This is a genomic window from Microbacterium sp. Y355, from assembly GCF_059445345.1.
Genome location: NZ_JCAIUD010000001.1, coordinates 2,889,271 through 3,118,560, shown reverse-complemented (window position 1 = coordinate 3,118,560; position 229,290 = coordinate 2,889,271). Strand labels below are relative to the sequence as shown.

General features: G+C 64.0%; 216 protein-coding genes and 1 tRNA gene (2 of these 217 cut by a window edge). 98 read left to right on the top strand and 119 right to left on the bottom strand.

Annotated elements, in window-relative coordinates:
- Both tcuA and AC1C2O_RS15035 read left to right on the top strand, forming a co-directional pair.
- Positions 1-679: the 3' end of an FAD-dependent tricarballylate dehydrogenase TcuA gene (tcuA, locus tag AC1C2O_RS15040; protein ID WP_495431250.1), read on the top strand. The gene continues 797 nt to the left of window position 1, outside the view; only the last 679 of its 1,476 coding nucleotides appear in the window; its start codon lies off the left edge, out of view; the stop codon is at positions 677-679.
- Positions 680-769: 90 nt separating this feature from the next.
- Positions 770-1,387: a GntR family transcriptional regulator gene (locus AC1C2O_RS15035; protein ID WP_495431249.1), complete on the top strand. Its 618-nt coding sequence runs from the start codon at positions 770-772 to the stop codon at positions 1,385-1,387.
- Between the two features lie 2 nt (positions 1,388-1,389).
- Here AC1C2O_RS15035 and AC1C2O_RS15030 read toward each other — a convergent pair whose 3' ends face one another.
- Both AC1C2O_RS15030 and AC1C2O_RS15025 read right to left on the bottom strand, forming a co-directional pair.
- Positions 1,390-2,202 carry an HpcH/HpaI aldolase/citrate lyase family protein gene (locus AC1C2O_RS15030; protein WP_495431248.1) on the bottom strand — a complete coding sequence of 271 codons (813 nt, stop codon included), beginning with the start codon at positions 2,200-2,202 and terminating at the stop codon, positions 1,390-1,392.
- On the bottom strand, positions 2,199-2,696 hold the full coding sequence (locus tag AC1C2O_RS15025) for a MaoC family dehydratase (RefSeq protein WP_495431247.1): 498 nt from the start codon (positions 2,694-2,696) through the stop codon (positions 2,199-2,201). The genes AC1C2O_RS15030 and AC1C2O_RS15025 overlap by 4 nt, the downstream gene beginning before the upstream one ends.
- Before the next feature lie 303 nt (positions 2,697-2,999).
- Between AC1C2O_RS15025 and AC1C2O_RS15020 the strand changes: the two genes are divergently transcribed.
- The 5 genes from AC1C2O_RS15020 to AC1C2O_RS15000 all read left to right on the top strand — a co-directional run bounded on the left by AC1C2O_RS15020 (position 3,000) and on the right by AC1C2O_RS15000 (position 7,824).
- Positions 3,000-3,773 carry an IclR family transcriptional regulator gene (locus tag AC1C2O_RS15020; RefSeq protein WP_495431246.1) on the top strand — a complete coding sequence of 258 codons (774 nt, stop codon included), beginning with the start codon at positions 3,000-3,002 and terminating at the stop codon, positions 3,771-3,773.
- Positions 3,774-3,890: 117 nt separating this feature from the next.
- Positions 3,891-5,369, top strand: a complete 1,479-nt coding sequence (locus AC1C2O_RS15015) for an aldehyde dehydrogenase (protein ID WP_495431245.1) — start codon at positions 3,891-3,893, stop codon at positions 5,367-5,369.
- Between the two features lie 16 nt (positions 5,370-5,385).
- A complete protein-coding gene (locus AC1C2O_RS15010; protein ID WP_495431244.1) occupies positions 5,386-6,288 on the top strand; it encodes an NAD(P)-dependent oxidoreductase in 903 nt (300 codons plus the stop codon).
- Positions 6,285-7,064, top strand: coding sequence for an N-acyl homoserine lactonase family protein (locus AC1C2O_RS15005; RefSeq protein ID WP_495431243.1), 780 nt, complete (start codon positions 6,285-6,287; stop codon positions 7,062-7,064). Before AC1C2O_RS15010 ends, AC1C2O_RS15005 begins: the two co-directional genes overlap by 4 nt.
- A gap of 16 nt (positions 7,065-7,080) precedes the next feature.
- Complete coding sequence (locus AC1C2O_RS15000) at positions 7,081-7,824, top strand: GntR family transcriptional regulator (protein ID WP_495431242.1); 744 nt, start codon at positions 7,081-7,083, stop codon at positions 7,822-7,824.
- 4 nt (positions 7,825-7,828) lie between these two features.
- Here AC1C2O_RS15000 and AC1C2O_RS14995 read toward each other — a convergent pair whose 3' ends face one another.
- The gene (locus tag AC1C2O_RS14995) at positions 7,829-8,842 is read right to left on the bottom strand and encodes a TIGR03619 family F420-dependent LLM class oxidoreductase (RefSeq protein ID WP_495431241.1); all 1,014 of its coding nucleotides are present in this window, start codon (positions 8,840-8,842) and stop codon (positions 7,829-7,831) included.
- 113 nt (positions 8,843-8,955) lie between these two features.
- Here AC1C2O_RS14995 and AC1C2O_RS14990 point away from each other — a divergent pair, with 113 nt between their 5' ends.
- The 7 genes from AC1C2O_RS14990 to AC1C2O_RS14960 all read left to right on the top strand — a co-directional run bounded on the left by AC1C2O_RS14990 (position 8,956) and on the right by AC1C2O_RS14960 (position 15,621).
- A complete protein-coding gene (locus AC1C2O_RS14990; protein ID WP_495431240.1) occupies positions 8,956-10,068 on the top strand; it encodes a zinc-dependent alcohol dehydrogenase in 1,113 nt (370 codons plus the stop codon).
- A 131-nt stretch (positions 10,069-10,199) separates the two neighbouring features.
- Entirely contained in the window at positions 10,200-11,579 is a 1,380-nt protein-coding gene (locus AC1C2O_RS14985) for an MFS transporter (protein WP_495431239.1), read from the top strand.
- The gene (locus AC1C2O_RS14980) at positions 11,576-12,328 is read left to right on the top strand and encodes an N-acyl homoserine lactonase family protein (protein ID WP_495431238.1); all 753 of its coding nucleotides are present in this window, start codon (positions 11,576-11,578) and stop codon (positions 12,326-12,328) included. Before AC1C2O_RS14985 ends, AC1C2O_RS14980 begins: the two co-directional genes overlap by 4 nt.
- 55 nt (positions 12,329-12,383) lie before the next feature.
- Positions 12,384-13,442 (top strand): NAD-dependent epimerase/dehydratase family protein, encoded by a 1,059-nt coding sequence (locus tag AC1C2O_RS14975; RefSeq protein WP_495431237.1) that lies wholly within the window; start codon positions 12,384-12,386, stop codon positions 13,440-13,442.
- Between the two features lie 2 nt (positions 13,443-13,444).
- Positions 13,445-13,738 (top strand): YciI family protein, encoded by a 294-nt coding sequence (locus AC1C2O_RS14970; protein WP_495431236.1) that lies wholly within the window; start codon positions 13,445-13,447, stop codon positions 13,736-13,738.
- 10 nt (positions 13,739-13,748) lie between these two features.
- Positions 13,749-14,606 carry an enoyl-CoA hydratase-related protein gene (locus AC1C2O_RS14965; RefSeq protein ID WP_495431235.1) on the top strand — a complete coding sequence of 286 codons (858 nt, stop codon included), beginning with the start codon at positions 13,749-13,751 and terminating at the stop codon, positions 14,604-14,606.
- A 4-nt stretch (positions 14,607-14,610) separates the two neighbouring features.
- A complete protein-coding gene (locus AC1C2O_RS14960) occupies positions 14,611-15,621 on the top strand; it encodes a D-2-hydroxyacid dehydrogenase family protein (RefSeq protein WP_495431234.1) in 1,011 nt (336 codons plus the stop codon).
- A 31-nt stretch (positions 15,622-15,652) separates the two neighbouring features.
- Here AC1C2O_RS14960 and AC1C2O_RS14955 read toward each other — a convergent pair whose 3' ends face one another.
- From AC1C2O_RS14955 to AC1C2O_RS14930, 6 genes are all read right to left on the bottom strand, one after another.
- Positions 15,653-16,540, bottom strand: coding sequence for an NADP-dependent oxidoreductase (locus tag AC1C2O_RS14955; protein WP_495431233.1), 888 nt, complete (start codon positions 16,538-16,540; stop codon positions 15,653-15,655).
- Positions 16,541-16,627: 87 nt separating this feature from the next.
- Positions 16,628-17,413: an SDR family NAD(P)-dependent oxidoreductase gene (locus tag AC1C2O_RS14950; protein WP_495431232.1), complete on the bottom strand. Its 786-nt coding sequence runs from the start codon at positions 17,411-17,413 to the stop codon at positions 16,628-16,630.
- 43 nt (positions 17,414-17,456) lie between these two features.
- Complete coding sequence (locus AC1C2O_RS14945; RefSeq protein ID WP_495431231.1) at positions 17,457-18,536, bottom strand: extracellular solute-binding protein; 1,080 nt, start codon at positions 18,534-18,536, stop codon at positions 17,457-17,459.
- A 77-nt stretch (positions 18,537-18,613) separates the two neighbouring features.
- A complete protein-coding gene (locus AC1C2O_RS14940) occupies positions 18,614-19,429 on the bottom strand; it encodes an ABC transporter permease (RefSeq protein ID WP_495431230.1) in 816 nt (271 codons plus the stop codon).
- Positions 19,429-20,352 carry an ABC transporter permease gene (locus AC1C2O_RS14935; protein ID WP_495431229.1) on the bottom strand — a complete coding sequence of 308 codons (924 nt, stop codon included), beginning with the start codon at positions 20,350-20,352 and terminating at the stop codon, positions 19,429-19,431. Before AC1C2O_RS14935 ends, AC1C2O_RS14940 begins: the two co-directional genes overlap by 1 nt.
- 8 nt (positions 20,353-20,360) lie before the next feature.
- Complete coding sequence (locus AC1C2O_RS14930; RefSeq protein ID WP_495431228.1) at positions 20,361-21,497, bottom strand: ABC transporter ATP-binding protein; 1,137 nt, start codon at positions 21,495-21,497, stop codon at positions 20,361-20,363.
- A 335-nt stretch (positions 21,498-21,832) separates the two neighbouring features.
- On the opposite strand from AC1C2O_RS14930, the gene AC1C2O_RS14925 reads away from it, so the two are divergent.
- Positions 21,833-23,059, top strand: a complete 1,227-nt coding sequence (locus AC1C2O_RS14925) for an MFS transporter (protein WP_495431227.1) — start codon at positions 21,833-21,835, stop codon at positions 23,057-23,059.
- A gap of 47 nt (positions 23,060-23,106) precedes the next feature.
- Positions 23,107-23,631 carry a PPC domain-containing DNA-binding protein gene (locus AC1C2O_RS14920; RefSeq protein ID WP_495431226.1) on the top strand — a complete coding sequence of 175 codons (525 nt, stop codon included), beginning with the start codon at positions 23,107-23,109 and terminating at the stop codon, positions 23,629-23,631.
- A gap of 51 nt (positions 23,632-23,682) precedes the next feature.
- Here the strand turns inward: AC1C2O_RS14920 and AC1C2O_RS14915 are convergent, their stop codons facing one another.
- Complete coding sequence (locus AC1C2O_RS14915) at positions 23,683-24,405, bottom strand: enoyl-CoA hydratase/isomerase family protein (RefSeq protein WP_495431225.1); 723 nt, start codon at positions 24,403-24,405, stop codon at positions 23,683-23,685.
- 56 nt (positions 24,406-24,461) lie between these two features.
- Positions 24,462-26,039, bottom strand: coding sequence for an enoyl-CoA hydratase/isomerase family protein (locus AC1C2O_RS14910; protein ID WP_495431224.1), 1,578 nt, complete (start codon positions 26,037-26,039; stop codon positions 24,462-24,464).
- Positions 26,040-26,284: 245 nt separating this feature from the next.
- Between AC1C2O_RS14910 and AC1C2O_RS14905 the strand changes: the two genes are divergently transcribed.
- Genes AC1C2O_RS14905 through AC1C2O_RS14895 form a run of 3 tightly spaced genes read left to right on the top strand, consistent with a single transcriptional unit; the run spans position 26,285 to position 30,228 of the window.
- Positions 26,285-28,237, top strand: a complete 1,953-nt coding sequence (locus tag AC1C2O_RS14905) for a flavin-containing monooxygenase (protein ID WP_495431223.1) — start codon at positions 26,285-26,287, stop codon at positions 28,235-28,237.
- A complete protein-coding gene (locus AC1C2O_RS14900) occupies positions 28,234-29,007 on the top strand; it encodes an enoyl-CoA hydratase/isomerase family protein (protein ID WP_495431222.1) in 774 nt (257 codons plus the stop codon). Before AC1C2O_RS14905 ends, AC1C2O_RS14900 begins: the two co-directional genes overlap by 4 nt.
- A 9-nt stretch (positions 29,008-29,016) precedes the next feature.
- On the top strand, positions 29,017-30,228 hold the full coding sequence (locus AC1C2O_RS14895; RefSeq protein WP_495431221.1) for an acetyl-CoA hydrolase/transferase family protein: 1,212 nt from the start codon (positions 29,017-29,019) through the stop codon (positions 30,226-30,228).
- A 43-nt stretch (positions 30,229-30,271) separates the two neighbouring features.
- Here the strand turns inward: AC1C2O_RS14895 and AC1C2O_RS14890 are convergent, their stop codons facing one another.
- The 18 genes from AC1C2O_RS14890 to AC1C2O_RS14805 form a co-directional block, all read right to left on the bottom strand.
- Positions 30,272-31,015 (bottom strand): enoyl-CoA hydratase/isomerase family protein, encoded by a 744-nt coding sequence (locus AC1C2O_RS14890; RefSeq protein ID WP_495431220.1) that lies wholly within the window; start codon positions 31,013-31,015, stop codon positions 30,272-30,274.
- Between the two features lie 13 nt (positions 31,016-31,028).
- Positions 31,029-31,796, bottom strand: a complete 768-nt coding sequence (locus AC1C2O_RS14885; RefSeq protein WP_495431219.1) for an SDR family NAD(P)-dependent oxidoreductase — start codon at positions 31,794-31,796, stop codon at positions 31,029-31,031.
- 34 nt (positions 31,797-31,830) lie between these two features.
- Positions 31,831-33,009: a thiolase family protein gene (locus AC1C2O_RS14880; RefSeq protein ID WP_495431218.1), complete on the bottom strand. Its 1,179-nt coding sequence runs from the start codon at positions 33,007-33,009 to the stop codon at positions 31,831-31,833.
- Between the two features lie 29 nt (positions 33,010-33,038).
- Positions 33,039-34,202 carry an acyl-CoA dehydrogenase family protein gene (locus AC1C2O_RS14875; RefSeq protein ID WP_495431217.1) on the bottom strand — a complete coding sequence of 388 codons (1,164 nt, stop codon included), beginning with the start codon at positions 34,200-34,202 and terminating at the stop codon, positions 33,039-33,041.
- A 78-nt stretch (positions 34,203-34,280) separates the two neighbouring features.
- Positions 34,281-36,314: a CoA transferase gene (locus AC1C2O_RS14870; RefSeq protein WP_495431216.1), complete on the bottom strand. Its 2,034-nt coding sequence runs from the start codon at positions 36,312-36,314 to the stop codon at positions 34,281-34,283.
- Between the two features lie 131 nt (positions 36,315-36,445).
- Positions 36,446-37,924: an aldehyde dehydrogenase gene (locus AC1C2O_RS14865; protein ID WP_495431215.1), complete on the bottom strand. Its 1,479-nt coding sequence runs from the start codon at positions 37,922-37,924 to the stop codon at positions 36,446-36,448.
- Positions 37,925-37,937: 13 nt separating this feature from the next.
- Positions 37,938-38,825 (bottom strand): NAD(P)-dependent oxidoreductase, encoded by an 888-nt coding sequence (locus AC1C2O_RS14860; RefSeq protein WP_495431214.1) that lies wholly within the window; start codon positions 38,823-38,825, stop codon positions 37,938-37,940.
- Positions 38,826-38,869: 44 nt separating this feature from the next.
- On the bottom strand, positions 38,870-39,268 hold the full coding sequence (locus AC1C2O_RS14855) for a cupin domain-containing protein (RefSeq protein ID WP_495431213.1): 399 nt from the start codon (positions 39,266-39,268) through the stop codon (positions 38,870-38,872).
- Positions 39,269-39,279: 11 nt separating this feature from the next.
- Positions 39,280-40,449, bottom strand: a complete 1,170-nt coding sequence (locus AC1C2O_RS14850) for an ABC transporter ATP-binding protein (RefSeq protein WP_495431212.1) — start codon at positions 40,447-40,449, stop codon at positions 39,280-39,282.
- A gap of 155 nt (positions 40,450-40,604) precedes the next feature.
- Positions 40,605-40,880, bottom strand: coding sequence for a hypothetical protein (locus AC1C2O_RS14845; protein ID WP_495431211.1), 276 nt, complete (start codon positions 40,878-40,880; stop codon positions 40,605-40,607).
- A 146-nt stretch (positions 40,881-41,026) separates the two neighbouring features.
- Positions 41,027-41,827 (bottom strand): SDR family NAD(P)-dependent oxidoreductase, encoded by an 801-nt coding sequence (locus AC1C2O_RS14840; RefSeq protein ID WP_495431210.1) that lies wholly within the window; start codon positions 41,825-41,827, stop codon positions 41,027-41,029.
- A gap of 69 nt (positions 41,828-41,896) precedes the next feature.
- Positions 41,897-43,630 (bottom strand): ABC transporter permease, encoded by a 1,734-nt coding sequence (locus AC1C2O_RS14835; protein WP_495431208.1) that lies wholly within the window; start codon positions 43,628-43,630, stop codon positions 41,897-41,899.
- A 117-nt stretch (positions 43,631-43,747) separates the two neighbouring features.
- Positions 43,748-44,845 carry an ABC transporter substrate-binding protein gene (locus tag AC1C2O_RS14830; RefSeq protein ID WP_495431207.1) on the bottom strand — a complete coding sequence of 366 codons (1,098 nt, stop codon included), beginning with the start codon at positions 44,843-44,845 and terminating at the stop codon, positions 43,748-43,750.
- Between the two features lie 194 nt (positions 44,846-45,039).
- Entirely contained in the window at positions 45,040-46,518 is a 1,479-nt protein-coding gene (locus tag AC1C2O_RS14825; RefSeq protein ID WP_495431206.1) for an aldehyde dehydrogenase, read from the bottom strand.
- Positions 46,519-46,616: 98 nt separating this feature from the next.
- A complete protein-coding gene (locus tag AC1C2O_RS14820) occupies positions 46,617-47,801 on the bottom strand; it encodes an MFS transporter (RefSeq protein WP_495431205.1) in 1,185 nt (394 codons plus the stop codon).
- Between the two features lie 151 nt (positions 47,802-47,952).
- A complete protein-coding gene (locus AC1C2O_RS14815) occupies positions 47,953-48,342 on the bottom strand; it encodes a carboxymuconolactone decarboxylase family protein (protein WP_495431204.1) in 390 nt (129 codons plus the stop codon).
- Positions 48,343-48,405: 63 nt separating this feature from the next.
- The gene (locus AC1C2O_RS14810; protein WP_495431203.1) at positions 48,406-50,136 is read right to left on the bottom strand and encodes an ABC transporter permease; all 1,731 of its coding nucleotides are present in this window, start codon (positions 50,134-50,136) and stop codon (positions 48,406-48,408) included.
- A 123-nt stretch (positions 50,137-50,259) separates the two neighbouring features.
- Entirely contained in the window at positions 50,260-51,360 is a 1,101-nt protein-coding gene (locus AC1C2O_RS14805) for an ABC transporter substrate-binding protein (protein ID WP_495431202.1), read from the bottom strand.
- Positions 51,361-51,577: 217 nt separating this feature from the next.
- On the opposite strand from AC1C2O_RS14805, the gene AC1C2O_RS14800 reads away from it, so the two are divergent.
- Positions 51,578-52,531 (top strand): NAD(P)-dependent oxidoreductase, encoded by a 954-nt coding sequence (locus AC1C2O_RS14800; RefSeq protein ID WP_495431201.1) that lies wholly within the window; start codon positions 51,578-51,580, stop codon positions 52,529-52,531.
- A 5-nt stretch (positions 52,532-52,536) separates the two neighbouring features.
- Complete coding sequence (locus tag AC1C2O_RS14795) at positions 52,537-53,499, top strand: alpha/beta hydrolase (RefSeq protein WP_495431200.1); 963 nt, start codon at positions 52,537-52,539, stop codon at positions 53,497-53,499.
- 198 nt (positions 53,500-53,697) lie between these two features.
- On the opposite strand, the gene AC1C2O_RS14790 is transcribed toward AC1C2O_RS14795, so the two are convergent.
- The 11 genes from AC1C2O_RS14790 to AC1C2O_RS14740 all read right to left on the bottom strand — a co-directional run bounded on the left by AC1C2O_RS14790 (position 53,698) and on the right by AC1C2O_RS14740 (position 64,888).
- Positions 53,698-54,729 carry a zinc-dependent alcohol dehydrogenase family protein gene (locus tag AC1C2O_RS14790; RefSeq protein WP_495431199.1) on the bottom strand — a complete coding sequence of 344 codons (1,032 nt, stop codon included), beginning with the start codon at positions 54,727-54,729 and terminating at the stop codon, positions 53,698-53,700.
- Between the two features lie 39 nt (positions 54,730-54,768).
- On the bottom strand, positions 54,769-56,265 hold the full coding sequence (locus AC1C2O_RS14785; protein WP_495431198.1) for an aldehyde dehydrogenase: 1,497 nt from the start codon (positions 56,263-56,265) through the stop codon (positions 54,769-54,771).
- Positions 56,266-56,392: 127 nt separating this feature from the next.
- Positions 56,393-56,977 carry a nuclear transport factor 2 family protein gene (locus AC1C2O_RS14780; protein WP_495431197.1) on the bottom strand — a complete coding sequence of 195 codons (585 nt, stop codon included), beginning with the start codon at positions 56,975-56,977 and terminating at the stop codon, positions 56,393-56,395.
- A 140-nt stretch (positions 56,978-57,117) separates the two neighbouring features.
- Positions 57,118-57,870 carry an enoyl-CoA hydratase gene (locus tag AC1C2O_RS14775; RefSeq protein WP_495431196.1) on the bottom strand — a complete coding sequence of 251 codons (753 nt, stop codon included), beginning with the start codon at positions 57,868-57,870 and terminating at the stop codon, positions 57,118-57,120.
- A 35-nt stretch (positions 57,871-57,905) separates the two neighbouring features.
- On the bottom strand, positions 57,906-59,090 hold the full coding sequence (locus tag AC1C2O_RS14770) for a thiolase family protein (protein WP_495431195.1): 1,185 nt from the start codon (positions 59,088-59,090) through the stop codon (positions 57,906-57,908).
- Complete coding sequence (locus AC1C2O_RS14765) at positions 59,090-60,280, bottom strand: bifunctional 2-methylcitrate synthase/citrate synthase (protein ID WP_495431194.1); 1,191 nt, start codon at positions 60,278-60,280, stop codon at positions 59,090-59,092. Before AC1C2O_RS14765 ends, AC1C2O_RS14770 begins: the two co-directional genes overlap by 1 nt.
- A 3-nt stretch (positions 60,281-60,283) precedes the next feature.
- Positions 60,284-61,186: a methylisocitrate lyase gene (gene prpB / locus AC1C2O_RS14760; protein ID WP_439283056.1), complete on the bottom strand. Its 903-nt coding sequence runs from the start codon at positions 61,184-61,186 to the stop codon at positions 60,284-60,286.
- Positions 61,186-62,703, bottom strand: coding sequence for an MmgE/PrpD family protein (locus AC1C2O_RS14755; RefSeq protein ID WP_495431193.1), 1,518 nt, complete (start codon positions 62,701-62,703; stop codon positions 61,186-61,188). Before AC1C2O_RS14755 ends, prpB begins: the two co-directional genes overlap by 1 nt.
- Entirely contained in the window at positions 62,700-63,392 is a 693-nt protein-coding gene (locus AC1C2O_RS14750) for a GntR family transcriptional regulator (RefSeq protein WP_495431192.1), read from the bottom strand. The genes AC1C2O_RS14755 and AC1C2O_RS14750 overlap by 4 nt, the downstream gene beginning before the upstream one ends.
- 75 nt (positions 63,393-63,467) lie before the next feature.
- Positions 63,468-63,836, bottom strand: coding sequence for a VOC family protein (locus AC1C2O_RS14745; RefSeq protein WP_495431191.1), 369 nt, complete (start codon positions 63,834-63,836; stop codon positions 63,468-63,470).
- Positions 63,837-63,913: 77 nt separating this feature from the next.
- Positions 63,914-64,888 carry an EamA family transporter gene (locus AC1C2O_RS14740; protein ID WP_495431190.1) on the bottom strand — a complete coding sequence of 325 codons (975 nt, stop codon included), beginning with the start codon at positions 64,886-64,888 and terminating at the stop codon, positions 63,914-63,916.
- Between the two features lie 39 nt (positions 64,889-64,927).
- Here AC1C2O_RS14740 and AC1C2O_RS14735 point away from each other — a divergent pair, with 39 nt between their 5' ends.
- From AC1C2O_RS14735 to AC1C2O_RS14695, 9 genes are all read left to right on the top strand, one after another.
- Positions 64,928-65,458, top strand: coding sequence for a CGNR zinc finger domain-containing protein (locus AC1C2O_RS14735; RefSeq protein ID WP_495431189.1), 531 nt, complete (start codon positions 64,928-64,930; stop codon positions 65,456-65,458).
- A gap of 193 nt (positions 65,459-65,651) precedes the next feature.
- Positions 65,652-66,227, top strand: a complete 576-nt coding sequence (locus AC1C2O_RS14730; RefSeq protein WP_495431188.1) for a glucose-6-phosphate isomerase family protein — start codon at positions 65,652-65,654, stop codon at positions 66,225-66,227.
- 9 nt (positions 66,228-66,236) lie between these two features.
- Positions 66,237-67,769, top strand: a complete 1,533-nt coding sequence (gene xylB, locus AC1C2O_RS14725; protein WP_495431187.1) for a xylulokinase — start codon at positions 66,237-66,239, stop codon at positions 67,767-67,769.
- A 109-nt stretch (positions 67,770-67,878) separates the two neighbouring features.
- A complete protein-coding gene (locus AC1C2O_RS14720) occupies positions 67,879-68,880 on the top strand; it encodes an NAD(P)-dependent oxidoreductase (RefSeq protein ID WP_495431186.1) in 1,002 nt (333 codons plus the stop codon).
- 42 nt (positions 68,881-68,922) lie between these two features.
- Positions 68,923-69,840, top strand: a complete 918-nt coding sequence (locus AC1C2O_RS14715) for a shikimate dehydrogenase family protein (RefSeq protein ID WP_495431185.1) — start codon at positions 68,923-68,925, stop codon at positions 69,838-69,840.
- Entirely contained in the window at positions 69,840-70,799 is a 960-nt protein-coding gene (locus tag AC1C2O_RS14710) for a phosphotriesterase family protein (RefSeq protein WP_495431184.1), read from the top strand. Before AC1C2O_RS14715 ends, AC1C2O_RS14710 begins: the two co-directional genes overlap by 1 nt.
- A gap of 267 nt (positions 70,800-71,066) precedes the next feature.
- Positions 71,067-71,963, top strand: a complete 897-nt coding sequence (locus AC1C2O_RS14705) for an ABC transporter ATP-binding protein (protein ID WP_495431183.1) — start codon at positions 71,067-71,069, stop codon at positions 71,961-71,963.
- Positions 71,960-73,069, top strand: coding sequence for an ABC transporter permease (locus AC1C2O_RS14700; RefSeq protein WP_495431182.1), 1,110 nt, complete (start codon positions 71,960-71,962; stop codon positions 73,067-73,069). Before AC1C2O_RS14705 ends, AC1C2O_RS14700 begins: the two co-directional genes overlap by 4 nt.
- Before the next feature lie 160 nt (positions 73,070-73,229).
- Entirely contained in the window at positions 73,230-73,817 is a 588-nt protein-coding gene (locus AC1C2O_RS14695; protein ID WP_495431181.1) for a nitroreductase family protein, read from the top strand.
- Positions 73,818-73,926: 109 nt separating this feature from the next.
- On the opposite strand, the gene AC1C2O_RS14690 is transcribed toward AC1C2O_RS14695, so the two are convergent.
- Positions 73,927-74,559, bottom strand: a complete 633-nt coding sequence (locus tag AC1C2O_RS14690; RefSeq protein ID WP_495431180.1) for a TetR/AcrR family transcriptional regulator — start codon at positions 74,557-74,559, stop codon at positions 73,927-73,929.
- A 108-nt stretch (positions 74,560-74,667) separates the two neighbouring features.
- On the opposite strand from AC1C2O_RS14690, the gene AC1C2O_RS14685 reads away from it, so the two are divergent.
- The 3 genes from AC1C2O_RS14685 to paaZ are packed head-to-tail and all read left to right on the top strand — an operon-like array spanning position 74,668 to position 78,385.
- On the top strand, positions 74,668-75,411 hold the full coding sequence (locus AC1C2O_RS14685) for an enoyl-CoA hydratase/isomerase family protein (RefSeq protein WP_495431179.1): 744 nt from the start codon (positions 74,668-74,670) through the stop codon (positions 75,409-75,411).
- Complete coding sequence (locus tag AC1C2O_RS14680; protein WP_495431178.1) at positions 75,408-76,313, top strand: 3-hydroxyacyl-CoA dehydrogenase family protein; 906 nt, start codon at positions 75,408-75,410, stop codon at positions 76,311-76,313. The genes AC1C2O_RS14685 and AC1C2O_RS14680 overlap by 4 nt, the downstream gene beginning before the upstream one ends.
- Positions 76,310-78,385, top strand: coding sequence for a phenylacetic acid degradation bifunctional protein PaaZ (gene paaZ / locus AC1C2O_RS14675; RefSeq protein ID WP_495431177.1), 2,076 nt, complete (start codon positions 76,310-76,312; stop codon positions 78,383-78,385). The genes AC1C2O_RS14680 and paaZ overlap by 4 nt, the downstream gene beginning before the upstream one ends.
- 17 nt (positions 78,386-78,402) lie before the next feature.
- On the opposite strand, the gene AC1C2O_RS14670 is transcribed toward paaZ, so the two are convergent.
- On the bottom strand, positions 78,403-80,532 hold the full coding sequence (locus AC1C2O_RS14670; protein ID WP_495431176.1) for a RecQ family ATP-dependent DNA helicase: 2,130 nt from the start codon (positions 80,530-80,532) through the stop codon (positions 78,403-78,405).
- A 142-nt stretch (positions 80,533-80,674) separates the two neighbouring features.
- On the opposite strand from AC1C2O_RS14670, the gene paaA reads away from it, so the two are divergent.
- The 6 genes from paaA (at position 80,675) to AC1C2O_RS14640 (ending at position 85,481) form a co-directional block, all read left to right on the top strand.
- A complete protein-coding gene (gene paaA / locus AC1C2O_RS14665) occupies positions 80,675-81,655 on the top strand; it encodes a 1,2-phenylacetyl-CoA epoxidase subunit PaaA (protein WP_495431175.1) in 981 nt (326 codons plus the stop codon).
- A complete protein-coding gene (paaB, locus tag AC1C2O_RS14660) occupies positions 81,655-81,960 on the top strand; it encodes a 1,2-phenylacetyl-CoA epoxidase subunit PaaB (RefSeq protein WP_495431749.1) in 306 nt (101 codons plus the stop codon). Before paaA ends, paaB begins: the two co-directional genes overlap by 1 nt.
- On the top strand, positions 81,957-83,018 hold the full coding sequence (paaC, locus tag AC1C2O_RS14655) for a 1,2-phenylacetyl-CoA epoxidase subunit PaaC (RefSeq protein ID WP_495431174.1): 1,062 nt from the start codon (positions 81,957-81,959) through the stop codon (positions 83,016-83,018). The genes paaB and paaC overlap by 4 nt, the downstream gene beginning before the upstream one ends.
- Positions 83,012-83,536 (top strand): 1,2-phenylacetyl-CoA epoxidase subunit PaaD, encoded by a 525-nt coding sequence (paaD, locus tag AC1C2O_RS14650; protein WP_495431173.1) that lies wholly within the window; start codon positions 83,012-83,014, stop codon positions 83,534-83,536. The genes paaC and paaD overlap by 7 nt, the downstream gene beginning before the upstream one ends.
- A gap of 11 nt (positions 83,537-83,547) precedes the next feature.
- On the top strand, positions 83,548-84,648 hold the full coding sequence (gene paaE / locus AC1C2O_RS14645) for a 1,2-phenylacetyl-CoA epoxidase subunit PaaE (protein WP_495431172.1): 1,101 nt from the start codon (positions 83,548-83,550) through the stop codon (positions 84,646-84,648).
- A 62-nt stretch (positions 84,649-84,710) separates the two neighbouring features.
- Positions 84,711-85,481 (top strand): enoyl-CoA hydratase/isomerase family protein, encoded by a 771-nt coding sequence (locus tag AC1C2O_RS14640; protein ID WP_495431171.1) that lies wholly within the window; start codon positions 84,711-84,713, stop codon positions 85,479-85,481.
- Here AC1C2O_RS14640 and AC1C2O_RS14635 read toward each other — a convergent pair.
- From AC1C2O_RS14635 to coaBC, 5 genes are all read right to left on the bottom strand, one after another.
- The gene (locus AC1C2O_RS14635; protein ID WP_495431170.1) at positions 85,468-85,968 is read right to left on the bottom strand and encodes a hypothetical protein; all 501 of its coding nucleotides are present in this window, start codon (positions 85,966-85,968) and stop codon (positions 85,468-85,470) included. The genes AC1C2O_RS14640 and AC1C2O_RS14635 overlap by 14 nt on opposite strands.
- A gap of 185 nt (positions 85,969-86,153) precedes the next feature.
- The gene (gene pntB, locus AC1C2O_RS14630) at positions 86,154-87,566 is read right to left on the bottom strand and encodes a Re/Si-specific NAD(P)(+) transhydrogenase subunit beta (protein WP_495431169.1); all 1,413 of its coding nucleotides are present in this window, start codon (positions 87,564-87,566) and stop codon (positions 86,154-86,156) included.
- On the bottom strand, positions 87,563-89,131 hold the full coding sequence (locus tag AC1C2O_RS14625) for a Re/Si-specific NAD(P)(+) transhydrogenase subunit alpha (RefSeq protein ID WP_495431168.1): 1,569 nt from the start codon (positions 89,129-89,131) through the stop codon (positions 87,563-87,565). Before AC1C2O_RS14625 ends, pntB begins: the two co-directional genes overlap by 4 nt.
- 360 nt (positions 89,132-89,491) lie before the next feature.
- Positions 89,492-91,687, bottom strand: a complete 2,196-nt coding sequence (locus AC1C2O_RS14620; RefSeq protein ID WP_495431167.1) for an ATP-dependent Clp protease ATP-binding subunit — start codon at positions 91,685-91,687, stop codon at positions 89,492-89,494.
- Positions 91,688-91,743: 56 nt separating this feature from the next.
- Positions 91,744-93,027 carry a bifunctional phosphopantothenoylcysteine decarboxylase/phosphopantothenate--cysteine ligase CoaBC gene (coaBC, locus tag AC1C2O_RS14615; RefSeq protein WP_495431748.1) on the bottom strand — a complete coding sequence of 428 codons (1,284 nt, stop codon included), beginning with the start codon at positions 93,025-93,027 and terminating at the stop codon, positions 91,744-91,746.
- A 136-nt stretch (positions 93,028-93,163) separates the two neighbouring features.
- Here coaBC and AC1C2O_RS14610 point away from each other — a divergent pair, with 136 nt between their 5' ends.
- The gene (locus AC1C2O_RS14610; protein WP_495431166.1) at positions 93,164-93,853 is read left to right on the top strand and encodes an NRDE family protein; all 690 of its coding nucleotides are present in this window, start codon (positions 93,164-93,166) and stop codon (positions 93,851-93,853) included.
- Position 93,854: 1 nt separating this feature from the next.
- On the opposite strand, the gene AC1C2O_RS14605 is transcribed toward AC1C2O_RS14610, so the two are convergent.
- The gene (locus tag AC1C2O_RS14605) at positions 93,855-94,823 is read right to left on the bottom strand and encodes a GlxA family transcriptional regulator (RefSeq protein ID WP_495431165.1); all 969 of its coding nucleotides are present in this window, start codon (positions 94,821-94,823) and stop codon (positions 93,855-93,857) included.
- 110 nt (positions 94,824-94,933) lie between these two features.
- Between AC1C2O_RS14605 and AC1C2O_RS14600 the strand changes: the two genes are divergently transcribed.
- Both AC1C2O_RS14600 and AC1C2O_RS14595 read left to right on the top strand, forming a co-directional pair.
- Entirely contained in the window at positions 94,934-95,095 is a 162-nt protein-coding gene (locus AC1C2O_RS14600) for a hypothetical protein (RefSeq protein ID WP_495431164.1), read from the top strand.
- A 56-nt stretch (positions 95,096-95,151) separates the two neighbouring features.
- Positions 95,152-95,655 (top strand): hypothetical protein, encoded by a 504-nt coding sequence (locus AC1C2O_RS14595; protein ID WP_495431162.1) that lies wholly within the window; start codon positions 95,152-95,154, stop codon positions 95,653-95,655.
- Between the two features lie 67 nt (positions 95,656-95,722).
- On the opposite strand, the gene AC1C2O_RS14590 is transcribed toward AC1C2O_RS14595, so the two are convergent.
- The 3 genes from AC1C2O_RS14590 to AC1C2O_RS14580 all read right to left on the bottom strand — a co-directional run bounded on the left by AC1C2O_RS14590 (position 95,723) and on the right by AC1C2O_RS14580 (position 99,402).
- Positions 95,723-96,850, bottom strand: coding sequence for an AI-2E family transporter (locus AC1C2O_RS14590; RefSeq protein WP_495431161.1), 1,128 nt, complete (start codon positions 96,848-96,850; stop codon positions 95,723-95,725).
- A 104-nt stretch (positions 96,851-96,954) separates the two neighbouring features.
- Positions 96,955-98,211: a glycosyltransferase family 4 protein gene (locus AC1C2O_RS14585; RefSeq protein ID WP_495431160.1), complete on the bottom strand. Its 1,257-nt coding sequence runs from the start codon at positions 98,209-98,211 to the stop codon at positions 96,955-96,957.
- 3 nt (positions 98,212-98,214) lie between these two features.
- Positions 98,215-99,402: a glycosyltransferase gene (locus AC1C2O_RS14580; protein WP_495431747.1), complete on the bottom strand. Its 1,188-nt coding sequence runs from the start codon at positions 99,400-99,402 to the stop codon at positions 98,215-98,217.
- Between the two features lie 128 nt (positions 99,403-99,530).
- Between AC1C2O_RS14580 and AC1C2O_RS14575 the strand changes: the two genes are divergently transcribed.
- Both AC1C2O_RS14575 and AC1C2O_RS14570 read left to right on the top strand, forming a co-directional pair.
- Positions 99,531-100,118, top strand: a complete 588-nt coding sequence (locus AC1C2O_RS14575) for a hypothetical protein (RefSeq protein ID WP_495431159.1) — start codon at positions 99,531-99,533, stop codon at positions 100,116-100,118.
- Positions 100,119-100,242: 124 nt separating this feature from the next.
- Positions 100,243-100,896 (top strand): Pr6Pr family membrane protein, encoded by a 654-nt coding sequence (locus AC1C2O_RS14570; RefSeq protein WP_495431158.1) that lies wholly within the window; start codon positions 100,243-100,245, stop codon positions 100,894-100,896.
- Here AC1C2O_RS14570 and AC1C2O_RS14565 read toward each other — a convergent pair.
- Together AC1C2O_RS14565 and AC1C2O_RS14560 are read right to left on the bottom strand one after the other, a co-directional pair.
- On the bottom strand, positions 100,853-102,217 hold the full coding sequence (locus tag AC1C2O_RS14565; RefSeq protein WP_495431157.1) for a flavin monoamine oxidase family protein: 1,365 nt from the start codon (positions 102,215-102,217) through the stop codon (positions 100,853-100,855). The genes AC1C2O_RS14570 and AC1C2O_RS14565 overlap by 44 nt on opposite strands.
- 56 nt (positions 102,218-102,273) lie before the next feature.
- Complete coding sequence (locus AC1C2O_RS14560) at positions 102,274-102,846, bottom strand: dihydrofolate reductase family protein (RefSeq protein WP_495431156.1); 573 nt, start codon at positions 102,844-102,846, stop codon at positions 102,274-102,276.
- Between the two features lie 73 nt (positions 102,847-102,919).
- Here AC1C2O_RS14560 and AC1C2O_RS14555 point away from each other — a divergent pair, with 73 nt between their 5' ends.
- Positions 102,920-103,489 (top strand): TetR/AcrR family transcriptional regulator, encoded by a 570-nt coding sequence (locus AC1C2O_RS14555; RefSeq protein ID WP_495431155.1) that lies wholly within the window; start codon positions 102,920-102,922, stop codon positions 103,487-103,489.
- A gap of 150 nt (positions 103,490-103,639) precedes the next feature.
- Here the strand turns inward: AC1C2O_RS14555 and AC1C2O_RS14550 are convergent, their stop codons facing one another.
- From AC1C2O_RS14550 to dnaK, 17 genes are all read right to left on the bottom strand, one after another.
- On the bottom strand, positions 103,640-105,271 hold the full coding sequence (locus AC1C2O_RS14550) for a fucose isomerase (RefSeq protein ID WP_495431154.1): 1,632 nt from the start codon (positions 105,269-105,271) through the stop codon (positions 103,640-103,642).
- Positions 105,272-105,466: 195 nt separating this feature from the next.
- Entirely contained in the window at positions 105,467-106,450 is a 984-nt protein-coding gene (locus AC1C2O_RS14545; RefSeq protein WP_495431153.1) for a LacI family DNA-binding transcriptional regulator, read from the bottom strand.
- A gap of 39 nt (positions 106,451-106,489) precedes the next feature.
- Positions 106,490-107,422 carry a dihydrodipicolinate synthase family protein gene (locus AC1C2O_RS14540; RefSeq protein ID WP_495431152.1) on the bottom strand — a complete coding sequence of 311 codons (933 nt, stop codon included), beginning with the start codon at positions 107,420-107,422 and terminating at the stop codon, positions 106,490-106,492.
- Positions 107,416-108,252 carry an SDR family oxidoreductase gene (locus AC1C2O_RS14535; protein ID WP_495431151.1) on the bottom strand — a complete coding sequence of 279 codons (837 nt, stop codon included), beginning with the start codon at positions 108,250-108,252 and terminating at the stop codon, positions 107,416-107,418. Before AC1C2O_RS14535 ends, AC1C2O_RS14540 begins: the two co-directional genes overlap by 7 nt.
- 28 nt (positions 108,253-108,280) lie before the next feature.
- Positions 108,281-109,153, bottom strand: coding sequence for a carbohydrate ABC transporter permease (locus tag AC1C2O_RS14530; protein ID WP_495431150.1), 873 nt, complete (start codon positions 109,151-109,153; stop codon positions 108,281-108,283).
- Positions 109,150-110,121, bottom strand: coding sequence for a carbohydrate ABC transporter permease (locus AC1C2O_RS14525; protein ID WP_495431149.1), 972 nt, complete (start codon positions 110,119-110,121; stop codon positions 109,150-109,152). The genes AC1C2O_RS14530 and AC1C2O_RS14525 overlap by 4 nt, the downstream gene beginning before the upstream one ends.
- Before the next feature lie 65 nt (positions 110,122-110,186).
- Positions 110,187-111,497: an ABC transporter substrate-binding protein gene (locus tag AC1C2O_RS14520; protein WP_495431148.1), complete on the bottom strand. Its 1,311-nt coding sequence runs from the start codon at positions 111,495-111,497 to the stop codon at positions 110,187-110,189.
- Positions 111,498-111,829: 332 nt separating this feature from the next.
- Positions 111,830-112,699: a dihydrodipicolinate synthase family protein gene (locus AC1C2O_RS14515; RefSeq protein ID WP_495431147.1), complete on the bottom strand. Its 870-nt coding sequence runs from the start codon at positions 112,697-112,699 to the stop codon at positions 111,830-111,832.
- Positions 112,696-114,339, bottom strand: coding sequence for a tripartite tricarboxylate transporter permease (locus AC1C2O_RS14510; protein ID WP_495431146.1), 1,644 nt, complete (start codon positions 114,337-114,339; stop codon positions 112,696-112,698). The genes AC1C2O_RS14515 and AC1C2O_RS14510 overlap by 4 nt, the downstream gene beginning before the upstream one ends.
- Positions 114,336-114,863 carry a tripartite tricarboxylate transporter TctB family protein gene (locus AC1C2O_RS14505; RefSeq protein ID WP_495431145.1) on the bottom strand — a complete coding sequence of 176 codons (528 nt, stop codon included), beginning with the start codon at positions 114,861-114,863 and terminating at the stop codon, positions 114,336-114,338. The genes AC1C2O_RS14510 and AC1C2O_RS14505 overlap by 4 nt, the downstream gene beginning before the upstream one ends.
- A 61-nt stretch (positions 114,864-114,924) precedes the next feature.
- Positions 114,925-115,893: a tripartite tricarboxylate transporter substrate binding protein gene (locus AC1C2O_RS14500; RefSeq protein WP_495431144.1), complete on the bottom strand. Its 969-nt coding sequence runs from the start codon at positions 115,891-115,893 to the stop codon at positions 114,925-114,927.
- A 138-nt stretch (positions 115,894-116,031) separates the two neighbouring features.
- Complete coding sequence (locus tag AC1C2O_RS14495) at positions 116,032-116,871, bottom strand: HpcH/HpaI aldolase family protein (protein ID WP_495431143.1); 840 nt, start codon at positions 116,869-116,871, stop codon at positions 116,032-116,034.
- Positions 116,835-117,524, bottom strand: a complete 690-nt coding sequence (locus tag AC1C2O_RS14490; protein WP_495431142.1) for a GntR family transcriptional regulator — start codon at positions 117,522-117,524, stop codon at positions 116,835-116,837. The genes AC1C2O_RS14495 and AC1C2O_RS14490 overlap by 37 nt, the downstream gene beginning before the upstream one ends.
- A 107-nt stretch (positions 117,525-117,631) precedes the next feature.
- A complete protein-coding gene (locus AC1C2O_RS14485) occupies positions 117,632-118,060 on the bottom strand; it encodes a heat shock protein transcriptional repressor HspR (protein WP_495431141.1) in 429 nt (142 codons plus the stop codon).
- A 33-nt stretch (positions 118,061-118,093) separates the two neighbouring features.
- Entirely contained in the window at positions 118,094-119,077 is a 984-nt protein-coding gene (locus tag AC1C2O_RS14480) for a DnaJ C-terminal domain-containing protein (protein WP_495431140.1), read from the bottom strand.
- A 7-nt stretch (positions 119,078-119,084) separates the two neighbouring features.
- On the bottom strand, positions 119,085-119,714 hold the full coding sequence (locus AC1C2O_RS14475; RefSeq protein WP_495431139.1) for a nucleotide exchange factor GrpE: 630 nt from the start codon (positions 119,712-119,714) through the stop codon (positions 119,085-119,087).
- A gap of 2 nt (positions 119,715-119,716) precedes the next feature.
- The gene (gene dnaK / locus AC1C2O_RS14470; protein ID WP_495431138.1) at positions 119,717-121,579 is read right to left on the bottom strand and encodes a molecular chaperone DnaK; all 1,863 of its coding nucleotides are present in this window, start codon (positions 121,577-121,579) and stop codon (positions 119,717-119,719) included.
- Positions 121,580-121,888: 309 nt separating this feature from the next.
- Here dnaK and AC1C2O_RS14465 point away from each other — a divergent pair, with 309 nt between their 5' ends.
- Genes AC1C2O_RS14465 through AC1C2O_RS14415 form a run of 11 tightly spaced genes read left to right on the top strand, consistent with a single transcriptional unit; the run spans position 121,889 to position 133,148 of the window.
- The gene (locus AC1C2O_RS14465; RefSeq protein WP_495431137.1) at positions 121,889-123,610 is read left to right on the top strand and encodes a nitrite/sulfite reductase; all 1,722 of its coding nucleotides are present in this window, start codon (positions 121,889-121,891) and stop codon (positions 123,608-123,610) included.
- Entirely contained in the window at positions 123,607-124,347 is a 741-nt protein-coding gene (locus AC1C2O_RS14460) for a phosphoadenylyl-sulfate reductase (protein ID WP_495431136.1), read from the top strand. The genes AC1C2O_RS14465 and AC1C2O_RS14460 overlap by 4 nt, the downstream gene beginning before the upstream one ends.
- A complete protein-coding gene (cysD, locus tag AC1C2O_RS14455) occupies positions 124,344-125,279 on the top strand; it encodes a sulfate adenylyltransferase subunit CysD (RefSeq protein WP_495431135.1) in 936 nt (311 codons plus the stop codon). Before AC1C2O_RS14460 ends, cysD begins: the two co-directional genes overlap by 4 nt.
- Positions 125,279-126,631: a sulfate adenylyltransferase subunit 1 gene (locus AC1C2O_RS14450; RefSeq protein ID WP_495431134.1), complete on the top strand. Its 1,353-nt coding sequence runs from the start codon at positions 125,279-125,281 to the stop codon at positions 126,629-126,631. Before cysD ends, AC1C2O_RS14450 begins: the two co-directional genes overlap by 1 nt.
- Before the next feature lie 52 nt (positions 126,632-126,683).
- Positions 126,684-127,751 carry an ABC transporter substrate-binding protein gene (locus AC1C2O_RS14445; protein ID WP_495431133.1) on the top strand — a complete coding sequence of 356 codons (1,068 nt, stop codon included), beginning with the start codon at positions 126,684-126,686 and terminating at the stop codon, positions 127,749-127,751.
- Positions 127,751-128,620 carry an ABC transporter ATP-binding protein gene (locus AC1C2O_RS14440; protein WP_495431132.1) on the top strand — a complete coding sequence of 290 codons (870 nt, stop codon included), beginning with the start codon at positions 127,751-127,753 and terminating at the stop codon, positions 128,618-128,620. The genes AC1C2O_RS14445 and AC1C2O_RS14440 overlap by 1 nt, the downstream gene beginning before the upstream one ends.
- Positions 128,610-129,545, top strand: coding sequence for an ABC transporter permease (locus AC1C2O_RS14435; RefSeq protein WP_495431131.1), 936 nt, complete (start codon positions 128,610-128,612; stop codon positions 129,543-129,545). Before AC1C2O_RS14440 ends, AC1C2O_RS14435 begins: the two co-directional genes overlap by 11 nt.
- The gene (gene cobA / locus AC1C2O_RS14430; protein ID WP_495431130.1) at positions 129,542-130,450 is read left to right on the top strand and encodes a uroporphyrinogen-III C-methyltransferase; all 909 of its coding nucleotides are present in this window, start codon (positions 129,542-129,544) and stop codon (positions 130,448-130,450) included. Before AC1C2O_RS14435 ends, cobA begins: the two co-directional genes overlap by 4 nt.
- A gap of 28 nt (positions 130,451-130,478) precedes the next feature.
- Entirely contained in the window at positions 130,479-131,885 is a 1,407-nt protein-coding gene (locus AC1C2O_RS14425; protein ID WP_495431129.1) for an FAD-dependent oxidoreductase, read from the top strand.
- Positions 131,882-132,211, top strand: a complete 330-nt coding sequence (gene fdxA / locus AC1C2O_RS14420; RefSeq protein ID WP_495431128.1) for a ferredoxin — start codon at positions 131,882-131,884, stop codon at positions 132,209-132,211. The genes AC1C2O_RS14425 and fdxA overlap by 4 nt, the downstream gene beginning before the upstream one ends.
- Positions 132,204-133,148, top strand: coding sequence for an NAD(P)/FAD-dependent oxidoreductase (locus AC1C2O_RS14415; protein WP_495431127.1), 945 nt, complete (start codon positions 132,204-132,206; stop codon positions 133,146-133,148). The genes fdxA and AC1C2O_RS14415 overlap by 8 nt, the downstream gene beginning before the upstream one ends.
- A 23-nt stretch (positions 133,149-133,171) precedes the next feature.
- Here AC1C2O_RS14415 and AC1C2O_RS14410 read toward each other — a convergent pair whose 3' ends face one another.
- Positions 133,172-133,633, bottom strand: a complete 462-nt coding sequence (locus AC1C2O_RS14410) for a DUF3817 domain-containing protein (RefSeq protein ID WP_495431126.1) — start codon at positions 133,631-133,633, stop codon at positions 133,172-133,174.
- A gap of 89 nt (positions 133,634-133,722) precedes the next feature.
- Positions 133,723-134,091 carry a hypothetical protein gene (locus tag AC1C2O_RS14405; RefSeq protein ID WP_495431125.1) on the bottom strand — a complete coding sequence of 123 codons (369 nt, stop codon included), beginning with the start codon at positions 134,089-134,091 and terminating at the stop codon, positions 133,723-133,725.
- 176 nt (positions 134,092-134,267) lie between these two features.
- Here AC1C2O_RS14405 and AC1C2O_RS14400 point away from each other — a divergent pair, with 176 nt between their 5' ends.
- The 6 genes from AC1C2O_RS14400 (at position 134,268) to AC1C2O_RS14375 (ending at position 140,015) form a co-directional block, all read left to right on the top strand.
- Positions 134,268-134,984, top strand: a complete 717-nt coding sequence (locus AC1C2O_RS14400) for a DUF1684 domain-containing protein (protein WP_495431124.1) — start codon at positions 134,268-134,270, stop codon at positions 134,982-134,984.
- A 36-nt stretch (positions 134,985-135,020) separates the two neighbouring features.
- On the top strand, positions 135,021-136,514 hold the full coding sequence (locus AC1C2O_RS14395) for an ABC transporter substrate-binding protein (RefSeq protein ID WP_495431123.1): 1,494 nt from the start codon (positions 135,021-135,023) through the stop codon (positions 136,512-136,514).
- 66 nt (positions 136,515-136,580) lie between these two features.
- Positions 136,581-137,543 (top strand): ABC transporter permease, encoded by a 963-nt coding sequence (locus tag AC1C2O_RS14390; RefSeq protein WP_495431746.1) that lies wholly within the window; start codon positions 136,581-136,583, stop codon positions 137,541-137,543.
- Positions 137,540-138,403 carry an ABC transporter permease gene (locus AC1C2O_RS14385; RefSeq protein ID WP_495431122.1) on the top strand — a complete coding sequence of 288 codons (864 nt, stop codon included), beginning with the start codon at positions 137,540-137,542 and terminating at the stop codon, positions 138,401-138,403. The genes AC1C2O_RS14390 and AC1C2O_RS14385 overlap by 4 nt, the downstream gene beginning before the upstream one ends.
- Positions 138,400-139,257 carry an ATP-binding cassette domain-containing protein gene (locus AC1C2O_RS14380; protein ID WP_495431121.1) on the top strand — a complete coding sequence of 286 codons (858 nt, stop codon included), beginning with the start codon at positions 138,400-138,402 and terminating at the stop codon, positions 139,255-139,257. Before AC1C2O_RS14385 ends, AC1C2O_RS14380 begins: the two co-directional genes overlap by 4 nt.
- Complete coding sequence (locus tag AC1C2O_RS14375; protein ID WP_495431120.1) at positions 139,254-140,015, top strand: ABC transporter ATP-binding protein; 762 nt, start codon at positions 139,254-139,256, stop codon at positions 140,013-140,015. Before AC1C2O_RS14380 ends, AC1C2O_RS14375 begins: the two co-directional genes overlap by 4 nt.
- A 5-nt stretch (positions 140,016-140,020) precedes the next feature.
- On the opposite strand, the gene uxaC is transcribed toward AC1C2O_RS14375, so the two are convergent.
- On the bottom strand, positions 140,021-141,439 hold the full coding sequence (uxaC, locus tag AC1C2O_RS14370; protein WP_495431119.1) for a glucuronate isomerase: 1,419 nt from the start codon (positions 141,437-141,439) through the stop codon (positions 140,021-140,023).
- Between the two features lie 201 nt (positions 141,440-141,640).
- Between uxaC and AC1C2O_RS14365 the strand changes: the two genes are divergently transcribed.
- Genes AC1C2O_RS14365 through AC1C2O_RS14330 form a run of 8 tightly spaced genes read left to right on the top strand, consistent with a single transcriptional unit; the run spans position 141,641 to position 150,639 of the window.
- On the top strand, positions 141,641-142,660 hold the full coding sequence (locus AC1C2O_RS14365) for a LacI family DNA-binding transcriptional regulator (protein WP_495431118.1): 1,020 nt from the start codon (positions 141,641-141,643) through the stop codon (positions 142,658-142,660).
- 43 nt (positions 142,661-142,703) lie between these two features.
- Positions 142,704-143,927, top strand: coding sequence for an extracellular solute-binding protein (locus tag AC1C2O_RS14360; RefSeq protein ID WP_495431117.1), 1,224 nt, complete (start codon positions 142,704-142,706; stop codon positions 143,925-143,927).
- A 2-nt stretch (positions 143,928-143,929) separates the two neighbouring features.
- The gene (locus tag AC1C2O_RS14355; protein ID WP_495431116.1) at positions 143,930-145,060 is read left to right on the top strand and encodes an ABC transporter ATP-binding protein; all 1,131 of its coding nucleotides are present in this window, start codon (positions 143,930-143,932) and stop codon (positions 145,058-145,060) included.
- The gene (locus AC1C2O_RS14350; RefSeq protein ID WP_495431115.1) at positions 145,057-145,983 is read left to right on the top strand and encodes an ABC transporter permease; all 927 of its coding nucleotides are present in this window, start codon (positions 145,057-145,059) and stop codon (positions 145,981-145,983) included. The genes AC1C2O_RS14355 and AC1C2O_RS14350 overlap by 4 nt, the downstream gene beginning before the upstream one ends.
- Positions 145,983-146,906, top strand: a complete 924-nt coding sequence (locus AC1C2O_RS14345) for an ABC transporter permease (protein ID WP_495431114.1) — start codon at positions 145,983-145,985, stop codon at positions 146,904-146,906. Before AC1C2O_RS14350 ends, AC1C2O_RS14345 begins: the two co-directional genes overlap by 1 nt.
- Positions 146,899-148,425 carry a mannitol dehydrogenase family protein gene (locus AC1C2O_RS14340; protein ID WP_495431113.1) on the top strand — a complete coding sequence of 509 codons (1,527 nt, stop codon included), beginning with the start codon at positions 146,899-146,901 and terminating at the stop codon, positions 148,423-148,425. The genes AC1C2O_RS14345 and AC1C2O_RS14340 overlap by 8 nt, the downstream gene beginning before the upstream one ends.
- A 23-nt stretch (positions 148,426-148,448) precedes the next feature.
- On the top strand, positions 148,449-149,684 hold the full coding sequence (manD, locus tag AC1C2O_RS14335) for a D-mannonate dehydratase ManD (RefSeq protein WP_495431112.1): 1,236 nt from the start codon (positions 148,449-148,451) through the stop codon (positions 149,682-149,684).
- 37 nt (positions 149,685-149,721) lie between these two features.
- Positions 149,722-150,639 carry a helix-turn-helix transcriptional regulator gene (locus AC1C2O_RS14330; RefSeq protein ID WP_495431111.1) on the top strand — a complete coding sequence of 306 codons (918 nt, stop codon included), beginning with the start codon at positions 149,722-149,724 and terminating at the stop codon, positions 150,637-150,639.
- A 108-nt stretch (positions 150,640-150,747) separates the two neighbouring features.
- On the opposite strand, the gene AC1C2O_RS14325 is transcribed toward AC1C2O_RS14330, so the two are convergent.
- Complete coding sequence (locus tag AC1C2O_RS14325; protein WP_495431110.1) at positions 150,748-151,932, bottom strand: MFS transporter; 1,185 nt, start codon at positions 151,930-151,932, stop codon at positions 150,748-150,750.
- 130 nt (positions 151,933-152,062) lie between these two features.
- Between AC1C2O_RS14325 and AC1C2O_RS14320 the strand changes: the two genes are divergently transcribed.
- From AC1C2O_RS14320 to AC1C2O_RS14310, 3 genes are all read left to right on the top strand, one after another.
- Complete coding sequence (locus tag AC1C2O_RS14320; RefSeq protein ID WP_495431109.1) at positions 152,063-153,514, top strand: nucleobase:cation symporter-2 family protein; 1,452 nt, start codon at positions 152,063-152,065, stop codon at positions 153,512-153,514.
- A gap of 213 nt (positions 153,515-153,727) precedes the next feature.
- Complete coding sequence (locus tag AC1C2O_RS14315; RefSeq protein WP_495431108.1) at positions 153,728-154,597, top strand: serine protein kinase RIO; 870 nt, start codon at positions 153,728-153,730, stop codon at positions 154,595-154,597.
- 90 nt (positions 154,598-154,687) lie between these two features.
- Positions 154,688-156,103 carry an MFS transporter gene (locus AC1C2O_RS14310; protein ID WP_495431107.1) on the top strand — a complete coding sequence of 472 codons (1,416 nt, stop codon included), beginning with the start codon at positions 154,688-154,690 and terminating at the stop codon, positions 156,101-156,103.
- Between the two features lie 82 nt (positions 156,104-156,185).
- On the opposite strand, the gene AC1C2O_RS14305 is transcribed toward AC1C2O_RS14310, so the two are convergent.
- Positions 156,186-156,740 carry a MarR family winged helix-turn-helix transcriptional regulator gene (locus AC1C2O_RS14305; RefSeq protein ID WP_495431106.1) on the bottom strand — a complete coding sequence of 185 codons (555 nt, stop codon included), beginning with the start codon at positions 156,738-156,740 and terminating at the stop codon, positions 156,186-156,188.
- A gap of 89 nt (positions 156,741-156,829) precedes the next feature.
- Here AC1C2O_RS14305 and AC1C2O_RS14300 point away from each other — a divergent pair, with 89 nt between their 5' ends.
- Positions 156,830-157,681 (top strand): MarR family winged helix-turn-helix transcriptional regulator, encoded by an 852-nt coding sequence (locus AC1C2O_RS14300; protein ID WP_495431105.1) that lies wholly within the window; start codon positions 156,830-156,832, stop codon positions 157,679-157,681.
- Positions 157,682-157,747: 66 nt separating this feature from the next.
- Here the strand turns inward: AC1C2O_RS14300 and AC1C2O_RS14295 are convergent, their stop codons facing one another.
- Entirely contained in the window at positions 157,748-158,401 is a 654-nt protein-coding gene (locus AC1C2O_RS14295; protein WP_495431104.1) for a TetR/AcrR family transcriptional regulator, read from the bottom strand.
- Positions 158,402-158,479: 78 nt separating this feature from the next.
- Here AC1C2O_RS14295 and AC1C2O_RS14290 point away from each other — a divergent pair, with 78 nt between their 5' ends.
- Entirely contained in the window at positions 158,480-159,379 is a 900-nt protein-coding gene (locus AC1C2O_RS14290; RefSeq protein WP_495431103.1) for an alpha/beta hydrolase, read from the top strand.
- Positions 159,380-159,501: 122 nt separating this feature from the next.
- Here the strand turns inward: AC1C2O_RS14290 and AC1C2O_RS14285 are convergent, their stop codons facing one another.
- The 4 genes from AC1C2O_RS14285 to AC1C2O_RS14270 are packed head-to-tail and all read right to left on the bottom strand — an operon-like array spanning position 159,502 to position 161,900.
- Positions 159,502-160,077 carry a hypothetical protein gene (locus AC1C2O_RS14285; protein WP_495431102.1) on the bottom strand — a complete coding sequence of 192 codons (576 nt, stop codon included), beginning with the start codon at positions 160,075-160,077 and terminating at the stop codon, positions 159,502-159,504.
- A 54-nt stretch (positions 160,078-160,131) separates the two neighbouring features.
- Positions 160,132-160,737 (bottom strand): dCTP deaminase, encoded by a 606-nt coding sequence (gene dcd, locus AC1C2O_RS14280; RefSeq protein WP_495431101.1) that lies wholly within the window; start codon positions 160,735-160,737, stop codon positions 160,132-160,134.
- Between the two features lie 9 nt (positions 160,738-160,746).
- A complete protein-coding gene (locus tag AC1C2O_RS14275) occupies positions 160,747-161,424 on the bottom strand; it encodes a GAP family protein (RefSeq protein ID WP_495431100.1) in 678 nt (225 codons plus the stop codon).
- Entirely contained in the window at positions 161,424-161,900 is a 477-nt protein-coding gene (locus AC1C2O_RS14270) for an Lrp/AsnC family transcriptional regulator (RefSeq protein ID WP_495431099.1), read from the bottom strand. Before AC1C2O_RS14270 ends, AC1C2O_RS14275 begins: the two co-directional genes overlap by 1 nt.
- A gap of 131 nt (positions 161,901-162,031) precedes the next feature.
- On the opposite strand from AC1C2O_RS14270, the gene AC1C2O_RS14265 reads away from it, so the two are divergent.
- Together AC1C2O_RS14265 and AC1C2O_RS14260 are read left to right on the top strand one after the other, a co-directional pair.
- Positions 162,032-163,282 (top strand): NAD(P)/FAD-dependent oxidoreductase, encoded by a 1,251-nt coding sequence (locus tag AC1C2O_RS14265; protein ID WP_495431098.1) that lies wholly within the window; start codon positions 162,032-162,034, stop codon positions 163,280-163,282.
- A gap of 51 nt (positions 163,283-163,333) precedes the next feature.
- Positions 163,334-163,404, top strand: a tRNA-Gly gene (locus AC1C2O_RS14260).
- A 207-nt stretch (positions 163,405-163,611) separates the two neighbouring features.
- On the opposite strand, the gene AC1C2O_RS14255 is transcribed toward AC1C2O_RS14260, so the two are convergent.
- The 5 genes from AC1C2O_RS14255 to AC1C2O_RS14235 form a co-directional block, all read right to left on the bottom strand.
- Positions 163,612-164,490: an aldo/keto reductase gene (locus AC1C2O_RS14255; RefSeq protein WP_495431097.1), complete on the bottom strand. Its 879-nt coding sequence runs from the start codon at positions 164,488-164,490 to the stop codon at positions 163,612-163,614.
- 73 nt (positions 164,491-164,563) lie between these two features.
- A complete protein-coding gene (locus tag AC1C2O_RS14250; RefSeq protein ID WP_495431096.1) occupies positions 164,564-165,577 on the bottom strand; it encodes a PQQ-dependent sugar dehydrogenase in 1,014 nt (337 codons plus the stop codon).
- Between the two features lie 116 nt (positions 165,578-165,693).
- Positions 165,694-166,467, bottom strand: a complete 774-nt coding sequence (locus tag AC1C2O_RS14245; RefSeq protein WP_495431095.1) for a carboxymuconolactone decarboxylase family protein — start codon at positions 166,465-166,467, stop codon at positions 165,694-165,696.
- A 37-nt stretch (positions 166,468-166,504) separates the two neighbouring features.
- Positions 166,505-166,924, bottom strand: coding sequence for a (R)-mandelonitrile lyase (locus AC1C2O_RS14240; protein ID WP_495431094.1), 420 nt, complete (start codon positions 166,922-166,924; stop codon positions 166,505-166,507).
- Positions 166,925-166,984: 60 nt separating this feature from the next.
- On the bottom strand, positions 166,985-167,533 hold the full coding sequence (locus AC1C2O_RS14235) for a cyclophilin-like fold protein (protein WP_495431093.1): 549 nt from the start codon (positions 167,531-167,533) through the stop codon (positions 166,985-166,987).
- A gap of 146 nt (positions 167,534-167,679) precedes the next feature.
- Here AC1C2O_RS14235 and AC1C2O_RS14230 point away from each other — a divergent pair, with 146 nt between their 5' ends.
- Positions 167,680-168,042 carry a cyclophilin-like fold protein gene (locus AC1C2O_RS14230; protein ID WP_495431092.1) on the top strand — a complete coding sequence of 121 codons (363 nt, stop codon included), beginning with the start codon at positions 167,680-167,682 and terminating at the stop codon, positions 168,040-168,042.
- Position 168,043: 1 nt separating this feature from the next.
- Positions 168,044-168,760 (top strand): SDR family NAD(P)-dependent oxidoreductase, encoded by a 717-nt coding sequence (locus AC1C2O_RS14225; protein ID WP_495431091.1) that lies wholly within the window; start codon positions 168,044-168,046, stop codon positions 168,758-168,760.
- A gap of 6 nt (positions 168,761-168,766) precedes the next feature.
- Here the strand turns inward: AC1C2O_RS14225 and AC1C2O_RS14220 are convergent, their stop codons facing one another.
- Complete coding sequence (locus AC1C2O_RS14220) at positions 168,767-169,027, bottom strand: MmyB family transcriptional regulator (RefSeq protein ID WP_495431745.1); 261 nt, start codon at positions 169,025-169,027, stop codon at positions 168,767-168,769.
- 164 nt (positions 169,028-169,191) lie between these two features.
- Between AC1C2O_RS14220 and AC1C2O_RS14215 the strand changes: the two genes are divergently transcribed.
- The 3 genes from AC1C2O_RS14215 (at position 169,192) to AC1C2O_RS14205 (ending at position 172,848) form a co-directional block, all read left to right on the top strand.
- Positions 169,192-170,097, top strand: a complete 906-nt coding sequence (locus AC1C2O_RS14215; RefSeq protein WP_495431090.1) for a helix-turn-helix transcriptional regulator — start codon at positions 169,192-169,194, stop codon at positions 170,095-170,097.
- A 344-nt stretch (positions 170,098-170,441) separates the two neighbouring features.
- Positions 170,442-171,488: an NAD(P)-dependent alcohol dehydrogenase gene (locus AC1C2O_RS14210; RefSeq protein ID WP_495431089.1), complete on the top strand. Its 1,047-nt coding sequence runs from the start codon at positions 170,442-170,444 to the stop codon at positions 171,486-171,488.
- 82 nt (positions 171,489-171,570) lie between these two features.
- Positions 171,571-172,848: an MFS transporter gene (locus tag AC1C2O_RS14205; protein ID WP_495431088.1), complete on the top strand. Its 1,278-nt coding sequence runs from the start codon at positions 171,571-171,573 to the stop codon at positions 172,846-172,848.
- Between the two features lie 98 nt (positions 172,849-172,946).
- Here the strand turns inward: AC1C2O_RS14205 and AC1C2O_RS14200 are convergent, their stop codons facing one another.
- The 11 genes from AC1C2O_RS14200 to AC1C2O_RS14150 all read right to left on the bottom strand — a co-directional run bounded on the left by AC1C2O_RS14200 (position 172,947) and on the right by AC1C2O_RS14150 (position 190,298).
- Positions 172,947-173,621, bottom strand: coding sequence for an SDR family NAD(P)-dependent oxidoreductase (locus AC1C2O_RS14200; RefSeq protein ID WP_495431087.1), 675 nt, complete (start codon positions 173,619-173,621; stop codon positions 172,947-172,949).
- Positions 173,622-173,635: 14 nt separating this feature from the next.
- Positions 173,636-174,652 carry a zinc-dependent alcohol dehydrogenase gene (locus AC1C2O_RS14195; RefSeq protein WP_495431086.1) on the bottom strand — a complete coding sequence of 339 codons (1,017 nt, stop codon included), beginning with the start codon at positions 174,650-174,652 and terminating at the stop codon, positions 173,636-173,638.
- Positions 174,649-175,509, bottom strand: coding sequence for a fumarylacetoacetate hydrolase family protein (locus AC1C2O_RS14190; RefSeq protein WP_495431085.1), 861 nt, complete (start codon positions 175,507-175,509; stop codon positions 174,649-174,651). Before AC1C2O_RS14190 ends, AC1C2O_RS14195 begins: the two co-directional genes overlap by 4 nt.
- Positions 175,506-176,441 (bottom strand): SMP-30/gluconolactonase/LRE family protein, encoded by a 936-nt coding sequence (locus AC1C2O_RS14185; protein ID WP_495431084.1) that lies wholly within the window; start codon positions 176,439-176,441, stop codon positions 175,506-175,508. The genes AC1C2O_RS14190 and AC1C2O_RS14185 overlap by 4 nt, the downstream gene beginning before the upstream one ends.
- On the bottom strand, positions 176,428-178,146 hold the full coding sequence (locus AC1C2O_RS14180; protein WP_495431083.1) for an IlvD/Edd family dehydratase: 1,719 nt from the start codon (positions 178,144-178,146) through the stop codon (positions 176,428-176,430). The genes AC1C2O_RS14185 and AC1C2O_RS14180 overlap by 14 nt, the downstream gene beginning before the upstream one ends.
- Complete coding sequence (locus tag AC1C2O_RS14175) at positions 178,136-179,653, bottom strand: family 43 glycosylhydrolase (RefSeq protein WP_495431082.1); 1,518 nt, start codon at positions 179,651-179,653, stop codon at positions 178,136-178,138. The genes AC1C2O_RS14180 and AC1C2O_RS14175 overlap by 11 nt, the downstream gene beginning before the upstream one ends.
- A gap of 52 nt (positions 179,654-179,705) precedes the next feature.
- On the bottom strand, positions 179,706-182,147 hold the full coding sequence (locus tag AC1C2O_RS14170) for a glycoside hydrolase family 2 TIM barrel-domain containing protein (RefSeq protein WP_495431081.1): 2,442 nt from the start codon (positions 182,145-182,147) through the stop codon (positions 179,706-179,708).
- The gene (locus AC1C2O_RS14165) at positions 182,144-183,844 is read right to left on the bottom strand and encodes a family 43 glycosylhydrolase (RefSeq protein WP_495431744.1); all 1,701 of its coding nucleotides are present in this window, start codon (positions 183,842-183,844) and stop codon (positions 182,144-182,146) included. The genes AC1C2O_RS14170 and AC1C2O_RS14165 overlap by 4 nt, the downstream gene beginning before the upstream one ends.
- Positions 183,845-183,927: 83 nt before the next feature.
- The gene (locus AC1C2O_RS14160; RefSeq protein WP_495431080.1) at positions 183,928-186,216 is read right to left on the bottom strand and encodes a glycoside hydrolase family 3 N-terminal domain-containing protein; all 2,289 of its coding nucleotides are present in this window, start codon (positions 186,214-186,216) and stop codon (positions 183,928-183,930) included.
- A 95-nt stretch (positions 186,217-186,311) separates the two neighbouring features.
- Entirely contained in the window at positions 186,312-187,679 is a 1,368-nt protein-coding gene (locus AC1C2O_RS14155; RefSeq protein ID WP_495431079.1) for an MFS transporter, read from the bottom strand.
- A 72-nt stretch (positions 187,680-187,751) separates the two neighbouring features.
- Positions 187,752-190,298, bottom strand: coding sequence for a glycoside hydrolase family 78 protein (locus AC1C2O_RS14150; protein WP_495431078.1), 2,547 nt, complete (start codon positions 190,296-190,298; stop codon positions 187,752-187,754).
- 114 nt (positions 190,299-190,412) lie between these two features.
- On the opposite strand from AC1C2O_RS14150, the gene AC1C2O_RS14145 reads away from it, so the two are divergent.
- Positions 190,413-191,372, top strand: coding sequence for a LacI family DNA-binding transcriptional regulator (locus AC1C2O_RS14145; RefSeq protein WP_495431077.1), 960 nt, complete (start codon positions 190,413-190,415; stop codon positions 191,370-191,372).
- Between the two features lie 137 nt (positions 191,373-191,509).
- On the opposite strand, the gene AC1C2O_RS14140 is transcribed toward AC1C2O_RS14145, so the two are convergent.
- The 5 genes from AC1C2O_RS14140 to AC1C2O_RS14120 form a co-directional block, all read right to left on the bottom strand.
- On the bottom strand, positions 191,510-192,175 hold the full coding sequence (locus AC1C2O_RS14140) for an SDR family NAD(P)-dependent oxidoreductase (RefSeq protein ID WP_495431076.1): 666 nt from the start codon (positions 192,173-192,175) through the stop codon (positions 191,510-191,512).
- A 610-nt stretch (positions 192,176-192,785) separates the two neighbouring features.
- On the bottom strand, positions 192,786-193,772 hold the full coding sequence (locus tag AC1C2O_RS14135; protein ID WP_495431075.1) for a PDR/VanB family oxidoreductase: 987 nt from the start codon (positions 193,770-193,772) through the stop codon (positions 192,786-192,788).
- A 1-nt stretch (position 193,773) separates the two neighbouring features.
- Positions 193,774-194,895 (bottom strand): aromatic ring-hydroxylating dioxygenase subunit alpha, encoded by a 1,122-nt coding sequence (locus AC1C2O_RS14130; protein WP_495431074.1) that lies wholly within the window; start codon positions 194,893-194,895, stop codon positions 193,774-193,776.
- Between the two features lie 74 nt (positions 194,896-194,969).
- Positions 194,970-195,740, bottom strand: coding sequence for an alpha/beta fold hydrolase (locus AC1C2O_RS14125; protein ID WP_495431073.1), 771 nt, complete (start codon positions 195,738-195,740; stop codon positions 194,970-194,972).
- 1 nt (position 195,741) lies between these two features.
- Positions 195,742-197,040: a protocatechuate 4,5-dioxygenase subunit alpha/beta gene (locus AC1C2O_RS14120; protein WP_495431072.1), complete on the bottom strand. Its 1,299-nt coding sequence runs from the start codon at positions 197,038-197,040 to the stop codon at positions 195,742-195,744.
- Between the two features lie 138 nt (positions 197,041-197,178).
- Between AC1C2O_RS14120 and AC1C2O_RS14115 the strand changes: the two genes are divergently transcribed.
- Complete coding sequence (locus AC1C2O_RS14115) at positions 197,179-197,793, top strand: PadR family transcriptional regulator (RefSeq protein ID WP_495431071.1); 615 nt, start codon at positions 197,179-197,181, stop codon at positions 197,791-197,793.
- Between the two features lie 60 nt (positions 197,794-197,853).
- On the opposite strand, the gene AC1C2O_RS14110 is transcribed toward AC1C2O_RS14115, so the two are convergent.
- From AC1C2O_RS14110 to AC1C2O_RS14090, 5 genes are all read right to left on the bottom strand, one after another.
- Complete coding sequence (locus AC1C2O_RS14110) at positions 197,854-199,410, bottom strand: molybdopterin-dependent oxidoreductase (RefSeq protein WP_495431070.1); 1,557 nt, start codon at positions 199,408-199,410, stop codon at positions 197,854-197,856.
- Between the two features lie 71 nt (positions 199,411-199,481).
- Positions 199,482-199,910, bottom strand: coding sequence for a hypothetical protein (locus AC1C2O_RS14105; protein ID WP_495431069.1), 429 nt, complete (start codon positions 199,908-199,910; stop codon positions 199,482-199,484).
- Positions 199,911-199,934: 24 nt separating this feature from the next.
- Positions 199,935-200,114, bottom strand: a complete 180-nt coding sequence (locus tag AC1C2O_RS14100) for a hypothetical protein (RefSeq protein WP_495431068.1) — start codon at positions 200,112-200,114, stop codon at positions 199,935-199,937.
- Complete coding sequence (gad, locus tag AC1C2O_RS14095) at positions 200,114-201,475, bottom strand: glutamate decarboxylase (protein ID WP_495431743.1); 1,362 nt, start codon at positions 201,473-201,475, stop codon at positions 200,114-200,116. Before gad ends, AC1C2O_RS14100 begins: the two co-directional genes overlap by 1 nt.
- Before the next feature lie 179 nt (positions 201,476-201,654).
- The gene (locus AC1C2O_RS14090) at positions 201,655-203,106 is read right to left on the bottom strand and encodes an alpha/beta hydrolase domain-containing protein (RefSeq protein WP_495431067.1); all 1,452 of its coding nucleotides are present in this window, start codon (positions 203,104-203,106) and stop codon (positions 201,655-201,657) included.
- Between the two features lie 98 nt (positions 203,107-203,204).
- Here AC1C2O_RS14090 and AC1C2O_RS14085 point away from each other — a divergent pair, with 98 nt between their 5' ends.
- The 8 genes from AC1C2O_RS14085 (at position 203,205) to AC1C2O_RS14050 (ending at position 211,791) form a co-directional block, all read left to right on the top strand.
- The gene (locus AC1C2O_RS14085; protein ID WP_495431066.1) at positions 203,205-204,782 is read left to right on the top strand and encodes an ABC transporter substrate-binding protein; all 1,578 of its coding nucleotides are present in this window, start codon (positions 203,205-203,207) and stop codon (positions 204,780-204,782) included.
- A 34-nt stretch (positions 204,783-204,816) separates the two neighbouring features.
- On the top strand, positions 204,817-205,761 hold the full coding sequence (locus tag AC1C2O_RS14080) for an ABC transporter permease (RefSeq protein ID WP_495431065.1): 945 nt from the start codon (positions 204,817-204,819) through the stop codon (positions 205,759-205,761).
- On the top strand, positions 205,758-207,674 hold the full coding sequence (locus AC1C2O_RS14075; RefSeq protein WP_495431064.1) for a dipeptide/oligopeptide/nickel ABC transporter permease/ATP-binding protein: 1,917 nt from the start codon (positions 205,758-205,760) through the stop codon (positions 207,672-207,674). Before AC1C2O_RS14080 ends, AC1C2O_RS14075 begins: the two co-directional genes overlap by 4 nt.
- Positions 207,671-208,489, top strand: coding sequence for an ATP-binding cassette domain-containing protein (locus tag AC1C2O_RS14070; RefSeq protein ID WP_495431063.1), 819 nt, complete (start codon positions 207,671-207,673; stop codon positions 208,487-208,489). Before AC1C2O_RS14075 ends, AC1C2O_RS14070 begins: the two co-directional genes overlap by 4 nt.
- Positions 208,489-209,361, top strand: a complete 873-nt coding sequence (locus AC1C2O_RS14065) for an alpha/beta fold hydrolase (protein ID WP_495431062.1) — start codon at positions 208,489-208,491, stop codon at positions 209,359-209,361. The genes AC1C2O_RS14070 and AC1C2O_RS14065 overlap by 1 nt, the downstream gene beginning before the upstream one ends.
- Positions 209,358-209,942, top strand: a complete 585-nt coding sequence (locus tag AC1C2O_RS14060) for a MarR family winged helix-turn-helix transcriptional regulator (RefSeq protein ID WP_495431061.1) — start codon at positions 209,358-209,360, stop codon at positions 209,940-209,942. The genes AC1C2O_RS14065 and AC1C2O_RS14060 overlap by 4 nt, the downstream gene beginning before the upstream one ends.
- Entirely contained in the window at positions 209,939-211,177 is a 1,239-nt protein-coding gene (locus AC1C2O_RS14055; RefSeq protein ID WP_495431060.1) for a CaiB/BaiF CoA transferase family protein, read from the top strand. The genes AC1C2O_RS14060 and AC1C2O_RS14055 overlap by 4 nt, the downstream gene beginning before the upstream one ends.
- 80 nt (positions 211,178-211,257) lie before the next feature.
- The gene (locus tag AC1C2O_RS14050) at positions 211,258-211,791 is read left to right on the top strand and encodes a MarR family winged helix-turn-helix transcriptional regulator (RefSeq protein ID WP_495431059.1); all 534 of its coding nucleotides are present in this window, start codon (positions 211,258-211,260) and stop codon (positions 211,789-211,791) included.
- Between the two features lie 45 nt (positions 211,792-211,836).
- Here AC1C2O_RS14050 and AC1C2O_RS14045 read toward each other — a convergent pair whose 3' ends face one another.
- From AC1C2O_RS14045 to AC1C2O_RS14020, 6 genes are read right to left on the bottom strand one after another with little or no spacing between them, the layout of a single operon-like run.
- Complete coding sequence (locus tag AC1C2O_RS14045) at positions 211,837-213,093, bottom strand: 2-hydroxyacyl-CoA dehydratase (RefSeq protein WP_495431058.1); 1,257 nt, start codon at positions 213,091-213,093, stop codon at positions 211,837-211,839.
- Positions 213,090-214,142, bottom strand: a complete 1,053-nt coding sequence (locus AC1C2O_RS14040; protein ID WP_495431057.1) for a 2-hydroxyacyl-CoA dehydratase — start codon at positions 214,140-214,142, stop codon at positions 213,090-213,092. Before AC1C2O_RS14040 ends, AC1C2O_RS14045 begins: the two co-directional genes overlap by 4 nt.
- A complete protein-coding gene (locus AC1C2O_RS14035; RefSeq protein ID WP_495431056.1) occupies positions 214,135-215,268 on the bottom strand; it encodes a CapA family protein in 1,134 nt (377 codons plus the stop codon). The genes AC1C2O_RS14040 and AC1C2O_RS14035 overlap by 8 nt, the downstream gene beginning before the upstream one ends.
- Positions 215,265-216,191, bottom strand: a complete 927-nt coding sequence (locus AC1C2O_RS14030; protein WP_495431055.1) for an amino acid ABC transporter ATP-binding protein — start codon at positions 216,189-216,191, stop codon at positions 215,265-215,267. The genes AC1C2O_RS14035 and AC1C2O_RS14030 overlap by 4 nt, the downstream gene beginning before the upstream one ends.
- Positions 216,188-217,111, bottom strand: a complete 924-nt coding sequence (locus AC1C2O_RS14025; protein ID WP_495431054.1) for an amino acid ABC transporter permease — start codon at positions 217,109-217,111, stop codon at positions 216,188-216,190. The genes AC1C2O_RS14030 and AC1C2O_RS14025 overlap by 4 nt, the downstream gene beginning before the upstream one ends.
- 7 nt (positions 217,112-217,118) lie before the next feature.
- Complete coding sequence (locus AC1C2O_RS14020) at positions 217,119-218,021, bottom strand: transporter substrate-binding domain-containing protein (RefSeq protein WP_495431053.1); 903 nt, start codon at positions 218,019-218,021, stop codon at positions 217,119-217,121.
- Between the two features lie 232 nt (positions 218,022-218,253).
- On the opposite strand from AC1C2O_RS14020, the gene AC1C2O_RS14015 reads away from it, so the two are divergent.
- The 4 genes from AC1C2O_RS14015 to AC1C2O_RS14000 are packed head-to-tail and all read left to right on the top strand — an operon-like array spanning position 218,254 to position 221,961.
- Positions 218,254-219,165, top strand: a complete 912-nt coding sequence (locus tag AC1C2O_RS14015; RefSeq protein WP_495431052.1) for an ABC transporter ATP-binding protein — start codon at positions 218,254-218,256, stop codon at positions 219,163-219,165.
- Positions 219,162-219,977, top strand: coding sequence for an ABC-2 transporter permease (locus tag AC1C2O_RS14010; protein WP_495431051.1), 816 nt, complete (start codon positions 219,162-219,164; stop codon positions 219,975-219,977). Before AC1C2O_RS14015 ends, AC1C2O_RS14010 begins: the two co-directional genes overlap by 4 nt.
- Before the next feature lie 44 nt (positions 219,978-220,021).
- On the top strand, positions 220,022-221,311 hold the full coding sequence (locus AC1C2O_RS14005; RefSeq protein ID WP_495431742.1) for a sensor histidine kinase: 1,290 nt from the start codon (positions 220,022-220,024) through the stop codon (positions 221,309-221,311).
- Positions 221,308-221,961: a response regulator gene (locus AC1C2O_RS14000; protein ID WP_495431050.1), complete on the top strand. Its 654-nt coding sequence runs from the start codon at positions 221,308-221,310 to the stop codon at positions 221,959-221,961. The genes AC1C2O_RS14005 and AC1C2O_RS14000 overlap by 4 nt, the downstream gene beginning before the upstream one ends.
- Positions 221,962-221,980: 19 nt before the next feature.
- On the opposite strand, the gene AC1C2O_RS13995 is transcribed toward AC1C2O_RS14000, so the two are convergent.
- Positions 221,981-222,742 (bottom strand): IclR family transcriptional regulator, encoded by a 762-nt coding sequence (locus tag AC1C2O_RS13995; protein ID WP_495431049.1) that lies wholly within the window; start codon positions 222,740-222,742, stop codon positions 221,981-221,983.
- A gap of 156 nt (positions 222,743-222,898) precedes the next feature.
- Between AC1C2O_RS13995 and AC1C2O_RS13990 the strand changes: the two genes are divergently transcribed.
- Positions 222,899-224,275 carry an MFS transporter gene (locus tag AC1C2O_RS13990; RefSeq protein WP_495431048.1) on the top strand — a complete coding sequence of 459 codons (1,377 nt, stop codon included), beginning with the start codon at positions 222,899-222,901 and terminating at the stop codon, positions 224,273-224,275.
- Here the strand turns inward: AC1C2O_RS13990 and AC1C2O_RS13985 are convergent.
- The 5 genes from AC1C2O_RS13985 to AC1C2O_RS13965 are packed head-to-tail and all read right to left on the bottom strand — an operon-like array spanning position 224,218 to position 228,433.
- Positions 224,218-225,027, bottom strand: coding sequence for a PaaX family transcriptional regulator (locus AC1C2O_RS13985; RefSeq protein WP_495431047.1), 810 nt, complete (start codon positions 225,025-225,027; stop codon positions 224,218-224,220). The genes AC1C2O_RS13990 and AC1C2O_RS13985 overlap by 58 nt on opposite strands.
- Positions 225,024-225,824 (bottom strand): ABC transporter ATP-binding protein, encoded by an 801-nt coding sequence (locus AC1C2O_RS13980; RefSeq protein WP_495431046.1) that lies wholly within the window; start codon positions 225,822-225,824, stop codon positions 225,024-225,026. The genes AC1C2O_RS13985 and AC1C2O_RS13980 overlap by 4 nt, the downstream gene beginning before the upstream one ends.
- A complete protein-coding gene (locus tag AC1C2O_RS13975) occupies positions 225,817-226,641 on the bottom strand; it encodes an ABC transporter permease (protein ID WP_495431045.1) in 825 nt (274 codons plus the stop codon). The genes AC1C2O_RS13980 and AC1C2O_RS13975 overlap by 8 nt, the downstream gene beginning before the upstream one ends.
- Positions 226,638-227,435 (bottom strand): ABC transporter permease, encoded by a 798-nt coding sequence (locus tag AC1C2O_RS13970; protein ID WP_495431044.1) that lies wholly within the window; start codon positions 227,433-227,435, stop codon positions 226,638-226,640. Before AC1C2O_RS13970 ends, AC1C2O_RS13975 begins: the two co-directional genes overlap by 4 nt.
- 2 nt (positions 227,436-227,437) lie before the next feature.
- Positions 227,438-228,433, bottom strand: a complete 996-nt coding sequence (locus tag AC1C2O_RS13965) for an ABC transporter substrate-binding protein (protein WP_495431043.1) — start codon at positions 228,431-228,433, stop codon at positions 227,438-227,440.
- Positions 228,434-228,808: 375 nt separating this feature from the next.
- Between AC1C2O_RS13965 and AC1C2O_RS13960 the strand changes: the two genes are divergently transcribed.
- Positions 228,809-229,290, top strand: the 5' portion of a protein-coding gene (locus tag AC1C2O_RS13960; RefSeq protein ID WP_495431042.1) for a GntR family transcriptional regulator. The gene runs 166 nt beyond the window's last position; the window shows 482 of its 648 coding nt (coding positions 1-482); the start codon lies at positions 228,809-228,811; the stop codon falls past the right edge of the window.

Below are 229,290 nucleotides of genomic sequence, written 5' to 3'. Positions count from 1 at the left end.
CAGCGTTCAGTGGGACAGCGGCGCCGAGAACAATGAATCGAACCGCGAGCTCACCAACCGCCTCACCCGGCAGTCATATCCGCTCGGGGTGATCGTGAACCGCGACGGCGAGCGCTTCCTCGACGAGGGTGCAGACTTCCGTAACTACACATACGCGAAATACGGTCGAGAGATTCTGAAGCAGCCCGGCTCCGTCGCGTGGCAGATTTTCGATGCCGACCTGCGCCCCGCTCTTCGAACCGAAGAGTATGACATGCCTGGCATCGGCGTGCATGTGGCGGATTCTCTTGAGGAACTCGCATCAACGAGCGGAATCGACACCGCCAGCTTCACCAAGACGATCTCCGATTTCAACGCGTCGATCGATCGCGATGTGCCGCTCGACCCCACAGTGAAGGACGGTCGATCGGCAAAGACCAAGCCCGTGAAGTCGCACTGGGCAGCTCCAATCGAGAAGGCACCCTTCTATGCCTACCCGGTGACCTGCGGGATTACTTTCACCTTCGGTGGAGTCAAGGGCGATCTTGATGGCCGCGTGCTGCGTGAGGATGGATCCGCGATCAGCGGATTGTTCGCGTGCGGAGAGATGCTCGGCGGCCTGTTCAGCGGCAACTACCCGGGTGGCTCTGGTCTGGCAGCGGGAATGGTGTTCGGACGTCGCGCCGGATCAGTCGCCTGATCTAAGCCCATCATCGTGTCAGCATCACGTGCAATTCGCACAGCCCACACGACGATGGGCTTAGATGGGTGAGGGCGGAAGGAGCACCCGTTGGCAACGAGCGTGTATGAGCGCATCCGGGATGCGATCCTCGACGGAACGATCGAGGAGGGCCAGACGCTCTCTGAGAACGGCCTCGCGGCCGACTTCGGGACGAGCCGCACGCCGGTGCGCGAGGCCCTACACCGCTTGGAGATTGAACGCATCATCGAGCGCGGGCCCCGCGGGGCGGTGGTGCGGATGACCTCCCCTGAGGAGATTCTCGACATATACGACGCACGGATCACTCTGGAAGGTGCGGCCGCGCGCCACGCAGCTCAGCAGGCGAGCGCGCTCGATCTCGTGCGAGTGAAAGCAAGGCAGGCGGACATGCGCGCACTCGATGACCCCGCCGGACGTCCCACCGCCAACCGAGCGTTCCACGAGGCACTATGGTCCGCAAGCCACAGCCCCACACTCATCGATCTGCTCGCCCGACTCGATGTTCACTTGTTGCGTTATCCGACCTCGACACTCGCTGACGATGAACGATGGCAGCAGGCTCTCGACGAGCATGACGAGATCGTCGACGCGGTCGGCCGCGGTGACGCGGTCGCCGCCCGCACCCTCGCGGAGCAGCACATGTCTGCAGCCCGCGAAGCGCGCCTAGGCATGTACGCCCGCGCCTGACCTCACGCAATACTGTCGTTCGCGTGCAGCAGCTCGCGCGCTTGCCGCAGGATGGGCTCGTCAATCATCTGACCTTCAAAGCGAAACACGCCAGGTTGGCGGGTCGCCTCCTCGAGGACACGTCTGGCCCAGTTCAGATCGTCCTCACTCGGGGCATACGCCTCGCGAATAATCTGCACTTGGGTGGGATGAATGCACGCTGTGGCGCCGAAGCCGGAAGCGACAGCGTCCTCTGCCTCGGCGCGCAAGCCTGCGAGATCTGCGATGTCGATATGCACCGCGTCGATGGCGATCTTGCCCGCCGCACGTGCAGCAAGCAGCGCACGTGCACGTGCAAGCCGTGCAATATCGCGATAGGTGCCGTCGGCGAACCGGCTCGATCGCCCGGCCATGCTGGCAATGAGGTCTTCGGCACCCCACATGACCGCGATGACAGCAGGGTGACGCGCGATCGCCGCGACATTCTCAATGCCGAGGGCGGTCTCAACCAACGCGATGATCCGATAGCCGGCCAGCGCGTCCAGTTGCGCCGGATCTTCGGTCTTGGCAAGCATGAGCACCCGGTAGCGAGTGCGGGCCAATGCGTCGAGGTCACGCGTATGATCCAAAGTGCCGAAGGGGTTCACACGTACGACTGTCGATTCCGGATCCAGCGATGTCGCTGCCAGCGCCTCACGCGCACGATCTCTGTCCGATGGCGCCACTGCGTCTTCCAGGTCGAGAATCACCCAGTCTGCGCGCTGGGCTGCCTTTTCATACCGCTCCGGACGATCCGCGGGGCAGAACAGGAGCGCCGGGCCGAAACGAAGATTCACGACGCCCCCTCTAACGCCTCGGCGGAAAGCCACATCAACGCGGTGCGGGTGGCCGTGGCAACGATCTGACCGTCCTGATTGCGACCGGTGTGCCGCATCGTGACCAGACCTTGCCCTGGTCGCGACTTCGAAAGCCGCTTCTCCGTGATCTCAGTTTCGGTGTACAGAGTGTCCCCGTGGAACACGGGATGGGGAAATACGATGTCGCCCAGCCCGAGTTGCGCGACCAAGGTCCCTTGGGTGATCTGCGCGACCGACGATCCGACCATGGTCGACAGGGTCCACATCGAGTTCATGAGGCGCTGTCCGAAAGGTTGGCTCGCCGAGAAAGCGGCGTCCAGATGAAGTGCCTGCATGTTCATCGTCAGCGACGTGAACAGCACGTTGTCCGCCTCAGTGGCGGTTCGTCCCGGCTGGTGCACATACTGCACACCGACGTCGAGCTCATCGTAGAACAGCCCCCGTTGAACAACTCTCGCGCGATCGTCCGTCATTAGGTGACACTCCTTTGGGTACGTCTTGTCCTCGTTGCCTCCGAAGATTTGTACTCACAATAGCGGATGGTGATTCACCATGGCGTATGGTCGCGCAGAAATGCATCCGAGTTACCGGACAGAAAGACCCCCTGGTGAACCGGCGCCGACTAGGCTGGTGTCAGATTGTCCCTTCTCGATCATTGTGGATGCGAAGGCAAACAGTCGCGGCTGCGGATCAAGTGCCGCAAACCGGCAACACCTGAACCGTCCGGCCCCGGAATTCTGTTCCACCGGCCAGACGATGAGATGAGAGCGCAGTCCATGTCAAGTACGACCGAGCCCGCCGCTGGCCCCGCCGTCCGTAATTCCGAGCATCGAACAGTGAGCCGGGTGATGAACATCCTCGAGCTCGTCGTTGCCAGCGAGCCGACAGGAATGAGGCTCGCTGACCTCGCCGAATCCGTCGGAGCACCGAAATCTTCAATCCACGGATTGACCCGCGGACTTGTGGCGACCGGCTACCTGCGCGACGAGAGCGGACGCTATCTGCAGGGAGCCGCGCTTTCCGGGCTACTCAGCACCGGCGGGCAGCAACTGCCGGCCACCTATCGCCGTGCACTGGAGGAGCTATCGCGAGAGTGGAACGAGACCGCCGTCATCGCTACGCCCGCCGGCGACTCGGTCGTCAACCTCGACTCCGTAGAATCCTCCAGCGTCGTGCGCGCTCATCCACCCATGCGTACACGTAGGCCGATGTGGCCGGGAAGCTACGGAAAGTGCTTCTTGGCATTCATGGATCCGAACCGACGCGAATCGTATTTGAATCGCCACCACAAAGATCCCGAGGAACGTGCACTCATCCTCGCTGAGCTCGCCGAGATCCGAGAGAACCGCATCTCCTACAACCCCGGCAGTACTGACCCACAGCTGTTCGGCATCGCCAGCCCCATCTTCGCGGCAGACGGCAAGACCGTGAACTTCTCCATCGGCATCGCTGCACCGATCGGACGCATGCCAAAGGATCTGACAGCAATGGCAGACAGTGTGCGCGCCGCCGCTGATTCTCTGTCGCTCGGCGGAGGCACTCGCGCCTGACGCGACGCGAGTGACTCCACTCGGGTGAATCGACCGCCCCTTGTTTTTGACCGCATCTCACTGTATACAAGATGTATTCATCTCAGCACGAACAAGTTAGGGCCGACAATGACGATGGTGACCGCACTCGATAACCGCATGCTGATCGGCAGCTCGCGGCCTCAGATCAGCGCCGACCGCGCGATCGAGGTGACGACCCCCATCGACGGCACTGTGCTGACTTCGGTCGCTGACGCGAGCGCAAGCCAGGTGCACGACGCCATCACGGCTGCGGAACAGGCCTTCGTGACGTGGCGGCGCGTGCCAGGGGTCGAGCGAGCGCGCCTGATGCACAGCCTCGCCGATATCTTGGACCGAGAAAGCGAAAACCTCGCTCAACTCGAATCGCTCGACAACGGCAAACTGCTTCGTGAAACCCGCACCCAGGCACGGTTCGCCGCGCGCAACTACCGCTATTTTGCTGGCCTCGCCGACAAGATTCATGGGCGCACGATCCCGCTGGATGCCTGGGACTCATTCGACTACACCACCCGCGAGCCGGTCGGCGTCGCTGCGCTGATCACTGCATGGAACTCTCCCATGCAACTTCTCGCCAACAAGCTTGCGCCCGCTCTCGCCGCAGGCTGCACGGTCGTTATCAAACCGAGCGAGATAGCACCGCTGACCACTCTCGCACTCGCCGATTTCGTCAGAGAGGCTGGCTTCCCCGACGGCGTCATCAACATCGTCACGGGTGGAGCGGAGGCTGGCATTGCCCTCACGACAGACTCCCGGCTGGGTCGAATCAGTTTTACCGGTTCCGTCGCTACTGGTCAGGCGATCCAGCTCGCCGCTACAGAAACTCTCGTTCCGGTGACCCTGGAACTGGGCGGCAAGTCCGCGAACATCGTCTTCGACGATGCAGACATCGAGCGCGCCATCCCTGGAGCAATCTCCGGGATCTTTGCGGCCGGCGGCCAAACCTGTATTGCGGGAAGTCGACTTCTCGTCCACGATCGCATCCACGACGAGTTCGTGGAACGGGTCAGCGAAGCCGCGAAGAACATCCTCATCGGCGATCCACGCGAGGATGCCACGCAGATGGGGCCCGTGGCGAGCAAGCTGCAACGTGAACGCATTCTTGCGTGCATCGACCAGGCACGCGCCGACGGGTCCACTCTCGCGGCCGGCGGCGGCAGCGCAGACGCACCAGGTCTCGCTGGCGGCTACTACGTTGAGCCCACCGTCTTCGTCGATGTCGATCCGCAGTCCACTCTGGCCCAACAGGAAGTCTTCGGCCCGGTGCTCGCTACGCACCGCTTCTCCACCGAGCAGGAAGCGATCGCGATCGCGAACGGTACAGAATTCGGCCTCGCCAGCGGCATCTGGAGCCGGGACATCTCGAGAGTGCATCGAGTCGCTCGCGAACTCATTGCGGGCACAGTGTGGGTCAACACTTATCGCTACAGCGCCGCCCAGGCACCATTCGGCGGGGTGAAAAAGTCGGGGCACGGCCGCGAGCGTGGCATCGAGGCCATCGACGAGTACCTGCGCACGAAGAACGTACTCATCGATCTGTCTGACGAGATACGCGACCCGTTCGCGATCAAGGCTTGAACGAAGGAATGACGCTATGACCACCATCGCTTTGTGCGGACTCGGCCAGATGGGGCTCCCCATCGCCGGGCGTCTCGCCACCGTCGACGACGTCCTCGCCTTCGATATCTCTCCCGCTCGTCGAGAGCTCGCCGAGCAACTTGAGGGCGTTGAGCCCACCGACCGCCTGGAGGATTTAGCTCGGTGCGAAACGGTGGTGCTCTCGCTGCCTAACCCCGCCATCTCCCGCTCAGTGATCCGGCAGTTGTCTGGCGTCATGTCCGCCAGCTCCGTGTTGATCGAAACCAGCACCGTGTTGCCCACCGACGTCCGCGAATGGCACTCGATCCTGAGCTCAGTAAACGTGGATGTCATCGACGCCGCAGTGCTCTCGGGTGTCGGACAGATGGCGAGCGGCTCCGCGACGTTGCTGGTAGGAGGCGATGCCTCCGTTATCGCCCGCGTCACCAGAGCGCTCGACGCGATGGGTAGCGCGGGGTGGCATCGCTATGGCGGTATCGGTGCAGGAATGGCTGCGAAGGTGGTGAACAACGGCGTCGCTCACGCCGTCATGGTCATACTGATCGAGGCTTTCGCCATGGCGAAGGCGGAGGGAGTCGCGCTGGAAGACATCGCTGCAATGCTCGAACGTCCCGATGGCGGTCTCATCCGTCCACTCACCCATCGCATGATGGAGCGCGTCGCACACTCGTCATACGACGGGGGCATGCCGGTCGATGCCGCGAGGAAGGACTCGACCCTCGCGCTGGCAATGGCACAGAACGCGGGTGTCCCACTGTTCGCAACTCAGGCTGCGCAGTCCGTGTACGATCTTGCAATCTCGGCCGGCCTCGGCCGCGAGGACTATGCTGCCGTCGCCACCCTGTGGGAGCAATGGACGCACGACTCGCTCGCCTATCAGAAGAAGGATGCCGGATGACCGAGGTCTACGCCCTCCGCTACGCTTACCGCACCGAATCGCAGCGGGGCGAACACTTCTATGGACACGTCGCAGACTGCTGCGAGCAGTATCCGATCGACTACTTCACCTGGGTCATCCTGACCGAGGATCGCACGGTCATGGTCGACGCGGGATTCACACCTGCGACAGCGACAGAACGGGGCAGTCGTCCGCACCTCGGCTCCCCCGTCGAACTGCTCCGCGAGCTCGGCCGAAGTGCAGAAGACGTCACGGATGTCATCCTTACGCACCTGCACTATGACCACACGGGGTACGCCAACTTCTTTCCCAATGCGCGGCTGTGGTTACAGCGCGCCGAGCTGGATTTCTGGTCCTCCCCGCTCGCCCAGCGCGGCAGCTTCGCACATCTCGTTAACGACGGAGACCTCAGCGATATTCGGGCGGCCGTCGATGCCGGACGGGTGACGCTCCTCGATGGAGATGCTGACCTCGGTGATGGGATCACCCTTCACCACGTCGGCGGCCACACTCCTGGCATGCAGGTTGTGCGAATCATCGGCGCGACGCGACCAATCGTGCTCGCTTCGGATGCGAGCCACTTCTACGCCAACTTCGAAGGTGACCACCCGTACGGGATCGTCTATAACCTGGGCGACATGCACAGTGCTTTCGACCGGTTGGCAGCACTCGCCGGCGCCGACGGCGTGATCGTCCCCGGCCATGACCCGCGCGTGGCCGATCGTCACGGTCCGCCGCAAGGTAGTGAGGGTCGGATCTTCCGGCTGGACGAGTAACGATAGGATCGGCGCCGTGCGCCATTCATTCGGCGACAGGTCTGAGGAGAGCGTGACAACCGGCATTGATGTCATCCCGGCGGGTGGGCTGGAGCGTTACCGCATCGATGCAGCGACGCGAGGGAACACGGTCGCTGCCACGACGCATGCTCTGCGCGAGGCAATTCTCGATGGCGTGCTCACCAGCGGTGCCTGGTTGCGCGAGGTGTCATTGGCGCGCTCTCTCGGCGTGAGCCGCACACCGGTGCGCGAAGCACTCGCTCGCCTTGAGGACGAAGGACTCGTCGTGCGTGAAAGTGGCGCTGGCGCCCGCGTCACGGACGTCACCATAGATGACATGTCGGTCATCTATCAGGTTCGCGGCAGCCTCGAGTCGCTCGCGGCACGCTTTGCAGCGACGCGCATCACCGCGGCTCAGTTGGCGATACTGCGAGACCTTCAAGACGAAATGCGCTCTGCGGCGGCAGCCGGCGACGCCCAGACGTTCGCCAATTCGAATGTCCTCTTCCACCGACAGTTGGCAGCGGTCGCGGACAACGCGTATATCGCGAGGCTGCTCGGTCCCGTCGAGGTGGCCCTGCGACGCTTTGGCGGGAAGTCGCTCTCCGAGACGCGGATGCCACAGGTGCTCGTTGAGCACGACGCGATCCTGCGTGCTTTCGAAGATGGCGAGCCGGAGACGGCCGCAGCCGCGGCCGCGGCGCACGCAGAAAATGCCCGCACCTCGACACTTGCGCGGATGATCAGCCAGCTCCGCTGATCGATCAGCGAATGTGCGGCACAACCTCTCGCTGGAACCGCTCCATGTCTTCGAGGACGCCGCCCGTATTGTCGGACGTGAAGCGCATGTCCACAGATGTCACCCCGAGCGCCTTCAGAGCGGTGAGATCCTCAGCGAGCTGCTCCGCTGACCCGGAAAGCATCCGGTGGTTTCCGTCGGCAGCAACTGCCGGCGCGGTCACGCCGTGCGAGTGCACGCGCACGGCAACGGTGACGCTGTCGGGATTACGTCCCGCCTTCTCGACAGCCCTGCGCATGTCTTCGATACCAGCAGCCATCAATGGAATGCTATCGAGCGGTTGTTTCTGATCTGTGAGGACCGGGTACCAGGCATCACCAAATCGAACCACTCTGCGCATCGCCGGTCGGCTGAGACCGCCCACCCAGATCGGAGGGTGCGGGTGCTGCGTGGGCTTGGGCTCGAATCGGATGCCACTGAATGACACATATTCGCCGTCGAACGTCGGATCCGCTTCGGTCCATAGGATCTTCATGGCTTCGAGATACTCATCGGTGACCTTGCCGCGGGCTGCGAAGTCCGGAGAGTTCGTCGCTTCGAACTCATCCTTCATCCATCCCGTCCCCACGCCAACGGTAAGCCGCCCTCCCGACAAGACGTCGACTGTGGCCAGCACCTTCGCAGTGAGCACGGCAGGGCGGTATGGAACGACCATGACCGCAGTGACGAAACGTAGTGTGGTGGTCTTCGCTGCAAGGAATGCAAGCGCCGTCAGAAGATCATGCCGAGGACCAGCTGCCACCGGCTGCCACTTACCGTCGGCAGAATAGGGATAGACGGATTCGATGCCGACCGGCGAGACGAGGTGATCACTGAATGTCACATAGTCGAACCCCATCCGCTCACCTTCAGTGACAACCTGGAGGAGACCATCCGTGTCCCCAGGGAGACCGGGAACCCGGGGATCGAAGCCGATGTCCAGTCCGGGCGTACGCGTGCTGTGTGTTGCTGTGTTGACGTCATTGTCAGTGTGGACCACGTTGCAAACCTACCTCTTCGATGATGTTGGTTGACGTATCGTCCCATTCAGCATACCGTCCACGTAGTCGACAAACCGAACGATGCACGCGATCAGCACTTGAAGGGACGACCATGAGAATGACTCGTGGAGCAGTACTTGTTGAACCGGGAAAGTTCGAGATCAGAGAGTTTCAGCTGCCCACGATCGGCGCGGATGACGCGCTGCTCCGCGTCGAAGCGTGCGGCCTGTGCGGCACGGACCTCGAGCAGTTCGATGGCCTGTTCCCCCACTCTCCTCGCCACTTCCCGTACCCGGCCATCCCAGGCCACGAACCGCTCGGCGTGATCGATCAGATCGGGGAGAATGCGGCGCGCCGGTGGGGCGTCCAACCCGGCGACCGAGTCGCGGTGCGACCATTCTTCGGATGCGGAGCGTGTGCGTCATGCGCGGCGTGGCAGCCCGAGGCCTGCCGTGAACGAGGCGGCACATATGGCTTCATCGACGTAGAGAAGGGCCCGGGGCTGTGGGGCGGCTACGCGGATCACATGTACCTTCACCCGCTGTCGGTGGTCCGCAAAATCGATCCCACCCTGCCTGCGTCGGTCGCATCGATGTACAACCCGCTGGCGGCTGGCGTGTACTGGGGCGATACTGCCCCGGCGACACAACCTGGCGACCGGGTCGTCATCCTCGGCTCTGGGGTTCGAGGCCTCATGTGCCTCATCGCAGCCAAGGCGGCCGGCGCCGGCCAGGTGGTCATCACAGGCCTCGCTCGCGACCGGCATAAGCTTGAACTCGCGCAAAAGCTCGGCGCAGACATCACCCTCGAGGTAGACGACATCGACGTCGTCCAATCATTGATGGAGCACACACAGGGTGGGGCTGACGTGGTTGTCGACACCACCCCGTATGCAACTGAATCCGTCCGCCACGCGGTCGAGATCGGTGCCCGCGGCGCGCGGATTGTGCTCGCCGGACTTAAAGGCGCTGGAGCCACCGTCGAGCATCTGCCAACCGATCGCATTGTGCACAATGAACTGCGCATCATGGGCGTCCTTCAACCCCCGTTCAGTGACTTCGAGCGCGCCATCAAGATCATCGAGAGCCGCAAGTATCCGCTCGAACTCGTCCACACGCATTCCTTCGACGTCGCTGACTCGAAGCGAGCGATAGATGTCTTCGGAGGGCGGGACAAAACTGAGAAGCCCGCCATCCACGTCTCCATAACGCCGATGCTGCCGTGAATTCTTGACACATCGACCGCATAACAGTACGTTCGTAATAATGGATGAAAGTCTGTAGATACGAACAACGTATCTACATTCTTCCAAGTTCGGGCGTGCAAAGCAGCGCGCCACAAGAGAGGATTCACCAAGTGCCTCAAGGCATCTCCCCGGTTTCGACGACGACTTCGGCGCCCTCTGCAGCATCCGGAGGCGCACATACGGGCCGGCTCGTCGCAGCGTCTGTGATCGGTACCATATTCGAGTTCTACGATCTCGTGCTCTACGCCGCTGTCGCGGGTCTACTCTTTGCGCAGCTGTTCTTCCCCGAGGGCGACTCGCTCGTCGGCACGATCTACGTGTGGTCTGTGTTCGCGGTCAGCTACCTGATGCGTCCACTGGGAGCTGTTGTGTTTGGACACATCGGCGACAAGATCGGCCGGAAGTTCGTGCTCATGATCACCCTGATCGTTATGGGTGTAGCGACCGTACTCATGGGATTCCTGCCCACGTATGAGGCTATCGGTGCTGCAGCGCCCGTCTTTCTCGTCTTGCTTCGGCTTGTCCAGGGATTCGCCGCAGGTGGTGAGCACGGCAGCGCAACTGTCCTACTGATCGAGCACAAGAACGACTCCCGGCACCGTGGGTTCTACGCAGCGCTGCCGACTGCTGGATCGGTCGTCGGCGCGCTTCTGGCCACAGGAACGATCGCGCTCCTCACGGCATCAATGAGCCCCGAGGACTTTGCCAGTTGGGGATGGCGAGTGCCTTTCCTTGCGAGCGCAGTGATCGTCGTTCTGGGGATGGTCATTCGCCGCGGCATCACCGAACCTCCCGTTCTGAAAGAGACTCTCGCAGCAGGCGAGGCAGTGGGGATTCCGTTCTTCTCGCTTTTCGTCAAGTACCCCAAGCAGATGCTGACCGCGCTCGCACCCACGTGCGTGATCTTCTTCACGTATTACATCGCGTTGACGGTCACTGTCCCCTATGCGGGAGCAAACGGTGAAACGCCACTACCGACATTGCTCGCTATGTCAACGGCAGGTCAGGCGCTATATGCTGTCGCGATTATCGGTTTCGCTGCGCTCTCTGATCGCGTCGGACGTCGTACGCCGATGATCATCGGGGCGATCGCGGTCGCCGTGTGGGCATTCGCCTATTTCCCCCTTCTGCTTTCAGGCAGCGGCGTGGCAGCGTTCATCGGGTTCGCGGGCATGTTCCTCGCGGTCGGCTGTCTATACGGCCCCCTCCCGGCCTTTCTTACCGAGTCGTTCGGGTCCGAGTCGCGACTCAGCGGGATGTCCTTCGTCTATCAGACAGGTGGCGCGCTCGCCGGAGGTTTCGCCCCCCTGATCGCGACCGGACTGTTCGGAGCGTTCTCCAACTCGTGGCTGCCGATCGCCGTCGTCGTCGCACTTGGCTGCATGTTGACCCTGGTCGCCATGATCCTGAGCAGGGAGACTGCGAATCTCGATCTGAAGACCGGCACCATCAAAGTGAACGTGCCGAACACGAACGGCGGGGCCCGATGAACCAGAACGGTACGAAGGTGGTGCCGCTGCTCGTCGGCACAGCACCACGGAAGATGTCTCAGGTGGTCTCCGGAGCCGAGCCGGATCCGATCGATCTCGCCTTCACCATGTTCTATGTCGAGTCTCAGGGCAAGAAGATTCTGGTTGACACCGGCATCGGTTCGCTGGAGCAGACCCATGCGCACCATCACCCGGTTGCGCAGGCGACCGCTCAGCATCCCGCTGCGGCACTGAAGGGAATCGGCGTCGATCCCGAAGAGATCGAGATCGTGGTGAATACCCACCTCCATTGGGATCATTGTGGCGGCAACGATCTCTTTCCGAACGCCAAGATTCTCGTGCAGCGACGCGAGATCGAAATCGCGATCGCCCCTCCCTTCGAGCAGACGAAGGCCTACGACGAGGTGGAGATGGCGCACGGAATGTGTACTTCCATCCCCAACTTCCTGCGCGGCAAGTTCACACTCATCGACGGCGAGATCTCGCTTACGGACGACGTCATGCTGATTCAGACTCCCGGCCACACCCCAGGAAGCCAATCGGTGCTCGTCAAGGGTGCCGAGACCTATCTGCTCGCCGGTGACAATGTTCCGATGTATGCCAACCTCAACGGCGGCGCATTCATCCCGAACGCGTCCTACACCGACCTCGACGTTTACCTCGAGAGTATGAAACGTGCGTTCTCGCTCGCGTCCAGCACGTTGCCCAGCCACGATCACCGGGTGTTCGACGCTTCAGTATACGAATGACTGTCGGCCGAGCGACGCCCCGAATCAACGAACCGCGGAGAACGAAAGAGACCTCATGTCAGTAATGGTCACCGGCGTCGGCTTCATCGGCGGTCACGTCGTCAGCGAACTCCTGCAGTCAGGCCAGGACGTCGTCATGTACGGCCAGCTTGGCGCGACCGGGGACGCCGACGACGTGAGCACTTTGCCCGACGTCCTGTATGTCGACGAGCTCTCCGCCGGCATCCCCAACCGGGGTGCAACCACCGCAGTTCTCGGTGACATCAGGGATTACGGTCGAATCCTTCAGACGATCCGAGACCACGATGTCCGCAAGATCATTCACCTCGCATCCCTCGTCTCGCAGGCGTCCGAGGCCAATATTCCAAAAGCGATCGATGTGAATGTCATGGGCACGGTCAACGTGTTCAAGGCTGCGGTCGAGACGCAGGTGGAGCGGGTTGCCTGGGCAAGCTCGATCAACGTCTTCGGTCCAAGATCGTTCGCAGGACGCGACATCATCGACGATGATTCTCCCGTCGATCCGAGCACGGTATACGGCTCGAGCAAAGTATTTCTGGAGGGCATCGCGGCGGCCTACCACCGCAATCAGGGGCTGAACGTGGTCGGCCTCCGCCCCGCTCGTGTCTACGGCTACGGTGAGCAACTGAAGGCAGGGCGCGGCGGCGGCACGAAGTTCGTCGACAATCTACTCCGCATTCCCGCCACGGGCTCTGAACCGGCGGTCGTGCCCTTCGGCGATCAGACGATGGACTTCCAATACGTCGGCGACATCGCCGCGGCGTTCGTGCAGGCGCTCGCCACCGATGAGGGCGCCGGGTTGTCTTTCGTCACCAGCGGGGATCGACGCCCGATCTCGGATGCCTTCGATTACGTGCAGGCGCTCATTCCCGACGCCGAGATGCGACTCGCCACAGCTGCTGACGGATTCGAGCTTCCGGCCGGTGCCCAGATCAGTTGGGCGTACCCGTTTGACGCGAGCCGCGCAGAACGCATTCTCGGAATCCGGCCTCAGTTCACTATGGAGGACGGCTTCTTCCGCACTCTGTCGGCGTATCGCGAGGGTGCGGGATTGCCCGCTCTCACGCGTCCCGAACATGTTGGAAAGAAATAGCGATGCCTTTCCTGATCGATGCCTCCGACAAGCCAGGTACCGCAGCGTTGCGAGCGTCAACGCGCGAAGCCCACCTGGAATACGTCGCCGCGGCCGCGCACGTGGTGCTCGCCGGCGGCGCAAAACTTTCTGATGACGGCGCAGAAGTCGATGGCAGCTTCTTCATCGTCGATGTCGAGACTCGCGCTGAAGCCGAGGCGTTCATCGCCGCAGACCCATTCGCGCGAGCGGGTGTGTTCGCCGACATCCTCATCCGCCGGTGGCGAAAATCCTACTTCGACCGGGTTCACGTCTGAAGGGACAACCATGACTGATGCAAATGACGAGCTGATCCGTATTGAAGTGGTCAGTGAATCGATCCTGCGCTTCCGGCTCAATTCGCCTGCTGACCGCAACGCACTGTCGGGGGCGATGCGTGCGGCGATCCTCGCTGCGCTTGCTCAGGCACGGGCCACCGACACGAAGGTCGTGATCATCACTGGCGACGACCGCGCCTTCTCCTCTGGCTACAAGCTAGACCCGGGCGTGATGCGCCCGAAGACCGTCGTAGAGGACCGCCGCCGCCTCAGCGAGGTTGCGGACTTCATGAAGGAGTATCGCGACCAGCCCATCGTCACGATCGCGGAGGTCCGCGGGTACTGCCTCGCAGGCGGCACCGATCTCATGCTCGCCAGCGATATCGCCCTGGCTGCCGACGATGCGAAGCTGGGCGTCCCCAATATCCGCGGCCTCGGGATCTCTCTCCTCCTGCCTGTATGGTCTTGGCTACTCGGGCCTCAGCGGGCGAAACTTCTCGCGCTGACCGGCGACCTCATTTCCGGACACGAAGCCGCCCAGAATGGCCTGGTCGCCGCGTCATACCCCGGCGCAGAACTGGGCGACCGCGCCATCGAGTTGGCGGAGCGGATCGCAATGGTGCCGCAGGAACTTCTGGGCATCGTCAAGCACTCCCTCAACGCCGCGTGGGATTCGGCAGGCTTCGGCGAGCTCACGACGCGGGCAGTCGAGCTCGATGTCCTCGCCCATATGTCCGCGCCTGTCATCGATTTCTGGGACCGAGTCGAAGAGGTGGGGATCAAGCCCGCGCTGGTCGAGCGAGACGGGCCGTTCAGCACCGGTCGCACACCGACCCAGATTGCTCCGCCGGCCAAAAACGGAGGCTAACACGGTGTCCCCCACCCAGCGGGACATCGATGCCAATCCTGACTGGATTCCGGCCCGGGTCGCGGTGGTAAACGATTATCTCGGCATCGCTGAGAAGTACGCAGACTGGTCCGCCGTCGGCGAGCTCGCGTCGGTCGATTTCTACACCGAGCCATTCGACGACGAGGATCATGTCGTGGCTACGTTGGAGGGATACGACGTCATCTGCTCCACGAAAGAACGCCTCGCTCTTACTGCGCCTTTGATGGACCGGCTGCCTCGCCTGAAGCTTTTCGTCGCTACCTCACAGGTCAACCGCGTGATTGACTTCGAAGCTGCCGCAGAGCGCGGGATTGAGATCGCGGGAACGCGCTACTCCGCCTTCTCCAGAGCGGCAACTGCTGAGTACACGTGGGGATTGATCATCGCCGCGATGCGAGGCATCACGACTGAAGACCGTCGTGTACGCGAAGGCCACTGGCAAACTGAGGCTTTTCCTGCGCTCTTCGGTAAGACCATTGGAATCGTTGGCCTTGGCGGAACTGGTCGCTTCATCGCGCGGTTCGCGCACGCGTTCGGAATGCACCCGCTTGTGTGGAGCCCCCATCTGAGTAACCACGCAGCAGTTGAAGCGAACGCGGAGCCAGTCAGCCTGACCGAGTTGCTACGTCGCAGCGATGTAGTAACTCTGCATCTCGTGCTGTCGAATTCCACGCGCCACGTGATCGATGCACAGGCGCTCGCTCTGATGAAGCCAACGTCTGTGCTCGTGAACACATCAAGAGGAGGGCTCATCGACGAGGATGCCCTCGTGAAGACGCTGCAAGAGCGTCGCATACGCGCCGCAGCGCTGGATACCTTCGATGTTGAACCATTGCCAGAGCACCATCCACTGCTCAGTCTTGAGAATACAATTCTCACGCCCCACGTCGCCGGGTATACCGCCGAAACATACGACGAATGGTATCGAGGAACAGCTGAGGCAGTTCTTGCATACCTCGAGGGTCGACCGATACCCGTCCGTCACGACCGGTGATCGCTATTTTCCGGAGACTGCTCCTAAGCCGTCACGCGCCGACATCGAGAACCAGACGTCCTCTCAGACCGCCTGCTTCGATAAGGCAATGTGCTTCCGCGGCTTCGCCGAGCCCCAGGATCTTCGCGACCCGAGGACGCAGAACCCCAGCCGACGCAAGCCTAGCTACTTCGTGAATCTTCGTGGTGTTGTAGAGCTGATCGGCAACGCTCACGGCGACTACCCGGATACGCTCATCTTTGCCCGCGTCGTCAGGGCGGACCTGAACCAAGACTCCGCCGTCACGGACGAGCGGATTCATCTCGGCGCCGAGTCGAGCGCAGTCCACAATGCCATCCACCCCGTCGGCTGCGGCCGCGGCAACCGCTCCGTACATGTCCTCGGCGCGTGGCACCACGACATCGACGCCAAGTGAAATCAGGTAGTCACGATCCTTCTCGTATGCGTCTGCGATAACGAAGTGCCCATGATCCCGGACAACGGCGATCACATAGCTACCTAGCGCGCCGGCACCACCAGTGACAAGAACCGTCGAGGCTTCTCGCAGCTCCAGCAATTCAAGAATCATCAGCGCAGTAAGACCGTTCATCGGCAGCGTCGCAGCAGTGATGAAACCCATCCCGCTGGGCATGGGCGCCATTGACCGAACGTCCACAGAAACGAACTGTGCTTGCGCCCCGCCTGCACGACGCCACGGCGGGACCACGGCGATGACCTTCTGTCCCTCGCGGAATCCAGAGGTCCCTGCCGATGGATGGATCCGTCGAACGATGCCTGACAACTCCATTCCCGGAACGTACGGTGGCTCGATGCCGCTAAGCCGCCCCGCCTGCGCACCTGCTCGCAAAAGCGTGTCAGTCGGGTTCACCGTTGCCGCGCGCACCTCGATCAAAGCCTCGCCGGACCCAGCCTCAGGCATGGGACGAGTCACCACTTGCAAAACGTCTGGCGGCCCGAACCTCAGAATACCCACGGCTTTATTCAACATGAACTCATCGACCGGACGTCAGGCCAGGGGAGAAGCTGGAAACCTGTCCGCGAGATCAGTGAGCCAGTCCTCATAGTCCACGGCTCGGCGCTGAAGATTCTGGTACGTGCGTTCCTTGCTGTAGACAACAGACGCACCCGCCTCGATCCCGTCGAGAAACGTTATGGCCGCTTGCTCAGGAGTATCCGCTTCTTGCGCGGAGACTTGACTGTGCGGGTCACCGAGGTTCATCCGCTCGTGGAGTGGCGTGAGGATCCCGCCGGGTAGAAACGTCGTGAAGTCGACTCCGGAATCCGCGTAGCGCGCATGCATCCACTCCACCATCGCGTGCTGTGCACGCTTGGTGACGGAGTATACGAGCGACTTCGGGTTCAGCGTGACCGCTGTGCTTGACGCGGTGACTGCGATCTGCCCCGATCGCCGATCGAGCATCTCCGGGAGAGCCTCCTGTATCAGCTCCATGACGGAGGTGACGTGGACTCGCCACGAGAGATCCCATTCAGGGAGCTCCGTGGCGAGTCCGGTGACGCCGATGACTCCTGCATTCGCAATCAACACGTCAACACGTGACATCGCTTCGCGCGATTGGTGCAGACCTCGCTGGACTGCGGCGGAGTCCGTCAGATCGGCGACGATCGCGACAGCACGTCCGCCGATGTCCCGCGTCGTACGTGTGAGTCCCTCGTGATCCCTGTCCCACAGCGCGACGGCCGCGGCACCGCGCTCGATCGCTCCACGCGCGAGCGCAGCGCCGAGGCCGCTGGCCGCTCCGGTCACGATGACGTTCGTGCCCTTCAGCTTCATGCTGTGCCTTCCAGGTTCAGGATGAGAGGCGACATGACGAGGTTCAGCCGAGTCGACGGTTCATCTGGTCGACCCAGTCCTGCAGCGAATCCTGGATCACCTGGTAATCAGGGGTGTATGTACCCTTGAGTTCCTCGGGAGCGGGCAGGTCTGCCTGCGCCTCCTCGGGAAGCTCGACCGATGTGGTTGGCAGGTATCCGATCGTGCTCGAAGCGATCTCTTGCCCCTCATCGCTGAGCAGGAAGTTCAGGAACAGCTGCATCGACTCAGCATTCGGGCTACCTTCAACCGCGTCGACAATGACCATCTCAGCGGCTACCCCTTCTTTCGGCGCCACCCACTTCGCCGCGAATCCGGACTTCTCCAAGGCGATTCCGCGTCCCATGGAGTTGAACCCGACGACGCAACGCCCCTGCTGGAACATCTCGTCGAACTGGGCCGGGGATTCGGCGATATGGATGCCAGAGCCCAGACTCTCTAGCAGATCGAACGCCGCGGACACGTCATTCTCATCATCGCCGAGCGAGCGAGCCGTCTGTACCAGTGCACTGCGCCCATAAGAGTTCTCCATCGAATGCATGCAGATCAAGTCGGCGACTGCGGGATCGTAGACGTCGCTCAGCGACGTTGGCGGTGTAAGGCCGTTCTTCTCGTAGTACTCGACGTTATAAGTGATGCCCGTCGGATTGTTCATCCAAGGAATGCCGTGCGGCATGTAGTGATCGTATGTGTCCTGAACGAGATCCATGTTCGTGACCACATCGGGATCGACTTCGGCGACCCACCCGTTGGTGACCGCATTCAGGTGGGTCGTGTCATTCCAGAGCACGCCATCGATGAGTGGGTTCTGCGCCTGTGCCTGCAGCGTCGAAGTCATCACCGCCGACGTACCGACGGTGTATTCAACATTGATGCCAGTCTCTTTCTCGAACGCCGGGAAGATCTTCTCTGCGAACGAGATCTCAACTGAGCCGCCAGCGGTCATGAAGACGAGCTCGCCGGTTCCTCCGCTTGCAGAGTCCGGTGCCTCGGCATCCGGCGTGGTCTGGCCGCTGCATCCTGCAAGCATCAATGTTGAAACGACAGCAACGGCCGTCAGATAGGTGTACCGCTTGGTGTTCATGCCAATCTCCTTCGATTGTTATGGCTTGATCCCCGAAAGCTGGATCGGTGTGCGGGTGATGCGTATTGCCTGAGCGATCACTTCAGGCTGTCGCGCGCGCCGGGTCCGAAGACCTTGCTCATGCCGACTGTGCGCTCGATGATGGCGAAGACGATGACAGCGAGAATGACCAGCGCGACACCGACCGCATTGATCAGAGGCGTGCTGCTCTGTTCGATGTAGGTGTACATGCGCACAGGCAGAGTGATGGATCCCGGCCCGCTGACGAAGATCGTCACGACGATCTCATCGAAGGACACCACGAAGGCGAGAGCGAGGGCGGATGCGAGACCTGCGCGAATGCCAGGAAGCACGACGCGCCAGAATGCACGGATGCGAGATGCACCCAGGTTCATGGCTGCGAGTTCGAGGTTGCCATCGAAGCCCGCCAGCGCCGTGCTGACCATGAAGGTGGTGTACGGCACCGTGATCATGACGTGTGCGAGCAGGATCCAGAGCAGGTTGCCGACCGCGCCGATGGAACTGTAGAAGGTCAGCAGCGCGACGCCGAGAACTACTCCGGGCAAAATCAGCGGCCCCAGAAGCATCAGTGATACCGCGCCGCTGCCACGAAATTTGAACCGCACGAGCGCGACTGCCGCGGCCGTGCCGAGGGCAGTGGAGACGATTGCTGTTCCGGTTGCGAGCACCAAGCTGAGTCCGGCAGAAGCCATGAACGCGTCGTTGCTCAGAAGTTCCTGGTACCAGCGCAGGCTGAAACCCTCCGGCGGAAACGCGTTGTACCCCGCAGCGGTGAACGAAGAGACGATCACCATGACGATAGGGATGATGAGGAAGAGGTAGGTGAACCAGCGGAGCACCCAAACGATCCCGGTTCCGATTCTGTCGAACATCAGGACACACCTCCCTCGGAGCTGCGCCGCGAGGGCAGCATGTTCAGGGCTCGTTGGTAAAGGAGAATCGTTACCAGCACGGCGACGAGCAGAATGACCGTGATGGTGGCCCCCATCGGACCGTTGTAGACGACCAGGCTCTGCTGATAGGCGAGCACAGGAAGCACCATCGACTGATTTCCGCCGAGGATGGCAGGGGTGACAAATGATCCCGCGCTCAGCGTGAACACGAGCATTGACCCTGCCAGGATGCCCGGCACGCTGATCGGAAGCATGATTCGGAAGAACGCCTGCGTCTTGGTGGCACCGAGATTCTGAGCCGCATGGACCAGATCACCATTGATGCCGGACAGGATGCCGAGAAGCGAGAGCACCATGTAGGGCATGACGACATGCACGAGGCCGATGATGACGGCGATGTTCGTCGACATCAGGTCGACGGAGCCCAGGCCGAGGAACTCGGAGACACGAGAGAGCAGACCGTTGTAGCCGAGCACGATCGTCCAGCCGTAGGTACGGACGATCACGCTCACCAACAACGGCGACAGAACGAAGAGCCCGATCAAGGCGCTCATCCATCCACGTGCCTTCGCGAGATGCGTCGCCACCGGGTATGCCAGCAGAACCGTGATGATGGTCGTGACGATACTGATACCCAGCGTCCGCCCCAGCACCGCAAGGTTGTACGGATCGGTCAAGAACGTCACGTAGTTGTCGAACGTGAATCCGTTCGCGCCGTCACGGAAGCTCAGTGCCACCGTGCTGATCAGCGGCCACAGGAATAGCACGCTGAGGATAAGCAGCACCGGGGCGACCAGAACCACCGGGATCAATCTCTCGCGTCCCTGCAGTGACAGCGCACGCTTCTGAAGGGCGACCGCCTGCGTCTGCGGCGCCGATGGTGTTGGCGTAAGAGTGCTCATGTCGCCCACTAGATCGCCGCGATACGAGCGTCTCGAGGGTGCCAAGACATCCACGCATCGGCACCAGGGACGAGAGGGCTGGGCTCCGAGTGGTGGTAGGGGACGCGTGCTTCAAGCGTCTCGCCGTTTCCTGTCGCGACAGCTGCAATGTTGAGCTCGCCTCCGAGATAGGCTGCGTGCAGAATCTTGCATTGCACCACATTCACACTCGGATCTCTGACCGGTTCCGTATGAATCGTCACGCGGTCGGGACGAACAACGACACCTACGGCCTCGCCCACGCCAGGTCGGTACATCTCGTCGCGGGCGGTGATCGTGAAGCGGCGTCCCGCTGAGGTCGCTCCAATCGTCTGCGCCGTGGCATCCGTCACTTCGCTGACGAAGACATTCGCCCGGCCGATGAACTCGGCGACGAACTGAGTCTTCGGGAATTCGTACACCTCCAGCGGCTTGCCGACCTGCTGCACCTTCCCATCGCGCATAATCGCAATGTTGTCGGCCATCATCAGCGCTTCGTCCTGGTCGTGCGTGACCAGGACGGTCGTGATGTTCAGCTCTTGCTGCACCCGTCGAATCTCACGACGCATCTCCCAGCGAAGCTGCGCATCCAAGTTCGACAACGGCTCGTCGAGCAGGAGTACCGGCGGCTGCGGAGCGACCGCGCGGGCCAGCGCCACACGTTGTTGCTGACCACCCGACATTTGCGCTGGTCGACGGTCGGCGAACTTGCCCAGCCCGACAAGATCAAGCACTTCGTCAACGCGACGGGCGATCGCATCCTTCTTCCACCCGTTCATCTCGAGACCGAAGGCGACATTCTTACGTACGGTCATGTGGGGGAACAGCGCGTAGCTCTGGAAAACCATCAGCGTCTGGCGACGGTTGGCCGGCACCTCATTCAGCGGGCGGCCATCGAGCACAAGCGTGCCGCTCGTCGGATGGATAAGGCCAGCGATCATTCGAAGCGTCGTCGTCTTTCCACATCCGGAGGGACCGAGCAATGCGGTCAGCTCACCAGCCGGGAATAACAGCGACACGCCATCCACTGCTTTTGCACCGGAAGGGAACTCCTTCGTCAGCTCACGAAGTTCCAACTCGTGTCGCGTCCCGCGATTCGCGGCCTTCACTTCTTCCATGACAGCCATCAGTCGATCCGTCCGTTGACAGAGGCGGAGGTGGGAATCAACTTCAGGCACGTACGTCGAAGAATCATCTTGATCTCCTTTGGTCAAATGATCTGGCGCTGAGACCGTGCGTCATCGCTACGATCTCCAGCTGAAAATGGTTCAGAACTAAGTACGGTTGTTCAGTATTACGGATACACGCTAACCGCGAGGAGCGCCATCCGTCAACCCGAATCACCCAAATATCCAATTTGCCCACGATGCAGTAAAGTTCGCTATGGTGAACTTGCATACACAGTCAAGGATGACGGCGCGCGTCACCTCGCTATCTGCGTGAGCAAGTGCGAAGGAGCATAGTGGCGAAGCTGACCGCGAGTTCACCCTGGTTTCAACTCGGGGTCGGAGTTTTCGCGCAACTCGCCGGCGGTGTCGTCCTCACAAGTCCGGCCTATCTGATCCCGCTACTGAGCTCCGAATACGGAATGTCGCTTGCGCTGGCCGGAACGGTTGCGAGCACGCCGAACCTCGGGATGGTATTCGCACTTCTGATCTGGGGTGCCCTTGCCGACCGATTCGGCGAAAGACTCGTGCTGAACCTGGGCCTTGCGCTCGCTGCGGTAGTCTGTGCCGTAGGCATGGTCATGACCGACCCGATCGCGCTAGCTGTCTGCTTCTTCCTCGGTGGCGCTGCCATCTCCAGCGGTAACGTCGCCGCAGGGCGACTCATTATGGCGTGGATTCCCAAGAATCGGCGCGGCCTTGCAATGGGGATTCGACAGATGGCTTTTTCCGTCGCCCTGGCCATTGGGGCCCTCACGGTGCCTTCCCTCGCGATCGCCGGCGGCGTGCGAACCGCCCTCATGTTGCCACTTGGTTTCGCAATAACGGGGCTCATCATTTGCCTCATCTTCCTGCGTGAGCCTCCACAGGCTCCAGCACAGGATTCGCACAACATGCCTACCCCGACACCTTCCGTCGCGATGAACCCCTATCGCGCCTCGTGGTATCTGCCCCGCGTGCACGCAGTCTCTACGCTGCTGATCTTTCCCCAGCTTTCCTTACAAACATTCTCACTGGTCTTCTTGATCAGCGATTTGGGCTGGAGCGCACTTGCGGCTGGTGGCCTGATTGCTGGGTCACAGTTCCTCGGTGCGTTCTCGCGCTTACTGTCAGGCCACCTCTCCGATGTTCTGGGGCGGCTCCGTCTCGTTCGATTGATCGCGATCACAGTAGGGCTGGCACTGCTGCTGCTCGCAGCGTCGAGTGCACTCGGTTGGAACGTCGTGACGGCGACGTTACTTGTCATTGCGGGCGCTCTCGCATCTTCGGACAACAGCCCAGCCTTCACCGCGGTTGCCGAATATGCCGGTCCCCGCTGGGCCGGCCGCGCACTCGGTGCCCAGAACACCGCCCAGAACACCGCGGCGTTTCTCGTGGGACCACTGGTCGGGGGCCTGATCTCGGTCGCCGGCTACCCGTTCGCGTTCGCGCTGCTCGCACTCGCACCAGCCGCGGCAGTGCCACTCATTCCGAAGGCGGACCTCGATCAGCCCATGCGTGACGGCGACATCCCGCCTGTGTGAACCACACCGATCGACGTCGACCTCGGCGCCGGGAACTGGAGAAGAAGATGAGAACTATCGCTAGCGGACGACTCGGGGCAGTCCATTTCGTACGTCTTGCGCCGGGTGATGACCTGTACAAGTCGATCATCGAAGTCGTCAAGGAGAAGAACATCCGCACCGGCGTCATCCTCGACCTCACCGGCGCGACGACCAACCTGCGCCTGTCGGTGCCGACCGCGAGCACCGATGGAAGCCACCCCGGAAAGATCATCGACATCCCCGGCCTCACCGAGGTGTTGGGGTCAGGAATCATCGGCCATGTCGAAGAGGACTTCGTGTCGGGCGACGCCGAGGTGCAATACCTCACGGGCGAGCCTTATGCGCACATCCATGTCGCGGCAACCGTTGGCGATCAGACCTATTCGGGTCACCTCGTCGAAGGCACGATTGTTCGCTCCGTCATATCCAAATCGCACTTCACCTTCGCCATCGCCGAGGTTGAGGGAATCGATCTCGCTCTGCGCGTCGAACACAATTCCAACCCGAATTATCCGGGTGGCGTCCCGTACCACGAGCTGACCGAGCTCTGAGGGCTCTGAGGGAGGCCCGCTCACCGGTGCGACACCGGCGAGCGGGCCTTTTCACTCTCCGCTGAAGTCCGCTTCCCGCCGCTCGTTGTACGCCGCAACACCCTCGCGGAAGTCGCTGGTTTGACGGAGCACACGCTGATTCTCGCGTTCCTCCTGAAGCACATCCTTCAGCCTCGTAAGCAGAGGTTGACGCAGCATCTGACGGATCGAGCGAACTGCCAGCGGGGAAGCTGTGGCTATCTCCTCGGCCAACTCGTACGCAGATCGTTCCAAGTCCTCGGGCTCGACCAAGCGGTCACACACACCCATCTCGAGCGCTTCCTCGCCGCCGAAGCGTCTACCTGTCAGGAGCAGCTCGGCTGCATGCTGCTCCCCGATCACCCGCGGCAGTGAGGCTGACATACCGAATCCTTGATTGACGCCGATCCTCGAAAAGTTCGCGGCGAAGCGTGCACGGGGCGTCGCGACTCGAAAGTCTGCGGCGAGCGCCAAACCGAATCCCCCGCCAATAGCCGCACCGTCGATCATGGCGACGAGCGGAAGTGGCTGCGAGAACAAGCGTGGCACCACGGAATCGTGGATGTGCTCGCCCGTTTGTTCTTCGAAGTTGCTCGGACCAAAGTTCATGCCCGCACAGAAATGGCGGCCCGCGCTGCGCAGCACAACAACTCGCGCATCCGTCTCGGCCAGGTCTTCGATTGTCGTGACGAGAGTCTTCAGTAGCTCAAGGTTGAAGAAGTTCTGCTCACCACGGCGGAACGAAACCGTCGCCACATGAGAATTCTCACCGCGGGTTACATTGACCTCAGGCTGGTCATCAACGACAGGCATCACGCGCCCTCGATCCCGGTCAGAGAATCTACGGTGGCGAGGTCTCGCGCCAACTCACGGCCGCCCTGGCTCCACGCTCGGATACCGCCAGTCCAGCCCGGGAATCCGCCCGCGCGCACCGAGGTTACGTTATCCAGTGGATCCTCCTCATCGCCAAGCGCTTCCGAGCCCGCGGCCGCGAGCAGATCCAGTAAGTCTGCGGCGAGTTCGAACTCCGCGCAAGACGCCTCAACTCCCGCATCCAGCGCATCGGCGACTGCGGTCAGCCCGGCCCATTTCAGAGCCGCGGCGATCCGATCGTCGGGAAACCCGGCAGCCCGGCGGTCAATGACAGCTCGCTCCAGACCTACCGTCAGCACGCGGCTGAGCGGACCGGTCGCGACGTCAGCCTGCACGGGCAGGATTCCGGCACCCGCGAGGCCCGCGATCGCGGCATGCGCCTGATCCGAACCATCGGAGGTGAATTCGATGACTGTCTGACCGTCACCCACGGTGTCACCCACCAGCCACAGCAACGGCCAACTGTCGCGATCGACCCCGCTGAGGACGACGCGTGCGTCTGGGCTTGCGGGATGAGCGACGCCGGCAATCGCCTCGGTGATCGTCACCTTGCGGCTGGCCAACACGGCGACCGCGACCGCACTCGACTCGCTCACAGGCTCCAACGTCACCACTGCGGACGGTTCACCAGAAAGCGCACGCGCCCGCTTGCGCAGCGCTCCGGTGTCGAAGAAGTTGATCCGGATGCTGTTCTTTGCACCGCGATTTCCGACGATCGCACCCATTGCGACGGATTCCGCATGCAGCGCAGCCTCGAAGTCACGATCTAGTACTGCATTGGCGACCGCCGTGATCGCACGGGCGACAGGGACGGGAGTGGCTGGCGGAAGTGCTCGGCGCTGCGATTGTGGCCGAGTAATGACTCGCTGCGGGTTGCCCCGGTGTGCCGCCATCCATGCCCCAGCAGCGGTTGTCGCCTCGTCATCCGAGCCGACTATCTCGTCGATCAGGCCGATGTCGAGAGCATCGTGTAGTTGAAACCGCGTACCGGGCACGATGACGTCGTCGAGAGCACGGTCGATACCCAGCCGGTCCACCGCTCGCACGATGCCCCCTGCGCCAGGTATCAGGCCGAGCGTCGATTCAGGAAGACCCGCGACCGAATTCCCACCGTCGTCGATAGCGATCGAATGGTGGCAGGCAAGCGCCAATTCCAGTCCACCGCCGAGTGCCGACCCGTTGATGATCGCGATGATCGGGGCGCGCAGAAGCTCCAATCTCCGCAGGAGAGATTTGCGCATGTCGATATCGGCGATGAAATCGTCCAGCAGGCTCGGATCGACCGCCATTAGTCGGTTCAGATCGCCGCCAGCGAGAAATGACTTTTTGGCTGAGCGGATAATGACGCCGGCAATCTCGTCCTGAATTAGCTCAAGCCGCTCAACACAATTACTCAGTGCCTCTATGTAGGCAACTGTCACTGTGTTGACGGGTGCGTCGGGAGCATCCAACAGCAGGGTCACGACATCGTCGTCCGACCGCTGCCACACGATGGGGGAGGTGGTGTGCATAGTCATCGTTTTCTCAACCCTGTCTCTTTCGCCCAGACTCAATCGTCCATCCGCATTAACGGATGCGTGTGCGACTATCCGGCCTAGATGCACCTTACACAGCCGGGCCGACACGTTGCAATGCATCACACAGTCACCTCTACGTCACGCAGGCCGTCCTCGACGAATCTGAATTGGTACGTTATGCTGTACAACAGTTCGTAACTACGTATAGGGAATTTAGCCGCCCTCGCATGGACAATGGAGACCCAGTGAGCAACGAAACGCTGTCCGCCGAAGAATTCGCAGACCACCTTGAATCGGCACTGAAGGACTCCAACGTGCCTACGCTGCAGATGCTCATCGTGCAGCTGACCGGCGACGAGAAGTGGCTTTTGCCCCCGTACGAGATGAGCCGTTCGCGTGGTGTCGACGACAACGACTCCGGTGGGCTCTCCGAGGAGCTTCAGGATGAGATCCGACGTGGCGCTTTCGATGCCGTCATGGCGTGGCGCACCGGCAAGCCGATCGCGATCCCGAAGCTTCCTTCCGATCAGCTGCTTCGCATGATGCGCGCATCGACCGGCGAGGAAATCCCTGAGGCTTACAGCACATTCCTTGCCGCCAAGATGGAGTCATACACGCATCCTCTCGCCGGGATCCCCGACCTCGGCCACCTGTTGCCCGAAGGATTTCAGGCCTTGATCGTCGGAGCGGGGATGTCGGGAATCGCGCTCGGGATCAGCCTCAAACGCGCGGGAGTACCCTTCACCATCATCGAGCGCGGCGCAGAGGTCGGCGGCACCTGGAATCAGCACCAGTTCCCGGGCGCAGGCGTGGACACACCAGCGCACCTGTATTCGTATTCTTTCGCACAGGGACAGTGGGACACCTACTTCCCTAGTCGCGACGAAGTCCATGCCAACTATGTACAGCTCGCCGACCAGTTCGGCATTCGTGACAACATCGTCTTCAATACCGAGGTCATCGGCTCTCGGTATGACGAAGCAGAGCACGTCTGGCACTCAGAACTGCGCGGGCCTGATGGCAGAGTCACCACGATGACGACTCCGATTCTCGTGAGCGCGGTCGGAGCCTTCAGCTCCCCCAAATGGCCCGCCATCCCGGGACTTGACGACTTCAAGGGTGATCTCATCCACCCTGCCTGGTGGAATCATGACGTCGATCTGAAGAACAAGCGGGTTGGCATCGTCGGCAACGGTGCAACTTCAATGCAGATCGTCACCTCGATCGTCGATGATGTCGAGCATCTCACCGTCTACCAGCGCTCCAAGCAGTGGGCTGCGCCGTTTGCGAAGCTGCACAAGCCCATTCCAGAGGGTGCCAAGTTCCTGTTCTCCGAGGTGCCGCTCTACGACTGGTGGTACCGCCTGCGGTTGAGCTGGAACTTCGACAGCAAGGTGTATGACTCGCTCGTCGTCGACCCCGAGTGGGAGCATCCAGAACGCTCGCTCAACGCGATCAACGACGGCCACCGCCGCTTCTTCACGCGCTACATCATGGACGAGATCGGCGGCCGCGAGGATCTTGCGGAGAAGCTCATCCCTGATTTCCCGCCATACGGCAAGCGCATGCTGCTCGATCACGGCTGGTACCGGACGATGACACGTGACGATGTCGAGCTAGTGACCGAACCCATTGAGAAGATCGACGAGACGGGCATTCTCAACGTAGACGGCACCCACCGCGACCTCGACGTGCTTATTACCGCGAGCGGCTACGACGTCGTGCGCTTCCTCTCCCAACTCCCCCTATACGGACGCGACGGCGTATCGGTACGAGACGCGTGGAACGACGATGACCCGCGCGCTTATCTGGGCACGGTAACGCCCGGGTTCCCCAACTTCTTCATGCTGTTCGGCCCCGGAACATCCCTCGGCCATGGCGGCAGCTTCATCTTCATCACCGAGTGCCAGATCAACTACATCCTGAGCGTGCTTGAACAGATGTTGAGCAACAAGGTCGCGGCCGTCGAGGTGCGCGAAGAAGTGTGCACGGCATACAACGACACCGTCGAGAAGATGCACGACAAAATGATCTGGAAGCACCCCGGCATGTCGACCTATTACCGAAACAAGGCAGGGCGTGTCGTGATGAACAGCCCGTGGCGCACGTCGGAGTACTGGGAGATGACCAGGCAGGCAGACATGTCGGACTTCTCGGTGGTGAACGAGCAGACCCCAGCACTCAGCGATCAACGATGATCGAGGTCACCGCGGTTCAGGATGACGATAGCGCCGTCGGGTTGGTTCGCTTTGCCAATGGCGAACGCAACTACCTGAGCCCTGAACTCTTGAAGGCCGTGTGCGAGGGATATCGTGAACTCGAAGCCGCTGGCTGCCGCGCGATCGTACTCAGCACGAGTTCACGACACTTCTGCGCTGGCGCCGACTTCAGCGGTGATGACCCAGGGAGAACCCGCTCCGAGCGGTCCTCTTCACCTATCTACGATCTGGTTCCGGGGCTCTTTGAGCGAAAAGTTCCGGTCATCGCCGTTACAGACGGCGCGGCGATCGGCGGCGGCCTCGGCTTTGCTCTGAGCGCGGACTTCCGCATCGCCGGCCCCTCTGCACGCTTCGCGGCGAACTTCGCGCAGATCGGCATGAGCCAGGGGTTCGGGCTCACCTATACTCTCCAGCATGCGATCGGCAAACGCGAGGCGTCGCGGCTGCTTTACACGGGCAGGCGTATCGGCGTCGAAGAAGCCGTGCGGATCGGACTGTGTGATTCAGCAGCCGCCTCGCGTGCCGAGGCCGAACAGCAAGCGCTGCTACTCGCACGCGAGATTGCTTCTTCCGCCCCGATGGCGATCCACGCGATCCACGCGCTCTTGAACCCTGATCTGCCGAATATGATCCGCGCGACTCTCGATCTTGAACTCACGCACCAGCAGCCTTTGTACGCGACTGAAGATTTTCGCGAGGGTGTGCTCGCCGCGCGCGAGCGTCGCCCCGCTGTATTCCACGGACGGTGATCCCAGACCATGGCACTGATAGGTCACCTTAAGCCCGGCGATCGGGTGTTCGTCGGTCAGGGCACGGCCGAACCACCCGGGTTGGTGGCCGAACTCCTCGACGCCGCCCACTCGATCTCTGACCTCACAGTGATCTGCGGATACTCGCTGACGCCCAACTGGCTCAGCGCCGCGCCGGGCACGATGCGAGTGCACAGCTACCTCGCCCACGGACCGTTGCGAAAGCTCGCCGCACGCGGACTGCTTGATATTCTGCCGTGGAACTACAGCAGCCTCGAGCGGGCCGTACGACGCAATGAGCTGCATGCCGACGTCGTACTGCTCCAGGTAAGTCCGGCGGATGCAGATGGCTACCACAGCTTCGGCCTGACAGTCGATCACGCTTCTCTGGCTGCGGAACACGCTCGAGTCGTCGTGGCCGAGGTCAATTCGCAGATGCCGACAACCACGTCGCGGCACCGTTTGCACATGTCTCGGATCACCGAAGCCATTAGCGTCGACCGCCCGCTCGTCACCGAGCTGGCTCCCATTCCCACGGCGGAAGAGCAGCGCGTTGCCGAGCGGGTGGCGGCCATGGTTCCCAACGACGCCACGATACAGCTGGGCATCGGTGGGCTCGCCAGCGCGATCGGCAATGCACTGCGTTCACACACAGGCCTCCGCGTTCGAACTGGCATCGCCGGCGATTGGCTCTCAACTCTGCACGGATCGGGCTCGCTGGCTACCGACGCAGAATCCGTCGTGGGCGTCGCGCTTGGTACAACAGAGCTGTACGAATTCCTCGGTCAATCACAGAGCGTGCGAATCGGCCCTATTTCGGAGCAGACCGATACTGAGGATGCCAGCTGGTCTGACCCTCTCATCGCAATCAACTCCGCGGTCGAGATTGACCTGATCGGGCAGGTGGGTGCTGAAGTCGCTGGTGCCCGTTACGTCGGTGGGATCGGTGGCCAGGTCGACTTCCTGCGCACGGCAGCGATGACAGATGGCCGCGGGATCATCGCGCTGACCTCAACCACATCGTCGGGTGCCTCTCGAATCGTCCCCCATCTCGCCGGCCCCGTCACCTCGCTCAAAAGTGATGTCGATCTGATCGTCACCGAATGGGGCGTTGCCGATGTGCGCATGGCAACCCTGCGTGAGCGATTCGACCGGATAATAGAGATCGCACACCCCACCCACCGGGAGCAGCTCAGCGCTCAGCGTCCGTCCTGGATTTGAGCCTGAACGTTACCCCCGGTGAGCGGCGGTCACTTGGCAGCCATCAACTCTGATTCGGTAGCACGGCCCCGCGAAGAATGTCCATACCGGCATCCATCGCGACGGCGTCGGGCTGCTCTTGCCCGGTATAAAACTGACGCTTCATCTTGCGCATCGGCGTGGGGTCGATCGCTGCGAACGACAGGGCCAGCTCGATTGCCTCGTCAAGCGTCCGCTCGGCGGGCACGACGCGGTTGACCAAACGGAACTCCTGCGCTTCCTTCGCATCGAGAAATCGTCCGGTGGCGAGCAATTCGAAGGCGAATCTCGATCCCAGCTGACGAGCAAGCCCCACCATCACCGTAGTCGGCATGATCGAGCGGACGAGCTCGGGGAATCCGAAGGTCACGTCGTCACCCGCGATCACCATGTCCGCGCCCAGTGCGATCGCCGCACCCCCGCCGACAGTGGCTCCACGAACGGCTGCAATCATCGGAGTGCCGAGTCGCCGAGATAGCAACACGAGATCACCCAGGTTGCGAGCGCGAGCGAGCTTCGCAAACGGGTCCGCGCCGTCAGGGAACTCCCGCAAGTCACCACCACCGGAGAAATGCTCCCCCGCACCGGTGATGACGATCGCACGGACATTGTCATCATCGTCAGCAGCGAGCAGACCGGTCATCAGACGGTCGATCACCTCGGAATTCAGTGCGTTTCGCTTGCGAGGGCGATTGATGGTGAATACACGCACGACACCTGCGTCCGCATTGACATCGCGAACGAGTAGGACGTCATTTTCGTCGCTCATGTGAACGCTCCTTCTACTTCGGCTGCATGCGCAGCGCACCATCGAGACGGATTGTCTCGCCGTTGAGCATGGGGTTGTCGATGATCTGCTCGGCGAGCATCGCGAACTCACCGGGGTGGCCGAGCCGCTTCGGGTGTGGCACCGGCGCGTACAGACCCGCGATCAGCTCGTCGGAGTGACGGCTCAGGATCGGGGTATCGAAGATGCCTGGTGCGATCGCGCAGACACGAATCTGCCAGCGGGCGAGATCACGTGCACCCACCAGGGTGAGTGCGACGACGCCGGCCTTCGACGATGCGTACGGCAGCTGTCCGATCTGGCCTTCGAAAGCGGCAACGGATGCAGTGTTGACGATGACGCCGCGGTCACCGTCTCGCGTTTCATTCTTGGACATCGCACTGGCAACGTGGCGCATCACGTTGAACGTACCCGTGAGATTGAGCTTCACCACGCTCTCGAACTGTTCCATCGAATCGGAAGGACTCCCGTCCCGTTGAAGAACCTGGACGGTGGCACCGCGGCCAGCGCAGTGCACAGTCGCGCGGAGCGGGAAGTCCTTGGCGGCTGATTCAACGGCGGCCGCAAGCTGTTCGGAATCGGTGATATCGGCGGCCGCGAACCGGATCTTGCCGTCACTGGCGTCCGCGATTTCCTGCCCCTTCGAAGCCGGTAGATCGATGATCGTGATCGATGCTGCGCGGCTGGCGAGGCGCTGGGCACTCGCCAGGCCGAGGCCAGAGGCCCCACCGGTGACGATGACTGAGCTGTCTGTGAGATCCATTTTCGCTTCCTTACAGTTGTTCGTGGAATCTGATTCAGAGTCGTTCAAGGATGAGCGCGTTGGCCATTCCGCCGGCCTCGCACATCGTTTGCAGGCCATAGCGGCCACCGTTGGTCTCCAGCCCGGTGAGCATCGAGCTGAGTAGGCGGATGCCGGACGCGCCTAGTGGATGCCCGAGCGCGATTGCGCCCCCGAGTGGATTGACCTTCGAGTCATCGACGCCGAACGCTTTCATCCATGCCAGCGGAACCGGAGCAAAGGCCTCATTGACCTCAATGTGGTCGATGTCATCCACCGTCAGACCGGCACGCTCAAGGACCTTCTCACTGGCGGGGATCACGCCGGTGAGCATGAGAATCGGGTCATCACCAGCGACGGCTGTCGCCACGACGCGGGCAACCGGCGTTAGGCCCAGTTCCTTTGCCTTTTCTGCGCTCATCACCAGAATGGCTCCCGCGCCGTCAGTGACCTGTGATGAATTACCTGCCGTGACTTTCCAGTCCATGTCAGGGAACTGTTCGCGCATCTCATCAGTGTCGAAAGCTGTCTTCAGGCCTGCGAGTCCCTCATTCGTCGTCGTCGGACGAATGCTCTCGTCACGGTCGACTACAACACCGTCTGGGCGCGTGATCGACCCGATCCGCGGCGCGAAGACGCCGTCCGAGTCGGCCTTGTGTGCACGAGCATGCGACTGCGTGCTGAGGTGATCAAGTTCCTCGCGTGTGAAGCCGAACTTCTCGGCAACGAGCTCCGCCGCCACGCCCTGATTGACGAGACCGGGATAACGTTCCTTCATTCGATCAGTCATCTGGTCAGCACCCTTTCGGTTGCTTCCCATCGGCACACGGCTCATCACTTCGAGCCCTGCTGCGATCACCACGTCATATACGCCCGCCTGCACGCCCTGAACGGCGAAGTCCAGTGCCTGCTGACCGGATCCACAGCGCCTCTCGACGGTGACCGATGGCACTGACTCTGGATATCCAGCCGCCAGCCATGCGGTGCGCCCTGGCGTGCTGGACTGTTCAAGCACCTGACCGACGCAGCCGACGATCAAGTCGTCGACACTTGCCGGGTCGATGCCGGTGCGTTCGATCAGGTTTGTGAAGGTCTGCGAGAGCACCTCGACAGGATGCACGGATGACAGCGCTCCTCCGGGCTTGCCCTTGCCCATCGGCGTTCGGACGATATCGATGATCACTGCGTCTGGCATGACTTCGCTCCTAGTAGATTCGTCGTTATTCAGTACGAGCGCTCGAGCCCCAGCACGTGCTGAGAGACGTAGTTGAGCACCATCTCCTGGCTGATCGGCGCCAGACGCATGAGGCGAGCCTCTCGGAAGTACCGCTCCACGTGGTACTCCTTGGCGTAGCCCATGCCACCGTGGGTCTGCAACGCCTGATCGGCGGTCTGGAAAGCAGCATCGGCGCACAACCACTTCGCCATGTTGGCCTCTGCAGCGCACGGGCGCCCCTGGTCATAGAGCCAGGCAGCTTTACGTGCCACCAGCGTCGCCGCATCCAGGCGCGTGCGCGCCTCAGCCAGAGGGAAGGCAATGCCCTGGTTCTTGCCGATCGTGCGTCCGAAAACCTCACGCTGATTCGCGTAAGTGACGGCTCGATCCAGCGCCACTCGCCCGATGCCCAAGGACTCGTGCGCGAGCAGAATGCGCTCGGGGTTGAGGCCATCAAGCAGATACTTGAAGCCCTGTCCTTCCTCGCCGATCAATGCGCTCTTCGGAACTCGAAGGTCGTCGATCGCAACCTCGTATGACGCAACTGCGTTGCGACCGAGCTTCTTGATCTTGCGCATCTCGACGTGGTCCGGGTCGATATCCGCAAGGAAGAGCGACATCCCGCGCGTCGGGTGTTCCGGATCGCGCGGCGACGTGCGAGTGAGGAGAATGATCTTCGTCGACTGTCCGGCCTTGGTCGTCCAGACCTTGCGACCGTTGATGACGTAGTCGTCGCCATCGCGTCGCGCCACCGTGGTGATCCGAGTCGTGTCAGTTCCCGCGTTGGGCTCGGTCACGCCGAAACAAACATGCAGATTACCCGCGGCCGCCTCCGGCAAGATCTCGGCCTGCAGTTCAGGAGTGCCGTGCTTGACGAGCGTGTTGAGTCCGAAGATGGTCAGGTGCATCGTGCTGCACCCGTTCATCGCCGCTCCAGAGGCCGCCACGGTCTCAAGCAGAAGCGACGCTTCAAAGATTCCTTGTCCGCCGCCGCCGTACTCCTCGGGCATCGCGATTCCGACCCATCCGCCCTTGGCGAACTCTTCGTAGAACTCGACCGGGAATCGCTCTTCCTCATCGCAGGCGGCCCAGTACTCGTCGTCGAAGCGCGAGCACAGCTCTTTCACGGCGGTTTGAATCGCCACCTGGTCGGGCGTCAGATCAAATTCCACAATCAACTCCTTTTTTCAGCGCTACGCATTTCGCGCAGGTTATAACGAATTCAAATACTCGTACCATCGGATCTACCGTCACGGCCGTTCAGGCGCAGCCGTCAGCGGACGCTTCTTCATACCCATGAACGACCATGGGATGCCGGCGACGGGGTACTTGCCCAGCGCGGCACTTTCGACGAACTGGAACACCTCGCTGTCATACAGGCGCCCGTCGCGTGCGAGCGAGTCAGCGTTGTAGACCAACGAGGCGCACAGACCAGCGGTCTGTAGCTGCGATTCGATCTCGTAGTCGTCCAGCTCGCTCAGCGGGCCATCCGGCAACTCGAACCGCTGCCCGCGGCGGCTGGTCTCGGGCACTGATGCCCCGACGACCTCACCGAATGCCCTGGCCTCTACCGCAGAATCGACAGTGACAGCCAGTTCCGTGCCTGACGGCAGTCGCAAGAAGAAGTCGCCACCGAACGCACGCGGCGCATAGTTAGAGCCGGGCTCGACGCCGATCTGATCCATCAGATGCGCAGCCAGCGATTCGGCCATCGAAACATCTACCGACATACTGCGATCCTTCTCAGGCGCAAGCGACCATGCGAGCACCCAGATCGTGGAAGCAACGCTGGCCAATGGATCCGCCCACGGGGTGCCGATGCCAGACATGTCGCCGCGCGCATTCTGGGTCGCCGAGATCAGACCGGCGAACGCATGAATCGTGGTGCCGTAGGCGCGGTATTCCTTCCAATCACCACTGCGACCGAAGCCACTCGACGCGAGACTCAGCTTCGGCGCGGTCTCGGCATCGCCGACGGACTTCGGATCCACACCGAGCAGAGCAGCTCTGTGCGGGCTTTGGTTATGCATGATGACGTCAAACGGTGCGATATCGAGCGTGCTGTCGTTATCTCCCACCTCGATATCAATGCCCTGCTTGCTGAAGTTGAGATGGTTGAAATAGGCGCTGCGGTTCAGGCCGCTCTCGCCCTTTGCGAACGGCCCACGACGACGGTAGATGTCGAGTCGGTTCGGGTCTTCGATCTTGGTGACCTGCGCCCCCATCGCCCCCAACCATGAGGCCGAAAGTGGGACGGCGAGCACGTGCCCGGCGTCGAGGACAGTCAGTTCGCGAAGTGGAATGTATCCGCGCGCCTCAGTGGCCTCGCGGAACAGTTGGATCGAGGCCGGTAGCGGCGTCAAATCACCGATAGGACGGCCAGCGTTCTTGGCAGCAGCGAGGAACGAGTCGATCGTGTGCACCGTGGTCGCCGGCACTCCTGCACCCTGCAGGGTGACCTCGCACTCGGCAACGGTGCGTGTGCTCGTCCATGCTGCGAGTGCAGCGTTGACCTCGTCTGCACGGTCGGCAGCCTCGTCGATTGTTGCGATGTGGTCAAGAGCGGGCGAAAGAACACCACTGAATCCGACCCACTGGTGCTGTTCGAGCAACAGCACGTACACGGCACCATCGACACAGGGGAAGTTCCCACTCGGTGCTCCGTAGCGCGCGGTGCCGCCCTCACTCGGGCAATCGTTCAGCGCATGAGACATTTCCAGCGCCAGGCCTGTCGCGATTACTGCACCCTGGCCACTGAGATCGACATGCACTGGCCGCCCCGTTGATCGGAGCTCATGCATGCCGTGCAAGGCCGCCATCGCCAACACATTCCCGACGAGCTTGAGGGCGACATCGCCAGCCGGAATCGTAGGCGGTAGCCCATCGGGACCTGGTGTGTGGCCAAGGATGCCACCGGCTGCCAGCAAAGTGACTTCAGAGGCCGGCGCCGCAGCACGAGGATCGTCAAGACCGTACGCACTGGCCGTAACCCAGACCGCACGGTTGCGCTCGACAACCCGACGGACGTATTCAGTGGGCGATCCCAGCGCTGCCCCTCCGACTCCGATGCGATCCACCAGGATGATGTCGGCATCCGTGTCAGCAGCAACATCATCGATGCTCGTTACGCGGCTGATTGTCGCACCAAACTGCCCCAACACGCCGGTCGCAGTCTTCAGGGAGAGGGAATCTCCGATTGCGACGACCCGAACGCCCGACAGCCACGAAGGAACACCCGTACGCGGCTCCGTCGCGCCCAAAACCTCAGCCAGATTCTGAGTCATGTCTCGTTCGTCCTTCCTTGGCACTCACTCGGAACATGCAGATGGATCACTTCAGCGTCATCCATCAAGTTCATCATATCGTACACGCATACGTCTTTATGTACACGCCAGATCTGTTCCATACGCTGAATTCATGCATCGCTACTGCCACCGAGTCGCACCCACAGGTCTTCAGACAGCCCGTACGCCTTCGGTTGCAGATACTCTTCAAGGCCTTCGGTCCCGCCCTCGCGGCCCAAGCCGCTGGCCTTCACTCCACCAAATGGCGCGCGGTAGCCAACCGAATTGCCATCGATCTCGACCACTCCGCTGCGCATCCGCTTCGCTACCGCCAACCCCCGCTCGGGGTCAGCGGTATACACCGCACCGTTGAGCCCGTATGCCGAGTCGTTGGCAATTCGGACCGCATCGTCGACGTCGTCATACGTGATCACTGACAGGACCGGACCGAAGATCTCCTCCTGCGCAATGCGCATCCCCGGATCCACATCGGCGAACACCGTGGGAACGACGAACCAGCCGCGTTCGAGGGGCGATGGGTCTCCGCCCAGAATCAGTCGGGCGCCTTGCGCCTTGCCGCTTTCGATGTACCCCTGCACCACGTCACGCTGACGCGCTGTGACCATTGGTCCGATCTCGGTCACCGCGTCGCGCGGATCCCCGACCGGCATCGAACTCACGAGACTGACGAGAGCATCGAGAAACTCATCGCGCCGATTCCGTGAGACAAGTAATCGTGTCTTGAGCGTGCAGATCTGACCGCTGTTACGCAAAGATCCGAGGCGGAGCGATTGCATCGTGGCATCAAGATCAGCGTCGTCCAGCACGACTCCGGCCGACTTCCCGCCGAGTTCGAGCGTCACCTTCCGAAGCTGTTGCCCGCAGATCCCAGCTATGCGGCGTCCAGCGGCAGATGAGCCAGTGAATGAGACCTTATCCACCAGGGCATGACTTATGAGGTACTCGCTCGCTTCGAGCTCTGCCGGCACCACGTTCAACACCCCCGGCGGCAGACCGGCATCCTCGAAGATCCCGGCGAGTGCAAGCGCGCTCAATGCCGTCTGCGGCGCGGGCTTGAGCACGACCGTGCACCCCGCGAGCAATGCAGGCACGATCTTGACGAGCGGCGCCATAAGGGGCGTGTTCCACGGGACCACCGCTGCGACAACACCGATCGGCTCGCGAACTACGAGAGCTCGACCTGACGAGGAGGCACGCAGATCTTGAAAACTATAAGTTTCGATCAGGTCGAGATAGTCGTCCAGCAAACGCAATGGGGAGCCGACCTGAAGCTCGCGAGACTGCGTGATCGGGGACCCCATCTCCTCCGTGATGAGGTGCGCTAGGTCCTCGGCATTGTTCGCGATCGACGCACGCACGCGCCGAATGATCTGCGCTCGCTCCGCATGAGAGAACGCGGGCCATGGGCCCGTTTCGAACGCGTTGCGGGCGGCGAGGACGGCCGCATCCATATCATCCGTGTTTGCAGACGGGACGAAGCCGATCGTTTGCTCGTCGTACGGTGACACAATCTGTATGCGCTCGACGGAGTGTGGCTCGGTCCAGTCGCCGCCGATGAAGAGATGCTCATAGGTCCGGGAGAACGCCATTCTGCGACTCTCCTTAACCGTGCGCCGCAAGTGACACGTTGGCCACCTTCTCGACAAAGTCAGCGATGACTTCCACGTGTGCCCCCTTGCCAACCTCGCTCATCGCAACTTGGTAAAGGTCACGACTGAGGCTCCCGTAAAACGTCGGCACGCCTAGCTCCGCGGCAAGACCGCACGCAAGTAGCAAATCCTTGTGGGCGAGAGCGAGACTGAACCCTCGATCGCGGTCGCCGTCGAGAACCTTCCGCGCTTGCACCTCGAGATAGGCATTGCGACCACCGCCCTTCGACAAGACGTCGACTGCAACCTCCGGGGCGACACCCGCCTTCGTTGCGATAGCCAGCGCCTCGAGAGAAAGCAGACGCTGCGAGCACGACAGCAGGTTGTTCACCAGTTTCATCGTGTGCCCCGTACCGACCCCACCAATATGCGTGATCGTGTCGCTGATGAGACGAACAACGTCAGTGGCAGCCTCGACGTGCTCATCGTCAGCGCCGAGCATGATCGAGATCACACCCGCCAGCGCCGCAGGTGCTCCACCGCTCACAGGCGCATCCACCAAAATCAACCCCGACGCCCTGAGCTCGTCGGCCATGTCGCGCGTCACGGTGGGGTCGCCGGAGGTTTGATCAATGATGAGCGACCCGGAAGCGAGGTGCTCAGCGAGCCCGTCAGGCCCGAAGATCACCGATCGCACATGCGCAGACGTCGGCAGACACAACAGCACAACGTTGCACGATCTGGCCAGAGTTCGCACATCGGCCGCCGCGCTGGCACCCGCATCGACCAATCGTGCGACCGCCTCCGAGTCGAGGTCGAATACCTGTAGTGGGTGCTGAGTCGCCAGCCGCGTGGCCAGAGCACCACCCATATCCCCGAGACCGATGTAACCGATGTTCATGTGCTTCCTCCGTATGGTCGATGCGCGGAGTGTGCCTGCATCGGTCACTCCGTCTGCGGGTTCGTGGCCTCTTGGTGTTCCTCATCTGTAACCGCGCTGCGCCACTCGGTCCCGCCGATACTGAAGGCATGGTGGACGAGCAACGACCCAGCACCAGCGCCGTGCCAGTGCTCGACGCCAGGCTCGGTCCAGACCATGTCCCCCGCACGGACCTGCAAAACTTGGCCCTCGCGAGTAGCGACGACGCCCTGACCCGCCACCATGGTCAAAAGCTGCCCCTTCTCGTGAGCGTGCCAGTGGGTGCGGGCGCCAGGCATGAAGCACACCGTGCTCATCGCCACGTCAGCCTCGGTGCTGAGTAGAGGTTGCCCCCACACCGTGCCAGTGAAAGTGCCGTCGCGTTGGACTACCTGAGCAGGATTCTCCCCAGGGATAAGGATCATGATGCGAGCCGTCAGTCGACCAGCCGGTCATCCTGATACAGAAGGACGAGTTTGGCAGGGGCAGTCACCCGCACGGAGTCTCCGACCGCAAGATCGCCGGCATCTGCATGCTGCGCGTACCAAAGCCGCTCGCCTACTGTGACGACATACTGCTCACGCCCGCCTTCTCCCAGCACGACCTGCTCCATGATCCCCTCAACAACAATGTCTCCGGGATCGACGGCGCGAGCAGAGCCTGCATGGTCAACGTGAGTGTCTCGAGCTCGAACGAAAAGCTCTAGCTCGTCGCTATCCGTCACGCGTGCTGCGAGACTCTGACTCCCCTGAATGACCGTATCCCCGTATGTGAGCTGCTCGCCATTCTTCGTGATTCGCTGCCTATTGCGCACACCAAGGAAGTTCGCCGCGTAGGGCGAGACCGGGCGTGCATACACTTCAGAGGGCGGCCCAACCTGTTCGATCCGCCCCTCACGCATGAGGACGATCCGGTCACCCATCTCAAGCGCTTCCTCTTGATCGTGAGTGATGTGAATCGCGGTGTACCCCAGCGCGCGATGCAGGCGGAGCAATTCCGTGCGCAGGGAAACCCGCAGCAGTGCATCGAGGGCGCTCAACGGCTCATCGAGCAGCAGAACATTGGGTTCGTAAACCAGGGCACGAGCAAGGGCGATGCGCTGTTGCTGACCACCGCTCAGCTCTGCGGGCAGTCGCTTCGCCAGATGGGAGCATTCAAGGGATTCGAGGACCTTGGTCACACGCTCGTCACGTTCTGCCTTGGGGACTCTGCGCATCTTGAGCGGGTAGGCGACATTGTCTGCCACCGTCATGTGCGGCCACAGTGCGTAGTTCTGGAACACCATGCCGACGTTGCGGCGGTTGACCTTGACGTCGATCTTCTCGGACGCGTCATAGACTGCCGCGCCGTCGATGGTGATCTTGCCGTCGGTCGGGCTTTCAAGACCCGCAATGCAACGGATGAGCGTCGACTTGCCACACCCACTCGGTCCGACGATCACGACGTATTCGCCGCGCTTCACCTCGAGGTTGAGGTCTTGCACTGCGTTGACTGTGCGGCCTTTGCTTGAGAACGACTTTCCCACCCCAGTCAGTGAGGTGCTGATCTCGGCGCCCTGGTGCCGCACGGGACGAGAAGTTGTCGCTACTGCGTTTACAGCGCTCATGGTCACTGAATCTCCAATACTGCTTCGTCGCTGAAGCCAATAGGGGTGTGTAGTGGAATCCGATCGTTCTCGTGATCGTAATTACGTACACGTGTACTTTACTGCGAACGCGGGATGCGGTCAAGGTGCCGTTTCGGCCGCACTCTTCGGATGAACTAGATGGAATGCTGCAGGCCGCCATCGATGGCGATGGCCTGTCCGGTGATGTAGCGCGTCAGTGCCTTGGCCCAGGTCACCACAGCCACCTTTGCGGGGGCGGATGCGTTCATCTCATACGATTCCTTCTTGCCCGCGATATTGATGATCGCCCCGCTGTCGATTCGAACGAAGCCCGAGATGACGCGGCTGACCAGGCGCTCTCGATCGGTCGGGACGAGCACGTTTGTGACCAGTGAAACGATCCGCCCCTCCGGCGCCTCGCTCACGAGCACGTCCAGAATTTCGTTCCGCCGCGCCGCCGCAATGACGGCGCTCCGCGCGCGAATTGGAGCGCGATCTCTCGCCCGATGCCGGCGCTTGCCCCGGTAACGACGACGACTTTGTCAGCAAGGCAAAGATCCATGCGACTATCCGGCCGTCAGCCGATCTTGACCAGAGAGCCACCGTCGACGGGGAGAGACGCGCCAGTGATGAAGCCGGCCTCGTCCGACGCGAGGAACACCGCAGCATTCGCGGTATCCCAGCCCGTGCCCACGCGGCCCTTCAAAGGGATCTTCGCCTTGCGCTGCTCGATCAGATCTTCGCGCGATACGCCGAGCATCTGGGCACGCATATCAACAGCCATGGCCGTTTCCATGATTCCCGGGAGAATCGCATTGGCACGCACGCCGTACTCGGCGTTGCGAATTGCGAACTGCTGAGTGAATGCGATCATCCCTGCCTTGCTCGCACGGTAGGCAACGTTGACCGACCCGGTCTCGATCGCAGCGATGGAGGCGACGTTGATGAGGACTCCACTGCGTTGCTCGCGCATGATCGGTTCGACGAGCTGTGCGGCGAACACAGCGCCTTTGAGGTTGACGTCCATGAGGAGGTCGAACGACTCAGCCGTCACCGTATCAAGCGGTCCATCTCCACCGCCGATACTTATGCCGACGTTGTAGTGAAGGATGTCAATTCGACCCCACTTCTGCATCGCATGATCGATGGCTCGCTGGAGCGAGTCGCGAGATCGCACGTCGGCCTCGAAAGCCTCCGAGTCGCTTTCTGCCGCAACGTCGAGAGTGTCCTGTGCGGAAGTCAGGTCGCGGTCGACCGCGAGAACCCGCGCGCCTTCCTCGATGAAGCGCAGCACAGTGGCCCGGCCGTTGCCGATCGATGCCCCCGGCGTCTGGCCCGCGCCCAGCACGATGGCGATCTTGTCTTGGAGTCTTCCCACGGTCATTCCCCTTCAAAGTACGGAACAAATTGATACTGCGATCGCCCATTTCTTGTCGAGCAACCGGAGTCACAGCGAGTTGAGCGCAGACTTGCCTCCGACACGAAGAGCAATCGCAAGGATCACGATCGTGATCGCGGACATCAGGAGTGACATCACGGCGACGGCCGGCATGCTGCCGTCCTCGGAATACTGGAACAAAAGTGTTCCCATCACCTGCATCCGCGGAGATCTCACCATGACCGAAACCGCAAAGTCATTGGACAACATCACGAACGACAACGCGAGCGCGGCAGCGATACCGCGGCGCGTCACCGGTAGGGCGATGGTGCGGATCATCGTGAACGAGCCTGCACCAGCTACCCGAGATGCCTCGAACAAGGACTGATGCACGCCGATCAAGCTGGAGTACTGCGATCGCAACGCGAACGGCAACACGATGAAGATATAGCCGATGACGAACAGTGCCAAAGTCCCGAAGAGCGAGAACGGAGGTCGAATGAACACGAACACGACCGCGATTCCGAGCAGCGCACGGGGGACAGCCAGTGGGGCAATGAAGATGAAATCGAGTGCCTTCATCACAAGCGCTGGAGCTTTGAGCACACCGCTCAACGCCAGCGCAGCCATGAAACCGATGGGAAGCACAATCAAGACCGCAAGCGCAGAGGCGACCAAGGTATTGATGACGGACTCGAGCACTCGAGGGTCACCGAGCACTGTACGGAGGTGCTCAGTGGTGAATCCCGCTCCCAGATCGCCACTCCAGTATTTAGAGAATGCAACCAGGGTGACCGCGAGCAGCGGCATCAAGACTCCGATGATGAAGTACGCGATTACGAGCACAGTTGCTCCGACAGAGCCCTTCTGAGTGGAACCTCGACCGGTGCTGTCTGTCATGTACCGGCGCTGATCACCGACCGCACGCCGCTGAGCCAAAATGGCGAGAACTCCGAAAATGAGCAGCGGCAGGCCAAGAGCCGCAGTCAGCGGATAGTCGATCGGCGATTCCTCGCGGATCTTGAAAATCTCGGTAGAGATGACATCGATACGATTTCGGGTTCCCAGGAAGAGCGGAGCCGTGAACTGCCCCAGCAATGTCAGAAAAACGATTACCATGCTGGCCACTACGGCCGGCCTCAGCAGCGGGAGGGAAATCGTCATGAAGCTGCGGAGTGCCGACGCACCGGCAACGCGCGCCGCCGATTCCACCGATCCGCTGATCTCCATCAGCCGAGGGAACACGAAGGCAAAGACCAGCCCTGCCATATCAATGGCCGCGATGAGGATGATTCCCGTCGCCGAATAGACATTCAGCGGTCCCGACTCTAGATGGGAGAAGAAGGGAAGCGATCTGAGGAAAGAGTTGCCGTAACCCACCTCAGGAGAGAAGAGAAAGATCCAACCGTATATGACCGCAACGGGAGGCATAACGAGCGGAACCAGTGGGAGCATGGACAAGAATCCACGCAAGCGCACAGGGGCCCGCATGATCGCGGCGGCAAGCGCCACGGCGATCACTACAGCGATCACGGTCGATCCCGCCGCGAGTCCGACCGTCATGCCGATCGTAGAAACGATGCTTGGCATCTCGATCAGGCGCTGGAACGCAGAGCCGCCGTCCTCGAACATTCGGGCAAAGAAGAGAAGCACCGGTCCGACTACAAAGAGCAAGAGCGCAATGCAGAGCAGGTACCAAAGGTACGAGGAATACCCGAACTTCCGGCCGCCATTACTCGCCGGGTTCTTAAGTCTCAACGTCGTTGTGTCGACGCTGTCCGACTGCTTGATTGAAGTTGCCATTCAACTGCCGCCTAACACATCTTCTGATAAAAACCACAGCTTGCAAAGGGTGAACGAGCCGCTGGTGTGCAGTGAACGGACGTTCCCCGATCACTGCACACCGGCCGAGCCTTGCTTTCAGCCGAAGCGCGGCGTCCAGTGGTCAGCGAGCCATTGCTTGTAGTACTCCGTTGTCCACACGTCGGCATCGAGGGTGGCGACGTCACCCCACGGGATTGCGCCGTCCACTGTGAGGGGCACACTTCCGCCGCCGAGCTCTGAGACGAATGATTCTGCACCGGTTTTGCTCATCAACCAGTTCATGAGAACCATGGCCGCATTAGGGTGCGGGCTGCCCTTGATCGCCGCAGCTCTGTAGAGCGATCCGGCAATCGCCTCGGTGGGCCACACGACGTCGATCGGTGCGCCGTTCTCCATCAGCGGCTGCACGGATGTGGTCTGGTTGGGATAGGCATAGTCAAAGGTTCCCGCTGCAAGGTTGTCTGCAAGAACAGTGTTGTTCGCCTCTATGACGTAATTCGTTGCGGCAAGCTGATCGAGGATCTCGTCGCCGTACTCCTCTCGAAGAACTTCATACTGGAAAGCGATGGACGACGCGATCGTGGCGTCGACGATTCCGATCTTCGCATCAGGATTCTCATCGAGGAGATCTTTCAGATCCCCTGAAGGAGTCTTCTGATCGGTGCGGAATGCGAGGCTGTATGGCTGCGAATACACCGTCGCAAAGCTCTTCCCATCGAGAAGCTCTTCCCATCCATCATCCGCTTGATCCGGACTCACGAGCAGCGAGAGGAAGTTGTCCCCGTTGGTGTCGAACCAGCCGGGGGAAGCATGCATCGTCATGTCTGCTCCTGCGACTTCAGCTTCGATCTCCTGGTCAAGACGACCGATCGTGTCACCAGTCGCCCCGTAGATGCTCGTCACGGTGATGCCGGTCTCGGCCTCAAAATCTGCGAACACCTTCTCCGACCCCTTGAGCGAGCGATAAAGAACGACTTCGCCTTCTTCTTGCGCGGCCTCGACGATTTTGTCCCAGGCAGCCTGATCGACGACAGATGGTGCGCCGCCGACCTCGAAGTCAGCGGCGCCTTCCGCGTCACCGCCGCCATCGTTACTACTGCAGGCCGTGAGGGCGGTGGCCACGACCACCGCTGTGCCGACATACGCGAGGAGGCGCTGTCGCCTCGTCGCGCGTGAATACATTTGCTGCCCCATTATCGATTCCTCCATTGGACTCGCGGTGCGGTGTGAGCCGCCCTTTTGGTGAGGCGGGCGCTCATCGTTGAGCGGATAGATGAACACTCATACGATAACCTGAACGCTGGGTGCTGTCAATACGCTTCAGGAGGGCCTCATTCGGGCGGGCAAAAAGCCTGTTTAGGCAGGTTTTCATCAAGCCAGACGCTCGGTCAGTGTCCAGCTTGACTTCGCAGGCGCGCCCAGAGATCGTCGGGCAAACCAAATGCCTTGGGGCGCAGATACTCCTCAAGGCCCTCAACGCCGCCTTCGCGGCCCAGCCCGCTTGCTTTGACCCCACCGAAGGGGGCATGGAATCCGACAGGACTTCCGTTCACCTCGACAACACCACTGTGAATGCGCTTCGCAAACGCCAGGCCGCGCTCAACCTCGGTTGTGTACACAGCGCCGCTGAGCCCGTACTGAGAGTCGTTCGCGATACTCAGTGCCTCGTCTTCATCTTCGTAGGTGATCACAGAGACAACCGGCCCGAAGATCTCCTCCTGCGCGATTCGCATACCCGGGTCGACGTCGGCGAACACTGTGGGAGGTACGTACCAGCCACGATCGAATATGGCAGGCTCGCCCCCGAGAGCCACCCGGGCACCCTGCGCTATGCCGCTTTCGATGTAACGCTGTACGTTGTCGCGCTGGCGCGCCGACACCATGGGGCCGATCTGTGTCGCGGGGTCTCTCGGGTCGCCGACCGGCATCGATGCGACGAGGTCAGCAAGCGCGGCAACGAACTCGTCGCGGCGGCGCCGAGATACAAGTAGTCGCGTTTTTAGCGTGCAGATCTGCCCACTGTTTCGCAGCGAACCCATCCTCAGCGCGCTCATGGTGTGGTCGAGGTCGGCGTCGTCCAAGATGACTCCCGCCGATTTTCCCCCCAACTCGAGCGTCACCCTCCGCAGATGCTGGCCACAGATTCCGGCGATGCGGCGGCCGGCGGCCGTCGAGCCGGTGAACGAGACCTTATCAACGCCAGGGTGAGAGATCAGGTGTTCACTTGACTCCACCTCAGCTGGGATCACGTTCAGTACGCCGTGCGGAAGTCCCGCCTCCTCGAAGATACGAGCAAGCGCAAAAGCGGTCAGCGAGGTCTGCGGGGCGGGTTTCAAGACCACGGTGCAGCCCGCCAGGAAAGCAGGGACGATCTTCATCAACGGAGACATCAGCGGGGTATTCCAGGGAACGACCGCGGCGACGACGCCTACGGGCTCCCGCAGCACGAGCGCATTGCCGGAAGGAGCCGAGCGGAGATCGCTGAATTCATAAGACCTAATCAGCGACAGGTAGTCGTCCAGCAGTCGTAGCGGAGCCGTGAGCTGAATATCGCGAGACTGGGTGATCGGCGACCCCATCTCATCGGTAATGAGCCAAGCAAGCTGTTCTGAGTGCTCCGCGATGGACGAGCGAACTTTCCGAAGCACTTCGGCCCGCTCTTCTGGTGCCAGGCCCGCCCACGGGCCTTCGTCGAACGAGCGTCGCGCCGCAGCGACGGCTGAGTCGACGTCAGTCGTATCCGCCAAGGGCACGGCACCAATCGCCTGCTCATCCGCGGGCGAAAGCACATCGAATCGCAGACCCGAATGGGGCCTTACCCATTCGCCGCCGATGAACACGTGATCATAGTTACGCGAAAAATCCATGATGCCTTTCTCGAACGTCGCCGCACTGCGCAGTCAAGATGGTGGTCGTAATTACGAACATTTGAACCTTATTGCGAACACTTGGATCGGTCAAGATCTCACCATGGCTTCCCGTGCCGCGCCTCCCAAGCGTCCTCCACAAGCGTGCGTCGGGATGCAGTAATACCCACGGGAACAAGCGCAAGCGTCACGATAGTAAGCAACCAAAGAGGGACGACCCAGCCGCCACTCGTCCTGTAGAGGACGCCAATCATCAGAGGGAAGACTGCCGACAGCCCGTAACCTAGGCTCTGAACAAGTGCGCTCAAAGACACTGCAGTCTCATGAGAACGTGCGCGCAACCCAAGCAAGGCAAGCGTCATGGGCCCAAGCGCGTGTGAACACCCCGTCAGGGCGACCCATACCCAGGTCGCTACCGTCGGCACATAGAGAAGTCCGAGCAGTCCAACCACCGTCGACACGCACACGACGAAGTATGCAGGACCAGGGGCCCGAAAGCGCGTCACGATGACAGGCCCTAGCAACGCGCACGGAACGGTCATGAAGGCGAACAGCGCAAGTAGTCGTCCAGCACCTCCGGGAGATATCCCACTGATATCCACCAGCATTGTCGGCAACCAGCCCATCAGAACGTACCCGACAGTGGACCCGACCAATAGTCCTCCGATCAACGCCCAGACCAAGGGAACGCTGAGCAGACGTTGAACCACGCTGGAGTGGACCCGCTCCACTATTGGAGCAGGTGCGTTCCGACGCTCTCGCACCAAGAGCGCTACCCACGGAAGCGTCGCCACCGCAGCGAAGATGGCCCATACGCCGATTGACAAGCGCCATCCGAATGTGTTTGACAGTGGCACGACCACTAGTGGGGGCAGAGAAGTAGAAAAGGCCATGACCGTGGCGTAAACCGTCGTCATGAGTCCGATTCGCCCAGGAAAGTATTTCTTGACCAGAGGAGGCACGACAACGTTGCCCACCCCGACTGCGGCGAAGATCACCGTGGTCGACATCAGCAAACCTATGGGCTCATTCACAAGTGCGCGGGCGATCGTGCCCAGCGACACAACTCCGACCGCAACGGACGAAACACGCTCCAGTCCGAATCGCCGCTCGAGCGCGGGAGCCAGGAGCCCAAAGATTCCGAAGCACGCGGGAGGCGCGCTTCCGATTAAACCGATGACGACTTCCGGGACGGCAAAATCGCGCTCAATCAACGAGAAGAGCGGTGATAGCGAGGCCACCGCGGTCCGCATCGAAAAAGCGAACAGCACGATGCCAATCACAGCCAGCGCCGCGCCGCCGGGGCGAGGGAGCGTGCGCCTACGCAATTGTTACCGATCTTCGAACTTGACGCGGAACCGAAGTTATCTCGACCCTCGCGAGCTGATTTACACCGAGGCATCGTCCACGACGGTCAGACCTGCCATGTATTGCTCAACGTTCAGCGGAATTTTCCGCGCGCACCTTCTGCGCGGCAGCCATCGCCCCCAAACCAGCTGGCATGCCCACATAAACGGCGATCTGAAGAACGCACTCCCGGACCTCAGCCCAGCTGACGCCGTTTGTAATCGCAGCCCGAATGTGGGACTCCAAGGCGTCCGTCCGGTTGAGCGCGGCAAGCATCCCGATGTTGAGAATGCTTCGGCTGCGCCGATCCAGCTCTGGGCGGCCCCACACGTCGCCCCAGCAGTACTCATTCAGCATGTTCTGTAGGGGCTGCTCGAACTCGTCGGTCTTGGCGATGATGCGGTCAACGACCGCATCACCGTTCACCTCCCTGCGGATCTGTTCACCAAGTTTGTAGCGTTCACTGTTGTCGATCATTCGTCAGGTCCTTCTCTGCAAAAAGACGGCAAGGGATTCTTCTGTCACCGAGTGCGCCTCCACTCAGAGGCTTTCCAGTGCGGCTTTCCCTCCGATACGAAGCGTGATCGCAAGAATTCCGGCCGTGACAGCAGACATGATCAGAGACAGCACCGCGATCGAAGGTGCTGACGATTCTTGTTCGAAACGATAAAGAAGCGTGCCCATCACCTGCTGACCGGGCGACTGAACCATCACAGAGACAGCGAAGTCGTTCGTCAGCATGACAAACGCCAAGGCAAGCGCGGCGGCGATTCCCTTGCGCGCCACCGGTAGGGCGATCGTCAGAATCATCTTCCATTGACTCGCGCCGGTGACCCTAGACGCTTCGAACATCGACTTGTCTACGCCGATCAGACTCGAATATTGCGAGCGGAGAACGAAGGGGAACGCAATGAAGATATAACCAATCACGAACAATCCAATCGTCCCGTACATCGAGAACGGCGGCCGAATGAAGACGAACAGGATCGCGACGCCGAGGACCGCACGAGGCACCGCCAACGGTGCGATGAAGATGAAGTCCAAGACTTTCGTAACCAACAGAGGCGCTCGAATCACCCCACTCATCGCCATCGCGGCGGTGAACCCAAGCGGGATCGCGACCACTACAGCGAGCAAGGATGCCCCCACGCTCGTCATAACCGCTTGCCCAACGCGACGATCGCTGAAAACAATCTCGAAATTGTGAGCCGTAAATGACAGGTTGAAAAGGTCGCCACTCCAATACGGCGAGAATGCCACCAGCGCCAAAGCGATCATGGGTAGGCCAACAACGACGATCGCGTACCCTACGACCCAAGCCCCTGCGAGTGGTGAGGTCTTCCGCGCGACACCCCGTCCGCTAGCGAGGGTGATATAACGCCTTTGATCACCTACCACCCGACGCTGGATGAGGATGGCGATGACACCGAAGGCCAAGAGGGGGAGCCCCAACGCAGCGATCAACGGATAGTCGATGGGAAATTGCTCGCGAAGCCGGAATATCTCTGTGGAAACAACCCGGATGTTGTCCCTGCGTCCGAGGAACAGGGGCGCAGTGAATTGGCCCATAGCAATCAAGAATGCGACAACCATACCGGCGACCAAACCTGGCCGGATCAGCGGAAAGGTGATCGTCATGAAACTGCGAGTACCAGATGCGCCAGCGACCCGAGCAGCAGCGTCAACAGAGCCGTTGATCTCCTGCATGCGCGGGAAAACGAAGGCGAACACCATACCCGCCATGTCGACCGCCACGATAAGGATGATCCCCGTTACCGTGTAGACGTTGAACGGCCCGTCCGTGTTATCGCCGAAGAACGGCGTAGCGCGAAGTAGCGTGTTGACGTAGCCCACGTCGGGCGCGAAGAGGAAGATCCACCCGTAGATGAATGCAACCGGCGGGATAACTAGCGGAATCATTGGCAACAGGCGGGCGAACGCCCTGAGACTCGGCGGCACGCGGAGGGCCAGCGCCGCGAGGCCAACCGCCAAAGCTGCACCAATGATGGTGGATCCGGCGGCCAGGAGGAACGTCGTCCAGAGGGTTCCCCAAATATCGGGCACTTCGAAAATATCGGTGAGCGCTGCGCTTCCGTTTTCGAATACCCTCAGGAAGAAAAGCACCACCGGGCCGATAACTGCCAATCCAAGACCGGCGGCGAACAGGTACCAAATGGCACTAGTCGCATCGCGACGGCGGGGCTCCGCACGCCGCGATGTTCGCAAGACGGTCGTGTCGACGTGAGGCGCTGAAGGCGTTGTGGTCGGCATCTGATCTCCTGATGTCTCAACTGGATACTTCATGTCCAGTCGATGAGCTTTAGTAACCCAACAACTGGGGTGGCACCGGATGCTCGAAACGGCACGCGTCGCGACCATCCGGTGCCTATTGGCTCAACCGAAGCGGGGCGTCCACTCCTCGGCGATCCATTCATTCCAACGCTCGGTCGTCCACTCAGTTGGGTCGAAGGCGCGGATGTCACCCCAAGGAATGGCCCCCTCGACGTCGAGTGGAACAGTAGCCGGTGAAACATTCTCGACGAAGGACTCTGCCCCCGAGCGGCTCATCACCCAGTTCGCGAACACAGTGGCTGCGTTCGAGTGTGCTGCATTGTTGAGGATGCCAACGTTGTAGTACGCACCGGTGAGGGCTTCTGTGGGTAGCGCCTCATCAATCGGCGCACCGTTGGCCTTGAGCTCTGACGTGGTCGTGCTCTGGCTCGGATACGCGTACTCGAATGACCCGGCCCCGATGGACTGCGCGAGGAAGGTATTACTCGCCTCGATCTTGTAGTCCGCGGCCGCGAGCTGGTCGAGGATCTCATCGCCATATTCATCCTGCAGCAGCTTGAAAGCGTATCCAACAGAGGGTGCGATCGCCGGGTCAACAAGACCAATGCTCACACTGGGATCGGCATCCAGAAGCTCTTTGATAGTGCTGGGTTCGGGGCTACTCGTGCGATACCCGATAGTTGATGGGAAACCGTAGATGAGCCCATAGCTCTTGCCTTCTAAACGCTCTTCCCATCCCTCCTCCTGGTTTTCTGGGCTGAGGGAAAGTCCACCGAAGAGTTCCTCATTTCCACGGTCAATGAACCATAGTGGGGAGGCATGCATGGTCACGTCTGCACCCGCAACGCCAGCGTCAATCTCCTGGTCTAGGCGTTGTACGAGTTCTCCGGTGGCCGCGAACGAGTCGACGACCGTGATCTCGGGGAATGCTTTCTCGAAGTCATCGATGACGCCCTCCATACCTGCAAGGGAACGATAGAAGATGACTTCGCCCTCGGCGTTTGCCGCGTCGACGATGTCGTCCCACTGTGCCTGGTCAACGCCGACTGGCGGCCCCGGTTGCAATCCGGCCGTATCGGAGCCTGGGTTGGATGGATCGGCCCCTCCACATCCCGTCAGAAGCAAAGCGGCGGCACCGAGAGCTCCGATCGCTGTCAACGTCTTCCGTGCGGCCTTCGGCCGGTTTCCTGAGATGAACGCCATTGCTCAACCCTCTGTTCGTTTTGTGATCGATCTCATCCGGCGAGTGACTCTGCGGTCGAGATACTGGACCTGCACACGGTAACTCGGATGCAGCTCGTTCGTCAACATGAATCTTGCATCGTGTTTACGAACGCTCATGCGGTCCGCCCGTGCAACCATCCACATACTCAGCCCCGTCAACGTGTCCAAAATGTCGTAGGGTGGTTCACACTACCGAATGCGAGCCGAAGGAGTCTCCGTGAAAATTGGTTACATTGGACTAGGGCGCATGGGGCGCGGGATGGCGCTCAACCTCGCTGAGGCCCACCCTGAACTTCTGGTATTCGATCGTTCACCGGAGGCTCGTCAGCTTCTTGTTGACGCCGGCGCCACGGCCGCAGCGAGTGTGGCAGACCTGGGCGACAATTCCGACATCGTCTTCATGTCACTGCCAGGGCCGAAGCAGATCGAAGAAGTCGTTTTTGCTGACGACGGGCTGATGAGCACACTGACACGAGGGAATACTCTTGTCGATCTGTCGACGAACTCTCACGATCTGACAACAAAGATCCGGATCGCATGCACAGCGCGAGGCATCGACGTCCTCGACGCACCGGTCAGTGGCGGGCCGGCGGGGGCTGCTTCCGGCGATCTTGCATTCTGGGTCGGGGGCGAACGAGCGGTCTATGACCGACTCGATCCCGTCTTCCGAGCAATGGGCGACAAAACGTTCTACTGCGGGCCCGGAGGCTCGGGCACCGTGGTGAAGCTCATGAACAACATGATGGGTCACCTGTTTATGTCCTCAATGGCTGAAGCATTCTCCGTAGCGACAAAGGCGGGCATAGACCCCCTTCAGTTCTGGGAGGCGCTGCGGCTGGGAATGGTCGGCAAGGCCTCTGCGCTGAGCATGCTTACGGCACAATTTCTGCCGGGTGACTACGACAATCCCGCAATCAGTCTCGACATCGCTTTCAAGGATGTCGATCTTGCAGCCCGTCTGGGGCGCGACCTAGGCGTGCCGATGCGCATGTCGGGACTAGTGGCCGCAGAGATGACCGAGGCACTCGGCCGCGGGCTCGGCCAGAAGGATGGTCGCGCGTACCTGACACTCCAGCTTGAGCGTGCGGGCGTAGAGATCGCCGTCGACCGCGACGAATTGGCGGCGCGCATCGAACATTCGAAAAGCTGAACATCATGGTGCGGCCTGAAAGCGTCCCCCTCGCATTCGCCCCGTCTGGTGATCCCTCAATCCTTCGGTTCCCGATAGCGTTCGGCGCGAATGAACACAGCTTTCTCGCCGCGCATGTCATCCCAGCGGAGCGGAATCGAAACGGCATCCTGCAGATCCTGGTCCATGGAAATTCTTATGATCACAGGTACTGGGATGCACCCGTCATCAACGGTGAGGATTATTCGTACGCGCGTTTCATGTCGAGGCAGGGGTATGACCTCTTGATCATCGACCTTCCGGGCGTCGGTGAGAGCGATCGTCCCGATGGTCATTCGGTGCGCCTCAGCACCACCGCGAGGGCCATCGCAGACGCGGTTGCGGCCGCGCGAGAGGAACCGGGTCTGTTTCCGGGAGGAGCGCCGACGCATATCGCGCTTGTCGGGCACTCGATGGGCGCGGTCATCAATGTCTTCTCCCACGCAAGATGGCCGCAAGCTGATGCCTTGGTCGTCACCGCCACAGGCTTTACGCCAGAGCGACCACGGACTGCTTGGGCAAGCGGAGCACGTGAGTCGCTGCTGGGAGAGCCCTATGCATTGGTACCCGGCGATTCGCGCCTGATTTTCTACCACCTCCCGCAAGCAGATCCAGATGTCATCGATGTCGATAATCAGGTGCTGCGAACCGCCTCGCCGAGTGGATTATGGCGCGACTGCATCCCCGTACAAGACGACCCGGACGCGGGATTTGCGCAGATAGCAGGACCCGTGCTGATCCAGCTCGGAGAGCACGACCCGATCCTGCCTGCCGCTTACGGTAGGTCAGAAGCACTCCAGTACAGTCGAGCAAGTGTCGTGGTTGACGAGATCCCAGACATGGGGCACTCCTTCAATCTGCACCGCAATCGACGACGAAGCTGGGACGGCATCGATGTCTTTCTCCGCAGGCTCAGGACATCTAGCTGCACTGACCTCGACCATTGTTGACTCGGTCGACGGGGGTTTGCCTCCGATGCCGACGTGGGCTCTGTCTAGGTTGCAGTAATCGAGCCAGACTGGCCTGGCAACAGTTCGTTCGTCAGAACTAGACGGGCTGAGAGACAGCTCCAACTCGGCCCCGGAGGTGCCTCGTATGTCAACAACGATCCGGGTCAACTAGCACCCTCACCTGGAATGAAAGTCGGATCAGACCTCCGTCTCGAAGACGCCCTTCCCATCGGCCTGCAGATCAAACCACTTGTATGCGGCCTCAGCGTCGTCCAAACTCCACGAATGCGAGAAGAGTTCGTCAACCGGCAATTGCCGGTCCGCAACGAAGTCCGCGCAGCGAATCAGTTCTGGCGTCGACAAGGTCCATGATGTGACCATCGTGAGCTGGCGGCGCAGCGTCTCCGCCGTCCGGAATGTCACCTCCGAACCCATGCCGATGAAGCAGATCGTGCCCCAAGTCGAGACAACATCGAACGCACTCTGCGCGACCGGCGTGCGCCCGGACGTCTCCATCACGAGCTCCGCGCCGCGAGCCCGGGTCACGTCGCGCACCGCGTCGGCTACATCGACGTTGCGCGAGTCGATGACGACATCCGCTCCGAACCGCTTGGCCTGTTCCAGGCGCGCCGGAGCAATATCAACGGCAATCACGCGCGCACCGCGCGCGGATGCCAGCATCGTCGCGGATGCCCCCACCGGTCCCTGTCCGAAGATCACGATGTCTTTCCCTGACAGATCTCCCATACGCAACAACCCGCCCCATGCAGTACCGAAACCACAGCCAATCGCTGCTCCAGCGCGATAGCTCAACTCTTCCCGAAGCGGCATGACCACGTCGACGGGAACCTTGACATAGTCGGCATGTCCGCCATGTTCGTTCAGAGTCATCACGCGCGGTGGCATTCCGGTGCACATCTGCACCCATCCCGTGCGACAATCGGCACAGGTTCCACACCCCCAATAGTGATGGATGAGTACCCGATCCCCCGCTTTTGCAAGGCGCTCGGGAACGCCGGGGCCGACGGCAACAACGTCACCGCACGGCTCATGGCCCTGGATGACCAAGTCTGCGTCCTCCGCGACTTTCACCCCTCGGTAGGGGTGAAGGTCGGAACCACACATGCCCGACGCGCGGATGCGAACAACCACCTCGCCGGGGCCGGGGACCGGATCCGGGAACTCGCGGACCTCGAGGGTCGACTCACCCGTGAATATGACGCCACGCATCTATGTCTCCTTCTGTCATCCGAACGACCGCACTGGGGCTCACTTCGGTGCTGTACGTCGCAACATCTCTGTTTCGAGGCGCGCGGCGAGTTCCGCGCTGACGCCATGCGACTTCAGCTCTACGTACGCCTCGTAGCCTTCTGGGCCCGCCTCGCGGCCGATGCCGCTGTCCCGGACTCCGCCGACGGGTGCGTGCCAGCCCACGGGCCGACCGTTCACCTCGACAGCCCCGGTGATCATGCCCCGAGCGACTGCCAGCGCGCGGTTTTCATCAGCCGAGAAGACGGATCCGCTAAGTCCGTATCGCGTACTGTTTGCCAGCGCGATAGCCTCGTCCTCGGTGTCGTAGGCCATGACCGCCAACACCGGACCGAATATCTCTTCCTGCGCGATACGCATCTCAGGGGTGACGCCACTGAATACGGTCGGCTCCACGAACCAGCCGCGTCGCAGCCCTGCAGGACGCCCGCCACCGACCAGCACACTTGCCCCACCTGAACGCCCAATTTCGATGTACCCCTCGACCCGCTCACGCTGAACTCTCGAGACCATCGGCCCGATTTGAGTCAATGGATCCGAGGGATCACCTACGGGGAGTGACGTCATCATCGCGACGAGTCGATCTTTGAACTCGCTCTCCTTCGATCGTGGCACGACGAGTCGCGTCTTGTTGGAGCAGACTTGGCCGCTGTTGCGCAGCGAAAGCGTGCGAATGTTCTCAATGACCAGATCCATGTCCGCATCGTCGAGTACAACCGCGGCAGATTTTCCGCCGAGCTCGAGCGTCACCCGTCTTAGGTCCTGCCCGCAGAGCGACGCGATCCGCCTGCCCGCAGCTGTCGATCCCGTGAACGAGACCTTGTCCACTCCTGCGTTGGTGACCAGGTACTCACCAACCTCGCGTCCAGCCGGAAGAATGCTCAAGACGCCTCGGGGCATGCCTGTGCGTTCGAAGAGCTCAGCAAGAAGATACGAACTCAGAGGCGCCTCCGGCGATGGTTTGACCACCACCGTGCAACCCGCGAGAAGCGCTGGAATGATCTTGATCAAAATACTCAGGATCGGCGCGTTCCAGGGAGTGATTGCAACAACCACGCCGATGGGTTCACGGGTCACGAGCGCCTGCGCTCCCGGCGAGCGGCGGATGGTGCTCCACGCGACATCGGGAACTCCTGCGAGGTAAGCCTCAACAAGGATTCGGGCGTTTCGCGACTGCATCACCTCCGCGAGCGAGATCGGGCAACCCATCTCCGCTGAGATCACCTGGGCGATGAGCCCTTCGGATTCCATCATCAGCTCGGCGAGCTTGCGTATCACTGTCATCCGCTCTTCGAGCGCAATTCGCGGCCACGGGCCGGTGTCGAAGGCCTTGCGTGCGGCGGCGATTGCGCGATCTGCATCGACCCTGGAGGGATCGGGCACCGTCGCCACAAGCTCCTCGGAAAACGGAGACACGACACTGATCCGGTCATGACCAGAGGGCGTTACCCACTCTCCGCCAATGAACAGTTTGTCGAATTGACCCTGCCACTCCATTGCGATGCCCTCTCAGCGTTCGGCGGCGCTGCCGTTCACATTTACGAATCAGCGTACTACATTACGTAATTACTCGTGTGCATCCCTGCGGGCAGAGATTCGAATCCCAGCCCGCAGCCGCTCGCAGTCACTCGCTCGGCAGAATAAAAGACTCGTATAGCGGATCGCTCTCATCGCGACGCGCCTTCGACATGCCGTCGTCCAGCGAAAAGTAGTTCTCGTTAGGTTCCTGGCGCACCCACTCCAGCGCTAACACTCGCCGCGCGATTCGCCAACCGATGCCATCACGATTCTCGAAGGTATCGATGTACCTTCCGGCGACAGTCCGACGCAGAGGCTCATCCGATCCGACGTCCTTGAAGAACGTGTCATTCTTGGCGCCAGCAACGGTCTTCTGGCTAGAGAAGTAAGACTCGACTCGAGCACGATTGGGGTCGTCGTCGGAGATGCGGATCGCAACGTTCGAGAGGAAGTGCATCGACGTCGAGACGAACTCGTGATTGGGCTTCATCCACTCGACGAACTCGGCAGGTGTGCCGCGAACCTGTGCATGGTCGTCGATCGCATCATCGTGATAGCACGACAGAACCAGATCCCAGTCTCTACGATCCACCCCCTGGCAGTACGCGGCGAGGACGGCATTGATCTGGTTGTGAGCGAGCAGCTCTTCGACGGTGCGCGCTCCGCGCGGTCGGACGAATTCCCGGTCCATGTTCTCTCCACTCGACGTTGAATGTGCGTACGCAATTCTGAATGCGCATCCTGAATAGCGTAGCGCGAATCGTCAGTGTCGTCGAGAGTGAGCCCGGGGCATGGAAGATGAGGGAGTTAAAGCCCTCGACCTCATCGTCTTCATTTCCGGAACGTCACGATGTACTCGTGCACCTCAGGTTTGGTCGCGGCGGACGCCTGCGCCCACGATTCGAATTCAAGCGTCGCATCCAGCGTGGTCGTGGCAGCAATGCCCACTGCACTCTTAATGTCGCGCAGCAAATGTATGTCCAGCGCGGCATAGCGCTCCGCAAGTGCGAATGCCTCTGCCAGCGGATCTTCGGCGAAATGAGTGGCGAGCCCACTGCTCACGGCATCCGCACCACGCTTGGTGCCACCGTCCAGGAGCATCTTGAGCGCTCGGTCGACGCCCATGGCCTGCACAAGGAACCAAGTGCAACCGCCGCCGGGATGCAGTCCAATCCGCGAGAACGTCGCGGAGAAGGCAGCATCCGGACCAGCAACGCGGATGTCGCAAACCATAGCGAGGTTCAGTCCTGCGCCCACAGCCGGCCCGTGCACTGCAGATATCGTAGGGATCTTCAGATCCCTAATCGCCAGAAATGACGCGTATACCTCATGCAAGTTATCCCTCAACTGCGAGACAGAGCGGTCACGGGCACCAAACACCGCCGGCATGTCCGCGCCGCCGCAGAACGCCGTGCCAGCCCCGGTGACTACAAGCACCTTGGCGTCTACGTCGGCTGCGACCGCGCGCACAGCACCAAAGAGAGCGGCGCACATCTCAGCATCGAGGATATTGCGACGTTCCGGGTCACTGAGCGTCAAGACGCGAACGCCAGTCTCATACCGTTCAATCGTGACTTTGCTCATGCCATGCCCGCTCTCTCGCTCTATCTGCAATCGATTTAGCCCCGCTTCAGCAACGCGGCGAGCGCCTGCCCGCCGCCGATGCACATCGTCACGACGGCGTACTCCCCGCCTGTGCGCTGCAACGTTAACGCCGCGCGCACGGTAAGGATGGCTCCGGTCGCGCCGACCGGGTGCCCGAGTGCGATCGCTCCTCCATAAGGATTCGTCTTCGCCGGGTCGAGCTCCGCATCACGAATGACCGCAAGTGCCTGCGAAGCGAACGCCTCGTTCAACTCGACGGTGTCGATGTCGGCTGGCGTGAGCCCCGTCTGAGCGAAGAGCTTCTTCAGCGCCAGCGTCGGCGCGTAGCCCATGATCTCCGGCTCGAGCGCCGCAGTCGTCACGGCTTCGATCGTCGCGAGCACCGGTGCGCCCTCGGCACGAGCATCCGCTTCGCGCATCAGCACCGTCGCTGCACCACCGTCGTTGATTCCCGACGCATTGCCTGCCGTGACCGTACCCTCCTTAGCGAACGCAGCCGGCAACCCGGCCAGCGTCTCCAGAGACGTATCCGGTCGCGGGTGTTCATCTCGCGACACCTCAACGGGCTTGCGCCCTGAGGTAGTCACCGACACGATCTCTTCAACAAAAGCCGCCTGCGCCTCGGAAGTCGCTGCCCGTCGCTGCGACTCGAGCGCGAAAGCATCCTGCTCTTCCCGCGTCACACCGAAACGAGACGCGACGTTCTCAGCCGTCGTCCCCATGTGCTTCTCGGTGAACGGATCCGTGAGCATCGCGATCGTGCCGTCCAGCAGTTGGCGATGTCCGAGCCGGTCGTTGAACCGCGCGTTGAAGTCGTAGAACGGCATCCGCGTCATGTTCTCTGCGCCACCGGCGACAGCGACGTCGATACCGCCCCACAGCAGTTCCTGCGCCGCCGACCAGATGGCCTGCAGACCAGAGCCGCACAGTCGGTTTACGGTGAATGCCGGAGTGTTCACGTCGAGCCCCGCCGACAAAGCGATCCGACGCGAGATATAGGCATCCCCCGCAACCTGACCGATGTTGCCGATGACGACCTCGCCGACGCGGTCACCCGAGATACCCGAGCGCTTCAGCGCCTCAACCGTCGCCGCAGCACCGAGCTCATGCGCAGGAGTGTCCTTGAACGCCCCGCCAAAACGACCGACCGGGGTCCGCGCCCCGGCGACGATCGCGATCTTCTCCCGAGAGGCAGCCATCACCCAGCCGCTTCCTCAGCCCGCTCCAGCACATCGATCGCCGCGGTGTCCGGCATATACTCTTCGATGTGACGCTCATCCGGACCGTTGTACGCAGACAACGGCCTGATCAGCGCATTGGATGCCTGCTGCTCGAGGATGTGCGCGGTCCAGCCGGTGATGCGCGATGCGATGAACAGCGGCGTGAACGTCAGCGTGTCATAGCCGATGAGATTGTACGCCGGACCCGACGGGTAGTCGAGGTTCGGGTAGATGCCCTTGCGTGAGACGAACTCGCTCTCGAGGGTGTCATAGAGCTCAGCGACATCCGGACGGTCATAGTGCGCGACCAGAGTGTCGAGCGCCGCCTTCATCGTCGGCACGCGCGAATCACCACGCTTGTACACGCGGTGACCGAAGCCCATAATCTTGCGCTTCTCCGCCAGCGCGGTATCCAACCATCCAGCGACTTCCGAAGCAGATCCGATCTCATCGAAGATGTGCATCACGGCCTCGTTGGCACCGCCGTGCAGCGGACCCTTCAACGCTCCGATCGCTCCGACGACTGCCGAGTACAGGTCGCTCAGGGTCGAGGTGATCACACGCGCAGTGAAGGTCGATGCGTTGAACGAGTGCTCGGCGTACAAGATCATCGATCTGTTAAATGCATCCACCACCACCGAAGAAGGCTCTTCGCCGAAGGTCAGCCACAGGAAGTTCGCGGCGTAGTCAAGGTCATCACGCGATTCGACGATCTCAAGGCCACGACGACGACGCTGGCCGTACGACACGATCGCCGGGAGCGTCGCGAACAGCTTCAGGCTGCGCTCGAGGTTCTCCTCGGGAGTTCCGACGGCATCCAGAACGTTGCTGATGCCGGCCGTCTCGATCGCACCGATCACGCTGACCGCGGTGCGCACCTCGTCCATCGGGTGCGAGTCGATCGGCAGGCGATCGATCGCATCCTTGACGGCGGGCGACAACGCACGGTTGGCGCGCTCGGTGGCGCGGAAATCCGCCAGCTGGGCATCAGTCGGCAGCTCTCCATGCCACAGCAGGTACGCAACAGCTTCGAACGGCTGGGTCGCCGCCAGCTCCTGCACCGGGTAGCCGCGATACAGCAGGCTGTTCGTCTCGGGGTTGACCTTGCTGACGGCAGTTTCGTCAGCGACGACCCCTGCCAGGCCCTTCTTGATGTCGTTGTCAGCCATTGTTCACTCCTTCGTGATGGTGAAGTTGAAGACGCCAGAGTCGAAGTGGTTGTACGACTCGTAATCGATCAGGTCATAGAGGTCGGCGCGGTGCTGCATCTCGCCGAGCTTGCTCGTGAGATGTCCTTCCTCGATCAGCGTATCGAGTGCACGACCGGTCGCACCCATCGCGATGCGCAACATTGACACCGGCCAGATGACAATGTTCACGCCGACATCCCGCAGCTGGTCGACCGAGAACAGGTCGCTCTTGCCGAACTCGGTCATGTTCGCAAGGATCGGCACGTCGACCGCAGCGCGGATCGCCGCGAACTCTTCGAGCGAACGCATCGCCTCGGGGAAGATCGCGTCGGCTCCGGCATCCACCAGCGCCTTCGCACGGTCCTTCGCAGCCTCCAGACCGTCGACGGCAGCGATGTCGGTGCGCGCCATGATGAGGAAATTCTCATCGCGGCGCGCGTCAACCGCGGCACGGATGCGCTTCGCCGCTGTGCCGAGATCGACCACTGCCTTGCCATCGAGGTGACCGCAGCGCTTCGGGTTGATCTGGTCCTCGATGTGGGCGCCGGCGAGACCGGCGTTCTCCAGCTCCTGGATCGTGCGCGCCACGTTCATCGGCTCACCGAAGCCCGTGTCGGCGTCGATGATCGCCGGCAGGTCGGTCATCCGCGCGATCTGCTCGCCGCGAGCGGCGACCTCAGTCAGCGTCGTCAGTCCGATGTCGGGCAGGCCGAGGTCGGCAGCGAGAACGGCGCCCGAAATGTAGACGCCCTCGAACCCCTTCTGCTCGATCAACCGGGCCGAGAGCGGGTTGAACGCGCCGGGGAAACGCAGCAGCTCGCCAGAAGCGAGACGCTCACGGAACAGCCGCCGCTTCTCGGCGGGAGTGGTGTGCGAGTACAACATCAGAACAACCCCTTGGTGGTCGGCTCGGTCTCCACCACACCCGGCTTCGCGATGATCGAGATCTCGGCGACCTCGGCGGCAGTGAGCTCCGGAAGGCGCTGCACCAGCGACAGGAAGCGCTCGATCTCGGCCTGCTCGAGCACCGGCTCGGCGAGCAGACGGAACTTGGCAATGTAATTGTCCCGGGCGAAAGGCCGAGCACCGAGCGGGTGCGCGTCAGCGACCGCGATCTCGTCGATCAGCTTCGAGCCGTCGGTGAGCGTGATCTCCACGCGACCGCCGAAGGCCTTCTCCGCGATGTCGTTCGAGTGGTAACGGCGCGTCCACTCGGCATCCTCACGGGTGGTCACCTTGTTCCACAGCTCGACGGTGTCAGCACGGCCAGCACGCTCCGGAGCATACGAGTCGACGTGGTGCCACGAGCCGTCCTGCAGCGCGACGGTGAAGATGTACGGGATCGAGTGGTCGAGCGTCTCGCGCGACGCGGTCGGGTCGTACTTCTGCGGGTCGTTCGCGCCGGAGCCGATCACATAGTGCGTGTGGTGTGAGGTGTGCAGGACGACGGACTCGATCGCCGCGGTGTCGATGCCCTCATTGTGGAGCTTGCGCGCCAGGTCGATCCAGGCCTGCGCCTGGTACTCGGCCGAGTGCTCCTTTGTGTAGGAATCCAGGATCGCGCGCTTGGCCTCGCCCGCTGCGGGCAGCGGCACCTCGTACGCGGCATCCGGGCCATCCAGCATCCAGGCGATGACGCCGTCTTCGCCCTCGTAGATCGGCGAGGGGCTCGTCTGTCCGCGCATCGCACGGTCGACGGCTTCGACGGCCATCTTCCCGGCGAATGCCGGCGCGTGCGCCTTCCACGTCGAGATCTCGCCCTTACGGCTCTGGCGCGTGGCCGTGGTGGTGTGCAGCGCTTGGCTGACTGCCTGGTAGATGGTCGCGGCGTCGAGGCCGAGGAGCGTACCGATGCCGGCCGCAGCCGACGGGCCGAGGTGGGCGACGTGGTCGATCTTGTGCTTGTGCAGGCAGATCGCCTTCACCAGGTCGACCTGAATCTCGTAGCCGGTGGCAAGTCCGCGCACGAGCGCACGGCCATCGGCGCCGACGTGCTGAGCAACCGCAAGGATCGGCGGGATGTTGTCGCCGGGGTGCGAGTACTCGGCAGCGAGGAACGTGTCGTGGTAGTCGAGCTCACGCACGGCGACGCCGTTGGCCCATGCCGCCCATTCGGGGCTGGTGCGCCGCTCGAGCGGGGCGCCGAATACCGTCGCGCCGCTACCGCCGGTCGAAACCGGGTGGCTGAAGGCCTGGTCGCGGGCCGCCTTGATCGGACCTCGCGTGAGGGATGCCGCGGCGACGGAAGCATTGTCGATGACACGGTTGATGATCATGTCTACGACGTCCTGCTCGACCTCGACCGCATCGGTCGCAACTTCCGCGATCTTCCAGGCCAGCTGGTTCTCGCGGGGCAGGTCTTCTTCGCTCTTGTAGACACGGACGTGGTGGTTGACGGTCATGGCTGTGCTCTTCTTTCAGTCGCGAGCGGGCTGTCGGAGGGGAGGGATTCAAGGATGCTGGTGAGCGCATTGCGCAGATGCACATGCGTGGCATGAGCGGCAAGATCGCCGTCACGTTCGGCAAGCGCCTCGGCGATGAGCCGGTGTTCGGCCACTGAAGCGGTGAGTCGGGTCGGATTGTCGCGCGACAGACGGCGCACGCGCACGAGATGCGTGCGCACCGTGCGCAACGCTGCGGCGATGTAGTCGTTGGCGACTGCCGCATCGACGGCGCGATCGAAGCGGGCGATCAGCGCGTAGTAATCATCGCGCCCGGTCGAGGCAGCGAGGGATGCCCCGGCCGCAGCGAATTCGGATGCCAGGCCCGCGAACAGCACCGCGTCGCCGCGCGCAGCGGCGAGGCGGGCAGCGGACTCCTCCAGCGCGCGCCGGATCTCGAACAGCGCACGGATGTCGTCGGCATCGATGTCGGTAACGACGGTGACCCGCGGCGACTGCTGCTCAACGAGCCCGTCGGCACTGAGCTGCTGCAGCGCTTCGCGCAGCGGGGTGCGACTCACGCCGAGACGTGCGGCCTGCTCGACCTCGGCAAGAACGGTGCCGGGAGCAAGCTCGCCGGACTGGATCTCCTCCAGCAAAGTCGCATAGGCGCGATCACTCGCTCTGGTTCGCTCAATTGCGGTACTCACGCCATCAGTGTATACACAATTCCGCTTGCGGGCTCAATTTCCTATGAACAGGAGGGCACAGCGTATACAAGCACCTCACCCTTCGGCGTCAGTCACACCCTCATACAGACCGATCGAGTTGCCGTCGGGGTCGGTGATCACAGCCCACCAGCTCGTCTCGCTGATCGGCTGCTTCTCCATCGCGAGGGTCGCGCCGGCGCTCACAGCCGCGGCGACGGTCTCATCAATCGAATCGACCTCGACGTACGAGCGCGGCTGATCGAAATCCGCGCTGCGTGGCGCGAGCCCTCCCCCGCTGATCTGATTCGGCGCCTGCCACATCGGGTATCCCTCGAAGCCGGGCATCTCGGCGATGTTCCACCCGAACAGACTCGAATAGAACGCCTGCGCCCGAGCCATATCGGTCACCGGAATGTCGATGTGCGTGATGTCTCCGTGAGCCATGGCCCTGTCCTCTCTGAACCGTTGCCGGGCCCGATCGGACACCGGTGCGGCCAGTCTCGTCCCACGTGCCGACGAGTTCAAGGGGCGTTCGGAACGGGCGGCACAAGCGACTCCGAAGTCGCAACCGGCTCGCCAAGCTTGACGATCACGACCCCCACCAGCACGAGTGCGGCACCGACACCCTGCAGAACGTTTGGTAGCTGACCGAGCAGCAGCCAGCCGAACAGCAGGGCGGCGATGACCTCCGCTAGCGCGAGGAAGGATGCCAGCCGCGGGCCCAGCATCCGCGTAGACGTGATGCCGAGCACGTAGGCGAGAGCGGTGGCAATGATGCCGATGGCGAGCACGGGGACGAACCACGGCACTGTACCGAAGCGATAGGTAACGTCAGCCGTGTTCCACGCGATCGGAAGGATGCCGATGAGCCCAGCTACGGTCAGCCCGACAGCGCCGACGATGAGGCCCGACCCCGCCAGAACGATCGGCGGGAGTCCGGTGTCGCTTTTCCCTGAGAGCAGGAAGTACGCCGCGGCGCCGACCATCGCACCGAACGCCCACAGGACGCCACCGATGTCGACGCTGCGACCGGAGAGCACGTCGAGCATGAGCACGAGTCCGATGAACGCGACGGCAGCGCCGAGGATGCTGCGCGAGGTCGGCCGCTCTCCGCGCCGCATCCATAACCACAGCACGACGGCGATCGGCGCCGTGTATTCGATGAGCAGGGCGAGGCCGACATCCATCACAGCGACCGCCTGGAAGTAGAACAGCTGTGTCGCCGCCACGGCAAGCAGCCCATAGGCGACGATGATCCCGGCGTTTCGACGCAGCAGCCTCCAGCGCCCGCGCAGCGCGATGATCGTGGGGACAAGCAGCACCAGCGACGCGACCCAGATGCGCGCCGTGACCGCAGCACCCGGCGTCCATCCGGCATCGATGAGACCGCGCGCCCATGCGCCGGACATCCCGAAGGCGAACGCCGCACCGATCGCGAGCGGGAGCCCGAGCCGCAATCCCGGCCGAACGTCAGTGTCATCTGCCAAAGTGGTCATGATCAATGACACTAGCGAGCGCACGTGTAAGGTGTCAACATGCTCTTCACAGATGACACAGTCGAGTCGCTGCGCGCCGCGGTCCACCTCGTCAACACTGCGGAGGATCCGGACACACTCACCTCTGTCCAGGATGTCGACGCCTTCCTCCTCGACTTCCCCTACACGGGTCGGATCGACCACGACGCCGCCGAACTGGCCGCACTGCGCGCCCTGCGGCCACGGCTACGCAGAATGCTGCTCGCACCGAGAGATGCGATGGTCGCCGGTGTCAACGACGCCCTCCGAGACGTGACCCTCGATGCCAGACTCGTGCGCCACGACACGATGGACTGGCACCTGCACGCCGTCGCAGACGATCACCCCCTTGACGAGCGCATCCTCGTGGAGACCGCGATGGCCCTCATCGATGTCGTTCGCTCCGACGAAGGCAGCCGAATCTCGGTGTGCGCCGACGACACCTGTTCCGGCGTCACCCTGGACCTCTCCCGAAATCGCTCCCGCCGGTACTGCTCCACGGCGTGCTCGAACCGCAACGCCGTCGCCGCATACCGCGCACGCCAGCGCTGACCAGCCTGCGCCGCACGCACGCACGCCGCGCCGCACGCCAGCCGCACCGCACCGCACCGCACCGCACTCACACGGACACGCATGCGACGTGGACGCAACCTGTCATAACAGGTACACTCAACTTGTCATTACAGGTTTGCGGATGCTCTGTCACGCCGTGACCGCATCACCGCCGCTGCACGAGGAGCCCCCGATGCCCGAGTTCCACACCCCGCCGATCTTGCCCATGGCGATCACGTTCGACGCGGAGAAACTCACCCTCTCCCCCGAGGGCCCCACTCTCACCCGGCGCATGTCAGACCTCGAGGGCCTGTTCCGCGACGAGGATGCTCGCGCCGCCGCAGCCGCGGGCGACAACCCTGTCGTCTACACCGTGACCAGCTCCCCTGTGCCAGAGGTCGATCGCGAACTCCCCCAGTCGATCACGACGATCCTGCCCGGCGACACGAGCGGTGAGCTCTGGATGACCAAGGGCCACCAGCACCCCAACCATCAGGGCGAGATCTACCTGGCGCTCAAGGGACAGGGCGGCCTGCTGATGTTCGACGGCGAGCGCACCGAGTGGCTCGACATGCTCCCCGGCACCATCGGCTACATCCCGCCGGGCTGGGCGCACCGCTCCGTCAACACCGGCACTGAACCCTATGCGTTCCTGGCCGTCTACCCCGGCGGCGCAGGACACGATTACAACTGGGTGCTCGAGCACGGCCTCGGATCGCGCGCCTTCCGCACCGAAAGCGGCTTCGAGCTGCGCCCCTACACGGCATAGGCTCACCCCGTGATCATCGCCCACGACCTCGGAACCACCGGCAACAAGGCATCGCTGCACCACGACGACGGACGCCTGATCGCCGCAACGACGGTCAGCTATCCCGCGCACTTTGCGGCCGGGGGCATCGCCGAGCAGAACCCGCAGGACTGGTGGGATGCCGTCGCATCCGCCACCCGCGACCTCCTCGCTCGCACCAGCACCGCAGCTTCGGCGGTTCAGGGCCTCGTCGTCAGCGGCCAGATGATGGGCGCGGTCCTGCTCGATGGCGATGGTGCGCCAGTGCGCCCCGCGATCATCTGGGCCGACACCCGTGCGGGCGCACAACAGCGCGAACTCGAGCAGGCCCTTGGCGCCGAGCACGCCTATGAGCTGCTGGGTCACCGGCTGAACCCGACCTACTCGATCGAGAAGGTCATGTGGGTGCGCGACAACGAGCCCCATGTCTGGTCACGAGTGCGCCGCTTCTGCGTCGCCAAGGACTACATCGTGCTCGGCCTCACCGGGCGCCTCGCAACGGATCGCTCGGATGCCTCCGGCACGAACGCCTACGACCAGCGCACCGGCGACTGGTCCGAGGAGGTTCTGCAGGCGGCACGCTTGGACCGCTCGCTGTTCCCCGAGATCCTCGATTCAACCGCGATCGCAGGCCCGTTGACCGCCGACGCCGCCGAAGCTCTCGGACTCCACACGGGCGTGCGAGTGGTGATGGGCGGCGGCGATGGCCCGATGGCCGCCGTCGGGTCCGGCATCGTGGCACCGGAGGACGGCGCCTACGTGAGCCTGGGCACATCCTCGTGGATCTCCTTCGCATCGCACGCTCCCCTCATTGATAAGGGCCTTCGCACCTTCACCTTCGACAATGTCGTGCCGAACAGCTTTGTGCCGACCGCAACAATGCAGGCCGGCGGCGCCTCGATCCAGTGGATCTCAGAGGCGCTCTCGCAAGACCCCACGAAGCCCGAGACCGCACGGCTCACCGCCGAGGCCGGCGGTGACCTCGACACCGAGGACCTCTACTTCCTGCCCTACCTGCTCGGCGAACGCTCCCCCATCTGGGATCCGAATGCCCGCGGCGCCTTCGTCGGCATCGGCAGGCATCACAGCCGTCAGCACCTCGTTCGTGCCGTGCTGGAGAGCATCGGATACAACCTGCTCACCAGCATCCATGCCTTCCGCGAGTCGGGCGCCGCAATCGACCGCATCGACGCCGTCGGCGGCGGCGCGCAGAGCGACGCGTTGCTGCAGATCCTTGCCGATGTGTGGGGCATACCGGTGCGCCGGCGCACGATCGTCGAGGAGGCGAACAGCCTCGGAGCAGCAGTGACGGGCGCCGTCGGCCTCGGACTCGCCGACTTCTCCGCCGCACGCGCGCTCAGCGAGGTGACGGCGGAGTTCACGCCGGATGCCGGTCGCCACGGCATCTACGCCCAGCGGCACGCCCGCTTCACCTCCGCCTACGAGGCGCTCGCGCCGTGGTTCGCCGCCGCGCCTCGAGATGCGGCTCCTCAGAGCACCGCCCTCCAGGGTGGGATGCGCTGATGGCTGCCGCATACACCTGCACGACTGGGCGACGGATGCACGACCGTACGCTCCGTTTCATCGTGCATCCGTACAGTGCCCGTGCATCTGTCGCCGGAAGGACGCACTGATGGGCACTATCCTCGCCACCAGCCGCTCCTTCTCGGACGGCGACATCGATCTGGTCGCCGTCGCTGCCGCGAAAGGGCACGAGATCGTCCGCGGCCCCGCACACCACGATCTCGCCGCGCTTGCGCCGCTGCTTGCGGCAGCGGATGCCTGGATCGCGGGCACCGGCCCTGTCGCTGCCGCTCATATGGATGCCGCCCCGAAACTCAAAGTGATCGCACGCTACGGCGTCGGCACAGAGGCTGTCGACATTGCGGCGGCCGAGGCCCGCGGCATCCGAGTCACCAACACTCCAGGCGCGAATGCGGATGCCGTCGCCGACCACGCGATCGGCCTCATGCTCGCAGCCCTCCGCTTCATCCCCGACGGCGACCGGCGCGTGCGCCAGGGTGACTGGAGTGTTCGCCGCGGCCGCGAGCTGGGATCTGCCACGGTCGGCATCATCGGCTTCGGCCGCATCGGACAGGGCGTCGCTCGCCGCCTCAGCGGCTTCGGGCCGCGCATCCTCGCCGCCGATCCCTTCTTCCCGTCAGATCGGATCCGCGAACTCGGCGCAGAGCCCGCAGAACTCGACGACCTGTTTCAGACTGCAGATCTCATCTCGTTGCACGCCCCCGGCGGACAGCGGCTCGTCGATGCGGCACGGCTCGAGTCGATCACCCCCGCCGCGATCATCATCAACACCGCCCGCCCCGACCTGATCGACGAGCGGGCCGTCGCGGCGGCCCTCAGCGAGGGACGTCTGGCAGGCTACGCTGCTGACACACTCGACGGCGACACCGCGGCATCCAACAGCCCGCTGCTCGCCGACGACCTGGCCGATCGCGTGATCGTGACCCCACACCTCGGGGCGCAGACGACGCAGGCCGTCGACAACATGGGCTCGCTTTCACTCGGTGATGTTCTCGCCGTCCTCGACGGCGTCGAGCCCCGCTTCCCCGTCCCCGTCCCCGCACCCGCTCCCGCTCCCGCCGCAGTTGACGCGGGTAAAACAGCACCTTAACCGCACCAATTGCGACGGGAACAGAAGATGAAAGGTTCAGTCATGAACAGTGACTACATGGGCTTCGTCGGCGTGACCACCGGGTCATCGTCGATCATGAAGGTGTTCCCGCTCTGGGCCGACATACTGGGCCTCCCGACCCGCACGCTGGTCGGTCACGACCTGCCAATGGATGCCACCCCCGAGCAATACGTCGACCTGGTGAAGCAGATCCGCGATGACCCGCAGCACCGCGGCGCCCTGGTCACCACGCACAAGATGAATGTGTATGCCGCGGCATCCGATCTGTTCGATGAGCTCGATCCGTTCGCGGTGTCGTGCTCGGAGATCTCGAGCATCGCCAAGCGCGGCTCTCGCCTGTCTGGGCGCGCCAAGGACCCGATCACCGTCGACCTCGCGCTGAAGGATTTCCTGCCGGCCGAGTACTTCGCCACCACCGGCAGCGAAGTGATCATCCTCGGGGCCGGCGGGTCCGGCACCGCGCTCAGCTGGGCGCTCGCCGAGCGCGCAGACGCCCCCACGAAGATCACGGTCACGGCGCGCGATGATGAGAAACTCGAACACCTGCGCGAGGTGCACCGCCAGCACGGCACGCGCGAAGGGCTCATCGAGTACGTGCGCACTGACACCCCGGCGGACGCCGCCGCTCTCGTCGCTGCCGCGCCCCGCGGTTCGCTGGTCGTCAACGCCACCGGCCTCGGCAAGGATCGCCCCGGCTCTCCCCTACCCGATGACGTCGTGTTCCCTGAGGGCGCGTACGTCTGGGAGTTCAACTACCGCGGCACACTGGAATTCCTGCACCAGGCCCGCGCCCAGGAGGAGGACCGCGACCTGCACGTCGTCGACGGCTGGCGCTACTTCATCCACGGCTGGTCGCAGGTGGTCGCCGATGTGTTCGAACTGGAACTGACACCCGAAATCGTCGAAAAGCTCGCCGACGCCGCAGAGGCTGCGCGCTGATGATCCGCACCGTCCTCGGCGACATCGAGCCTGCGCTGCTGGGTCAGACGAATTATCACGAGCATCTTTTCCAGGTCACCCCGCTGCTGCCGGGCGACGAACTCAACGAGGAAGAAGCCTCGACTGCCGAAGCGGGTCTGCTGAAGGCGAGCGGCTTCGCCGCGATGGTGGATGCCACTCCCTTCGGCCTCGGCCGCAACCCCGAGGGCGTCGCGCGCATCAGCAGGACAACCGGACTGCACGTGGTGGCAACGACCGGACGGCACCGCGAGGCGCACTACGGCGAGGATCATCCGATGCAGGTCTGGAGCGTCGAGCAGCTGGCGGAGCTGTTCATCTCAGACCTCACGAAGGGGATGGCGGCGGACGATGCGACCGTCTTCGAGAGCCCCGATGTCCCCACCGCCCGCACGCACTCGGGCGCTCCGGTGCGCGCTGGCATGCTCAAGGGTGGGATCGACTACTGGCGCATCAGTGCGTTCGAGCGAACGACGCTGGATGCCGTGGCCGCAGCCCACCGGGAGACCAACGTGCCGGTCATGGTGCACCTGGAGTTCTGCACCGCTGCGCACGAGGTGCTCGATCTGCTCGCGACCCAGGGCGTGGCATCCGATCGCATCGTGCTCGCGCACGCCGACCGTGATCCCGATCCCGGGCTGCACTCCTCTCTCGCCCAGCGCGGCGCGTACCTGGGCTACGACGGCTTCGCGAGGCCACGCACGCGCAGCGACGTGGAGCTTCTGCAGTTGACCGCAGCAGTAGTCGAGCGCGGCGCGGGTGATCGCATCCTGCTCGGCGGCGATGTCGCCCGCCGCACCCGCTACATCTCGTACGGTGGGATGCCCGGTCTCGCCTACCTCGGCGACCGGTACCTGCCGCGCCTGCGCGAGGTGATCGGCGCCGACGCCGTCGACCGAATGCTGGTCGCGAACCCCGCCCGCCTGCTCGACCTCGGCTGACGCCGCCCGCCCGGGCACCCCGCCTCGCCTGGGGGTCGCACATGGCCGCTCACGCCACCCCGACGCGACCACCCGCGACACCTCCCGACTGCCCCGCCGCCGCACACGCGCACCTCGCCGCGCCCGGGGGGGGGTCGCACATGGCCGCCCACTCCACCCCGACGCGACCAACAGCGACACCTCCCGGCTACCCCGCCGCAAGGCGGACACCGAAGATCCGCCCTACGGGGGATGCCGTCGCACACCGCACCTTCGTACCGTGGAGGTATGACCACAGGAACCCTGCAACTGACAGGAATCACCAAGAGCTACGGCACTCGCCGCGTGCTCGACGACATCACCTTCTCCGTCCAAGCCGGCCACCTCACCGGCTTCGTCGGCGGCAACGGTGCGGGCAAGACCACCACGATGCGCATCATCCTGGGCCTCCTCAACTCGGACGGCGGCTCTGTCACCCTCGGCGGCAACGAGCTCACCGCCGACGCCCGACGCCAGTTCGGCTATATGCCAGAGGAGCGCGGCCTGTACCCGAAGATGAAGGTGCTCGAACAGGTCGTCTACTTCGCTCGTCTACACGGGTTCTCCAAGGCGGATGCCACGGCGAAATCCTCCGCTCTGCTCACCGAGCTCGGACTCGAAGAACGACTCGGCGACAACATCGAGGCGCTCTCCCTCGGCAACCAGCAGCGTGCGCAGATAGCGACAGCCCTGGTGCACGATCCGGAGGTACTCATCCTCGACGAACCCTTCTCCGGCCTTGACCCGCTCGCCGTCGAGACAGTCGCGAGCGTGCTGCAAGAGCGCGCAGCGCGCGGCGTCTCTGTGCTGTTCTCCTCCCACCAGCTCGACGTCGTCGAACGGCTGTGCGACGACCTCGTCATCATCGCCGGCGGCACGATCCGCGCCGCTGGCCCTCGTGAACAACTGCGCGAGCAGCACTCGGCGCCCCGGTGGGAGCTGGAGAGCACGGGCGACGTCGGTTGGATCCGTGAAGAGCCCGGAGTCGAGGTCGTCGACTTCGAGGGCGGCAGCGCTGTATTCGACGTGGATGCCCCCGCCACCGCGCAGCGGGTCCTCCGCCGGGCCCTCGACGGCGGCGACGTGTCGCGCTTCGCGCCGCAGCATCCCTCTCTCTCGCAGATCTTCAAGGAGGTCATCCAGTGACTATTTCCACCACACCGGCGCGGGCGACATCTCTCTCCCCTGCCCAGGGGATCTGGCTTGTCGCCGAGCGCGAGCTGAGCACCAAGTTGCGCAGCAAGGCCTATCTCATCTCGACCGCGATCCTGATGCTCCTCGCTCTGGCCGGAGTCATCTGGGCCGGCATCGCCAGTGCGAACCCGAGCGCGACGCCGATTGCGGCGACAAGTGCCGCGGCATCCACGCTCGAAGGTGTCGACGGCTACGACGTCACGGTGGTCGATGACCGGGATGCCGCGGAGGAGCTGGTGCGTGCAGGCGACGCGGACGCCGCGATCGTCGACGACTCTTCCTCACCGACCGGGCTGCTCATCATCGCCGACAAGGAGGCACCGCAGAGCCTGTTGGCGATGTTGTCTGTCTCGCCGACGGTGGAACTGCTCAACCCCGATGGCGCCAGCGGAGCGATCCGATACATCCTCGGCATCGCCTTCGGGCTGGTGTTCATGATGGCGGCGATGATGTTCGGGTCGCCGATCGCGACCAACGTCGTGGAGGAGAAGCAAACCCGCGTCATCGAGATCCTGCTCTCCGCAATCCCCGCGCGTGTACTGCTGGCGGGGAAGGTCATCGGCAACACGATCCTCGCGATCTCCCAGATTCTGCTGCTGGTGGTGGTCGGGACCATAGGACTCATCGTCACCGGACAGATCGAAGTACTGCAGGGCATCGGCGGGCCGGTGATCTGGTTCTCGGTGTTCTTCCTGTTCGGGTTCATCCTCCTCGCGGCGATGTTCGCTGCTGCCGGCTCCATGGTCTCGCGTCAGGAGGATGTCGGCGCCACGCTGACCCCGGTGATGTATCTGACGATGATCCCGTACTTCCTGGTGATCTTCTTCGGCGACAACCCCGTGGTGATGACCGTGCTCTCCTACGTGCCGTTCTCCGCACCGGTGGCGATGCCGATCCGGCTCTTCTTCGATGAGGCCGACTGGTGGGAGCCGCTCGCATCGATGGCTATCATGCTCGTCGCATGCGCCGTGGTGATCTCGATCGGCGCGAAGATCTACGAGAATTCGTTGTTGAAGATGGGCGCTCGCGTGAAGTTCCGGGAGGCGCTGCGACGCTGACGCAACGCTCGCTGAGTATGTTTCGATGAACGGCGGATGCCGTGGCCACAGTGGCCACGGCATCCGCCGCCGTCTGTGACGAGCACCCAGCGCAGTCCATTAGCCTGAATACAGTGCCGGACGACGGGGTCCCCCTGAACTTCCGACCCTGAAGGACATCATGAGCATTCCCACCATTGAGCGCACCGCTGAGACCTCCGTCCCCCTTCTCGACGTCCTCGCCGAGCGATGGAGCCCCCGCGCGTTCGACACCAGCGCGCCGATCGATGAGGACAAGCTCGCCGCCGCCCTCGAAGCCGCTCGCTGGTCACCGTCCGCGAGCAACACCCAGCCGTGGCGCTTCATCGTGGCCCGTCGTGGCACCTCGCTGCACGCCCAGATCGACAACGCCCTCATGGGATTCAACCGGGAGTGGGCCGGAGGCGCCCAGGTGCTGATCGTGGCCTTCGCCGAAATGACGGATGCCGAAGGCACGCCGCGTCCGTGGGCGCAGTACGACCTGGGTCAGGCCGTGGCCCACCTCTCTGTACAGGCGCACGCCGACGGCCTCTTCGCGCACCAGATGGGTGGCATCGAGCGCGAGCAGCTCGCCGCCCTGCCCGGCGTCGAAGCCCGCTTCGCCCCGATCTCAGTGATCGCCCTCGGCGAGCTCGGCGACCCGTCGACGCTGTCCGAGAAGCTGCAGCAGCGCGAGTTCGCACCGCGCGCACGTCGCTCGCTGTCGGAGACGGTCATCGCCAGCGCCTGATTGCTCGGATTCCGTATCGAGAACGCGGAAACCGTCCTTCCGAAGCATCCGGAAGGGCGGTCTGTGTGTTCTCGGCAATTGAGCGCAGGCCAGCGCTTGCGAGCGAAGGTCAGCGCGTGCGCAGGCCGTCCAGCGCCACCGCCAGTACATCGTCAGCCAGCTCGGCCGCGCCTTCGGAACCGGTCGGCCGGTACCACTCCACGATCGAGTTGACCATGCCGAACAGCAGGCGAGTGGCCACCGAGGCATCGAGATCGGCGCGCACTGTGCCCTCGACCTGGGCCGCACGCACGAGCGCGGTGACCTCGCGGTCGAACGCGCGTCGTCGTTCGAGAGCCGCGCGCTCAATATCACTGTTGCCGCGCACGCGCAGCAGCAGGGTTACGTAGGGAAGCTTCTCCACAAGCACGTGCACCGCACCGCGAAGTACGTACTCAAGTCGCTCACGGGCGGAGCCGCTCTGCACGCCGGGCTCACGCAGCACTCCCTCCAGCGAGCCGATCGCCTCTTCCAGCACGACCTCCAGCAGAGCCTCCTTGGACTCGAAGTGGTGGTAAAGCGCTGACTTCGTCAAACCAAGACGCGCAGCCAGCGATGCCACAGAGGTCGCGTCGTAGCCCTGCTCGATGAATACCTGCACGGCGACCTCGAGAACCTGTCGCTGATCGTAGCCGGGGCGGCCCCGACGTGCGGGCACTGCCTCGATCGATTCTTCAGACACTGACTCTTCAGACACTGACACGCGCTCCAGTCTGGCACCATTGCCGACCCGACACTTCCTTGCCATAATTAAATACTGAACGAATGGTCAGAAATTCCTGACCAACCCAAGATTCAGTCAGGAGCGCAGATGAACGAGATCCCCCTCGTCATTGAACGCCACTCTGACCGTGTCATCGCTCAACTGAACCGACCAGACAAACGCAATGCGATCGACCGCGAGATGATCGACGCGTTCCACGCCCTCTGCGAGGAACTCGAAGCCGAACCCCGCACACTGATCCTCATCGGAACAGACGGTGTCTTCGCCGCCGGAGCAGACATCACTCAGTTGCGCGCCCGCCGCGCCGAAGACGCGCATCGCGCCATCAATGCGGCCGCGTTCATCCGCATCCACGAATTGCCGATGCCAGTGATCGCCGCACTCGACGGCTACGCACTCGGTGGCGGCGCCGAACTCGCCTACGCCGCCGATATCCGCATCGCGACTTCGACTCTGAAGATCGGCAACCCCGAACCATGCCTCGGAATCATGGCCGCGGCCGGTGCCACCTGGCGCTTGCGCGAGCTCATCGGCGGGGGCCTGGCCAGCGAGATGCTGCTCACCGGGCGCGCGCTCACCGCCGACGAGGCGCTGGCTGCGGGGTTGATCTCCGGCATCCATCCTCCCGCCGATCTACTCGCGGCTGCGCACACGATCGCCGATCGGATCGCCGCGGCCGACCCCCTCGCCATCCGACACACCAAGACCGCCCTGCGCGCACCCCGCGACGCCCACCCCGCGCTCGACGGCGACCTGCAGGCGGAGCTGTTCGAGAGTCCAGAGAAGATGCGCCGGATGACCGAGTTCCTCGAGAGACGCGGCCACAGATGACGGTCGGGGTTCTGAATGCCGGCGATCTGAGAGTTGGAGTGCTGGGCGGCGGACGCATGGGCGCCGGCATCGCCCACGCCTTCCTGCTGGCCGGCAGCGAAGTGCTGGTCGTCGAACGAGACCAAGAGGCAGCGGATGCCGCGGCGCTGCGGATCCGCGAGAACGTGGAGCGATCCATCGAGCGCGAAACCAGTGAACAGCGCAGTGCCAGTGAGCACAGGGCGCCCCGCGCCTCCGCCGACGAACTGCACGCCGCATTGCATCTCAGCACCGAGATCACCCATTTCGCTGACTGCGACCTCGTGATCGAGGCCGTTCCGGAAGACCGCGGCCTGAAGACCAAAGCACTCGCGCGCATCGAGAGGGTGCTCGCCCCGACCGCCGTGCTCGCGTCGAACACCTCATCGATCTCGATCGACTTCTTGGCGGCATCTCTCGCGCGCCCAGAACGCTTCCTCGGGTTGCACTTCTTCAATCCCGTCCCGGCATCCGCCCTCGTCGAGATCGTCGCCGGCACAGCCACCGATCCTGCCGTCACGGCGCAGGCTCACGGGTGGGTCGAGGCGCTCGGCAAGACCCCGATCCTGGTGCGCGACTCCCCCGGTTTCGCATCCAGCCGGCTCGGTCTCGTGCTCGCTCTCGAGGCGATCCGAATGCTCGATGCTGGCGTAGCATCCGCCGAAGACATCGACACCGCGATGGAGCTCGGTTACCGGCATCCGATGGGTCCGTTGCGCACGACCGACATCGTCGGACTCGACGTGCGCCTGGGTATCGCGGAAGAACTGCACGCCACCCTCGGCGAGCGCTTCGCCCCGCCCGTCCTGCTGCGCCAGATGGTGGCGGAGGGAAAACTCGGCCGCAAAAGCGGTGAAGGCTTCTACAGATGGGATGCGAGATGACCGAGATCCTGCCGAGCTACGTGCAGGGTTCGTGGTGGACACCCACCGCGACCGGAGCCATGGGCGGAGCCGCGACCGGATCGAGCATCGTGCGCGATGCCACCACTGGCGAGGAAGTCACGAGGGTGAGCACGGATGGCCTCGATCTCGCCGCCGCGCTCGACTACGCGCGCACCACCGGACAGGCGACGCTCGGCACGCTGACCTTCCACCAGCGAGCGGTTTTGCTGAAGCAGTTCGCCCTGGCGCTGACCGAACGCAAAGACGAGCTGTACGCGTTGTCCGCGCGAACAGGAGCGACGAAAGCCGACTCCTGGGTAGACATCGACGGCGGCATCGGCGTGCTGTTCGCGTACTCGGGCAAGGGCCGACGCGAGCTGCCGAACGCGCAGGTGTACGTCGACGGCCCGGTCGAGCCGCTGTCGAAGGATGGTAGCTTCCTCGGCCGACATGTCTACACACGACTGCCCGGTGTCGCCGTGCAGATCAACGCCTTCAACTTTCCGGTGTGGGGGTCACTCGAGAAGTTCGCGCCCGCCTTCCTCGCCGGGATGCCGACACTGGTGAAACCCGCGACTCCGACCGGCTATCTCGTCGAGGCATTCGTGCGCATCTTGGTCGACTCGAACCTGTTGCCCGAGGGATCGTTGCAGCTCGTGAGCGGCAGCGTGCCGACGCTGTTCGAGAACCTGCGTCTGGGCGATGCCGTCGGATTCACCGGCAGCGCGTCGACCGCTTCGTCGCTGCGCGAGCGCACCCCCGCCGGCGTGCGATTTACCGCCGAGACAGATTCCATCAACGCCTCGGTGCTCGGCCCGGATGCCGTGGCGGGCACGCCCGAGTTCGATGCCTACGTGCGCCAGCTTGTCATGGAGATGACGTCGAAAGCCGGGCAGAAGTGCACCGCGATCCGGCGAGCGCTCGTGCCGACCGGGCAAGCTGATGCCGTGATCGACGCCGTCCGCGCTCGGATCGCCGACAAGGTGGTGATCGGTGACCCGCGCGACGAGGCCGTCACGATGGGTCCCCTGGCATCGCTCGCGCAGCGCGACGAGGTGCTGCGGCAGGTGCGGGTGCTGCAGGATGCCGGTGGGCGGATCGTCGTCGGGTCCACCGAGCCGCCCGCCTCGGTGTCGGCAGACGGCGCCTTCGTTTCACCGATGCTGCTGCGATTCGATGACGCACAGACGAATGCCGTGCACGAGGTGGAGGCGTTCGGCCCGGTCGCATCGCTGCTGACCTACGACACCTCCGCCGAAGCGGCGGCCCTTGTCGCGCGTGGCGGCGGTTCACTCGTCACGAGTGTCGCCACACATGACGCAGCATTCGCGACGGAGATCATGGCCGGGATCGCGGCATCCAACGGGCGTGTGCTGTTCCTCGATCGTGACGATGCGCGCTCATCCACAGGTCATGGCTCCCCCTTGCCGGGTCTCGTGCACGGCGGGCCGGGCCGGGCCGGTGGGGGCGAGGAGTTGGGCGGCATCCGCGCCGTGCTGCACCACATGCAGCGCACGGCCGTGCAGGGTTCCCCCGACATGCTCACGGCGTTGACCGGAGTGTGGCACGCGGGCGCTGCCGTCAGGGAAGACGGCATCCATCCCTTCCGCAAATCCTTGGCCGAACTGCGGTTGGGCGACCGAATCTCGTCCGCATCCCGCGAAGTGACCCTCGACGACATCGAGACGTTCGCGCACTTCACTGGAGACACCTTCTACGCTCACATGGACGAGGAAGCGGCCGCCGCCAACCCCTTCTTCCCCGGACGCGTCGCGCACGGCTACCTCCTGGTGTCGTGGGCTGCGGGGCTCTTCGTGGATCCAGAGCCAGGGCCGGTGCTGGCGAACTACGGGCTGGAGAACCTGCGCTTCGTGACTCCGGTGTCGCCTGGCGACAGCATCCGTGTCGAGCTGACTGCCAAGAAAATCACTCCGCGCGAGACGGACGACTACGGCGAAGTGTGCTGGGATGCCGTGATCCGCAATCAGAACGATGACACCGTCGCGACCTACGACGTGCTGACCCTGGTCGAAAAAGGCGCTGTGGAGAAGAGCACAGAGAAGAAGGGGTAGTCACGCATCCCGCCCCGTCACCCGCGCAGCGCGAGCACGAACGGCAGCACCTCGGTCGCGCCGGCCCGACGCAGGATGCGGGCCGCGACAGTCAACGTCCACCGACTGTCGGCCTGGTCGTCAACGAGCAGGATCGGGCCCGCAGGAATCTCGATCCCATCGGCACTGAAGCGGTCCCAGAGTCCGGCGAGGCGGAACACACTGTTTCCGCCCGGCTGGCCGGTCGGGCCTCCATTTGCATGCTCGAGCGCCCCGATGTAGGGCAGTCGCCCGACCTCTGCGAGTCCTCGAGCGAGCGAATCGACGAGGAGTGGCCTGGAGCGCGAACGCATAGCGACGACAGCGACCGGACGTTCTGCCCAACCCCACTCGGCGAGCACCCGAACACACGCCGCGAGCATCTGCGGCGAGATCGGCTCATCGGGAGCGCCGGCCGCGAACAGCGCGCGCAGCGTGCCACCCCATCCGAGGTCGGTGAGACGCGCGAGCGCCCTGCCCTCACTGGCCTGCTCCGCGGCAGAGATGCGCCCCTTCACGGGGACGCCGAGACGGTCAGCACCGGTCGGCCAGGCACGTCGAGGTTCAATGGGGACGCCGACCTGATCGAGCGATTCGGCGGCCACCGCGCTCGCGGCTGTCGCGATTTCCCGAGGGAACCAGATGCCTGCACAGTTGTCGCACCGACCGCACGGCACAGCCGTGTCGTCGTCGAGCGAACGCTGGAGGAACTCCATGCGGCACCCGCCGGTCTGCTCGTAGTCGATCATGTGCTGCTGCTCGGCGAGACGCTCGGCAGCGATGCGCTCATAGCGCTCCGCGTCATAGGCCCACGGCTCGCCGGTGGCGACCCAGCCGCCCTGCACTCGGCGCACGGCGCCGTCGACGTCAAGCACCTTCAGCAGCAGTTCAAGTGGCGTGCGGCGGATGTCGACCATCGCCTCGAGCGCCGGAGTCGAGACGGGCGAGTCGCCCAACGCAGCGATCACGCGCTCGGCGCGCTCCTGATTCGGCATCGAGGCCGTTGCGAAATAGTGCCAGATGTCACGGTCCTCAACGCCGGGAAGGAGGAGCACGTCAGCGCTCTCACTCGCGCGCCCCGCGCGCCCGACCTGCTGGTAGTACGCGACCGGTGACGAGGGCGCCCCGAGGTGCAACACGAATCCGAGGTCGGGCTTGTCGAAGCCCATCCCGAGCGCGCTGGTTGCCACGAGTGCCTTCACCTCGTTGCGCTTCAGCATGCCCTCCGATTCCATCCGCTCATCGGTGTCGGTCTGCCCGGTGTAGGCGCGCACCTCGTGGCCGCGCTCGCGCAGCAGACGAGCAGTGTCGACCGCCGCCGCTACGGTCAGCGTGTAGATGATGCCAGAACCAGGCAGTTCGTCGAGGTGGCTGAGCAGCCATGCCAGACGACTCGAGGCGTCGGGCAATCGCAGCACGCCGAGCCGCAACGATGCACGCGCGAGAGGCCCGCGAATGGTGAGCACCTCGCCTCCGCCCGTCGGACCTGTTCCCAGTTGCTCCGCGACATCCGCCACGACGCGGCTGTTCGCGGTCGCCGTCGTAGCGAGCACGGGCACCTCGGCGGGCATCTGTGCGATGAGATCGCGCAACCGTCGATAGTCGGGGCGGAAGTCGTGCCCCCAATCACTGATGCAGTGCGCCTCATCGACGACGAGCATGCCGATGCGCTTCACAAGGGCAGGCAACTGCTGCTCACGGAATGCGGGATTATTGAGCCGCTCCGGCGAGACCAGCAGCACGTCGACCTCATCGCGGTCGAGACTGGCGAGCACGTCGCTCCACTCATGCGCGTTCGTCGAGTTGATCGCGACCGCACGAACGCCGGCCCGCTCGGCTGCAGCGACCTGGTCGCGCATGAGCGCCAGCAGAGGCGAAACGAGCACCGTCGGACCCGCACCCTGCTTACGCAGCAGCAGGGTCGCGACGAAGTACACCGCGGACTTGCCCCATCCCGTTCGCTGCACGACGAGCGCCCGCCGACGCTCTGCCACCAGCGCCTCGATCGCTTCGTACTGCCCGTCGTGGAACGAGACATCAGGGCGCCCCACCAGGTCGCGCAGCGCAGCGAGGGCTGCGTCGCGAGTATCCGCTGTAGGTGCGGGTGAGCGCGGCGCGTCGAATGTCATGTCCCCACTCTGCCTCACTCGACTGACATCGCGTTCGCCCCTCGCGTCGCCTCGACCGAACGGCCTTTGCACTCCCCGACCCACTATGGGAGAATAACTAAACGATCGGTCAGTAAAGACGTGCATGGCAAAGGAGCCGAAGATGACCGCCCCCAAAGGTCCTTCACCCGTCGAGGAGGAATACTCCGACGAACAGCGCCGCTTCGACGAGATCATCGCGGCAGATTCTCGGATCGAACCGCGCGATTGGATGCCGGATGCCTACCGCCGCGCGCTGATCCGCCAGATCTCACAGCATGCACACTCCGAAATCATCGGCATGCAGCCCGAGGGCAACTGGATCACGCGGGCGCCGAGCCTGAAGCGCAAGGCGATCCTGATGGCGAAGGTGCAAGACGAAGCAGGCCATGGCCTGTACCTCTACTCGGCAGCCCAAACCCTCGGCATCACTCGCGAGGAGATGACCGATCAGCTGATCACCGGCAGGGCGAAGTACTCGTCGATCTTCAACTATCCGACCCCGACCTGGGCCGACATGGGCGCGATCGGCTGGCTCGTCGACGGCGCCGCGATCTGCAATCAGGTGCCGCTGTGCCGGGCATCGTACGGGCCGTATGGGCGCGCGATGATCCGCGTGTGCAAAGAGGAGTCCTTCCACCAGCGGCAGGGTTTCGAGATTCTGCTCACCCTCATGAAGGGCACGGATGCGCAGCAGAAGATGGCGCAGGATGCCGTGGACCGCTGGTACTGGCCCAGCCTGATGATGTTCGGGCCTCCCGATGGCGATTCTCCGAACTCCGCGCAGTCGATGGCGTGGAACATCAAGCGCTTCTCGAACGATGAGTTGCGTCAGCGCTTCATCGGGATGCTGGTGCCGCAGGCCGAGATCCTCGGCATCACCCTGCCAGATCCTGAACTGCACTTCGACGACGAGACCCAGCAGTACATCGGCGGCGAGATCGATTGGACCGAGTTCTTCGAGGTACTCGGCGGCAACGGGCCGATGAATGCCGAGCGGCTGCGAGCGCGTCGCGAGGCCCACGAAGAGGGCGCCTGGGTGCGCGAAGCGGCTTCGGAGTATGCCAGGAAGCAGGAAATGCGCGCTGCGGAGGCGGTGGCGTGATGGCGACGCCGGGCACCGACCTCACCGAGCCGTGGCCGCTCTGGGAGGTGTTCGTGCGCGCGAACCGAGGTATGAGTCACGTGCACGCCGGTTCCTTGCACGCGCCGGATGCTGCGCTCGCGATCCGCAACGCCCGTGACCTGTACACGCGGCGCGGCGAGGGTACTTCGATCTGGGTCGTGCCAGCGGATGCCATCACCACGAGCGATCCGGATGCCAAGGGCGCGTTCTTCGAGAGCCCTGCGGGCAAGAACTACCGCCACGCGGTGTACTACACGGCATCCGAGGGGGTGCCGCACCTATGAGTGATGACACGCACGCGGCAGGTGTCGCACATGGCCGGATTGACCCGGCCGAGGCGACAATCTCCGACCCCTCCTCGCGCCGCGATTCATCCGCTCCACCTGCAGGGGTCGCAGATGGCCGCATCGGAGCGGGCGAAGCGACCATCCGCGACCCCTCCCCGCGCACAAGCGACAATGTGCGCCCCCTCCCGCACGGCGCAGTTACCGTGGATGCGCTCGACCTCGCCGACGAACTGACCGGGGCCGACGCGTCGATCGCCACGACGGCCACCGCTGAGTACGCGCTCTGGCTCGGCGATGACGCCCTGATCCTCTCCCAACGACTCGGTGCGTGGATCGCGCATGCCCCCGAGCTCGAAGAGGACGTCGCGCTCGGCAACATCGCGCTCGACCTGCTGGGCCACGCGCGTTCCCTGCTGCACTATGCCGGTTCCGCGTGGGCCGGTTCCGCTTGGGCCGGTTCCGCTGGGGCGGGCACCGCCGACGCAGGCACCGCCAACCGCCGAAGCGAAGACGATCTGGCGTACTTCCGCGATGAGCCGGAGTTCCGCAGCGCGTGGCTGTTCGAGCAGCCCAACGGCGACTTCGCGCAGACGATTGCGCGGCAGCTCGCGGCATCCGCCTACATGTTCGAGCTGTACTCGGCGCTTCGCTCCTCGACGGATGCGACGCTCGCCGCAGTCGCCGAGAAGGCCTTGAAGGAGTTCGATTACCATCGCGACCACGCGGTGCAGTGGATGCTGCGCCTGGCCGGCGGCACCGCAGAGTCACGCGGCCGGATGATCCGCGCAATCGGCAACGTCTGGCCATACGTCGATGAGCTGTTCCGCGATGAACCACTGATCGACGAGCTGGACGGGATCGCGGTGCGACCGTCGACACTGCGCGACGGCTTCGATGCCGTGATCGCAGCAGTGTTCGCCGAGGCCGCACTCGAGATTCCAGAGGTGCACGCATCAGCAGGCGGCGGTCGCCGCGGAAGCCACTTTCCAGAGATGGGGCATCTGCTTGCCGAGATGCAGGTGCTGGCGAGGCAACACCCGGGGGCATCATGGTGACCCTCGCATCACGGAACATGGCCTGGCAGATCGCCGCGACCGTCACCGACCCTGAGATCCCCGTCCTCACGATCGAGGATCTCGGCGTGCTCCGCGAGGTCGTCGTCGACGGTGAGCGCGTGATCGTCACGCTCACCCCGACCTACAGCGGATGCCCCGCGCTCGACGCCATGCGCGATGACGTCGTGCTGGCGCTGACCGCAGCCGGATTCAATGACGTCGAGGTGCGCACCACTCTGTCGCCCGCGTGGACGACCGATTGGATGACGGATGCCGGAAAGCAGAAGCTCCGCGACTATGGCATCGCTCCCCCACATACACGCGCGGCGATCGGGCAGGGTCTGAATGGGCAGGGCTTGATCGGTCAGGGCCCGATCCGCCTGCGGCTCGCGGTGAAGTGCCCGCGCTGCGGATCCCTCGACACCCGCGAGGTCTCCCGGTTCGGCTCAACATCTTGCAAGTCGCTCTTCGAGTGCCGTGCCTGCCTCGAACCCTTCGACCACTTCAAAGTGCTGTGAACGCGGCCCGTATGAATACGACCGTGCGCCGCCGAGGGCGCTTCCATGAACTCGTGGTCTCTGAGGTCAGGCCGCTGACCCCGGAGAGCATCGAGGTGACCTTCGCCGTGCCGCCGGAGCTGCAGAGCGACTACGAATACCTTCCAGGGCAGTACGTCGCGCTGCGCGCACATGTCGACGGAAGAGAGGTGCGGCGCAGCTATTCGATCTGCCGGGTGCCGACCCCCGGCCACATCAGCGTAGGGATCAAGCGCGACCTCGGCGGCCTGTTTTCAGTGTGGGCACACGAGCACCTGTCTCCCGGTGAGCGCATCGAGGTGATGAGTCCGGAAGGGACCTTCACGACGAACCTCCCCGACCTCACCGGGGCACATATCGCCGGCATCGCGGCTGGTTCGGGCATCACACCGATGATGGCGCTGGCCGCTCATGTGCTGGCATCCTCACCGACGGCGCAGGTCAGCCTCGTCTATACCAACCGCGCCACGCAGGACGTCATGTTCCTCGACGAGCTTGCCGATCTGAAGGACCGTTACCCGGCCCGTCTTGCCCTCCATCATGTGCTTTCTCGCGAGCAACGTACTGCTCCTCTACTCTCAGGTCGCATCGACGCGGAGAAGCTGGGCGCGATCCTCGACGGGCTGCTGCCGCCGGACACCGTCACCGAGTGGTTCCTGTGCGGGCCATTCGATCTCGTCGCGCTGTGCCGCGAGACGCTCGAGCGCCGGGGCGTGCCGTCCTCCAGCATCCGTTTCGAACTCTTCACGAGTGATGCCGACGGTCCTCGCGTCGACCGCGGACGCCCCGTCATCGTGAACGAGGGTGACGAGGTGCGGCGCATCGAATTCACCCTCGATGGACTGTCGTCCACAGTGGAGTCTCCGGCCTCGGCCAATGAGGCGATTCTGGATGCTGCGCTGCGCGTCCGTGGTGACGTGCCATTCGCGTGCGCCGGGGGTGTCTGCGGCACGTGTCGCGCACGGCTCGTGGAGGGTGAGGTGCGTATGACGCAGAACTTCGCGCTCGAGCCGGACGAGATCGAGCGGGGTTTCGTGCTGACCTGCCAATCCCATCCGACGACGAAGAGTGTCGTCGTCGACTACGACGCCTGAACGTCTGAATGCCTGATCGCCTGAATGCCTGATCGATTGACCGCCTGAATGAAGGAGCGAACATGATCGACCTGACCATCACCGACGCGGTCGCCCACGTCGTGCTGAATGCTCCAGAGAAGCGCAACGCCCTCAACGAGCAGGCTCTCACTGACCTTGGGTCTGCATATGACGAGGCCGCGGCGGCAGGTGTCCGCGCGCTCGTACTGCGCGGCGAGGGCGCTGGATTCTGCGCCGGACGCGACATCGCCGGAGTCGACCCCGCCACTGACGATGTCACCCGCTACCTCGACGGCCTCGTGACTCCGCTGCTCAAGAAGATGTCCGCGTTCCCTGCACCAACGTTCGCCGCCGCACACGGCGCCTGCCTCGGCGTCGGGCTCGGTCTGCTGATCGCAACGGATGTCGTCTACGTCGCCGACACCGCGAAGATCGGCTCCCCGTTCGCCGCGCTCGGCGCAACGCTTGACTCAGGTGGGCACGCGCTGTTCTTCGAGCGTCTCGGCGCGCACAAGACGCTCGACCTCATCTACACCGGACGTCTCATGAGCGGCGCCGAAGCTGTGCAGTCGGGGTTATTCTCACAGGTGTTCCCCGCTGATGAGGTCACGACCGCGACAGATGCCGCGGCATCCCGGGCCGCCACCGGCGCGACGCAGGCGTTCCTGGCCAGTAAGTCGCTTGTCGCCCGGTTGCGCGATGAGCGCCTCGCACTCTGGGATGCCGTCGCCGCCGAGAACGCGAACCAGGCGGCTCTACGCGACACTGCCGACTACCGCGAAGGCTTCGCCGCATTCCAGCAGAAGCGGCAGCCCCAATTCACCGGCCAGTGAGCGGCGGGACCACTGTTTGGGCTCCGGGGTCAACCCGCACCTCGCTGCGGGACGCCACGACACCGGCGATGGCGTACACCAACGCCACGATCCAGCCGATGAAGACGGCGAACATCGCGGCGACGAAGAGCACGCCGGTCACGGCATCGTTTGCCAGCCCCCAGGTGGAGAGCACAGACCCGACGGGCGGGGAGTCGCCGCCGTCAGTGAGAGTGAGCATCATCACGAGCAGTGCACCCCAAATAACCCAGCTCGCGACGTTGTAGCCCAGCCGTGTACTGCGCCCCGCCTTCGCGTCGCGATCGAAGGCCACGATGATCGGAGGGATGAACAACGCGATGATCACGAACGGTGCGGCAAATATGCCGATAAACAACATCCAGCCCATCGGCGCCCCCAGCAACCCTCGCCCGAACAAGACGAGGAGTGGGAGGAGCACGGGCGCGATCCATTGGAAGACGCGAGCGAACCGGCCGGAGAGTCTCATGCCGCCGAGACTAGCGCACGGCATCCGAGCGTCGAGAACGCGCACCCGCGGCCACCATTTCGCCAGGGGCCATCCGGCATCCGAGCGTCGAGAACGCGCAAACCGCCCTTCCCTCGCGCCGGGAAGGACGGTTTGCGTGTTCTCGGCCGCGGCCGCCGAGGCGGCAGCCAGCGGGACGCGCGGCGTTAGAGCACGCGGAGGATGTCGTCGACGCGCTCCTTGGCATCACCGAACAGCATCTGCGCGTTGTCGCGGAAGAACAGCGGATTCTGCACGCCCGCGTAACCGGACGCCATCGAGCGCTTGAATATGATGACGTTCTCTGCCTCCCACACTCGCAGCACCGGCATCCCGGCGATGGGGCTTGAAGGATCTTCCGCCGCGGCGGGGTTGACCGTGTCGTTCGCGCCGATCACGAGCACGACGGTGGTGGATGCCAGGTCATCGTTGACTTCGTCCATTTCGAGGACGATGTCGTACGGCACCTTGGCCTCCGCCAGCAGCACATTCATGTGCCCTGGCAGACGACCGGCGACCGGATGGATGCCGAATCGCACATCCACCCCTCGGTCACGCAGCTTCTGCGTGAGCTCGGCGACCGGATGCTGCGCCTGAGCGACGGCCATGCCGTAGCCGGGCGTGATCACAACGGTCGATGCTTCTCTGAGCATGTCGGCGACGGATGCCGCATCGATTTCACGGTGCTCGCCGTGGTCGACCTCGGTGCCTGTGGGCGCTGCGATGCCGAAACCTCCGGCGATCACCGAGATGAAGGAGCGGTTCATCGCCTTGCACATGATGTACGACAGGTACGCACCGGAGGAGCCGACCAGCGCGCCGGTGACGATGAGCAGGTCGTTGTTCAGCAAGAAGCCCGCTGCCGCGGCCGCCCATCCCGAGTAGCTGTTGAGCATCGAGACGACCACCGGCATGTCCCCACCGCCGATCGACGCGACCAGATGCCAACCAAGCGCGAGCGAGAGCAGCGTCACGACGATGAGCAGCGCGAGGTTAGGGGTGATCACGTACCAGACGGTCAGCGCAATGAAGATGGCGATCGCACCGAGGTTCAGCACGTTCTTGCCCGTCAGCATGAGCGGCTTCGACGACATCCGCCCCGAGAGCTTCAGGAACGCGACGATGGAGCCGGTGAAAGTCACACCACCGATGAAGATGCCGATGAACACTTCGCCGTGGTGGATATCGGCCAGCGCGCCGGTGTAGTCGGGAGCGGCGAGGTGCCCGTTCCAGCCGACCAATACCGCGGCGAGACCAACGAAGCTGTGCAGCAGCGCGATGAGTTCCGGCATCCCGGTCATCTCGACCTTGCGTGCGCGCCAGAGACCGATGCTCGCGCCGACCACCATCGCGACAACGAGCAGCACCAGACCGGTGAGGGCCTGCGGCTGTGCCCACGCCCCCTGGAACGTGACCCAGACCGTAGCGACGAGAGCGATGACCATTCCGGCAATGCCGTAACCAACGCCCGAGCGAGCGGAGTCGTGCCGGCTGAGGCCGGCGAGGCTCATGATGAAAAGCAGTGCCGCGACGATGTACGCAGCTCCGGCAACGGATGCCGAGATCTCAACGGCGCTCATCGACGGGCCCCCTTGTCCGCGGACTGCTCAGGGCCCTTGGAGAACATTTTCAGCATCCTTCTGGTCACCGCGAAGCCACCGAAGATATTGATGGATGCCACGAGCACAGCCACCGCGGAGAGAATCTGCACCACGAGGTTCGGGCTCGCGATCTGCACGACCGCACCGACCACGATGATGCCGGAAATGGCGTTCGTGACGCTCATCAACGGTGTGTGCAGAGCGTGCGCCACCTTGCCGATCACGTAGAACCCGATCACGATCGAAAGCAGCAGCACCGTGAAATGCTGCGGCAGCGGCGCGGGTGCGACCGCGTTCACGAGGAAGAGGGCGGCAATGCCCGCGATGATCAGCGCGGCCTTGCCGCGAGCGCCGAGGGTGCGCTTCGGCGCGACCGCGGCGACCTCGACGGCGGCGACCGCAGGCGCCGCCGATACCTGCACGGCAGGCGGAGGCCAGGTCTCTTCACCGTCACGCACCACCGTCACCGCCCGCTGCACAACATCATCGAAATCGAGCGTGAGTTGGCCGTCCTTCTCCGGCGTCAGCAGCTTCAACAGGTTGACGAGGTTCGTGCCGTACAGCTGCGAGGCCTGGGTGGGCAGACGCCCGGCCAAGTCCGTGTAGCCGAGAATGATCACACCGTTCTCGGTCACGTACTTCTCACCCGCGACGGAGCCTTCGACGTTGCCGCCCTGCGCCGCGGCCATATCGACGATGACGCTGCCCGGCTTCATGCCGGCGACGTCAGCTGCGGTGATCAGTCTGGGCGCTGCGCGGCCCGGAATCAGCGCCGTGGTGATGATGATGTCGACGTCGGCGGCCTGCTCGGAATAGAGCTCAGCGGCTCGACGGTTGTAAGCCTCGCTCGTCGCCTTGGCATAGCCGTCGGAGGAGACCTCCTTCTGCTCATCAGGAACAGAGACTAAGAGATACGTCCCACCGATCGACTTCACTTGATCGGCGACCTCCGGGCGGGGATCAGTCGCGCGAACAATCGCGCCGAGACTCGAGGCCGCACCGATCGCCGCGAGCCCCGCGACACCTGCACCGGCGACGAGCACCTTCGCCGGCGGCACCTTGCCCGCCGCAGTCACTTGGCCGGTGAAGAAGCGCCCGAACTCATTCGCCGCCTCGATCACCGCACGGTAACCGGAGATGTTCGACATCGAGCTGAGCACATCCATCGACTGCGCGCGCGAGATGCGCGGCACCGCATCCAGCGCGAGCGCCGTGATCCCCCGCGTCGCGAGAGCCTGACGCAGCTCCGGCTTCAGGTTCGGGCTGAGCTGCGCGATCAACGTTGCGCCGTCCGCGATGCGAGCAATCTCGGCATCCGTCGGGGCGTTCACCTTCAACAGGATCGGTGACGACCACGCCTCATCGGCCTCCACAATCTCAGCGCCAGCCGCGGCGTACGCATCATCCAGGAAGGCGGATGCCGCGCCAGCGCCCCGTTCGACCGCGACGTCGTAGCCGAGCCCTCGCAGCGCACCCACCGTCTGCGGCGTCGCGGCGACTCTCGTCTCACCGCTCTGTTCCTTCACGATGCCGATTCGCATCATCCACTGCTCCCTTGCACGTCGCGGGCCATCAGCCGGCCACCCAGATCGGGCCGGCGCGGGGCACTTGACTTACGACCATATTGGGCCGGAGGTGCAGGTTCGGCAAGGATTGCGGCCCTCGGACTCGAAAGAATCGCGCTCTTTGAGATTTGTGAAACTCTGACACCGACTCCAGCGCCGGCCGTGCGCGTGGGGGGAATGAAAACACGGCTCCGAAGGCGCTCGGAGCCGTGTTTTCATTCCCGCATCAGCTGCAGGACGCGTCCAGGACCAGGACCGGACCGGGACCAGGACCGGGGTTGGGGCCGCCGCCAGGGGCCCGGGCCACGAGCCCGGCCGCCCTCGCGCACGGAATCTGCCTCAGTCGTCGATCAGCTCCGCCTCGACGACCTCGTCCTCAACTTCAGGCGGCCCCTCGCTCGTCAACACCAGCCCCGCACCGTCGGCAGACACGTCCACGCGCACGGTGTCACCGTCGCGCACCCTGCCGGAGAGCAACCCCGTGGCGAGCTTGTTCTGCACCTCATTCTGGATGAGCCGGCGCAGCGGCCGCGCCCCGTACACCGGGTCGTAGCCGCGCTCGGCGAGCCACGCTCGGGCATCGGGCGTGACAGCCAGCGTGAGCCGGCGCTCGCGCAGCCGCGTGTGCAGCTGGTCAACCGACAGTTCGACGATCTGCGCGAGATCATCCTCGGTGAGCGCCTGGAAGATGACGATGTCATCGAGGCGGTTCACGAACTCCGGCTTGAACGCCTGACGCACCAGCGCCATGACGCGCTCACGCTTGTCATCGAGCGACAGCATCGGGTCGATGAGGATCGGCGAGCCCAGGTTCGAGGTGAGGATCAGGATGACGTTCGAGAAGTCCACCGTCCGCCCCTGGCCGTCGGTCATGCGACCGTCGTCCATCACCTGCAACAGCACGTCGAACACCTCCGGATGCGCCTTCTCGACCTCATCCAGCAGCACGACGCTGTACGGGCGGCGACGCACGGCCTCGGTGAGCTGACCACCCTGCTCATAGCCGATGTATCCAGGAGGGGCACCGACGAGCCGCGACACCGAGTGCTTCTCGCCGTACTCCGACATGTCGATGCGCACCATGGCGTGCTCATCATCGAAGAGGAAGTCGGCGAGCGCCTTGGCGAGTTCGGTCTTGCCGACACCGGTCGGCCCGAGGAACAGGAACGATCCGGTCGGCCGGCCTGGGTCACTGATGCCCGCGCGTGAGCGACGCACCGCATCCGCAACCGCCCCGACGGCCTCTTTCTGACCGACCAGTCGCTTGCCAAGCTCAGCCTCCAGATGCAGCAGCTTCTCGCTTTCGCCCTGCAGAAGACGACCGACTGGGATGCCGGTCCACGCCGCGATGACGCTGGCGATGTCCTCTTCGGTGACCTGGTCATTGACCATGCGACCGTCACCGTTACCCTCGGACTGCTCTGCCGCGAACACTTCGCGTTCGAGCGCGGGGATTTCCCCGTACAACAGGCGCGATGCCCTCTCGAGATTGCCCTCGCGCTGAGCACGTTCCGCATCGCCGCGGGCGGCATCCAAACGGGCCTTAAGATCGCCGACCTTGTTCAGCGACGCGCGCTCGAGTTCCCACCGCGCCTGCAACTCGCCGAGCGTCGCCTGCTTCGCAGAAAGGTCTTCGCGGAGCGCGGCGAGGCGCTCCTTAGATGCGTCGTCCTTCTCCTTCTTGAGAGCGAGCTCTTCGAGCCTCAGCCGGTCGACGTAACGGCGCAGTTCGTCGATCTCTACAGGGGCCGAGTCGATCTCCATGCGCAGCCTGGATGCTGCCTCATCGATCAGGTCGATCGCCTTGTCCGGCAGTTGACGCGAGGGGATGTAGCGGTTCGACAGGGATGCCGCGGCGACCAGCGCGTTGTCCGAGATCGCGACCTTGTGATGGGCCTCGTATCGTTCCTTGAGCCCGCGCAGAATCGCGATGGTGTCCTCGACCGTTGGCTCACCGACGTACACCTGCTGGAAGCGGCGCTCGAGCGCCGCATCCTTCTCGATGAACTCACGGTATTCGTTGAGCGTGGTGGCACCGATAAGGCGCAGTTCCCCGCGGGCGAGCATCGGCTTGAGCATGTTGGATGCCGCGACCGATCCCTCGCCGCCGCCAGCGCCCATCAGCGTGTGCAGCTCGTCGATGAAGGTGATGATCTGACCTTCGGATTCGGTGATCTCTTTGAGTACCTGCTTCAGCCGCTCCTCGAACTGGCCCCGATACATGGCGCCGGCGACGAGAGCGGAGATGTCGAGGGTGATGACATCTTTGTCCTTGAGCGATTCTGCGACATCCCCCGCGACGATCCGCTGTGCGAGCCCCTCAACGACGGCGGTCTTCCCGACACCTGGTTCGCCGATGAGCACTGGGTTGTTCTTCGTGCGCCTGGTGAGCACCTGGCTGACGCGCCGGATCTCGCTGTCACGGCCAATCACCGGGTCGAGCTTGCCCTGGCGGGCCTGGTCGGTCAGGTTGATGCCGAACTGTTCAAGTGCAGACTGCTGGTCGTCCTGTTGCGGCTGTGCGGGGTTGGTCATCGCATTCCCTCCAGTGAAGTTTTCATCAAGTTGAGTCGCGTTGGCGCAACTTTACCTCACCCGCGCACTGCGCGCACGGCATTCCAAATCACGCGAGCGACCTCGCGCTTTGAACCTTCGGCGGATGCCACGACCACTCCCTCTGCGCCGATGATCTCCACCGCGTTGTCTGCCTTCTCGAAGCCGTGCTCGGCATCCGCGAGGTTCACGGCGAGCAGGTCGACTCCCTTGCGCGCGCGCTTGCGACGGGCTCGCTCGCGCCGCTCCTCCGGGTCACGCAGGGTTTCGGCGGCGAAGGCCACAATGGTCTGGCCCTGCGCGCGCGCCGCGGCAAGCCCCGCCACGATGTCTTCGTTCTCGACCAGATCGATGCGGTCGAGAACACCGCTTTCCTTGGTCAGCTTCTGTTCCGAGGCCTCGGCCGGGCGGTAGTCCGCGACGGCCGCCGCCATGATGACCACATCTCTGGATGCCGCGGCATCCCTCATCGCCTCACCCAACTGCGCAGCCGTGCCGACCGGATGCACCCGAATTCGAGGATGCCGCGCCTCGGCGAGCACGTCTGTCGCAATGTTCGCAGCGACCAGATCGACCTCGGCACCACGGGCTGCGGCTTCGGCGGCGAGCGCGACGCCCTGCTTACCGCTGGAGCGATTGCCGAGGAACCGCACCGGGTCGATCGGCTCGCGGGTGCCACCGGCAGACACAGCAACGCGGAGTCCGGCAAGATCCTGCGGAGCACGCAGTGCAAGAGCGGCATCGACGATGTCCTCCGGCTCGAGCATCCGACCTGGTCCTGAGTCACCGCCGGTCAGCTCGCCGTCGCCCGGCCCCAGCACGTGCACGCCACGATCGCGGAGGGTCGCGATGTTGGCTTGCGTTGCCGGATGCCGCCACATCTCCGTATGCATGGCCGGGGCGATCGCGACCGGCGCCGTTGTCGCCAGCAGAGTCGTCCCGAGCAGATCATCGGCAAGCCCCGCCGTCATCTTCGCGATCGTGTTGGCCGTTGCCGGAGCGATGATTACGAGCTCAGCGGCCTGGCCGAGAGCGACGTGCCGAACCTTCGCGACGTCGTCATGCACGCTCGTAGTGACCGGATTGCGACTGATCGCCTCCCACGTCGGTGCGCCCACGAACCGCAACGCATCATCGGTCGGAATCACCGTGACTTCGTGACCGGCCTTGATCAGCAGGCGCACCAGGTGAACGGTCTTGTATGCGGCAATGCCGCCCGTGGCTCCAACGACGATGTTCATTCCTTGATTCTGCCTGAGCTGCGCATCGCTGTGGGCCTCTGGAGGATCCTGTCGCAACACACCCACGCCGCGCGGATCCATCCCGCAGCGATGGGCGGAGAACGCAGCGATGGGCTGAGCCTCGAGAGCTGAGGCTCCGCCCAAGCGTGCGTTCTCCGCCCGAGCGCGCGGCAGGGCCAAGGCTCGACACCGGACCGCGGCCACCTAGACTGGCCGCGTGTGTACGGTCGTGATCGATGTCGCTGAGCCCGGAGGGTCGCGTCTACTTGCGGTCCGTGACGAGGATCCCGAACGTGCGTGGGATTCGCTCGGCCCGTGGTGGCCCGAGCAATACCCGGGGGTGATCGGCATCCGCGACCGCCGCGCTGGCGGTGCCTGGCTCGCCGCCAACCCGGCGACTCGACGCCTCGCCGTGCTCCTGAACCGGGCCGACACCCTCGACCTGCCCGAGGATCAGGTGCTCAGCCGGGGCAGTCTCGCGCTGGAGTCCGTTGCCGGCCGGGGGCCAGCTACTCCACTGCCGATTCACGGATTCAACCTGCTCGAAGTCGGACCCGACTCCGCTCGCGTGCTGTCGTGGGACGGCGAGAGTCTGCGCGAGACTCCGGTTCCGCACGGTGTGCACATGATTGCGCACGATGGTCTGGATGATCCGGCGACCGCACGCATCGCGCGCTGGTTGCCGGAGTTTCGTGCTCACGCCGCTCGGACGGATGCCTGGGAAAGCGAATGGATCGACATGCTCGCGGCATCCACCGTTCTTGACCCCACTGATGATGCGGCGATCATCCGAGACAACCGGCCGCACGGCTATCCGACCCAGTCGCTGCTGTACTGCGTCGCCGCGGTGAATCATTCCGGCGTAGAGGTGCACGAATCAGATCTGTCGGCACCTGGCCGCTGGTAGCTCAGGCCGCCGATTCGTCCGCAACGCATGCGAACAGAGTGCGGTACGCGGTCGGCGTCGTCGAGAGTACGCGGGCGAAGTTCTGGCGCAGCACTGCGGCCGAGCCGAAGCCACACTCCTGCGCGATCTCGTCGAGACCCAGGTCGGTGCGCTCCAGCATCCGCTGCGCCTGAATGATCCGCTGGCGCGCCAGCCAGGCCGCCGGTGTCGCGCCATGCTCTGCTTTGAAGCGACGCGCAAAAGTACGAGGCGACATGTGCGCGCGTGAGGCGAGCTGGTCGACCGTCAGATCCTCGCGCAGATTCTCCATGGTCCAGTCGGTGATAGCCGCGAGCGAGTCGTTCTGCACCGTAGCGATCGGTCGATCGATGTACTGCGCCTGACCGCCATCTCGTTGCGGCGGCACGACCATGCGCCGCGCGACACGATTCGTGAGCTCGGCGCCGATCTCCTGGCGCAGCAGGTGCAGGCAGGCATCAAGGCCCGCCGCGGTGCCCGCACTGGTGATGATGCGACCATCCTGCACGAACAGCACGTCAGGGTCGACATCGACCAGCGGGAACATTGCTGTCATCTCGTCGGTGTACTTCCAGTGTGTCGTCGCCCGTCGTCCGTCGAGCACGCCCGCTTCCGCGATGACGAATGAGCCGCTGCAGACGCTGAGCAGCCAGGCACCTCTGGCCGCGGCATCCCGCACCACATCGAGAATGCGTGGGTCTGTGGCGCCCCACCATTCACGGGGGATCGGACAGACGACGACGAGGTCGGCCTCATAGGCAAAGGAGAGGTCGTTCTCGACGTTGATAGAGAACCCCAACTTGGATGCCACGACCCCCGCCTCGACGGCAACGACACGGAAGTCGAAGTTCGGGACGCCGTCATCTGATCGATCAAGGCCGAACGCCTCGCAGGCGACACCGAACTCGAACGGTGCGAAGCCGTCTTGGACGATACAGGCGACTGTTCTCATGGTGCTCCTTCAACGACGATGTGTGACCTTGCCCAGTTTGGCAGTTTTTCGATGACCTATGTCAATTCTGCCACTAGTGGCACGAAATCAACAGGCGTAGCTTTTCTGCCATGTCCATTCTCATCCTCCTCGCAGTACTTGCCCTCGTCGGACTCATCTCCACCGTCGTCGAACTCCGTCGTGATGGTTTCCACGCCGTCGCCACCGATTGGTCGCGCGTCGCCGACCGCGACGCCCTCGACAGCGCCGAGGCCTCGATCAGCTACCGCTGATGGTTATACGCGGCCTACCCGCGGCCAGGTTCCTGGTCGCGACTAGGCTCGACGGCATGAGCGATCCTCAGCGGCCCCCGGTTCCGCCGTATGCGTCCCAGCCCGGTCAGCACCCGCAACCCGGGCATCCGACACCGCCCTCGGCAGCCGCGCAGCCGTATTACCAGAGCCAGCCCCAGCCGCCCGCTGCCCAGCAGGGCTACGTGCTGAACGGGCAGAGCGCGCATCCATCACGCCCAGACTCAACCGGTGGCAACACTCCCGGACGGATCGGCTTCATCATCGGGCTCACCGGCTTGGCGCTGAGCCTGCTGATGAGCGTGATCGTTCAGATCACGATCCGCAGTGTCGGCTTCCAGATCGTCTCGATCTTCGCTGGTTTCGGCTCACTTCTCGTGTTCATCGCCGCATTGGCCGCCCTGATCTTCGGCCTGGTCGGCCTCAAGCGAGTCGGCGTTCCGCACGGACAGGCAGGTATCGCCGTCGGCCTCGGCATCGCCGGCGTCGCGGGCGGCATCCTCTCTTTCCTCATCAGCTCGCTGGGCGCTCTGTTCTACTGAGCTCCGCTACCTGCCGCCGATCAGCGCCAGAACGGATCACGTCGACGCCGATCAGCGTCAGCGAAGATCAGCGCGACCAGATCCACCGGCGCCGGCGTCGCTGCCGCACCGGCACAGCTTCGGGCTCCGGCGGCGGTACGGCCGTTCGATCGCCCGTGACCCAGCGCAGCCAGAGCGCATCCGGGTTGCCCTCCAGCACGAGTGCGCGGGCGAGCAGCGTCAACGGGATCGACAGGATCGCGCCGAGCGGCCCGATCACGAAGGTCCAGAAGATCACCGAGAAGAAGCTCAGCGTGAGGCTGAGATCAACGGCGTCGCTGACGAACTTCGGCTGCACGAGCACCTGCAGCACGACGTTGACGACGCTGTACACGGCGACGACACCGAGCAGCAGCGGCCAGCCGCCGACGGCGAATGCGAGGATCGCTGGCGGCACCAGACCCAGGATGAAACCGACATTCGGGATGAAGTTCGTCACGAACGCGAGGATCGCCCACACGATGGGAGCCGGTACCCCCATCCACCACAGTGCGAGGCCGTCGATGATCGCCACGATCGCGCCGAAACTCGCGTTGACGATGTAATACCGGCGGATTCCACGATTCAGCAGCGTGATGCGTCCGATGACGTGGCTGCGCGTTGCTCCGAACACGGCAGGCGCGTGGCGGTAGCGTGCCGCATCCACCGCCATGAAGATGATGTACGCGAAGACAAAGAACAGTGCGGTGCCGACGGCGACGACCGTGCCTCCAACGCTCTGCACCATCTTCAGCAGGTTCGCAGGCGCGAGCAGCGAACTCACGGCATCCGTCGCCTCCTGCCCGAATCCGAGGTCATCCAGCCATGCGACGAACTCGTTGAACTGGCCGATTACACCGTTATCGGAGGTGAGGTCGACGACGAGGCGGGCGAACTGCGTTCCTGCGAACCACAGCAGCGCACCCATCGCGAGCAGGATGACGTACGCCAGTGCTATGACGAGCGTGGATCCCAGCCAGGTGGGCATCCCGCGGCGCGTCAGCACGCTGCGGGCCGGTTCACAGATGACCACAATCACGATCGCCAGGGCGATGGGCCCGACGATCTCGCGGGCGAACGAAAGCCCGGCGATGACGACAACTGATGCGGCGAGCGTCAGCAGCACTCGCAGACTCGACGAAAGAACAGGGCCGGACACGCTTGAAGGGCTGGTCACTCGGCCAGCGTACCCGCCGGTTCTCGTTCACAACTCCTCAACGATGTGCGTCGTGAACGTCAACACCGCCTATGCGACCGTGATCCGTACTCGACTCTGAGGAGTTATGAACGCTCGCCGAGCACGCGCTCGTAGATCTCGATCATCGCCCCGGTGCGCGATGACTGGCGGAAAGCCTCGGCGACCTCGGAGTCCGGGGTCGGCGCGGTTCCTGCCATGACGTCGGATGCCGCACGCTGCAGAGTCTCGGAAAGCGCAGCGACCGATGGCCCAGGAACTGCCCACAGTCCGCCGCGCAGCTCACCGGCGATGTCAGGGTCGCAGACGATCGTCGGAGTGCCGAGGGCTGCCGCTTCGAACGGCGTCATCCCCTGAGTTTCAAACCCGATGGAGGTCTGCACCACGGCATCCGCTGCGGCAATCCGGGCGAGGGTCTCGGCATAGCTGAGTCGCCCCGCGAATCGCACCCCGGCATGCTGGCGGGCGATCTTCTCCGCTGCGCGCAGCTGCCCTCCGCCGCCGATGATTTCGATGTCGGCATCCACCTGAGATGCGACAACCGCCTCCAGGAACGGGAGCAGCCTCTTCTCAGGACTCATCCGTCCGAGCCACACGAATCGCGGACGCCTGGTGCGTGGAACATCATCTACCGCGTGAGACACCACACCCGGCATGGTGTCTCGCGCAGACGATGATGTCTCGGCAGTGAGAGTCTCGGCCGCAAGAGTCTCGGCGAGCAAATCATCGTCGATGCCGTTCCACACCACGTCCACACTGTCGAAGACCCCGTGCTGTTCCAGCCGGCGTGCGAAATGACCCGAGGGCGCGGTGACTGCACTGGATCCCTGAGCGATACCGCGAAGGAAGGCCCAGCCGTCGCTTCCGCTGACCCGTGAGCCAATGCCGCGCATCGTCTGGCGTCGCCACAGATTCAGCACGGCGAGCACCTGCCTGTGCAGCGGGGTGACCGCGGCCATGCCGACATCGACGCGATTGTGCATCGTGTGCACGACCGGGATGCCGTGGCGATGGGCGAATCGATGCCCGATGAACGCACCCCAGAAGTCGCCCTGCACGTGCACGAGGTCGACGGGCGGGCGGGTCGCGAAGGCACGGTCAAGGAAACGATCGATGCGTTTCCCCGGCCACGACATCGAGTATTCGCGATCGAGAGTGATCGGGATGGACGGTGTGTCCAGGTATCCGGGATCCGTCGTCGTGATTCCGCGCGCATGCATCTTCGGCGCGACAGCAGTCACCGTATGACCGGCACGTTCGAGGAATCGTCGCTGCAACCGCATCGACACCTGCGCTCCGCCGAGGGACTCGAGGTGCTGATCGCCGAAAAAGACGATGTGCATGGGTTACTCCGGCAGCGGTTCGTCACGGTAGAGGGCCTCGAATGTGTCGAGGGTGCGGTTGATGTCGTGCACGAGCACGCCATCCAACGAAGCCTGCTGCATCCGCGCATACTCATCCGGCGACGCGGTCAGCACATCCGTCATTCGTGCCGCAAGCTCGTCGACATCACCCGGCGCGAACAGATATCCGTTCTCGCCGTTGTGTACGAGGTGAGGCAGCGCGACAGCGTCTGCGGCGACGATCGGCAACGCCGAGGCCATCGCTTCCATGGTCGCGATCGACTGCAGCTCGGCAATGGATGCGATCACGAACAGGCTTGCGCGCGACAGCAGCGCCCGCAATTCCTCATCAGTCGTTCGACCGTGGAACGTGACGCGATCAGAGAGGCCAAGTTCATCACTGAGCCGCTCGAGATTCTTGCGCTGGTCGCCACCGCCGACGATGTCGAATGTGGTCTCCAATGCCGGGTCGAGCTTCGTCATCGCCTGCAGGATAACCTCGATCTGCTTTTCTGCCGTCAGACGCCCGACGAAGATGATGCGGTTCTTCTCACGCGGTGCGATCACCGGCGTGTACTGCGTGCGATCGATCCCACAGCTGATCGGGATAACACCCTGCACGTCGACGGTCCGCTCGAGAAAATCGGCGGCGCGACGGGTCGGCGTCGTGATGGCGCGCGTGAGGTCGAAGGTGCGCTTCGCATCCCCCCATGCCCACTTCAGCAAGAGATCATCGACGAACTTCGGGAACATGGAGTGGTCGAGCAGATTCTCCGCCATCACGTGATTCGTGGCAATGACCGGGATGCCACGTTCTGCGGCAACATGCGCGAGACCGCGACCGATCAGAATGTGCGACTGAATGTGCACAATGTCGGGTTTCACGCGATCGAGCACCTTGCGCGCATAGTGGGTCGTTCGCCACGGCCACACGAACCGCAGCCAGTCATGCGGCATCCACCGCACCGAAGGCAGACGGTGCAGCGTCATCGGCTCACCCTCGATGACCTCGGTCGCGGGCGTCGCCCGACGGTACTTCGTGTTCGGCGCGACAACGTGCACATCGTGGCCACGCTGCACCAGCCCTGCCGCGAGGCGCTCAGCGAAGCGCGCGGCGCCGTTGATGTCAGGGGCGAAGGTGTCGCATCCGATGAGGATCTTCAACGGAGCGTCAGAGGAGGTCACGGATATGCAGCCTTACGGTACGCGGCAGGGGGCCCGGATCCGGGCGCTGGCAACTCTACCGGAGGGGCCTGCAGCACCTCGTAGGCCAGCCGTGGTCAGAGCACTCACGCAGGGTCATCCTCTACCGTGGGGTCATGCGCATCGCCTCATCCGCAGACCACCAACTCTGGATTCCTGTGACGGAATCATTCGGCTGGAAGGGACGCCGCCAGCGCAAGGCAGCATTGCGGATGCTGATGGGCCAGGCCGTGCAGACAGGAAGCGGACCCGTCCCTCGAGGAACGCGCGTCGGCGCGTGGGCGATCAGCCAGCTCGCACCGGCGATGATGAAGCGGGCCGATGGGCGCGTGCTGGTCTGGATGTGGAAGTCCGACCCCGAAATTGTGGTTGCCATGGCGACGACCCAGGAACTCACCCACGATGTGCGCCGTGCAAGGGCGATGATGCCTATGGAGTACGACGACACCGAGTCGTTCACCTCGCGACTGGGCGCGGGCGAGAAGCTGGTGATCTCGTTCCCAGAGCAGCCGTCCTCTCCCCCGTTCGCCACCTACACCTGGGACACCGGCACGCACCTGATCACTCTCACGGCCGTCGGCGGCTCTCGGGAGATGTTCGCCACGGTGATTCCGGCGCTCGACGACCTCGCGCGCAGTATCCGCATCGCCGACGACGTCACGGGCGGCGAGACACCGGGCGTGCTGCGGATCGATCCAGCCTGACTGGAAACACGATCTGCCCGAACCGCTCATGGATGCCACCAGGATGTTCGCGCCGTAGAGACGTGCTGTTCTCCGTAGAATCGCCGGATGGCGTGAGACCGCGCCGCGGGGGAGGCTGGCGACAGTGAGGGCACGAACCACGTTCGGCGTGCTTCGTCTTGTCACGGCAGCCGTGTGTCTGACCGCGCTCATCCACCGCTTGTTCTGGGGCCTCGGTTCGCAGACCATTTCCGGTCGCAACTTCTTCGCATATCTCACAGTGGAGTCGAACTGCGCACTCGTCGTCCTGCTCGTCATCGGCGGCATCCTGGCGTTCCGCCGCGACGACGACCCTCGCTGGTTCAGCATCGCTCTCTCATTGGTGCTGACCTGGACGATCACGGCCGGCCTCGCATTCGCTCTGATCGTCTGGCAGGCAGGGGTCCGCGGCATCCGCGTGGATGTCCCCTGGTCAGATCAGGTGCTGCATTTCTGGCTGCCGGCCCTCACTGCGATCGCGTGGACGCTCACCCCCGGACACCGGTCGGTGCCGTGGTGGATCATCCCTGGCTCTCTCGTTTTCCCCCTGGCCTGGGGCGGGGTGACGATGTGGCGTGGGCCGATGATCGGCTGGTATCCGTACTACTTCTTGGATCTGCGGCAGGTCAGCGGCACCGGGGAGTTTCTGCTGACGAGCGGCATCGCCCTGGCGATCTTCGCGCTCATCGCGACGGTGCTGGCGGTGATCAGTCGGATCAGTCCGTCACGCCGGAAGGCAGGAACGCGTCCAGCGATGTGAGGGCTGCGACGAGGGCGTCGTCCTCTTCGAGTCCTGCGAACTCCTCGGCAGCCGCTCCGCCGAGGATTCCCACCAGCACGTTCTCGCCGGTGGCAGGAAGCAGATTGATCCAGGTGCGGACCAACTGGTCGCCGTCCACTGCGTGCCAGATCGTCGCCTCAGTGTCCCAGAACGGCTCGTCGTAGCGCAGCCAAACTGTCTCGATGTGCCCCATGCCCAGTGCGTTGATTGCGCCGCGGTATGTGAACGGCAGGGGCGGTGCGAATTCGATTCCTTCGCGCTGCAGCACGCCGAGCGGCACGGTGATCACCACCCGATCGAACGAGGTCGACTCCCCCGTGCCGAGACGCAGACTGACACCCGCATCGTCATAGGCGACGCGGGTTACTGCGGACGACAGGGTCAGCTGCGCGCCCTCCAGCATCTGCTGCACGACTGCGCCGAAGTCACTGACGATGCCTGATCTTGCCGGAATCGGCAGAGCAGGCGGGAACCAGGATGACACGGTGTCGGCATCCGCACCCGAGGTGGTGGTGAGGTACGCCAGGAGCGCGGCAAGGCCCGGCTCTTCAGGATCGGCGCCGGTCTCTGACAGCGCCTCAGTAAGTGAGACATCGGCCGGGAAGGATTGGGCTGCGGCGATCGCTTGCTCCAGCGACGCGTTGCTGACCGGGTCGAGGTCGCCCTCTGGGGAGCGCCAGAGAGCGGATGCCAGGTCCACAGTCTCGAGGCTGTCAAGGACGGGGCGACCGTCTTCCGGGGCGTCGCCGAGCAGCCATCCGCCGAGTTGGATCGGCATCGGCCAGTCGTCGTCGAGCTGCGAGTGGACGCGTCCGCCGACCCGATCGCGTGCCTCGAATACGGTGACTTCGATATCGGCATCCGCGAGCCGTGCGGCGACTGTCGCGCCGGCAAGACCGGCACCGATCACGGCGATCCGCTCGCCGGGACCTGCCGTGGCGCGCACGCGCACCGCGGCGCTCTCACCCGAGTGGATCGCACCGCGCATCGTGCCGGGATTATCGGCATCCGTCGCCTCGCCCGCGAAGAACAGCCGCCCTCCGACGGGCTCTGCCAATGTCTCGCGGGTAGCCGACTGCACACCGATGCGGGTGAAGCTGACGGCGCCGCGCGAGAACGGGTCTGTCGACCACGCGCTGCGCACGCTCGCGGCGGGAGCCGGCACAGTGGTTGTGGGCAGCGGAGTGGGCGTGCCAGTGGGGGTCGGCGTGGGAGCAGGTTCCGGCGTGCAGGACACGAGCAGCACGCTGAGGGCCCCGGCTCCGGCGCCGATCAGCAGCTCGCGACGCGTCATCCTCATGGTGTCGCCACACTACCCGTTCCGGCTGAACGAGGCTTCTCCAGCGTTCTGAAGGCTTAGCCGCGCACGTATTCGGCGAGCACGACTCCCGACTCGTACGGCGTGATCGCGGTGGGGCGGAAATCGGCGGGTGCGTAACCTCGCCCTTCAAACAGCGGGATGCCGTCGCCGAAGAGCACTGGATTGCGCTTGAGTGCCAGCCGGTCGATCTCGTCGCGCAGCACGGCCGCAAGCGAGCCACCTCCGCAGAGCCAGATCCCTTTACCCTCCTCAGCCTTGAGCTCGCGCACGACCTCAACGGGATCGCGGTCGGTGAACTCGACGCCATCCGAGCCGTTCGGGGCACTGTGCGCACGCGTGAAGACAATTTGCCGGAGGTGGCGGTATGGGGACGGCAGATCGGGGAGTCCGACCGCATAGGTGTTCCAGCCCATGAGCACAGTGTCGAACGGGCCCCCTTCGACCGATAGGCCGGCCGCCGCGGCGAGCGCCGTCGGCGCTGTTCCGCCGTACTTCGACCAGATGTCCGCTGCATGATCCCCCTCAACGAGGAACCGGTCGAATTCTCCGCCAGGGCCGGCGATGAAACCATCAATGCTCACAGCGACGTAATAGGTGAGTTCTCGCATCTTTTCTCCAATAACTACAGGTGCAGTGATTGGAGACTACAACAGGTGCAGTGGTTGCGCTAGAGTCATTCCCATGGCGAAGAACGAAGCACGCCGAGCGGTGCTGGCGGATGCCGGCATCACCGTGTTGGCGCGAGAGGGCTCGCGCGGCCTGACCCATCGGGCGATCGATGCGGAGGCCGGCGTTCCGATCGGCACGACCTCGAACTACTTCCGCAGCCGGGAGGCCCTCGTCACCGGGCTGTTCGAGCGAATCGGCGTGCGCCTCGCGCCCACACCGTCAGATCTCGAGGCCCGTGCCGAAGAGCAGCCCAGCCGCGAACTCTTCGCCGACTACACGCGCGATATCGTGCGCCGTCTGACCACACAGCGCGAGGTGACGCTCGCGCTGTACGAACTGAGGCTCGAAGCAGCCCGCCGTCCAGAACTCGCCGCTTCATTGGGCACGTGGCAACGCGCCGGGCTCGACGGCGATGTCGCGTTCAACGAGGCGGCCGAACTCCCCGGCGGGCGACGCGAGATCACCCTGTTCCACTACGCGATTGAAGGTCTCGTCTTCGATCGACTCACATCACCCATCGATCCGGATACCTCCACCGACGACATTGTCGACGCGCTCGTCGCGGGGCTGCTACCCGGCTGAGAGTCGCCGCGCACGCCACGCTCTCGAGAACGCACAAACCGCCCTTCCCTGAATCCAGGAAGGGCGGTTTATGCGTTGTCGGTCAGACCCTGACGAGGGTCAAGCGATGTTGTCGATCAGACCACTAGGTGAATCAGACCGCTAGGTGAATCAGACCGCGACGTCGCCGATCAGGTTCACCTTGATGCCCATGCCGTCGAACATCGCTGCCTTCGCGATGAGTGCCTTGTCGGCGGTTTCAGCATCCGGTGCGTAGACGAGCTGTGCGTGGTTCGCCTTGTGGCGCGCCATGAACTGATCGCGCGAGACGCCGTTCAGTACGACGTGTGCGAGCGGCCACTCCGGGTTGGTGGCATCCTTGCGGCGCTGGGTCTCCGCCTCTGGGAGCTCGACGACGGCACCACGGAAGATGTCGGCCTGCAGGATGCCCTCGGCGATGAACACGCGCGACAGCACGATCTCACCGGGCTTTGACACACCGTTGAGGGTGGCGCCGCCAGCGGGGAAGAACACGTGGCCCTGACGCCAGCCTTCGGCCTTGTCCCAGCCCCCGAGGTGAGAGGCGGGCACGGAACCGGAGATCTCGTACGCCCAAACGAACTGGCCCTCGTAATCCTCGCCCCAGCGCACGTCGTGCAGTGTGTTGTCGGGAACGAGGCCCATCGCGCGCCAGACGCGGTCGGTGACCAGCGCGTCGACCGCGACGCCCTCATCGGCCTCGTTGAAGTGCGGGAACGCACGCCCCTCGTGCAGCACGCGCGAGCCATCGCGCGAGGTGACCGGCGGGCGCTCGGTGGAGTTCAGGATGCCTTCGGCGAGGTCGGATGCCGGAACCAGGTCCTTCAGACCCTGCTGGTACTGGATGCCGACGGCGTCGAGTCCGAAGTCGTCGGAGATGCGCAGGGCGGCGATGTACATCTTCATCTGCCATTGCACCTGCTCGCGGGTGAGCTCGGTCGTGCCATCCTCACCGAAGTGGAACGTCATCCCGTGCTCGACGAGCCAGTCGAAGGCTGCGTCAGCTTCTTCCTCGGCAACATTGAGCATCTCGGCGTACAGCGCGGACTGCGACAGTCGCTCCTTGTAGATGCCGGTCTCGTTGAGCAGCTCGTCATCGAAGATGGCGTTGTACATGCCCATGCATCCCTCATCGAAGACGCCGATGATGGCCTTTTCGTCGCGGAGCTGGGCGGCCAGTGCCTCGCCGAGCTGCTTCTCCGGGCTCTCCGGCAGCGCGGGGAGCGCACGCACGTGCGAGTAGTCGTGGGTGATGGTGCCGGTCTCGGTCCACTCCTTGAGGGTGGCCGTGAACCACTCGTCAGTGAAGTCAACCGACCAGGTCGACGAGTAGGGCTTGTCCATCTTGGTGAGGCCGGCGTTCAGTCCGAGCAGACCGACCAGTCCCGGCCAGTCGCCCGCGAAGTTCGCGACCGTGAGGATCGGGCCCTGGTGGGTGCGGAGTCCGGCGAGCACGTGGTGCGAGTACTGCCAGTTCGCGATCGCAACGATAAGCGGGGCGTCAGCGGGGATGTTCTTGAAGACTCCGAGGCCCATGCGCTGGCTGGAGATGAAGCCGTGGCCGGTGGCGGGGTCGACGTCGAAGGCGCGGATGACGCTCCAGCCGAGCTCACCGAAGACGCGGGACACGCCTGCTTCGAGCGCGACCTGGGTCGGCCATCCGCCGACGTTCGCGGCCTCGCGCAGATCGCCGGAGGTGATCAGGTACGCGGTTTTCGGGGCGGATGCCGGGCGAGACGCCGGGGCGGGAAGGGTGTAGCTCATAGTGTTCTCCGTTACTGGTGGGTACAGACGCCGCGTTGGCAACTGTACCTGAAATCGATTTCAAGCTGCAAGTGGGTGGTGGGGCGCCCTGCCTCGGCATCCCGGAATCAGGAAGTTGTCTCGAGAACAGGAGGGTTCTGCAGAAACGTCCTGCTCTCGGTCGAAGGTCCTGATTTCAGGACCGGGGATCGGGCGTCAACGCACCGCGCTGGCGGCTTGCACTTCGTTGCGCAGCACGACCGTGCGGGCCGGCTGCTGGTCTCCACGGATGCGTTCGAGCAGCATCCGTGCGGCGGTGACGCCCATGTGGCGCGCGGGCAGGCGCACCACGGTAACCGCCGTCGGCGAGAGTGTCGTAAACGGCAGCGAGCCGATGACGGCAACACCGACCTTCGGCGGGGTGAGACCATGCTCGGTGAGAACCTGGATCGCGCCAACGCCGATGAGGTTGTTGCCGGCGACGACGGCGTCGGGAGGCTCTGGCAGTGCGAGAAGCTCTTCCATGGCCGCACGGCCTCCGTCGACGCGGAAGGTTGCGAAGCGCTCCAATTCCTCGGTGACAGCCGCAGAGCCCGCCGCAGTCATCGCTGACCGCCAACCCTGCGCGCGCTCCGCGGCGGTGTCAATGTGCTCTGGGCCGCCGATGTAGGCGACTCGGCGATATCCCGCCGCGAGCAGTGACTGCGTTGCGGATACTCCGGCGACCTTGTTGGCCATCACAACCTCATCGACGTCGAACCCGGTGCTGCGATCAACGGCGACAACTGGGCGCCCGGTCGCGAGAATCGCGGCAAGATCCGTGTTTTCTGTGGCAGGGGCGATGATGATGCCCGACATGTGTTCCGCGATGGCGATGCTCAGGTAGGTCTTCTCCTTCTCAGCCTGAGAATCGGAGTTGCAGAGCACCACCGAGTAGCCAGCCTCGGACGCCACATCCTCGACCCCACGCGCCATCTCGGTGAAGTACGGATTCTCGATATCCGGGATGATCAGCCCGATGACTTCAGAGCTCTGGAGCCGTAACGAGCGCGCCGTGCGATTCGGCGTGAACTTCAGCTGTTCCGCGGCCTGGCGCACGGCAACAACCTTCTCCGCAGACACATTCGTGCCGTTGAAGACCCGCGATACGGTCGCCGGCGATACGCCGGCGAGCTTCGCAACGTCGTAGATCGTGGTCATCTGCGCTCCCCAGTTCCACCCGATGGATGTCAGGCAACCTTATCCAGCCGAATTGACGTCGCGCTCCTCGGCGACCGTGCGGGCGATGTTCTCCTGCAGTTTTTCCCACACCGCATCCAGTCGTACTCTGGCCGCGTCGTCAAGCGGCGGGAGCGGCCGACGGCAGTCGCCGAGCGGCACGGAGTTCTTGCCGCCGAGGTACTTGGCTGCGCCGAACACGCCCTCCGCCACCATCGCTTCGACCGTGTCGTTGATCCTTGTTTGGACGATGCGTGCGCCGGTGAGATCGTTTGCCGAGAATCGACGACGCATCGCCAGGAACAGCTCGATCTGCACGCCGACCGTGGTTCCGATGGCCCCGCGGGCGCCGATGGAGAGAGCCGGCAGGTAGAACTCATCGAACCCGTTTATGAGGCTCAGATGCGGGTAGCGCTGGATGATCCGCTCCGCTCCGTACAGGTTGCGCGAGGTGTGCTTGACACCGATCACCTGCGGAAGCTCCAGCAGTTCCTCGAAGCCGCCCTCCGAGATGTCCCGACCGGTGAACTGAGGAATGTTGTACAGCACGAATGGCAGATCGACGGCGTCGATGACGGCACGGAAGTGCCGCACGACCTCCGGCGTTGAATAGCCGTAGTACAGCGGCGGAATCATCGAGATCGCCGTGATGCCGGCATCCTTCGCGTCCTCGGCGAGACGGATCGCTTCGCCGGTGGACATCGCCCCGATGTGCGAGACGACAGGCACTCTCCCCGCCGCGACCGTCACTGCCGTACGGGCGATGCTCCTTCGCTCCGCTTCAGACAGCAGCACACCCTCACCGGAGGAACCGCAAACGTACAGTCCCTCCACACCTCGCGCGAGGTCCGCATCGATCATGGCCGCGAGTGCGTCCAGATCGACCGACTCATCGGCGGCCATCGGAGTCACTGCGGCGGAGAACAGACGTTCGCCCAGGAGGTCGCTCACCATGCTGTCCACCCTCCGTCGACGACGACGTTGGATCCGGTCATATAGACGGATGCGTCTGAGGCGAGGAAGAGGAGGGCACCGTTGAACTCATGAGCCTCCGCCATCCGCCCGATCGGCATACGCTCGGTGTAATTGGCCTGGAACGTCGCATCCTGGGTATCGCGGCGCACGCCGGACGGAGTCAACGTGTTGACGCGGATCCCGGCTCTGCCCCAATACGTCGCGCAGTACCGCGTCAGGTTGTACAGGCCCGACTTCGCCGCCGAGTAGGCCACTGGCTTGATGAACGGGATACCGGTGGTCTCCGCCTTGTAAGCGTAGATGTCTTGGATCGGCGAGACCATCCCGTAGATCGACCCGATGTTGATGATGGAGCCCGACACATCGGCGTCGCGCATGTGGCGGCCAGCGACCTGTGTGACCAGGAACGTTCCGACGAGGTTCGTGTCCACAACCTCACGGAAGACCTCGAGCGGGAAATTCTCGAACGGTCCGGAGACTTCGGGCGGTGCACTGGGCTGAGTGTCGAGTCCGGCGTTATTCACGATGACTGTCGGAACGCCCCACTCGCGAACGATGCGTTCGAAGCCCGCTTCGACGCTCGCCTGATCAGTGATGTCCATCTCAATCGCCATGAGGGAGTCGGCGCTCGCATCGGCGATGTCGAGTCTCGTTCCCGGGTCAGCAACCTCGTTGCGCGACGTGACTGCCACTCGTGCGCCACGAGCGTGCAGCGCCCTGACGAACTCCGCGCCGATCTGACCGAACCCGCCGGTGACGACGACGACCTTGTCTCGGACGGAGAACAGCGGATCGAATCCCTCGACCATGGTGGACGCTCCTTCAGACATGATTTCCCTACCCCTTGACGGATCCCGCGGTCAGCCCCGACACAATGCCGCGCTGAGCCCACAGGAAGAAGATGATTGCTGGCAGCGCGAACAGCAGCGCGCACAGCATGACGACGTTCATCGGCGTATAGAACTGGCCGAGGAACGACGACAGTCCCACCGATGCTGGCCAGAGTTCAGACGAGGAGATGAACGTGTTGGCGAACATGAACTCGTTCCAGCCGTCGAAGAACGCGATGACGGCGGCCGCGGCGACACTCGGCATGATCAGCGGCAGGACGATCGTGAACAGGATGCGCAGGCGCGAGCATCCGTCGATACGGGCGGACTCCTCGATCTCGTAAGGAATCTTGTCGATGCCGCTCTTGATAATGAACATGCTCACGGGCATGACGAACGCCGTGTCGGCGAGCACAAGGCCCCAGTGCCCGTTTAGGAGACCGGCGCCGGCGAAGATCGCGTACAGCGGGACGATGATGAGCGCCTCCGGCAGCATCTGCGTGCTGAAGAAGATGAATCCTGCAATGCCTCGGCCACGGAACCGGTACCGGCTGAGCGCGTACGCGGCCAAGGTCGCGAGGACCAGGCTGAGAATGGTCGTTCCCGCAGCGATGACGAACGAGTTTCCCAGCCACCGAAGAATCGGGACATCTGCGAGGAACCCTCCCCATTGGCCGATGTTGCCAAACTCGGGGAAGAGGGGCTGTCCGTCGCGATAGAGCGAGGTCTCGGTGCCGAGCGAGGTTGCCAGCATCCAGTAGATCGGGAACCCGGCGAACACGACGAGGAGCGTGATCAGAACGGCCTTGCCGAGGCTGCCGAATCGCGCGCCGATGCCGCGCTTGCGCGGCAGAGCGGTGGGGATGTGTGTGGTCGTCATCGCTGGCTCTCCTGACGTTCCTGGATTTGCTCGATGATGAAGTAGACCACCGTGACCAGCAGCGACAGCACCAGTCCCAGCGCGCCGATCGCGGCGGCTCGACCGAGATTCTGATCTTGGAAGGCGGTTCGATAGACGTTCACCACGAGAGTGTTGGTCACGTCGAGCGGCCCACCGCCGGTGATGAGGAAGATGACCTCGAAGCGACGGATCGACCAGATCGTCATCAGCAGTGTGATCATTCGAATCGTGGGCATGATGTGGGGCAGCGTCACTGCGCCGAAGGACTGGAACTTCGTCGCCCCGTCCATCCAGGTCGCCTCACGGAGCTCGTGGGGAACGCTCTGCAGTGCACTGAGCATGACCAACATGACCAGCGGCGTGAGCTTCCACACGGTAGCGAGGGTGACGGCGAAGAGCCCGAAGCTGGGGTCCACCAGCCAGCCGTGCTCCCCGAGACCGAGCGCCCCGGTGGTGCGGTTGAGGATGCCCTGCTCGTTGTTGTAGATCCAGACGAAGATCAACGCCGCGGCAACCGTCGGCACAGCCCACGGGATCGTGACGATAGCTCTGACGATCCCTCGACCGCGGAACGCCGTGTTCAGCAGCAGCGCGCCCGCCGTTCCGATGCCGACCGCGAATACGACGCTGAACAGTGTGTACAAAAGTGTCGTGACCACGGAGGACCAGAACTTGTCACTGCTCAGCAGGTATTCGTAATTCTCCAGACCGACCGGTCGTCCCCCAGCTGGGTTGACGAGTTTGGTCGCGGTGAAGGAGAGCATCAGCCCGCGGACGAGCGGGAAGATCGTGAAAACCGCGAGATAGGCGATCGCAGGGAAGAGGAAGAGGTACGCACCGTTGCGCTCGACAAATCGTCCGAGCGCACCGCCTGCGATTTTCTTCTTCCGCGGCGCTGTACCGCGCGGCGAGGAGGCGTGTTTCGCCTCAACCGTGGTGACGGCCATCGTTTCCATGTCCTTTCGGGTCACTTCGGAGGACCGGCGGCGATTGCGCCGATCCTCCGAAGGGGTCAACCGAGTTCGGCTTCGAGGGTTTTCTGAACGTCGGCGAGCTTCGCCTTGACGTCGCCACCGTTGACCCGGAGGTCTTCGATCCCTGTCAGCACCTCGCGCCAGATGACCTTGCTTTCGGTCTCGAAACCCTCGACCATGGTCGACTTCGACGTCTTGGCCGCCTCGAGGAACTGCGTCGCCCAGGGGTTAGCTTCGAGGAACGCGGCGTCGGGTTCGACGTCGGTGGCCATCGCTGATGCGCCGAGGCCCGTACGAATCGCGACCTGTCCCTCGTCGCCGAGTACCCAGCGCACGAAGTCCTTGGCTGCTTCCTTGTTATCGCTGTTCGCGTTCACGGCGATGATCAGCTGCGAGTTCGACCCCGGGTTGGCCATCGGCAGCGGAGCCGCACCCAGGTTCTGGCCGTTGATCGCTCCGTCTGCGCTACTGGTCAGGGTCGTTGCGACACCGGAATTCTCGAAGAGCATGCCGACCTGGCCCTGGCCGAACTTTGCACGGAAGGTCGATGCATCGTCGCCGATTGGGGCGACGCCCGACTCGAACGTCTTCAGGAATGCTTCGACGGCCTCGACGTTTGCAGGGTTGTCGATCGTGAGTTTCTCACCGTCGCTGAGCTCGCCGCCGAATCCGTAAATCCAGTTGGCCATCTCCAGAGTCCAGCCGTCGATCTCGGCCGTCTGGTGTCGGCCGGCGAAGCCGGAGATTCCGAGTTCGTCCTTGATCGTCTGTGCCGTCGTGAGGAACTCATCGAATGTCGTCGGAACCTCAAGACCCAGCTCGGCGAAGATGTCCTTGTTGTAGATGACCGTGCTGTAGGTCGGGCGCTCCCAGTTGAAACCGTACTGCCCGTCCTGGAAGAAGCCGGCCTCATTCGTGTTGTTGAGGGAATCCCCCATCTCTTCGGCGATATCGTCCAGCGGCTCAAGGACGCCAGCATCGACCAGCGACGCGAACTGGCTGTCCTGTAGGACCATGACATCGGGTCCGCCACCGGCGCCGAGCTCAGTGCTGAGCTTGTCCGCGTAGTTTGCGAACGGGATTTCGACCTTGGTGAGCGAGATGTCGTCGTTCGGTCCTGTGTAGCCCTTGACCGCATCCCAGATGATGGGACCCTTGCCGTCTTCGAGGAACTGCCAGTTGGAGAACGTCAGCTCTCCGCCTGCACTTTCCCCTCCGCTGTCGCCGGCCGTCGCTGTGCAGCCAGCGAGTGCCAGAGCTGCGACGGCTGCAATACCGACCGCGCGAAGCGCGCGGCGCGGAAGATGGGAAGCGTCCGCGCTCGATGTATACGAATTGATGGTCTTCACTGCTAACTCCTTCGTCCAGCCAGATCTGCGGCGTTGCACTCAAGATCACGAACGCTACTGTGCGGGTGAAATCGATTTCGCCAAACGTAACGTTGCAGCGGATGATCTGTCAAACCCAATGCTGCTCCCGTAGAGGATTCTGAGTCCTAGCCTCAGATTGAACGTCACGCCGAACGAACGCGCGCTTTGATATCGATTTCTCTTGTCGCCTTTGATCCGCAGCCGCCAGCGGTCTCCGTCGCTCTATCCATAACGCAGAAACCGCCCCTCCCTAAGTGGGGGAAGGACGGTTTCTGCGTTATGGAAGCTAGGCGGCGGCCCACCGACGAACCTCAGCGATACAGCTCGACAACCTGGCGCACATCAGCACGCTCAGCATCCGTCGGCTCCGCGATCGCCATGCGGCAGTGTGTGTCGGTCACACCGAGCACGCGATAGCCCTCCTTCATCCGAGCCATGTCGCCGCCGATCAGCGAAGCAACATCGTCGACTGCGACCTGAGCGGCTGCGATCGCCGAGGCATCCCCCGAGCGGCCGGCATCCGCAAGCGCACGGAACGGCTTCGGCGTCACAGACGAGACACCAGAGACGACACCCTGCGCACCGACCTCGACGGCCGCGATCAGGTCGCGATCAGCGCCGGTGTACAGATCGAAATCAGCAGGAACCACCGCTCGGTACGCGGCGATCTCTTCCAGCGAGAGCTCGCTGATCTTCGCCCCGACGACGTTCGGCAGCGCCGACAGCCGCACCAGCAGCTCCGGCGAGACCGTGTTGCCGCTGCGCGCAGGGTAAATGTAGATGTACAGGCGTCCGTCGCCCACTGCATCCGACACTGCCTGGTAGTAGTCGAAGATCGAATCCTCGCTAGAGCGCAGGTAGTACGGAGTGAGCGCCGCGAACTCTGTCGCGCCGAGCTCGCGTGCGATACCCGTGAGGCGCACAGCTTCGAACGTGCTGGGCTGACCGACATGCACGACCACGCGCATCCGATCTGCGAGCTCAGCAAGCGCCGCCTCGACAAGCGAGCGGAACTCCGCAGCATCCACCGCAGGGAACTCCCCCGTCGTGCCGAGAATGAACGCGCCCTCGTTGCCAGACTCCCCTACGAAACGGAAGATCGCGCGCGACCCTTCCAGATCAAGACTCCCGTCCCGATGGAACGCGGTAGGAACGGCAGTCAAGATGTCGTAACGGGTCACTTCTTGTTCTCCTTGTTCTTCCGGCGCGCACCGCGCCGGGTGGATGGTGTGCGCACCGTCGAGGTGAGCAGGTCGGGGTCGGCGGCAAGCTCCTCGTGCGCCTTCGAGATCTGAGTGAGGCTCTCGGTGTCGAGTACCGAATCAGCGAAGGACGCCCGCTTGTCACGCGGCTTGCGCGCCGAGCGGATCGCCGGCATGACGATCGAGAGCACGGCGAGCACGAGCAGCACGATCGCGATCGGGCTGACGACCTCGAAGAACGGCTTCGTGGGAAGAATCGCGAGAGTGCGGGCGAGGTTCTCCTCGGCCAGCGGACCGAGCAGCAGCCCGAGCACCACGGGCCCCGCGGGCACCTGCATCCGCTTGAGCAGCACGCCGACGACGCCGAAGACGAGCATCGTGACGACCGTCGCGAGGCTGTTTGAGGTGGCGTATGTGCCGATGATGCAGAAGATCAGGATGCCGCTCCACAGGTACGGCTGCGGAACGTCGAGCAGCTTCACCATGCCCTTCATGCGCACGAGGCTCAGCCCGAGCGAGAGCAGCGTGGCAACGAGCATGATGCCGACGATCGAGACGACCAGATCGGGCCGTTCGGTGAACAGTGTGGGGCCCGGGGTGATGCCCCAGATGATCATCGAACCGATCATCACGGCCATCACCGAGTCGCCGGGGATGCCCAACGCCATCGTCGTGGTGAGCGATCCTCCGAGCGTCGCGCTGGATGCCGTGTCGGATGCCGCGACGCCCTCGATCGAGCCCTTACCGAACTCCTCCGGATGCTTCGAAGCCTTGCGCGCGCGATCCCAACCGATGAGTCCGGCGATGTCGCCACCGGCCGCGGGGATGAGCCCGACACCGAGACCGACGGCTCCGGCAACTGCCGTCGCGCGACCACTCTGCTTGAACTCGGCCTTGTTCGGCCACCAGCGACCGAGGCTCGAGATCGGACGAACGTTGTTCTTGCGATACGTGAGCAGTTGGTCGAACAGCTCGGCGATACCGAAGAGCCCGATGATGACCGCGATGAAGTTGAGGCCCTCGACGAGGTCCAGCGATCCGAAGGTGAAACGCTTGTCTGCGGTGGCGGCATATGTGCCGACCGTGCCGAGCATGAGCCCGAAGAGGCCGGCGAGGATGCCCTTGAGCATCGACTTCGACGAGATGCCGATCATGATCGCGATGCCGAAGACCACGAGCGCGAATAGCTCGGGAGATTTGAAGTAGTCGCGGGCGAAGCTCGCGATCGGCACTGCAGCAACCGCGAACAACACGAGTGAGGCGAGGATGCCGACGGCAGAAACGATCGCCGACATCGTCAGCGCGAGTCCTGCCCTGCCCTGTTTGGCCATCGGGTAGCCATCGAGAGTCGTTGCGATGGATGCCGGGGTGCCTGGCGTGTTGATCAGGATCGACGGCACCCGGTCACCGAAGTTTGCGGCGACATAGATGGTGAGCAGCACGGCAAGACCCTGCACGGGTTCGAGCGTCATGGTGAAGCCGGCGGCGAGCGCGACAGCCATGGTGGCGGTAATGCCCGGGAAAGCACCAACCATGAAGCCGAGCAAGAGCCCCACGAGCATGTAGAGCAGGATCGAGATATCAAGGAGCGCGTCGAGCCCCTCCAGGAACGGAGTCATAGCGGAATCCTCAGGAGCATCCCGAATACGACGTAGATGAACGCCGTGACGGATGCCGTGTAGATGATGAGACTCAGCCAGCGCCGGTGCCCGTAGACGAGCATCAGAGCGGCCATGAGCAGGGCTGCGGCAATCGGGAAGACTTCGATGCGGTAACCGAACAGGATGACCGAGCCGAGTGACCACAGGGCGATGAAGGCACCCGAGATCACGAGAGTTGCGCTCACCCGGGCGACCCCACCGGGCTGAATGCGCTCAGTGTCCTCACGTCCCGGTGCCGGCCGCGCGATCGCGAACACCAAAATAGTGATGGCCACGACGACGCCCGTCACTCCGAGCAGCATGGGCCAGAAGCGGGCATCGATCTGTCCTGCCGCAACCTCGCGGCGCAGATGGATCTGCGTCGACAGCGCCAGGTATCCCGCGGTAAACGCGAGTGCGACGATGGCGAACGCTATTTCGAGCGCGCGCGAGGGCGTCGCGCTTTGGTAATCGTCGCTCTCGGCGACTTCTGCAGACGACATGTGCTTCCTTCGACGAGGACGGATGACGGAGGCCGAGGTGTCCCGGCCTCCGTCATTGATGTCAGCCCAGCAGGTCCTGGAACAGGGTGAACTGCTCGCCGACGAACTCGGTGAACTCGGCCGAGTCACGGTAGACGACGAGGTTTCCGGCGTCTTCCTGGAACTGCGTGTAGGTGTCGGACTCTACGGCTTCCTTGATGGCGGCCTCGAGCGTGGCGTGCACGTCGTCCGGGAGACCGGCGGGAGCGTAGATTCCGCCCCAGCCACCAAAGATGAGCTCGGCGCCGATAGCTTCTTCTGCGGTCTCGACGTCGGGAGCATCCGGGTGGCGTTCGTCGTTCAGCACGGCGAGGATGCGCACGGCGCCACCCTGCGACAGTGCTTCACCGAGTCCGGAGACGGCTGCATCAGCTTCACCGGATGCCGCTGCTGCGACGGCTGGTGCGCCACCGTCGTACGGGACGGGAGTGACCTGACCACCGGTCTCGGTGCCGAAGGCGACACTGGCGGCTTCCCAGATGGAGCCAGCGCCGGAGTTGGCGATCGTGATGGGCGCGGCCTTCGCCTTGGTGACGAGGTCTTCCAGGGTCTGCACATCGCTAGCGGCGGAGACCGTGATGACGCCCGGCGCCAGCATGATTTGGCCGAGCAGGTCGAAGTTCTCCGGCAGAACGTTCGCGTCCTGCGTGGTGTTGAGCATGGCGATCTCGACCGGACCGAAGCCGATGACGTAGCCATCAGGGTCTTGCTCTGCGACGTACTCCATCGCGAGCGCACCAGCAGCTCCCGGCATGTTCTCCGGAATCACGCTGACATCGAGGATGCCCTCGAGCTGGGTGGCCAGTGCGCGGGAAGACAGGTCAGAGCCGCCCCCGGGGTTGGCCTGGATGATCAGGCGGATGTCCTTCTCGGGGAAGGACGATGCGGCTTCGCCACCCTCATCGACCTTCGTGCATCCGGACATAACCAGTGCTGCTGTGGTGAAGACCGCGGCGGCTGCCAGCACGCGGTTCATGCGCTTGATGGGCATCTTTGCTCCTCTTTGAGTGCGAGTTGTCGTTGAGTGCAGTAGGGACTGACGGGCCGAGCGTAGCAGTGTTCACTGTTGACAGTCAACAGTGAACGAACGCGTTCGGGCGTGCAGAAGCGAGTTCGCGGATGCCACGACTCAGCGATTCTGGAGATCAGCGGCCGCAGCGGCCGCAGCCTGGCCAAGCAGCGCGACATCGTTTGCCGCGATGACGAAGTCGACGCCACGCTCACGCCAGTAGCGCGCCGCCTCGGCGCCGCTGCAGTCGAGCCCCACTGCAGTTCCGGCAGCATGACTGCGCTCGATGATGCGCTCGATCATCGAGTGCATGTGCGGAGACTCCGCGTATGTCTGGCGGCCGAGCCCGGCGCTGAGCGAGAGATCATTCTGCCCGATGTACACGGCATCGACATCCGGCACTGCCGCGATCGCGTCGATGTCGGCATACGCCGCCGCCGTCTCAATCATGACGATGCAGGCTGCCGTGCGGTCGCCTTCTTCGTGATCGGGGAAGCGCTCGTGCACTCCCTGCCACAGCGGACCCCAACTGCGCGTTCCGCGCGGCGCGTAGTGACACGCGGAGGCCGCTGCTTCTGCTTCGGCAGCGCTGTTCACCATCGGCACGATCACTCCATCGGCACCGAGGTCGAGTGATCGCATGATCAGGTCGGGGGTATTCCAGGGGACGCGCACGATCGCCTGCGCTCCGCCCTGCCGCACGGCCTCAACCAAGGCATCCGCAGAACTCATCGTCGAGTAGCTGTGCTGGAGGTCGATCGTGATGAAGTCGAAGCCCGCGCGCGCCATCACCTGCGTCGTTACGGCGTCATCGAGGAACACCCAGGCTCCACTCATCGCGTGCCGCGCGCTAAGTCGTTCTCGAAACGCGGCGGCGTCGACGTGGGGGCTGATGGTTTCAGGCGCGGTGGTGGCAAGCACAGTCACGTCGCCGACTTCCGCGCGGCGGAGGTACGCCACGCCTCAAGCATCCGCTCACGCGAACCGTCGAGGTGGTCTTCCAATTCCGCCAGCACAGCCGCGCTGTCACCACCCTCGATGAGGTCGACCAACAGCGCGTGACGCGCGGTCGTGACGTGCAGATCATCGTCGACGAGCACGGTGACCCGAAGCAACGCCATGGTGATCGGCTCGTACTGTCGCCACACCGCGGCAAGTCGGCGATGCCCGGAAAGGTCGCACAGCATGCTGTGGAAGATCACATCTACACGGGCGAACTCATCTGAATCTGCGGCATCCGCCGCTCTGCCCATGGCCTCGACGACCGCACGCAGCGCTCCGAGATCGGGAGTTTTGTCCAGCGCCATGGTTATCGACATCGCCAGCGACTCGAGCGCACCACGCAGAGAATAGAGTTCGCGAATATCACGCGCATCGAGGCTCTGGACGAGGTAACCCTGGCCCTGCTTGGCAATCAGGCCCTCGGCCTCGAGGATGCGGAACCCATCACGCACCGGGCCGCGGCTGACGTTGAGGGAATCGGCGAATTCCGTCTCTACCAGGCGCTCACCCGCCTCGAGATCGCCCCTGACGATCGCATCGCGAATATGGTTCGCAACCTGGGTTCCGAGCGCTTCACGCACGACCGTCACCGGTTGAAGTCTGGTGGCCACGCTGCTCTCCGCCCGTCACAAAACTGTCTACAGTTAACAGTCGTGCGATCAGGTTACCGCAACATGGGCCGCAAGCGCGATGATCGGATGCAGAGCGACCCTGCAAGTCAGTCTTCGTTGCCGAAACCCCGCGGCTGCCACAGCACCACATCGGTCGAGCGACGGATACGGCGACCGCTAAAAACAGGAATCACTCCGCTCGCACCGGCCGCGAAAACGCGCACGCCGGGGCGGTTAACTCGCTCAGAGCGCAGGGCGCTCTCAAGATCAAGGACTCGACGGCGCAACAGCTGCACTTCGTCCTCGAGATCGAGCAACCGCGCGATCGCGGGAAGACTCATGCCCTCGGCACCGAGCCTGGCGACCTCACGCAACTGCTGGATATTCCGCGCCGAGTAGCGGCGTGAGCCGCCGCGCGTGCGGCCGGGCACTACCAGCCCGATGCGGTCATACTGGCGCAGCGTCTGCGGGTGCATGCCCGCGAGTTCGGCCGCGACGGCGATCGCAAAGACCAGGGCATCTTCATCCGTGGTCATTGCGATCACCTCCGCAGCTCGAACTCGTCATCATCAGGCCTGCGCCTTCGCCATCAACTCGGCGCGCGGGTTCTCCTTCGATTCCAGCTCGTGGAACTTCTCGAGCGCCTCGCGTGCGGCGTCATCCAGATGCGTGGGAACCGCGACCTGCAGCTCGGCGAGTAGATCGCCGGTGCCCTTCGCCGTCTTGACGCCACGCCCCTTGACGCGCAGAACGCGACCGGACGGCGTGCCTGGTGCAACGCGGAGCTTGACCACGTCGCCACCGAGAGTGGGCACTTCGATGGTCGCGCCGAGCGCCGCCTCGGTGAAGGTAACAGGCACCGTCAGCCGCAGGTGCAGACCGTCACGCGTGAACACCGGGTGCGGACGTACCTTGATCGCTACGACGATGTCGCCATTTTCTCCGCCATCCGGCGAAGGGCGACCACGACCGCGCAGACGAATCTTCTGCCCATCAGCAACGCCAGCAGGGATCTTCACTTTGAAAGGCTTTCCATCCTCGCCCTGCAACGTGATCGTCTCGCCCTGCACAGCAGTGGCGAAGTCGAGCGTAGTGCGCGCCGTAATGTCGATGCCCTTCTGCGGACCACCCTGACCACGGAATCCGCCAGTCGTCTGCCCGAAGCGACCGGAACCGAAGCCGCCCTGCTGCCCCTGATTGAACATCGCGAAGATGTCCTCAAAGTCGGCATTGCTCTGGCCCCGGCCCTGACCGTATCGACTGAACACGTCTTCGAAGCCGCCCGCACCAGCACCGCCCGCAGTGAAACGTGCACCAGAGCCCATGGCCCTGATCTCGTCGTATTCCTTGCGCTGCTCCGCGTCAGAGAGCACCGAGTACGCCTCGCTGATCTCCTTGAACTTCGCTTCGGCCTTCGCATCCCCCGCATTGGAATCCGGGTGATACTTGCGCGCCAGCTTTCGGTACGTCTTCTTCAGATCCGCGTCAGCGACATCTTTGGAGACGCCGAGCGTCTTGTAGAAGTCCTTGTCGAACCAATCTTGGCTGGCCATCGATCACCTACTCTGCAGGAACAGCGACGACGACCTTCGCCGGGCGCAGCTCAACGTCACCGAGGCGGTATCCCACCTCGACGACCTCGAGGATCGTCGAACCCTCGGCGCCTGGAGTCGGCTGCTGGAAGATCGCCTCGTGATGCTGAGGGTCGAATACCTCACCCTTCTCGCCATACGCGACAACGCCCAGTCGCTCCACGACCGTGCGCACCTTCTCGCCGATGGCGAAGAAAGGCGTGCCCTCGTCGAGGTCACCGTGCTGCGTGGCGCGGTCGAGGTCGTCAAGCACCGGGAGCAGCCCCTTGGCCACCTCGCCCTTGGAACGCGCGATCTCTACGTGCCGCTGCTCTTCGGTGCGCCGACGGTAGTTGGCGTACTCGGCCTGCAGCCGCTTGAGGTCGTTGAGTAAAGCGGACTCCGCGTCAGCGAGCGCCGCGTCACCGGCTTTTGCCGCCTCGTCGCTCTGCGTAGCGTTCAAGATGTCTTCAATCGTGAAGTCATCGTCAGATCCCTCCGCAGAGGCAGCCTCTGCGGAGTTGGGGTTCTCCTGCGACGCAGGGCCGGATGCCACAGCATCCGACCCCTCGTCCTCAGGAAGAACCTCGCCGTTTTCGTCGAAGTTCTTGTCCGTCATGGTTACTTCTTCTCATCCTCGTCGTCGACAACCTCAGCGTCGATGACATCTTCTTCATCAGAAGCGTCACCTGCGGGGGCTTCACCCTCGGCGGAGCCACTTGCCGCAGCATCTGCCTGCGACTGAGCGTAGATCGCTTCGCCGAGCTTGCTCTGCGACTCGTTCAACTTGTCAAACGCCACCTTGACGGCGTCGTCATCCTCGCCAGCCAGAGCCGTCTTCAGAGCGTCGACGTCAGCCTGGACCGTCTCCTTGACGTCCGCAGGCAGCTTGTCTTCGTTCTCCTTGATGAGCTTCTCGATCGAGTACGAAAGCGTCTCGGCCTGGTTGCGCTGCTCGAGAGCCTCGGCGCGCTGCTTGTCCTCGGCCGCGTTCTCCTCGGCTTCGCGAACCATGCGCTCGATGTCATCCTTCGACAGCGACGAGCCGCCGGTGATGGTCATCGACTGCTCCTTACCGGTGCCCTTGTCCTTTGCAGACACGTGCACGATGCCGTTGGCGTCGATGTCGAATGTGACCTCGACCTGCGGGACGCCTCGGGGAGCCGGGGCGATGCCGGTCAACTCGAACGTTCCGAGCGGCTTATTGTCGCGAGTGAACTCGCGCTCGCCCTGGAAGACCTGGATCGCGACGGACGGCTGGTTGTCGTCTGCCGTGGTGAAGGTCTCGCTGCGCTTGGTTGGGATCGCGGTGTTGCGGTCGATGAGCTTGGTCATCCGGCCGCCCTTGGTCTCGATTCCGAGGCTCAGTGGAGTGACGTCGATAAGCAGCACATCCTTGCGCTCGCCACGCAGGACTCCAGCCTGCAGAGCGGCGCCGACGGCGACGACCTCATCCGGGTTTACGCCCTTGTTGGCGTCCTTACCGGTCTCGCGCTTGACGAGCTCAGCAACGGCAGGCATACGCGTCGATCCACCGACGAGCACGATGTGGTCGATATCGGCGACCTTGACGTTCGCCTCGCGGATGACATCCTCGAACGGCTTCTTGGTGCGGTCGAGCAGGTCCTTGGTGAGGTCCTCGAACTTCGCGCGGGTGATGGTCTCCGAGAGCGAGACGGGGCCAGACTCAGTCAGCGACAGGTACGGCAGGTTGATGCTCGTGCTGGTCGAGGAGGAGAGTTCCTTCTTCGCCTGCTCGGCGGCTTCCTTCAGACGCTGCAGCGCGATCTTGTCGCCAGAGACGTCCACACCGGTGGTTTCCTTGAACTGCTTGATGAGGTGATCGACGAGGCGCTGGTCCCAGTCGTCACCACCGAGGCGGTTGTCACCAGAGGTGGAGCGCACCTGAATGGTGGAGAAGTCGTCGTCCTTGCCCACTTCGAGCAGTGAGACGTCGAACGTTCCGCCACCGAGGTCGAAGACCAGGATGAGCTCATCTTCCTTACCCTTGTCGAGGCCGTATGCGAGGGCGGCAGCGGTGGGCTCGTTGATGATGCGCAGGACGTTGAGGCCCGCAATCTCGCCGGCCTCCTTGGTGGCCTGGCGCTCGGCGTCGTTGAAGTACGCAGGCACGGTGATGACGGCATCCGACACGGTGTCACCGAGGTACGACTCAGCATCACGCTTGAGCTTCATGAGGATGCGCGCGGAGATCTCCTGCGGCGTCCACTTCTTACCATCGACGTCGAAGGTCCAGTCGGTACCCATGTGACGCTTGACGGATGCGACGGTGCGGTCAACGTTCGTGACAGCCTGACGCTTGGCGGTCTCGCCGACGAGGATTTCGCCGTCCTTCGTGTATGCGACGACCGAAGGGGTCGTGCGGAAGCCCTCGGCATTGGCGATAACCTTCGGCTCACCACCCTCAAGGACGCTGACGACGGAGTTCGTCGTACCAAGGTCGATTCCAACAGCACGTGCCATGCGATTCTCCTTTTGATTGAAGTCTGTGAGTGAAGTTCTCTGGCGAGTCAGTAAACCTGAGCCGCGATGACTCAACTGTACCCGGGCGACCGAAAGCTGTCAATTTAAACTTGATACGCCTGCACTCAAGTTTGAGGATGACGCCACCGCGAGACCAAGCACATGTCGACGCCGCGCGCCACCATTCCGCGCTCATTTCCACCTCTATGACGCCATGTGTCGCCTGTTGACGTCGCGTGTCACTCAGCATTCCTGGACTCAGTCCATGACCCATACGGTGATGCAAATCCATTCCAGGGAGCAGGGGCGATGACCATCCAGCAGCCGACACCGATCCGCGGTGCGCGCACGCGCACCGGGCGGGCACCGACGAAGCCCCACGGGCAGTGGGCGGTCGACGGTCGCGACCCGCTCAACGCCAACGAGCAGTTCAAACTCGACGACAATGGGCTCAACGTGCGCGAGCGCATCGAGACGGTCTACGCCGCCGGCGGATTCGCCTCGATCGATCCGACAGATCTGCACGGACGCTTCCGCTGGTGGGGCCTTTACACACAGCGCAAGCCAGGGATCGACGGCGGCCGCACGGCGCAACTCGAGCCGCACGAGCTCGAAGACGAGTACTTCATGCTGCGCGTACGCATCGACGGTGGCCAACTCACCACGCAACAGTTGCGAGTGATCGGCGAGATCTCGACCGAGTTCGCCCGTGACACCGCCGACCTCACCGACCGACAGAATGTGCAGCTGCACTGGGTGCGCGTCGAGGATGTCCCCGAGATCTGGCGACGACTCGAAGAGGTCGGCCTCAGTACCACTGAGGCGTGCGGCGACGTGCCGCGTGTGGTCCTCGGCTCCCCCGTCGCGGGGATCGCCGAAGACGAGCTCATCGATCCGACCCCGCAGATCCGCGAGATCACCGACCGATTCATCGGCGACCCCACACTGGCGAACCTCCCCCGCAAGTTCAAGACGGCGATCACGGGGCACCCCAGCCAGGATGTCGTCCATGAAATCAACGACTGCGGCTTCGTCGCGGTCGTTCATCCTGAACTCGGTATCGGCTACGACCTCTGGGTGGGCGGTGCCCTTGCCGCGGTGCCGCGCCTCGGCGAGCGCCTCGGCACGTTCGTCGAGCCCGAGCGAGTCGCCGAGGTCTGGCACGGCGTCACCCAGATCTTCCGCGACTACGGCTACCGGCGGCTGCGCAACAAGGCCCGCCTGAAGTTCCTCCTCGCCGACTGGGGTGTCGAGAGATTCCGCGAGGTGTTGGAGACCGAGTACCTAGGCGCTCCGCTACCTGACGGCCCTGCCGCGCCCCGACCGAAAGGACAGGGCGATCACGTCGGCATCCACCGCCAAAAAGACGGTCGCTTCTATGTCGGCGCCGCGCCGCTGGTCGGGCGCGTGTCTGGGGCGTCCCTCACCGGACTCGCCGACCTCGCCGAAGTACACGGTTCGCACCGCATCCGCACCACGCCCTACCAGAAGCTCCTCGTGCTCGACGTGCCAGAGGCCGAAGTCCCCGCTCTCGTGGACGGGCTGGATGCCCTCGGCCTCTCGGCCAGGCCCAGCCTGTTCCGCCGGGGCACCATCGCCTGCACCGGCATCGAATACTGCAAACTCGCCATCGTCGAAACAAAGATCAACGCGGCCGATGCGATCACGCAGCTCGAGGAACGTCTCGGCGAACTCGAGCCCGAGATCGGTCAGCCCATCACCATTCATGTGAACGGATGCCCCAACTCCTGCGCCCGCATCCAGATCGCCGACATCGGCCTCAAGGGACAACTAATCACCAACGCCGCGGGCGAGCAGGTACCCGGCTACCAGGTGCACCTCGGAGGAGGACTTGCCGGTCAGGATCGCGACGAGGCCGGGCTCGGGCGCACGGTGCGCGGGCTCAAGGTCGAAGCCGACGGAATCGCCGACTACGCCGAGCGAGTGATCCGCCGTTACCTCGACGATCGAGAAGCCGCTGAGACGTTCGCGCAGTGGGCGCACCGCGCCGAAGAGGAGGCTCTGCTGTGAGCACCGCCGTGAATATTCGCCCCATACGCCGACCCGCCGCAGAGCTCCGCGCGCTCGCCGAGCGCGGTGCGCTCGAGCTGCGCAGCCGCCAGCCGGATGAGGCGGGCCCCGCCGAGGTGATCGCCTGGGTCGCCGAGAACTTCGCCGTGTCACAGGCGACCGTCGCGTGCTCGATGGCTGACGCCGCGCTCCCACACATCGTCGCCGAGCAGCTGCCCGGTGTCGACGTGTTGTTCCTTGATACCGGATACCACTTCGCCGAGACGACCTTCACCCGGGACGAAGTCGCGCGCACCCTCGACGTGCGCATCGTCGACGTCACGCCAGAGCAGTCGGTGGCGGAGCAGGATGCCGAGCACGGAAGTGACCTGTTCGCCCGCGATCCCGGCCTGTGCTGCGCACGCAGGAAAGTCGCTCCACTGCGGCGCTCGCTCGGCGAGTACGAGGTGTGGTTCACCGGCGTACGCCGCGACGAGAGCCCCACGCGTACCAACACCGAGTTGATCGTCTGGGACGAGAACAACGGACTGGTGAAGATCAACCCGGTTGCCAGCTGGAGCTTCGACGACCTGATCGACTACGCCACCAGGCACGAGGTGCCGGTGAACCCCCTGATCGCGAACGGCTACCCGTCAATCGGCTGCGCGCCGTGCACGAAGCCCGTCGCGCCCGGCGAAGACCCTCGGTCAGGTCGCTGGGCAGGACTTGCCAAGACAGAATGCGGACTGCACCTATGAGCTCACCGACCACCCTGCCCGCCAGCGCCCTGCCCGCCAGCGCCCTGTCTGCTCTCGACCTTCTCGAGGCGGAGGCGATCCACATCATCCGTGAGGTGGTCGCCGAGTTTGAGCGCCCGGTGCTGCTGTTCTCCGGCGGCAAAGACTCCGTTCTCGTGCTGCATCTGGCCACCAAGGCGTTCGCGCCAGGGCGCGTGCCATTCCCGGTGCTGCACGTCGACACCGGACACAATTTTCCCGAGGTGATCGCGTTCCGCGATGAGACCACGGCTCGTCTCGGGCTGCAGCTCGAGGTCGCCAGCGTGCAGTCGTACATCGACGACGGCCGACTCGCCGAGCGCCCAGACGGCACCCGCAACCCGCTGCAGACCCGGCCGCTACTCGATGCGATCACGGCCGGTCGTCATGACGCCGTATTCGGCGGAGCCCGCCGCGACGAGGACAAGGCCCGAGCGAAAGAGCGGATCATCTCGCTGCGAGATGAGTTCGGCCAGTGGGATCCGCGCAACCAGCGCCCTGAGCTGTGGAGTCTGTACAACGGCCGACACCTGCCGGGTCAGCACGTGCGCGCTTTTCCGATCTCCAACTGGACTGAGCTCGACGTCTGGAGATACATCGAGCGGGAGAACATCGCGCTCCCGCCGCTGTATTACGCGCACGAGCGCGAGGTGTTCCGCCGAGACGGCATGTGGTGGGGAGTCGGTGAATTCGCGGTTCCCCTCGCCGGGGAACCGACCGAGCGCCGCGTCGTCCGCTACCGGACTGTGGGCGATATGAGTTGCACGGGCGCGGTGGAATCGGATGCCGCAGACACGGCATCCGTCGTCGCCGAGGTCGCGCGCTCCACACTCACTGAACGCGGTGCGACCAGGGCCGATGATCGCATCAGCGAGGCCGCCATGGAAGATCGCAAGAAAGACGGCTACTTCTGATGACCACCGATATCTCGAGCGTTCTGTCTCGCCCCGTTCTTTCGGAGGGCGAGAGCGTGAACACACTGTTCCGCTTCGCCACTGCCGGCTCGGTCGACGACGGCAAGTCGACCCTCGTCGGCCGCCTGCTGCACGATGCGAAGGCGATCCTGGCCGACCAGCTCGAACAGGTCGCCGCGACGTCACGCCAACGCGGATTCGCACATGGCGCGTTCGATTTCGCGCTGCTCACCGACGGGCTGAGGGCCGAACGTGAGCAAGGAATCACGATCGATGTCGCGTACCGCTACTTCGCTACCGACCGGCGCAGCTTCATCCTCGCCGACTGCCCTGGCCACGTGCAGTACACGCGCAACATGGTCACCGGTGCCGCCACCGCCGACGCCGTCATCGTGCTCGTCGATGCGCGTAAGGGTGTCGTGGAGCAGACCCGCAGGCACCTGGCCGTGGTGTCGCTCCTGCGAGTCGCGCATGTGATCATCGCCGTGAACAAGATCGATCTGGTCGGCCACGACGAGAATCGCTTCACCGAGATTGAAATCGAAGCCGAGCGCGTGGCGGAACAGCTCGGGCTGCGCGGTATTCATGTCCTACCGGTGTCAGCGCTGGAGGGCGACAACATCGTTGACCGCTCCACACACACCGACTGGTACACCGGCCCCACTCTCATTGAGCTGCTGGAATCGCTGCCCAGTCTGGATGAGGCCGAGTCGGCGGCCGCTGACTTTCGCCTTCCCGTGCAGCTGGTGCTGCGACCACAGGGCGGCCTTGCACCGACGATCGACGCATCCGACGCCGAGCGGTACCGCGACTTCCGCGGATTCGCGGGCCGCATCTCGACGGGCGTCGTGCGAGTCGGCGACCGCGTCGAGGTCATCCCTGGTGGCCGAGAGACGACGATCACCGGCATCCAGATTGCGGGCAAGGACGCGGACGCCGCGACCTCACCTCAGTCGGTGACGGTCACTCTCGCCGATGAGTTGGATGCCGCACGCGGAGCGCTCATCGCTGCGGCGGGCACCGCGCCGCAGAGCGTGCGTGAGGCCGTAGTCGAGCTGTTCCAGCTGGATGAACGCGCCGTCACTCCTGGAATGAGAGTGCTCGTGAAGCACGGCACCGCGACAGTGCAGGCGCAGGTCGCGGAGGTGCTCTCACGGCGCGACCTGGAGACGCTCGTTCACGACAGCGCAACGGCTCTCGCGGTGAACGAGATCGGCCGCGTGCGGCTGCGATTTGCCGCCGATCTGCCGCTCGAACCCTACGCACACAACCGCGCGAGCGGCTCGCTGCTGCTCATCCACCCCGTCGACGGTGCCACACTCGCCGCGGCAACCGTCATCGACGAACCCTGACGTTTCCCATCCGATTCCCCATATCCACACCGCTCTTGAAGGAGGCGAAACCGTGAAGATCAACCGCACAACCACCACACTCACAGCCCTAGGACTCAGCGCCATGATGCTCGCCGGTTGCGCCTCCGCATCTGCGAACGGCGGCGGCTCGACTACGCAGACGCTCGACGAGGTCAGGCTCGGGTACTTCGCGAACGTGACCCATGCCCCAGCGCTGGTCGGAGTCGCTGAGGGACTGTTCGAAGAGGCACTCGGCGACATCGAGCTGAAGACAGAGATCTTCAATGCCGGCCCGTCTGCAATCGAGGCGCTGTCCGCAGGCGCGATAGATGCCACCTATATCGGACCCAATCCATCGATCAACACGTTCATTCAGTCGGGCGGAGTCTCGGCCAAGATCATCGCGGGCGCGACGACCGGTGGGGCAGCCCTCGTGGTCAGGGATGGCATCGACTCCGTCGCAGATCTGGCCGGTACGAACATCGCAAGCCCGCAGCTGGGCAACACCCAGGACGTCGCGTTGCGCAGCTGGCTGGCAGACGAGGGCTTCGAGACGTCGACCTCCGGCGACGGCGAGGTGACGGTCACCCCGACCGAGAATGCGCAGACGCTCACCCTCTTCCAACAGGGGCGACTCGACGGCGCTTGGCTGCCAGAGCCTTGGGTCTCTCGACTCATCGTGGAGGCGGGCGCTCACGTGCTCGTCGACGAGGCCGACCTGTGGCCAGCTGGCGCTTTCCCGACCACGGTGCTGCTCGTGCGTGCCGAATTCGCCGAGGAACACCCAGAGGTCGTTGAGGAGCTGCTAGCGGGGCACATTGCCGCCATTTCGTGGCTCGATGAGAACGCCGAGGAGGCGCCCGCCGTGATCAATGCCGCGCTCGAAGAAGCGACCGGCAAGAAGCTGTCCGACGAGGTGCTCGCCGGCGCGTTGGAGAGCACATCGTTCAGCGTCGACCCGCATGCGGATACCTTCACGACTCTCGTCGAGAACGGCCTGGCAGCCGGTACCCAGAAGGAGGGTTCGATCGATGGCCTCTTTGACCTCCGCGCACTGAACTCGATCCTCGAAGAGAACGGCCAGGAGACCGTCTCGGCCGCCGGGCTCGGAGAAGAGTGATGAGCGCGCCCGCGGGGAAAACACTGACTCAGGACGCCACGTCTCCGGATGCCCTGTCTCCGGATGCACTGTCCACGACATTAGCCCCGAGCTTCGACGGCGTCGCACCGGCGACGGCGCAGGCGGAGCCGGTCGATGCCGCGGTGCGCATCTCCCACGTGACCAAGCGCTACGGCACCGGACCAATCGTCCTCGATGACATCTCGCTCGATATTGCCCCCGGTGAATTCGTGTGCTTGCTCGGAGCATCCGGCTGCGGAAAATCGACGCTGCTCAACCTGATCGCGGGTCTCGAACCGGTCTCCGCCGGCACGATCGGTACGCCACCGGGAGGCGCTGCGGTGATGTTCCAGGAATCTGCGCTGATGCCGTGGATGACTGCACGGAGCAATGTGGAACTCGCGCTGCGACTTCGTGGCGTTCCTCGGCGCGAACGCCGCGAAGAGGCGATGCGCCTGCTGGCGACGGTCAATCTCACCGATGCTGCGGACAAACGGCCGCACGAACTGTCGGGCGGGATGCGGCAACGCGTCGCCCTTGCCCGCGCGCTCGCCCAGGATCGCTCTGTGCTGTTGATGGATGAGCCTTTCGCCGCGCTCGACGCCATCACCCGCGATCTGCTGCACGGAGAACTGGAACGCGTGTGGCGCGCGACCGGGCGCACCATCGTGTTCGTCACACACAACGTGCGAGAGGCGGCGCGACTCGGACAGCGGGTGATCTTGCTCTCCAGCAGACCAGGACGCATCGTCGGCCAGTGGCATGTCGACTCCACTACGGGGCGGCGCATCGAGTCTCCTGAGGTCTCCGCTCTCGCGACCGAGATCACCGCCGAGTTGCGCAAGGAGATTCGACGCAATGCTGCCTGAGACCACCGCTCCCCCCACCGAGCCTGCGGAAAGCGTCTCCGCGACGCCCCTCGCTGATGCGACCGACGACTTGCGTACCCTCTCCGCTGGTCTTGACCGGCTGCAGAGTGACGAGGTTGCTCGCCGTTCCCGCTGGCGCAGCGGTTTGGCGAAGACTCTGCCTCCGATCGTGCTGCTCGTTGTGCTGCTCGTCGCCTGGCAGCTGTACACCGTCATCGCGAACCCCCGACCCGATATCTCCCCCGGCCCCCTCCAAGTGGCCGGAGCGCTCGGCGATGCGTGGGAGTCAGGACGGCTGCAGGAGGCCGTGCTCACCAGCCTCGAGCGCGGCATCATCGGCTTCCTCATCGCAATCGTGGTGGGCACCCCGCTCGGGCTGATGCTCGCCGAATGGCGACCGCTGCGACGCGCCGCAGGCCCCCTGATCTCCGGACTCCAGGTGCTGCCATCAGTCGCGTGGGTACCCGCCGCGATCATCTGGTTCGGCCTGTCCGACGCCACCGTCTACTTCGTCATCCTGATGGGTGCGATCCCCTCAATCGTCAACGGACTGCTGTCCGGCATCGACAGTGTCCCTCCGCAGCTACGCCAGGTGGGCGTTGTGCTCGGTGCAAGCCGCTGGCAGTTGGCCACGGTCGTGGTTCTGCCGGCCGCGCTCCCCGGCTATGTCGCCGGCCTCAAGCAGGGTTGGGCTTTCTCCTGGCGATCGCTGATGGCCGCCGAGATCATCGCCGTAGGCGGATCGATCGGCTTCGGCCTCGGGTCGATGCTGCAGCAGTCCCGCGAGCTGTCCGATCTGGCCGGCGTGCTCGGCACGATTCTCCTGATCCTCGGCATCGGCATCCTGATCGAGCTTGCGCTGTTCGGCCCGCTCGAGCGACGGATGCTGCGCAGCCGCGGCCTCGCACTGGGAGATGCCAGGTGACCGGGCGCGTCACGCTCGTCGGCGCCGGTCCTGGCGACGCCGGGCTGCTCACCCTTCGAGGTTTGCGCGCGCTGCAGGAAGCAGACGTGATCGTCGCCGACCGGCTCGGCGCACGACAGGTGCTCGCGCAGCTCGCCGCGGAGGGCGTGCAGGTGCGCGCCGAGGTCATCGATGTCGGCAAACTGCCAGGACACCACCCGGTGCCACAGGACGGCATCAATGACCTGCTGGTGCAGCTCGCGTCAGAGGGGCAACGCGTCGTGCGGCTGAAAGGCGGCGACCCGTTTGTGTTCGGCCGAGGCCGCGAGGAGCAGCTCTTCTGCGAAGCGGCCGGCATCACCGTAGACGTCGTGCCCGGTGTCACCAGCGCCATCTCGGTGCCAGCGGTCGCCGGCATCCCGCTCACCCACCGGGGCATCTCGACCTCGTTCACCGTGGTCAGCGGCCATGATCAGCTTGCGCGGGTTCCGGGAGGCGCCGAACACACCGTCGTCCTACTGATGGGGGTTGGCACCCTCGGTCACTCCGCACACGTGCTCACCGCGGGTGCCCGTGGGGCAGGCTGCCCCGTCGCGATCATCGAGGACGGATACGGCGAACACCAGCGCGTGACCATCGGCACGCTCGGTACGATCGTGCAGCTGGCCGCGGCACGCCAGGTGCGCTCCCCCGCCGTCGTGGTGGTCGGCGATGTCGTCACGCTCAGCCCGCACGCGGCATCCGCTCTGTCGGCGCCCGCCGACGCGGCATCCGACCACTCCTCCGGCCGTTCCCGCTGGGCCGACGCATTCGATGCGGGACTCGCCGTCGACACCGGACTGATCCAAGCCGTCGAATCGGCGCTGGATCCGACATCCTCCCGATCCACCGTGTTCTCCCGAACCCCGTTCTCTCGCACTCGCTGAGCCTGCAGCCCGAAAGGCTTCCTTCGCCATGACCTCCTCTTCTTCTGTCCTCGCCCTGCGCATCGCTATCGTCGGTGCTGGCCCCGCCGGTATCTACGCAGGCAATCTGCTGGCCGGAGCCGTCGCCGACCGCGGTGGGCGCGTCGAGATTGACCTGTTCGAGTCGCTGCCCGCTCCCTATGGGCTGATCCGCTACGGCGTCGCGCCCGACCACCCGCGAATCAAGGGCATCGTGAACTCGCTGCACGAGATGCTCGACGCGTTCCCTACGCAGATCGATGGCGAACCGGCGCCGACCCGCCGCACAATCCGCTTCATCGGCAACGTCGAGGTCGGTCGCGACATCTCCCTCGACGAGCTGCGCGAGAGCTACCACGCAGTGATCCTCGCCACCGGAGCGATCCGCGATGCCGCCCTCGACATCCCCGGCACGCAACTGCCAGGCTCGTACGGCGCCGCCGACTTCGTCGCCTGGTTCGACGGCCATCCAGATGTAACGCGCACCTGGCCGCTGGATGCCACATCCATCGCCGTAATCGGTAATGGCAACGTCGCCCTCGATGTGGCGCGCGTGCTCGCAAAGCACCCCGTCGACCTGCGCTCCACCGAGGTGCCGGACAACGTCCTCGCCGGGTTGGAGTTGTCTGCAGTGACAGACGTGCACGTGTTCGGGCGGCGGGGGCCCGCCGACATCAAGTTCACGCCCATCGAGCTCCGCGAGCTCGGCGACGTGAACGACGTCGACATCGTGCTGCACGACGAAGACTTCGACGGCGTCGACCCCGCGGCCGCGGCTAACAACCAGCTGAAAGTCATGCTGCGCACGCTGAACGGCTGGCGGGATCGGCCGCAGGGCGAAGCATCTCGCCGCCTGCACCTGCATTTCTGGCACACGCCCGTCGAGATCACCGGCAAAGAGAAGGTCGATGGCATCCGCTTCGCGCGCACGCAAACGGATGCCGACGGCAACCTGGTGCAGACGGGCGAAGAGCGCGAGTACCAGGTGCAGGCGGTCTATCGCGCGGTCGGGTACTACGGCACTCGGGTCGTCGATGCGCCGTTCGACGAGGCCCGCGGTGTCGTGCCCAACGTCGGAGGCCGGGTCGACGACGAAGCCGGACTGTATGCCACCGGCTGGATCAAGCGCGGGCCGGTCGGGCTCATCGGGCACACGAAGTCCGACGCGCTCGAGACGATCACGAACCTGCTGGCGGATGCAGAGGCGGGCCTGCTCACCGCGCCTATCGCCGTGGACGACGTGCTGAATGTGCTCGACGAGCGCGACACCGCGTACACGACCTGGGACGGCTGGCTGGCCCTCGATGCGCATGAACGTCGTCTCGGTCAGACGCACACGCATACCCGCGAGCGGGTCAAGCTTGTGCCGCGCGAGGAGCAGGTCACAGTGTCGCGAGACGGAGCGTTCGTCCGGTGACCTATGTGATTGCACTGCCCTGTGTCGATGTGAAGGACCGTGCGTGCATCGACGAGTGCCCGGTGGATTGCATCTACGAGGGTGAGCGTTCGCTGTACATCCACCCGGACGAGTGTGTGGACTGTGGTGCGTGCGAACCGGTGTGTCCTGTGGAGGCGATCTACTACGAGGATGACGTGCCCGAAGAGTGGCAGGACTACTACGCGGCGAATGTCGAGTTCTTCGAGGAGATCGGTTCCCCCGGCGGGGCCGCCAAAGTCGGCGTTTACGCATTCGACCACCCGCTCGTCGCGGCTCTTGCACCTCAGGGGGATGCGCATGGCTGAGCCTGCGGAGTACGACGCGATCATCGTGGGCGGCGGACCGGCCGGCCTCTCGGCCGCACTCAACCTGGGCCGAGCGCTGGTTCGGGTGCTGGTGATTGACGCCGATCGCCCGCGCAACGCCGCCACGTTGAACTCACACGGCTTCCTCACCCGCGACGGCATGCCGCCGCAGGAACTGCGCCGAATCGCGCGTGAGGAGCTCACTGCCTACCCGAATGTCGAGGTACGCACGCGGATGCGAGTCGCCTCAATTCGCAGGACGGATGCGCGTGCGACGGATGCCGGATTCACCGCAGCCATCGGCAGACGAGAGCCCACCGAGGTTGTCGCTGCGCGGGCCGTGCTGCTGGCGACCGGACTGCGCGAGACACTCCCCGAGGTGCCGAATCTGCGCGGCTACTACGGCATCAGCCTGTTCAGCTGCGCGGCGTGCGACGGCTGGGAACTGCGGGACCAACGGCTCGCCCTCATCGGGGAGTCGGCCGACCTCGCGGATCGGGCACGACTCATCGCTCGATGGACCAGAAACCTCACCGTTTTCACCAATGGCACAGGTGTCGTCACAACGATCCAGGAGGCCGAACTCGCCGCTGCCGGCGTCGCCGTGCTGCGGCAGCCGATCGCTGAGCTACGCGGCGAACGTGGCCAGCTGGAATCGGTGCGGCTCGCTGACGGTACCGTGGTTTCGCTCGACGGCGGGTTCGTGCGCCCGGCATGGGAAAGCGACCTGTCGTTCCTCGACGGCATCACTCCCGCCCTCGACAGCGCCGGGCATCTGCTCACCGACCGCTCAGGACGAACTGACGTGCCAGGGCTCTATGCGGCCGGTGACGTCGCGGCTCCTGGGCCTCAGCAGCTCATCGTTGCTGCCGGCGCTGGTGCGCGGGTGGCTGCGGTGCTCGTGCACGACACGATCGGCGTGGCCACCGCGCACTGATACGGGTCCGCGCCGTCGCTCGGTCACTTCCCGCCAGGAGGGCCGACCATCAGCAGTACCACGTAGAGAACGACGATCGCCGCGACCAGCAACAGGACGAGCACCCACGGGCGGTTCAGGAACCAGCGCATCAGGCGGTCATACCACCGACGGTCGCGCGGATCGTCACCGGCATCCAAACGCCAGTCGCCCTGCAGCCGACCGGAGCGATGCAGCCAGATCTCCATCGGGATCGTCGCATAGGGAACGATCGCGCTGGCGACTGCGAGCACGCCGACTCCGATCGACCAGCGCTGGTTGAACGCCACGAGGATCGCCGTCGCACCATAGGAGAGAAAGACGAAGCCGTGAATGCCTCCGCCGATCGTCACGACAATCCCCGGGGCTCCGAGCGCCCGAGCGATCAGGGCGGCGATCAGGATCGTCCATGTGATGGCCTCGGCGACCGCGAGGACGCGGTAGAGACGGGCAGGCGTACGGAACATCGTGCTCCTTGTAGATCGGGGTCCTTCCAGCGTACGGGGGCTCGCGGAGCGTCGCCGACGCGCTCTGAGCAGTCGCGGCACAGGCGAGGCTACGAGGCACCCCAGAAGCACAGCCCGCCAGCCACCAGCAGAATGACCCACGAGATGTGCCGTCCTCGTGTGAACCAGATCGGAAGCACCGAACTCAGGATGAAGGTGGATCCGATCACCATGAGCACGGTCGACGCGGGCGCACCCAGCGCGATGACGAAGAGCACACCGGCGAGACCCAGGAAGAGGACGGTCGTGATGTGCCACGCGAACCGGATCGTCCCAGCGGTGAAAGACGTACCTCCGAACAAGTGGGGAAGGTCATGCGTCAGCAGCCAGCCGATGATGTGCTTCTCGCCGAGGATCGAGTGCGCGACACCGAGCACCGCGATGAGGACAGCGGCGGCGATGAGCGCGATCGTGATCATGACCCTGAGCGTAGCCAAACTGTCGATTGCGCTCCGTCCGGAATAGCCGCGCGCCTCCCGACGTTGGCGACAGAGGCGAGCGGACCTACCCTTCCTTCTCAGCCGGGCGCCGATATTGTTGCCCACGGTGACAGCGCAGTCTGCGCGCCACCCCCGTTCTCTACCATCGAAGAGCCATGTCTACATCTCTGACCACATCCGAAGCCCACACGCGCTGGCGATCCGAACGGCGCGACGCAGTGACTGCGCCGACCGGCAACCTCGCGCTCATCGAGACGCGTTGGACCGGCAGCTCTCGCCCCGACCTCGCCGCCGAGCACGCCCCGGTATCGGTCACGCTCACATCGCTCGAGCGCAAGAATCTCACGACCGGTGAGGCCGAATACGGTCTGCGCGTCTGGGATGCCGAGTCTCCGGCGATCAGCGCATTCGTTGCCATCGACACCTATGAGTACGACCCCGCATGGGTCATCGAGGCGCAGTTCACGCCGGTCGGCACCGACCGCACCGTGCCGTTCGAGCACATCCGCGACAACGGTGGCACGCGCGACCTTGTCGTGCCGGGTGACATCACCTTCACCCGTGACGGCATCGAGCACCGTCTTGCGGCGTTCGATGACGGCGGCACTCTCTTGCTGGTGTTCGGCGACACCACGAACGGCGAGGAGACGTACGGCGCTGGCCGCTTCCTCTTCGTCCATCGCGACGAGGACTTCGGCGACGGTGGAACCGTCACCCTCGACTTCAATCGTGCCTTCGTGCCGCCGTGCGGCTTCTCCGCGCAGTACAACTGCCCGATGCCGCCCCCGCAGAACCGCTTCGCCGAGCCGATCCGCGCTGGCGAGAAGAACGTCATCTTCCGCGGCGGCTTCGACATCTACGCCGCGATCTGATCAACCCCACCCGAACACCCGCCCAGGAGAACACCCTTGAGAAGACCACTCGCGCTTGCCGCGGCCATCGCCGTCTCGGCACTCGCCCTCGCCGGTTGCGCATCCGGCAGCACCGGTTCTGACGGCGACAGCGCCGACGCATCCGTCTACATCGGCTCGCTCTACGAGCCGCAAAACCTGAGCAACACGCAGGGCGGCGGGCAGGGCGTCACCGAGGCCTTCAACGGCAACGTCTACGAGGGGCTCTACAAGCTCACCGACGACGGAGAGGTCGAGCCGCTGCTCGCCGAGAGCGAGACGACGAGCGACGACGGGCTGACGTACACGATCACGCTGCGCGACGACGTGACGTTCCACTCCGGCAAGGCCCTCACGTCCGCCGACGTGAAGGCGAGCGTCGAGGCAGTCACCGCCGAGGACTCGCAGTCCGCGCGTGCCTCCGCTTTCACGGTTATCTCCGGCATCGAGACCCCGGATGACGCGACCGTCGTCTTCACTCTCTCTGAGCCCTCGATCTCGTTCCTGTACAACCTCGCCTACATCTGGATCGTTAACGGCGATGCCGAAGACCTCACCACGACCGAGGACGGCACCGGCCCCTACACGCTCGACGAGTGGAAGCAGGGCAGCACCCTGACTCTCACCCGCTGGGATGACTACTGGGGTGATGCTGCGACGAACGCCGAGGTCGTGTTCACTTATTACACCGACGCGACGGCGCAGAACAATGCGCTGCTCACCGGCGAGATCGACATCATTACGAGCGTTCAGAGCCCGGATGCGATCGACCAGTTCGACACTGATGCCTTCACGATCAGTGAGGGTACGTCGACCACGAAGGAACTCCTCGCCTTCAATGACCGCACAGCGCCCTTCGACGACCCGCTGGTCCGCAAGGCGATCTACTCGGCGGTCGACACCGAGAAGCTCCTGACTTCGATCTGGGCCGACTACGGTACGGTCATCGGCTCAATGGTTCCGCCAACCGACCCCTGGTACGAGGACCTCACCGACGTGAACCCGTACGACCTCGATCTCGCGAAGCAGCAGCTCACCGAGGCGGGCTTCCCCGACGGCTTCGAGTTCACTCTCGACACCCCGAGCTACGACCCACACCCCGCCGTTGCGGAGTTCCTCCAGTCGCAGCTCGCCGAAATCGGCGTGACGGTGAACATCAACACCATCAGCGCGGACGAGTGGTACACGAAGGTCTTCAAGGATCGCGACTTCGAGGCGACGCTGCAGGAGCACGTGAACGACCGTGACGTCGTCTGGTACGGCAACCCGGACTTCTACTGGGGCTACGACAACGCCGATGTGCAGCAGTGGGTCGCCGAGGCCGAGCAGGCTGCGACTCCCGATGAGCAGACCGAGCTGTTGAAGAAGGTGAACCGGCAGATCGCCGAGGACGCCGCCAGCGTGTGGCTCTACCTGTACCCGCAGATCGTCGTCGCCTCGGCTGACGTCACCGGATATCCTGTCAATGGCCTGAACTCGCAGTTCTTCGCCTACGACATCGTCAAATCCTGATCCGCTCGCAGTGTGTGTGAGATTCGCGGACAGCGACCCTCACACACACTGACTCATTGCGTGCTCATGCTTCCCTATCTCCTCCGCCGCTCGGCCTTTCTCGTGGTGTCGCTCGTCGTCGCCATGGTGGTCATCTTCGTGCTGCTCCGGCTCCTGCCGGGAGACCCGGCGAACGCACTGCTCTCGGTGGACGCCACCCCGGAGCAGATCGCTGCCGCCCGTGCACAGGTGGGCTCAGATCTGCCACTCGCACAGCAGTTCCTGACCTGGGCTGGGCAGATGGTGCGCTTCGATCTCGGCAACTCGTACATCAGCACTCTGCCGGTGGCGCCGGAGATCGCGTCCCGCCTACTCATCACCCTGCCGCTCACGCTGCTCTCCTTCGCACTCGCGCTGGTCGTCTCCGTGATCATCGGCATCACTGCGGCCGTCAAGGCGGACCGCTGGTACGGCGCGGTGCTTTCCGGGTTCTCGCAGCTCGGGATCGCCGTGCCGGTGTTCTGGGTGGGAATGATCCTGGTCTGGATCTTTGCGCTCGGTCTCGGCATCCTTCCATCCGGCGGATTCCCGCGGGATGACTGGGCCGACCCCGCCGAAGCGCTGCGCTCACTCACGCTGCCCATCATCACCATCGCGTTCGTGATGAGCGCGTCCCTTGCGCGCTATGTGCGCGCGGCGACGCTCGACGTACTCGGCAGCGATTATCTGCGTACCGCCCGCGCCGGTGGTTCCGGCCTCGGCGAGGCTCTGCTGCGCCACGGGCTGCGCAACGGGGCCGTCCCCGTCGTCGCCGTGCTCGGCATCGAGCTGTCGACCACACTGCTCGGCGCGGTCGTGGTGGAGAGCGTCTTCACGCTTCCTGGCCTCGGCAGCATGCTGCTGACCGGGATCGAGCAGCACGACTTCGCGAACATTCAGGGGGTGCTCGTGGTCAGCACCCTGTTCGTCCTCCTCGTCGGCTTCGTCGCCGACATCGGCCAGCGACTCATCGACCCTCGGCTACGCGCGACAGTGGCAGGCAACCGATGAGCGCCGTCATCGAACAGCAGATCGAGGATGCCGCGCCGCGGCGTCGCATCGGCCGCCACACGACCCTCGTACTCGGACTCTGCCTGACCGGCGCCGTCGTGCTGGTTGCCCTCGTCTCACTGTGCTGGCTCCCGTACCCGCCATCCGACATCAGCGGTGGGAGGCTCGAACCGCCGAGCGCCGCACACCTGCTCGGCACCGACAAGCTTGGCCGCGACCTGTTCACGCAGCTCATGGTCGGTTCGCGGATCGCCCTGCTCGTCGGGCTCGGCTCCGTCGCGCTGGCCGCGTTCCTCGGCATCCTCGTCGGCCTCATCGCGGCGTTCGCGCGCCCGTGGGTCGACGACTCGCTGTCCGCCACCCTCGACGTGGTGATCGCGTTCCCCGTGCTGTTGCTGGCGATGCTCGTGGTCGCGGTTCAGGGCGCGTCGCTGTGGTCGGCGATCCTCGCCATCGGTCTCGCCATGTCAGCGGTTGTGGCCCGGCTCACTCGCATCCTCGCGCGTCGGGTGCTGCACGAGCAGTTCATCACGGCCGCGCGCACGAGCGGCACGCGGTGGCCGGGCATCGTCGTCTTCCACGTGCTCCCGAACATCGCACCGACACTGGGCGTGAACCTCGCGCTCCAGTTCGGTGCCGCGGTGCTCGCGGAGGCCAGCCTGTCGTACCTCGGCCTCGGCGCGCCGCCGCCCAACGCGTCCTGGGGGCGCCTGCTCCAAGAGGCGCAAGGCACAGTGATGACCGCCCCCGTCGGCGCGATCGCCCCCGGCATCGCGCTGGTCGCCCTTGTCCTCGGCGTCAACTTCATCGCCGATGGGCTGCGCGACTTCATCGACCCGACACGCAGGAGGACCCGATGAGCCTCCTCGATGTCGCCGGCCTCACCGTCACCGCTGGGCAGAAGCGCCTGGTCGACGACGTGTCATTCACCATCTCCGCCGGAGAGCGGCTCGGCGTGATCGGCGAATCCGGCTCAGGGAAGTCGGTGACTTCACTCGCTATAACCGGGCTGCTGGGAGATTCACTCACCGCGTCGGGATCGGTGCTGCTCGACGCCGTCCAGGTGATCGGCGCGTCCGACCGCACCCTTCGGCCACTGCGCGGACGGGTCGCGGCGGTGCTGTTCCAAGAGCCACTGACCGCGCTCGATCCGCTCATGCGGGTCGAGCGCCAGATTGCAGAACCCATGCGACGTCACCTAGGGCTGCGCGGAGGTGTGCTTCGCGATGCTGTGCGCACCGCCCTTACGGATGTCGCGCTCACCGATCCGCGTATCGCGACAGCATTCCCGCACGAGCTTTCCGGTGGGCAGCGCCAGCGAGTCGCGACGGCGATCGCCCTCGCCGCCTGCCCGCGGCTGCTCATCGCCGACGAGCCGACGACCGCACTCGACGTGACCGTCCAGGACGAGATCCTCACACTGCTCGACCGTCTCGTCGCCGAGCGCGGCATGGCGCTGCTGTTCATCAGCCACGATCTCGCCGTCGTCTCGCGGATGACCGACCGGGTGGTCGTGATGCGCCAAGGTCGCGCCGTGGAGCAGGGACCGATCGCGCGGGTTGTCGGCGACCCTCACGATCCGTACACGACGGCGCTCGTGGCGAGCGCACGAGCCCTGGATGCCGCGCTCGACGGCCCGGCCGGCACGCCCGGACCCGATGCGACCGGACCCGACGCACCCCGTCCCGATGCGACCGACGGGAGCATCCGATGAGCATCCTCGAACTGAAGGACGCGGGCTTCGCCTATGGCGCGCGCACGGTCGTCGATGGGATCTCGCTCTCCGTCTCGGCGGGAGAGGCCATCGGCCTAGTCGGCGAATCCGGCGCGGGCAAGTCGACGATCCTCTCGCTGCTGCTCGGGCTCGCAACGCCACGATCTGGATCGGTACTCTTCGACGGCGCCCCGCTCGATCGGCGCGACCGGCGTCTCATGCGCCGCTTCCGCGCCGACGTGCAGACGGTGTTCCAGGACCCGTATTCCTCACTCGATCCTCGTCAGCGCATCGATCGGACCGTGGGCGAGCCGCTGCGCTCGCTCGGAATCGCGCGCGGTGACGAGGCACGCCATGCGGTGACGGAGGCGGTCACGTCCGTCGGCCTCGACCCGGATGTGCTGCGGCGGCACCCCCATGAGTTCTCGGGCGGTCAGCGTCAGCGCATCGCCATCGCACGCGCGATCGTGTCGAAGCCACGAGTCCTGCTCGCGGATGAGCCGGTGAGCGCGCTGGATGTCACCACTCGCATCCAGGTGATCGAGCTGCTCGACCGACTGCGCAAGGACACCGGGCTCGCGCTCATCATGGTCTCCCATGATCTGAGCGCCGTCGCCGCTCTCTGCGAGCAGACGGTCGTGCTCCGAGACGGCCGGGTCGTCGAGGACGGCACCACTCGGGGCATTCTCGATTCACCGCAGACGGACTACACCCGCACTCTTGTGGCCGCCATCCCCCGGCTTCCCCGCGCTCTCTGAGCGCGTCACGGCCTCCGCTCGTACGACTTCTTCGGTAGTCGATACGCAAGATCGCCAGCGGTCTCGATCGCCTCGTCGAGTGAGAGCCGATGCTCGGCGACGAGACGGGCAAGGTACCCGGCATCGATACGGCGGGCAAGATCGTGCCGCCCGGGGATCGACGTGAAGGCCCTGGTGTCGTCGACGAAACCACTGGTGTTGTAGAAACCGGCCGTCTCAGTGGTCAGCTCACGGAAGCGGCGCATCCCATCGGGCGAGTCCAGGAACCACCACGGCGCCCCCAACCGCACAGACGGGTAGGCGCCGGCAAGCGGTGCGAGTTCGCGGGAGTAGGTTGTCTCGTCAATGGTGAACAGGATGAGCCGGAAGCGTGGGTCCATCCCGAAGGCATCCAAGAGCGGCTTGAGTGACTGGGTGTACTCGATGGAGAACGGGATGTCGAACCCATTGTCGCCCCCGTAACGTCCGGCGATCGGCGTTGAATGACTGCGATGCACGCCGGGATGAACCTGCATCACAAGCCCATCTTCCACACTCATCCGGCCGCTCTCGAAGAGCAGCCCCGCCGCGAATGCTTCCGCTTCTGCTGACGTCGCCTCGCCCCTGAGGGCTGCGAAGAAGATGCGCTCGCCCTCGTCGGCACTGAGTTCGAGGGTCAGCGGAGTGCGAGGCCCATGGTCAGTGGCACGGGCGCCGGCCTCAATGAACGCCGCGCGGCGCTGGCGGATCGCACGCAGGAAACCCGCGTAGTCGCCGACGTCGACGCCGCTGCGCTGGGCCAACTGCTCCACCGATTCGCGCCAGATCGGTGACTCCAGCGCGAAGAGTGCATCTGGGCGGAACGTCGGCACCACGCGCTCGCCCCATCCGTCTTCCGCGAGCGCGCGATGATGCTCGAGGGAAGAGTCGGCAGGGTCGGTCGTGCTGAGCAGTTCGATGTCGAAACGATCGATGAGGGCGCGGATGCGGTGGTCAGGTCGTGCGATCTTCTCCGTGAGCTCATCGAAGATGACATCCGCGGTATCAGCCGAGAACTCCTGCGTGACGCCGAACACCACTCCGAGCGAGTGCTCGATCCAGAACCGCGTTGGCGTCCCTCGAAACAGACGCCAGTTCTCCGCGAAAGTGCGCCAGATCGACCGGGCCGGCGGCACGGCACCGCCCTCCGCAGACGCCACACCGAGGCGGGAGTGCTCGATCCCCTGCGACACGAGCATGCGCACCAGGTAGTGGTCTGGCGTGACCAGTAGCGCCGCCGGGTCAGGGAAGGCTGCGTTCTCGTGGATTGCGGACGCGTCGACGTGTCCGTGCATCGAGACGATCGGCAAAGCCGCCGTGGTCGTATAGATCTCGCGTGCCAGGGGTCGGAGGGTGGAGCCCGCGGGCAGAGCTCGATCCGGATGGAGGCGCCAGTGCGTATTCATGAGGTTCCATTCACTTCTGCGGCGTCAATCAATGTAACACCTGCGATCCTTGTTACATTGCTTAATGCCAGTAATTACCAGGGGACAGCTAAGCACAGAAGGAACTTTTATGAAACGATTGACATGCTCCGCAACCTCGTTGCAGACTGTCTCCACCGACGGTTCCGTCGATGAGATCACCCGAGCACGAGGAGGTGCACCATGGCTGTGACGATCCGTGACATCGCGAGCGCCGCCGGCGTCTCCACTGCCACGGTGTCCCGCGCTCTCTCCGGCAGCGATGCCGTCGCTGCTCGCACCCGCGCTCTGGTCGAGGCGGTCGCACATGAACTGGGCTACCGCCCTCTGCACGGCACGGATGCCGCAGGCACGCCCCGCGCACAGGTCATCGGCCTGATCGTTCCAGACCTCGACAACCCGTTCTTCGCGTCGATGTGCAAGGGCATCCAGAACCGCGCGCGCGCCGCGGGTTTCAGCGTCTTCATCGCGGACAGCGACGAGGATCCGTCACTCGAGGCCGAGCTCGGCCACCAGATGAGCTCGAACGTCGACGGCCTCATCCTCGCCTCCGCCCGCGGCTCCGATGACAGCATCCGCTCGATCGCCGCGGCCGTGCCGGTGGTGCTGCTGAACCGTCGAGTCGAAGGCGTCGCCTCAATCGTCTTCGACAGCACCGGCGGCGCCGACGCGGCCATGCGACACCTCATCGCACTCGGACACCGCTCAATCGCATATGCCGCGGGCCCCGCACACTCCTGGTCGAATCACGAGCGCAGCGCAGCGATCGCCGCTTTCCGCTCCTCGCGCGATGACCTCGAAGTCGTCGAACTCGGAGCATTCCCGCCGTCATTCGTCGGTGGGCGGGAAGCCGCCGACGTTGCCGTCGCATCCGGTGCCACTGCCGTCGTCGCATACAACGACCTGATGGCACTGGGGCTGCTCGAGCGACTGCGTCAGCGCGGTATCTCCGTTCCACAGCAGATGAGTGTCATGGCGTTCGACAACATCCCGGCCTCGAACATGGTCTGGCCGACACTGACCTCGATCGACAACCCTCGGATCGAAATGGGTCGCGCGTGTGTCGACGCTCTTCTCGACGCGATGCTCGACGACTCATCACGAGTCGGCGCCCCCGGCGAGGTTCCCGTGCACCTGGTCGTGCGCGAATCCACCGGTGTGGCGCCGGATCGCGCAGCAAACGAGTCCTCAGCAACCCCCTGAACACGTCCCCGGAATCCACCGGGGACCTATGAAAGGAAGAGCAATGGCAATACGACGGAGTGTCGCCTACGGCGCAGCTCTCGCGACGGCGGCTGCCCTCGCACTCACCGGCTGCACCGCGCCAGGGAGCGCGACGCCAGCCGCCTCCTCCGACACACTCGAAGTTCCCGACAAGCCATCCGCGCCTGTCACACTCAACATCCTCGATGTCGCCGGCAACCAGCAGCTCACCGAGGGCATGATCGACAGTTTCATCGAGGAGTATCCCGATGTGATCTCCGGTGTGACTTGGGAGTCGGCAGGATCCCCCGACTTGGTCGGCACGATCAAGCCTCAGGTAAGCACCGGCAACCTCTCGATCGACCTGGTACTCTCCGGCACCGACGGCCTCTCTGCCGGAATCGCACAGGACCTGTGGATTCCGATCGCAGACGAGTTCGGCGACCGGGTCAGCAACCAGGAGAACTACCTCGAGCCGGCCGCCGCCATGCAGGAGCTCGCCGAGGGTCAGGGCATCGTCGTGACCTACTACCCGTCCGGACCGATCCTGCAGTACAACCCCGACACTGTCAGCGATGTGCCCTCCACTCCGGAAGAACTACTCGAATGGGCCGAGGCCAACCCCGGCAAATTCGGCTACGCACGCCCGGCCAACTCCGGCCCCGGTCGCACGTTCCTGCAGGGCCTGCCATACATGCTCGGCGATTCCGACCCGTCTGACCCCGTCGACGGCTGGGACAAGACGTGGGCGTATCTGAAGGAACTCGGCCAGTACGTCAGCGACTACCCGACCGGCACCGGTCAAGTAGTCAGCAAGGTGGCCGACGGCTCCTGGGACATCGTGCCATCCACGACAGGGTGGGACATCCAGCCACGTGCGACAGCACAGATGCCAGCCACGATCGAGGCAGCGCCGTTCGACGACTTCACCTGGATCACCGACGCACACTATGCGCTGGTGCCGAAGGGCCAGTCCGCCGACAAGCTCTCCGCGATCCTGCTGCTCCTGCAGTACATGCTCACCCCTGAGATCAACGCGATCGCCTACGACAAGGGCTACTTCTACCCCGGCCCTGCCGTCGAGGGCGCGACGCTCGACCTCGCACCTCAGGAAAGCCAAGACCTGTTGGCCGAATTCAGCCGCGACTGGTACGACGATCTCATCGAGTCGAACCCTAAGGCGACGCCCCTCGAGGCGGACGCACTGGTGAAGGCCTTCGACATCTGGGACCGCGAAATCGGTGTCGGAAAGTACGAGGAAAAGTAAACATGCCCCTCTCTCCGCATTCGTTCGAGTCACTCGAACTCGCGCACGTCGGCCGCAGCTTCGGCGGCCGCGCGGCGCTGGCGGATCTCAACCTGACGATCCGGGCAGGCGAGTTCATCGCTCTGCTCGGGCCGTCGGGTTGCGGCAAATCCACCGCTCTGAACTGTCTCGCCGGACTCCTGCCCCTCACCGAGGGCAAGATCCTCATCGACGGCCAACGCGTCGACACCCTGCCCAGCGAAAAGCGCGACTTCGGCATGGTGTTCCAGAACTACGCACTTTTCCCGCACATGTCGGTGTCGAAGAACATCGCCTTCGGCCTGCAGATGCGCAAGCTTCCCCGCGACGAGATTCGCCGCCGTGTCGACGAGGCCCTTGCGCTGGTGAAGCTCCAGGAGCACGCCAAGAAGTTGCCGGGCCAGCTGTCCGGCGGTCAGCAGCAGCGCGTCGCCATCGCTCGCGCCGTCGCTCTCGAGCCGCGGCTCGTGCTGATGGACGAGCCGCTGTCGAATCTCGACGCGAAGCTGCGACTCGAGATGCGCGCCGAGATCCGCCGTCTGCACCAGACCCTCGGACTCACCACCGTCTATGTCACCCACGACCAGGAGGAAGCCCTATCGATGGCCGACCGCCTCGTGGTTCTGCGCGACGGACGCGTGCAGCAGATCGGCACGCCAGAGGAACTCCACGACCACCCGGCGAACTGGCATGTGGCCGACTTCATGGGCTATCGCAATCTGCTCGATCTCACCGTGGATCGTATCGACGGAGAACTAGCGCACGTCAGCGGCCACGGCATCCGGCTCGTGGGTCGCACCGTCGGCACGATCGCCGCAGGCGACCAGGTGCGCGTCGCGATACGTCCGTCCGACCTCTCGCTGGACGGCACACCCGGCGAGGTCAACAGCATCCAGGCCACCATCAACCTCGTCGAGTACCAAGGCCGCGAGTTCGCCTCCGGTCTCACGTCAGCCGAGGGCCTGAATCTGTTCGCGCAGACCGAGCACGCTCCGCGCACCGGCGACCAGGTCACCGTTGGCGTGCGCGCAGCATCTGTTCTCGTCTTCCCCGCAGAGCTGGATGCCTTACCCGGCGATCATGCAGCATCGCGCTCCTCCGAGGTGCTGGTGTGACCACAACCACTCCGCGTGCAGACTCGACCCGTTCAAGCCTGCGACACCGCCTCGCCGAACGTGGCATCGACCTGAAACTGCTGCTTCTGCTGCCCTCGGTGCTGTTCGCTCTGGCACTGTTCATCTACCCCTTTGCGTATGGTCTCGGGCTCACTGTGCAGCCGCTACCGCAGACGCAGGAGCAATGGGGAGGCGGGATCTTTGCGAACTATGTCGCGTTCTTCCGAGACAGCTTCATCTTCGAATCGGTCGGGAACACACTGCGGATCGCGGTGCCCGCTGCACTCTTCAACGTCATCATCTCCATACCGATCGCCTACAAGCTGCGACGCCGGTTCACAGGCAAGCGCACACTGCAGACGCTGCTGGTGCTGCCGATCACGCTCGGCACGGTGCTCACTGCGCAAGGTCTGCTGATCTTTGCCGGTCGACAGGGCTGGTTGAACCGCACACTCCTCGAGCTCGGAATCATTTCAGAGCCACTCGAACTTGTCGGTAACAACCTCGGGGTGTTCTTCTCCCTGGTGATCTCCGGCTTCCCCTTCGCCTATCTGCTGATCTCGTCCTACCTCTCCGGCATCGACCCCTCACTGGAGGCAGCGGCGAAGACGCTGGGAGCCGGGTGGTGGCAGCGGTTCCGTCGCATCATCTTCCCCCTGCTCGCACCGGGGCTTGCGACGACCTTCATCCTGACCTTCGTGCTCGCGTTCAGCGTCTTCCCGTCCGCCCGCCTCGTCGGTGACGCCGCCGGTGAATCCCGGGTGCTGGCACTGATGGCCTACCGAGCATTCGCGGAGCAACTGGACTACAGCATGGCCTCCACGATCGCCGTCATGATGGGTGGTGTGGAACTGGTCGTCGTGGCGATCGTGTTCCTCGGCCGCTCCTTTCTCTACAAAGGATCAACCGGAGGCAAAGGCTGATGACCACCGTTATCGAGGCCACGACCGACCCCGTCACCGAAGCCGTCGACGTCTCCAGCGCCCGCAGGGCGAAGCGTCCCCCAGGGGAGAAGTCGCTGGCCGCGGCCCCCTCGACCTGGTTCGTCTGGGCGGGCATCGCGGCGTTCTTCATCTTCCTGTTCGGAATCGTCCTCAGCGTTCTCGTCGACTCATTCGGCAAGTCCTGGTTCAACTCGTGGCTGCCGGAGATGTTCACCACCGAGTGGTACGCCGCAGCGTGGACACGGTTCGATCTGGGCAACATCATCCTGAATACCCTCGTCGTCGCCCTCACGGTGATCGTGATCTCGGTACTGGTGGGAGTTCCGGCATCGTATGTGCTGGCCCGCAGCAATTTCCCCGGCAAGCGCCTGGTCATGCTGTTGTTCCTGCTACCGATTCTGATCCCGCCGATCACGTTCGGCATTCCGCTGGCGACGGTGATGTACAACTTCGGGTTAGGTCGCACGCTACTCGCGGTGATCCTGGTGAATCTGGTGCCGTCGATCCCGTTCGTAATCATCACGATGACGCCGTTCATCGAGCAGATCAATCCGTCAATCGAGAACGCCGCGCGCATGTGCGGCGCGAGCACACGCCAGATCTTCGTCCGGATTCTCGCCCCGCTGCTCGTGCCAGGCATCCTCGCCTCGGCAATCCTGGTGCTGGTGCGAACGGTCGGTATGTTCGAGCTGACGTTCCTGGTCTCAGGTCCCGCATCCGACACCCTCGTCGTCTCGATCTATCGCGCGATGACAAGTGCCGGCGGTGGTGAGGCGCGTGCGCTGATCTCGTCGATGGGCGTGATGTACACGGTGATGATGCTGGTGATCCTCGTGATTGCCCTCCGCTTCATCAACCCGACACAGTTGGTCGCGCAGGTCAAGGATGCACGGGATGACTGAGGGCACACCTCGACTGACGCCTTCTGCTCTAAGCATCGCCGCACTGCATCACCCGGATCTTGTCGTGGCCGAGCGGCCATCGCAGGTCGGGATCGTGCACCTCGGGCTGGGCGCGTTCCTGCGCTCGCATCAGGCAGTGTTCACCGAGGATGCGGCGGCTGCGACAGGCGACAGGCACTGGGGAATTCTTGGAGTCGCCGGCCGCAGCGACGCCGCCATCAAGCAACTCGCGCCGCAGGATGGGTTGTTCGGTGTGCTGTCGCGGAATGCAGAGGGCGAGTCGTTGCGCATCGTCGGGACGATGCTCGACGTCGCCGATCCGCGGGTCGAAGGCGGGCGCGTGGTCGAGGCGATCGCGGCGGCAAGCACGCACGTGGTCACGCTGACGATCACCGAGAAGGGCTACCACCGAAGCGCCACCGGTGGGCTCAATCTGTCGGCCGCGGCGGTGCAGGCCGACCTGCCTGCCATCGCTGCAGCGATCGACGGGCGGCACGAACCGGCACCGAGCACTCCCCTTGGACTGCTCGTCGCTGGCCTCGCACGGCGCAGCCAAATTGCAACGAGTAATCACAGCGGTCGGCCGCTCACGGTGGTGTGCTGCGACAACCTTCCCGAGAACGGACCGCTCGTGCGGCGGCTCGTGATCGATGCCGTGGACGGTGCGGGCGCTGATGTCGATCAGGCACGCGAGCTGCGCCGCTGGATCGACGCCCACGCACGTTTCCCCTCGACCATGGTCGATCGGATCACGCCGGCCACGACGGAAGCCGACCGGGCACGCGCCGCCGAAGTCTCGGGACTATACGACGAGGGCCTCGTCGTCGCCGAACCTTACCGGCAGTGGATCATCGAAGACGATTTTGCCGGACCCCACCCGCGTTGGGAGCTCGCTGGTGCCGTGTTGACCGACGATGTCAGGCCCTACGAGCGGATCAAACTGAGGGTGCTCAATGCTTCGCACACGCTGCTTGCACTGCTTGGTTCGGTATGTGGTCACACCACGATTGCAGAGGCGGTGAGCGATGTTCGCCTGCGCGAGGCTGCGCTGCGGATGCTGACCGACGATGTCCTGCCGACGCTTGACCCAGTGCCTGGACTCGATCTGCTCGAATACTGCCACGAGACGCTGGACCGTTTCGCGAATCCCGCACTGGCGCATACGACGCGGCAGGTCGCCAGCGACACGTCGCACAAACTGCCGATCCGGTTGCTCGATCCGGCCGCGGAGCGCCTCGCCACTGGGCACATTCCGCACTCGATCGCGCTTGTTGTCGCATCTTGGATCGCCTATATCGACCTCCGGTCGGCAGACGGCAGGCTCGACGATCCGCTCGCCCCGCTGCTCACCGAGATCGTCAGCGGCCGAGTCCACAGTGCGCCGGATGCCGTGATCGACGAACTGTTCGCGCTCGATGCCATCTTCCCGGCGGCGGTGCGAGAGTCATCCGCCTTTCGCGATGCGGTGCGGGAAGCACTCGACACCGTCCACACCCTCACCGCCGTCCGGGTATTCTGACCGGCATCCACCCAGGGAACACCATGATCATCGAACGCGCCGAAGTCATCGTCACGAGCCCCTCCCGAAACTTCGTCACTCTGCGGCTGACGACGGACGAGGGATTGATCGGCCTCGGAGACGCCACCCTGAACGGGCGTGAGCACTCTGTCGTCGCCTATCTGCAGGAGCACGTCGTCCCGCTCCTCATCGGGCGCGACGCGCACCGGATCGAGGACACCTGGCAGTTCCTCTACCGCGGCGCCTACTGGCGGCGGGGTCCGGTGACGATGACCGCGATCTCCGCCGTCGATGTCGCCCTGTGGGATCTGAAGGCTCAGGCCGCGGGGATGCCGCTGTATCAGCTGCTGGGCGGCGCATCGCGTAAGGGCCTGCTCGCATACGGGCACGCCTCGGGCAATGACACCGAAGAGCTCTTCGACAGCATCCGTCACCATCTGGAGCGTGGATTCCGAGCAATCCGCGTGCAGACCGCCGTGCCAGGGGTGCGGGCGGTCTACGGTGTACCGCACGACGTCACGGTCACCGACGGGGTGCGCAGCCAGGAGTACGAACCGGCGTCACGTGGTGCGTATCCGGCGGAAGAGGACTGGGACACCCGCGCGTACCTCCGCCACGTCCCGACAGTGTTCGAGGCGGTCCGGGCAGAGTTCGGCCCCGAGCTGCCGCTGCTGCACGACGGGCATCACCGGATGACACCGATCCAGGCAGCGTCGCTGGGCAAGAGTCTCGAGCCCTACGACCTGTTCTGGCTTGAGGACTGCACTCCCGCCGAGAACCAGGAGGCACTGCGTCTCGTGCGCCAGCACACGACCACGCCACTCGCGATCGGAGAGGTATTCAACGGTGTCTGGGACTACCAGGAGTTGATCCGCGAACAGTTGATCGACTACGTGCGCAGCTCGGTCACGCACACCGGAGGCATCACACATCTGCGGCGCATTCTCGACTTCGCCGCCCAGTACCAGATCAAGTCAGGGATGCACGGGCCGACCGACATCTCCCCCGTAGGCATGGCCGCCGCGATGCACCTCGGCCTTGCGATCCACAACTTCGGCATCCAGGAATTCATGCCGCACAGCGCCAAGACGAACAGCGTCTTCGCACAGTCCTTCACGTGGAAGGACGGCCTCCTGCACCCGGGTGAGCAGCCAGGACTCGGCGTCACGCTGGATGTGGACGAGGCCGGAAAGTACCCATACGAGCAGGCGTACCTGCCGTTCAACAGGCTTGCCGACGGGACAGTTCACGACTGGTGACGGAATAATCAGTCGCGCCGCGTCGTTGCGCACAAGCATGACAGTGATCGATGCGGCGTCGCTAGAGAGGGTGCTCTCGTCTGTGGACGTGCGCCTCGGCGTTGCGCGGCGAGTCACTCTGGAGGCCGGCGCCACTGCCCCTCTCACAGCTGGCTCAGTCTGGCTTGTCTTCGTCGCAGGCGGCTCCGTGCACGGGCACCCTCCGCTCGCGCAGGCGTGCTCGTTCGATGTCGATCGCACAGCTCGTTCGGTCGCGCTCTCGCCGAACGCAGCACAGGACTTACTTGCCGAGGGCGATGCCTTCCTGACCCTCGGACGCCAACCCATCGTTCTGCAGTCCGCGCACGGCGCATCGCTGATGATCGCTGAACTGCAGGTGACCGAGACCGCACACATCCTCCGCGACGTGTTGCCCGAGTTCGTCACCGTCACCGACTTCGCAGGACTCGAACCCGCGGCTGCCGCCCTGGCCCGCAACCTGGGTCCGGCCGGGCCGGACGATCACGCGCTGCGTTCGGGCAACCCGGTCATCTGCCGCATGATGGCGACGACAGTGCTGCTGTCGGTCATCCGCGCCTGGGCCGAGAATGGCTGCGCGCCCGCCGGCTGGCCGTCCCGCTCAGGTGATCCTTTCCTGGATCGAGTCGTCGAGGCCATCCACGAACAGCCCGGCCGGGAATGGACTGTGGCGGCACTCGCGAATGTCAGTGCGATGTCGCGTTCAGTGTTCGCCGAGCGATTCCACGAGGCCATCGGTCGCTCGCCCGCCAACTACGTCACTGAGGTGCGCATGCGGTCAGCCAAAGAGTTGCTGACCGCTGGTCGCGCCGTCTCGGACGTTTCCCGTCTGCTGGGTTACACCTCGGACGAGGGCTTCAGTCGGGCGTTCCGCCGCGCGACCGGAATGACTCCATCGTCGTGGCGCGCGGGCCAGCTGGCCCCCGTTCCCGCCTAGCGGGGTTCATAACTTCGCAAAGACACCGCAGAATCCGGGGCTGAGTGCCAAGAACCTCGCAGAACGCACGTTCTCTGCGAAGTTGTGAACGCCGAAGCGCTGTGCGCCTCAGCGACGCACCCGATTCGACGCCCCGAACAGCGCCGCGCCGACGAGGAGTGCAGCGGCACCCAGCACGTAGACGAGTTCGATCCCGACGTTGTCGACGAGGAGACCGCCGACCCCCGCCGCGATCATGATCGCGGCCTGGAATCCAACGACAACCAGGCTGCCGCCCGCCTCGAGCCGGTCGGGCATTCGGTGACCGACCCAGGTGTTCACGACGATCAGCCACGAGGCGAAGAAGAATCCCCAGACGAAGACGACAACGCCGATCGCGAGCACGGAACCAGCCAGCAGGATGGCCCCTCCGACCGCCACCGCGATGACCACCGGTGCCAGCACCGCGAAGAACGCGAAGGAGCGATCGACGATGAGACCGATGACGATGTTGCCGATCAGACCGCCGACGCCGAAGACCGCGAGCAGCAGCACAATTGTTCCGGCATCGATGTCCGGCATCCGCTCCAGTGCAAGACGGATATAGGTGTAGGCGAGGAAGTGTCCAAGCACGACCGACATATGCCCGACCAGTCCCAGCCCGACACCCGGGCGGCGGAACGTATCGACCAGGATTCGGATGCTGGAGACCTGCGCTGCGGGCACCGCCGGCAGCAGCGTGCGCAGCGCGATCGCGAGCAGGCCGGTGACGACTCCGGCGAGCGCGAACACCGCACGCCAGTCCATGATCTCGGCGAGCATGACACCGAGCGGAACGCCTGCCACTGTGGCGAGCGACACCCCTGCGGAAGTGAACATCACCGCGCGTCCGAGGCGCTCGGGGCCGGCGATGCGCACGGCTACGGTGATCGACATCGCCCAGAAGGTGCTGATGGCCGCGCCGAGCAGGAACCGTGCGAGAAGGATGATGACCAGGTTCGGCGCGATCGCGACGATGAGGTTCGAGACGGCAGCGGCAAGAGCCATCCAAATCAACAACGACCGACGATCAACCCGGGGGAAGACGAGCCCGACGGTCGGCGCCACGATCAGCCCGACCAGTGCCGTGACGGTGACGGTCTGCCCTGCCTGCCCTGGTGTGATGCCGAGGCCGACGGCCATCTCTGTCAGCAGGCCATTCGGCAGGAATTCCGCGGTGACAAGCAGGAACCCCATCATCATCAAGACGATGAGGGCGCCGTAGCGAATCCGCTCGGTGGCGGCAGCGACGGGGACGGGCGCGGTTGTTGTCATGCTTCTACGATCGCAGGCAGACGGATGCCTCGCCCGATCAGTCGTCCGCCGCATCCGACCGTTCGTCCGGAGCACGCGGCGCACCAGATATCGTCGAGTGTCGCCCATTCTCTCTCGAAGGCTCCCACTCATGACCAAAGCGAAATCAGCTGCACCGCGCCCCGAAGACGAAAAACTCGGCATCGCTCCGAGTTTCGCCTATGGACTCCAGCATGTGCTGACGATGTACGGCGGCATCATCGCTCCTCCCCTGGTGATGGGTCAGGCCGGTGGGCTTTCGCAGCCCGAGATCGGGGTGCTGGTCGCGTGCGCGCTGTTCGTCGGCGGACTCGCCACCATCCTGCAGACTCTGGGGCTGCCATTCTTCGGGTCCAAGCTGCCGCTGGTGCAGGGCGTCTCGTTCTCTGGCATCGCGACAATGATCGCGATCATGACGGAGGGTGGACTGCCTGCCGTCATGGGTGCGGTGATGGTCTCTTCCGTGATCGGGCTGCTGCTCGCACCCGCGTTCGCGATGATCGTTCGCTTCTTCCCTCCGGTCGTCACCGGCACCGTGATCGTCTCGATCGGGCTCTCGCTCCTGCCGGTCGCTGCAGGTTGGGCAATGGGCGGCGATGCCACTGCCGACGACTACGGCTCGGTCGCCAACCTCGGCCTTGCTGCCTTCGCACTTCTGCTGATCGTGCTGCTGACGAAGTTCGGCACGCCGACGATCTCCCGCCTCAGCATCCTCATCGCGCTCGTTCTAGGCACGGTGTTCGCCGCAATCATCGGCGTAGCGGACTTCTCCTCGGTCGCCGAGGGCCCAATCGTCGCACTTCCCACACCCTTCGCCTTCGGGATGCCGACCTTCAACGTCGCCGCGATCCTCTCGATGTTGATCGTGGTGCTGGTCACGTTCACTGAGACCACCGCCGATCTGCTGGCTGTCAGCGAGGTCGTCGGCACCAAGGTCGACTCCAAGCGCATCGCTGCGGGCCTTCGGGCAGACATGCTCTCCAGCGCCGTGTCTCCGATCTTCAACTCCTTCACCCAGAGCGCCTTCGCTCAGAACGTCGGACTCGTCGCCATCACCAAGGTCAAGAGCCGATACGTCGTCGCCGCTGGTGGCGTGATCCTTGTCGTGCTCGGCATCCTGCCCGTCCTCGGACGCGTGGTCGCCGCCATCCCCACGCCGGTACTCGGCGGTGTCGGCATCGTACTGTTCGGCTCCGTCGCAGCCAGCGGCATCGCGACGCTGGCCAAGGTCGACTACCGCGACAGCCTGAACCTCATCATCATCGCGGTCGCGCTCGGCTTCGGACTGCTGCCGCTGGTGGTCCCGACGGTATACGCGGCGTTCCCGGCATGGTTCTCTGTCATCTTCCAATCGTCGATCAGCTCGACGACGATGATGGCGCTGCTGCTGAACATCTTCTTCCACCACGTCCTGAAGCGACGGCGAGCCGTCGACGAAGAAGCGATCTCGGTGCCCGCGTTCCGGGACATCCCGCAAGAACTCCTTGCCATTCTGAGAGAGGGCGACCACTACAGCGCTGGCCGTCTGAAGGATGCCGACGACAACGAGATCCCAGTCCGCTGAAACCCTCCGTCCCCGTCTTGGCACCGAGAATGCGTGCGCGCTGGGCGAGGAATGGGTATTGTGAAGTGGTCCGGGAATGCCCCGGAAGGAATTCGAGCGAAGGGAGCTGTGACATGAACGTTGTCTCTGTCGCGCCGCCTGCCGCCGACCACCTTCCCCTCGAGGCCTCCCGCTCCTGATCCGCGTGTGGCCTCCCCTTCCGGAGCAACCACCGTGACTGATCCTTTTGCGTCTTCACACGCATCCCTGTCCTTTCCTGATTCCCTGTCCTTCTCTGAATCTCTGTCCTTCTCCGAAATCGAACCTGGCGAAGACCAGCGCTGGTCCACGTGGCCAGCCATCACTCCGTCCGAGCGCGGCCCCGAGCCGTGGCCGACATGGGTCGTGACGTCTGCCGGCGCGATCGACACCGAACTCGGCATCCTCAAGACCGGTAAAGAAGCAGACGTCTTCCTTATCGAACGCGCCGTCCCCGAGGATCCAAGTCGACGCACCTTGCTGGCTGCGAAGCGGTACCGCAGCACCGAGCACCGCACATTCCATCGCTCCACCGTGTACACCGAGGGACGACGCGTGCAGAATTCGCGCGACGGCCGGGCTCTCGCGAAGAAGACGGCGTTCGGTCGCGAAGTGGCAGCTGCCGAATGGTCGTTCGCCGAGTTCAACGCCCTCAGCCGGATGTGGGAGCTCGGAGCACCGGTGCCCTATCCCGTGCAGGTGAACGGATCGGAGGTGCTGATGGAGTTCATCGGGACGGATGCCACGGCCGCTCCCCGACTTGCCCAGGAACGCGGCGACCGCCGCCTGCTTGCGGACTACTACGCGCAGATCGTCCAAATCATGCGCGTCTTCGCCCGTGCAGGTTTCGCCCACGGCGACCTGTCTGCCTATAACCTGCTCGTGCACGACGGCCAGGTGCGCGTGATCGATCTGCCGCAGATCGTCGACATCATCGCGAACCCGCAGGGGCTCGATTTACTGCACCGCGATTGCGTCAACATCTGCGACTGGTTCGCCCGACACCGGGTGGAGTGCGACGCCGAGGAACTCTTCGCTGAGCTGATGGCGGAATCGTTCGGGTGATGATGACGTGTTCGCCACCTGCGACCTCGTCCATGAGCGCAGCGGCGCGCCGTTACCGGGTGTTCACAAGTCTTGGCCAGACTTCGAAGCATGAGCGCACCCGACAAGCCCGACTCGACACCGCCACAGCCGTCGGCGATCGCAAACAGCGGCGCCGTCGGCGTGATCGGTCTGGACCTGCGCGGCGAGACCCCGGCGCCGAAGAAGCAGATCTACTCGTGGGCGCTGTGGGACTGGGCGACGCAACCCTTCAACACGGTCATCCTGACGTTCATCTTCGCAGCGATGTACCTGACGACCGATGCGTTCATGCCGCCGGAGATCGCAGCACTCGATCCAGACGGTGCGGTGTACAAGGCGGCCGAGGCCGACCTCGCATCCGGCCTGGGGCTCGGTTCTACGATCGCGGCATTCGCGATCCTGCTGTTCGCTCCCGTGCTCGGGCAGCGTGCGGATGCGGCCGGACGCCAGAAGCTCTGGCTCGGAATCGGCACCGGCGCTCTCATCCTGTGCATGTTCGGTCTGTGGTTCGTTGAGCCGACACCAGCGCTGTTCTGGCTCGGTGTCGCATTGATCTCAGCCGGATCGGTGTTCGGCGAGATCGCAGCGGTGAACTCGAACGCCATGCTGATCGGCATCGCGAACCCCAAGACTGTCGGAAAGATCTCCGGCCTCGGCTGGGGCTTCGGCTACATCGGCGGCATCATCGCCCTCGTCATCGTCGTCGTCTTCTACGCGTCGGGCTGGTTCGGCCTGCCCACCGAGGACGGGCTGCCCTTCCGCCTGATCGCGGTCGGATGCGCGATCTGGGCGATCATCTTCAGCATCCCGATCTTCCTCAACGTGCCAGAGCCCTCGCTCGGCCGTCCCGAGCGCAAGGTCGGCTTCTTCCGTTCCTATGTACTGCTCACCAAGGACGTCATCCAGCTCTACCGGTCCCCCGAAACCCGCCCGACCTTCTGGTTCCTGCTGGCGAGCGCCGTGTTCCGTGACGGGCTCGGCGGTGTCTTCGCATTCGGCGCGATCATCGCCGCTCAGGTGTTCGACTTCGAGTTCCTCGAGATCGTGGTCTTCGGCATTGCCGCCAACCTCATCGCCGGCATCTCGACTATCATCGCCGGCAACCTCGACGACCGTTTCGGGCCAAAGCGGATCATCCTGGTCGCGCTCGGCGCGATGGTGATCGCAGGTCTCGCCGTGTTCTTCCTGGCGGATGCCGGATCCATCGTGTTCTGGGTCGGCGGCCTGCTGCTGTGCGCGTTCGTGGGCCCCGCCCAGGCGGCATCCCGGTCATTCCTCGCACGCGTGACTCCGGCCGGACGCGAGGGCGAGATCTTCGGTCTCTACGCCACGACCGGACGCGCAGCGAGCTGGATGGCATCCGGTGCGTGGACGCTACTCATCGTACTCACCGGGTCAACCACGTTCGGCATCCTCGGCATCATGATCGTATTGCTCGCCGGATTTCTGCTGCTGCTTCCCATCAAGGCGACGCCGGTGCGCTGAGCCGCGTCACACTACTTGTGGGTGGGACGGCTCGCATCCGCACGTTATGTGAGACGACGCCACGGTCGGATGCGGAAACCGCTCAGCTCTCCCAGTTGTCGGCGAGCTTCGACAGTAGACGCGCGAGCTCGCGGCTCTCGTCCTCGGTGAATGATTCGAGCGCACGCGACAACACCTGCCGTCGCTCACCACGCATACCGCGCGTGATCTTGCGTCCTTCATCAGTAAGCGCGATGCGCGTGCGGCGCGCGTCATCGGGGTCGGCCTCACGCTGCACGAGTCCGCGCTGAACGCCCTGTTGCACCAGGCGCGACGCACGAGGCTGATCAACGCCGACTGCCTCGCCGAGCGCACTGACGCTGAGCGGTTCGGATGCCGCGGCGAGAGCCTCCAACATCCGCATCCAGGCCGGTCCGCCCAGGCGTCCGCCTGGCCCGCCCGCCCACGGTGGGGGGACAATCCCGCGAGTGCCACGCGGATGCTCGCCGTGCCCTGCGCCATGACCATGAAGGTCGCCGATGAGGTCGCTGCGCGTCCCGTGCGGTCCGCCGTGGCCGCGGCCGTGCATCCGCCGCCCACGCAGGCGCGACAAGGCTTGTGCGATCATCTCGGCCGGATCGGGATTCTCAGTGCTCACACGTTTGATTTTACATGCGACTTGACATGCATCCAGATTGCATGTCACACTACATATACATGTACAGTTACAACCAAAGGACTTTCTCCATGAACTCCATCAACACTGATGAGAACGACCACACTGAAAACAACCGCCCGTTCGGATTCTGGCTCAAGGCCGTCGATCGCCTGATGGCGGCCGAGTTCGCCTCCGCCTTCGACGCAGAGGGCATCACGCGCCGCGAGTGGCGCCTCCTGAACGTCATCGACGGCACCGTTCCGAACGGCCACGCGAAGAGTGACCTGTCGTTGCCACCTCGCAAGGTGCCCGCCCACAAACTGGGCCGTCTGATTGAGCTCGGCTGGGTGACGGATGCCGATGGCACCTGGAGCCTCACCGACGAAGGCCGCGCGGCCAAAGAACGTCTCAGCACTATCGTCGAAGGCATCCGCGCGAAGATCACCGATGCGGTTCCCGCTGACAACCTCGCCACCACCATCTCCACGCTCGAGCAGCTCGCCCGCGCGTTCGGATGGGACGAATCCACGCCGCTCCCCCGTGGAGGCGGAGCGCGGCACGGACGTCGCGGCGATTTCGGGCACCACGGCTTCGGAGACCACCACTTCGGAGGCCACGGCTTCGGCCGAGGACGCGGCCACGGATTCGGACCGCGCCACTTCGACCACGAGGGCAACGAGGGCAACGAAGGCCACGAAGGCCACGAAGGCCACGAAGGCCACGGCTCAGACGAGTCCGGCGGACACGAAGGATGCCAGCACAGCGAACACCCGTTCGCGCACGGCGCCGATCACGGCCACCGTGGCGGCCCGCACGGAGAACGAGGGCACGGACACCGAGGTCACACAGGACGCGGTCGCGCCCACCTCGCGCGCTTCGCGCAGGGCTCATACGAGCGCGGCTTCGACGCCGGATTCACCCGCGGTCGCGACGCGCAGTGACCACCAAATGCCGGCCCCAAACGGGGCCGGTCTCATCAATGGCGGATGCTTCGGCATCCGCCATTGTCATGCGTCGAGCGCGATACGCACGTCCGATGGGGCGCCAGCCGCGAGAAGTCGTTCGGTCATTCCCGCGGCAGCGAGAGCATACGGTCGCTCATCACGCATGAGCAATGAGCGCGAGTTGGATTCCTCGTACAACGCGATCAGGTGGAAGGCAAGCAGCTCGGCGCCGGCCTCATCGACCGTCAACTCTCCCGCTTCGACGGCGAATCCGATCTGCGCCGCGATGTAGGCATACCAATCAGCAGTGGCGGCGCGGACGGCATCGCTCACTGCCCCCGGCTTGGAGTCGACGTCGGCAGCGGTCGCGGCGAAGAAGCAACCTCCGGGAAACACTCGATCGCGCGAGTAGATCAGCGCACCTCGCAACAGTGCCGCGAGCCGTCGCAGGCCGCGCGGTTCGGTGCGCGCCGGAACGATAATCCGGTCGACGAAGATCTCCCTCGCCGCGGCGATCGTGGCGAGCTGAAGGCCCTCCTTGCCACCGAACAGCGTGGCGATGCTGCTCTTGCTGTGACCGGAGGAACCAGCCAAACGTCCGATCGTCAGTCCATCGAGACCATCAACGGAGGCGAGATCGGTCGCGCTTGACAGAACGATACGCCTGGATGCGTCACCGCGCACCCGCCGGCCGTCTTGAACAAGTTTCTCCGCCACACCCCTAGTGTACGCACGATCGTTCGTATACTCTACGAACGATCGTACGTATTCATTGTTCACAGGAATTGAGGAACCATGTCCGCTCCTGCCACGGCGCTACGTCGCAGCATCCGCATCACCTCAGCAATCTCGCCGGCGATCGCCGCCCGCCTCGCGCTTTGGGCCTTCTTCCGTCCCGGCGCGAAACGCGCGGTGCACGCAAGGGACGCGGCAACTGACCTCGCCGGGCACCGCGAGTATCTGACGGTGCACGGCCAGAGCATCGCCACGTATCGCTGGGGCGCGGGTGATCGCACCGTGCTGCTACTGCATGGCTGGCAGGGACGTGCATCGCAACTCGCCCCGATCGCACGCGAACTGGTCGCCGCCGGGTGGCAGGTCGTGTCCTTTGACGCGCCAGCGCACGGTGCCTCGGAAGGGCGGCGAGCCGACATCATCGACTGGCTCGATGCGAGCGCTCAGCTGGCACGCCGATACGGCGGATTCGATGCGATCGTCGGGCACTGCTTCGGCGGGCTCGCGGCCCTCGCCATTGCACGAGATGACGTGGCGATCCCGTCAGTCGCGGTCATCGCCGGCGCGGCAAGCCCCGCAGCCTTCCTCGGGGAGTTCAGCGCGATTCTCCGTCTCGACGACGCGACCCGGACGCGATTCGAACGACTCTTCTACGCGAGGTTGGGCGAGACGACAGCGATCGAACGCTACGACGCCGTCGCGCGACCACTTCCCCCGTCCACGGAGCTGCTAGTCGTCCACGATCGGGAAGACAAGCGGATGCCGGATACCGATTCGCTGCGGCTGCACTCCGCACACGCGGGGCGCTCGCGGCTCATCCGCACGACCGGGCTTGGGCACACCAGGCTGCTATCGGACGATCACGTACTCGATGCGGTGAGCGCACTCGTGACCGGCGAACCGAACTCTTTTGAAGTGCCGGCTGCACGCGCTCAGATCAGCAGTGCGAGACAGCACTGATTCACGATCTTGCGACCGTGGGCCCTTCGGTGGCGAGGCCCACCGACTGCGAGGTGACCGAGACGATCGTCGCCGGATCCGCGCCCGCCCCGCCAGGCAGGCAGAGGCATCCGCCGCGGATGTCAGCCCTGCACCCCAAGGAACGCCATGAGGCCGATGGCGCCGAAGAACAGCACCGCAAGACCGCCGTAGATCACGATCGTCCAGCCGCGGTAGCTTTGCCCGGCTGTTCCGCCGGCGGCCGGACTGACGTAGTTCCGTGTCGCTTCATCGCGCGCCGTCGCGGCACGTGAAGCGGCCGCGCGTGACTCGGCTTTCTGCGCAGCGGTCGGCGGCACAAGCTCCTGCTTGTGGGCGGATGCCGAGGTCCAGGTGTCGTCGGGCGCCCAAGTGCTGCGCTTGCGGAGCGCGGGAGCGTCCGCTGTGTCAGCTCCGGCGCTCTCGGACGGCGCCGGCGGAATGACCGGCGCGGCACTGGGAAGGGGCGGGGTCACTCTGAACGTAGGCGGCGGCGGCACCTCGAATCCGTCGATGGCCGCTGCTGCGTCCGGGACGTCGACCGTCTCCGGCGCGGGGACGTCGAATGGCTCCACTCCCGGTGCTGGGGGCGAGGCAGGCGCGGCAGACGTGCCGGCGGGCTCCTCGGTGGTGGCATCCTCGCCGGGACCTTGCGGATTCTCCGTGTTTTCGATGCTCACGCTCTTGATACTACGTGTGCGCCCCGCTCGCGGCGCCTGGCTGACGCCTGGCGCTCAGGCCCCGAGTGATCCGATGTCGGTCGTGCCTACATTCGTGCGGTGGAAGTTCTGGAATGAACGCGATGCCGTGGGGCCTCGCTGGCCCTGATAGCGGTTGCCGTAGGGCCCGGAGCCGTAGGGGTTCTCGGTGGGCGAGGAGAGACGGAAGAAGCAGAGCTGGCCGATCTTCATGCCTGGCCACAGCTTGATCGGCAGCGTCGCGACGTTCGCCAGCTCAAGGGTGACGTGACCGGTGAAACCGGGGTCGATGAAGCCCGCCGTGGAGTGAGTGATGAGGCCGAGACGCCCGAGCGACGACTTGCCCTCCAGCCGCGCGGCGATGTCGTCGGAGAGACTGACCTGCTCGAAGGTGGCACCCAGTGCGAACTCGCCGGGGTGCAGAATGAACGGCTCGTCCGGCTTGACCTCGATCAGCCTGGTCAGCTCCGGTTGCTCCTCGGCTGGGTCGATGAAGGGGTACTTGTGGTTGTCGAACAGGCGGAAGTACCTGTCGAGGCGCACGTCGATGCTCGACGGCTGGATCATCTCCGGTTCGTGCGGAGACAGGCCGATCCGGCCGGCGGCGAGTTCTGCTTTGATGTCGCGGTCGCTGAGAAGCACGGCACCAGCCTACGGCCAGATCGCGGCGACCCCGTTGCCGACGGCATTGGCGCCGAGGACGAAGAGCAACACCGCCATGATGACGTGATTCTCGCGGGTCAGCCAGGTGTGCAGCGCGGCCAACGGTGCATGCATACGGTCGGAGGCGATGAGGAACGCGACCACGGGGATGATGACGGTGGACGAAGCCATCAGCACGAACACGGCTGTGGCGATCATGAGCCGCTCAAAGCTCAGATCGGCGGCGCCAAGGTCGACCCCGACGCTCGCGCTGAGAATGACGTTCTTCGGGTTAGCGATGGAGAGGATAAGCCCGAACTTCAGGCCGTCACTGAACCCGAAGGTGTCGATTTTCTGCATCCACGCTGGCAGCTCTGGCTTCTCATCGCCGTGCGTGCGCTTGCGCCATTGCTTGACAGCCAGCCACAGCAACAGCCCGCCCAGGACCAGCTTGATCGCGCCTTCCCATGGATTCGGCGCATGCTGCTGGTGCGCGGGCAGTAATGACGAGAGGACCGTGAGGGCGACGATCACCGCAAGGACGCCGACCACCCAGCCGAGCAGGAAACCCAGGCTGCTCGAGCGGGCACGGGGGCTTAAAAGCGTGAGGATCACGACGATGATCGGCACCGGGCTGATCGCGATGCCGACGGCGAACGGGAGCATCTCCCCGATGAGAGTGCCCATCAGCTGTGCCGTCGCGGAGCGTGCTCGAAGATGAGGTTTGTCGTGGTTCCGGCGACTTCTTCGCGCACGCTGATCGTGTCGGCGACGAGTTCGCGCAGCGCCTGGGCGTCGCGGACGGCGACGTGCACCAGGAAGTCACGGTCACCGGCGAGGAAGTAGACCCGCCGCGTGGCGGTTAGTGACTCGAGATAGTGCTGGAAGCGGTGAAGGTTGCCGCGCGCGTGCGCCTGCAGTCGGATTGCGATGAGTGCCTCCAGGTGTAGGCCGACGGCTTCTGGGTCAATTTCGGCGCGGAAGCCAACGATCGCCCCGGTGTTCATCAGCGCGCGCATCCGCTTGTGACAGGTCGATTCAGCAACGCCAACGCGGGCCGCCAGCTCGGTGTTGGAAATGCGTCCGTCGCGCTCGATCTCGATGAGGATGGCGCGGTCGATGTCGTCAAGTTCTGCGAACCGCGAAGAATCCTTCTCGGACATGGTCGATCCTCCTCTTCCTGCGAGGATTTTATGCGTGTGCTACGCATTTAGCGAGGATTCTTTCGAACCCTGCCATATGAGACGGCGAATCTGCCATCCTGGGCCTATCTGTCGCATCTCGGGAGGTTGCAATGGCGCACTCGATCGTCATCGGAGCGGGCATGGTCGGACTCGCGACTGCATGGCATCTGCAGGAGCGCGGCGCCGAGGTCACCGTCCTCGACCGCACCGGCGTCGCCGCGGGTTCATCGTGGGGAAATGCCGGCTGGCTCACACCGGGCAAGGCGATCCCGCTCGCCGACCCGAGCCTGTGGACGTATGGCCCGAAGGCGTTGCTTGATCCGGATGCCGCACTGCATGTTCCGTTCCGGGTGGATGCCGGGCTTTGGGGGTTTCTCGGACGTTTCGCCGCGCACGGCACGCATCGCGCGTGGGATCGCACGATGGCGGCGCTCACTCCGATCGACAAGCTGGCGCTTTCCGCCTTTGATGAATTGACAGACGGCGGGGTCGACTCGTGGACACGGGAGGGCCCGTTCGTGATCGGGTTCACCGAGGATCGGCATGCGACGAACTTCCTCAGAGAGATCGCTGGCGTGGTCAGGCATGGCCAAGACGTGCCCCTGGAAAGGCTGGAGAATCCGCGCGAGCTTGCGCCGATGCTCTCGGACGCGGTGAAGGTCGCGTATCGGCTCGACAAGCAGCGGTTCCTCGAGCCGGCGCCGTTCGTGCAGGCGTTGGCGGATGCCGTCGTCGCGCGCGGGGCGGTGTTGCGCACCGATGCCGAGGTGGTGCGGGTGGATGGCGGGGTTGCTGGTTCTTCTGGATCTGCTGGTTCGGTGGCGAGTGTGGTTCTCGCATCCGGTGAGCGGCTCTCGGCTGATTCGGTCGTGGTCGCGACCGGGGCATGGATGCCGAAGCTCGCACGGTCGCTGGGTGTCAGGGTTCCGGTTCAGGCGGGGCGCGGCTACTCTTTCACCGTCGACACTGAGGAGCCGGCGACACATCCGGTCTATCTGCCCGCGCAGCGGATCGCTTGCACGCCGTATCAGGGCAGGTTCCGGATCGCGGGGACCATGGAGTTTCGTGGTCCGGACGAGCCACTTCAGGCCCGTCGCATCCAGGCGATCATCAACCAGACACGCACTCTGATGCAGGGCGTGGATCTCGACAATCGGCACGACGAGTGGGTGGGCTCGCGGCCGGTGACTCCCGACGGGCTACCGATCGTGGGCGCGACGCGCACGCCGGGCGTGTACGTCGCGGGCGGCCACGGAATGTGGGGCATCGTGCTTGGCCCCGCCACTGGCAAGCTCCTCGCCGAGCAGATCGTCACCGGAAAGGTGCATCCGGCGATCGAGCCGTTCAACCCGCTGCGGTAGCGTCTCGCGCCCTCAACTATTTGTTATGCTGGCGAGGCGCCGCAAGGCCGCGGGACTGTAGTTCAATGGTAGAACTTCTGCTTCCCAAGCAGATAGCGCGGGTTCGATTCCCGTCAGTCCCTCCGATTAACTCGCGCGTCCGCTGTGAGTTCTCAACGTAGTTGGCACTTTCGCAAGGTAGTTGGCACTATTGGTCCCTGCTTGCCTACGCGAGCAGGCTGCGTATCTTCGACGTAGCGCGCCAGACGCCCCGATTTCATGACGGCGAACCTGCGACGGCGAGCGGACCTTTTCGCCCTGCGCTTACCCGCACTACACCGAATTCCGGTTTACAACGCGTCGTTGAGCATCGAGATCTCGTCGGTGGTCAACGTGATCTCGGAAGCGCGAACAGAGTCCAGAATGCTCGCTGGACGGGATGCGCCAGGAATTGGGATAACCGTGGGCGAGAGTGACAGCTCCCAGGCGAGACAGATCTGCTGGGCGCTGACCTCGTGCTGGCGGGCGAGCTCTGCAAAAGGAGCGAACGTATCGCCGAGCGAGCGCGCTCGGCCGATGCCGCCGAGTGGACTCCAGGGGAGGAATGCGATGCCGAGTTCGGCGCACAGCTCGAGTTCCGGCAAGCTCGTCCGGAATGCTGGCGAGAACTGGTTCTGGACCGAGGCCAGGCGTCCGTCGAGTACCCGGTTGGCAGTTCTGATCTGTTCCGGGTTTGCGTTGGATATCCCTGCCATGACGATCACTCCCTCGTCGAGCAGCTCCGCGAGCGCGCCCGCGGTCTCCTCGTATGGGACATCCGGGTCGGGACGGTGGTACTGGTAGAGACCGATGGCATCGACGCCCAGCCGCAGCGCCGATTCCTTCGCGGCGTTTTTGAGGTGCCCGGGCCGGCCGTCGAGGATCCAGGTGCCGTCCGAGGTGCGCAGGTGGCCGCCCTTGGTCCCGATCAGGATGCCGTCAGCATTCCCGCCCCAGGAGCGGAGGGCTTCTGCGATGAGGGTCTCATTGTGGCCAGTCTCGTCATGACCGACGTTGCCCGCGCCGAGATGATAGGCGTCCGCCGTGTCAATGAACGTCACCCCGGCGTCGAGCGCGGCGTGGATGGTGCTGATGGAGCGGTCCCGGTCTGGTCGACCTTCGACGGACATCGGCATCCCACCGAGTCCGATCTCGCTGATCTGCACTGTGCCAATACTGCGCTGCTTCATGGGTTCTTCCGTCTCTCTCATAGTTGTGGGTGTCCTGCTCGGACGCGTCCTGTCGATTCTCACGCGAGTCGGTCTATGGTCGTGTGTTCCCGGCGAGTTCGACACTGAGGATCCGATCATCGCCATCTTGCGGGTCACCTTGACTGTTCGTGTTCCCGGTGACGAACCAGAGAGTCCCGTCCGGGGCAGAGGTAACGGCGCGGATACGTCCGTATTCGCCGCTGTAGTAGTCGACGAAAGTGCTGGGTTCCGCGACGGGCACGGCGCGGAGCACTGCACCACGGAGATTAGCGATGAAAACGGTGTCCCCGATGACAGTGATCCCGCTGGGGCTGGCGTCGGCCGGCGCCCATTGCTGCACCGGGTCGACGAAGTCGCCTCCTCCGCCGACGCCTTCGACCTCGGGCCACCCGTAGTTGCCGCCCGATTCGATGACGTTCAATTCGTCCCAGGTGTTTTGACCGAATTCGCTGGCAAACATGGTCCCGTCGTCTGCCCAGCCGAGGCCTTGGACATTGCGGTGACCGTAGCTGTAGACCAGCGTTCCGGGGAACGGGTTGTCGGCTGGAGCAGCACCGTCGGGCGTCATGCGGAGAATCTTGCCCGATAGCGAATCGAGGTCTTGGGCGTTGGAACTCTGTCCTGCGTCACCTACTCCGGCATAGAGCATCCCGTCAGGCCCGAAGGCGATACGCCCGCCATTATGGTATCCGGCCGCAGGAAGGCCGTCGAGGATCGTCTCGGCATCACCCAGCTCGATGGCACCCGGTTCCCCCGTGACGGTGAACCGTTGGATGCGATTGCCGTCCACGCCCGTCGAATACGCGTAGAGCCGCTGCTGCTCATGCTGCTCATCGATGGCGAGGCCAAGCAGCCCACCTTCTCCGCCGTGTTCGATGCCCGGCACGGTTCCGATTTCGCGGGTGTCACCGCCTGGGCGGATCTCGAGGATGCGGCCGGTGTCACGTTCGCTGACCAGGGCTGTGTCTCCGACGAACACGATCGACCAGGGCGACTCGAGCCCGCTCGTCATCTCCGTTGGTACAGCATCCGACAGCGGCGCGAAGGAAGGCGGAGCGGACGCCACCGGCGAGGGCGACGTCGATGGAGGTTCAGGCGCAGCACAACCGGCAAAACCCAATGCCAACGCCATAACGGGAAGGACTGCGGTCGCCGAGCGACGGCGAGATCGAGCGAGCCTCATCAGCTTTGGGCGGGGGCGGCAGCGTTGACCTGGGCGAGGGCGTTGAGCATGCGGGGGTAGCCGATGTACGCGACGAGGACGGTGAGAACATCGAGCAGGTCGCTACGGGTATTGCCAACGTTAAGGTTCGCGGTGACGTGCCCTTTGACCTGGTTATCTGCACCGCCGAGCGCTGCGAGCAGGGCGAAGGTGATGAGCTCGCGCTGTTTCACATCGAATCCGGTGCGCGTGTAGTAGTCGCCGAAGCAGTTTCCGGAGAGGAACTCCTGGAATCGCAGCGAATCGGCAGACGCACTGGTATACAACCCGTCAATCGTGGTGGCACCGAAGATCTCCTTCTGCTCGGCAAGCCCCTTCTCCATCCGCGTTTGCGGTGTGGTGGTGGACTGGCCGGGAAGCGGGAGTGGTACTCCACGTTCAGTGAGGAGCTCGTTGATCGCGATCACGAAGTCGATGGCGCGGGCGATGCCGACGTAGGCGACCGACTGGTAAGTCAGTTCTTTCACCTGCACCGGGGTGACACCAATGTTGAGGGCGGCACCGAGCAGAGTGCGGAACTCGGTCGGCGCTCCGACGGCGATGGTTGCTGCTAGCTGGTAGACGAGCCGGTCGCGACGGTCAAGGTCGACATGCTGGAGCGTCTCCCCGAAGGCGAAGGCTTGGTAGAAGGCGAGGAGTTCGGGATCGGTCACCTCGAGGGAAACATCACTGGTCGGAGATGCGGTGGGGAAAAGGATGTCGAGCTCATTGCGAGCGTCGTCACGGATGGTCACAGCATGCTTCTTTCGTCGGAACGGGGAGGTATTGGTTTCACTCGCCTGCGGCGGCAGGGGTGCCGTTGTAGTCGTCGTCGGTGATGTGTTCCAACCAAGTGGTGGTTGTGGTGGGGTCGTCGGCGTTCTCGGTCATGGCGATGTGTTCCATGAAGCTGCCGTCTCCGGCGGCGTGCCAGTGTTCCTGTCCGGGCGGAGTGTAGATGGTCTGTCCGGGGTGCGCGTCGATGATGCTGCCGTCACGCGTACCGAATCGTCCGATGCCCTGGGTGACGCGGAGGTATTGGCCGCGGGCGTGGGAGTGCCAGGCGGTTCGGGCACCCGGTGCGAACCGGACCGTAGCGACGGTCATGTGTTGCTCGCCCTGATGGGGGATGGCGATCATGTCGAGCCACACGTCTCCGGCGAACTGCTCCGGCGGGTTTTTCGAGGTTGGCTTGGTCGGTTCGATGTTCACTGCTTTTCCTTTTTTGATCTGGCCGATGGTGATCATCGCGGTTCTTCGCTCGTTCGCCGCTCAGCTGCTGATCTCGATAGTGACGTTGCTGCCGTCGAGAAGGGACAGTTGTTCTTCGGTGGCGTTGTAGGTGCCAAGGTGCAGGATGGTATCGGAGTACCCAATGCCATCGGTGTCGTAGTAGAAGCCGAGGTTCCCCCACGGGGTGAAGTAGATCAGGTCTCCGTTCTCCGGTTCTGAGCCCGTGGATCCGGCATAGTTGAGATCCCGCGGCAGGTAGCCAACCTTCTCGCGGCCGTTGAACTCCTCGAACGGGACCTGCACCGGCAGCATCGAGAGGAAGTCCCGTACGGCGGGACTGTCTTCCCCGACCGCCGCATCGATACTGACGCGCTCGGAGGTGAACCGCACCACCGTCCCTACGACTTCGTCAGGTATCTCGACGGGTGCAATCCTCGACGGCGTCGGCTCAGGCGTTGTCGGAGTGGCCAGCGGGGTGGCGAAGAGCTCGGCTCTCGATGTTCGTGTTGGGTGCGTCCAGTTCGGTACACGAGCATCTCCTTCTGCGGCGACTTCGAGCGGGAGTGTGAGACGGGATCGGCTGATCATCTCAATCATTCTCGCTCGCGTCCCGCGTGCGCGGGAGTCCCTGACGAGAGGTGTACCGACAGGGTGCCTCTCATCCACACCGACACCGTCGCCCCGGCCTAACATGGCTCCGTACGGGGCTCGCGGAAGCGACGAATGGAAAAGCAATGCGTATACAGTTCAGGTTCCCCGGCGGTCAGTTCGACGGCGAGCTGTACTCCAACCCCGTCGCAGATAATTTTGCCTTTCAGCTGCCACTGGAAGTGAGCTTCTCGGACTACAACGGAGTCGAAAAGATCGCCAACCTCCCTCGTGCTCTTCGAGTCGACGGCGTCCCAAGCAGCGCCGAACCCGCACCAGGCGAAATCAACTACTACTCCCCCAGGAAAGGCCTCGTGCTTTATTACGGTCACGTCGGCCGGTGGCCCGGAATCATTCGCCTCGGTCGTTTCGACCTCCCCCTCGACGCGCTGCGGACCATTCCCGACGGTGCTGTCGTCGGCATCGACCTGCACAACGAGGAATCCTGAAGTGGCGCTCATCCTCGTCACCGGATCCTCGGACGGTCTCGGCCTGGGCACCGCGAAAGAGCTTGCGCTGCAGGGAAACGACGTGGTCGTGCACGGCCGAGCCCCCAGCCGCGTACCCGAGGCTCCCGCCGGACGCGCATGGCACGGGACCGTGATTGGCGACCTTGCCGACCAAGCTCAGACGATCGACGTCGCCGCACAGGCGAACGCGTTCGGCCGGTTCGATGCGGTCATCCACAACGCCGGCGTCCTGGACTCTCCCGATGCGGTGCTCGTGAACGTGAACGCTCCGTTTATCCTCACCGCCGAAATGGTAAAGCCCGCCCGACTGATCTACCTCAGCAGCTCGATGCACCGCAGCGGATCCACCGACCTAAGCCGACTCATCCGCGGCACCGCAAGCTATAGCGACACGAAGCTATGGGTGACAGCCTTCTGCATGGCGGTGGCGAACGGGTGGCCGCAGACCGCAAGTCACGCCGTAGACCCCGGGTGGGTACCCACCCGGATGGGCGGCCGCGGCGCACCTGATGACCTCGTCGCCGGGCACGAGACGCAGGTTCGGCTTGCCACCCTTCCAGACGTCACGCCCATCACGGGTGGGTACTGGCACCACCAACACACGCAGCGCCCGAGTCCAGCGGCCCTCGATGAGCAGTTTCAGATCGACCTTATCGCGACCCTTGAACATGAAACGGGCGTCTTGCTGGGTCGGTGAGCGATGCTAGCTCGAGCGCGTCGCGTGCCGATCAGGCACATTCCGAACGAGGTGCAGGGCATCGTGGTCAGGAGCCGGGTTCCGCTGCAAACACGGTGAGTTGCACGCTAAGGGCGCCCACGTGCGGGTCGCGTCCCGCACGGTACGAAGTTGTGCGACATTGACTCGAGCGACGACCTCCCATTCGGGATAGAACGGCGGGGCGACACGCTCGAGGAGGATGAATCGCGCGAAGTTCGGTGGCGAAGTCGTGGCGCTGGCGATCATCTCGCCCATGAAGGCACGGCCCAGCTTGTTCCATGCCAGAAGATCGACGTGGCCGCATCGACTCGGACTACGCGTCCGAACGAACCAGCCGCTGCCAAGCGGTAGCCGATGGGTACCCTGACAGAGACTCCCTCAGCGACGGTAACGAGCGTAGTTTGCCAGGTATGGACAATCGAGCAGAGGTACGAGAGTTCTTGATGACCCGTCGCGCGCGAGTGACTCCGGATGCCGCTGGCATCGCTGTCGGTTCGAACCGGCGCGTCGAGGGGCTCCGACGGAGCGAGGTCGCGACCCTTGCCGGTGTGAGTGTTGAGTACTACGCCAAACTTGAACGCGGCGCGATTGCGGGTGCGTCGGCGTCTGTTCTGGATGCAGTCGCACGCGCGCTGCAGCTTGATGAAACCGAACGTGCACATCTGCTCGACCTCGCCCGCGCCGCTGACGGGATCCCGACCAGCGGCCGCAGTCGCAAGCGCGTCAGCAAGCCTGCCGCATCACGACCGAGTTTGGCTTGGGCTCTGGAGTCGATGACCGATGGGATCGCGTTCGTCCGCGACCCGAGGCAGAACCTTCTCGCGATGAACGCTCTCGGTCGGGCCTTTTACTCCCCAGTGGTTGGTGATGGTGGCCGCGCGCCGAACCTTGCTCGATTCCAGTTCCTGGATCCAGCGTCGCGCGAGTTCTATCCGGACTGGGATCTGTTTGCACAGATGTGCGTCGCCATCATGCGTGCGGAAGCGGGACGTGACCCGCACGACAAGGGTCTGCAGGATCTAGTCGGGGAACTCTCCACGCGAAGCGAGATCTTCCGTGGCCTGTGGGCGGCGCATAACGTCCGCACGCACGGTGCCGGCACTAAACGGTTCCGACATCCCATTGTCGGTGAACTGACGTTGGCGTACGAAGAACTCGCTGTCACCGCCGAGCCCGGAAACATCATGATGATCTACACGGCAGAGCCAGGTTCATCGTCGGCCGAGCGCCTTCGATTGTTGGCTTCCTGGGCTGCAAAGCAACCCGTTGCATCGGAATCCAGCGAAGGCGCAGCCACTGGGCAAGTTCAGCGATAACCTCACGATGGTGCGCAGATACCTTCTGACCACGAGTAAGTGCATCCAGTATCCGCGATCACCCGAAGGACGCACCTGAGAACCATCGTCGGGGCCGCACCCCGGGTATCGGCTTGGCCGCATGAGTTCGTTTGCTGTCGGACACACTCTTGCCCCCACTCCTTCGGCCCTTTGAAGGGTGCCACGCCGGTACGCCCCTCAATGGAGACTCCCTCGCGCAGCGCAATCAGTGTTGTCTAGCTACATCGACCTCGGCGTCCTACGTCGCGGTCGGTGAATTGCCCTGGCCTTCCCGGGGCTGAGGCTCGTCCCGAATACTCCATCCCTTCAGCCGAAAGATTCCAATGACCTCCGTTCCTGCAATCATCGCCACGTCCGCTACCGAACCGCTGACACGCGGTTCCATCGAGCGTCGTCCCATCGGACCTATGGACGTACGCATCGACATCCTCTGGGCAGGCATCTGCCACTCCGACATCCACACCGTCAACGGCGACTGGGGACCCCAGCACTATCCGCTGACCGTGGGCCACGAAATCGCAGGTGTCGTCGCCGAGGTCGGGCCGGCGGTCACAAAGCACAAGGTCGGCGACCGCGTCGGCGTGGGCTGCATGGTGAATTCCTGCGGCGCATGCCGCAACTGCCTCGCCGGCGACGAACAGTACTGCCTCAACGGCATGGTCGGCACATACGGAGCTGAGGACCGGGACGGCACCATCACCCAGGGTGGCTACTCGACCAGCATCCTCGTCGTCGAAGACTTCGTACTGAGCATTCCGAACGCGATCCCCTTCGAGAAGGCTGCACCGCTGCTGTGCGCCGGAATCACGACCTACTCTCCCCTGAAGCGGTGGAACGCCGGGCCCGGCAAGAAGGTCGCCGTTGTCGGCATGGGTGGGCTCGGTCACATGGCCGTCAAGTTCGCACATGCCATGGGCGCCGAGGTCACGGTGCTGTCCCAGTCACTGCGGAAGAAGGAGGACGGCCTGCGACTCGGCGCTGACCACTACTTCGCCACCAGCGACCCCGCCACGTTCACCGAGCTGGCGGGCAGCCTCGACCTCATCATCAACACCGTCTCCGCCCCCATCGACGTCGACGCCCATCTGAACCTCCTGGCCGTCGACGGCGCTCTGGTCAACGTAGGTGCGCCGGCAGAGCCGATGAGCCTGCAGGTGATGTCACTTATCGGCGGGCGCCGCACCTATGCCGGGTCCATGATCGGCGGCATCGCCGAAACGCAGGAAATGCTCGACTACTCCGCTGAGCACGGCATCTCCCCCGAAATCGAGATCGTCAGCGCCGCGCAGATCAACGAGGCGTGGTCGCGCGTGACCGCCTCCGACGTCCGCTACCGATTTGTCATCGACACATCAACCCTGACCGCCTAACGCACCTACCTGCGCGCGCTCTGTCCACCGCTAGGCGCGCGCATCACACCGACTGCTCTTCCCCGATAAGGAACACCAACAAATGACTACCGATACGGCCTCGAATGTCGCGGACCGTCCAGCCAAAGATGCGTTTGCGGCGGCAGTCGAGCGCCCGCCTCGGCTTCCACTCGTGGTCTACGTGCTCGCGTTGGGCACATTCCTCATGCTCACCACCGAGTTCGTCGTGGCCGGCATCCTCCCCGAGATGTCAGCAGATCTCAATGTCTCCTTCGCGCAAGCGGGGCTACTGATCACCGTCTTCGCGATCGGAATGATCATCGGCGCACCGCTCATGGCGATGCTCACGCTTCGCTTGTCGAAACGGTTGACGCTGGTACTTGCGTTGGCTGTGTTCATCGTCGGACATGTGATCGTTGCCGTCGGCTCGGACTTCACCGTGCTCCTCGCCGCCCGGTTCGTCACCGCCCTCGCCACGGGCGCCTTCTGGGCGGTGTCCGCCGTGGTCGCAAGCCGCGCCGCAGGGCCAACTTCCGGGGCGCGGGCGATGGGAGTTGTCAGCGCCGGTGGTGCGCTCGCTACGGTGCTCGGCGTCCCCCTCGGTGCCGTTGTCGCTCAGATGGTCGGGTGGCGGGGCACTTTCTGGGCGCTGGGGATTGCCGCCGTGATTGCGGTCGTATTCGTCGCCCGCCTCGTGCCGGCCGACACAGCCGCATCAGCCCCATCAACCTCACTCCGCACCGAGCTGGCCGGGCTGCGTTCAGGGCGACTGTGGCTGACCCTAGCCGCGTGCGCCACCACCACCGGAGGAGTGCTCGCCGCCTATTCCTTCATCTCCCCGATCCTCACCGAACAGGCCGGCGTGCCCGCATCGCTCGTTCCTCTCGTACTGACAGGTTTCGGCGTCGGCTCCTTCATCGGCACCATCCTCGGCGGACGCTTCGGCGACGCCCGCCCGGCACTGATCACGATCCTCACCCCCGCCGTCACCGTCTTCCTCCTGCTCAGCATCAGCCTCGTTTCCGGCGCCCCATGGGCGATGACCGTACTCGTGGTCCTGCTCGGACTCTTCGGCCTCAGCGCCAACGGAGTGCTCATCCATCTCGCCGTCCGCTTCGCGGGGAAAGCCGCAACGCTGGGATCCGCGCTGAGTGTATCCGCGTTCAACGCCGGCACCGCAGTCGGAACAGCGATCGCCGGTATCGCCCTGACCTCACCGCTCGGAATAACCGGGCCCGCGACCGTCGGGTCAATCATCGTCGCACTCACGCTCATCCCGACGATCACCCTTGCGGTCCTCAACCGCAAGCGGACATTTGAGAGGACCGCAACGTCCGTACTCACTGACGTCAACCCGTGATCTCACGCTCAACTTTGCTCAGCAACTCAACTGGGTCTTCTTTTACCCCTCACAAAAGGGAAGCCCCTCCGCCGAGCTGACCATTCGTAGTGCCCAGATCAGTAGGTGGCTCGACCACCACTAATGTCATACACCGCTCCGGTCGAGAACGACACGCGGTCCGAAGCCAGCCAGGCGACAAGCTCCGCCACTTCCTCTGCGCGCCCGACACGCTTCATAGGGATGAGGCTGGTGATGTGCGCGAGGACCTCGGGTGCTGTCGTATCGTTCATTGGCGTGGAGATCACGGCAGGCGCGATCGCGTTCACGAGGACCCCGGTCGTAGCGAGCTCCTTGCCTACCGACTTGGTCAAAGCGATCACCGCAGCCTTCGAAGCGGAATAGGCGGCCAGATTCGGGTTGCCGTCCTTGCCTGCCATGCTCGCGAAGTTGACGATTCTCCCCCAGCCAGCAGACACCATTCCTGGAGCGAACGCCTGGATGGTGTTCACCACACCGATCACGTTGACGTCGAAAGTGCGACGCCACGAGTCGAGGGATACCTCCGTGAGAGGCATGTTGGGGCCAACTATTCCAGCAGAGTTGATCAAGATGTCAACAGCGCCAACTTCCGATGCGACGCCCGACACAGCCTCACCGTCGGTCACATCGGTATGGAAGTCGACGTCACCCATCAGATCGAGCGTGACGACTTCGACGCCGTCGGCGCGCAGACGGTCGGCAGCTGCGGCACCTAGGCCGCTGGCAGCTCCTGTGACGATGGCTTTTCTCATCGGTTTCTCCGTGTTCATGATGTGGTGATGTCGATATGGATCTTCGGGCCCGGCCCGCTGTCGCGGGGGCGATGCCCGGCGAGGATCCCAGGCAACTCGTCCAGCCGTATCGTGGTGGCGATCAAGGGTCGAGGGTCGACGGAGCCGTCGGCGAAGGCCGCGATGGTCGGATCTAGGCCGGCGGATGCCCCGAGGATGCCGACAGAGGTGACGTCCTTCAGGGCGATCGTCCGAGTGTCGACGTAGCTGGGGCTTCCCGCGAGTCCGACATGGATGACGCGTCTCCCGGGTTCGACGAGATCAAGTGCCCGAGCGGGAAGGTCGGGAGCGTTCGACGCATCGATCACGGCGTGCCACGGCAGATCAGGGAGATCGTCGGAGGTCCATACTCCGTCCCAGGTCAACGAGCGGGCGAACTCGAGAGACCGCCCTGCCCGCCCCATCAGGTGTACTTCCGCACCCGCCGCTCGGGCGAACATGGCGCACAGGAGCCCGATGGTTCCGGGGCCGAGGATGAGCACCCGATCGCCGCGGTTGAGTTGCGAGGCGTCCACCGAACGCCACGCGTTGCCCCCGGGTTCCACCATCGCCCCCGCAGCAGCATCGACTTCGTCTGGCAGTACATGCAGCGACGTGGCCGGCACCGCGACCTGCTCAGCAAGGGCTCCCGGCTTTCCACCTCGGACGCCCAGTTCAAATCGGTAAGCGCACACATGGTGGAAGCCGTTGCGGCACCGCTCGCACGCGCCGCAACCGATCATGGTGTCGCCGGTCACCCGGCGACCGATCCACGCCGTATCGACGTCATCGGCGACAGCCGTCACCGTGCCCATCCACTCGTGCCCGATACGGAGCGGGTAGGACGCATTGCCGTCGTGGAGATACTGCATGTCACCGGTGAAAAGTTCGAGGTCTGTACCGCAGATTCCCGCGCGCTGCACGTCCACGACCACTTCACCGGACGCAGGCGTCGGGGAATCGACGTCCTCGATGCTCGCTTGACCCGGACCGGTGATGACGAGGGCTTTCATCGAGGGGCGATCACTCTCTGCGTCTGCGTCCCCAGCCCGTCGATGCCGAGGTTCATCACGTCTCCCTGCTGGAGCCAGATGGGAGGGGTGAACCCGAGTCCGACGCCGGGCGGGGTGCCGGTGTTGATCAGGTCGCCCGGTTCGAGAACCATGAACTGGCTGATGTAGTGCACGATGAAGAACGGATCGAAGACCATCGTCGACGTCGATCCGGTTTGCCGACGGACGCCGTTGACGTCCAGCCACATGCCCAGATCCCCCACATCTGCGAACTCATCCACGGTCGCAAGCCAGGGCCCGGTGGGGTTGAAGGTCTCCGCCGACTTGCCCTTGAGCCACTGTCCTCCTCGCTCGAGCTGAAATGCGCGCTCACTGACGTCGTTGACGAGCACCCAGCCGGCGATGTGTTCTCTCGCTTCGTCGACCGACTCGAGGTAGCTGGTGCGCTTGCCGATCACGATGCCGAGTTCGACTTCCCAGTCGGGTTTCGTCGCTCCTCGCGGAATACGCACGTCGTCGTTGGGCCCCACGATCGTGTTCGGGGACTTCGTGAACAGGATCGGCTCTGTGGGTACGGGTTGACCGGACTCCGCCGCGTGGTCGGCGTAGTTCAGACCGACGCAAATGATCTGGTGCGGCCGAGCGATCGGGGCTCCGATGCGCTGCCCGGCCAACAGCTGCGTCTCGCCAGCGGACACCCGCTCGGCGACGGTGGGCTGGATTCGTGCGAGGCCACCAATGGCGAAGAACTCCTCGTTGAAGTCTGTCACCACGTCGGATAGGTCGACATATCGATCGTCCGCGATCAGGGCGGCTGGCTTTTCTGCCCCGATGGGGCCGATGCGCATGAGTTTCATGATGTTCCTTCCGTCAGGGATGGGCGGTCGCCGTTCCAGAGCGAGGGCTGGACCCCGGCGATACCCGGTGTGATCGTGAACAGCCGACCCGACAAAGGGGCGACGGCGAGTTGGTCGGCGGTGAGGTCTTCGCGGGCGGTGGTGATGACCAGCGTGGTGAGGTCTGCGGCGGCGAAGGTGACGCTCGACACGTGAGGGGCGGGAACATCGACGCGTGCCACAAGATCCCCGGACGGTGAGATCCGAAGCACGCATCCCGCCCCCCAGATCGCGACCCAGAGATGACCTTCGGCATCGATGGTGATGCCGTCGGGGTACCCGTGATCCAGTTCGATCAGCACGCTACGCACGCCGATGTCCCCGGTGTCGGGGTCATAGCTGCGAACGTGGATCCGCCGTGTGAGTGTGTCGACGCTGAACATCAGGCGTCCGTCCGCGCTCCACACGACGCCGTTCGCGAGCGAGAGGTCATGGTCGAGGATCGTGATGGCCTCGTTCCCGTCCACGCGAACGAACTTCTCTGCACCTGGGCCCTTCGTCCCCACGACGAATCTGCCCGCAGGATCGGGTTTGCCATCATTGAATCGTCGGTCATCGCCGCCGATCAGTGCGCGTCCCGAGACGCGCACACCGCGCCTGTCGACATAGTGCAGGCGGTGGGTGCCAGCGATGATCAGCTCCCCCTCGGCGGACACAGCCACCGCTCCCGCCGTGTCCGGAACGACGGTCCGTCCGGTGCAGAGGATCTGACCGTCCGGCATCAGTTCACCGGTGAAGACGGTGCCTTCGGTGATGTCGACCCAGAGCACCTGCTCCCGCACCGGGTCCCACACGGGCCCTTCGGCAAGATGATGACACTCCTGTGAAGCGACCTGCGCGATGCCCAGCGACGGGAGCGAGTCGTACGGGGTGATCAGGTCAGTGGGACTCACGTGCCACCGCCGATCCCGAGCCGCCAACGAGGAAGTCGAGGTCAGCACCTCGGTCGGCTTGCAGCACATGATCGACGTACAGACGCTCCCATCCCCGGGCAGGATTGGCGTAGCCGGCGACCGTGATCGCATCAGGTGTGCGCATGCGCAGTTCCTCGGCGGGCACGTCAAGATCAAGTCGGCGGTTCCGCACGTCGAGGCTGATCCAGTCGCCCGTTCTGACGAGGGATAGCGGTCCCCCGGCAGCAGCTTCGGGTGTGACGTGCAGTACGACCGTGCCGTAGGCGGTGCCAGACATGCGTCCATCGCAAATCCGTACGATGTCGCGGATGCCGCGTTCCAACAGTTTCTTAGGAAGCGGCATGTTCGATACCTCGGGCATGCCGGGGTATCCCCTCGGGCCGCAGCCGCGCAGCACCATCACGCTGTTTTCGTCGATGTCAAGGTTCGGGTCGTCGACGCGCGCGTGGAAGTCCTCGATGCTGTCAAAGACCACGGCGCGCCCTCGGTGCTTAAGTAGATGAGGGGATGCAGCAGCGGGCTTGATGATGGCGCCGCCGGGCGCGAGAGATCCTCGCAGAACGCTGATTCCGGCCGCTCCGATGAGCGGCTCAGCCCGCGGAGTGATGACCTGCGGGTCCCAGATGTGCGCATCCTCGAGGTATTCCACGAAGGGGCGACCGGTGATCGTTAATGCTTCCGGGTCGAGGAGATCTTGAACCTCTTTCATGACCGCGAGGAAGCCGCCGGCACGGTACAGGTCGTCCATCAGGTACTGCCCCGCCGGCTGCAGGTTCACCAACAGTGGCACTTCCGCACCGATGCGGTCGAAGTCGTCGACCGTCAGGTCGATGCCGAGACGACCGGCGATCGCGAGAAGGTGGACGACTGCGTTCGTGGAGCCGCCGATCGCTGCAAGTGCGACGATCGCGTTATGGAAGCTGCCCTTGGTGAGGAAGGTCGAAGGGCGCCGGTCTTCGGTCACGAGCTGAACGGCCAGGCGGCCAGTCTCGTGCGCGGCCTCCAGGAGTCGGACATCGGGTGCCGGGGTGCCGGCGAGCCCGGGGATGATCACTCCGAGCGCCTCTGCCACCAGCGCCATCGTGGAGGCCGTACCCATGGTGTTGCAGTGCCCCTTCGAACGGATCATCGAGGACTCGGACTTGAGGAAAGCCGTCTCGGAGAGGGTTCCGGCCCGAACCTCCTCGCTCAGTCGCCAGACATCCGTGCCGCACCCAAGGGCTTCGTTCCGGAAGTGGCCCGTCAACATCGGACCGCCGGGGACAACGACCGCCGGCAGGTCGACGGACGCCGCCGCCATCAGCAGTGAAGGGATCGTCTTGTCGCACCCACCCAGGAGAACGGTTCCGTCGATCGGGTTCGCGCGCAGCATCTCCTCGGTAGCCATGGCCGCCATGTTGCGCCACAGCATTGCGGTGGGGCGCACCTGCGTCTCCCCGAGCGACACCACCGGCAATTCCAGCGGGATGCCGCCGGCCTCATAGATGCCGTTTTTCACCGATTGCGCGACTTCGGTCAAGTGGGAGTTGCACGGGGTGAGATCGGACGCCGTGTTGGCGATCGCAATCTGAGGACGGCCTTGGAACGCACTCGACGGGACGCCTCGTCGCATCCACGCCCGGTGGATGTAGGCATTGCGGTCCTGGCCGTCGTACCATTCGGAGCTTCTGAGGTCACGCGCCATGATTGTCATTCCTCAGGTCGGTGGTGAACGAAATGTCGAGAAGATCCAACGTTCCACTCCCCTGGTAAGCGAGCGTCAGTTCGTGCGGGCCGTCGATTTCTACGACGGCGCTCGCGTGAACCCACTCATCGGAGGGGGCGATCGGGACTGCGCCGACGCGTGCGAAGGCTGTGGACACTTGGAGCCATCCCTGAGCGTCGCCCCGAGTCGCGACGGTGATGCGCGTCGGCCCGGTGAAACGGAAATATTTGTACCCGACAGCGGTGGAATCGGCGATGTTGGCGACATATCGGCCAGTGCGATCGTGGCTGATCCTGGGCGCGTGCTTGGAACGAATCTTCCCGTGTCGCATGCGCCCGTTGCTGAGTGAGCTGCAGATAACTGCCGGGTATGCGCGATCGGTGGGCAGGGGTCCTGCGGTCAGACCGCTGCTGGTGACAGGCACCTGTCGGATGGAACCATCCGGTTCGATGCTGATCGGTTCGGCACAAGCCTGGCGGCGGCAGATGCTGCCATGAGTGTTGCGGTGGTAGAAGACGTACCATCGCTCGCCAATCCGCTCGATCCCACCATGGTTGGTACCGGTTTGGTTCACACGATCCTTCGGCTTCCGTCCATGCAGACCTATGTCGCCGTTCGAGACGATCGTTCCCCGGTACGTGAAGTCTCGGTCGGGGTGAGCGCTGGTGGCATAACAGAGTTCGTGAGAGTTGAAAGAAGAATAGATGAAGTAGTAGACATCGCCGATCTTCCGGATGGAACTACCCTCCCAGAAGGCGTGACCGTCGAAGCTCAAGCCCCGCACTTCTTCGGGGATGATGCGCGAGGGTGCGCCGAGCACGGTGAGCATGTCGGCCTGCAGCTTGACGGTGATCGCGCCTTGGATGCCGTCGAGCTTCTTGGCAAACGCATCCATGCTCTTGCCGTACATCTTGGCTTGCGCCCTTCGCTGGAGAGGGCGGGTGATCGCGGGCATCTTGGCGAACGGGAAGCAAGTGCCGTAGTAGAGCCGGATGACTCCCTTGTCGTTGATGACGGCAGGGTCGAAGAGGACGTATTCGTCGTAGGGGGTGCCGTCCGGGTTACGAACGAAGCCGAGGTATTCGTAGGTACCGTCGGGTTCATCAGAGATCGCGACGCTGATCGGTCCCTTGTGCCCGCCTGTGCCGTTGCGACCGGACATGCAGTAGTAGAGGTAGAACCGCCCATCGTTGCCCTGCACGACATCCGGCGCGTACATGTACGGGCGCCCGTTCGCGTAGGAAGGGTCTTGGCTAGCCCGGTAACTGACGCCGCGGCTGGTCCATCTCGAGAGATCGTCAATCGGCGCAGAGTAGAAGACGTAGTCGAGCTCGCAGTATGTCGTCCCCTCCTCGGCGTCGTGTGAGCCGAAAAGATAGACGCGGTCGCCGAAGACGTGTGGTTCTCCGTCGGGAATGTATTCGTCGAGCGGGAGGAACGGGTTGGCCGCCGGCATCGTGGTTCGGATGATTTGCCTCTCGGTCACGCGTCGGCGCTCCTCGGTCGTGGATGGGTTTGCTTCGGCTCACGAACGCGCGTCACATCACCCCTCGCTCGGCCAGCATGGTCGCGTCGACCGCGGTCAGACCGACCTCCGCGTCGCCGTGCGAAGCACTGGTGGCGCGGATCGCGATCGGGCCGGGGGTGCCGTCGCTTCTGATAACCGCCAGAGCGCGTCCGCGATACGTGGAGCGCGTGCCGCTCGCAAACGATTCCGACGTGGCCGGAGCCGCGCTCCCGAACGCTGCGAGTGTCGCCGGGCCTTCGAGTTCAATCGTGACCTCGTCATCGCGAAGCATCTCGATGATCCCGTCAGCATCAGCGATCTCCACCCACAGGAACGCGAGTTCCTGGTTGTCGGCGGCGAACTCCGGTCGCTCAGGTGAGAGACGCAAAGTGGGAGTGGCAGCGGATCGCAACATGCTCCGCGCGACCACCTGTCCACCGCGGTATGCCCGAGCCTCGATCTCGCCCGGCTCGTACGGCGCTCGGAACCGTGTGACGAAGTCGACTTTCGCGCCCGCGCGCTTACGGCCGAGAGAACGTCCGTTGATGAGGACGTCCACTTCTTCGTCACTGGAATATATCTCCAGCTCCGCCGTCTGACCTTCCGCTCCCGCCCAGGACCAGCTCGCGACTGCATCCGTACTGCGCCAGGCAGTGCGTCGCACCTTTTCATGCGCTCGATCGAGGGGGCGGACGGTGATGGCCGGGACCGGGAGCAGCCCCCACACGGCACGGTTGTGCAGCGCCTGCGCACCGGGGATGCCGGTGATGTCGATGGCTCCCGGCCCCGCGACAACGTGCGGATACGGCTTGGACAGGCCTGCGGTCAGAGAATCTTCGCCGTACGCCCACGTGCCGATCCCGGCTTCTCCGAGGTAGTCCCATGACGTCCAGCTGAAGTCGCCGATGACATTGGGAAGCCGTTTCACGATCGGCCAGAGTCGTGCGAGATCGCCCGGGACGGACTCCGATCCAAGGACGACGCGGTCAGGGTGCCGTCTTGCGTCGCCCTTGTAGCGTCCCCAGGCGTAGTTGTAAGAGGCGACGTCGAGCGTTGCAACGGCGTCGCGGGTGGCTTTGTCGGCGCCGGGGGCGCGAGCGACCAGCTGCATGATGCTGTTGAGCCGGTCGGCGATGACGTTGGCCATGGTGCTCGTGATCGCTGACGGACGCTTCGTCGATGTTGAATGGGCCGGGGCGGCCGATGGCACTCCGCCCTTATTGCGGGAGGCGATCAGATTCAGCAGGAAGTTGACGGCTGCGGTGACCGGTCTGTCCTGATCGAGAGAGCGGATGAATGCACGCATCTCGCGGGCTGTCTTCACGCCCTTCGGAGTGACTGTTTCGGTGTTTTCGTTGCCGATCGAGTACATGATCACGGAGGGGTGATTGCGGTCTTTCGCGACCATCGCGCGCGCGTCTTCTGGCCAGATCTCGTCAAACCTATCCGCGAGATCGAACTCCGTCTTGGGTGTGTACCAGACGTCGGTTATCTCATCGAGCACGTAGATTCCCAGCTCGTCGCAGGCGTCCAAGAGGTCGCGCGACATCGGTGTGTGCGCGCTGCGGATCGCGTTGTATCCGTTCTCCTTCAGGATCTTCGCACGCCGGAACTCGGCAGCTCGGAACGTCGCGGCGCCGAGCGGGCCGCTGTCGTGATGCACGCACCCGCCTCGCAGCAGCGTGGTCTCGCCGTTGATGCGAAGTCCACGGATCGCGTCGACCTCGATGGTGCGGAGTCCGACCCGAAGGTTTACCTCATCGCGAAGGTCGCCGTCGACGGCGAGGGTGACCTTCGCGTCGTACAGGTGCGGTGAGTGCTCGGACCAGGGCTTCGCACCTGGGACGGTCAACGTGACGACTGTCGTCGCATCAGTGACCGTAACGGAACGCTCTGCGACGGTGATGTCACCGTCACGCATTCGGACGGTGATTTCGGCACCGATCGCGGCAGGGTCGAGATCGATCGACGCCTCGACCGTCGCAGCGGGGTCGAGGCTGAGCGTGCGAAATCCGAAACTCCCGTGCGGAATGTGGACGGGAGCGACATCCTCCAGCCACACGTTCCGGTAGATCCCGGAGCCGGAGTACCAGCGGCTGTTCGGCTGCTTCGAGTTGTCGACGAGAACCTCGATGTGATTCTCCGCCCCGGCCAATACGTTGTCGAGCACGACACGAAATTCGCGGTATCCGCTGACGTTGTGAGCGATCTCCACGTCGTTGAGACGCACTGTTGTCTCCCCGTACACACCCTCGAAGAATAACCGCCAGCTTCGCTGCGCGGCGTCAGCGGGTGCGATCCACCTCTTGGCATATAAATACGTGCCGCCGGGGAAGTACGCGCCGTGCGCACCGGTTGGCGCGTCCGCGCTGCGCGTCTCTCCGATCATCGCGTCGTGAGGAAGGGTGACCGGAACTGGAGTCCGACCATTGGCGCTGACGGTCCATGCGTCGGCGAAGAGTGTGGTCGTCATCTTTTGGTGCCTTTCCCTGGCCGCAGGGCGATGGGGGTCACCGTGCCCGGCGTGATGCCGTTCTCATTGAACGCGTCGACTGCGACCCAGTACTCCTCGCCGGCGTTCAGTGGGAGATTCACGGTCGCCTGGTCGTAGACGAGCCAGCTGCGGTAGAGCTTCTCGGGGTGGCGCCCGTATCGGACGTTGTACCCGTCTGCCCTCGCAACTGGCGGCCAGGAGACCGCGGCTTCGATGGCGCTCACGCGAGCTGCAGTCGTTTCGATGCTCGATGGCGGATTGCCAGCGCCGCGACCGAAGACGCGCAACCCGCTGATGGCCATCGGGGCGTCAAACGGCATGCGGTGACCGGTCACTCGGACGTACCGGGCAGAGATGCCTTCGTCGATGACAGTTGTCTTGTGGGGTGCGTCCGCTCCGCTCCCGCGGCCGTCCCAGAGCATGGTCCATGACTCGCCGTCGACGGATGCTTCGAGCACGTATTCGGTCGGGTGGTCGACCGTCTCAATCAGTCGTGAGTGTCCGGAAAGTTGCTGGAGCGATTTCCGCGGAACCGCAACAACGCGCTCAAGCTGGTGGTCGGCGAGATTCACCTGCACGGCATGCACCGCCGCCGTTCCGCCGAGGTCGACAGTCACGCTCTCGCCCGCGTCGCTGGTCCCGGCCACCCACCAGTCCCGGACGCTCTCATTGGCCGCCAACGCTGCCTCGTGACCGGGCTGCGATGACGACGCCATGACCGGTTTGCGGTAGGACAGCAGCATCCATCCCGCGAACGTATCGGTCAATGGGTCGAACTGGCCATCCGGGATGACCATCGGATAGTCGGCGAAGTTCTGGTTGCAGAAGAGCACTCCATCGTCGTCGAAGCCGGCGGGGAACAGGCCGACGCGCCGCTCGTAGTTCTGGTTCACCGAGACGCGCATGGTCGCGGCGTGCCACCAGTTGCCGTGGGTGTCTTGGAATGTGCTGCCGTGGCCGGCGCCGGTGATGAAGCCACCAGGCTTCGCTGAGAACGGGCTGTCGACGGAATAAGTGAAGGGGCCGAGTGGGCTCGTCCCCTTGTAGTAACCGTCGGCGTAGGTGTTGTGCTCTGTTGCGGGTGCGGCGTACTGCAGGTAATAGGTGTCACGATGTTTGGTCATCCACGCCCCTTCAATGAAAGGAAGGCCGCGGAACATGATCTTGGAGAGCAGGCTGTTCTGCTTCGGATCGTAGTTTTCGCCGTTGCGTTCCCAGCCGCGCGTGGTCATGTCGCTGGAGATCAGCGGGATGGGTTGTCCGAGCGGTTCGAAGGTCGTCCTATCGAGCTCCACGCCTTGGAGAGGGGTGCGTGCGTCGCAGCCCCAGTAAAGGTAGACGCGGCCGTCGTCGTCTTGGAAGAGGTTCGGGTCCCAAAACGGGAAGGTGCCGGGGCTGATCTCGGTGAAGTCGTCGCTGAGGGGGTCAGCGGTCCGGTAAAACGGTGACGGCTTGCCTCGCCGTGAGGCTGAAATGATCAGGGCACCGTCCACTTCGCGCACGTCCGGGGCGTAGTCGTATGCCGGGAACGTCTCACTGCGCTGCAGAGTCCAGGTGACCAGATCGTTCGAGTGGAAGAACCCGGGTGTCATCGATGTGAAGAGGAAGTACCGGCCGCGGAAGAACACAGCCGAGGGGTCCGCGGCTTCACGTGAAAGGGAGCGCTTGCCGGACATTCCGCGCACGTGAGAATAGGCATACGGTAGATCGAGGGGGTTGGTGATAACCCTGGACGCAGTCGGTGCGGTGCTCTCCGCACTCATCGGGTCGTTGCCTCGTCCGTGACGGCCAGGACTGCGCTCAGCTCGGCCGAGGAGCTTCCCCCGACCCAGATGTCGATCGTCGTCTTGTCCTGCACGTAGCCACGAGTGACCGCGCTCCAATACCGCAACTGCTCGGCACCGAGGCCGAGCTCGACTCGCCGCGTCTCACCGGCCGGAACCAAGACGCGTTCGAAGGCCTTGAGCTCTCGGATGGGACGAGACGAGGTCCCGTAGCGCTGGTGGATGTATAGCTGTACGACGTCGTCGGCATCGACCGTCGACGTGTTGGTCACGTCGACGGACACAACGACGGACTCGCCGCCGCGGATGCTCGAACGGTCGAGTGCGAGGTTGCTGTACTCGAACTTCGCGTACGACAGACCGTAACCGAACGGGTACAACGGAGTGCTTTCCTCTTCCCAGTACCGTGCACCCTGATCCTGCGGCGCGAATGTTCGGTTGTGTGCGTACACCATGGGCAGCTGACCGACATGGCGCGGCCAGGTGAAAGGCAGCCGCCCGGCCGGTGAGGCATCCCCGAGAAGCACCGAAGCGACGGCGTCGCCACCGCGGGTTCCGGGGTACCACGCCTGCAGGATTGCCGGGACGTGCTCGTCCGCCCAACGAAGATCGAGCGGGCGGCCCGACATCACGATCAACACGACCGGCGTGCCCGTCGCGACGATCTTCTTCAGCTGTTCTTCCTGCTCCCCCGGAAGCACAAGGGTGGAGCTGGACGCGTTCTCGCCGATCTGGTTCTGACGCTGACCGACGACCACGATGGCAACATCCGCCGCTGCAGCCAGTTCGACAGCCTTGCGTGTCTCCGCCTCCTCGTCGTATTCCTCGGGCGTGGCCACCACGGTGGGGTCCATCTGATCGAACATCGACGGGAACACTCGACGCGGGATGCCCGCACCCGGAGCATGGTCGATCGTGACCCCGTCTCCGAGACGCGCGCGAAGACCGTCGAGGATCGTCACGGTCTCATCGGTGTCGTGGTCGAAGACCCACGGCCCGAGGGTGTCGCGTTTGCTGTCCGCGAGCTGTCCGATGACGGCAACGGACGCGAGCCGGCCGGCGTCCAGCGGCAGGGTATCGTCATCATTCTTGAGAAGAACGAACGAGGCTTCCGCTGCTGTGCGGGAAAGCTCGCGGCTCTCCCCTGCGCCTAGTACGGTGGCCGCCTCTGTTTCATCGGCGTACGGCGATTCGAAAAGGCTGAGACGGAACTTCGCCGTGAGCACCCGCCGTACGGCGTCATCGATGACGTTTTCTGCCAGTAGGCCGTCGTGGACTGCCTGCGCGAGCCGGGAGTACGCCGGATCGAACATGGACATCTCTATGTCCACCCCTGCCGTAATGGCTCGGACGGCGGCGTCGGTCAGGTCTTCGGCGAAGTGCTGCGTCTCCAGCGACCGCACCGCGTTGTTGTCCGACACCACGAACCCGTCGAAACCGAGCTCGCCACGCAGCACGTCAGCAAGCAGGTGCCGATTCGCGGATGCGGGTACGCCGTTGAAGTCCATGTACGCGGTCATAATGTTGGCGGCACCCGCCTCGATCGCCGCGCGGAACGGCGGCAGGTAGACGTTCCAGAGTTCCGAGTCGGATATCTCCGCATCGTCGTAGTCGCGGCCTCCGCGCGCCGCGCCGTAGCCCACAAAGTGCTTCGGGCCGGCGAGGATAGAGTCCGGTCCGAAATCGCCTTGGAAACCCCGGACCTGCGCCGCCGCGACCTCGGACCCGAGAACGGGATCTTCACCCGCGCCTTCGATGATCCGTCCCCACCGGGCGTCCCTGGCGATGTCGATCATCGGCGCGAAGGACCAGTGAATGCCAACGGCGCGTGCCTCACGGGCCGCAGTAGCCTGCACGGCTTCGATGGTCGCAGGCGACCAGGTTGCGGCCAGGGCGATCGGGACAGGGAAGATCGTCCGAAGACCATGGATGACGTCGAAGCCGAAGATCAGTGGCACTCCCAGCCGGCTCTTCTCGACGGCAAGGCGTTGCATGCGGTTGGTTACGGCGGGATCCTTGACGAAAAGAATCGAGCCGGTCCCGCCGCTCTGAATCGCCTGCTGAACGATCCCGGGTTGCTCCGCGTAAGCCCGCTGCTCTGGAGGCAAAGTTTCGAGATCCAACCCTTCGGGGACTTCGATTCCGAGATGGAAGAACTGCGTCAGCTGTCCGGTCTTCTCCTCGAGTGTCAGTCGGGACAGAAGATCGTCGACTCGTTCTTCGATGGGTAGGTCAGCATTGCGAAATGGCAGATCGTTCATCATGTCCTTCGGAGGTGCGGGAGCTGTAGGGCTCAGAAGCGGTTCGTGTCGGAGGCGAGACCGGGACGCGTGCGCCCCGGTCTCGGAGCGGCAGTCGGTCAGCGCACGCTCTTCACCTTGAAGAGGATGATCAGGCCGCCGATGAGCGCGAGCGCGCCTGCGACGACGTATAGCAACGGGTAGTTGTTCTCCCCCGCTGCGACGCCGAACAGCAGTACGAGCGGCGCGAACAGCGGCGCCGCGAACTGCGGGATCGACGTGGAGAACTGTGCGATCGCGACGAACCGGCCAGCCTCAGTATCCTGTTCGGGGAGTACGTCGAGCATCAGCGCGCCATCGACAGCCGAGAAGATTCCGAGACCCAGGTTCATCGCGAACAGCCCGACCAGCAAGATGGTGAAATCGGGCGCCATCGCGGAAACCGTCGTTCCTGCGAGGAACAGCACACCCGACACGACGATGAACGACTTACGGCGCTTGAGTCGGTCGGACAGGAACCCGCTCAACCCGGCACCGCCGACCGTTGCTGCAATACCGATGATGCTTGTGATCGCGATGATCCCACCGATCTCAGCGACCGGAATTCCGAGCTTGAACGCGAAGAAGAACGTCGTGAAGGTCGTGGCCAAGGTGACGCCGAAGTTGAAGGTGAAGCGACCCAACCAGTTCCAGGAGAAGTCGGGGTACTTCTTGATGTTGTATCCGTATCCGGCAAGGAACGAGCGCAGCGAGACCTTTGGGCGTGTGGGGAAGTTGCGGCCGTCGGGTTCCTTGATGAAAACAGCGAACAGCAGGATCAGCAACGCGCCCGGGATTCCGGGCACGAGGAAGATCAGGATGCTGGAGCTGGCGAAGGCGCTCGCGAGGAGGACACCGACGATTGGTGCGACCATCACTGCAACTCCGTTAAGCCCGGCGACCTTCCCGCGTTGTGACTCGGGAAGGCGGTCGCCGAGGGAGCTGGTGAGCTGAAGAGCGGCGATGCCGAACCCGAACTGTGTGATTGCCCAGCCGAGAATCGCGACGAGCACGTTGGGTGCGAAGGACACGACCACGAGACCCGCGACGCCGACGAGGGCTAGCACTATGAGCCAGGGTCGGCGTCGTCCGAGCCGGGTGCGGGTGCGGTCACTGAGGATGCCGATGATCGGCCCGATCAGGACGACGACGAGTGATCCGGCACCGGTGACGTAGCCGAGGTACTCATCGTTGTTGGGAGCGATGCGGTCGATCAAAACGGACAGCGAGAATCCGATTGGCGCAACGAGTGCCATCATCGCGCCGAAGGTCGCCATGACCATCAGCCAGATGTACGCGGCGCTGACCTTGGGGCGATCGCCGACGGGCAGCGAACCCGTGAGGCTGATCTGCTCACCGATGATGGTTGCTTCGTTCAGTGCAGGCGATGCCGCGGATGCGGTCGGTACCGGGAACGGGTCCGGCGTGGTGCGGTCCTGAGATGTCATGGATCCTCCTTGATCATGTGTGGAGCGAGCTTCACTTCACGGGTCTTGTTGCGCGAGGCCGCGCGGGTCGGGTTAGTTGATCGGGCTCGCGGGCGCGAGTTGGGATGTGTCCAGTGCGGCCTGCAGGTCTTCACGGAAGCCGGGGAACTCGGCCGGAATCTGGTCGAGGATTGCCGTCAGCGAAAGACCCGCCATTCCTGGGATGCCCGCATCAACCGGCATGTCAGGGAAATGCTTGGCTGTCACCGCGCGGACCGCGGCCCACACATCGTCGTTTTCCGAGAGCTCGGCCATGGTGCTGTCCATGGACAGCCGTGCCGACGCCCCGTAGCCCGCGGTTACGGGGTAGCGCCACGAATGCGTACCAGCACCGACATCTTCCTGCCCGCCGCCGTCATGCAGCGGGAGGACGACCATCGCCGTGGCACCCTCGGGGATGGTCACATCCAGTTGAAGCTCACCGCTTTCGATGCGCCACGATGCTTCGACTCGTCCAAGGATGCTGTCGTGCGACGCGCGCGCGGAGGTGAGCCCGCCACCAGGTTGCGGGGCGATGCGGATCCGACGCCAACCCGGGTCCACTCGCGTGAGGCCGCCGACGACACGATGCAGCCAGTCGGAGACCGCTCCCAGCGCGTAGTGATTGAGCGACGTCATCCCGGTTGAGTTCAAGCTGCCATCCGGGAGCACAGAGTCCCATCGCTCCCACACCGTGGTGGCGCCCATCGTGACGGGATAGAGAAAAGACGGACAATCGGTCTCGAGTAACAGGCGATATGCCGCGTCGAGCTGGCCTGTGCTGCTGAGGGCGTGGGTGACCAGTGGTGTTCCTGCGAAGCCCGTCGAGATGCGGTACTGCGCTCGAGCGACGACGTCAGCCAGCCGCTCCCCCGCTTTCCGCATCTGATCCTCGTCGAGGATGCCGAACATGATCGCCAGCGCATACGCCGTGGCTGTTTCCTCGACGACTCGACCGGACTCTGTGACGTATTCGCGACGGAACGCGTCGCGCACACGGTCGTGAAGCAATGCGAACCGTTCTGCGTCCGCGGCTTCGTCGAGGAGCGCTGCGGTCTCCGCCATCTCGCGGGTCGTCTTCACGAAGAAAGCGGACGCGACGAGATGCCGGTCCGTCTTGCCGCCCGCGGGGCTCTCCACAGGGGCGTCGGGATCGAGCCAGTCACCGAACTGGAAGCCAGTACTCCACAGTCCCGCGTCATCGAGATTTTCCTCCACCTCGCGCACGTGCGCGGTCATGGATGCGTAGCTGGCGCGGAGAATGTCGAGGTCGCCATATTCCTGGTACAGCTGCCACGGCAGACTGACGGCGACGTCGCTCCATAGTGCGGTCGGTGAGGAAGGGGTCGTCATCACGTCCGGCACCACCCAGGGAACCGTGCCTTGTTCCTGCTGCTCGGCGGCCAGGTCCTGCAGCCAAGATCCCAACAGGTGGCGAACGTCGTACAGGAATGTTGCGGTGGGGGCGAACGCGTTGATGTCCCCCGTCCACCCCATTCGCTCATCCCGCTGCGGACAATCGGTCGGGAGCCCGACGAAGTTGCCGCGCATGGACCATACGGTGTTCGCGTGCAGCTTGTTGACCAGTTCGTTCGATGATTCGAACCATCCAGTGCGCGCCATGTCGCTGTGTATGACGATTGCCCGCAGCGCATCCGCATCCAGATCGCCCGGCCAACCTTCGATCTCGACGTACCGGAAGCCGTGGAATGTGAACTGCGGCTCCCATTCCTCGATACCAGGGCCCCCTCGAAGCGTGTATCGGTCGGTGGCCTCGGCGCTGCGGTTCGTCTCTCGATCAAGCTCCCCTGAAGGCGTGACGATCTCAGCGTGGCGCAGAGTCACCTGCGTACCGACCTCGCCGGACACCCTCATTCGCACCCACCCCGAGATGACCTGACCGAAGTCCACGATTGTCGTCCCGCGGTCTGTCGCTCGCATCTCGATGGGCGCGAGTTCCTCGATGCGACGAATAGGCGGAGCGGTCGGCTCGGCGAGGGTGTCGAGACTCCACTCGAATATTTCGGCTGCATGCCAGCCCTGATCATCGAAACCGTGTCGACTCCAACCATCCGGCTCCATTCGGGCGTCGAAGTCTTCGCCGCTGTATATCCCGTTCCCACGCACTGCGCCAGCCCCGACACGGAACTGGTCGTCCGTTGCGATGACTTCCACGCGATCGGCGAAGTGCAATTCCAACTGCGCGTACAGTGCCGGTCGATCGGAGTAGTTGTGCCGGACGTTCTCCCAGGTGAGCGGGCCCGCTGCCCAGCCTTCACCGACGATCGCTCCAAGAACGTTGGTTCCCACGCGGATCTGGTCGGTGACATCGTGGGTGCTCGCAATGACGCGATGGCGGTAGGAGGTCCAGCCGGGCGCGAGCACGTCCTCGCCGACCCGAGAGCCATTCACGTAAGACACGACGACACCGAGTGCGGTGAGCTTCAGCGTTGCCCGCAATGGAGTTTGAATGACGTCGAACTCGCGCCGGAAATACACAGCTGTCCCACCGTCACCGCTGCCCACGGGGCCACTGATAAATGAGCCTTGCCAGGGACGTCCGACGCTAGGGGCGGCAGCGTCTAGCACTGAAGAACTCACAACGGCTCCTTTGTCATGCATGAGGGTTGAGCGAGACACAGCGCTCGGTAACGCGCGTTACTCAAATGAAAACACATCAGGTAACGCGCGTCAACTCTGATCTATGATCAAGTTATGGCAGCAACCAGCGAAGATGTCGCGCAGCTCGCTGGAGTCTCCCGAGGGGCTGTCAGCCAAATCCTGAACGGTCGCGGCGAGCGGTTCGCGAGTTCAACGCGTGATCGAGTCAAGAAAGCGGCGACAGATCTCGGATATCAGCCGTCCGCAGCAGGCCGCACGCTCGCGAAGGGGACGAGCGACATCATCCTCGCGATACTTCCGAACACGACGTTCGGCGGCAACATTCAAGACATCTTCCAGGCCGCCACGGAGAACTTGGCGACTCGTGGACTGACGCTTCTGCTGCACCTCGCCACATCGACTATCGACCCTCTGGACCGCGTGATCGCTGGAATGAGGCCACGCGCAGTCGTGTCGCTCACCCCCTTCTCCCCTGAAGAACGCGCGTTGCTCATTGATCGTGGCGTCAAGGCTTTTGACCCAGTGTTGACCGGGGCCGGATCTGGTGCCGACGCGAAGATCGGCGCCATACAAGCAGGTCATTTGATTGAGCGAGGGTATCGTCAGCTGGCTTTCGCTCATCTTCGCGACGCGCGCCAAGATCCGTTCGGTCAGGCACGAGAGGAGGGAGTTCGGGCAGTTTGCCGCGAACAGGGACTGTGCGACCCTATCTCCATCCAACTCGGCATCGATCCCGACGAAGCGGCGCGCGCCCTGCGTCTGCTGAGTCTCCCGGGCATGGGGATCGCGTGCTACAACGACGACGTGGCGGCTGCCCTCATATCTGCTGCAAGCGCCGACGGTTGGCGGATTCCCCAGGACGTGGGCATCATCGGGATGGACAACACACCCTTGTCAGCGGTGTCATATCCACCCCTAACAACAATCGGCTACGACCTCGTCGCCGCGGGCAATCTACTCATCACCACCGCGCTCGCCGGAATCGGCGAACTCGTTGATGAGACCCCCGAGCCTGGACCCACCTTCAGCCTCATCCGGCGCGGAACGACGTAGCCAGCGTACGAGGCAGAGTGGCATGCGGATCCTGACGAGGACCAAACTCAAGGCACGTTGTGTCCGGCGGCCTTGGTGAGTGCGTACCATTCCGAAGGCGACAAACGAATCCGTGATGACGCGTCAAGAGGTCACTGTCATGCGGCATCGCCTCCGACGAACGTGCGGAACTCACCGCGATCGCGGTGCAGGGACCAGATGCGATCGGCGAGAGCCTCTGGTTCGTGGTCGGGCTCGCCGCCGCCGATCCCGCGAGGGATGATGAGCTGCGCAACGTGGATACCTTCGGGGGCGAGAGCGTCGTGGATCATTTGGCCGTATGCAGATTCTCCGGCGAAAGCGACGGATGTTCCGGCGACGCCGCCGTTCGGACGGACCGCGCTGCCGCCGTTGATAAGCAGGATCGTGCCGTGGCCTAGTTCTCGCAGACCAGGCAGGACGTGTTGGACAGCGGTGACCGGCCCATACACGGATTGTTCAATCGGTCCGACCAGATCCTCTGCCGTGCTCTCGAGCACTGGCTTCATGAAATCACGCGCAGGGACCGGGCTGTATTGCAGGACCTCGATCGAGCCGAGGTCCGCGGCCGCAGTGTCGAGCGCAGCGCGCAGCGCCCGCGCATCGCGGGCATTCGCGGCGTAGCCGCGCGCCGTGATTCCTTCTTCGGTCAGGTCCGCGGCGAGCTTGTCGACGTTCTCCTGGGTGCGGGAAATCAGAGCTACGGCGAAGCCCTCGCGGCCGAAGCGGCGAGCGGTGGCCTGGCCGAGTCCGGCCCCAGCCCCGACGATGGCAATAGTAGTCATGGTGGTCCTTTCCTCAATTGGTCCCGATTGCGAGAGCACGACTTCCACGCTAGACGGGTGCCCTGCCGTGTGGGAGTCCCTCCGAGTACACCCATCAACCGATGGCTCCCTCCCGAGGTGATCATGGTGACGTGGACAGTGGGACTTCGCCGCCGAGACTTGCATCGGCGCTTCTCGATGAGCCCCTCGAATCCTCCAAGGGGAGCCCCTGAGGGAACTCCAGCGCCGTATACCCATCCCGGAACAAATAGAAGCATGCGTTGACGTTGCCAATATCGAGCGAAGACTCACGCAAGCCCGCCTCCGAACAGATCTTCGTGCTGACGCCGTAACACCGCTCCGCGCAGCTGTCCCACCAGCGCGCTCGGGGCCAGGTCGTCTGTCGGCGGGAGGTTCAGGTTGACCGTCCACCAAGAAATACCTTCTGATCTGCTGATTCTTTCCGAATTTGTGCCAACTATCTTGAGAACACAGTTGCAAAACCGACGTCAGGCTCCGCGGAACCATCAGTGCCAACTAGCCTTCCGTGTGCCAACTACGTTGAAAACTCACAGCTGTGAGTTCTCACGCCAGTTGGCATGGTCGCAGGAATGATTGAGCGCCTCCGACGTCACGTTAGCTTGAGCTCGATGGTGGCCATCTTGGTCTCGTTGGTCGTTCTGATGCGGGACACGCAAGGACAGATCTTCGCTCTCGCGTCGCGCTGACGCTCGCTATAGAACACGTCGCGGTGGTCGATGTCGCCGACGAGTTCCACGACTTGAGCCTCACAAATGCCGCATTCCCCCTTCCGACAGTCGAACATCGGGTCGGCACCCGCATCCTCAAGTGCTTCCAGCAGTGTCTTGTCTGGCGGCACGACAATATCGATGTCGGCACCTGGGATTCGCACACGGAACGGCTGCGCGTCATGCCAGCCACTATTGCCGAACGTCTCGAATCGAAGGTTGGCATTGGGCCGGCCAGAAGCATCCCATGCTCGCCGAACAGCATCCATGAGCCGAATCGGACCACACATGTACAGTTCCGCATCCGGTGCGACATCGGTGACGAACTGTGGAACATCAAGCGAGGTGCCTTCCTCCCCGACGTGCACACGCAGCCTTTCGCCGTGCTCGGCGATCAGTTCATCGAGGTAGGCCATGGCCTCCCTACTGCGCCCACAGTAGACAACCCGATACTCCGCACCAGCTGCGCGAGCCGCTCGCGCCATACCGAGCACGGCCGTTATGCCGACCCCGCCAGCGAGAAAGACGTACTGGGCGGCGCCATGCCGGTAGGGAAAGTCCTGCAGCGGGTGGGTCACATCGATGCGATCACCGCGCCGGAGAGCGTGCATGAAGACGGCTGCACCGCGCGAGACGTCCGTGCGCATGACGCTGATGGCGAAGTCTCCGCCATCGCCGACTGAATCGACGATGGAATACGAACGCATGACAGGCTCACCGCCGAGGTTCATGCGAACATCGATGTGCATGCCCGGGCCCAGACTGCGTCGAGCGTCGGGAGTCAGTACGATCCGCTGGATGCGGTCGGTCACACGCACCGACTCTCGCACGGTGGCCTGCTGCCATGTCACGGTGTGCGCCTGCGCCATTTCACACAGCCTCTGGCATAGATTCCGCGGAGCTCCCCGGCCGGAGCGGAACACTCGTTGGTCGCCCCTCCCGCTCTAGCATCCGTTCGAGGATGCGGCGCACCCACATGCCTCCAGCGTCGATGTTGAGGCTGTAGAACTCGTAGTCAGGATTCGCATCGATCGCACTTTGCTGCGCGTGCAGCATCCGCTCGTCTTCACCGAACACGCCGTGCACGCCGTTACGCATCTGGGTGGTGATGAGCTGACTGTCGATGCAGTAGTTGCGCTGGAACGACCAGAAGTAATGGCATGTGCGGTCATTTTCGGGCGTGATCGTATTCATCACGTAGCCGTTCACGCCTTGGCTACGGTCTCCCTGGGGCGCTCCGGTACCGGCCTTGGCCACGCCGACGTCGATCCGGATCGTCGATGGCGCCTCAAAGTGGATGATCTGCCAGCGATCGACCTTGCCCTCGAAACCCGGAAACTTGTCCCGCATGCTGTTAAACCAGAGCGGTGGCGCATCGATGTTGAGCATCCACCGCTCTACGGTGACGGTCGTGTCCGTGTGACTGGTGACGAACTCCGATCCGCTCAGCTCGGCTTGACCGATGCTCGAGGAGTGCACGAATTCCTCATGCGTGAGGTCCATCAGATTGTCCAGTACCAGCTGGTAGTTGCAGTCGGCGTGTATCAGCTCTCCATCGCCGGTCCATCCCGGATCCGTCATCTGACCCATGTCCGGGATCAGTTGTGGGTCGGCGAGCACGGGGTCACCGACCCACACCCAGACATACCGATAACGATCGACGATGGGGAATGAGGGGACGGTCGCGCTGGGGTTGATCGTTTCCTGCGCGGGCATCGAGGTGCAGCGCCCCGCCGGGTTGTAACGGATGCCATGGTACGGGCACTGCAGATCATCGCCGATGACCTTTCCCATCGACAACGGCGCCAACCGATGCCAGCAGGCATCCGCGAGGGCCACTGGCGAGCCGTCCTGTGTGCGATACAACGCGAGGGGCCGGCCAGCGATCGTTCGTGCGAGCGGAGTACGTGTGACCTCGTAGTCCCATGCGGCCACGTACCACGCATCGCGCGGGTAGTCGAAGATTTTCGCTGTCGTGCGCATCCCAGCCATGTCCACTCCTTCGTGCGTGGAATTGAATTCCACTGTCTATTCGGCTATCTATCGCGGTACGTAGGCGACACCGCCTACCGGTTTGGCAATGAATCCAGGAAGGTGAGCAAGTGTCGAGCCAGCAGCACCGGTTCGGTCACCATCGGGAAGTGTCCGGTGGCGATCTCCGTCACCTGCCAACCTGGCGTCTCCCGCACGCGCCTGCGTATCGGGTCGATGGTCGGGTAGGCCGGTTCATTGCAGTCGACGAACAAGCGCGGCAGCGACTGCAACAGCGCCTCGTCGTACTCGAGCGGCTCTCGATACATGCCGAAAGGGTGAAGCACATGACGCCGGCGCAGCCAGGCCGCATCGTCGGCGCTGAGGGCGAACCCCTCGGTCGGATCCGGCGGTGGCAGCGCATTGCCGTGTTCGGCGGCCATAGCTATCCGCGTTGCTGCGATCTCGGGAGAGTGACCGACTCCCCATCCTTCGCCGGACAAAGGAGCCATCGCGTCGACGTACACCAGCCCGCGAACACGCGAAGGTTCTGCAGATTCCAACGCCGCGGCTGCACCCGTGATGACCATGCCCCCGTAGCTGTGTCCCACGAGCACGACGTCATCGAGTTCCTCTGCCTCGATCAGGCCGAGCACATCGTCGATGTGGGTCTGCAGCGTTATGTCTGGCCGGCGCAGGTGTGCGCGCTCACCGTCGCCGGTGAGCGTGACGGCGTGGACCTCGAATCCGGCCGCACGCAGTGGCGCTAGTAGACGACGCCACACCCACCCGCCACCCCATGCCCCGTGCACCAGGACGACTGCCGGAGTCGTCCTCTGAATACTTGACTCGCGAGAAGACTGCATGTCAGGCCGGATTCGACATGACGAGATGGCCGACAGCGGTGTTGGATGCCGGAACGTGATAGAACCGGTGGTCCACGGTGGGAGCCTCGCCGCCAAACTGGTCGTCCATCGCCCCTCGAGCGATGAGCCAGTCGACCAGCTCGATACCTTCAGACCCGGCCTCGTCAACATATTCGAGGTGTGGCCAATCGCTCAGCCCGAGCGGATCAGCGATGAGGTGGTCGAGGAACGCGTTGTCCCACTCGGAATTGATCAGGCCGGCACGCGGCCCCTGAAGTTGATGACTCATGCCACCGGTCCCCCAAATCTGAACGTTCAACTGTTCACCGTCCCATCTATCCAGCGCGCGCCGCAGCGCCCTTCCCAATTCGTAGCATCGACGTCCGGATGGCACCGGGTACTGCACAACATTCACGGCAAGTGGGATGACCCGGCACGGCCACTCCTCGACATCGCCGAACACCAGCGAGAGCGGGACGGTCAATCCGTGATCGACGACCATTTCGTTCACGAGAGTGAGGTCAAAGTCATCTTGGATCACCGAATGCGCGATGTGACCCGCCAGTTCGGGAAACCCTTTGACGTCAGGTACGGGCCGCGGGCCGTAGCCCTCATCGGCGACAGAATAGCGAGCGCCTGTGCCGAGCACGAAAGTCGGGATGATCGACGCATCGAACGCCGTGGCGTGGTCGTTGTAAACGAGAATCACGACGTCGGGTGGGTTCTCTTCCGCCCACTTGCGTGTCCACTCGTATCCAGCGAACACCCTTTTCCAATAGGGCTCCTCGGTCTTGCCCAGATCCATGGCCGCTCCAATGGCGGGAACATGTGAGGTGAAGACGGCAGATGTGTATCTGGCCGGCGCTCCTGCCCGCGCCGTCTGAGCGGCCTCAACAACCGGTGTCGGTGTCCAGCCGTCCAAGTCCTTCAGACGAACGCCCTGGGGTTTCCGTCCTCCGCCGAGCATCATGTCGCGATACGCCGCTTCCGACATCCCCGTCATCGAGCCGACCATCTGCTGCGCACTCAAGCCGTGGGTGGCGCCAATCTTCACGAGGAAGTAGATATTGCCCCCCTCACGGATCATCGCGTTCAGATCCATGTCGAGCACTGCCTGCCTCTGCGCGGGCGTCAAGGACCACTCATCGAGATATACCTCGCGATCGGCAAGATAACGCTCTCGGTTCGCTGGTTTCATCAACGACATGGCGAGCTGATTGAGGTGATAGCCCTTTCGTGCCTGCTCTGCGTCGAAGACAGTCGTGCCGGGAACGTCTTGATAGGACCTGTCAAGACCCATATCGAACTCCAAACTTCGTCGTTCTGGTATCGTAAAAAGCACTCTATAGCTATGCATGTAGCTATGTCCATAGATATTTCACGATGACTGCGACCGCACGAATATTCGCTCGTATACCCTTGTCCCGAAAGGAGTCCGATGACTCTGCGCTTCGCTCTACTTGCGCTTCTCCGTGTCGGACCGCTGTCGGGATACGACCTCGCCAAGCAGTTCGGTCAGTCGGTGGGGCACGTTTGGTACGCACCCAACTCTCAGATCTATCCGGAACTGCGGCGCATGGAAGCCGACGGGCTCGTCACCGCCGAGGAGCAGATCCGCGGCACGCGGGGCACGCGCCGGCTCTACCACGTCACGGATCTCGGTCATTCGCAATTCCTCGAATGGATGGCTTCGCCGATCGAGTACCAACGCGTGCGAGACCCGGCTCATCTGCGAGCCGCGTATCTCGAGGCGACTACTCCGCAGGCAGCGCGCGAGTTCTTACAGCGCCACATCATCGAATGGACGAAAGAACTGGTTCAGTTCGAAGGTCAGATTCGGCATACCGACGAGATGACCAATCTCATGCTTGTTCGCCGGCTCGCAGTGACAGCTCCAGAAGATCACGAGCGCACGATTGAGTTCAAGCGGTTCGCCTACGAGGGCCTCGTTGGTCGTGCGGTCGCCGAGATCGAGTGGGCGCGACGGGGACTGGAGCTCGTCGACCGATTGGCGGGCACGCAACCCGTGATGATTCCACACCCAGTCACATAGCGCCGGGGAACGGCGCCATGGCTCCACCGCTAAGTATGGAGTCCGACGTTGCATCGCGCCTCACGTAACGCGGATAAGTGAGCGCTGCCACCCGGAAGAGCCGTCGGGAGCGATCGGTGCCCGTTCCTCGATCTGCATGTCGCCGTTCTTGTTGACCGCACGGACGGCTACGTAGTGCGAACCGGCAGTCGCGTCCCACTCCATGACCCACTGCACCCAGGTGTCGTCGTTGATAGGCGCCGACAGCGTAGCGGGGACCCACTCTCCATCGTCGATACTCACCTCCACGCGATCAATGCCCACGGACTGGGCCCACGCGACGCCGGCGATCGGAATGCGACCGGCAGAGACCGCTGCACCGAGCTTGGGGGTATCGACGCGGGATGCGAACTTGATCGGGGCCTCGGCACTGTAGCCTCGCGGCGTCCAGTAGGCCTCATCATCGGCGAAGGTCGTGACCTTGAGCTCGGTGAGCCATTTGGTCGCCGAGACGTAGCCGTAGAGACCGGGAACGACCATCCGCACCGGGAAGCCGTGCTCGAGCGGCAGCGGCTCGCCGTTCATGGCGACCGCAAGGATGGCATCGAGCCCGTCGTCGGTCAGAGCCGACAAGGGCGTGCTCGCGGTATAGCCGTCGACACTGCGTGACAGCACCATGTCGGCGCCGGACTTCGGCCCTGCCTTGCGCAGCACATCGCGCAGCGGCACGCCGAGCCACATCGCATTACCGACGAGCTCGCCACCGACCTCGTTCGAGACGCAGGTCAGCGTGATTGCATACTCGTCGAGCCCCATGTCGAGGATGTCTTGGAAGGTCATCTCGACACGCTGATCGACCATGCCGTCGATCACGAGCCGCCAGGTCTCTGGGTCGATCGTTGGAACAGTGAGCGCCGTGTCGACACGGTAGAAGTCTTCATTCGGCGTGAAGAGCTTGCTCAGCCCAGGCACATCGAGTTCTGCACCCGCCGGCACGGTGACACTCGTACGCGGAGACGGAAGCTTGAGAGCACTACGGAGCGACTCGACCGAAGCCACTGCCATGCTCACGGTGCGGGCGGCGATGCCGACGACGACGGCGGATGCTCCGACGATCGCCGCGAGCATGAAGAAGCGTCGGCGGTCGAACCCGGTCGGTGCGGCTTCTGCGCCGGTGACCGTCGACTCTCGCCATGCCTTGAGGCGACGAACGAGGAGCACGAGGATGAAGGAACCGACGATCGTGCCGAGGACCGGCGGAAGGAAGGCGAGCGGCGTCACCCCTGCGCGGGTCACGATCGCCGCAGTCGAGACAACGCCCGCGATGACCAGTGCGACGATTCCAAGCGGAGGACGCACTAGTTGCAAGATGCCGGCGATCGCGGAGGCGATGACGACGGCCAGACCCAGCCCTGCCAGCAGGGCGATCTTGTCGTACTCGCCGAAGGTGGCGATCGCGAACTCTTTGAAGGGCTGGGGCACGATGTCGATCACGAACCCGCCCACGGCGATGATTGGACTGGCCGCGCGTGCGAGGATCAGCGCAAACAGCTCCGCGGTCGCGAGGAAGACCGCACCGCCGATCACGCCCGCGAGTGCCGCCCACACGATGAATCGCCTGCCACTGCGCTTGACCATGGTCTCCTCCAACTACACCCGTGAAGGTGTGCTCCCACGTTATTCGGAGACAGAGCGCAATCGGATGGGATCTAACGCTCAGCTAACGCCACCGAGTAACCACTCCGCCTCGGCAATGCCACCGCCGCCGCGGCCAGGAAGCACAGCGCCCCGACGAACGTCCCATTGCTCGCGAGCGCGCCCCTGAAGTCCTCACCATCAATAAGTACGTACGCACCGACCGCTGATACAGCGAACGCGACGCACCCGGCGAAGTTGATGAGCGTCGACCACCAGTCCCGATTGCCGGCATCCCACATCCGCGCCCCGCCCTGCGCGTACGCGACGAAAGCGAAGCATCCGCTCACGAGGAAGGCGACGGAACCACCGGCATCCGGACTCCAGACGAATCGGTCATCCGCAGAACGTGACACGGCGAACAGCGCTGCGATCGTGCTCACGTTGAACAGAATCGTGCCGAATGACTGCGTCGATGCCGTCAGCCATTCCGCACGAACCACACGTCGTCCTGAAGCGAGGCGCTCCTAAGCGGAACCGCTGAGGAAGAGCTGGATGAGGCCGGCACCGGTGAAGAACCATGCCCCGATGAAGCAGAGCACGTTCGCCGTCTGCGCGCCAAAGGCCATGCCCGGCACCGTCGCCAGCGCGAAGAATGCCGAGCCAATGATGAAGCCCCAGCACTGTTTGGTCTCAGTGAGCACCATCAGTGGTGGAACTGAGCCTGGCCGCTCGCACGATCAGGAAGCGGGAACTTCAGCTCGTCGAGGTAGGCGACCTCGCCCCTGATATCCGCCAGAAGAGCGGATGCCAGATCACGACTGAGGCCCGCTTTCACAACGATTCGCTGCAGCACCATGTCCGAGAGGTTGTCAGCCATGGGATAGGCGGGAACCAACCATCCCTTCATCCGCAGCCGATCCGCGAGGTCGTAGAGCGTCCAGTTGTCGGTGTGGTCAGCCTTCAGCATCCATGCGAAGACGGGGATGGTGTCGCCACGACTGATCAGCTCGAACGCATCCATCTTCTCGATCTCGGATGACAGATAGGTCGCGACATCGATCGAGTTCTGCTGCACTGCGCGATACCCCTCCCGGCCGAGCCGGAGGAACTGGTAATACTGCAGCAGCACCTGCGCGCCAGGACGCGAGAAGTTGAGCGCGAGTGTGGGCATGTCGCCGCCGAGATAGCTGACGTGGAAGATGATGCTCTCCGGCAGCACAGCGTTGTTCCGCCAGACGACCCAGCCGACGCCAGGATAGACGAGGCCGTACTTGTGCCCGGAGGTGCTGATCGAGTTCACCCGTTCGATGCGGAAGTCCCACTCCAGGTCGGGCTGGCAGAACGGTGCGACCATCGCCCCGGATGCCCCGTCGACATGGATGCGGATATCAAGGCCGGTGTTCTGCTGAATCTCATCGAGCTTCTGGGCGATCTGCTCGACCGGCTCATACGCGCCGGTGTAGGTCTGGCCGAGGATGGCGACGACACCGATCGTATTCTCGTCGACGTACTTCTCCAGCTCGAACCCGTCCAGAACCATGTGCTCAGGGGACACCGGCACGTAGCGCGGCTCGATCTCCCAGTAGTTGCAGAACTTCTCCCAGACAACTTGCACGGCGGCAGACATGACCATGTTGGGGTTCTCTGTCGACTTCCCCTCCGCCTTGCGCCTCTCCCGCCACAGCCGCTTCATCGCCAGCCCGCCGAGCATGCACGCCTCAGACGATCCGATCGTCGACGTACCGATCGTGTCATTCGCATCGGGGACGTTCCACAGGTCGGCGAGGATGCGCCAACAACGGTCTTCGATCGCCGCGGTGGCCGGGTACTCATCCTTGTCGATCATGTTCTTGTCTGCGGCTTCGAGGTACAGCTTCTTCGCCTCGTCGTCCATCCAGGTCGACACGAACGTCGCCAGATTCAGCCGGGAGTTTCCATCGAGGATCGCCTCGTCGTGCACGATCTGGTAGGCCGTCTCAGGGAGGCTCGGCCCATCGGGCATGACGAACTTGTCGAACTCGGTCGCCTCACCGGGGCGGACGAAGACCGGATTGATGCTGAGCATCGGATCAACATTGGTCGACTGGCGGGCCGGGGTGTGGTTGGTGGGCACTGTGCACTCCTGATCGGTCGCTTCTGCACGAACATCGGTTTACACCCGATACAGGACACCGTAGCGTCATGGCAGCGGCGGCGCTCAAGATCAGACGAAGGACACCCTCCACGCGAGCAGGGCGCGGTTCGTCAGCCCGCGAACTTGGCCTGCGGGACGCTTCGGATGCCGTCTGAGCTCGCCACGGACGCCTCCCATCGGCTCGCAGCAGTCTCATTCAGCTCCGGGGCATCTTCGGCTAGCAGAAACCCGTCGTCTACGAGGTTGCGGCTCGACTCCTCAAAGCGTCGACGGTAGCCGCGCTCATCCTGATACCGACGAACGACCTCCCCTCTCGGCAGTGGAGTCATCGTCCCGACGAGCCCCGCCGCGAGGTCACGATCCGCGAGTGGCGTCCAGCCGGGACCTTCCCCGCCTTCGCCTCCCGGCGTACCGTGAGGCGAATACGCGGCGAGCGCGACCTCCGCCCATGGCGAGCGGATGCCTCCAAGCACGTTGCCGTCCGCATCGCGGCGCAGCATCTGACGGGGATGTATCGGGCCCTCGGCGTAGTCGAACCGCAGCCCATGCGGAGCCTTGGTGCCGTCGACAGTGCGGATGAGATTGTCCAAAAGTGCGCGGGCGATGAGATCGCTGCGAGCGTCCGAGCGCTGCTCCCGCACCGGAATGTGGCCAGTATCGATCCCGGTGGCAGCGAGCGTGGCGGCGTTAGTGGATCGCACGCCTGGCCAGTTCTCGATATGGGCCGCTCCGGCGATCTGATAGAGCCGGTACGTGTCGCCCGGCTCATCCGAGTCGTCGCGGAGCTGCCCGCGGTGCGTCTCGGACTCAGTCTCGCTCAGTATCTCGAACACCGGAATGCCTGCATCGCGCACCGTCCGCCGCTCGTCGTCGGCGTCAACGGCGCGACTTTCGGGAGACAGCAGCGGATACCCGGCGAGTCCCGCTCCGCCAGAGGAGATGAAGATCGCCACTGCATCGGCGAGACTGCCGCGCGCGGTCGCGAAACGTTCCCGCGCGAACACCCGGCAGAAGCTGCCGGTCGCCGACCACCCGGATAGCACGATCCGCGATGTGCGCAGCGAACCGAGAGTGTCGCTTCGGATCAGCTCAAGGGCATCGGAGAAAATGTCCCACTCGGTGCCGAGCCCCGGAACCTCAAGCGTTCCGTACCGCTCGGGATCGATCTGCTCTCGCATCGCTCGTGCGACGTGTGGGTAGACGGTGACCCCCACCCAGGCGTCGCCTCGGCGCAAGAAATGCGATGCCAATGCGTCCCATGAGAGGCCCGCATCCATGTGGGGATGCAGCGGTTCGACGTGGGTGACGCCCGAAGCACGAGCGGGGTCGGAGGGATATCGCACGAGAAGCCGGGTGCGATAGGGAATCGTGGCATCGTCGCGCCTCGGCGAGCCTGGTTCGGCCGACTGCCAGAGCCCTGCACTACCGACGAGCAGGTATTCCTCCTCTTCGTAGCCCGCAACGGACAGGTCACACCCGAAGCCCTCCCGGGCATCGAAGGCCGCACCAAACGGCGGCTTCGAGCCATCCAGAAGCACCAACTGCGGGGAATGTGGGTTCATCGATGAACCTCCGATCGGGAGTTGTTGTTTATCAGTTTACTTGATAAGTTTCGTTGCGGATATCCCGAATCCCTGACCATCTTGCAAAGGAGCAACGCATGTCATCACGACGTAGATACACAGCGACTGGGGTCGCGCTGATCGCCAGCGCAGCCCTTGTCCTAACCGGCTGTTCGGGGTCCCCCGAACAGAGCAGTGACGCCAGCAGCGGCCTCGGTGAGAAGCTGACGCTGCAGTTCACCGGCGTGCCGATCAGCCTGAATCCCGCTCTTGCGGGCGGCGGCGGCAGCGTCGTCTTCACCGCCCTCGCCTATGACCCGCTCATCTACCTCAGCGGCGACGGCGAACTCGTACCCGATCTGGCGACCGAATGGAAGTTCCGCGACGAGGAGAACACTCAGCTCGAACTGACGATCCGCGAGGGCGTCACGTTCCAGGACGGCAACGAGCTGACCGCGCAGGCAGCCGCCGACTCGATGAACTACTTCATGGATGCTGGCGGAGGTCAGGTCGGAACCGTCGGACCAATCGACACGATCGTCGCCGAGGACGAAGACACTCTGCTCATCACCTACTCATCTCCATACCCGGCAGGACCAACGAAGCTCACGCAGATGAACCAGCTCGGTCTCATCATCGGCCCGGACGGGGTGGCCGATCCCGACTCGCTCCTGACCGGCATGAACGGCACGGGCGCCTACCAATACAACCCGGACGCATCCGTGGCCGAGTCGAGCTACGTGTACGAGCGCTGGGACGGATATTGGAACTCCGACGCGCAGAAGTACGATCAGATCGCCGTGCAGGTCATCGGTGATCCCAATGCCGTCATCTCGGCTGCGACCACCGGCCAGGTGGACTTCGCCGGGGGTGGGGCTGACTCTCTTGAGACGGCCAAGGACGCAGGATTGTCGGTCCTCGCCGCACCGTTCTTCAACTACGGTCTCATCGTGCTCGACCGTAACGGAGAACTCGTACCGGCACTGAGCGACGAGAAGGTACGTCAGGCGATGGGCTACGCGATCGATCGATCGGCCATCGTCTCCGCCCGTGGCGGCGACGAGTTCGCGACCGCGATCGACCAGCTGACAGCACCCGATGAGATCGGGCACATCGACGACTACGGTTTCGATTTCGACCTCGACAAGGCCCAGTCACTCATGAGCGAGTCGGGCTACCCCGACGGATTCTCCATGACCCTGCTGTCTGAGACGCCGCTGGACAACCAGTCACTCATCACCCAGGCCGCCATCTCGCACCTCGGCGAGATCGGAATCGACGTGACGCTCGATGTCGCCAGCTCGATTCCGGACTTCATCCAGAAGGCAGGCAGCAAGCAGTACCCGGCGATCATCTGGCCGATCGTCGGCGACACGGCATCCGACTACGCCACGACTTTCACAGGCGAAGGTTTCACAAACGCGTTCGGGGTGAAAGACGCGGCTCTGGACGACCTGGTCGCTCAGTCGATCGTCGCGACGGACGATGAGAAGGCGGCTCTGGAAGAGCAGGTGACTGAGCGGTCCAACGAGCTTGCCTGGTTCCTGCCGTTGGTTGCGACGATGAACGTTTACTACATCTCCCCTGATGTGACGAACGTGACGGTCTCCGCGCTGAACCCCAACCCGATTCCGGTCGCCCCGTCGGCCGATCTCGCCTGGCAGCCGGCCAGTTGATGGTTGCCAGAGCCGCATCGAGGGGGGTGACGACATGACAATGATGATCATTCGACGGCTGCTGATGTCGATCGTGCTGATCCTGGTGTCGACGGCAACGATCTTCGTGCTGATGTCGTTGGTTCCCGGCGATGCGGCCCTGGCGATCCTGGGCGAAAACGCCACACCAGAGTCCATCGCCTACCTCCGTGAGCAGATGGGTCTCGATCAGCCGCTGTGGACGCAGTACGCGAACTGGGCCGTCGGACTCGTCCAAGGCGATCTAGGGACGTCGATCTACAGCGGTGAACCCGTGACCAAGCTGTTGGGCGCGCGGATGGGCCTCACGTTCTCACTCATGGTCGGATCGACGATCTCGATCGCCGTGCTGGGCGTGCTGATCGGACTCGCCAGCGCCCTCCGCGAAGGATGGGTCGGACGAAGCATCGATGCGCTGTCCCTGGTCGGCTTCGCCCTTCCGAGCTTTTGGATCGCCATCGTGCTCGTCGGCATCTTCGCCGTGGGACTGCGCATGTTTCCGGCAACCGGGTACGTGCCACCGGCCGCCGGAGTGGGTCCCTGGCTGCACTCCCTCGTTTTGCCTGTCGCGGCGATGTCGCTGAGTGGAATCACCGTCATCGCGAAGCAGATGCGCGATTCGGTGCGCAAAGAGCTTGATCGCGACTACGTGAGAGTCCTTCGGTCCACCGGGGTGTCGGAACCGCGGATTGTGCTGCTGCACGTCGTGCGCAATGCCTCCATTCCGACCACGACGCTGATCGGCCTCATGGCGGTCGGCGCCCTGAGTGGTGCGGTCTTCATCGAGAACGTCTTCGTCCTCCCTGGCCTGGGCAGCCTCGTCACCTCTGCTGCCGCGCGACAGGATCTTCCCGTCATCCTCGGTGTCGGCGTCGCTTTCACGGCGATCGTCATCGTGATCAACCTCGTCGTCGACATCGCGTACGTCTCCCTCAATCCGAAAGTCCGACAGAGCCGATGAAGCCTCCGACCTCTCCCGTGCGCTCCGCGTCGCTGACCCGGGCGCTGCTGCGCAAGCCTCTGGGCGTCACCTCTGCCGCCATCATCGCGGTACTCATCCTCGCGGCGGTCTTCGCACCTTGGCTCGCACCGTACGATCCGATCGCTCAAGACATGACGATCGCCCGCCAAGGGCCGTCCGTCGCGCACTGGCTTGGCACAGACCTTCTCGGGCGCGACCTGCTGACCCGAATCATGTACGGCGGAAGAGACTCCCTGATCGGCGTCGCCGAAGGCCTCGGAGTGATGTTGATCATCTCCGTGCCAGTCGGCATCCTCGCGGCGTATCTCCGCGGGGCGTTCGACCGGGCGGTGCTCTCGGTCATCGACATCGTTATGTCAATCCCCGGCATCCTCATTACGTTGGCGTCACTGGCCATCTTCAGCAACAGCATGCTCGCGGCCATGGTGACGGTCGGTGTGCTCGCATCGGCGGCCTTCACTCGGGTGTTCCGCAGCGCCGTACTGGCACTGCGGCAAGAGCCTTTCGTGCAGGCCGCCGCCGTCACGGGGCTGCCGACACGGCTGATCCTCCTGCGCCATGTGCTGCCGCAGGCGCGCGGCACAATCCTGGTGCAGGCCTCGCTCTTCGGAGCCGCGACCCTGGGGATCCAGACCGGACTCTCCTTCCTCGCGTTCGGCCCGCCGCCGCCAGCCCCGACGTGGGGTGGGATGGTCGCGGAGGCGGCATCGGCGATCCAGTCCTTCCCGTGGATGTTCATCCCGACGGGTGGCGTCATCGTCCTGGCGACGCTCGCCTTCGGCCTACTGGGCGATGCCCTGCGGGATGCCGCGGCCGAGCAGGTACAGGTGCGGCCGGTGCCGGCGCGGGCAGGTCGAGTCTCGGCCCCGTCCTCCACGGTCGACACCCCTGACGAGCACCGCGAGCGACGAGAGGGAGCACTCCTGAACGTCGACGGCCTGAGTGTGACGTTCGGCGCTGGCGACCCGCTCACCGTTGTCGACCGCGTCTCCTTCGATGTCATTCCCGGGGAGATCCTCGGGATCGTCGGAGAATCTGGCAGCGGAAAGACCGTGACCGCCCTCGCGACGATCGGTCTACTCGGACGCGGCGGCCGTGTGAGTGCTGGCTCGATCACTTTCGAGGGACGCGAGATCTCTCGTGATACCAAGGCGATGAAAGATGTGCGCGGCAACGGAATCGCGTACATCTCGCAGGAACCGCTCATCGCGCTGGACCCATCGTTCACGATCGGCTACCAACTCGTCGAGGTCGTGCGACTTCACGATCAATGCTCTCGTCGTCAAGCGAAGCATCGCGCGATGGAACTGCTCGCCGACATGCGGCTCTCCGATCCTGGCCGCGTCTACCGCAGCTACCCGCACCAGATCTCCGGCGGGATGGCACAGCGCGTCGTCATCGCCAAGGCGCTCGCCGGACGCCCTCGTGTGCTCATCGCGGACGAGCCAACTACCGCATTGGACGTCACCGTACAAGCGGAGATCCTGAACCTGCTCAAAAGCATCCGCGACGACACGGGGATGGCCATCATCCTCGTCACTCATGACTGGGGAGTGGTCGCCGGGACATGCGATCGCACCCTCGTCATGTACGCCGGACAGGTGGTCGAAGAAGCCGAAGTTGTCGAGCTGATCAGCTCGCCCCGCCACCCCTATACGCGCGGACTGTTGGCCTCCGACCCGCACGGTGCTCGCCGCGGTGACATCCTCCCCACGATCGGTGGAATAGTGCCGCCGCCGGGGTCCTGGCCGGGCGGCTGCCGGTTCGCCGCTCGCTGCAAATTCGCGCAGCCGGAATGCTCCGAGACGGCAATAGCGCTCGTCGATGCGGGCGAGGACCGCGCGAGCCGTTGCATCCGCGTCGATGCGCTTCTCGAGGGGGCGAACGTATGAGCGTCGAGGCTCCAGTGCTGGAGGTCCGAGGCATCGCCGTGGACTACGGATCCGGAAGAAACCGGTCTCGAGCGGTGACGGGCGTCGACTTCGCCGTCGCGCGGGGCAGGACCCTAGGCCTCGTGGGCGAGTCCGGCTCGGGTAAGACCACCATCGGCATGGCCGTTCTCGGTCTCGTGCCACTTTCGGCCGGTGAAATCCGCTTCCTAGGCAACCCGATTCGCGATCTGACATCGAGGCAGCGGCGTGAGCTCGGCAAGGTGCGCCAGGTGATCTTCCAGGATCCGTACAGCTCGCTCGACCCGTTGCGGACTATCGGGTACAGCCTCATCGAGCCCGCCCGTTTCCACGGGATGACGGCCGGTGCAGCTCTCGAGCGGGCGCGAGAACTGGTCCGCAAGGTCGGTCTCGACGAAAGCGCACTCGCCCGCTTCCCGGCTCAGTTCTCCGGCGGGCAGCGTCAGCGCATTGCGATCGCTCGCGCTCTCATGACGAACCCCGAGTTCATCGTGTGCGACGAGCCGGTGAGTGCGCTCGATTTATCGGTGCAGGCGGATGTTATGAACCTGCTCACTTCGCTGCAGCGCGAGTTCGGATTGAGTCTTCTGTTCATCTCCCACGACCTCACGATCGTGCGTCAGATCTCGGACGACATCGTGGTGCTCCGCTCCGGCGAAATTGTCGAGGCCGGACCGACCGAGCGGCTCTTCGACGCGCCCCGCGAGGACTACACGCGAACCCTTCTGGCCTCCGTGCCCAGCACTGAGCGCACCGACACAAGCAATGACTCCGCGATGCAGAAAGAGGTGGGCTGATGTCCTACATATCTATTGACGACGTGTCCCTGTGGTACGACGAATTCAGTGGCACCGGTGTGCCGATCTTCTCCAGCGCCTCCTCATTTGAATCAGGCGGCTATCCCGAGATTCTCTCCCGTGCCCCCCTCGGGAACCCCCTGTACCAGATCCAGGCGCGCGGTTGGGGGCGATCCACCCATCTAACGGATGCTCCGGCGGCCGGCTGGCTCGACACCTGGGCCGATGACGTCTGCAGAGTGGCGGATCAGCTTGGCATCGAGAAGTTCGTCTACACCGGCGTCTCACACGGGGCGGGCATCGGGTGGCATCTCGCCAGGCGGCATCCCGAACGGCTTCTCGCGCTGGTCTCGGTCGTCGGGGCACCGCACGATCGAGTCGGAGGAACCTCCAGCTCTGCGGGGCGGGCGAAGATCATCGCCGGCCGCAGGGATCCGGATGTCGTTCGCGCGCAGTTCGAGATCCTTGCGGGGTGGTCGGATGACCCGGCCCGCCTCGCAGCCCGCGAGAACATGTACCGCCGTGTGATCAGCAACTTCGCCGCGCAATCCGAGGAGGAAGCCCAGATCAACCAGGGCAAGCCATTCCCGGAGGCGACCACCGACGAACAGCTTGCCGAGATCTTCCGGTCCATCCGGGTCCCGGTTTTGATCCTCGGCGCGATGCGCGATGGCGTGATCAGCCCGCAGGCCAGCCTGCGTGCCGCAATGAATGTACGTGGCGCGAAGACGGTGCTGTGGGAGGACGAGGGGCACATGATCGCGGGCGAGAGTCCCGCGCGCCTCGCACGAGAGGTCGCACTCTTCCTCGCAGAGCTCGACAACGCCGCCGAGCCGCGCGACGGAATCGTATCGGAAACGTTCGCATCATGAACGAGAACGAAACCGACAGCCAGAGAGAGCACAGCGGCACTCTTGCCACGGATGAGCTGTACTACATCCTCAATCGGCTCTCGCGATCGATGAACCGCGCCGTGGACGATATCGCATGGCAGCACGGCGTCACGCTGGCCGAGTTTAACGTCCTCCTCGTTCTCGCAGAAGGGGTTCCTCTGTCATCGGCGCAGCTTGCACGTCGAGCATTCGTCACTCCGCAATCCAGCCATCAGGTCGTTTCCACGCTCATCTCGCGTGAGCTGGTCGAGACCGTGCGTCATCCGACCGACGGGCGCGTGAAGCTGGCGTGCCTCACGAATGCCGGCTGGGCAATGCTCGATACCGCTCGAAACGCCCTGCACAGCATGCAGGACAGGGCGATGTCTGCTCTTCCCGATGCCGACCGCGAGCGGCTGCCGCAGGTTCTGGAGATTCTGGCCGAAACCCTGCTCGGCGGTTGGTTTGGCGACTTCGAAGCTGCGGTGGCGGCGGTCAGTCGACCATCTCGGAGCACACTCGCGCGCACACCGGACGCGCATCCCATGCCTTCACCCATCGATAGAAAGAAGATCACATGACCGCCAGTGCTCCACTGCAGGGACGAGTCGTCATCGACCTCACCACGGCCCTGGCAGGACCGTATGCGACTCTCATGCTGGGTGGGCTCGGAGCACGGGTGATCAAGGTGGAAAATCCCCACCGAGGCGGCGACAGTTCTCGCACCAACTCCCCGTACGTCACCGCCGAGGGGCTCTCGCCCGTCAAGTCGGGCGACGACGACATGTCAGTGTCGATGCTCCTGCGCGGCAGGAACAAGGAGAGCATTTCCCTGGATCTGAAGACGCCGGAGGGACGTGAGGTGCTGCTGGATCTCATCAGTCATGCTGACGTTCTGGTAGAGAACTTCAGCGCCGGCGTGACGCGCCGACTCGGAATCGACTACGAATCAGTGCGTGAAGCGAACCCCAAACTCGTGTACACCTCCATCACGGGATTCGGCTCCGACGAGACCGGTGGAGCGAAAGCGATGGACACCATCGTGCAGGCGCTGAGCGGGGTCATGATGACCGCCGGCGACCCCGGCGACAGCCCGGTGCGTTTCGGGCTGCCCATCGCCGACCTGTCCGCTCCGCTATTCGCCGTAATCGGCACGGTCTCGGCGCTGCTTGAGGCAGTGACCAGCGGCAAAGGACAGCACGTCGACGTATCGATGCTGGGCGCGATGACATCCCTCGTCGCCTGCGAGCCGTTCGACGCTTTCGAGGAGTTGGGCTACCCGACCAGGACCGGCGACTATGTTCCCCGGTTGGCGCCGTTCGGCACGTTCCGCGCGGAAGACGGCTGGTTCGCGGTCTGCGGACCGACCGACGCGTTCGCTGCAGGGGTGTTCCGAGCTATCGAAGAGCCCGAGCTCGCGGATGATCCGCGTTTCGCTGGCCGCGACGCGCGCGTGAGAAACGCCGATGATCTGCACCAGCGAATGTCTGACTGGGCAGGACGGCGGACTGTCGCCGCGGCCGTAGCGGCATTCGAAGCAAATGGCGTGCCCTCGGCGCCCGTGCGCACCCTCGCGGATGCGGTGCGGGACCCACGGGTGCAGGCTCGCGGTGAGGTGGTGCGCATCCAGCATCCTCGTTTCGATGTTGACGCCGAATTGTGGGGCACCGGAGTGCCCATCACCTTCAGTCGCAGCGCGGTCGGGCTCGACAATCCTGCCCACGCCTTGGGAGCCGACACGAGGGAAGTCTTGTCCGACCTCCTCGGGTATCCAGGGGAGCGGATCGCCGAGTTGGAGGAGTCGCAGGTCATCTGAGACGGGTGCCGCGAACTGCGGCATCCTCCACGCGAGGGTGTCGGCGCACCGCCGGCACCCCGCAGGCATAGTCTGGAAACGTGCCGGAGCAGATACGAGATCCTCGAGGAACGCCGGCCACGGCCTTCCTGAGCTACACCGCGTACCGCTTCGCCAGAGCATTGAACCGTGCGGCCGAGAATACGGCTCTCGCCAGGGGCATCACACTCCCCCAGTTGTTCATCCTCCAGGTGCTCGGCGAAGGATTGCCGGTGTCTAACGCAGATGTGGCTCGGCGCACTTTCGTGAGCTCACAAGCCGCCCATGTGGTCGTGACCGAATTGCTCGACACCGGCCTTGTCGAGCGCATCGACCACTCCACGAACCGACGTGTGCGACTGCTGCAGCTCAGCTCAGAAGGTTGGCGGCTCCTCGGAGAATGCGAATCCGAGATCCTCGAACGCGAGGAACGCCTCACGGGCGAGATCGACATCGATGCGACGGCCACTCTCACCGAGATCCTCGACCGCGCAGCCGATGTCCTCGCCGGTGGATACTTCGGTGACAAGCAGGCCGAGACTGCCGCTGTCGCAGCACGTCGTCGACGGCCTCGCGGTGGAATTGCTGCGTCGTAGCGATCAGCGCTGACCGCGCGACTCTCGCCGCGGCCATCCGAGGCGTCATCTCGTCGGCTGCACGCGCTCCCGGAGGAATTCCGCGATCTGGACGCGTAGCTCGCCCGTCGCGCGCGGATCCGCGTTGCTTCCGCGGATGTCGAGCACCGGGATTCCCTGCTTTTCGAGAGCGGCAGAGATCAGCGCGGCCCCCGGAGTGTCGTCGGCCACCAGATGCACGACCCCATCGACACCGTGCGTGAGCGCCTCCTTCGCGTACCAGGACGAGGACATCGGCGGCACATACAGCAGGTCTGTCAAACCCACGAAGCGTGCGGCGAGCGCACGCACCGGGTCAGACCCGTATCGGACGTACCCGTCGGCGGCGATCGCAAGGTACATCGACCACACGAAGACGGCGTCGAACTCTTCCTGGAACGACTTGTAGAGGTCCAGATCAGCCCACAGACCCCGGCCGATCCACATCAGTCTGAGCCGTTCGCCATCGTGGACCGCTCGCCCCTGCCCGATGCGTTCCGCGACCTCATCATGGAGCCGGTGCGCGGCATCCGCGGCCCATTGCGTACCTCGATGCCACTGCGGCACCATCACGGCGGGGATGATGTCGTTGACCGCAACGGGCATCGGCCTCGCCGTTGCGAGCAGATCGCGCGTGCGCCGATTCCATTCCGCCTGATCGTTGGCCAGCGTCATGACTTCCGCGAGTCGGTCAAGGTCAAGTACCCGGCCGGTGCGCGCTTCCAGCCAGTGGATAAGCTCCTGGATCTCTCCCTGCAGCAGATCGATGCGCTCGGAGCCGAACACCCTCTCCCACTGGTTCGGAACGCTCTCCCACCAGTTTTCGGGTGCGGGGACCGCCGCGGTGCGTGACAGCAGGAAGGTCTCCGTGCCGGATCGACGCGCCCATCGCTCGAAGATCTTGTGAGTCACATCTCCGCTGCGTTCACTGATCGCGAAACGCGGCTCCGGAAGGCCACCCCAAGGGGCTTCCTCGGGCGTGAGGTCCTGCGCGCCGAGCGGGAGCACGTCATACTGACGGCTGTCGTCGGGGAGCCCCGCGGCCGCTATCGCCGCCAAGGCGGCAGGAGCGGTGCGCTTGGCCGCGATGATCGATGACCACCATTGGTTCACGACGTAGGGAATGTCCATCGCGCGCAGCAGTTCATGTGGGGCATCCGCGTTCGCCAAAACGAGCGGTTCTCCCGCCTGGGTGCGGGCGTGAAGGCCATGGAACCAGTCGCGCTGATAGGCGATGGCCGCCGCCGCACTCTCCAACCGGGAGGCGTTCAGTTCGACAGTCATTCTTTCGACGCCTTCCCGGTGATCTCGGCTGCGAGTTCACGCGCGGCCGAGCTCACTTCGCGCGGTCCGACGTGGCTGCGGGTCCGCAGCGGCAGGTGACGTGCATCGAGCGCCGCCGCCTGGTCGGAGAGGTCCCAGAGCGGGGCCTCGTCAAGTTCTCGGATGAAGGCCGCCACGACGTCGGCGCCCTCTCGCACTGCCATCGTCGCCGTGAGGTCGGCACGCTCGGCGCTAAAGGCTGAGGACGATGCCGCCACCCGGGCGAAATGAGATTGGACCAGACCTGTGATCACGTCATCGACACTGTCGGCGAGGATCGCCTCGCCAAGCCACGCGCGATCGCCGGTGTCGTGGTCCTCACCAACGACTGTGCACTCTTGCTCCTCGAGCTCGCGATACACGCGCGCATCTGGATGACTCGAGCCCGTGATGTGCACGCGGGTGCCCGTCACCGGACCGCCGACGCAGGCTGCGTCGACCTCGGCGACCGCGTCGACCGGATGCAGACGGGATGCAGCCAAGTAGCCATCCAGTGCTCGTGATCCAGAGCATCGTGATGGTGTGGCCCGTCGAGCGTCGCGGAGACGAGCGAGCGATTCACCCAGCGACTGCTCGTCGGCAGCAGCCGCTCGCAGCGACTGCGCATCTGGTCTCAGCCCAGTGATCAGGGCACAGAAGTCGATGAGCGCGCGATATTGTCCCTCGGCGAACCTGCGCGCCGGGGCCGACCCTCCCGCGGGGACGTCGAGCAGGTGCAGCGGCAGATCGCCGCCGATGGCGCGCAGCGCGTAGAACAGCCGCAGGTGCGACTGGTTGTCGTTGCAGATGATGAGTGCATCGAGATCGTCACGCTGCGCGAGCAGTCTGGAGAGGATGCGGACGGTCACGGCATCCGCAGCGCCGAGTAGGTCGGATGCCTGGGCGTCCAGTTCCCCCTCCCACGAGCCGGTCAGCCGATACGGGAGAGCGCCCGCGGCAAGTAGGAGCTGGCGGGGGACGTCATTGCCGACGATACCGACGACAGCAGTGGTCACTCTCATGTCACTCATCTTCACTCCTCGCGACGAGGCGGTCGCCATCCCACACGAGACGAGTGGAGAAACCGGCTTCCGTGGTGATCTTTCGAAGGTACTCGGCAACCGACTCGCCGCGTTCGTCCCTCCCGACCGGCAGGGGTCGGGCATCGTCGTCGATCCAGCACGGGATGAGTGCCGCCTCAATGCGGTCATCGGATATCTCGAGCACCGCGATCGCCGTGTTGCGGCTCTCGGGATGGAACGGATAGTCGGGCATCTCAGGGTCGGGGTCGAATCCGAACAGTCTCCGCCGCTGTCGCGCCCACACGGCCCGTTCCGGGGCGTCGCCCTGACGCGCAGACAGGGCGCGGGTGACAGTGGCGAAGTTACCCATGCCGTGCAGGATAGGGCGGTCCCGGTAGAACTCGACGCCCCTCATGATGTGCGCATGGTGCCCGATCACCGCGTGAGCGCCCGCGTCGATCACCGCATGGGAGATCTCACGCTCATAGTCGGCGAGATCGATCGGCGTGTGCACGAGCCCCTTGTGGAGAGCGACGATCACGACGTCCGCCGCCTTGCGGGTCCGACGCACCGCCTGCAGCACACGCTCGAGGCTGATCGGTTCTGCGTAGGTGTGGACGCGCGGCGGCCCGCCAGGGTTCGCTCCACGCGCCTCATAGTGAGTGGTCACCTCGATATACGCTGCGCCGGGTTTCAGCGACGACGCCCAGGTCTCCCGAGGCCCGACGCAGTTGATGCTCAAGACCGCGATCCGTGTGCCATCCACATCAGTGACCATTGGCTCCAGGGCCTCATCGAGTGTCTCCCCGACGCCTGCCGTCTGCAGACCTCGCGCGGCGCAATGCTCGCGCGTCTCGCGGATGCCCTCGGGACCGAAGTCGTAGATGTGATTTCCGGCGAGAGTAAGCATGGTGAATCCCGCCTGTGCCAGACCATCGAGCGCCCCGGGTGTGCCGGGGATCGCCGGCACATCCGTGGAGTGCACCGTGTGCGCAGTTCCCTCCGCGAGGTGCGGAATCTCCAGGTGGCCGATCACGAGGTCAGCGGATCGCAGGACGGATGCCGCGGGCTCGAGCAGCGGCCAGGAATCGGGACGCTCGAGCACGAGGTCGCCGACGGCGTGGACGGTGATCATGCGATCTCCTCGGGCACAGCGTTCTCTGGTGCGGCATCCGCAGGCGCAGCATCCGCAGGCGCGGCATCCGCAGGCGCAGCATCCGCAGGCGCAGCATCCGCCCGCGGACCGCCGGATGTGCGCGTCAGGAACGCGCGCAGCCGCGTGGATCTCGGGTTGTCGAAGAACTCCGCCGACGGCCGGTCTTCGAGCACTTGCCCCTCGGCCATGAACACGCACCGGTCAGCGACGTTTCGGGCGAACTCGAGCTCGTGCGTGACGACGATCATCGTCATTCCGAACTCGGCGAGGTCCTTCATCACCTGCAGCACCTCGTCGACGAGTTCCGGGTCGAGGGAGCTGGTCGGCTCATCGAAGAGCAGGATGCGCGGGCGTGCAGCGACCGCACGTGCAATTGCGACGCGCTGCTGCTGTCCGCCGGAGAGCTGCCGCGGGTGCACCTCGGCCTTGTCGGCGAGTCCGACGCGATCCAGCAGCTCCATCGCCCGCGCGCGAGCGTCAGCCGGAGCCATGCCATGCACCTTGATCGGAGCCTCGGTGATGTTGCGCAGCACGGTCCAGTGCGGAAAGAGATTGAACTGTTGAAACACCATGCCCATACGTCTGCGCTGGCGTTGTACATCGGTGTCTCGCAACGTGCGCAGGCGTCCGTTGTGCTCCTCATAACCGAGCAGTTCACCGTCGAGGTACATCGCCCCGCCGTCGATGGTCTCAAGCTGATCGATGCAGCGCACGAGCGTCGACTTGCCAGAGCCGGACGGGCCGAGCACCGCCACGACTTCGGAGGCCTGCACCTCCAGATCGACTCCGTCCAGAGCAAGGAGGTCGCCGTAGTACTTGCGCAGCCCAGTGACGCGCAGCACCGACTCCGATCCCCGGTGTCCCGAAGAATCCGATGCCGTCACATCCTCAATCGCGGTCATGCCGCTACCTCCGCTCGTGCCACTACCCGTCGTGTTGCTGTGGTGCGTGACATCCCGCGACTGAATCGTCGTTCGACGCGGCGCTGCACCACAGTCAGAGCAGTCACAATCACGAGGTACCAGATCACAGCGACGATCAGCATCGGCACGACTTCGTAGGTGCGGTTGTAGATCACCTGCACCGAATGCAAGAGGTCACCCATCGCGATCACGCTCACCAATGACGTGCCCTTCAGGAGGGCGATCACCTGGGATCCGGTCGGCGGGATGATCACGCGCATGGCCTGTGGCAGCACCACGCGGGTGAACGAGTGCCAGCGGCTGAACCCCATCGCCGCGGAAGCATCCCGCTGCCCTGAATCGACCGAAAGGATGCCGGCGCGAATGATCTCGGCCATGTAGGCCGCCTCGTGCAGAGAGAGTCCGATGATGGCCGCGGTGAGGGGGGTGATCAGGTCGTTCGTGGACCAGCTGAACAGCTCCGGCCCGAACGGCACGCCCACCGACAACCGTGGCAGCAGGTACGCGAGGTTGTACCAGAAGATGAGCTGTACGAGCGGCGGTACCCCACGGAAGATGCCGACGAAAACGATGCACGCCCACCGCAGCGGCATGAACTCGCTCAGCTGGCCGGCAGCGAGCCCGGTGCCCAGCACTGAGCCAAGCACCATCCCAACAATCGTGAGCATGATCGACATGCCCAGGCCCATCAGCACACTCGGGTTGAACAGGTACTCCGCGACAACCGGCCATTCGAATCGCTCGTTCGTGGCGAGGAAGACGGCGATCTGGGCGACGACGATCACTAGCAGGATGCCGACTACGACGCGCCACGGCTGAATCCGCGCGCGCGCGTCGGCGGCATCCGGCTCACCGCCGGCTCGTGGCGAGCGCACTGGCTGCGTGATGAGGTCGGTCATGAGGAACTCACTTCGAAAGGTCGGGGTTCAGCGCAGGAGCCTCGACGGCGGCATCTTCGATGCCCCACTCCTGCATGATGCGGTCGTACTCGCCGTTGTCGAAGATGGCCTCGAAGGCCGCGAGCATGGGTTCGGCAAGCCCGCTGTCCTTCGGCAGGAACATCGCGAGCTGGTCGATGCCGGCACCCTGCTCATCGGACTGGACGATGTAGCCGTAGCGATCGGGGTCGCTGGCCAGGAAGTCGATCGCGGACGCCTGGGTGGTACCCGCGTAGTCGGCACGGTCGGAGTTGACGGCGAGGAACGTCGCGTTGCTGTCCTCCAGGCCGATGAACTCGGCCTGGTCCAGCCCCTCGGCCTCGCACCACTCGTTGTAGCGCGCGATCTGACTCTCGGTGACCGATCCTGTCACGCCTGCAATGCGAGCACCGCAGACTGCTTCGGGATCGTCGAGTTCGTCGGCGCGCTCGCTCAGGAAGAGGTAGGAGGTGCGCGTGGTCATCCAAACGACGCCATCAAACTGCTCCAGTCGCTCGGGCGTGACGCGCACCGGACCGTTGAAAGCGTCGTAGCGGCCGGAAAGCATGCCGGTGAGCATCGCATCGAGGCCGGACGCGGTCTCGATCTTGAACGGCACACCGAGCTGCTCAGAGAGAGCGGCCTGAAGGTCGGGGTCGATGCCGGTGATCTCGCCGCCCTCCTCGATGGTGCGGTAGGGCGGGTGTGTATCGCCTGCGATGGTGATGACGCCGGCTTCCTTGATCGCGTCGGGCAACTGGTCATACAGGGGAGCCTCGTTCGAAGCTTCGGTCTCTTCGGGCGCGGATTCAGGGGCGGGGCTCGACGTGCAGCCGGCGAGGAGCACGACCGTCAGAACCGGGACAAGGGCGAATGCACTCTTGGTACGCATTGATGGACTCCACATCGTTGTGCAGGACGAGCGGGACCGGGCGATCACCGCTCAACCATCATAAAACTTGATGATTGAAGAAATCAACTATTGTTTTCTGGCATGGCGCAAGACAGCTCCGGGCGGGATGGGGAAAATGAAGCGTATGGTCCCCCAGTGCCACCCGCCCCACCCCCAACTTGGCACCACAGGTGGACGCGTCAGGACGCATCCACCCCGTAACTTCGAAGACATGATCACAGCAGAAGGCCTCACGAAGAGGTTCGGAGACAAGACAGCCGTCCAGGACGTGTCGTTCACCGTCAAGCCAGGAACCGTCACGGGATTCCTCGGCCCGAACGGTGCCGGCAAATCCACCACTATGCGCATGGTCGTCGGCCTCGACCGCCCCACCTCGGGACGAGCGACGGTCAACGGACAGGAATACCGCAAGCTGCGCGCACCCCTCACCGAGGTCGGCGTGCTGCTCGACGCGAAAGCCGTCCACACTGGTCGCACAGCGCGAAACCATCTGCGCGCGATGGCCGCAACCCACGGCATCCCACTGTCGCGCGTCGACGAGGTCATCGACCTCGCCGGCATCGGCTCCGTGTCACGAAAGCGTGCCGGCAAGTTCTCGCTCGGCATGGGCCAGCGTCTCGGCATCGCCTCGGCCCTGCTCGGAGACCCGCACACGCTGATCCTCGACGAGCCAGTAAACGGTCTCGACCCTGAGGGCGTGCGCTGGGTGCGTCAGTTCGTCCGCCACGCGGCATCCGAGGGACGCACTGTGCTGCTGTCCAGCCACCTGATGAGCGAGATGGCGCAGACCGCCGATCACGTGATCGTCATGGGCCGCGGGAAGGTGTTGGCGGATGCTCCACTCGAAGAGCTCGTCCGGGCCTGGACGAGAAACACCGTACTGGTGCGGAGCCCGCGCACCTCTGACCTCGCCGCCGCGGTGGCCGGTCCCGATATCGAGATCATCAGCACGAGCCCCGAGACGATTGAGGTCGTCGGGCTCGCGGCATCCCGCATCGGTGACATCGCCGCAGACCGCGGCATCCCGCTCCACGAGTTGACTCCGACCACCGGATCGCTCGAGGATGCCTACCTCGCACTCACCGGTGAATCGGTCGAGTACCGCTCGAAGGAGATCTCATGACCACCGCCACTGCTCCGGCACCGCTGCGCACGCGGACGGCGTCGCCGTACCGTCTCACGTTCTTCCGCGCCGTGCGCAGCGAATGGATCAAGCTCTCCACGCTCCGTTCGACCTGGTGGTCGATCGGGCTCGTCGCCGTTCTGACGATCGGTATCGCCGTCCTCGTCGCACTCGCCATGGATGTGCCCGGATTTGAGCCCATCCAGGCAGTAGTCTCGCCAATCCAGTTCACGATGCTGCTCGCCGGCATCCTCGGAGTCATCGCGGTGACCGGCGAATACTCCACCGGAATGATCCGCTCCACGCTGGCAGCCGATCCGGTACGCGGGTCGGTTCTCGCTGCCAAGGCGATCGTCGTCGCGGTGTTCATGTTCGGCGCGTCACTCCTGATCTTCCTCGTTGCGGCGATTGCCGTCACGCCGATCTTCGCCGGCAGGGACATGCCGTTCGCCTGGGATGACCCAGCCAAATCGATCCTGCCTATCCTCGCCTCATCCATTGCGATGGCCGTGTTCGCGCTGATCGGCGTCGCATTCGGATTCATCCTTCGCTCCGGCGCCGGCGCGATCGCCGCGACCGTCGGACTGCTCTTCGTCCTCCCGATCGTGGGAAGCATCTTCGCGATGCCAGGAGAGGAGTGGCAGTGGATCGGCGACGTCATCGGTCACCTGCCGATGTCCGCTGCGCAGAGCGCGATCCTCCCGCAAGACGGCTGGGGACTGCCGGTCGCAGAGGCATACCTGACGCTGACCGCATGGGTCGCCGCCGGAATGCTGTCTGCCTGGGCGGTGCTGCGCACTCGCGACGCGTGAGAGCGCGACGCCAAGTAGACCTGACGCGTAAAGTCGAGGCCGTGATGAATTCGCGCAGCCGCAGCGCCGCCGTCCGTGAGGACGACGAGCTGCGGCTGCCGCGTCCGCCCGGCATCATCCGTCGTTTCTGGGCGCGGCATCCGATCGCTGCCGATGTCGTCATCGCCGTCATCTGCCTGCTCCTCTCGCTTGCGCCGGCGACTTTCTCCGCTACCTATGAGCCAGCGCCAGGCGGCGGTTTCACCGTCGTCGATCCACCCTCGCTGGTCTCCAGCATCACGATCGCGATCCTGGTCGTCGCAGCTTGTGCGCTGCTGTTGCGCCGCAGGCAATGGCCGGTGGTGGCCTTCGTCGCCGGATACGCGGTGGCTATCGCCTATCTGTTCATGCTCGAGCCGGCAGGCGGCCCACTCCTCATCGTCACGAGTTATACGCTCGCCGTCTACCGCTCGACGCGCGCCGCGTGGATGGGGCTGGGGATCGGCATCGGGACTCTGACGCTGATCTCGGTCATCCTCGAGCGCACCGGAACCATCACACTCCAGGTTGCGCTGAACGGCGTCCTCGGCCAACTCACTCTCGCCCTCATCGGCACGCTGATCGGTGCCAACGTGGGCGGCCGAAAACGCTATATCGAAGCGGTGATCGATCGATCTCGGCAGTTGCTCACCGAACGCGATCAGCAGGCGCAACTGGCTGCGGCGAGCGAGCGAGCCCGCATCGCCCGCGAGATGCACGACATCGTCTCCCATTCGCTCACCGTGATCGTTGCTCTTTCTGAGGGCGCCGCTGCGACCGCTGACCAGGACAGGGCTCGGCATGCCGCGACCGCCGCCGCCGCGACAGCGCGCGGTGCCCTCACCGAAATGCGATCGATGCTCGGCGTCCTCCGCGATGCGGACTCCGACGTACCACTTGCACCGTCCGCACCTGTGCCCCCACACGTCACTGTCGCGAACGCGCAGGATGCCGGGTATCCGGTCACGCTGACAACCACCGGAGTGGCGAACGCGACGCCGGCGGTGAGCTTTGCCATCGGCAGGATCGTGCAAGAGGGTCTCACCAACGCCATGCGGCATGCCGCGCGCGCATCGAAGATCACGGTTCGCATCGACTACTCGACGGACCCGATCGTGGTCGAGATCCACAACGACGGCGCCTCGGGCCCCATCGGTACAACTGGGTTCGGGCTTCGCGGGCTGAGTGAGCGCGCAGCCCACGTGGATGGGATGCTGCATTCGGGGCCGGACGGCGAAGACCGATGGACGCTGCGCGCGGAGCTGCCTGCGGCATCCGACTCTCCCCCTCCCCCTGCAATTGAGGATGCCCCGTGACTGAACCCATCCGTGTACTCCTCGTCGACGATCAGGAGCTCATCCGTGTCGGCTTCCGCCTGGTGCTCGAAGCGGAATCCGACATGGTCGTGGTCGGCGAAGCGAGCGACGGCGAAGAGGCCATCCGGCGGGCGACGGAGTTCACGCCCGACGTTGTGCTGATGGACATCCGGATGCCGGGGCTCGACGGGATCGCCGCGACCGAAGCCATCGTTCAGACACTGCCGGATTCCCGTGTGCTGGTACTGACCACGTTCGACCTCGACGAGTACGCGTTCGGTGCGATCCGCGCGGGCGCGAGTGGATTCCTCCTCAAAGACGCGCAGCGGCACGAGCTGATCTCGGCCGTGCGGGCCGTGCATCGTGGTGATGCGGCGCTCGCGCCGCGCGTCACCCGAAGGTTGCTCGAGCACCTCGGCCCACACCTGGCCCCCGCCAGCGACGGGCCCGATCCGACGGCGACACTCACCGAGCGTGAACGCGATGTGTTCCTCGCAATCGCTCGCGGTCTCACGAACGCGGAGATCGCACAGAGCCTGTTCCTCAGTGAATCAACCGTTAAGACGCACGTCGGGCGTGTGCTGATGAAGCTCGAGGCGCGAGACCGCATTCACGCAGTAATCCTCGCGCATCAGCACGGGCTGGCGTGAGGGCGGGGTTCGCGTCGTATCAGCGGGCGGCCCGGCCGTCAGCGATAGCATCGGCGATGTCGATGAGATCGCGCGACCATTTCTCGCCCAGTTCGGGGGTGAATCTGGCGCTGGGCAGCGCGATGCTCATCGCCACGCGCCGTCCTCCGAAATCCCCGACCGAGATTGACATGGCGGCGATGCCCGGCTCGCTCTCGTCCACATTCCAAGCAATGCGCGATGCGCGCACTTCGTCCAATCGGGCACGCAGCGACACCAGGTCAACAAGAGGTCGCTGAGTCCGAACGCCAGCGGTCGCCAGTGCATACCTTGACTCGACCTCTTCGTCGCTCAGATCAGCGAGCAGCGCCTTTCCACCAGCAGTGAGATGAGCCGGGAGCCAGACCCCGACCCGCAGGCCGAAACGCAGCGTGTGCGTGCGTGCCTCGATGCCGTCCAGGTGCAGGACGCGCGTGCCGACGAGTGCTGCGAGGTGCACGGTCTCACCAGACCGTTCGAACAGCGCCTCGAGCGCGGGGCGCAGGTGATCAGTGAGCTGCGGTATCCGCGTGGCCAGACCCGGAGTGTGCAGGGCCGGACCGGCCGAGTAGCGGCGATCGCGCCCTTGCGCCGCAAAACCGTCGTGCATGAGCGTCGCGAGCAGTCGCTGTGCAGTCGAGGCGTTCACGTCCAGCACGGCTGCGGCCTCGGTCACACCGAGCGACCCCTCTTCGATAATGAGTTTCAGCAGAACGAGAGCTCGGTGCACAGACTCGACCCGGGGCGCATCTTTGCGTATCACGCAATTCACTCTACTTGCTATTGCGTAACGCGCAAGATCTCGTCTAATATCGCTTCTCAACCGGAAAAATACTCCGGACCCCAACGAACGATGCTGTTCTGTGCAGACGTCGACGAAGACACCCACAGGCACACCCCGATAAGAGGACTGGACACCATGTCGAAGAAGACGGGAATTCTCAGCGAGACGGCGAGCATGCGTGCGCCGGGCAATCAGAGCAAGCGCTCCTCACTGGCCGGATTCATCGGCTCGGCGTTGGAGTACTACGACATGTACATCTACGCATCCGCGTCGGCCCTCGTGTTCGCACGCGTCTTCTTCCCGGATGCCGGGGCCACCGGGCTCCTCTTCGCGCTGGGCCTCTACGGCGTCGCGTATCTCGCACGCCCGCTCGGCGGCTTCCTCGCCGGGCACCTGGGCGACCGGTTCGGCCGTCGCAACATCATGATCCTCACGCTGCTCGTGATGGGCATCTCCACCTTCCTGATCGGCTGCCTGCCCTCGTACGATACGGCCGGCATCCTCGCGCCGACGCTACTCATCCTCCTGCGCCTATGCCAGGGACTGTCCGTGGGAGGCGAGCTAGCCGGCGCAACCTCGCTGACGTTGGAACATGCCCCCGGCAACCGCCGCGCGCTTTACACTTCGTGGGCGATCAACGGCATCTGGGTCGGGTATGTGCTCGCAACACTCGCCTTCATCGGCGTCGCCGCCCTGCCCGATGAGCAGTTGGTGGCCTGGGGCTGGCGCGTCCCATTCTGGTTCAGCGCCCTCCTCCTGATCGTCGGCATCCTCATCCGTCGTACAGTCCGCGACACCGAAGCGTTCGTGACCGAGAAAGAGCAGGGCACGACCGCCAAGATTCCGCTCGGCGAGGTACTGCGTCACCAGCCATGGGACGTCGTGCGCGTCATCTTCGCCGCACTCCTGCTCGTCATCAGCACCACTGTCCCCGTCTACGGCCTGACCTACGCGACGAACATCGTGGGAATCGATCCTGGCATCATGCTCTGGGTGGTCATCATCGGCTACATCGTCGCGCTGGTGACCCAGCCGCTGCTCGCGAGCCTCAGCGACCGCATCGGACGCAAGCCCGTCCTCATCGGCGGCAACCTGTTCGGCGGTGCCGCGGTCTGGCTGTTCTTCTGGGCAGTCAGTGAGGCCAACGTCCCGCTGATCTTCGTCGGCGTACTGCTGTCGATCTCGCTCGCCTTCGCGGCCACCAACGCTGTCTACCCGTCGTATTTCGCTGAGTTGTTCAATGTGCGCTACCGCGTGACCGGCATGGCGGTGGGCCTGCAGCTGGGCCTCGTGCTGACCGGATTCTCGCCCGTAATCATCCAGGCGATCTCGAGCGCCAATGGCGATGCCTGGTGGCCCGCCGCCGCATACACGACCGTGGCGTGCGTCATCTCCGCGATCGCGATCGCAAGCGGACGCGAGACATACAAGACTCCGCTGAACGAGCTCGGCGTTCAGCGCCCCAGCGACTCGGCGAACTCACTCTCCGCGTCAGATCGCAGCTCCCGATAACGTGTGGCGAAGAGCCGAGCTGAGTCCCCGGCCGGCCAATCCTCCCCGAGGAAGCGCGCGGGCAGTCGTGGATCAGCCCGCAGCAGCGCGAGCCAGTCGGAGACCAGCGCAGTGCTTGCGGACAGGCCCGATCCGTCGGACAGCGGCATGCTCCATGCCGCGAGAAACTCATCGTGTGCGTCTCTGATCGCGGCAACGTTCCATGCATCGGCGACCTGCGTCGCCAATCCGAAACCCTCCACCTCGCGAGCACGGAACGCCGTCACCGCACCGGCAGGAAGTTCGCTCTGCAATGGGGCGAGCGTCGCATCGAGATCGACACCGCCTGGCGCGAGCCAGAGTCCGTCGCGCAAGGGGGCGAATCCTTCCCACCCCAGAGTGGCTCGCAGCCGATGACGCAGCGCACGCTCGCGCTCCGGCAACGTAAAGGTGACGAGCGTCCACCCCTCCCCCTGCGGCGCAAACGGCGTGGGCGAATGAACGCGCGCACCGGCCTCGCGGATCACAGCGGCCGCTGTATCGGTGACGGTGAAGGCGATCTCCCGCCCGTTCCGGCGGCGCTCAAGAAGCCCCCGCCGCGCCATTCGATCCAACGTCGCCCGCGTGGCGGGTGCCGCGATACCCACGCCGGCGAGGACGTCAATCATCACGCTCGCCCTGATCGGCCCGCAGTCGCGGTCGACGACGTGCTCACCGAGGAACGCCAGAAGCAGCCGCTTCGGAGGGCGCGGCCGTACCACTGCGTCGCTCATGCGGCCGGACGCACCGCGTCGCCACGCTTCGCTCGTTGGATCTGCGTGTACACGTGCGTTCGCAGCTCAGTGAAGCGCGGGAGTGCACGAGTCGTAATCTGATCACGCTCGGGCGCGAGGTCGATCAGAAGGTCTTCCTGCACCCACGTCGGCGATTTTGACAGCACGATGACACGCTCACCGAGGTACACCGATTCATCGATGTCATGGGTGACGAAGAGGATCGACATCCCCCGGTCGCGGTGGAGGGTTCGCACCAGGTCTTCGAGATCGGCCCTGGTCTGCGCATCGACGGCGGCGAAAGGCTCATCCATGATGAGCACCTCCGGCTCGTAGGCGACGGCGCGTGCGATCGCCACACGCTGCTGCATGCCACCGGAGAGCTGCCACGGGTAGCTACCTCCCGCATGCTCAAGGCCGACGGCTGTCAGGGCGTCATCGATCAGTCGATCACGCTCGGCGCGTGGGAGCTTGCGGTGTTTCAATGGAAGCTCGATATTTCCGCGCACGGTCAGCCATGGATACAGACTCCGCCCGTATTCCTGGAACACAAGCGCCATGTTCGGCGGCGGCTCTGTTACGGCCTTCCCATCGAGCACGACGGTTCCCGAGGTCGGTTGCAACAGACCCGCGATGCACTTCAACAGCGTCGTTTTACCGCAGCCGGACGGCCCGACGATGCAGACCAGTTCCCCGGTTCCCATCGTGAAGCTGATGTCGCCGATCGCTTCGACCGTGCCGGTGGACGACTCATACACCTTCCTCAGATGTTCTACCGTAAGCAATGCGTCAGGCACGCTCCACCTCCTTGATTCCGTGATACCAGCGCAGAACCCGTCGTTCTACGAATCCGAAGATGGCTGCCAGCAGCACTCCGATGAGTCCGAGAAGCAGGATTCCTGCCCACATCTCGGCGATGAGGTAGTTCCGCTGGAAGTACACGACAAGGTAGCCGAGTCCCGACGACGAGCCGAACATCTCCGAGATCACCATCATGATCAGCGCAATCGAGATCGACTGGCGAACCCCGGCCATGATCCGCGGACTGGCCGCTGGCAGGACCAGGTAGCGAATGCGCTCGGCCCGGGTCAGGGCGAAGGAACGTGCCGTCTCAGTCATCACCTGATCTGTGGCGCGCACGCCGTCGATCGTGTTCAAAAGCACCGGCCAGACGGCACCGGCGACGATCACCGCGATCTTCATCGTGTCGGTGATCCCCATCAGCAGCATCACGACGGGTATCAGCACCGGCGGCGGGATCGCCCGGAAGAACTCCAGCAGGGGTTCGAGCAGCTCGCGCAGCCACCGCACCAGCCCGATCATCGTGCCTGCCATGACGCCGATGGCGACCGAAAGGACGATCGCGAGTGCCAGCCGCCCAAGCGAAGGGAGCACGTCTGTGACGAACGCCGGCCCGACCCAGGTATCCACGAATGCCGTGAATATGGTCACCGGTCCTGGAAAGAACTTCGCGGGTGCGATCGTTGACCAGATTCCCCAGATGACCAGGAGCAGGAACGGCAGCCCGAGCGCAAATCCGAAACCGGAGGCGAAGCGGCGCCAGCTGAACGAGCGGGGTCGAGGAGTGACCAGGGTGCTGGTGTAAAGAGTCACAGGACCTCCTCCCCTCGAACAGACTGATGCCAAGACAGTGCGCGGCGCTCGATGAGCCGGAACCCCAGATTCACGATGAGGCCGAGCAGTCCGGTCACCACGACGAGCGCGTACACCGCGACCGAATCCCCGGCGTTGCGCGCCGTGTTGATCATGACCCCGAGGCCGGGGTTTCCGATCGTCATCTCGGCGGTCACCGCGAGGATCAGCGCCACGGATGCCCCGAGCCGCAGCCCGGTCATCAAGTAGGGCAGCGTCGTCGGCAGCACCAGACTCATCACCTGCTCCCGACGCGTCAGCCCGAAGCTGCGGGCGGTGTCACGTGCAACCGTGTCGACATCAGCGACCCCATACAGCACCTGCACGAACACCTGCCAGAACGTGGCGAAAATGATGATGACGAGTGCAGCCGACAGCTGCAATCCGTACAACAGGACGGCGATCGGGATCAGCGCGACCGACGGAATCGGTCGCAGGAACTCGATCATGCTGTGCGTCGCGCGGCGCAGGAACGGCACAAGCCCGATCAGCGTTCCGAGCGCGACCGCCAGCGCAGAGGCGATCACTAACCCGATGAGCCACCCGGTCATCGTCCGACCGACGTTGCGCCAGAACTCAAGATCCTGGAACTCCGTGCCGAGCCGCGCCAACGTGTCAGTCGCGAGCGGCAACGCCTGCGGGTTGATCAGGCCGAACATCGGGATCAGTTGCCAGACAACCAAGAAGCCGACGATGCCCAGGATGCCTAGAACCGTCTTGCGCACGGTCGCTCTGAGACGAACGGATGCAGACATACCTACTGCTGCTGGATCAGTCGGTCCAGATCGGGTGCGGCATCCAAAACGCCGAAGTCGACCGCGATCGATGCGAGCGACTCCAAGTCAGCGATGTTCAGCTCAGCGGTGAACGTCGGCAGGGCAATGCCAGCGGCGGCGGCCTCTGGAATCTCCATGTGCGTCACGATCGCTGCGCGAACAGCGTCCTCGTTGCCTGCCGCCCAGTCCAGCGCCTCGGCCATCGCCGCCGCGTAGTCGGCCACCAACTCCGGGTCGGAGTCGATCAGCTCCTGCGTCGTGAAGTTGACGAGAACCGAGAGCCCAGGGATCGTCGCCTGGTAGGGGTACACCACGAGTGACCCGCCGCCATCGATGACCTGTGACATGAACGGGTCCGGCACCCAGGCCGCGTCGATTGTGCCCGACTCGAGCTGCGCCGCGGCATCCGGGAAGGCGACTTCGACGAACTCAATCGTGGAAGGGTCACCGCCGTCATCGGCGACGGCCTGCATGATCGTCACGTCGCCGGCAGCACCCACGCTGTTCACCGACACGCGTTTGCCTGCGAGATCGGCCGGTCGCGTGATCCCGGAGTCGGCTGAAGCGACCACCGCGTTCACGTCATCACCAGTTGCGAGACTCGATGCGTAGTTGCTGAACACCGTGACACCCAGATCTCCCAGGTCGGCACGGAACGGACCGAAAGGCTGGCCGATCGCGAATTGGATGTCTCCGCTGAGCAGCGCAGGAATCGCCTGCGCGCCGCCCTGTGCGGGTACGACCTCGACGTCAAGACCGTGCTCCTCAAAGATCCCGGCGTCGATGGCACCCCAGAGCGCACCGGTCTCCGCGATCGGCAGTGCGGCGACGCGGATCTCGCGCACCTCGCCGGCGCCGTCGTCTCCGCCGGGCGAGGGCTCGGTGGACGAGGAGGGAGGGGCAGCGGAATCCGTGCATCCGCTCAGCAGCAATGCGGTGGCTGCGGCAATCGCCAGGGCAGCAAGACTCTTCTTCATCGAATGGCCTTTCGTGATGGTGCGCGGGTATCACGACGACTGCGGCAAGGCCCGTTAGGGCGCCGTACCGGCCACTTCATCGTGCGGGTTCGATAATCGTGACCCCGACCGCATCCATTGTCAAGAACTTTGTGACGGTCGTCACGAAACTGTTGAACTCGGACAGTGTCAGCGGAATCCGTGTCCGGCGTCTGGATGCCGAGAATCTCGGGAGCCGCGCAGTGTTGTCCTCGCTGACGCGGCTCCTGTATGCTCCCGATTATTGTCAACAATCTTGCTGACGACGACGGGGTCGCTGTGAGAAGCGCGAAGAGCGCGCTACGGCATCCGTAGTGCACAATCGAGGAGTCCCGTCACTCGAGAGGAACGCACCCGGTGGTCGATAACTCCGACGTACGCACCCAACTTCGCGATGCCATTCTGCGCGGATCATACGCGCCGCGCCAGCGCCTGATCGAGGCCGACTTGGCCCAGGAATATGAGGCCAGTCGCTTCACTCTGCGCAACGCGCTGATCCAGCTTGCCGCCGAGGGGTTGGTTGAGCTGCAGCCGAACCGCGGGGCGCGCGTGCGCGAGATCACCGTCGAAGAGGCCGTCGAGATCACTGAGATCCGCCAGGCCGTTGAGAGTCTGGTCGCCGCCCGCGCGGCCGAGAATGTCACCGACGAGCAGATCGCATTCCTCCGGCAGGTCGGCGTCGACATGCAGGCGGCAGTCGATCAGAACGAGCTCGTCCGCTATTCCGAACTCAACTCGACGTTGCACGCGACCCTGCGCGATATCGCGCAGCACGAGACCGCCAGCCGCATACTCGAGCAGCTGAACGGGCAAATGGTGCGGCACCAGTTCCAGCTCTT

What these genes read in the sequence shown, in the direction of transcription:
- AC1C2O_RS14975 (WP_495431237.1), top strand. Translation starts at nt 12,384, where the DNA reads ATGTCAGTAATGGTCACCGGCGTCGGCTTCATCGGCGGTCACGTCGTC.
- AC1C2O_RS14940 (WP_495431230.1), bottom strand. Translation starts at nt 19,429, where the DNA reads ATGTTCGACAGAATCGGAACCGGGATCGTTTGGGTGCTCCGCTGGTTC.
- paaB (WP_495431749.1), top strand. Translation starts at nt 81,655, where the DNA reads ATGGCGACGCCGGGCACCGACCTCACCGAGCCGTGGCCGCTCTGGGAG.
- AC1C2O_RS14585 (WP_495431160.1), bottom strand. Translation starts at nt 98,211, where the DNA reads ATGCACATCGTCTTTTTCGGCGATCAGCACCTCGAGTCCCTCGGCGGA.
- AC1C2O_RS14965 (WP_495431235.1), top strand. Translation starts at nt 13,749, where the DNA reads ATGACTGATGCAAATGACGAGCTGATCCGTATTGAAGTGGTCAGTGAA.
- AC1C2O_RS14835 (WP_495431208.1), bottom strand. Translation starts at nt 43,630, where the DNA reads ATGGCAACTTCAATCAAGCAGTCGGACAGCGTCGACACAACGACGTTG.
- AC1C2O_RS14290 (WP_495431103.1), top strand. Translation starts at nt 158,480, where the DNA reads ATGTCCGCTCCTGCCACGGCGCTACGTCGCAGCATCCGCATCACCTCA.
- AC1C2O_RS14485 (WP_495431141.1), bottom strand. Translation starts at nt 118,060, where the DNA reads ATGACCACGGATGAAGATGCCCTGGTCTTTGCGATCGCCGTCGCGGCC.
- AC1C2O_RS14620 (WP_495431167.1), bottom strand. Translation starts at nt 91,687, where the DNA reads ATGACCAACCCCGCACAGCCGCAACAGGACGACCAGCAGTCTGCACTT.
- AC1C2O_RS14900 (WP_495431222.1), top strand. Translation starts at nt 28,234, where the DNA reads ATGATCGAGGTCACCGCGGTTCAGGATGACGATAGCGCCGTCGGGTTG.
- AC1C2O_RS14165 (WP_495431744.1), bottom strand. Translation starts at nt 183,844, where the DNA reads ATGTCCGGCAAGCGCTCCCTTTCACGTGAAGCCGCGGACCCCTCGGCT.
- AC1C2O_RS14075 (WP_495431064.1), top strand. Translation starts at nt 205,758, where the DNA reads ATGAAGCCTCCGACCTCTCCCGTGCGCTCCGCGTCGCTGACCCGGGCG.
- AC1C2O_RS14030 (WP_495431055.1), bottom strand. Translation starts at nt 216,191, where the DNA reads ATGACCGCGATTGAGGATGTGACGGCATCGGATTCTTCGGGACACCGG.
- AC1C2O_RS14135 (WP_495431075.1), bottom strand. Translation starts at nt 193,772, where the DNA reads ATGGCGCAGGCGCACACCGTGACATGGCAGCAGGCCACCGTGCGAGAG.
- AC1C2O_RS14635 (WP_495431170.1), bottom strand. Translation starts at nt 85,968, where the DNA reads ATGAGACTCTCCGGCCGGTTCGCTCGCGTCTTCCAATGGATCGCGCCC.
- AC1C2O_RS14230 (WP_495431092.1), top strand. Translation starts at nt 167,680, where the DNA reads ATGCGTATACAGTTCAGGTTCCCCGGCGGTCAGTTCGACGGCGAGCTG.
- AC1C2O_RS14325 (WP_495431110.1), bottom strand. Translation starts at nt 151,932, where the DNA reads ATGACAACAACCGCGCCCGTCCCCGTCGCTGCCGCCACCGAGCGGATT.
- AC1C2O_RS14810 (WP_495431203.1), bottom strand. Translation starts at nt 50,136, where the DNA reads ATGCCGACCACAACGCCTTCAGCGCCTCACGTCGACACGACCGTCTTG.
- paaE (WP_495431172.1), top strand. Translation starts at nt 83,548, where the DNA reads ATGAATACGACCGTGCGCCGCCGAGGGCGCTTCCATGAACTCGTGGTC.
- AC1C2O_RS14815 (WP_495431204.1), bottom strand. Translation starts at nt 48,342, where the DNA reads ATGATCGACAACAGTGAACGCTACAAACTTGGTGAACAGATCCGCAGG.
- dnaK (WP_495431138.1), bottom strand. Translation starts at nt 121,579, where the DNA reads ATGGCACGTGCTGTTGGAATCGACCTTGGTACGACGAACTCCGTCGTC.
- AC1C2O_RS14560 (WP_495431156.1), bottom strand. Translation starts at nt 102,846, where the DNA reads ATGCGAGAACTCACCTATTACGTCGCTGTGAGCATTGATGGTTTCATC.
- AC1C2O_RS14215 (WP_495431090.1), top strand. Translation starts at nt 169,192, where the DNA reads ATGGACAATCGAGCAGAGGTACGAGAGTTCTTGATGACCCGTCGCGCG.
- AC1C2O_RS14595 (WP_495431162.1), top strand. Translation starts at nt 95,152, where the DNA reads ATGAGCGATCCTCAGCGGCCCCCGGTTCCGCCGTATGCGTCCCAGCCC.
- AC1C2O_RS14765 (WP_495431194.1), bottom strand. Translation starts at nt 60,280, where the DNA reads ATGGCTGACAACGACATCAAGAAGGGCCTGGCAGGGGTCGTCGCTGAC.
- AC1C2O_RS14730 (WP_495431188.1), top strand. Translation starts at nt 65,652, where the DNA reads ATGCCCGAGTTCCACACCCCGCCGATCTTGCCCATGGCGATCACGTTC.
- AC1C2O_RS14930 (WP_495431228.1), bottom strand. Translation starts at nt 21,497, where the DNA reads ATGGCTGTCATGGAAGAAGTGAAGGCCGCGAATCGCGGGACGCGACAC.
- AC1C2O_RS14880 (WP_495431218.1), bottom strand. Translation starts at nt 33,009, where the DNA reads ATGCCAGACGCAGTGATCATCGATATCGTCCGAACGCCGATGGGCAAG.
- paaZ (WP_495431177.1), top strand. Translation starts at nt 76,310, where the DNA reads ATGACCGAGATCCTGCCGAGCTACGTGCAGGGTTCGTGGTGGACACCC.
- AC1C2O_RS14415 (WP_495431127.1), top strand. Translation starts at nt 132,204, where the DNA reads ATGGCTGAGCCTGCGGAGTACGACGCGATCATCGTGGGCGGCGGACCG.
- AC1C2O_RS14145 (WP_495431077.1), top strand. Translation starts at nt 190,413, where the DNA reads ATGGCAGCAACCAGCGAAGATGTCGCGCAGCTCGCTGGAGTCTCCCGA.
- AC1C2O_RS14425 (WP_495431129.1), top strand. Translation starts at nt 130,479, where the DNA reads ATGACCTCCTCTTCTTCTGTCCTCGCCCTGCGCATCGCTATCGTCGGT.
- AC1C2O_RS14805 (WP_495431202.1), bottom strand. Translation starts at nt 51,360, where the DNA reads ATGGCGTTCATCTCAGGAAACCGGCCGAAGGCCGCACGGAAGACGTTG.
- AC1C2O_RS14200 (WP_495431087.1), bottom strand. Translation starts at nt 173,621, where the DNA reads ATGAGAAAAGCCATCGTCACAGGAGCTGCCAGCGGCCTAGGTGCCGCA.
- AC1C2O_RS14060 (WP_495431061.1), top strand. Translation starts at nt 209,358, where the DNA reads ATGAACGAGAACGAAACCGACAGCCAGAGAGAGCACAGCGGCACTCTT.
- AC1C2O_RS14170 (WP_495431081.1), bottom strand. Translation starts at nt 182,147, where the DNA reads ATGACGACCACACTCTTCGCCGACGCATGGACCGTCAGCGCCAATGGT.
- AC1C2O_RS14530 (WP_495431150.1), bottom strand. Translation starts at nt 109,153, where the DNA reads ATGACGACCACACACATCCCCACCGCTCTGCCGCGCAAGCGCGGCATC.
- AC1C2O_RS14340 (WP_495431113.1), top strand. Translation starts at nt 146,899, where the DNA reads ATGACTGAGGGCACACCTCGACTGACGCCTTCTGCTCTAAGCATCGCC.
- AC1C2O_RS14085 (WP_495431066.1), top strand. Translation starts at nt 203,205, where the DNA reads ATGTCATCACGACGTAGATACACAGCGACTGGGGTCGCGCTGATCGCC.
- AC1C2O_RS14480 (WP_495431140.1), bottom strand. Translation starts at nt 119,077, where the DNA reads ATGGCCAGCCAAGATTGGTTCGACAAGGACTTCTACAAGACGCTCGGC.
- AC1C2O_RS14710 (WP_495431184.1), top strand. Translation starts at nt 69,840, where the DNA reads ATGATCCGCACCGTCCTCGGCGACATCGAGCCTGCGCTGCTGGGTCAG.
- AC1C2O_RS14945 (WP_495431231.1), bottom strand. Translation starts at nt 18,536, where the DNA reads ATGAACACCAAGCGGTACACCTATCTGACGGCCGTTGCTGTCGTTTCA.
- AC1C2O_RS14130 (WP_495431074.1), bottom strand. Translation starts at nt 194,895, where the DNA reads ATGGCTGGGATGCGCACGACAGCGAAAATCTTCGACTACCCGCGCGAT.
- AC1C2O_RS14390 (WP_495431746.1), top strand. Translation starts at nt 136,581, where the DNA reads ATGCTTCCCTATCTCCTCCGCCGCTCGGCCTTTCTCGTGGTGTCGCTC.
- AC1C2O_RS14155 (WP_495431079.1), bottom strand. Translation starts at nt 187,679, where the DNA reads ATGACATCTCAGGACCGCACCACGCCGGACCCGTTCCCGGTACCGACC.
- AC1C2O_RS14605 (WP_495431165.1), bottom strand. Translation starts at nt 94,823, where the DNA reads ATGAGAACAGTCGCCTGTATCGTCCAAGACGGCTTCGCACCGTTCGAG.
- AC1C2O_RS14755 (WP_495431193.1), bottom strand. Translation starts at nt 62,703, where the DNA reads ATGACCGTCAACCACCACGTCCGTGTCTACAAGAGCGAAGAAGACCTG.
- AC1C2O_RS14435 (WP_495431131.1), top strand. Translation starts at nt 128,610, where the DNA reads ATGCTGCCTGAGACCACCGCTCCCCCCACCGAGCCTGCGGAAAGCGTC.
- AC1C2O_RS14855 (WP_495431213.1), bottom strand. Translation starts at nt 39,268, where the DNA reads ATGATCCTTATCCCTGGGGAGAATCCTGCTCAGGTAGTCCAACGCGAC.
- AC1C2O_RS14720 (WP_495431186.1), top strand. Translation starts at nt 67,879, where the DNA reads ATGGGCACTATCCTCGCCACCAGCCGCTCCTTCTCGGACGGCGACATC.
- AC1C2O_RS14545 (WP_495431153.1), bottom strand. Translation starts at nt 106,450, where the DNA reads ATGACCACGATCTACGACGTTGCGAAGCTCGCCGGCGTATCGCCGGCG.
- AC1C2O_RS14410 (WP_495431126.1), bottom strand. Translation starts at nt 133,633, where the DNA reads ATGTTCCGTACGCCTGCCCGTCTCTACCGCGTCCTCGCGGTCGCCGAG.
- AC1C2O_RS14935 (WP_495431229.1), bottom strand. Translation starts at nt 20,352, where the DNA reads ATGAGCACTCTTACGCCAACACCATCGGCGCCGCAGACGCAGGCGGTC.
- AC1C2O_RS13970 (WP_495431044.1), bottom strand. Translation starts at nt 227,435, where the DNA reads ATGTCTGCATCCGTTCGTCTCAGAGCGACCGTGCGCAAGACGGTTCTA.
- AC1C2O_RS14195 (WP_495431086.1), bottom strand. Translation starts at nt 174,652, where the DNA reads ATGAAAGCCCTCGTCATCACCGGTCCGGGTCAAGCGAGCATCGAGGAC.
- AC1C2O_RS14255 (WP_495431097.1), bottom strand. Translation starts at nt 164,490, where the DNA reads ATGAAGCAGCGCAGTATTGGCACAGTGCAGATCAGCGAGATCGGACTC.
- AC1C2O_RS14090 (WP_495431067.1), bottom strand. Translation starts at nt 203,106, where the DNA reads ATGAACCCACATTCCCCGCAGTTGGTGCTTCTGGATGGCTCGAAGCCG.
- coaBC (WP_495431748.1), bottom strand. Translation starts at nt 93,027, where the DNA reads ATGGATCCGCGCGGCGTGGGTGTGTTGCGACAGGATCCTCCAGAGGCC.
- AC1C2O_RS14465 (WP_495431137.1), top strand. Translation starts at nt 121,889, where the DNA reads ATGACCATCCAGCAGCCGACACCGATCCGCGGTGCGCGCACGCGCACC.
- AC1C2O_RS14895 (WP_495431221.1), top strand. Translation starts at nt 29,017, where the DNA reads ATGGCACTGATAGGTCACCTTAAGCCCGGCGATCGGGTGTTCGTCGGT.
- AC1C2O_RS14140 (WP_495431076.1), bottom strand. Translation starts at nt 192,175, where the DNA reads ATGACTACTATTGCCATCGTCGGGGCTGGGGCCGGACTCGGCCAGGCC.
- AC1C2O_RS14265 (WP_495431098.1), top strand. Translation starts at nt 162,032, where the DNA reads ATGGCGCACTCGATCGTCATCGGAGCGGGCATGGTCGGACTCGCGACT.
- AC1C2O_RS14115 (WP_495431071.1), top strand. Translation starts at nt 197,179, where the DNA reads ATGACTCTGCGCTTCGCTCTACTTGCGCTTCTCCGTGTCGGACCGCTG.
- AC1C2O_RS14600 (WP_495431164.1), top strand. Translation starts at nt 94,934, where the DNA reads ATGTCCATTCTCATCCTCCTCGCAGTACTTGCCCTCGTCGGACTCATC.
- AC1C2O_RS14715 (WP_495431185.1), top strand. Translation starts at nt 68,923, where the DNA reads ATGAACAGTGACTACATGGGCTTCGTCGGCGTGACCACCGGGTCATCG.
- AC1C2O_RS14005 (WP_495431742.1), top strand. Translation starts at nt 220,022, where the DNA reads ATGAATTCGCGCAGCCGCAGCGCCGCCGTCCGTGAGGACGACGAGCTG.
- AC1C2O_RS14625 (WP_495431168.1), bottom strand. Translation starts at nt 89,131, where the DNA reads ATGATGCGAATCGGCATCGTGAAGGAACAGAGCGGTGAGACGAGAGTC.
- pntB (WP_495431169.1), bottom strand. Translation starts at nt 87,566, where the DNA reads ATGAGCGCCGTTGAGATCTCGGCATCCGTTGCCGGAGCTGCGTACATC.
- AC1C2O_RS14375 (WP_495431120.1), top strand. Translation starts at nt 139,254, where the DNA reads ATGAGCATCCTCGAACTGAAGGACGCGGGCTTCGCCTATGGCGCGCGC.
- AC1C2O_RS14020 (WP_495431053.1), bottom strand. Translation starts at nt 218,021, where the DNA reads ATGCGTACCAAGAGTGCATTCGCCCTTGTCCCGGTTCTGACGGTCGTG.
- AC1C2O_RS14120 (WP_495431072.1), bottom strand. Translation starts at nt 197,040, where the DNA reads ATGGGTCTTGACAGGTCCTATCAAGACGTTCCCGGCACGACTGTCTTC.
- AC1C2O_RS14160 (WP_495431080.1), bottom strand. Translation starts at nt 186,216, where the DNA reads ATGATGAACGATCTGCCATTTCGCAATGCTGACCTACCCATCGAAGAA.
- AC1C2O_RS14735 (WP_495431189.1), top strand. Translation starts at nt 64,928, where the DNA reads ATGCTCTTCACAGATGACACAGTCGAGTCGCTGCGCGCCGCGGTCCAC.
- AC1C2O_RS14680 (WP_495431178.1), top strand. Translation starts at nt 75,408, where the DNA reads ATGACGGTCGGGGTTCTGAATGCCGGCGATCTGAGAGTTGGAGTGCTG.
- AC1C2O_RS14220 (WP_495431745.1), bottom strand. Translation starts at nt 169,027, where the DNA reads ATGATCGCCAGCGCCACGACTTCGCCACCGAACTTCGCGCGATTCATC.
- AC1C2O_RS14345 (WP_495431114.1), top strand. Translation starts at nt 145,983, where the DNA reads ATGACCACCGTTATCGAGGCCACGACCGACCCCGTCACCGAAGCCGTC.
- AC1C2O_RS13965 (WP_495431043.1), bottom strand. Translation starts at nt 228,433, where the DNA reads ATGAAGAAGAGTCTTGCTGCCCTGGCGATTGCCGCAGCCACCGCATTG.
- AC1C2O_RS14070 (WP_495431063.1), top strand. Translation starts at nt 207,671, where the DNA reads ATGAGCGTCGAGGCTCCAGTGCTGGAGGTCCGAGGCATCGCCGTGGAC.
- AC1C2O_RS14510 (WP_495431146.1), bottom strand. Translation starts at nt 114,339, where the DNA reads ATGACTCCGTTCCTGGAGGGGCTCGACGCGCTCCTTGATATCTCGATC.
- AC1C2O_RS14440 (WP_495431132.1), top strand. Translation starts at nt 127,751, where the DNA reads ATGAGCGCGCCCGCGGGGAAAACACTGACTCAGGACGCCACGTCTCCG.
- AC1C2O_RS14500 (WP_495431144.1), bottom strand. Translation starts at nt 115,893, where the DNA reads ATGCCCATCAAGCGCATGAACCGCGTGCTGGCAGCCGCCGCGGTCTTC.
- AC1C2O_RS14320 (WP_495431109.1), top strand. Translation starts at nt 152,063, where the DNA reads ATGACCAAAGCGAAATCAGCTGCACCGCGCCCCGAAGACGAAAAACTC.
- AC1C2O_RS14080 (WP_495431065.1), top strand. Translation starts at nt 204,817, where the DNA reads ATGACAATGATGATCATTCGACGGCTGCTGATGTCGATCGTGCTGATC.
- AC1C2O_RS14795 (WP_495431200.1), top strand. Translation starts at nt 52,537, where the DNA reads ATGGTGCGGCCTGAAAGCGTCCCCCTCGCATTCGCCCCGTCTGGTGAT.
- AC1C2O_RS15020 (WP_495431246.1), top strand. Translation starts at nt 3,000, where the DNA reads ATGTCAAGTACGACCGAGCCCGCCGCTGGCCCCGCCGTCCGTAATTCC.
- AC1C2O_RS14190 (WP_495431085.1), bottom strand. Translation starts at nt 175,509, where the DNA reads ATGAAACTCATGCGCATCGGCCCCATCGGGGCAGAAAAGCCAGCCGCC.
- AC1C2O_RS14400 (WP_495431124.1), top strand. Translation starts at nt 134,268, where the DNA reads ATGTCTACATCTCTGACCACATCCGAAGCCCACACGCGCTGGCGATCC.
- AC1C2O_RS15005 (WP_495431243.1), top strand. Translation starts at nt 6,285, where the DNA reads ATGACCGAGGTCTACGCCCTCCGCTACGCTTACCGCACCGAATCGCAG.
- AC1C2O_RS14125 (WP_495431073.1), bottom strand. Translation starts at nt 195,740, where the DNA reads ATGCAGTCTTCTCGCGAGTCAAGTATTCAGAGGACGACTCCGGCAGTC.
- AC1C2O_RS14270 (WP_495431099.1), bottom strand. Translation starts at nt 161,900, where the DNA reads ATGTCCGAGAAGGATTCTTCGCGGTTCGCAGAACTTGACGACATCGAC.
- prpB (WP_439283056.1), bottom strand. Translation starts at nt 61,186, where the DNA reads ATGTTGTACTCGCACACCACTCCCGCCGAGAAGCGGCGGCTGTTCCGT.
- AC1C2O_RS14825 (WP_495431206.1), bottom strand. Translation starts at nt 46,518, where the DNA reads ATGGATTTTTCGCGTAACTATGATCACGTGTTCATCGGCGGCGAATGG.
- AC1C2O_RS14920 (WP_495431226.1), top strand. Translation starts at nt 23,107, where the DNA reads ATGAGAACTATCGCTAGCGGACGACTCGGGGCAGTCCATTTCGTACGT.
- AC1C2O_RS14555 (WP_495431155.1), top strand. Translation starts at nt 102,920, where the DNA reads ATGGCGAAGAACGAAGCACGCCGAGCGGTGCTGGCGGATGCCGGCATC.
- AC1C2O_RS14210 (WP_495431089.1), top strand. Translation starts at nt 170,442, where the DNA reads ATGACCTCCGTTCCTGCAATCATCGCCACGTCCGCTACCGAACCGCTG.
- AC1C2O_RS14055 (WP_495431060.1), top strand. Translation starts at nt 209,939, where the DNA reads ATGACCGCCAGTGCTCCACTGCAGGGACGAGTCGTCATCGACCTCACC.
- AC1C2O_RS14475 (WP_495431139.1), bottom strand. Translation starts at nt 119,714, where the DNA reads ATGACGGACAAGAACTTCGACGAAAACGGCGAGGTTCTTCCTGAGGAC.
- AC1C2O_RS14745 (WP_495431191.1), bottom strand. Translation starts at nt 63,836, where the DNA reads ATGGCTCACGGAGACATCACGCACATCGACATTCCGGTGACCGATATG.
- AC1C2O_RS14525 (WP_495431149.1), bottom strand. Translation starts at nt 110,121, where the DNA reads ATGGCCGTCACCACGGTTGAGGCGAAACACGCCTCCTCGCCGCGCGGT.
- AC1C2O_RS14990 (WP_495431240.1), top strand. Translation starts at nt 8,956, where the DNA reads ATGAGAATGACTCGTGGAGCAGTACTTGTTGAACCGGGAAAGTTCGAG.
- AC1C2O_RS14695 (WP_495431181.1), top strand. Translation starts at nt 73,230, where the DNA reads ATGAGCATTCCCACCATTGAGCGCACCGCTGAGACCTCCGTCCCCCTT.
- AC1C2O_RS14640 (WP_495431171.1), top strand. Translation starts at nt 84,711, where the DNA reads ATGATCGACCTGACCATCACCGACGCGGTCGCCCACGTCGTGCTGAAT.
- AC1C2O_RS14790 (WP_495431199.1), bottom strand. Translation starts at nt 54,729, where the DNA reads ATGCGTGGCGTCATATTCACGGGTGAGTCGACCCTCGAGGTCCGCGAG.
- AC1C2O_RS14850 (WP_495431212.1), bottom strand. Translation starts at nt 40,449, where the DNA reads ATGAGCGCTGTAAACGCAGTAGCGACAACTTCTCGTCCCGTGCGGCAC.
- AC1C2O_RS13990 (WP_495431048.1), top strand. Translation starts at nt 222,899, where the DNA reads ATGTCGAAGAAGACGGGAATTCTCAGCGAGACGGCGAGCATGCGTGCG.
- AC1C2O_RS14360 (WP_495431117.1), top strand. Translation starts at nt 142,704, where the DNA reads ATGGCAATACGACGGAGTGTCGCCTACGGCGCAGCTCTCGCGACGGCG.
- AC1C2O_RS14565 (WP_495431157.1), bottom strand. Translation starts at nt 102,217, where the DNA reads ATGAGGATGACGCGTCGCGAGCTGCTGATCGGCGCCGGAGCCGGGGCC.
- AC1C2O_RS13985 (WP_495431047.1), bottom strand. Translation starts at nt 225,027, where the DNA reads ATGAGCGACGCAGTGGTACGGCCGCGCCCTCCGAAGCGGCTGCTTCTG.
- AC1C2O_RS14740 (WP_495431190.1), bottom strand. Translation starts at nt 64,888, where the DNA reads ATGACCACTTTGGCAGATGACACTGACGTTCGGCCGGGATTGCGGCTC.
- AC1C2O_RS14885 (WP_495431219.1), bottom strand. Translation starts at nt 31,796, where the DNA reads ATGGATCTCACAGACAGCTCAGTCATCGTCACCGGTGGGGCCTCTGGC.
- AC1C2O_RS14775 (WP_495431196.1), bottom strand. Translation starts at nt 57,870, where the DNA reads ATGAGCAAAGTCACGATTGAACGGTATGAGACTGGCGTTCGCGTCTTG.
- AC1C2O_RS14550 (WP_495431154.1), bottom strand. Translation starts at nt 105,271, where the DNA reads ATGAGCTACACCCTTCCCGCCCCGGCGTCTCGCCCGGCATCCGCCCCG.
- AC1C2O_RS14405 (WP_495431125.1), bottom strand. Translation starts at nt 134,091, where the DNA reads ATGATCACGATCGCGCTCATCGCCGCCGCTGTCCTCATCGCGGTGCTC.
- AC1C2O_RS14035 (WP_495431056.1), bottom strand. Translation starts at nt 215,268, where the DNA reads ATGATCACCGTCCACGCCGTCGGCGACCTCGTGCTCGAGCGTCCCGAT.
- cysD (WP_495431135.1), top strand. Translation starts at nt 124,344, where the DNA reads ATGAGCTCACCGACCACCCTGCCCGCCAGCGCCCTGCCCGCCAGCGCC.
- AC1C2O_RS14800 (WP_495431201.1), top strand. Translation starts at nt 51,578, where the DNA reads ATGCGAGCCGAAGGAGTCTCCGTGAAAATTGGTTACATTGGACTAGGG.
- AC1C2O_RS14380 (WP_495431121.1), top strand. Translation starts at nt 138,400, where the DNA reads ATGAGCCTCCTCGATGTCGCCGGCCTCACCGTCACCGCTGGGCAGAAG.
- manD (WP_495431112.1), top strand. Translation starts at nt 148,449, where the DNA reads ATGATCATCGAACGCGCCGAAGTCATCGTCACGAGCCCCTCCCGAAAC.
- AC1C2O_RS14310 (WP_495431107.1), top strand. Translation starts at nt 154,688, where the DNA reads ATGAGCGCACCCGACAAGCCCGACTCGACACCGCCACAGCCGTCGGCG.
- AC1C2O_RS14100 (WP_495431068.1), bottom strand. Translation starts at nt 200,114, where the DNA reads ATGGTGCTCACTGAGACCAAACAGTGCTGGGGCTTCATCATTGGCTCG.
- AC1C2O_RS14785 (WP_495431198.1), bottom strand. Translation starts at nt 56,265, where the DNA reads ATGGAGTGGCAGGGTCAATTCGACAAACTGTTCATTGGCGGAGAGTGG.
- paaC (WP_495431174.1), top strand. Translation starts at nt 81,957, where the DNA reads ATGAGTGATGACACGCACGCGGCAGGTGTCGCACATGGCCGGATTGAC.
- AC1C2O_RS14670 (WP_495431176.1), bottom strand. Translation starts at nt 80,532, where the DNA reads ATGACATTCGACGCGCCGCGCTCACCCGCACCTACAGCGGATACTCGC.
- AC1C2O_RS14040 (WP_495431057.1), bottom strand. Translation starts at nt 214,142, where the DNA reads ATGAGTGACATGAGAGTGACCACTGCTGTCGTCGGTATCGTCGGCAAT.
- AC1C2O_RS14950 (WP_495431232.1), bottom strand. Translation starts at nt 17,413, where the DNA reads ATGAAGCTGAAGGGCACGAACGTCATCGTGACCGGAGCGGCCAGCGGC.
- AC1C2O_RS14110 (WP_495431070.1), bottom strand. Translation starts at nt 199,410, where the DNA reads ATGGTCAAGCGCAGTGGCAGGCGATTCATCGTGTGGGCGGCACTCGCG.
- AC1C2O_RS14955 (WP_495431233.1), bottom strand. Translation starts at nt 16,540, where the DNA reads ATGCCTGAGGCTGGGTCCGGCGAGGCTTTGATCGAGGTGCGCGCGGCA.
- AC1C2O_RS14770 (WP_495431195.1), bottom strand. Translation starts at nt 59,090, where the DNA reads ATGGCTGCCTCTCGGGAGAAGATCGCGATCGTCGCCGGGGCGCGGACC.
- gad (WP_495431743.1), bottom strand. Translation starts at nt 201,475, where the DNA reads ATGCTCAGCATCAATCCGGTCTTCGTCCGCCCCGGTGAGGCGACCGAG.
- AC1C2O_RS14535 (WP_495431151.1), bottom strand. Translation starts at nt 108,252, where the DNA reads ATGGTCGAGGGATTCGATCCGCTGTTCTCCGTCCGAGACAAGGTCGTC.
- AC1C2O_RS14860 (WP_495431214.1), bottom strand. Translation starts at nt 38,825, where the DNA reads ATGAACATCGGTTACATCGGTCTCGGGGATATGGGTGGTGCTCTGGCC.
- AC1C2O_RS14780 (WP_495431197.1), bottom strand. Translation starts at nt 56,977, where the DNA reads ATGGACCGGGAATTCGTCCGACCGCGCGGAGCGCGCACCGTCGAAGAG.
- AC1C2O_RS14065 (WP_495431062.1), top strand. Translation starts at nt 208,489, where the DNA reads ATGTCCTACATATCTATTGACGACGTGTCCCTGTGGTACGACGAATTC.
- AC1C2O_RS14685 (WP_495431179.1), top strand. Translation starts at nt 74,668, where the DNA reads ATGAACGAGATCCCCCTCGTCATTGAACGCCACTCTGACCGTGTCATC.
- AC1C2O_RS14830 (WP_495431207.1), bottom strand. Translation starts at nt 44,845, where the DNA reads ATGGGGCAGCAAATGTATTCACGCGCGACGAGGCGACAGCGCCTCCTC.
- AC1C2O_RS14300 (WP_495431105.1), top strand. Translation starts at nt 156,830, where the DNA reads ATGAACTCCATCAACACTGATGAGAACGACCACACTGAAAACAACCGC.
- AC1C2O_RS14015 (WP_495431052.1), top strand. Translation starts at nt 218,254, where the DNA reads ATGATCACAGCAGAAGGCCTCACGAAGAGGTTCGGAGACAAGACAGCC.
- paaA (WP_495431175.1), top strand. Translation starts at nt 80,675, where the DNA reads ATGACCGCCCCCAAAGGTCCTTCACCCGTCGAGGAGGAATACTCCGAC.
- AC1C2O_RS14235 (WP_495431093.1), bottom strand. Translation starts at nt 167,533, where the DNA reads ATGATCAGCCGATCCCGTCTCACACTCCCGCTCGAAGTCGCCGCAGAA.
- AC1C2O_RS14705 (WP_495431183.1), top strand. Translation starts at nt 71,067, where the DNA reads ATGACCACAGGAACCCTGCAACTGACAGGAATCACCAAGAGCTACGGC.
- uxaC (WP_495431119.1), bottom strand. Translation starts at nt 141,439, where the DNA reads ATGAATACGCACTGGCGCCTCCATCCGGATCGAGCTCTGCCCGCGGGC.
- AC1C2O_RS14540 (WP_495431152.1), bottom strand. Translation starts at nt 107,422, where the DNA reads ATGGTGAGCGACCTCCTGGGCGAACGTCTGTTCTCCGCCGCAGTGACT.
- AC1C2O_RS14505 (WP_495431145.1), bottom strand. Translation starts at nt 114,863, where the DNA reads ATGTCGTCTGCAGAAGTCGCCGAGAGCGACGATTACCAAAGCGCGACG.
- AC1C2O_RS15025 (WP_495431247.1), bottom strand. Translation starts at nt 2,696, where the DNA reads ATGACGGACGATCGCGCGAGAGTTGTTCAACGGGGGCTGTTCTACGAT.
- AC1C2O_RS14045 (WP_495431058.1), bottom strand. Translation starts at nt 213,093, where the DNA reads ATGACTGTCGAACTGAACGCCTCCCGGTTGGAGAGTGCGGCGGCGGCC.
- AC1C2O_RS14980 (WP_495431238.1), top strand. Translation starts at nt 11,576, where the DNA reads ATGAACCAGAACGGTACGAAGGTGGTGCCGCTGCTCGTCGGCACAGCA.
- AC1C2O_RS14910 (WP_495431224.1), bottom strand. Translation starts at nt 26,039, where the DNA reads ATGACTATGCACACCACCTCCCCCATCGTGTGGCAGCGGTCGGACGAC.
- AC1C2O_RS14355 (WP_495431116.1), top strand. Translation starts at nt 143,930, where the DNA reads ATGCCCCTCTCTCCGCATTCGTTCGAGTCACTCGAACTCGCGCACGTC.
- AC1C2O_RS15010 (WP_495431244.1), top strand. Translation starts at nt 5,386, where the DNA reads ATGACCACCATCGCTTTGTGCGGACTCGGCCAGATGGGGCTCCCCATC.
- AC1C2O_RS14865 (WP_495431215.1), bottom strand. Translation starts at nt 37,924, where the DNA reads ATGGCGTTCTCCCGGACCTATGAGCATCTCTTCATCGGCGGCGACTGG.
- AC1C2O_RS14575 (WP_495431159.1), top strand. Translation starts at nt 99,531, where the DNA reads ATGCGCATCGCCTCATCCGCAGACCACCAACTCTGGATTCCTGTGACG.
- AC1C2O_RS14970 (WP_495431236.1), top strand. Translation starts at nt 13,445, where the DNA reads ATGCCTTTCCTGATCGATGCCTCCGACAAGCCAGGTACCGCAGCGTTG.
- AC1C2O_RS14330 (WP_495431111.1), top strand. Translation starts at nt 149,722, where the DNA reads ATGACAGTGATCGATGCGGCGTCGCTAGAGAGGGTGCTCTCGTCTGTG.
- AC1C2O_RS14010 (WP_495431051.1), top strand. Translation starts at nt 219,162, where the DNA reads ATGACCACCGCCACTGCTCCGGCACCGCTGCGCACGCGGACGGCGTCG.
- AC1C2O_RS14275 (WP_495431100.1), bottom strand. Translation starts at nt 161,424, where the DNA reads ATGGGCACTCTCATCGGGGAGATGCTCCCGTTCGCCGTCGGCATCGCG.
- AC1C2O_RS14870 (WP_495431216.1), bottom strand. Translation starts at nt 36,314, where the DNA reads ATGACTCAGAATCTGGCTGAGGTTTTGGGCGCGACGGAGCCGCGTACG.
- AC1C2O_RS14365 (WP_495431118.1), top strand. Translation starts at nt 141,641, where the DNA reads ATGGCTGTGACGATCCGTGACATCGCGAGCGCCGCCGGCGTCTCCACT.
- AC1C2O_RS14890 (WP_495431220.1), bottom strand. Translation starts at nt 31,015, where the DNA reads ATGAGCGACGAAAATGACGTCCTACTCGTTCGCGATGTCAATGCGGAC.
- AC1C2O_RS14180 (WP_495431083.1), bottom strand. Translation starts at nt 178,146, where the DNA reads ATGGCGCGTGACCTCAGAAGCTCCGAATGGTACGACGGCCAGGACCGC.
- AC1C2O_RS14025 (WP_495431054.1), bottom strand. Translation starts at nt 217,111, where the DNA reads ATGACCGACCTCATCACGCAGCCAGTGCGCTCGCCACGAGCCGGCGGT.
- AC1C2O_RS14450 (WP_495431134.1), top strand. Translation starts at nt 125,279, where the DNA reads ATGACCACCGATATCTCGAGCGTTCTGTCTCGCCCCGTTCTTTCGGAG.
- paaD (WP_495431173.1), top strand. Translation starts at nt 83,012, where the DNA reads ATGGTGACCCTCGCATCACGGAACATGGCCTGGCAGATCGCCGCGACC.
- AC1C2O_RS14205 (WP_495431088.1), top strand. Translation starts at nt 171,571, where the DNA reads ATGACTACCGATACGGCCTCGAATGTCGCGGACCGTCCAGCCAAAGAT.
- AC1C2O_RS14385 (WP_495431122.1), top strand. Translation starts at nt 137,540, where the DNA reads ATGAGCGCCGTCATCGAACAGCAGATCGAGGATGCCGCGCCGCGGCGT.